Source organism: Pseudomonas sp. R1-1, assembly GCF_051132135.1.
Classification (GTDB): domain Bacteria; phylum Pseudomonadota; class Gammaproteobacteria; order Pseudomonadales; family Pseudomonadaceae; genus Aquipseudomonas.
Genome location: NZ_CP071663.1, coordinates 1,322,831 through 1,553,516, shown reverse-complemented (window position 1 = coordinate 1,553,516; position 230,686 = coordinate 1,322,831). Strand labels below are relative to the sequence as shown.

General features: G+C 60.1%; 190 protein-coding genes, 1 tRNA gene and 3 pseudogenes (2 of these 194 cut by a window edge). 102 read left to right on the top strand and 92 right to left on the bottom strand.

The window, feature by feature from the left end:
• Together fadD1 and fadD2 are read right to left on the bottom strand one after the other, a co-directional pair.
• Positions 1 to 1,240 carry the 5' portion of a long-chain-fatty-acid--CoA ligase FadD1 gene (fadD1, locus tag J3P75_RS07110; RefSeq protein WP_090285522.1) on the bottom strand. The gene continues 458 nt to the left of window position 1, outside the view, so the window shows 1,240 of its 1,698 coding nt (coding positions 1–1,240); the start codon lies at positions 1,238 to 1,240; the stop codon falls past the left edge of the window.
• A 355-nt stretch (positions 1,241 to 1,595) separates the two neighbouring features.
• A complete protein-coding gene (gene fadD2 / locus J3P75_RS07105; RefSeq protein ID WP_434709762.1) occupies positions 1,596 to 3,284 on the bottom strand; it encodes a long-chain-fatty-acid--CoA ligase FadD2 in 1,689 nt (562 codons plus the stop codon).
• A gap of 200 nt (positions 3,285 to 3,484) precedes the next feature.
• Here fadD2 and J3P75_RS07100 point away from each other — a divergent pair, with 200 nt between their 5' ends.
• Both J3P75_RS07100 and J3P75_RS07095 read left to right on the top strand, forming a co-directional pair.
• On the top strand, positions 3,485 to 4,429 hold the full coding sequence (locus J3P75_RS07100) for a lysophospholipase (RefSeq protein ID WP_434709761.1): 945 nt from the start codon (positions 3,485 to 3,487) through the stop codon (positions 4,427 to 4,429).
• A 41-nt stretch (positions 4,430 to 4,470) separates the two neighbouring features.
• On the top strand, positions 4,471 to 4,941 hold the full coding sequence (locus J3P75_RS07095) for a MaoC family dehydratase (protein WP_003227420.1): 471 nt from the start codon (positions 4,471 to 4,473) through the stop codon (positions 4,939 to 4,941).
• Positions 4,942 to 5,210: 269 nt separating this feature from the next.
• On the opposite strand, the gene J3P75_RS07090 is transcribed toward J3P75_RS07095, so the two are convergent.
• Positions 5,211 to 5,678: a ferritin-like domain-containing protein gene (locus J3P75_RS07090; protein WP_090285529.1), complete on the bottom strand. Its 468-nt coding sequence runs from the start codon at positions 5,676 to 5,678 to the stop codon at positions 5,211 to 5,213.
• A 203-nt stretch (positions 5,679 to 5,881) separates the two neighbouring features.
• Here J3P75_RS07090 and J3P75_RS07085 point away from each other — a divergent pair, with 203 nt between their 5' ends.
• Together J3P75_RS07085 and J3P75_RS07080 are read left to right on the top strand one after the other, a co-directional pair.
• Entirely contained in the window at positions 5,882 to 6,118 is a 237-nt protein-coding gene (locus tag J3P75_RS07085; protein ID WP_434711231.1) for a DUF3820 family protein, read from the top strand.
• Between the two features lie 31 nt (positions 6,119 to 6,149).
• Positions 6,150 to 7,331, top strand: coding sequence for an aminotransferase class V-fold PLP-dependent enzyme (locus tag J3P75_RS07080; RefSeq protein WP_434709760.1), 1,182 nt, complete (start codon positions 6,150 to 6,152; stop codon positions 7,329 to 7,331).
• Here J3P75_RS07080 and J3P75_RS07075 read toward each other — a convergent pair.
• From J3P75_RS07075 to zwf, 4 genes are all read right to left on the bottom strand, one after another.
• Positions 7,328 to 7,903, bottom strand: a complete 576-nt coding sequence (locus J3P75_RS07075; RefSeq protein WP_434709759.1) for a hypothetical protein — start codon at positions 7,901 to 7,903, stop codon at positions 7,328 to 7,330. The two genes, J3P75_RS07080 and J3P75_RS07075, sit on opposite strands and share 4 nt — an antisense overlap.
• A 185-nt stretch (positions 7,904 to 8,088) precedes the next feature.
• Complete coding sequence (locus tag J3P75_RS07070) at positions 8,089 to 8,754, bottom strand: bifunctional 4-hydroxy-2-oxoglutarate aldolase/2-dehydro-3-deoxy-phosphogluconate aldolase (protein WP_090285536.1); 666 nt, start codon at positions 8,752 to 8,754, stop codon at positions 8,089 to 8,091.
• Positions 8,755 to 8,771: 17 nt separating this feature from the next.
• Complete coding sequence (pgl, locus tag J3P75_RS07065; RefSeq protein ID WP_434709758.1) at positions 8,772 to 9,485, bottom strand: 6-phosphogluconolactonase; 714 nt, start codon at positions 9,483 to 9,485, stop codon at positions 8,772 to 8,774.
• Positions 9,472 to 10,938, bottom strand: a complete 1,467-nt coding sequence (gene zwf, locus J3P75_RS07060) for a glucose-6-phosphate dehydrogenase (RefSeq protein WP_093099054.1) — start codon at positions 10,936 to 10,938, stop codon at positions 9,472 to 9,474. Before zwf ends, pgl begins: the two co-directional genes overlap by 14 nt.
• 226 nt (positions 10,939 to 11,164) lie before the next feature.
• Between zwf and J3P75_RS07055 the strand changes: the two genes are divergently transcribed.
• The gene (locus J3P75_RS07055; RefSeq protein ID WP_169842436.1) at positions 11,165 to 12,025 is read left to right on the top strand and encodes a MurR/RpiR family transcriptional regulator; all 861 of its coding nucleotides are present in this window, start codon (positions 11,165 to 11,167) and stop codon (positions 12,023 to 12,025) included.
• 118 nt (positions 12,026 to 12,143) lie between these two features.
• Here J3P75_RS07055 and J3P75_RS07050 read toward each other — a convergent pair whose 3' ends face one another.
• The 11 genes from J3P75_RS07050 to edd form a co-directional block, all read right to left on the bottom strand.
• A complete protein-coding gene (locus J3P75_RS07050) occupies positions 12,144 to 12,998 on the bottom strand; it encodes a D-hexose-6-phosphate mutarotase (RefSeq protein ID WP_434709757.1) in 855 nt (284 codons plus the stop codon).
• A 114-nt stretch (positions 12,999 to 13,112) separates the two neighbouring features.
• Positions 13,113 to 14,462 carry a carbohydrate porin gene (locus tag J3P75_RS07045; protein ID WP_039758111.1) on the bottom strand — a complete coding sequence of 450 codons (1,350 nt, stop codon included), beginning with the start codon at positions 14,460 to 14,462 and terminating at the stop codon, positions 13,113 to 13,115.
• A 221-nt stretch (positions 14,463 to 14,683) separates the two neighbouring features.
• A complete protein-coding gene (locus tag J3P75_RS07040; protein ID WP_434709756.1) occupies positions 14,684 to 15,844 on the bottom strand; it encodes an ABC transporter ATP-binding protein in 1,161 nt (386 codons plus the stop codon).
• Positions 15,845 to 15,846: 2 nt separating this feature from the next.
• The gene (locus J3P75_RS07035; protein WP_126365763.1) at positions 15,847 to 16,692 is read right to left on the bottom strand and encodes a carbohydrate ABC transporter permease; all 846 of its coding nucleotides are present in this window, start codon (positions 16,690 to 16,692) and stop codon (positions 15,847 to 15,849) included.
• Entirely contained in the window at positions 16,685 to 17,593 is a 909-nt protein-coding gene (locus J3P75_RS07030) for a carbohydrate ABC transporter permease (protein WP_042607263.1), read from the bottom strand. The genes J3P75_RS07035 and J3P75_RS07030 overlap by 8 nt, the downstream gene beginning before the upstream one ends.
• Positions 17,594 to 17,731: 138 nt before the next feature.
• Positions 17,732 to 19,033, bottom strand: coding sequence for an ABC transporter substrate-binding protein (locus J3P75_RS07025; RefSeq protein ID WP_434709755.1), 1,302 nt, complete (start codon positions 19,031 to 19,033; stop codon positions 17,732 to 17,734).
• A gap of 118 nt (positions 19,034 to 19,151) precedes the next feature.
• Positions 19,152 to 20,411, bottom strand: coding sequence for an AGE family epimerase/isomerase (locus J3P75_RS07020; protein ID WP_434709754.1), 1,260 nt, complete (start codon positions 20,409 to 20,411; stop codon positions 19,152 to 19,154).
• A gap of 301 nt (positions 20,412 to 20,712) precedes the next feature.
• Positions 20,713 to 22,182: an ATP-binding protein gene (locus tag J3P75_RS07015; protein ID WP_434709753.1), complete on the bottom strand. Its 1,470-nt coding sequence runs from the start codon at positions 22,180 to 22,182 to the stop codon at positions 20,713 to 20,715.
• Positions 22,172 to 22,903 (bottom strand): response regulator, encoded by a 732-nt coding sequence (locus J3P75_RS07010; protein ID WP_434596049.1) that lies wholly within the window; start codon positions 22,901 to 22,903, stop codon positions 22,172 to 22,174. The genes J3P75_RS07015 and J3P75_RS07010 overlap by 11 nt, the downstream gene beginning before the upstream one ends.
• Before the next feature lie 299 nt (positions 22,904 to 23,202).
• Entirely contained in the window at positions 23,203 to 24,162 is a 960-nt protein-coding gene (locus J3P75_RS07005) for a glucokinase (protein WP_434709752.1), read from the bottom strand.
• On the bottom strand, positions 24,159 to 25,985 hold the full coding sequence (gene edd, locus J3P75_RS07000; RefSeq protein ID WP_434709751.1) for a phosphogluconate dehydratase: 1,827 nt from the start codon (positions 25,983 to 25,985) through the stop codon (positions 24,159 to 24,161). Before edd ends, J3P75_RS07005 begins: the two co-directional genes overlap by 4 nt.
• Positions 25,986 to 26,205: 220 nt before the next feature.
• Between edd and gap the strand changes: the two genes are divergently transcribed.
• The 9 genes and pseudogenes from gap (at position 26,206) to J3P75_RS06955 (ending at position 36,846) form a co-directional block, all read left to right on the top strand.
• Positions 26,206 to 27,207, top strand: coding sequence for a type I glyceraldehyde-3-phosphate dehydrogenase (gap, locus tag J3P75_RS06995; RefSeq protein ID WP_203419217.1), 1,002 nt, complete (start codon positions 26,206 to 26,208; stop codon positions 27,205 to 27,207).
• A 200-nt stretch (positions 27,208 to 27,407) separates the two neighbouring features.
• The gene (locus tag J3P75_RS06990) at positions 27,408 to 27,926 is read left to right on the top strand and encodes an RNA polymerase sigma factor (protein WP_434709750.1); all 519 of its coding nucleotides are present in this window, start codon (positions 27,408 to 27,410) and stop codon (positions 27,924 to 27,926) included.
• Between the two features lie 124 nt (positions 27,927 to 28,050).
• Positions 28,051 to 29,016, top strand: a complete 966-nt coding sequence (locus J3P75_RS06985) for a FecR family protein (RefSeq protein ID WP_434709749.1) — start codon at positions 28,051 to 28,053, stop codon at positions 29,014 to 29,016.
• 122 nt (positions 29,017 to 29,138) lie between these two features.
• Positions 29,139 to 31,724, top strand: a complete 2,586-nt coding sequence (locus tag J3P75_RS06980; RefSeq protein WP_434709748.1) for a TonB-dependent receptor — start codon at positions 29,139 to 29,141, stop codon at positions 31,722 to 31,724.
• 108 nt (positions 31,725 to 31,832) lie between these two features.
• Positions 31,833 to 32,429, top strand: coding sequence for a biliverdin-producing heme oxygenase (locus J3P75_RS06975; protein WP_434709747.1), 597 nt, complete (start codon positions 31,833 to 31,835; stop codon positions 32,427 to 32,429).
• A gap of 163 nt (positions 32,430 to 32,592) precedes the next feature.
• Entirely contained in the window at positions 32,593 to 32,988 is a 396-nt protein-coding gene (locus J3P75_RS06970) for a YbaN family protein (protein ID WP_434709746.1), read from the top strand.
• Positions 32,989 to 33,110: 122 nt separating this feature from the next.
• Positions 33,111 to 34,412 (top strand): annotated as a pseudogene (locus tag J3P75_RS06965) (PDC sensor domain-containing protein); the annotation flags it as partial.
• Between the two features lie 150 nt (positions 34,413 to 34,562).
• Entirely contained in the window at positions 34,563 to 35,318 is a 756-nt protein-coding gene (locus J3P75_RS06960) for a methyl-accepting chemotaxis protein (protein ID WP_430523244.1), read from the top strand.
• Positions 35,319 to 35,499: 181 nt separating this feature from the next.
• Positions 35,500 to 36,846 (top strand): CoA transferase, encoded by a 1,347-nt coding sequence (locus J3P75_RS06955; RefSeq protein WP_434709745.1) that lies wholly within the window; start codon positions 35,500 to 35,502, stop codon positions 36,844 to 36,846.
• Between the two features lie 129 nt (positions 36,847 to 36,975).
• Here J3P75_RS06955 and arcD (J3P75_RS06950) read toward each other — a convergent pair whose 3' ends face one another.
• A complete protein-coding gene (arcD, locus tag J3P75_RS06950; RefSeq protein WP_434709744.1) occupies positions 36,976 to 38,403 on the bottom strand; it encodes an arginine-ornithine antiporter in 1,428 nt (475 codons plus the stop codon).
• Positions 38,404 to 38,841: 438 nt separating this feature from the next.
• Between arcD (J3P75_RS06950) and arcD (J3P75_RS06945) the strand changes: the two genes are divergently transcribed.
• The 12 genes from arcD (J3P75_RS06945) (at position 38,842) to J3P75_RS06890 (ending at position 53,664) form a co-directional block, all read left to right on the top strand.
• Positions 38,842 to 40,269: an arginine-ornithine antiporter gene (gene arcD / locus J3P75_RS06945; RefSeq protein ID WP_434709743.1), complete on the top strand. Its 1,428-nt coding sequence runs from the start codon at positions 38,842 to 38,844 to the stop codon at positions 40,267 to 40,269.
• Positions 40,270 to 40,304: 35 nt separating this feature from the next.
• Positions 40,305 to 41,561 carry an arginine deiminase gene (arcA, locus tag J3P75_RS06940; RefSeq protein ID WP_206415175.1) on the top strand — a complete coding sequence of 419 codons (1,257 nt, stop codon included), beginning with the start codon at positions 40,305 to 40,307 and terminating at the stop codon, positions 41,559 to 41,561.
• Between the two features lie 69 nt (positions 41,562 to 41,630).
• Positions 41,631 to 42,641 (top strand): ornithine carbamoyltransferase, encoded by a 1,011-nt coding sequence (locus J3P75_RS06935; RefSeq protein WP_434709742.1) that lies wholly within the window; start codon positions 41,631 to 41,633, stop codon positions 42,639 to 42,641.
• A gap of 192 nt (positions 42,642 to 42,833) precedes the next feature.
• Positions 42,834 to 43,763 carry a carbamate kinase gene (gene arcC / locus J3P75_RS06930; protein ID WP_434709741.1) on the top strand — a complete coding sequence of 310 codons (930 nt, stop codon included), beginning with the start codon at positions 42,834 to 42,836 and terminating at the stop codon, positions 43,761 to 43,763.
• Positions 43,764 to 43,825: 62 nt separating this feature from the next.
• Positions 43,826 to 44,188, top strand: coding sequence for a DUF5064 family protein (locus J3P75_RS06925; protein WP_434596024.1), 363 nt, complete (start codon positions 43,826 to 43,828; stop codon positions 44,186 to 44,188).
• A 198-nt stretch (positions 44,189 to 44,386) separates the two neighbouring features.
• Positions 44,387 to 45,895, top strand: a complete 1,509-nt coding sequence (locus J3P75_RS06920) for a sigma-54-dependent transcriptional regulator (RefSeq protein ID WP_434709740.1) — start codon at positions 44,387 to 44,389, stop codon at positions 45,893 to 45,895.
• A gap of 419 nt (positions 45,896 to 46,314) precedes the next feature.
• The gene (gcvH, locus tag J3P75_RS06915) at positions 46,315 to 46,698 is read left to right on the top strand and encodes a glycine cleavage system protein GcvH (RefSeq protein ID WP_434709739.1); all 384 of its coding nucleotides are present in this window, start codon (positions 46,315 to 46,317) and stop codon (positions 46,696 to 46,698) included.
• An 11-nt stretch (positions 46,699 to 46,709) separates the two neighbouring features.
• Positions 46,710 to 49,562: an aminomethyl-transferring glycine dehydrogenase gene (gene gcvP, locus J3P75_RS06910; RefSeq protein WP_434709738.1), complete on the top strand. Its 2,853-nt coding sequence runs from the start codon at positions 46,710 to 46,712 to the stop codon at positions 49,560 to 49,562.
• 200 nt (positions 49,563 to 49,762) lie between these two features.
• Positions 49,763 to 51,139, top strand: coding sequence for an L-serine ammonia-lyase (locus tag J3P75_RS06905; RefSeq protein WP_434709737.1), 1,377 nt, complete (start codon positions 49,763 to 49,765; stop codon positions 51,137 to 51,139).
• A 195-nt stretch (positions 51,140 to 51,334) separates the two neighbouring features.
• Entirely contained in the window at positions 51,335 to 52,462 is a 1,128-nt protein-coding gene (gene gcvT / locus J3P75_RS06900; protein ID WP_434709736.1) for a glycine cleavage system aminomethyltransferase GcvT, read from the top strand.
• 404 nt (positions 52,463 to 52,866) lie between these two features.
• Entirely contained in the window at positions 52,867 to 53,079 is a 213-nt protein-coding gene (locus tag J3P75_RS06895) for a cold-shock protein (RefSeq protein ID WP_003227496.1), read from the top strand.
• A 96-nt stretch (positions 53,080 to 53,175) separates the two neighbouring features.
• Positions 53,176 to 53,664 carry an RDD family protein gene (locus tag J3P75_RS06890; RefSeq protein WP_434709735.1) on the top strand — a complete coding sequence of 163 codons (489 nt, stop codon included), beginning with the start codon at positions 53,176 to 53,178 and terminating at the stop codon, positions 53,662 to 53,664.
• A 134-nt stretch (positions 53,665 to 53,798) separates the two neighbouring features.
• On the opposite strand, the gene nadA is transcribed toward J3P75_RS06890, so the two are convergent.
• From nadA to J3P75_RS06795, 19 genes and pseudogenes are all read right to left on the bottom strand, one after another.
• On the bottom strand, positions 53,799 to 54,857 hold the full coding sequence (gene nadA / locus J3P75_RS06885) for a quinolinate synthase NadA (RefSeq protein WP_394508180.1): 1,059 nt from the start codon (positions 54,855 to 54,857) through the stop codon (positions 53,799 to 53,801).
• A gap of 271 nt (positions 54,858 to 55,128) precedes the next feature.
• A tRNA-Lys gene (locus J3P75_RS06880) sits at positions 55,129 to 55,204 on the bottom strand.
• Positions 55,205 to 55,267: 63 nt separating this feature from the next.
• Positions 55,268 to 55,960 (bottom strand): 7-cyano-7-deazaguanine synthase QueC, encoded by a 693-nt coding sequence (queC, locus tag J3P75_RS06875; RefSeq protein WP_039758175.1) that lies wholly within the window; start codon positions 55,958 to 55,960, stop codon positions 55,268 to 55,270.
• Position 55,961: 1 nt separating this feature from the next.
• Positions 55,962 to 56,609 carry a 7-carboxy-7-deazaguanine synthase QueE gene (queE, locus tag J3P75_RS06870; RefSeq protein ID WP_434709734.1) on the bottom strand — a complete coding sequence of 216 codons (648 nt, stop codon included), beginning with the start codon at positions 56,607 to 56,609 and terminating at the stop codon, positions 55,962 to 55,964.
• Positions 56,610 to 56,775: 166 nt separating this feature from the next.
• The gene (gene ybgF, locus J3P75_RS06865; protein ID WP_090285605.1) at positions 56,776 to 57,615 is read right to left on the bottom strand and encodes a tol-pal system protein YbgF; all 840 of its coding nucleotides are present in this window, start codon (positions 57,613 to 57,615) and stop codon (positions 56,776 to 56,778) included.
• A 6-nt stretch (positions 57,616 to 57,621) separates the two neighbouring features.
• Positions 57,622 to 58,119 (bottom strand): peptidoglycan-associated lipoprotein Pal, encoded by a 498-nt coding sequence (gene pal / locus J3P75_RS06860; RefSeq protein WP_003178634.1) that lies wholly within the window; start codon positions 58,117 to 58,119, stop codon positions 57,622 to 57,624.
• 52 nt (positions 58,120 to 58,171) lie between these two features.
• Positions 58,172 to 59,452 carry a Tol-Pal system beta propeller repeat protein TolB gene (gene tolB, locus J3P75_RS06855; protein ID WP_434711229.1) on the bottom strand — a complete coding sequence of 427 codons (1,281 nt, stop codon included), beginning with the start codon at positions 59,450 to 59,452 and terminating at the stop codon, positions 58,172 to 58,174.
• Between the two features lie 17 nt (positions 59,453 to 59,469).
• Complete coding sequence (tolA, locus tag J3P75_RS06850) at positions 59,470 to 60,546, bottom strand: cell envelope integrity protein TolA (RefSeq protein ID WP_016773505.1); 1,077 nt, start codon at positions 60,544 to 60,546, stop codon at positions 59,470 to 59,472.
• On the bottom strand, positions 60,546 to 60,998 hold the full coding sequence (tolR, locus tag J3P75_RS06845; protein ID WP_160767866.1) for a protein TolR: 453 nt from the start codon (positions 60,996 to 60,998) through the stop codon (positions 60,546 to 60,548). The genes tolA and tolR overlap by 1 nt, the downstream gene beginning before the upstream one ends.
• Positions 60,999 to 61,021: 23 nt before the next feature.
• Complete coding sequence (gene tolQ, locus J3P75_RS06840; protein ID WP_007995636.1) at positions 61,022 to 61,717, bottom strand: protein TolQ; 696 nt, start codon at positions 61,715 to 61,717, stop codon at positions 61,022 to 61,024.
• A complete protein-coding gene (gene ybgC, locus J3P75_RS06835; RefSeq protein ID WP_186550560.1) occupies positions 61,707 to 62,174 on the bottom strand; it encodes a tol-pal system-associated acyl-CoA thioesterase in 468 nt (155 codons plus the stop codon). Before ybgC ends, tolQ begins: the two co-directional genes overlap by 11 nt.
• 127 nt (positions 62,175 to 62,301) lie before the next feature.
• A complete protein-coding gene (gene ruvB / locus J3P75_RS06830; protein ID WP_090285613.1) occupies positions 62,302 to 63,363 on the bottom strand; it encodes a Holliday junction branch migration DNA helicase RuvB in 1,062 nt (353 codons plus the stop codon).
• Positions 63,364 to 63,972, bottom strand: coding sequence for a Holliday junction branch migration protein RuvA (gene ruvA, locus J3P75_RS06825; protein ID WP_434709733.1), 609 nt, complete (start codon positions 63,970 to 63,972; stop codon positions 63,364 to 63,366).
• Between the two features lie 114 nt (positions 63,973 to 64,086).
• Positions 64,087 to 64,615, bottom strand: a pseudogene (ruvC, locus tag J3P75_RS06820) (crossover junction endodeoxyribonuclease RuvC).
• 154 nt (positions 64,616 to 64,769) lie between these two features.
• Positions 64,770 to 65,516: a YebC/PmpR family DNA-binding transcriptional regulator gene (locus tag J3P75_RS06815; RefSeq protein ID WP_034153419.1), complete on the bottom strand. Its 747-nt coding sequence runs from the start codon at positions 65,514 to 65,516 to the stop codon at positions 64,770 to 64,772.
• Positions 65,517 to 65,644: 128 nt separating this feature from the next.
• Positions 65,645 to 67,420, bottom strand: a complete 1,776-nt coding sequence (aspS, locus tag J3P75_RS06810; protein WP_434709732.1) for an aspartate--tRNA ligase — start codon at positions 67,418 to 67,420, stop codon at positions 65,645 to 65,647.
• 97 nt (positions 67,421 to 67,517) lie between these two features.
• Positions 67,518 to 67,739: an FmdB family zinc ribbon protein gene (locus J3P75_RS06805; RefSeq protein WP_332766516.1), complete on the bottom strand. Its 222-nt coding sequence runs from the start codon at positions 67,737 to 67,739 to the stop codon at positions 67,518 to 67,520.
• A gap of 130 nt (positions 67,740 to 67,869) precedes the next feature.
• Positions 67,870 to 68,208, bottom strand: coding sequence for a ribbon-helix-helix domain-containing protein (locus J3P75_RS06800; RefSeq protein WP_434595997.1), 339 nt, complete (start codon positions 68,206 to 68,208; stop codon positions 67,870 to 67,872).
• A 185-nt stretch (positions 68,209 to 68,393) separates the two neighbouring features.
• The gene (locus J3P75_RS06795; RefSeq protein WP_085697174.1) at positions 68,394 to 68,864 is read right to left on the bottom strand and encodes a Dps family protein; all 471 of its coding nucleotides are present in this window, start codon (positions 68,862 to 68,864) and stop codon (positions 68,394 to 68,396) included.
• 314 nt (positions 68,865 to 69,178) lie between these two features.
• Between J3P75_RS06795 and J3P75_RS06790 the strand changes: the two genes are divergently transcribed.
• A complete protein-coding gene (locus J3P75_RS06790; protein ID WP_434709731.1) occupies positions 69,179 to 69,781 on the top strand; it encodes a cold shock domain-containing protein membrane protein in 603 nt (200 codons plus the stop codon).
• Positions 69,782 to 69,842: 61 nt separating this feature from the next.
• On the opposite strand, the gene J3P75_RS06785 is transcribed toward J3P75_RS06790, so the two are convergent.
• Together J3P75_RS06785 and J3P75_RS06780 are read right to left on the bottom strand one after the other, a co-directional pair.
• Positions 69,843 to 70,049 (bottom strand): SlyX family protein, encoded by a 207-nt coding sequence (locus J3P75_RS06785; protein ID WP_090285625.1) that lies wholly within the window; start codon positions 70,047 to 70,049, stop codon positions 69,843 to 69,845.
• A 3-nt stretch (positions 70,050 to 70,052) separates the two neighbouring features.
• Entirely contained in the window at positions 70,053 to 70,478 is a 426-nt protein-coding gene (locus tag J3P75_RS06780; protein WP_434709730.1) for an HIT family protein, read from the bottom strand.
• A gap of 893 nt (positions 70,479 to 71,371) precedes the next feature.
• Here J3P75_RS06780 and J3P75_RS06775 point away from each other — a divergent pair.
• Positions 71,372 to 72,700 (top strand): OprD family porin, encoded by a 1,329-nt coding sequence (locus J3P75_RS06775; RefSeq protein WP_090285629.1) that lies wholly within the window; start codon positions 71,372 to 71,374, stop codon positions 72,698 to 72,700.
• 118 nt (positions 72,701 to 72,818) lie between these two features.
• Here the strand turns inward: J3P75_RS06775 and J3P75_RS06770 are convergent, their stop codons facing one another.
• Together J3P75_RS06770 and J3P75_RS06765 are read right to left on the bottom strand one after the other, a co-directional pair.
• A complete protein-coding gene (locus tag J3P75_RS06770; RefSeq protein ID WP_434709729.1) occupies positions 72,819 to 73,661 on the bottom strand; it encodes a mechanosensitive ion channel family protein in 843 nt (280 codons plus the stop codon).
• 149 nt (positions 73,662 to 73,810) lie between these two features.
• On the bottom strand, positions 73,811 to 74,296 hold the full coding sequence (locus J3P75_RS06765; RefSeq protein ID WP_007912755.1) for a YajQ family cyclic di-GMP-binding protein: 486 nt from the start codon (positions 74,294 to 74,296) through the stop codon (positions 73,811 to 73,813).
• Between the two features lie 140 nt (positions 74,297 to 74,436).
• Between J3P75_RS06765 and J3P75_RS06760 the strand changes: the two genes are divergently transcribed.
• From J3P75_RS06760 to J3P75_RS06750, 3 genes are read left to right on the top strand one after another with little or no spacing between them, the layout of a single operon-like run.
• A complete protein-coding gene (locus J3P75_RS06760; RefSeq protein WP_434709728.1) occupies positions 74,437 to 75,354 on the top strand; it encodes a putative 2-dehydropantoate 2-reductase in 918 nt (305 codons plus the stop codon).
• A 45-nt stretch (positions 75,355 to 75,399) separates the two neighbouring features.
• Entirely contained in the window at positions 75,400 to 77,436 is a 2,037-nt protein-coding gene (locus J3P75_RS06755) for a sensor histidine kinase (RefSeq protein ID WP_434709727.1), read from the top strand.
• Positions 77,437 to 77,439: 3 nt separating this feature from the next.
• On the top strand, positions 77,440 to 78,024 hold the full coding sequence (locus tag J3P75_RS06750; protein ID WP_434709726.1) for a cob(I)yrinic acid a,c-diamide adenosyltransferase: 585 nt from the start codon (positions 77,440 to 77,442) through the stop codon (positions 78,022 to 78,024).
• Positions 78,025 to 78,143: 119 nt separating this feature from the next.
• On the opposite strand, the gene J3P75_RS06745 is transcribed toward J3P75_RS06750, so the two are convergent.
• From J3P75_RS06745 to secA, 4 genes are all read right to left on the bottom strand, one after another.
• A complete protein-coding gene (locus J3P75_RS06745) occupies positions 78,144 to 79,091 on the bottom strand; it encodes a Nudix family hydrolase (RefSeq protein ID WP_434709725.1) in 948 nt (315 codons plus the stop codon).
• Positions 79,088 to 79,720, bottom strand: a complete 633-nt coding sequence (locus J3P75_RS06740) for a glutathione S-transferase family protein (protein ID WP_434709724.1) — start codon at positions 79,718 to 79,720, stop codon at positions 79,088 to 79,090. The genes J3P75_RS06745 and J3P75_RS06740 overlap by 4 nt, the downstream gene beginning before the upstream one ends.
• A gap of 153 nt (positions 79,721 to 79,873) precedes the next feature.
• Positions 79,874 to 81,091, bottom strand: a complete 1,218-nt coding sequence (gene argJ, locus J3P75_RS06735) for a bifunctional glutamate N-acetyltransferase/amino-acid acetyltransferase ArgJ (RefSeq protein ID WP_331691854.1) — start codon at positions 81,089 to 81,091, stop codon at positions 79,874 to 79,876.
• Between the two features lie 122 nt (positions 81,092 to 81,213).
• Positions 81,214 to 83,949 carry a preprotein translocase subunit SecA gene (gene secA / locus J3P75_RS06730; protein ID WP_093098948.1) on the bottom strand — a complete coding sequence of 912 codons (2,736 nt, stop codon included), beginning with the start codon at positions 83,947 to 83,949 and terminating at the stop codon, positions 81,214 to 81,216.
• 307 nt (positions 83,950 to 84,256) lie between these two features.
• Between secA and J3P75_RS06725 the strand changes: the two genes are divergently transcribed.
• Positions 84,257 to 84,712: a DUF721 domain-containing protein gene (locus tag J3P75_RS06725; protein ID WP_434709723.1), complete on the top strand. Its 456-nt coding sequence runs from the start codon at positions 84,257 to 84,259 to the stop codon at positions 84,710 to 84,712.
• 107 nt (positions 84,713 to 84,819) lie between these two features.
• Here the strand turns inward: J3P75_RS06725 and J3P75_RS06720 are convergent, their stop codons facing one another.
• Complete coding sequence (locus J3P75_RS06720; RefSeq protein WP_434709722.1) at positions 84,820 to 86,307, bottom strand: helicase HerA-like domain-containing protein; 1,488 nt, start codon at positions 86,305 to 86,307, stop codon at positions 84,820 to 84,822.
• Between the two features lie 186 nt (positions 86,308 to 86,493).
• Here J3P75_RS06720 and J3P75_RS06715 point away from each other — a divergent pair.
• The 5 genes and pseudogenes from J3P75_RS06715 to J3P75_RS06695 all read left to right on the top strand — a co-directional run.
• Positions 86,494 to 87,477 (top strand): annotated as a pseudogene (locus J3P75_RS06715) (HAMP domain-containing protein); the annotation flags it as partial.
• 141 nt (positions 87,478 to 87,618) lie between these two features.
• Positions 87,619 to 88,383: a methyl-accepting chemotaxis protein gene (locus tag J3P75_RS06710; protein WP_434711227.1), complete on the top strand. Its 765-nt coding sequence runs from the start codon at positions 87,619 to 87,621 to the stop codon at positions 88,381 to 88,383.
• 192 nt (positions 88,384 to 88,575) lie between these two features.
• The gene (locus tag J3P75_RS06705) at positions 88,576 to 89,697 is read left to right on the top strand and encodes a glycosyltransferase family 4 protein (RefSeq protein ID WP_434709721.1); all 1,122 of its coding nucleotides are present in this window, start codon (positions 88,576 to 88,578) and stop codon (positions 89,695 to 89,697) included.
• Complete coding sequence (locus J3P75_RS06700; protein WP_434709720.1) at positions 89,690 to 90,466, top strand: DUF2334 domain-containing protein; 777 nt, start codon at positions 89,690 to 89,692, stop codon at positions 90,464 to 90,466. The genes J3P75_RS06705 and J3P75_RS06700 overlap by 8 nt, the downstream gene beginning before the upstream one ends.
• Positions 90,463 to 91,461, top strand: coding sequence for a lysylphosphatidylglycerol synthase transmembrane domain-containing protein (locus tag J3P75_RS06695; protein ID WP_434709719.1), 999 nt, complete (start codon positions 90,463 to 90,465; stop codon positions 91,459 to 91,461). The genes J3P75_RS06700 and J3P75_RS06695 overlap by 4 nt, the downstream gene beginning before the upstream one ends.
• On the opposite strand, the gene J3P75_RS06690 is transcribed toward J3P75_RS06695, so the two are convergent.
• Together J3P75_RS06690 and purU are read right to left on the bottom strand one after the other, a co-directional pair.
• Entirely contained in the window at positions 91,445 to 91,621 is a 177-nt protein-coding gene (locus tag J3P75_RS06690) for a hypothetical protein (protein ID WP_434709718.1), read from the bottom strand. The genes J3P75_RS06695 and J3P75_RS06690 overlap by 17 nt on opposite strands.
• A gap of 84 nt (positions 91,622 to 91,705) precedes the next feature.
• Positions 91,706 to 92,554, bottom strand: coding sequence for a formyltetrahydrofolate deformylase (purU, locus tag J3P75_RS06685; RefSeq protein ID WP_090285672.1), 849 nt, complete (start codon positions 92,552 to 92,554; stop codon positions 91,706 to 91,708).
• Between the two features lie 335 nt (positions 92,555 to 92,889).
• On the opposite strand from purU, the gene mvaT reads away from it, so the two are divergent.
• Positions 92,890 to 93,267 (top strand): histone-like nucleoid-structuring protein MvaT, encoded by a 378-nt coding sequence (gene mvaT, locus J3P75_RS06680; RefSeq protein WP_085689457.1) that lies wholly within the window; start codon positions 92,890 to 92,892, stop codon positions 93,265 to 93,267.
• 97 nt (positions 93,268 to 93,364) lie between these two features.
• Here mvaT and sbcB read toward each other — a convergent pair whose 3' ends face one another.
• Positions 93,365 to 94,795, bottom strand: coding sequence for an exodeoxyribonuclease I (gene sbcB / locus J3P75_RS06675; protein WP_434709717.1), 1,431 nt, complete (start codon positions 94,793 to 94,795; stop codon positions 93,365 to 93,367).
• 238 nt (positions 94,796 to 95,033) lie between these two features.
• Here sbcB and J3P75_RS06670 point away from each other — a divergent pair, with 238 nt between their 5' ends.
• From J3P75_RS06670 to J3P75_RS06645, 6 genes are read left to right on the top strand one after another with little or no spacing between them, the layout of a single operon-like run.
• Complete coding sequence (locus tag J3P75_RS06670; RefSeq protein WP_434709716.1) at positions 95,034 to 95,759, top strand: RDD family protein; 726 nt, start codon at positions 95,034 to 95,036, stop codon at positions 95,757 to 95,759.
• Positions 95,756 to 96,733, top strand: a complete 978-nt coding sequence (locus J3P75_RS06665; RefSeq protein WP_434709715.1) for a stage II sporulation protein M — start codon at positions 95,756 to 95,758, stop codon at positions 96,731 to 96,733. The genes J3P75_RS06670 and J3P75_RS06665 overlap by 4 nt, the downstream gene beginning before the upstream one ends.
• A complete protein-coding gene (locus tag J3P75_RS06660) occupies positions 96,720 to 98,267 on the top strand; it encodes a DUF4129 domain-containing protein (RefSeq protein WP_434709714.1) in 1,548 nt (515 codons plus the stop codon). Before J3P75_RS06665 ends, J3P75_RS06660 begins: the two co-directional genes overlap by 14 nt.
• Positions 98,264 to 99,427, top strand: coding sequence for a DUF4350 domain-containing protein (locus J3P75_RS06655; protein ID WP_434709713.1), 1,164 nt, complete (start codon positions 98,264 to 98,266; stop codon positions 99,425 to 99,427). Before J3P75_RS06660 ends, J3P75_RS06655 begins: the two co-directional genes overlap by 4 nt.
• Entirely contained in the window at positions 99,424 to 100,425 is a 1,002-nt protein-coding gene (locus J3P75_RS06650; protein WP_434709712.1) for an AAA family ATPase, read from the top strand. Before J3P75_RS06655 ends, J3P75_RS06650 begins: the two co-directional genes overlap by 4 nt.
• Positions 100,422 to 101,753 carry a DUF58 domain-containing protein gene (locus tag J3P75_RS06645; RefSeq protein ID WP_434709711.1) on the top strand — a complete coding sequence of 444 codons (1,332 nt, stop codon included), beginning with the start codon at positions 100,422 to 100,424 and terminating at the stop codon, positions 101,751 to 101,753. The genes J3P75_RS06650 and J3P75_RS06645 overlap by 4 nt, the downstream gene beginning before the upstream one ends.
• Here the strand turns inward: J3P75_RS06645 and J3P75_RS06640 are convergent, their stop codons facing one another.
• The 7 genes from J3P75_RS06640 to J3P75_RS06610 form a co-directional block, all read right to left on the bottom strand.
• Positions 101,754 to 105,794 carry an Ig-like domain-containing protein gene (locus tag J3P75_RS06640; RefSeq protein ID WP_434709710.1) on the bottom strand — a complete coding sequence of 1,347 codons (4,041 nt, stop codon included), beginning with the start codon at positions 105,792 to 105,794 and terminating at the stop codon, positions 101,754 to 101,756.
• The gene (locus J3P75_RS06635; RefSeq protein WP_434709709.1) at positions 105,791 to 109,897 is read right to left on the bottom strand and encodes a neuraminidase-like domain-containing protein; all 4,107 of its coding nucleotides are present in this window, start codon (positions 109,895 to 109,897) and stop codon (positions 105,791 to 105,793) included. The genes J3P75_RS06640 and J3P75_RS06635 overlap by 4 nt, the downstream gene beginning before the upstream one ends.
• The gene (locus J3P75_RS06630) at positions 109,894 to 113,634 is read right to left on the bottom strand and encodes a Tc toxin subunit A (protein WP_434709708.1); all 3,741 of its coding nucleotides are present in this window, start codon (positions 113,632 to 113,634) and stop codon (positions 109,894 to 109,896) included. The genes J3P75_RS06635 and J3P75_RS06630 overlap by 4 nt, the downstream gene beginning before the upstream one ends.
• A gap of 144 nt (positions 113,635 to 113,778) precedes the next feature.
• Positions 113,779 to 116,802: a hypothetical protein gene (locus tag J3P75_RS06625; protein WP_434709707.1), complete on the bottom strand. Its 3,024-nt coding sequence runs from the start codon at positions 116,800 to 116,802 to the stop codon at positions 113,779 to 113,781.
• 358 nt (positions 116,803 to 117,160) lie between these two features.
• Positions 117,161 to 117,517, bottom strand: coding sequence for a PilZ domain-containing protein (locus tag J3P75_RS06620; RefSeq protein ID WP_434709706.1), 357 nt, complete (start codon positions 117,515 to 117,517; stop codon positions 117,161 to 117,163).
• A gap of 230 nt (positions 117,518 to 117,747) precedes the next feature.
• Positions 117,748 to 118,134 (bottom strand): tetratricopeptide repeat protein, encoded by a 387-nt coding sequence (locus J3P75_RS06615; RefSeq protein ID WP_208939991.1) that lies wholly within the window; start codon positions 118,132 to 118,134, stop codon positions 117,748 to 117,750.
• Positions 118,135 to 118,218: 84 nt separating this feature from the next.
• Complete coding sequence (locus J3P75_RS06610; protein ID WP_434709705.1) at positions 118,219 to 118,554, bottom strand: hypothetical protein; 336 nt, start codon at positions 118,552 to 118,554, stop codon at positions 118,219 to 118,221.
• 234 nt (positions 118,555 to 118,788) lie between these two features.
• Here J3P75_RS06610 and pyk point away from each other — a divergent pair, with 234 nt between their 5' ends.
• Together pyk and J3P75_RS06600 are read left to right on the top strand one after the other, a co-directional pair.
• A complete protein-coding gene (gene pyk, locus J3P75_RS06605) occupies positions 118,789 to 120,240 on the top strand; it encodes a pyruvate kinase (RefSeq protein WP_203419272.1) in 1,452 nt (483 codons plus the stop codon).
• 177 nt (positions 120,241 to 120,417) lie between these two features.
• On the top strand, positions 120,418 to 123,057 hold the full coding sequence (locus J3P75_RS06600) for a hypothetical protein (protein ID WP_434709704.1): 2,640 nt from the start codon (positions 120,418 to 120,420) through the stop codon (positions 123,055 to 123,057).
• 247 nt (positions 123,058 to 123,304) lie between these two features.
• Here J3P75_RS06600 and J3P75_RS06595 read toward each other — a convergent pair whose 3' ends face one another.
• From J3P75_RS06595 to J3P75_RS06585, 3 genes are read right to left on the bottom strand one after another with little or no spacing between them, the layout of a single operon-like run.
• Positions 123,305 to 124,048, bottom strand: coding sequence for an enoyl-CoA hydratase-related protein (locus J3P75_RS06595; protein WP_434709703.1), 744 nt, complete (start codon positions 124,046 to 124,048; stop codon positions 123,305 to 123,307).
• A gap of 27 nt (positions 124,049 to 124,075) precedes the next feature.
• Entirely contained in the window at positions 124,076 to 125,011 is a 936-nt protein-coding gene (locus J3P75_RS06590; protein ID WP_434709702.1) for an iron-sulfur-binding ferredoxin reductase, read from the bottom strand.
• Positions 125,004 to 126,110: a diguanylate cyclase domain-containing protein gene (locus J3P75_RS06585; RefSeq protein WP_434709701.1), complete on the bottom strand. Its 1,107-nt coding sequence runs from the start codon at positions 126,108 to 126,110 to the stop codon at positions 125,004 to 125,006. The genes J3P75_RS06590 and J3P75_RS06585 overlap by 8 nt, the downstream gene beginning before the upstream one ends.
• Positions 126,111 to 126,628: 518 nt before the next feature.
• On the opposite strand from J3P75_RS06585, the gene J3P75_RS06580 reads away from it, so the two are divergent.
• The 9 genes from J3P75_RS06580 (at position 126,629) to J3P75_RS06540 (ending at position 144,621) form a co-directional block, all read left to right on the top strand.
• Entirely contained in the window at positions 126,629 to 128,152 is a 1,524-nt protein-coding gene (locus J3P75_RS06580; protein ID WP_434709700.1) for a fumarate hydratase, read from the top strand.
• 202 nt (positions 128,153 to 128,354) lie between these two features.
• Complete coding sequence (locus J3P75_RS06575) at positions 128,355 to 132,863, top strand: SpvB/TcaC N-terminal domain-containing protein (RefSeq protein ID WP_434709699.1); 4,509 nt, start codon at positions 128,355 to 128,357, stop codon at positions 132,861 to 132,863.
• The gene (locus J3P75_RS06570) at positions 132,860 to 135,649 is read left to right on the top strand and encodes an RHS repeat-associated core domain-containing protein (protein WP_434709698.1); all 2,790 of its coding nucleotides are present in this window, start codon (positions 132,860 to 132,862) and stop codon (positions 135,647 to 135,649) included. Before J3P75_RS06575 ends, J3P75_RS06570 begins: the two co-directional genes overlap by 4 nt.
• Positions 135,650 to 135,678: 29 nt before the next feature.
• Positions 135,679 to 138,291 (top strand): RHS repeat-associated core domain-containing protein, encoded by a 2,613-nt coding sequence (locus J3P75_RS06565; protein WP_434709697.1) that lies wholly within the window; start codon positions 135,679 to 135,681, stop codon positions 138,289 to 138,291.
• Between the two features lie 84 nt (positions 138,292 to 138,375).
• Positions 138,376 to 140,136, top strand: a complete 1,761-nt coding sequence (locus J3P75_RS06560) for an ATP-binding protein (RefSeq protein WP_434711225.1) — start codon at positions 138,376 to 138,378, stop codon at positions 140,134 to 140,136.
• Positions 140,136 to 141,464: a sigma-54-dependent transcriptional regulator gene (locus J3P75_RS06555; RefSeq protein WP_434709696.1), complete on the top strand. Its 1,329-nt coding sequence runs from the start codon at positions 140,136 to 140,138 to the stop codon at positions 141,462 to 141,464. Before J3P75_RS06560 ends, J3P75_RS06555 begins: the two co-directional genes overlap by 1 nt.
• Positions 141,465 to 141,814: 350 nt before the next feature.
• Positions 141,815 to 143,134, top strand: a complete 1,320-nt coding sequence (locus J3P75_RS06550) for an MFS transporter (protein WP_203419280.1) — start codon at positions 141,815 to 141,817, stop codon at positions 143,132 to 143,134.
• A 383-nt stretch (positions 143,135 to 143,517) separates the two neighbouring features.
• Positions 143,518 to 143,751 (top strand): hypothetical protein, encoded by a 234-nt coding sequence (locus J3P75_RS06545; RefSeq protein WP_394508134.1) that lies wholly within the window; start codon positions 143,518 to 143,520, stop codon positions 143,749 to 143,751.
• Positions 143,752 to 143,991: 240 nt separating this feature from the next.
• Complete coding sequence (locus tag J3P75_RS06540) at positions 143,992 to 144,621, top strand: flavin reductase family protein (RefSeq protein ID WP_206415153.1); 630 nt, start codon at positions 143,992 to 143,994, stop codon at positions 144,619 to 144,621.
• Positions 144,622 to 144,625: 4 nt separating this feature from the next.
• Here J3P75_RS06540 and J3P75_RS06535 read toward each other — a convergent pair whose 3' ends face one another.
• Both J3P75_RS06535 and J3P75_RS06530 read right to left on the bottom strand, forming a co-directional pair.
• A complete protein-coding gene (locus tag J3P75_RS06535; protein ID WP_016773447.1) occupies positions 144,626 to 144,868 on the bottom strand; it encodes a hypothetical protein in 243 nt (80 codons plus the stop codon).
• Between the two features lie 43 nt (positions 144,869 to 144,911).
• Positions 144,912 to 145,265, bottom strand: coding sequence for an antibiotic biosynthesis monooxygenase family protein (locus tag J3P75_RS06530; RefSeq protein WP_093098867.1), 354 nt, complete (start codon positions 145,263 to 145,265; stop codon positions 144,912 to 144,914).
• Positions 145,266 to 145,600: 335 nt separating this feature from the next.
• Here J3P75_RS06530 and J3P75_RS06525 point away from each other — a divergent pair, with 335 nt between their 5' ends.
• On the top strand, positions 145,601 to 146,530 hold the full coding sequence (locus tag J3P75_RS06525) for an AraC family transcriptional regulator (RefSeq protein WP_090285754.1): 930 nt from the start codon (positions 145,601 to 145,603) through the stop codon (positions 146,528 to 146,530).
• A gap of 124 nt (positions 146,531 to 146,654) precedes the next feature.
• Here the strand turns inward: J3P75_RS06525 and J3P75_RS06520 are convergent, their stop codons facing one another.
• Both J3P75_RS06520 and J3P75_RS06515 read right to left on the bottom strand, forming a co-directional pair.
• Positions 146,655 to 148,106: an aldehyde dehydrogenase family protein gene (locus tag J3P75_RS06520; RefSeq protein ID WP_434709695.1), complete on the bottom strand. Its 1,452-nt coding sequence runs from the start codon at positions 148,104 to 148,106 to the stop codon at positions 146,655 to 146,657.
• Positions 148,103 to 149,740, bottom strand: a complete 1,638-nt coding sequence (locus J3P75_RS06515; protein ID WP_434709694.1) for a 5-guanidino-2-oxopentanoate decarboxylase — start codon at positions 149,738 to 149,740, stop codon at positions 148,103 to 148,105. Before J3P75_RS06515 ends, J3P75_RS06520 begins: the two co-directional genes overlap by 4 nt.
• A gap of 228 nt (positions 149,741 to 149,968) precedes the next feature.
• Between J3P75_RS06515 and J3P75_RS06510 the strand changes: the two genes are divergently transcribed.
• Positions 149,969 to 150,850 (top strand): LysR substrate-binding domain-containing protein, encoded by an 882-nt coding sequence (locus J3P75_RS06510; protein ID WP_434709693.1) that lies wholly within the window; start codon positions 149,969 to 149,971, stop codon positions 150,848 to 150,850.
• Positions 150,851 to 151,057: 207 nt separating this feature from the next.
• Here the strand turns inward: J3P75_RS06510 and J3P75_RS06505 are convergent, their stop codons facing one another.
• Both J3P75_RS06505 and J3P75_RS06500 read right to left on the bottom strand, forming a co-directional pair.
• On the bottom strand, positions 151,058 to 151,672 hold the full coding sequence (locus tag J3P75_RS06505) for an NAD(P)-dependent oxidoreductase (protein WP_434709692.1): 615 nt from the start codon (positions 151,670 to 151,672) through the stop codon (positions 151,058 to 151,060).
• 45 nt (positions 151,673 to 151,717) lie between these two features.
• Positions 151,718 to 152,596 (bottom strand): MBL fold metallo-hydrolase, encoded by an 879-nt coding sequence (locus J3P75_RS06500; protein ID WP_434709691.1) that lies wholly within the window; start codon positions 152,594 to 152,596, stop codon positions 151,718 to 151,720.
• Between the two features lie 113 nt (positions 152,597 to 152,709).
• Between J3P75_RS06500 and J3P75_RS06495 the strand changes: the two genes are divergently transcribed.
• Together J3P75_RS06495 and J3P75_RS06490 are read left to right on the top strand one after the other, a co-directional pair.
• On the top strand, positions 152,710 to 153,615 hold the full coding sequence (locus J3P75_RS06495; protein WP_434709690.1) for a LysR family transcriptional regulator: 906 nt from the start codon (positions 152,710 to 152,712) through the stop codon (positions 153,613 to 153,615).
• A gap of 218 nt (positions 153,616 to 153,833) precedes the next feature.
• A complete protein-coding gene (locus J3P75_RS06490) occupies positions 153,834 to 154,010 on the top strand; it encodes a hypothetical protein (protein WP_016773438.1) in 177 nt (58 codons plus the stop codon).
• 136 nt (positions 154,011 to 154,146) lie between these two features.
• On the opposite strand, the gene J3P75_RS06485 is transcribed toward J3P75_RS06490, so the two are convergent.
• Positions 154,147 to 155,031 carry a helix-turn-helix domain-containing protein gene (locus J3P75_RS06485; RefSeq protein WP_258448167.1) on the bottom strand — a complete coding sequence of 295 codons (885 nt, stop codon included), beginning with the start codon at positions 155,029 to 155,031 and terminating at the stop codon, positions 154,147 to 154,149.
• A 177-nt stretch (positions 155,032 to 155,208) separates the two neighbouring features.
• Here J3P75_RS06485 and pobA point away from each other — a divergent pair, with 177 nt between their 5' ends.
• The gene (pobA, locus tag J3P75_RS06480) at positions 155,209 to 156,402 is read left to right on the top strand and encodes a 4-hydroxybenzoate 3-monooxygenase (RefSeq protein WP_434709689.1); all 1,194 of its coding nucleotides are present in this window, start codon (positions 155,209 to 155,211) and stop codon (positions 156,400 to 156,402) included.
• A gap of 76 nt (positions 156,403 to 156,478) precedes the next feature.
• Complete coding sequence (locus J3P75_RS06475) at positions 156,479 to 157,996, top strand: MDR family MFS transporter (protein WP_434709688.1); 1,518 nt, start codon at positions 156,479 to 156,481, stop codon at positions 157,994 to 157,996.
• A gap of 134 nt (positions 157,997 to 158,130) precedes the next feature.
• Here J3P75_RS06475 and J3P75_RS06470 read toward each other — a convergent pair whose 3' ends face one another.
• The 4 genes from J3P75_RS06470 to J3P75_RS06455 form a co-directional block, all read right to left on the bottom strand.
• Positions 158,131 to 158,979, bottom strand: coding sequence for a cache domain-containing protein (locus J3P75_RS06470; RefSeq protein ID WP_434709687.1), 849 nt, complete (start codon positions 158,977 to 158,979; stop codon positions 158,131 to 158,133).
• A gap of 127 nt (positions 158,980 to 159,106) precedes the next feature.
• A complete protein-coding gene (locus J3P75_RS06465; RefSeq protein ID WP_434709686.1) occupies positions 159,107 to 159,964 on the bottom strand; it encodes an ATPase in 858 nt (285 codons plus the stop codon).
• Positions 159,965 to 160,080: 116 nt separating this feature from the next.
• Positions 160,081 to 161,073 carry an NAD-dependent epimerase/dehydratase family protein gene (locus J3P75_RS06460; protein WP_434709685.1) on the bottom strand — a complete coding sequence of 331 codons (993 nt, stop codon included), beginning with the start codon at positions 161,071 to 161,073 and terminating at the stop codon, positions 160,081 to 160,083.
• A 95-nt stretch (positions 161,074 to 161,168) separates the two neighbouring features.
• On the bottom strand, positions 161,169 to 162,056 hold the full coding sequence (locus J3P75_RS06455) for a LysR family transcriptional regulator ArgP (RefSeq protein ID WP_434709684.1): 888 nt from the start codon (positions 162,054 to 162,056) through the stop codon (positions 161,169 to 161,171).
• Positions 162,057 to 162,152: 96 nt separating this feature from the next.
• On the opposite strand from J3P75_RS06455, the gene J3P75_RS06450 reads away from it, so the two are divergent.
• The 10 genes from J3P75_RS06450 (at position 162,153) to J3P75_RS06405 (ending at position 176,131) form a co-directional block, all read left to right on the top strand.
• Positions 162,153 to 162,554, top strand: a complete 402-nt coding sequence (locus J3P75_RS06450) for an ACT domain-containing protein (RefSeq protein WP_434709683.1) — start codon at positions 162,153 to 162,155, stop codon at positions 162,552 to 162,554.
• A gap of 5 nt (positions 162,555 to 162,559) precedes the next feature.
• Positions 162,560 to 163,162, top strand: a complete 603-nt coding sequence (locus tag J3P75_RS06445; protein ID WP_434709682.1) for a LysE/ArgO family amino acid transporter — start codon at positions 162,560 to 162,562, stop codon at positions 163,160 to 163,162.
• A 187-nt stretch (positions 163,163 to 163,349) separates the two neighbouring features.
• The gene (locus J3P75_RS06440; RefSeq protein WP_434595882.1) at positions 163,350 to 163,946 is read left to right on the top strand and encodes a superoxide dismutase; all 597 of its coding nucleotides are present in this window, start codon (positions 163,350 to 163,352) and stop codon (positions 163,944 to 163,946) included.
• A gap of 328 nt (positions 163,947 to 164,274) precedes the next feature.
• A complete protein-coding gene (locus J3P75_RS06435) occupies positions 164,275 to 166,326 on the top strand; it encodes a putative bifunctional diguanylate cyclase/phosphodiesterase (protein WP_434709681.1) in 2,052 nt (683 codons plus the stop codon).
• A 184-nt stretch (positions 166,327 to 166,510) separates the two neighbouring features.
• Positions 166,511 to 167,863 (top strand): imelysin family protein, encoded by a 1,353-nt coding sequence (locus J3P75_RS06430; protein ID WP_434709680.1) that lies wholly within the window; start codon positions 166,511 to 166,513, stop codon positions 167,861 to 167,863.
• Positions 167,864 to 168,141: 278 nt separating this feature from the next.
• Positions 168,142 to 169,569, top strand: coding sequence for a di-heme oxidoredictase family protein (locus J3P75_RS06425; protein WP_434709679.1), 1,428 nt, complete (start codon positions 168,142 to 168,144; stop codon positions 169,567 to 169,569).
• Between the two features lie 27 nt (positions 169,570 to 169,596).
• On the top strand, positions 169,597 to 170,661 hold the full coding sequence (locus J3P75_RS06420; RefSeq protein ID WP_090285802.1) for an imelysin family protein: 1,065 nt from the start codon (positions 169,597 to 169,599) through the stop codon (positions 170,659 to 170,661).
• A gap of 14 nt (positions 170,662 to 170,675) precedes the next feature.
• Positions 170,676 to 171,776: a DUF1513 domain-containing protein gene (locus J3P75_RS06415; protein WP_434709678.1), complete on the top strand. Its 1,101-nt coding sequence runs from the start codon at positions 170,676 to 170,678 to the stop codon at positions 171,774 to 171,776.
• 157 nt (positions 171,777 to 171,933) lie between these two features.
• Positions 171,934 to 173,082, top strand: coding sequence for an efflux RND transporter periplasmic adaptor subunit (locus tag J3P75_RS06410; protein WP_434709677.1), 1,149 nt, complete (start codon positions 171,934 to 171,936; stop codon positions 173,080 to 173,082).
• A gap of 13 nt (positions 173,083 to 173,095) precedes the next feature.
• Complete coding sequence (locus J3P75_RS06405) at positions 173,096 to 176,131, top strand: multidrug efflux RND transporter permease subunit (RefSeq protein ID WP_434709676.1); 3,036 nt, start codon at positions 173,096 to 173,098, stop codon at positions 176,129 to 176,131.
• Positions 176,132 to 176,354: 223 nt separating this feature from the next.
• Here J3P75_RS06405 and J3P75_RS06400 read toward each other — a convergent pair whose 3' ends face one another.
• The 5 genes from J3P75_RS06400 to colR form a co-directional block, all read right to left on the bottom strand.
• Positions 176,355 to 176,582 carry a hypothetical protein gene (locus tag J3P75_RS06400; RefSeq protein WP_394506553.1) on the bottom strand — a complete coding sequence of 76 codons (228 nt, stop codon included), beginning with the start codon at positions 176,580 to 176,582 and terminating at the stop codon, positions 176,355 to 176,357.
• A gap of 2 nt (positions 176,583 to 176,584) precedes the next feature.
• Positions 176,585 to 177,301, bottom strand: coding sequence for a lipopolysaccharide kinase InaA family protein (locus J3P75_RS06395; protein WP_434595869.1), 717 nt, complete (start codon positions 177,299 to 177,301; stop codon positions 176,585 to 176,587).
• Between the two features lie 3 nt (positions 177,302 to 177,304).
• Positions 177,305 to 177,973 (bottom strand): class I SAM-dependent methyltransferase, encoded by a 669-nt coding sequence (locus J3P75_RS06390; protein WP_203419306.1) that lies wholly within the window; start codon positions 177,971 to 177,973, stop codon positions 177,305 to 177,307.
• Positions 177,974 to 178,125: 152 nt separating this feature from the next.
• Complete coding sequence (locus tag J3P75_RS06385; RefSeq protein ID WP_434709675.1) at positions 178,126 to 179,409, bottom strand: sensor histidine kinase; 1,284 nt, start codon at positions 179,407 to 179,409, stop codon at positions 178,126 to 178,128.
• On the bottom strand, positions 179,409 to 180,080 hold the full coding sequence (colR, locus tag J3P75_RS06380; protein WP_064119015.1) for a two-component system response regulator ColR: 672 nt from the start codon (positions 180,078 to 180,080) through the stop codon (positions 179,409 to 179,411). Before colR ends, J3P75_RS06385 begins: the two co-directional genes overlap by 1 nt.
• 220 nt (positions 180,081 to 180,300) lie before the next feature.
• On the opposite strand from colR, the gene J3P75_RS06375 reads away from it, so the two are divergent.
• Positions 180,301 to 181,044 carry a phosphatase PAP2 family protein gene (locus tag J3P75_RS06375; protein WP_434709674.1) on the top strand — a complete coding sequence of 248 codons (744 nt, stop codon included), beginning with the start codon at positions 180,301 to 180,303 and terminating at the stop codon, positions 181,042 to 181,044.
• Positions 181,045 to 181,228: 184 nt separating this feature from the next.
• On the opposite strand, the gene groL is transcribed toward J3P75_RS06375, so the two are convergent.
• From groL to J3P75_RS06355, 4 genes are all read right to left on the bottom strand, one after another.
• Complete coding sequence (gene groL, locus J3P75_RS06370) at positions 181,229 to 182,875, bottom strand: chaperonin GroEL (protein WP_090285825.1); 1,647 nt, start codon at positions 182,873 to 182,875, stop codon at positions 181,229 to 181,231.
• 50 nt (positions 182,876 to 182,925) lie between these two features.
• Complete coding sequence (locus J3P75_RS06365) at positions 182,926 to 183,219, bottom strand: co-chaperone GroES (RefSeq protein WP_007916610.1); 294 nt, start codon at positions 183,217 to 183,219, stop codon at positions 182,926 to 182,928.
• A 258-nt stretch (positions 183,220 to 183,477) separates the two neighbouring features.
• On the bottom strand, positions 183,478 to 183,954 hold the full coding sequence (locus J3P75_RS06360; protein WP_434709673.1) for an FxsA family protein: 477 nt from the start codon (positions 183,952 to 183,954) through the stop codon (positions 183,478 to 183,480).
• A 71-nt stretch (positions 183,955 to 184,025) separates the two neighbouring features.
• Positions 184,026 to 184,751, bottom strand: coding sequence for a HugZ family protein (locus J3P75_RS06355; protein WP_434709672.1), 726 nt, complete (start codon positions 184,749 to 184,751; stop codon positions 184,026 to 184,028).
• A gap of 163 nt (positions 184,752 to 184,914) precedes the next feature.
• Between J3P75_RS06355 and J3P75_RS06350 the strand changes: the two genes are divergently transcribed.
• Positions 184,915 to 185,673 (top strand): SDR family oxidoreductase, encoded by a 759-nt coding sequence (locus J3P75_RS06350; protein ID WP_434709671.1) that lies wholly within the window; start codon positions 184,915 to 184,917, stop codon positions 185,671 to 185,673.
• A 128-nt stretch (positions 185,674 to 185,801) separates the two neighbouring features.
• On the opposite strand, the gene apbC is transcribed toward J3P75_RS06350, so the two are convergent.
• A complete protein-coding gene (apbC, locus tag J3P75_RS06345) occupies positions 185,802 to 186,896 on the bottom strand; it encodes an iron-sulfur cluster carrier protein ApbC (RefSeq protein WP_187678162.1) in 1,095 nt (364 codons plus the stop codon).
• A 154-nt stretch (positions 186,897 to 187,050) separates the two neighbouring features.
• On the opposite strand from apbC, the gene metG reads away from it, so the two are divergent.
• The 8 genes from metG to J3P75_RS06305 all read left to right on the top strand — a co-directional run bounded on the left by metG (position 187,051) and on the right by J3P75_RS06305 (position 193,862).
• Positions 187,051 to 189,102, top strand: a complete 2,052-nt coding sequence (gene metG, locus J3P75_RS06340; RefSeq protein ID WP_090285834.1) for a methionine--tRNA ligase — start codon at positions 187,051 to 187,053, stop codon at positions 189,100 to 189,102.
• Between the two features lie 114 nt (positions 189,103 to 189,216).
• A complete protein-coding gene (locus J3P75_RS06335) occupies positions 189,217 to 189,786 on the top strand; it encodes an electron transport complex protein RnfA (protein WP_434709670.1) in 570 nt (189 codons plus the stop codon).
• Complete coding sequence (rsxB, locus tag J3P75_RS06330; RefSeq protein ID WP_434709669.1) at positions 189,783 to 190,790, top strand: electron transport complex subunit RsxB; 1,008 nt, start codon at positions 189,783 to 189,785, stop codon at positions 190,788 to 190,790. The genes J3P75_RS06335 and rsxB overlap by 4 nt, the downstream gene beginning before the upstream one ends.
• Positions 190,777 to 191,760, top strand: a complete 984-nt coding sequence (locus J3P75_RS06325; protein ID WP_434709668.1) for an RnfABCDGE type electron transport complex subunit D — start codon at positions 190,777 to 190,779, stop codon at positions 191,758 to 191,760. Before rsxB ends, J3P75_RS06325 begins: the two co-directional genes overlap by 14 nt.
• Positions 191,757 to 192,362 carry an RnfABCDGE type electron transport complex subunit G gene (locus J3P75_RS06320; RefSeq protein ID WP_434709667.1) on the top strand — a complete coding sequence of 202 codons (606 nt, stop codon included), beginning with the start codon at positions 191,757 to 191,759 and terminating at the stop codon, positions 192,360 to 192,362. Before J3P75_RS06325 ends, J3P75_RS06320 begins: the two co-directional genes overlap by 4 nt.
• Positions 192,359 to 192,940: an Rnf-Nqr domain containing protein gene (locus J3P75_RS06315; protein WP_434709666.1), complete on the top strand. Its 582-nt coding sequence runs from the start codon at positions 192,359 to 192,361 to the stop codon at positions 192,938 to 192,940. The genes J3P75_RS06320 and J3P75_RS06315 overlap by 4 nt, the downstream gene beginning before the upstream one ends.
• Positions 192,937 to 193,575, top strand: a complete 639-nt coding sequence (nth, locus tag J3P75_RS06310; RefSeq protein WP_434709665.1) for an endonuclease III — start codon at positions 192,937 to 192,939, stop codon at positions 193,573 to 193,575. The genes J3P75_RS06315 and nth overlap by 4 nt, the downstream gene beginning before the upstream one ends.
• A 107-nt stretch (positions 193,576 to 193,682) precedes the next feature.
• Positions 193,683 to 193,862 carry a PA3496 family putative envelope integrity protein gene (locus J3P75_RS06305; RefSeq protein ID WP_434595844.1) on the top strand — a complete coding sequence of 60 codons (180 nt, stop codon included), beginning with the start codon at positions 193,683 to 193,685 and terminating at the stop codon, positions 193,860 to 193,862.
• 88 nt (positions 193,863 to 193,950) lie between these two features.
• Here the strand turns inward: J3P75_RS06305 and J3P75_RS06300 are convergent, their stop codons facing one another.
• A complete protein-coding gene (locus tag J3P75_RS06300) occupies positions 193,951 to 194,577 on the bottom strand; it encodes a response regulator transcription factor (RefSeq protein ID WP_090285851.1) in 627 nt (208 codons plus the stop codon).
• 507 nt (positions 194,578 to 195,084) lie between these two features.
• On the opposite strand from J3P75_RS06300, the gene J3P75_RS06295 reads away from it, so the two are divergent.
• A complete protein-coding gene (locus J3P75_RS06295) occupies positions 195,085 to 195,801 on the top strand; it encodes a hypothetical protein (RefSeq protein WP_434709664.1) in 717 nt (238 codons plus the stop codon).
• 129 nt (positions 195,802 to 195,930) lie between these two features.
• Here J3P75_RS06295 and J3P75_RS06290 read toward each other — a convergent pair whose 3' ends face one another.
• Together J3P75_RS06290 and J3P75_RS06285 are read right to left on the bottom strand one after the other, a co-directional pair.
• Positions 195,931 to 197,148, bottom strand: a complete 1,218-nt coding sequence (locus J3P75_RS06290) for an argininosuccinate synthase (RefSeq protein WP_007916658.1) — start codon at positions 197,146 to 197,148, stop codon at positions 195,931 to 195,933.
• 129 nt (positions 197,149 to 197,277) lie between these two features.
• Positions 197,278 to 198,192: a flagellar protein MotY gene (locus J3P75_RS06285; RefSeq protein ID WP_434595839.1), complete on the bottom strand. Its 915-nt coding sequence runs from the start codon at positions 198,190 to 198,192 to the stop codon at positions 197,278 to 197,280.
• A gap of 160 nt (positions 198,193 to 198,352) precedes the next feature.
• On the opposite strand from J3P75_RS06285, the gene pyrC reads away from it, so the two are divergent.
• Together pyrC and rnt are read left to right on the top strand one after the other, a co-directional pair.
• Entirely contained in the window at positions 198,353 to 199,399 is a 1,047-nt protein-coding gene (pyrC, locus tag J3P75_RS06280; protein ID WP_434709663.1) for a dihydroorotase, read from the top strand.
• The gene (gene rnt / locus J3P75_RS06275; protein WP_090285860.1) at positions 199,396 to 200,073 is read left to right on the top strand and encodes a ribonuclease T; all 678 of its coding nucleotides are present in this window, start codon (positions 199,396 to 199,398) and stop codon (positions 200,071 to 200,073) included. Before pyrC ends, rnt begins: the two co-directional genes overlap by 4 nt.
• Positions 200,074 to 200,147: 74 nt before the next feature.
• Here rnt and J3P75_RS06270 read toward each other — a convergent pair whose 3' ends face one another.
• A complete protein-coding gene (locus J3P75_RS06270) occupies positions 200,148 to 200,750 on the bottom strand; it encodes a peroxiredoxin (protein WP_003227723.1) in 603 nt (200 codons plus the stop codon).
• Positions 200,751 to 201,062: 312 nt separating this feature from the next.
• On the opposite strand from J3P75_RS06270, the gene J3P75_RS06265 reads away from it, so the two are divergent.
• Positions 201,063 to 201,281: a bacterioferritin-associated ferredoxin gene (locus J3P75_RS06265; RefSeq protein ID WP_007953193.1), complete on the top strand. Its 219-nt coding sequence runs from the start codon at positions 201,063 to 201,065 to the stop codon at positions 201,279 to 201,281.
• Between the two features lie 200 nt (positions 201,282 to 201,481).
• Positions 201,482 to 201,955, top strand: a complete 474-nt coding sequence (gene bfr, locus J3P75_RS06260) for a bacterioferritin (RefSeq protein ID WP_039758367.1) — start codon at positions 201,482 to 201,484, stop codon at positions 201,953 to 201,955.
• A gap of 177 nt (positions 201,956 to 202,132) precedes the next feature.
• Here the strand turns inward: bfr and grxD are convergent, their stop codons facing one another.
• From grxD to J3P75_RS06245, 3 genes are all read right to left on the bottom strand, one after another.
• Positions 202,133 to 202,474 carry a Grx4 family monothiol glutaredoxin gene (gene grxD / locus J3P75_RS06255; RefSeq protein WP_434709662.1) on the bottom strand — a complete coding sequence of 114 codons (342 nt, stop codon included), beginning with the start codon at positions 202,472 to 202,474 and terminating at the stop codon, positions 202,133 to 202,135.
• A 99-nt stretch (positions 202,475 to 202,573) separates the two neighbouring features.
• Complete coding sequence (locus tag J3P75_RS06250) at positions 202,574 to 204,679, bottom strand: molybdopterin oxidoreductase family protein (protein ID WP_434709661.1); 2,106 nt, start codon at positions 204,677 to 204,679, stop codon at positions 202,574 to 202,576.
• A gap of 135 nt (positions 204,680 to 204,814) precedes the next feature.
• Positions 204,815 to 205,105, bottom strand: a complete 291-nt coding sequence (locus J3P75_RS06245) for a hypothetical protein (protein ID WP_090285872.1) — start codon at positions 205,103 to 205,105, stop codon at positions 204,815 to 204,817.
• A 404-nt stretch (positions 205,106 to 205,509) separates the two neighbouring features.
• Here J3P75_RS06245 and argF point away from each other — a divergent pair, with 404 nt between their 5' ends.
• Together argF and J3P75_RS06235 are read left to right on the top strand one after the other, a co-directional pair.
• The gene (gene argF, locus J3P75_RS06240) at positions 205,510 to 206,430 is read left to right on the top strand and encodes an ornithine carbamoyltransferase (RefSeq protein WP_093098769.1); all 921 of its coding nucleotides are present in this window, start codon (positions 205,510 to 205,512) and stop codon (positions 206,428 to 206,430) included.
• Positions 206,427 to 207,536: an ABC transporter ATP-binding protein gene (locus J3P75_RS06235; protein ID WP_434595828.1), complete on the top strand. Its 1,110-nt coding sequence runs from the start codon at positions 206,427 to 206,429 to the stop codon at positions 207,534 to 207,536. The genes argF and J3P75_RS06235 overlap by 4 nt, the downstream gene beginning before the upstream one ends.
• A gap of 118 nt (positions 207,537 to 207,654) precedes the next feature.
• Here J3P75_RS06235 and J3P75_RS06230 read toward each other — a convergent pair whose 3' ends face one another.
• Both J3P75_RS06230 and ybaK read right to left on the bottom strand, forming a co-directional pair.
• A complete protein-coding gene (locus J3P75_RS06230) occupies positions 207,655 to 208,437 on the bottom strand; it encodes a PhzF family phenazine biosynthesis protein (RefSeq protein ID WP_434709660.1) in 783 nt (260 codons plus the stop codon).
• Positions 208,438 to 208,536: 99 nt separating this feature from the next.
• Entirely contained in the window at positions 208,537 to 209,007 is a 471-nt protein-coding gene (gene ybaK / locus J3P75_RS06225; RefSeq protein WP_434595824.1) for a Cys-tRNA(Pro) deacylase, read from the bottom strand.
• A gap of 363 nt (positions 209,008 to 209,370) precedes the next feature.
• On the opposite strand from ybaK, the gene J3P75_RS06220 reads away from it, so the two are divergent.
• The 4 genes from J3P75_RS06220 to glpD all read left to right on the top strand — a co-directional run bounded on the left by J3P75_RS06220 (position 209,371) and on the right by glpD (position 214,487).
• Positions 209,371 to 210,222 (top strand): MIP/aquaporin family protein, encoded by an 852-nt coding sequence (locus J3P75_RS06220; RefSeq protein WP_203419327.1) that lies wholly within the window; start codon positions 209,371 to 209,373, stop codon positions 210,220 to 210,222.
• Between the two features lie 77 nt (positions 210,223 to 210,299).
• Positions 210,300 to 211,802: a glycerol kinase GlpK gene (gene glpK / locus J3P75_RS06215; protein ID WP_434709659.1), complete on the top strand. Its 1,503-nt coding sequence runs from the start codon at positions 210,300 to 210,302 to the stop codon at positions 211,800 to 211,802.
• 95 nt (positions 211,803 to 211,897) lie between these two features.
• Complete coding sequence (locus tag J3P75_RS06210) at positions 211,898 to 212,653, top strand: DeoR/GlpR family transcriptional regulator (RefSeq protein ID WP_007963957.1); 756 nt, start codon at positions 211,898 to 211,900, stop codon at positions 212,651 to 212,653.
• 298 nt (positions 212,654 to 212,951) lie between these two features.
• Positions 212,952 to 214,487, top strand: coding sequence for a glycerol-3-phosphate dehydrogenase (glpD, locus tag J3P75_RS06205; protein ID WP_434709658.1), 1,536 nt, complete (start codon positions 212,952 to 212,954; stop codon positions 214,485 to 214,487).
• 287 nt (positions 214,488 to 214,774) lie between these two features.
• Here the strand turns inward: glpD and J3P75_RS06200 are convergent, their stop codons facing one another.
• A complete protein-coding gene (locus tag J3P75_RS06200) occupies positions 214,775 to 215,662 on the bottom strand; it encodes a LysR family transcriptional regulator (RefSeq protein ID WP_434711223.1) in 888 nt (295 codons plus the stop codon).
• 105 nt (positions 215,663 to 215,767) lie between these two features.
• On the opposite strand from J3P75_RS06200, the gene J3P75_RS06195 reads away from it, so the two are divergent.
• From J3P75_RS06195 to J3P75_RS06155, 9 genes are all read left to right on the top strand, one after another.
• Positions 215,768 to 217,120, top strand: a complete 1,353-nt coding sequence (locus J3P75_RS06195) for an MFS transporter (protein WP_434709657.1) — start codon at positions 215,768 to 215,770, stop codon at positions 217,118 to 217,120.
• A complete protein-coding gene (locus J3P75_RS06190; RefSeq protein ID WP_434709656.1) occupies positions 217,117 to 217,521 on the top strand; it encodes a DUF4440 domain-containing protein in 405 nt (134 codons plus the stop codon). Before J3P75_RS06195 ends, J3P75_RS06190 begins: the two co-directional genes overlap by 4 nt.
• A gap of 266 nt (positions 217,522 to 217,787) precedes the next feature.
• On the top strand, positions 217,788 to 218,714 hold the full coding sequence (locus J3P75_RS06185; RefSeq protein ID WP_203419338.1) for a glutamate/aspartate ABC transporter substrate-binding protein: 927 nt from the start codon (positions 217,788 to 217,790) through the stop codon (positions 218,712 to 218,714).
• Between the two features lie 192 nt (positions 218,715 to 218,906).
• Positions 218,907 to 219,653, top strand: a complete 747-nt coding sequence (locus J3P75_RS06180; RefSeq protein ID WP_039758393.1) for an amino acid ABC transporter permease — start codon at positions 218,907 to 218,909, stop codon at positions 219,651 to 219,653.
• Complete coding sequence (locus J3P75_RS06175) at positions 219,653 to 220,324, top strand: amino acid ABC transporter permease (protein WP_090285895.1); 672 nt, start codon at positions 219,653 to 219,655, stop codon at positions 220,322 to 220,324. The genes J3P75_RS06180 and J3P75_RS06175 overlap by 1 nt, the downstream gene beginning before the upstream one ends.
• A complete protein-coding gene (locus tag J3P75_RS06170) occupies positions 220,321 to 221,055 on the top strand; it encodes an amino acid ABC transporter ATP-binding protein (protein WP_007916729.1) in 735 nt (244 codons plus the stop codon). The genes J3P75_RS06175 and J3P75_RS06170 overlap by 4 nt, the downstream gene beginning before the upstream one ends.
• A 160-nt stretch (positions 221,056 to 221,215) precedes the next feature.
• Entirely contained in the window at positions 221,216 to 223,117 is a 1,902-nt protein-coding gene (locus J3P75_RS06165; protein ID WP_434709655.1) for a sensor histidine kinase, read from the top strand.
• A gap of 44 nt (positions 223,118 to 223,161) precedes the next feature.
• On the top strand, positions 223,162 to 224,439 hold the full coding sequence (locus J3P75_RS06160) for a sigma-54-dependent transcriptional regulator (RefSeq protein WP_434711221.1): 1,278 nt from the start codon (positions 223,162 to 223,164) through the stop codon (positions 224,437 to 224,439).
• A gap of 8 nt (positions 224,440 to 224,447) precedes the next feature.
• Positions 224,448 to 224,777 carry a GlpM family protein gene (locus J3P75_RS06155; RefSeq protein ID WP_434711219.1) on the top strand — a complete coding sequence of 110 codons (330 nt, stop codon included), beginning with the start codon at positions 224,448 to 224,450 and terminating at the stop codon, positions 224,775 to 224,777.
• Between the two features lie 250 nt (positions 224,778 to 225,027).
• Here the strand turns inward: J3P75_RS06155 and J3P75_RS06150 are convergent, their stop codons facing one another.
• Positions 225,028 to 226,062, bottom strand: a complete 1,035-nt coding sequence (locus tag J3P75_RS06150) for an alpha/beta fold hydrolase (protein ID WP_434711217.1) — start codon at positions 226,060 to 226,062, stop codon at positions 225,028 to 225,030.
• 214 nt (positions 226,063 to 226,276) lie between these two features.
• On the opposite strand from J3P75_RS06150, the gene J3P75_RS06145 reads away from it, so the two are divergent.
• Positions 226,277 to 230,686 carry the 5' portion of a dermonecrotic toxin domain-containing protein gene (locus J3P75_RS06145; protein ID WP_434709654.1) on the top strand. It continues 1,131 nt past the right edge of the window, so 4,410 of the gene's 5,541 nt are visible here — the first part of the coding sequence; its start codon is at positions 226,277 to 226,279; the stop codon falls past the right edge of the window.

The window sequence follows — 230,686 nt, the reverse complement described above, 5'->3', positions numbered from 1 at the left end:
CTTGCGGGCCCTTGACGCACAGCTCACCGATTTCACCCAGCGGCTGCTCGACACCGGCATCGTCGATGACTTTGCACAGGGTCGATGGCACGGGAATGCCGATGGTGCCGATCTGGATATGCTGGATCGGGTTGACCGTGGCCACCGGGCTGGTTTCGGTCATGCCGTAACCTTCGCAGATGGCGCAGCCGGTCACGGCTTTCCAGCGTTCGGCCGCAGCCAGTTGCAGGGCCATGCCGCCGGACAGGGTGACTTTCAGCGCAGAGAAATCCAGCTTGCGGAACGCTTCGTTGTTGCACAGCGCGACGAACAAGGTGTTGAGGCCGACAAAGCCGCTGAACTTCCACTTCGACAGTTCCTTGACCATCGCCGGCAGGTCGCGCGGGTTGCTGATCAGGATGTTGTGGTTGCCGATCAGCATCATCGCCATGCAATGAAAGGTGAACGCATAGATGTGGTACAGCGGTAGCGGCGTGATCAGGATCTCGCAACCTTCATTGAGGTTGGAACCCATCAGCGCCTTGCACTGCAGCATGTTGGCGACGAGGTTGCGGTGGGTCAGCATCGCGCCCTTGGCCACGCCGGTGGTGCCGCCGGTGTATTGCAGCACCGCCACATCGCCGCTGTGCGGATTGGCTTCGGCCACAGGCTGGCCATGACCCTTGCTCAGCACGTCGTTGAACTTGACGGCTTTGGGCAGGTGATAGGCCGGCACCATCTTCTTCACGTACTTGATGACGCTGTTGATCAGCAAACGCTTGAGCGGCGGCAACAGGTCGGCGACTTCGGTGACGATGACGTGCTTGACGCCGGTCTTCGGCACCACGGCTTCGGCCAGGTGCGCCATGTTCGCCAGGCACACCAGCGCCTTGGCACCGGAGTCGTTGAATTGGTGTTCCATTTCCCGCGCGGTGTACAGCGGGTTGGTGTTGACCACGATCAGCCCGGCGCGAATCGCCCCGAACACGGCGACCGGGTATTGCAGTACGTTGGGCAGTTGCACGGCGATTCGATCGCCCGGCTGCAAATCGGTATGCTGTTGCAGATACGCGGCAAACGCCCCGGACAATTCGTACAATTCACCGTAGGTGATCGTCTTGCCGAGGTTGCTGAAAGCCGGTTTGTTGGCGAAGCGCTGGCAGGATTGCTTCAACACTGCCTGAATGTTCGGATACTCGTCCGGATTGATGTCGGCAGCGATTCCAGCCGGGTATTTATCCTTCCAAAAGTCTTCGATCATGGAAGCCCACTCCTCAGCAACGCGAATTCTTCACCGCATTTGATGCGATTATTATTGGTGTGTGTTTTGTATTGGTGAATCTGGCTTTTACACAGGCCGAGAAGTCACAAAGCGCGCCGAGAGTAGCAGCTTTGCCGAGGGTCGACTAGAGCCAAAAGCGGCCTCTACAGTCATATTTATGACTCAAGACTATCTAGCAGTCATTTTAGAGCAAAAATCCTAGAACCCCTTGAAAGCCCCGGTTTTCATGGGTGCCAAACAAAATCGCGAGCAGGCCCACTCCTACAGAGATTACATACAACCCCTGCAGGAGTGAGCCTGCTCGCGATCCGCGCCAAGCGCGGCCATTCACCGGTCAGGCGATATCCCGCAACTCCCGCCGCAGAATTTTGCCGACAGGCGTCATCGGCAATGACTCACGCAAGACGATGTGTTTCGGCACCTTGTAGGCGGTGAAATTCTCTTTGCAGTAGGCCTTCAGCTCTTCGAGGCTGACACCGCTTTCCCGCGCCACCACAAACAGCTTCACCGCCTCGCCCGAGCGCTCGTCCGGCACGCCAATCACCGCGCAGTTGGCGACTTTGGGGTGGGCCATGACCACGTCTTCGATTTCGTTCGGGTACACGTTGAAGCCGGAGACGATGATCATGTCTTTCTTGCGATCGACGATACGCACAAAACCATCGGGGTCGATCACGGCAATGTCGCCGGACTTGAACCAGCCTTCGGCATCCAGCACTTCGGCGGTGGCTTCGGGCTTGTTCCAGTAGCCCTTCATGATTTGCGGGCCCTTGATGCACAGCTCACCGCGCTCACCCAACGGCTGCTCGGCGCCGTCGTCACTGATCACTTTCAACAGCGTACCGGGCACCGGCAAGCCGACCGTGCCCAGGCGCGATTGGTCGCCGTAGGGGTTGGTGCAGGCCACCGGCGAGGTTTCGGTGAGGCCGTAACCTTCGGTGATGCGGCAACCGGTGACCTGTTCCCAGCGCTCGGCCGTGGCCTTGACCAGCGCAGTACCGCCGGAGTTGGTCAGTTTCAGGCTGGAGAAATCCAGCGTCTTGAAATCCGGGTGTTCCATCAGCGCCACAAACAGGGTGTTCAAGCCCAGCAACGCCGAGAAGCGCCAGTTTTTCAGCTCCTTGATGAAGCCGGCAATGTCTCGCGGGTTGGTAATCAAAACGTTGTGGTTGCCCGAGACCATCATGCACATGCAGTTCGCGGTGAACGCATAGATGTGGTAAAGCGGCAGCGGCGCCACCATCACTTCCTGGCCCTCACGCAACAGCGGCTGCCCGTCCGGGCCGAGTTGGGCGAGGCAGGCGCGCACTTGCTGCATGTTGGCGACGAGATTGCCATGAGTGAGCATCGCGCCCTTGGCCAGGCCAGTGGTGCCGCCGGTGTATTGCAGCACGGCGATATCGTCGAGCGTCACCTTGAGCGGTTTGATCCCCAGGCCGCGGCCCATGCGTAGTGCGCTTTTGAAGGACATCGCCTGCGGCAGCGAGTAGGCCGGGACCATTTTCTTCACTTTGCTGACCACTGTGTTGACCAGCCAGCCCTTGGCGGTGGGCATCAGGTCGCCCATCTTCGCTTCGATCAGGTATTGAATGTCGGTGTCGGGCAGCACTTCCTGGACTTTCTGCCCGAACACGTTGAGGTACACCAGCGCACGGGCGCCGGAATCCTTGAACTGGTGGCGCATTTCCCGCGCGGTATACAGCGGGTTGGTGTTGACCACGATCAGCCCGGCGCGCAGCGCACCGAACACGGCAATCGGATAATGCAGGACGTTGGGCATCTGCACGGCGATGCGATCGCCCGGAACCAGATCGGTATGCGCCTGCAGGTAGCCGGCGAACGCGGCGCTCTGGCGTTCAAGCTCGGCGTAGGTCAGCGTGATGCCCATGTTGCTGAACGCCGGGCGATCAGCGAATTTCTTGCAGGAACGCTCGAACACTTCGATCACCGACTTGAACTCAGTCATGTCGATGTCCAGCGGTACGCCGGCCGGGCGCTTGTCGTTCCAGAAATCAGGTTGCATTGTTCTTGTCCTCTTTACCTGAGCCGATCCGGGAGCCGCTTCTGTCATTTCTGAAAAAGCGGAGCTTCACGGACACTAGCAGCTATGACCATTCAGGCAAATATGAGCAAAGCCGTCATTGATCGTGTGAATCTTCCTGCCGTGGCGTGGGCTGATCAGACGCGCTATACAATGTGCGGACTCTGAGCAAAGGAAGCGCCATGATCCACGACACCTTCTGGCTGGACGCGAGTGACCGCAGCCGGCTCTTCGTCAATCAATGGCTGCCCGCGGGGCCGTTGAAAGCGCTGATTCTCGTGGCCCATGGCATGGCGGAACACAGCGGCCGCTATGCACGCCTCGCCGAAACCTTTTGCGACAAAGGTTATGGCGTATACGCACCGGATTTGCGTGGTCATGGCCGCACCGCGCAACACGGCACGCTCGGCCATTACGCCGATGCTGACGGTTGGTGCAAAGTCCTCGGCGATCTGGCCAGCCTCAACCAGCACATCGGCCAGCAACACCCCGGCGTGCCGATCATTCTGCTCGGACACAGCATGGGCAGCTACCTCGCCCAGGGTTATCTGCTGCACCACAGCGCCAGCCTGCATGGGGCGATTCTCAGTGGCTCGAATTTTCAACCAGTCGCCCTCTACCGTGCCGCGCGGCAGATCGCGCGTCTGGAAAAACTGCGTCAGGGCGGCAAGGGCCGCAGCGCATTGATCGAGTGGTTGTCGTTCGGCTCGTTCAATAACAAATTCAAACCAGTGCGCACACCATTCGACTGGCTCAGCCGTGACTCGGCCGAAGTCGACCGTTACATCAACGACCCGCTGTGCGGGTTTCGCTGCACCAATCAATTGTGGATCGACCTGCTCGGCGGCTTGCAGCAAATCAGCAAAGCGTCCAATCTCGCGCAGATCGATCCGGGCCTGCCGCTGCTGGTCATCGGCGGCGAATGTGATCCGGTGAGTGAGGGCAAGCGTCTGACAGATCTGGCCAACGCCTTGCGCGCGGCCGGCAGCCAGCACCTGCAACTGAAGATCTATGCGCAGGCCCGGCACGAATTGTTCAACGAAACCAACCGCGGCGAAGTGATCGCCGATGTGCTGGCCTGGATCGATCAGGCCCTGAGCCATCCGCGCCCGCAGCGCAGCGAATAATTTTTGCGGATTGACTGCATCCGCCACAGGAATCGAGACCGATGACCCAGGTTACCAACATCCCTTACGAAGCCCTCGAAGTCGGCCAGACCGCCAGCTACAGCAAGACCGTCGAAGAGCGCGATATTCAACTGTTCGCCGCGATGTCGGGCGACCACAACCCGGTGCACCTGGACGCCGAGTTTGCCGCGGCGAGCATGTTCAAGGAGCGTATCGCCCACGGCATGTTCAGCGGTGCGCTGATCAGCGCGGCGGTAGCTTGCGAACTGCCTGGGCCAGGGACTATTTATATCGGCCAGCAGATGAGCTTTCAGAAGCCGGTGAAGATTGGCGACACCTTGACCGTGCGCCTGGAAATCCTCGAGAAACTGCCGAAGTTTCGTGTGCGCATTGCCACTCGCGTGTTCAACCAGCGTGATGAGTTGGTGGTGGATGGCGAGGCCGAAATTCTCGCGCCACGCAAGCAGCAGACGGTGACGTTGCCGACTTTGCCGGCGATCAGTATTGGCTGATGGATTGATGGGGTGTCAGGTAGATTGCTGCCCCCTCACCCCAGCCCTCTCCCCCAAAGGGGGGCGAGGGGGAAGGGAGCTGATCTTCGTGGCTTTCAAATCCTGAGTTCGACTCGGTATTTCAGGTCGGCATAACTTTGAAGAGCAGCTCGGTCAGTCCCCTCTCCCTCCGGGCGGTCCGACGTTTCGGGAGGGTTAGGGTGAGGGGCCTTTCAGCCAGGCACAAAAAACGCCAGACACGCTGGCGTTTTTTTCAGCCCAGCTAGCCCTTACGAGTTAGCGCGAGCCTGGTTACGCAGGGCTTTCACCTGGTCGTGGTTGCGTTGTACGCCGTGGTACTGACGCTCAACCAGATCTTTGATGCCTACCAGGTTGTGCTTGTTGATCTTCTCGATCGCTTCACGATAAGCCTTCAGCGCATGGTCTTCACCGCGCTCGGCTTCGTTCAATACAGCCTCTTCGTCCTTGCCGGTGAACATGGCTTTGACGTCGACCCAACGACGGTGCAGATCACCGCTGACGCTGGTCGAAGTTTCCGGATCGCCACCCAGCGAACGCACTTGTGCCTGCAACTCCGCAGCGGCAGTAGCGCAATCGGCGGAGCGCTGCACGAACAGGGTTTTCAGTTCTGGGTGCTTGATGTCTTCTGCGCAAGTCTTGAACCCTTCCTGACCGTCCTTGCAGGTTTCAATCAGGTCGTTGAGTACAGAAATGGCTTCTTTGTTTACGTCAGTCATTTTCCAATTCCTTGCGGTTGGTTGAAGATGCAAAGAATATTGCAGTGTGCGTGCCAGCTTCGCTTTGAAATATAAACCGTTTATTTTCAAAAAGTTATAAAACATTGAACCATCTGTATGCTGGTGTTTTGCATGATCTGTCATTTGGCCTGCATGCAGAATGCCTGTATTTTGCAGGTTGCTTTAAAGCCAGACGAAACCCGATGAATCCTGAAAAACTCGATTTGCTGATCACCCGCGAAATGCCCTTCGGCAAATACAAGGGGCGGATCATCGCCGACCTCCCGGGCCCTTACCTGAACTGGTTCGCCCGCGAAGGTTTTCCGCACGGCGAGCTGGGTGGTTTGCTCGCGCTGATGCATGAGATCGACCATAACGGCCTTTCCGATCTCCTCGAACCGCTGCGCGCCAAACACGGCAAACCCGCCCCGCGCCATTGATGCGCCCTCCTCTTCTCTGAGCTCGTCGATCATGCCCGATAACACCCGCCGCGCCCGTGACGAAGCCTTCTGGCGAACGTTCGCCGACCGTTACGATGTTCAACCCGGCCCCGTGAACCTGGAGAACGGTTATTTCGGGCGCATGTCGCGCACGGTGATCGAGGAGTACCAGCGCAATATCGAGCTGATCAACACCAGCAATTCGGTGTACGTGCGCCAGCGTTTCGAGCAGCACGACAACCTCGATATCCGTGCACAACTGGCCGAATTGATCGGCGTGCATGCGCAGAGCCTGGCGTTTACCCGCAACGCCACCGAAGGCCTGCAATCGCTGATCCGCAACTACAACCGTTTGCAGCCCGGCGATCAGGTGCTGATCAGCGATCTGGAATACGACACGGTCAAAGGCGCCATGCGCTGGCTGGCCAGGCAGCGCGGCGCCGAGGTGATCGAGATTGCCCACGCGCATCCGGCCAGTTACGACAGCCTGCTGGAGACCTACCGCGAAGCGTTCACTCGCCAGCCAAAACTGAAATTGATGGCGCTGACTCACGTCACCCACCGCACCGGCCTGGTCATGCCGGTAGCGGCCATTGCTGCGCTGGCGAAAGAACATGGCGTCGACATCATCCTCGACGGCGCCCACGCCCTTGGCCAGATCGACTTCGATCTCGACGCGCTCGGCATCGCGTTCGCCGGTTACAACCTGCACAAGTGGATCGGCGCCCCGCTGACCCTCGGCTTCCTCTACATCGCGCCGCAGCGTCTGGCCGACATCGATCCGGACATGGGCGAGATGCATTTCCCGGCCAACGACGTACGTGCACGCACCTCCTACAGCACGCCGAACATTCCGGCGCTGATGACCTTGCCGCTGGTGTTCGAGGAACACGCTGCGCTCGGTGGCGCCGCCGCCAAGGGTGCGCGCCTCAATTACCTGCGCAATCTTTGGGTCGGCGCGGTACGGCACTTGCCGGGCATCGAAGTGATGACCCCGGACGATCCGCGCCTGTATTGCGGCATCACGTCGCTGCGTTTCACCCGCCACGACGATCAACAGGCGATGGCCAAGCGACTGCTCGACGATTACAACCTGTTCACCGTGGTCCGCCATGGCGCCGCCAGCGGGCCGAGCATCCGCGTCACGCCCGGGCTGACCACCACGGCGGCAGACATGCAGCGGCTGGTATACGCGCTGCAAGAACTGCGCTAGAACGGCGTAATGGGCTGCTTGTCGTAGCCCGCCACGCCGATTTGCGATGACAGGGCAAAGGTGTCGACGCCGATTGTCACGCTGCCGTAGTGGCCGTCATCCAGGCCATGGTCTGTGATCGGTCGTAGCGCCAGCCACGGCGCATCGTCATCTGCAACTGCGCAATTACAGACGCCGGGCAGATGCACGCGGCCTGCCCAAGCTTCCTGATAAAGCTGCGGTTGTTGATCGTCGCTGGCAATGGCGACACTCAGAGCGAGGCAGGGCAAGGCGCGTTGCCGATCCGGGTAGAGACTGGTGAAACGAACGATGCCCTGACTGTCAGTCGACTGGCTACCGCACAACGTGTCGGCACCGATGTGCTGCTCGATCCGCACTACCGCGCCAAAGACCGGCGCGCCGGTCATGGCATCGGCCAATGCCAGCCGCAACAGCAGCGGCGGGCCTTCGAGACCCCGGCTGATGTTGCGCACGCTTGGCGAGGCTTCGTGTTGATGGAAGCTGCGAGCAACGGGCAACTGCTGCGGGGGCAGAGATTCGATTGATAAAGCTACAGACTGATGGTCGTCCATGAGGCGTTCTCTCTTCCGTAAGATGAACGCAGATTAGCCCCACGCCAAAACGGCCGTGCGGTAACTGTGTATCGCGCGATGTCCTGGCGCTTTTTTCAGGCAAAAAAAACGGTGCACCGACCAAGCGCACCGTAAAGCCGTAGAACACACAACGAAGTGTCAGGTAACAATTGAATCCGGCGGTATCAGTCCAGCAGCGCCAGGGCTTCGGCGGTGCATTCCTGAATACGTGCCCAGTCGCCGTTCTTGATCCATTCCGGATCGAGCATCCAGCTACCGCCCACGCACATGACGTTTTTCAGCGCCATGTAGCTCTTGATGTTGGCCGGGCCGACGCCGCCGGTCGGGCAGAATTTCACTTCGCCGAACGGGCCGCCAAGGGCCTTGATCGCCGCCACGCCGCCGCTGACTTCCGCCGGGAACAGCTTGAAGCGGCGATAACCCAGGCCGTAGCCTTCCATGATGCCGGAGGCGTTGCTGATGCCCGGCAACAGCGGAATCGGGCTGTCGACGCTGGCTTCGAGCAGGTCACGGGTAATGCCCGGGGTAACGATGAATTGCGAACCGGCCGCTTCCGCCGCCGCGAGCATGTTGCGATCGAGCACGGTGCCGGCACCGGTCATCAGTTCCGGACGCTGTTCGCGCAGGATCTGGATGGCCTTGAGGCCGAACTGCGAACGCAGGGTCACTTCCAGCGCGGTCAAGCCACCGGCTGCGAGAGCGTCGGCCAGCGGCAGCACGTCCTGTTCGCGGGCGATGGTGATCACCGGCAGGATCCGCGCCTTGGCGCAGAGGCTGTCGATCAGGGCAACTTTGTCCGCCATGGAAACGGTTGGGGATGCAATTGTCATAGCGGCTGTTCCTTGGCTCATGGGCACCAGTAAATCTCTAACGTAGGTTGCAGGAATGCGCGCACCGGCATGGCCGCGACGTCATCGGATGCCAGCGCGGCATTCAGGGTGGTCAGTTTCGACTGACCGGAAATCGACAGGATCTTGTGTTTCGCCGAGGCCAGCAGCGCCCGACTCATGGTCAGGCGTTGACGCGGCACACTCGGCGCCAGCATCGGCCAGCAGCGGCGCGTGCCGTCAGCCTGCAAGGCTTCGGTCAGGTTCGGGCTGTCGGGGAACAGCGACGCGGTGTGACCGTCGTCGCCCATGCCCAGCACCAGCACGTCGATCGGCGGCAGCTCGGCGAGCAAACGGTCAGCTTGCTCGGCAGCCTGCTCAACGTTGGCTGCCGCGCTGTAGAGACTGAGAAATTGCGCCTTGGCTGCCGGCCCTTTGAGCAGGTGTTGCTTGAGCAGGCCGGCATTGCTGTCGGCGTGTTCGACCGGCACCCAGCGCTCGTCGGCGAGGGTCACGACGACTTTCGACCAGTCCAGATCCGCTTTCGCCAGGTGCTGGAAAAACGCCACCGGGCTACGACCGCCGGACACCACCAGCACGGCGTTGCCGCGTGCGCCGATGGCTTCGCGCAATTGCGCGGCCACGTTCAGCGCCAGACCTTCGGCCAACAACACCGGGCTGTTGAATTCGCGGGCATTCACGCCCGCTGGCAGTTGCACATCAGATATCGCCATACCACGACCTCCCGTCCCGCGTGATCAGTGCGATGGAGCTCATCGGCCCCCACGACCCGGCCGCGTACGGCTTGGGCGCGTCACCGGATTTTTTCCACCCGGCGATCAGCTGGTCACACCACTTCCACGCGGCTTCGATTTCATCTTTACGGACAAACAGGTTCTGATTGCCGTTCATCACTTCCAGCAACAACCGCTCGTAGGCATCGGGGATCCGCGCGCTACGCCAGGTGTCGGAGAAATTCAGTTGCAGCGGCCCGCTGCGCAGCTGCATGCCTTTGTCCAGGCCCTGCTCCTTGGTCATCACGCGCAAGGAAATGCCTTCATCCGGTTGCAGGCGGATGATCAGTTTGTTGCTGATCTGCAGGCGCTGCTCCGGGGCGAAGATGTAGTGCGACGGTTCCTTGAAGTGGATGACGATCTGCGACAGCTTCTGCGGCATGCGCTTGCCGGTGCGCAAATAGAACGGCACGCCGGCCCAGCGCCAGTTGCGGATGTCGGCACGCAGGGCGACGAAGGTTTCGGTGTCGCTCTGGGTATTGGAATTCGGTTCTTCGAGGTAACCCGGAACGGATTTGCCTTCGCTGTGGCCGGCGATGTACTGGCCGCGCACCACTTGCGTGGTCAGGCCTTCCGGGCTGATCGGCGCCAGCGCCTTGAGCACTTTCACTTTCTCGTCACGGATGCTGTCGGCTGACAGGTCGGCCGGCGGGTCCATGGCGATCAGGCAGAGCAGCTGCAACAGGTGATTCTGGATCATGTCGCGCAACTGGCCAGCCTTGTCGAAGTAGCCCCAACGGCCTTCAATGCCGACCTTCTCGGCCACGGTGATTTCCACGTGGGAGATGTAATTCTGGTTCCACTGGGTTTCGAACAGGCTGTTGGCGAAACGCAAGGCGATCAGGTTCTGAACGGTCTCTTTGCCCAGATAGTGGTCGATTCGGTAGGTGCGGTCTTCCGGGAAGAACTGCGCCACGGCGTCATTGACCTTGCGCGAAGATTCGAGGTCGGAGCCGATCGGCTTTTCCAGCACCACGCGGGTGTTCTCGGCCAGACCGACTTTCTCCAGGTTCTCGCAGATCGCGCCGTATACGGCTGCCGGCGTGGCGAAGTAGGCAATCATGCGTTGGCTGCTGCCGGCCATTTCCGCCAGCGCAACATAGTCTTCAGCCTTGAGGAAGTCGACGTGCAGGTAGGTCAGGCGCGCGAGAAAACGCTCGGCCACGGTTTCGTTCAGCTCTTTGCCGACGTAGCGGCGCAGTTCGGCGGCGATGAACGCCATGTGTTGCTGCTCGCTGCCGGCTTCACGGGCCAGCGCGATGATGCGCGTGTCCTCGTGCAACAGGTCAGCGCCATCGAGGTGATAAAGGGCAGGAAACAGCTTGCGCAGGGCGAGATCGCCAAGGGCGCCGAACAAGGCAAAGGTGCACGGTTCAACCGTAATCGAAGGCATGATGTTTGTTCTTTTATCAAGTTAAGCTACAAATACCTTTTTTCAAGGCATCACTCAAGGGAAAATGTAGTAATAACCACAACATTTTCGCAAAATACAGATTCCGAGTGGTGGACCCTCGGACGCATCAGTAGGATAGGCCACCGTTACGGGCCATATCAAAGGCCCAATTTGCATAGCCCGACGCACCTTTGCGTCGGTGAATCAGGAATTCCATATGGACCGCGTGCGAAATTTACTGGAACAGATCCAGAGTCGCCTTGAAGAGCTGAACAAGGCCGAACGTAAGGTCGCCGAGGTGATCCTGCTCAACCCGCAGCAGGCCACCCGCTTCAGCATCGCCGCCCTCGCCCAGGCAGCGTCGGTGAGCGAGCCGACGGTCAACCGTTTCTGCCGCTCGTTCGGTGTCAGCGGCTACCCCGAACTCAAGTTGCAATTGGCACAGAGCCTGGCCAGCGGCGCAGCGTACGTCAGCCGCGCGGTCGAGGCCGACGACAATCCCGAAGCCTATACGCAGAAGATTTTCGGCAGCGCCATCGCCTCGCTGGACAGCGCGTGTCAGGCACTCGACCCAAACCTGATCAGCCGCGCCGTCGACCTGTTGATCCAGGCCCGGCAGATCCACTTCTTCGGCCTCGGCGCTTCGGCCCCGGTGGCACTGGATGCGCAGCACAAGTTTTTCCGCTTCAACCTGGCGGTGACCGCGCATGCCGATGTGCTGATGCAGCGAATGATCGCTTCGGTGGCGCACACCGGCGAGCTGTTCGTGATCATTTCCTACACCGGGCGCACCCGTGAACTGGTGGAAGTGGCACGTATCGCTCGCGAGAATGGCGCGTCGGTATTGGGCCTGACCGCGGAGAATTCGCCGCTGGCCAAGGCCAGTACGTTGAGCCTGAATATTCCGCTGCCGGAAGACACCGACATCTATATGCCGATGACCTCGCGGATCATTCAGTTGACCGTGCTGGATGTGCTGGCGACGGGGATGACGTTACGTCGCGGGGTGGATTTCCAGCCGCATTTGCGCAAGATCAAAGAGAGTTTGAATGCCAGCCGGTATCCGGTTGGAGATGAGTTCAACTGATCCGAAATCTCCACACGCTGATCGACCGCCATCGCGAGCAGGCTCACTCCTACATTTGAAATGCGTTCCCCTGTAGGAGTGAGCCTGCTCGCGATAAGGCGACCAGCCACACAGAGAATCAAGCCGCCGCCCACGCCTGCAAACTCAAATGCGCCTTCTCCCCCGGCGCCAGATGCAGGCTGTCGGTCCCGCCCGCCGCCGCTTCCACACAGACAAACTCGGATATCTCATCCCAGCTCACCCCGAGCAACGGCCGCGCGCCCGGATGCCACACCACGGTGTCGCCGCTGTCGCCGGTATCGATGCACAACTCGCGCTGCCAGGCGTGATCCTTGAGCTGCAATTCGCCGTCATGCTGAAACACCCGCTGGCAGCCGCCCTCCACGCGCAATTCGCCTTCCTGCTGGCAAACCTGGCGATTCAACTGATCATAACCCTGCGCACCTTCAAGCCCAGACAGCGCTATCTCACCGACATCGCCAATACGCCAGTAAGCGTGCAAAGCCTGGCTCAACTGGCACGGCATGTCGTCCTGATGCTCAGTGCTCAGGCGTAACTCCATGCGTTCGCCCAGGTGCGCGTGCAGGTCGACCTGCCAGTCGCACAGTTGCAATTGCCAGTGCAGACGCACGCCATCCTCGGCGCGGCTGCTGTCGAGCAGTTTCCAGTCGAGCAGTCGCGCCCAGCCATGCGACGGCCAGGCATTTTCGCTCGGATGCCGGCCATACCACGGCCAGCACACCGGCACGCCACCGCGGATCGCGCCGACATGCGGCCACTTCGCCGCGCACCACAACCATGGCTTTTGCCCGCGCGGCTGAAAGTGCAGCAATTGCGCGCCCTGCCGACTGAACACCGCCTGACATAACGGATGATCGATCACCAGCACATCGCGCAGCTGATAGCGTTCCCAGGCGAACACCGGTCGTTCGCGCAGGGATTTGAAGAAGCGTTGCAGCGGATGCTCATGCATTGGCCACGGTTCCGAATTCAACTTTCATGGGCTGCGCAGACCCTCCAAAAAAAAGCGGACAGCCTGGGCTGTCCGCAAATATGCGCACATAGAGAGGAGCTTATCGCAGACGCGTCAGAACGTAGACTGAATTTTCAGGCCAGCGACCAAAGCGTTGTCCACTTCATCCACACCGCCCGGATGAGTGATGTATTGCAGGTTGGGACGTACGGTCAGCCAGTTGGTGACGTGGAAGCCGTAGTTGAGCTCGTAGTTGTATTCGGTTTCACGAATCGGCGAGAACGCGGCGTTGTCGTAGTCGGAAACACCGTTGGAAGCGTTCAGCAATTCGGCATTGCGCTTGACGTCCTTGTTGACGTGGATACGCGCCGCACCGATACCGATGTCATCTTTCGGACGGGCATCGAACGGCCCTTTGTAGACAAACATCACCGACTGGTAGTTGTCGATGAAGTTGGTGTCCTTGTCGTGGAAGGTCGCGTTGGCGGCGATGTTCAGACCGCGAGTGGCGTCACCGTTGTGGCTGGTGAGTTGCTGTTGCGCGACGAACCAGTAACCGCTCTTGCTGTTGTGCGACTTGTAGGCGTCGCCCGTGGTGGCGGCGTCGAAACCGTTGACGTCTTCACGAACGTCGTCGGCATCAGCCGTGCTCTTGTAGTAACCGACGCGGTATTCGCCCGGCAGGCTGTTGACCTTCGGCGACCAGACCAGTTCGACCGGCAGAACAGTACCCTTGGTGCCACTGCCGCTGAGTTTGAAGCCGTTGCCGTGTTCCAGCTGCGACGGGTTCTGGTTGTACGCACCGATCTGCGCGTAGAGTTCGTCGTTGATGTTGTACTTCACCCGGATAGCGGCCTGGCTGACGGGCCAGTTGTACCAGATGTTGGTCGCCCAGTTACCCACTTGCGAACCGCAGAACGCGAGGTTCTGGAAGTCGCACGGGAAGGTGTTGAAGTCTTCGCCTTCACCGAAGTAACCGGCCTTGACGTCGAGTTTGTTGTCGAAGAACTGGTGCTGAATCCACAACTGGGTCAGACGCACCATATGCCCGCGACCGTAGACTTCCTGCGAGGAGCTGAGGGTGCCGGCACGCGGATCGCCAACGCGGTCGTTGGAGATGTTGTAGCCGTTACGGTTGGTCAGCTGGATCTTCGCCTGGGTGTTGTCCCAGCCCCACAGTTTCTGCAGGTCGAGCGCCACGCCGAGGCCGAACTGGTCGCTGTAGCGGCCGGTCTTGTCGTCGTCATAGCCGCCGTGCAGGTTGGCGCCCATCTCGCCAACGTAGTCGGCCTTGATGTCGATACCCTGCTCGATCAGCTTGGTCCGCTCACCGCCCCAGTCGCCGGTCATCCATTTGGAGTCGGAGCTGAACGCATCCGCCGCCATCGCGTTACCGGCCAGCACCAGTGCTGCCGCCGCAGAAACCTGGCAGATCAACCGGGCATTGACGTGTTTCTTTTTCATCCCTACATCCTCGTCTTTATTGTTATTAACTGTTTTTATCTAACGCGGTTTACATAAAGTGAGATGGATTACAGGCAATCCACCGCGTGCTCCTTTTTGTGGAACCGATCCTTGTGGGAGCTGGCCTGCCAGCGATGGCATCGACCCGGTTCGACGACCGACCGAGTTGCCCGCATCGCTGGCAGGCCAGCTCCCACAGGACAGCATTCCAACCATGTTTTTCAGCGGCCTTTGAATTGCGCCACGTTCGCAGGCCGCGCATCGGTCTGCGGTTGGCCGGCAGTGCCCAGGCGCTCACCGGTTTTGGCATCGAACAACAACACTTTCGACGGATCGAACTGCAGCGTCAGGCTCTCGCCCACCTGCGGCGCCACGTCTGGCGCCAGTCGGCAGCAGACTTTGGTGTCATTCAAATTGACGAACACCAGGGTGTCCGGACCGGTCGGTTCGGTGACCTGTACTTCAGCACGAATGCTCGGCAGGCCATTGCCCTCGCCGTTCGCCAGGCAGATCTGCTCCGGGCGCAGGCCGAGGATCACTTCGCGGTCTTCAAGACCGGCGTCCTGCATGCTCATCGGCAACTCGCAACGCGCCTGGCCGCTGTCGAGCAGCGCCAGCAAACGGCCGTCCTTGCGCTGCAAGCGCAGCGGAATGAAGTTCATCGGCGGCGAGCCGATGAAGCTTGCGACGAACAGGTTGGCCGGATCGTTGTAGATATCCTTAGGGGTACCGAACTGCTGAATGATTCCGTCTTTCATCACCGCGACTTTATCGCCCAGGGTCATCGCTTCGATCTGGTCGTGGGTCACGTAAACGGTGGTGGTTTTCAGACGCTGGTGCATCAGTTTCATTTCGGTGCGCATCTCGACGCGCAGCTTGGCGTCAAGGTTGGACAGCGGTTCGTCGAACAGGTAGATCTTCGGCCGCCGCGCCAGTGCACGGCCCATCGCCACACGCTGTTGCTGACCACCGGAGAGCTGGCCCGGCTTGCGATTGAGCAAGTGTTCGATCTGCAACAGCTTGGCCACGCGGGCGACTTCTTCGTCGATCGCTGCCTGGGGCATCTTGCGGATTTTCAGGCCGAACTCGATGTTCTCCCGCACGCTCATGGTCGGGTACAGCGCGTAGGACTGGAACACCATGGCGATGTCACGATCCTTGGGGCTCATGCCGCTGACGTCCTGATCGCCGATCATGATCGCGCCGCCGGTAATGGTTTCCAGACCGGCGATGCAGTTCATCAAGGTCGATTTGCCGCAGCCCGACGGGCCGACGAGGATCAGGAATTCGCCGTCCTTGATCGACAGTTCGATGTTCTTCAGGGTGTCCGGCAGGCCGGCACCGTAAGTCTTGTTGACGTTGCGAAGTTCGAGCGTTGCCATGATTACCCCTTGACCGCGCCGGCCGTCAGCCCGCGCACGAAATACTTGCCTGCGACCACATAGACCAGCAGGGTCGGCAGGCCGGCGATCATCGCCGCTGCCATATCAACGTTATATTCCTTGGCGCCGGTGCTGGTGTTGACCAGGTTGTTCAGCGCCACGGTGATCGGCTGCGAATCGCCGCTGGAGAACACCACACCGAAGAGGAAGTCGTTCCAGATCTGGGTGAACTGCCAGATCAGGCAGACCATGATGATCGGCGTCGACATCGGCAGAATGATCCGGCGGAAAATCGTGAAGAAACCGGCACCGTCCAGACGCGCCGCCTTGACCAGCGCATCGGGGATGCTCACGTAGTAGTTACGGAAGAACAGCGTGGTGAACGCCAGGCCGTAAACCACGTGCACGAAAACCAGGCCAGTGGTGGTGCTCGCCAGACCCATCTTGCCGAGGGTGAACGAGGCCGGCAGCAACACGGTCTGGAACGGCAGGAAGCAGCCGAACAGCAGCAGACCGAAGAACAGCTGCGAACCACGGAAGCGCCACATCGACAGCACGTAACCGTTCAACGCACCGATGGCGGTGGAGATGATCACGGCCGGAACAGTGATCTTGATCGAGTTCCAGAAGTAGCCGTCAACGGTAGCCCAGGCCTTGACCCAGCCGATGCCGCTGACCACGGTCGGCCAGCTCAACAGGTTACCGGTGCTGATGTCTTCCGGGGTCTTGAAGCTGGTGAGCAACATGACCACCAGCGGCACCAGATACAGGAATACCGCGAAGATCAGCACCGCGTAAATGGCGATGCGGCTGAAGCTGATCGCAGGTTTGGCAGCGAGACTAGTCATTGCGCTTGGTCCTCAGCTCGGAATACAGGTAAGGCACGATGATCGCGAGGATCGCACCGAGCATCAGAATCGCACTGGCCGAGCCCATGCCCATCTGGCCGCGACTGAAGGTGAAGGAATACATGAACATCGCTGGCAGGTCGGAGGAATAGCCCGGACCGCCCGCGGTCATCGCGGCGACGAGGTCGAAGCTCTTGATCGCAATGTGCGCCAGAATCATCACCGCACTGAAGAACACCGGACGCAGGCTTGGCAGCACCACTTTCCAGTAGATGCGCGGCATGCTCGCGCCGTCGATCTGCGCAGCACGAATGATCGATTGATCAACACCGCGCAGGCCGGCAAGGAACATCGCCATGATGAAGCCCGAGGCTTGCCACACAGCGGCGATCACCAGGCAATAGACCACGCGATCAGGGTCGATCAGCCAGTCGAGACGGAAGCCTTCCCAGCCCCAGTCACGCAACAATTTGTCCAGGCCCATGCCCGGGTTGAGCAGCCATTTCCAGGCGGTACCGGTAACGATCATCGAGAGCGCCATCGGGTACAGGTAAATGGTGCGGATAAAGCCTTCGCGACGGATGCGCTGATCGAGGAATACCGCCAGCAACACACCGATCACCAGGGTGATGCCGATGAACATGCCGCCGAATACCGCGAGATTCTTGCTCGCGACCCACCAGCGGTCGTTGTCGAACAACCGTGCGTATTGCGCCAGACCGGCCCACTTGTAGTTGGGCAGGAAAGTCGAGGTAGTGAACGACAGAATGAACGTCCACAGGATGTAGCCATAGAAGCCCACCAGCACGATGAACATGCTCGGCGCCAGCACCAGTTTCGGTAGCCAGCGCTGCAATGCATCGAACGGCGAGGCCTTGCTGAACACAGCAACAGAACTCATGAGCAAATCCACAGTAAGGGTTTACGAAAGCATTCCCTTGCAGGAGTGAGCCTGCTCGCGATTGCGGTGTGTCAGTCACTCAAATACTGGCTGACAGATTGCTATCGCGAGCAGGCTCACTCCTACAGGGGCCAAGCATTACTTGGCTGACTGAACCGCCGCGCCGAGTTTTTTCGCGGCATCGGCCGGGTCGGCTTTCGGGTCGTTGATGTAGTTGGTGACTACGTCAAAGAACGCGCCCTGCACCGCCAGCGTGGTCGCCATGTTGTGCGCCATGCTCGGTTGCAGGCCGCCGGACTTGGCGTCCGCGAGGAAGTCCTTGGCAGCGGTTTGTGCGCAGGAGTCGAAGCCGAGCTTGTCCATGTTGTTCAACATGTCGTTGCGAACCGGAATCGAGCCTTTGTTGATGCTGAAGACTTTCTGGAAGTTTTCACCCAGCACGACTTTGGCGATGTCTTGCTGACCGGCCGCGGTGCCCGCGTCCTTCTGCTTGAACACGGCCAGCGAGTCGATGTTGTAGGTGAACGCTTTGTCGGTGCCCGGGAACGCTACGCATTCGTAGTCCTTGCCGGCGACTTTCCTGGCCGCGGTCCATTCGGACTTGGCCCAGTCACCCATGATCTGCATGCCAGCCTTGCCGTTGATGACCTTGGCCGCTTCGAGGTTCCAGTCCTGACCTTTGCCGTCAGCGTCCATGTAGGTCGCGACTTTCTTCAGCTCGGTCAGCGCCTTGACCATTTCCGGACCGGTCAGCGCTTTGTTGTCGAGATCGACGAGGGCTTTCTTGTAACCGTCGACACCCATGACCGAGAGCACCACGGCTTCGAACACGGTGCTGTCCTGCCAAGGCTGACCGCCGTGAGCCAGCGCAATGAAGCCTGCGGCTTTCAGCTTGTCGCCCGCGGCGTAGAACTCTTCGAGGGTGGTTGGGTTCTTGGTGATCCCGGCTTTCTTGAACACTTCCGGGTTGATCCACAGCCAGTTGACGCGGTGAATGTTCACCGGCACGGCCACGTAGTCACCGTCGTACTTGACGGTGTCGGAGACTTTCTTGTCGAGCAGGCTGTCCCACTTTTCCGACTTGGCGACGTCTTTCAAAACGTCGGTGTCGAGCAGGCCGGTCGATGCCCATTCCTGGATATCCGGGCCTTTGATCTGGGCGACGCCCGGCGGGTTGCCGGCGACGGCGCGGCTTTTCAGCACGGTCATGGCAGTCGCACCGCCACCACCGGCGACAGCGCCATCCTTCCAGGTGAAACCGTCTTTTTCGACTTGAGCCTTGAGCACATCGACAGCGGCTTTTTCGCCACCGGAGGTCCACCAATGCACGACTTCGACCGAACCTTTGGATTCGGCAGCGGAAACACTGAGCGGCAGGATTGCGAGCGGGAACAGGGAGGCGACAGAAATGACAGTAGCGAGGCGAGAAATCGCATTCATTCGAGATGTACCTTTCTTGTTGTTATGCATTGCAAGTCTGGTGCTTGCGCTGCACGGAGTTTAAACAGAGCGTTTCCCTTCGCAGGTAACGAAGGGACGCGTAAATGTCACGACATGGTTACACAGGACTGCCGCAGGATAACTGCGCCAAAGCCGTGGCCATGCTCGGTGCCAGTGGCAATCGCGGAATCAGCACCGCTTGCCAGGCGTGATACAGATCGGGTTTGCCCGGCCAGATATCGGCACTTGGCTGGTTTTGCGGATTGAGTTCGTGATGCCAGCTGCCGTTGCAGCGGTCGATGAAATGCAATTCGCAGAATTCCCAGAACAGTCGGTACCAGGTCTCGTATTGCGCCTCGCCGGTGCGTTTGAGCAAGGCACTCGCGGCGGCGCTGGCTTCGGCGTGGGTCCAGTGCAAACGATGGCGGACCACCGCTTTGTTGTCCCAATCGAGGGTGTAAACAATGCCCGGCGCACCGTCGACGTTCCAGCCGTGGCGGCAGTTGTTCTCGAACAGTTTTTGCGCGTCAGTAGCGAGCCACCCTGGCGTCAGCATGCCGGCCTGGACCCGCGCCGCTTCGAGGTGCAACAGCAGCCGCGCCCACTCGAACCCGTGGCCCGGCGTGGTGCCATAGGGACGGAAGCCGTCGGCGGGATTGTCCTGGTTGTATTCGCGCAGCGGCTGCCAGTCGCGATCGAAGTGTTCGATAACCCTGTAATCGTTGGCCGCAGCGTGACCATGGATCACGCGTTCGACGATGCGCTGGGCGCGCACCAGCCAGCGCGGGTCTTCGGTGACATCGGCCAACGCGAGGAACGCTTCGGTGGCGTGCATGTTGCTGTTGGCGCCGCGATAGGCTTCCTCTTCGCTCCAGTCGCGGTTGAAGAATTCGCGCATGGCGCCCTCTTCTTCGCTCCAGAAATACGTGTCGATGATGTCGATCGCATCATCCAGCAAAGCCTGGGCGCCGGGGCGCTGTGCAACCACGGCGGAACTGGCGGCCAACGCGACAAAGGCGTGCAGGTAGGCATTCTTGCCGGTGTTGTCGTCGCGGTGCTCGGCGACCGCGAACCAGCCACCGTGCAGCGCATCACGCAACGGCCCGCGCAACGCGGCGATGCCGTGGTCGACCAGTTCGGCAAACCCCGGCAGGCCCTGGATATGCGCCATGGCGAAGCTGTGGGTCATGCGTGCGGTGTTCATGGTTTCGGCTTGCGCGTTCGCCGGCAAACGGCCGCGTTCGTCGAGATTGCCGAAACCTTGGGGGAGTCTTGCTGCCTTGGCGAAATCCAGCAGGCGCAAGCCTTCGGCGCCGAGCCATTGCTGGTGGGCAGGTGCGTTCAGCCAACTGCTGAACCCTGGGTGAAAGGTGTCCATGGAGTGACCCTTTTTTGTTGTTAGGACTGCGGGCAGTCTAAACAACGGGCCGGGGTGGGCTTGTAACGAAGGGGACGGGGTTTGTCACTGACCTGTGACAAACAACAAAAGCACCCTCACCCCAGCCCTCTCCCGGAGGGAGAGGGGGCCGAATGGGGGATGCTCAAGAGCTGCGCCGAGCTGGGAGCACTTCAGCGAATCCATAATCGACACGGTGTTTCAGGTCGATGTATGACGCAAGACAACTCGGTCGGTCCCCTCTCCCCCTGGGAGAGGGCTAGGGTGAGGGGCTCTTCAGGGGTTAATCCACAGATCTAGGCAACTGCAACGTCACCCGCAACCCACCCTCACGCAGATTCTGCAACGTCACTTCTCCACCATGGCTATGGGCAATATTGCGCGCAATGCCCAACCCCAACCCGTAACCTTGCTGCTGCCCGGCCAAGCGGAAATGCGGTTCGAACACCTGCTCCAGACGCTGCTCCGGCACGCCCGGGCCTTCGTCGTCGACGTGCAGCACAAACGCGCTTTCATCGTCGTCGATGTGCAGATGCGCGTTCTGCCCGTACTTGAGCGCATTGTCGATCAGGTTGCCGATGCAGCGTTTCAACGCCAGCGGCTTGCCCGGATACGCCGTCAGTGCGCGGCCGTGTTGAGTCACGCGGCCATTGCCGTTCGGTGCCAGATACGGCTCGACCAGGCAATCGAGCACATGGTTGAGATCCACCGGCTCGATGTTCTCGTGGATGTCGGTGTCCTTGACGCATTGCAGCGCGCCTTTCACCAGCAGCTCCAACTCATCCAGATCACGGCCGAACTTGGCTTGCAGTTTTTCGTCTTCGAGCAGTTCGACGCGCAAGCGCAAACGGGTGATTGGCGTGCGCAGGTCATGGGAAATCGCGCTGAACAACTGGCTGCGTTCGGTCAGGTAACGGCTGATGCGCTCGCGCATGGTGTTGAACGCGCGGCCTACTTCCACCACTTCGCTGCCGCCGCCCTCGGCCACCGGCTCAACGTCGGCGCCCAGCGACAAATCCCGCGCCGAGCGCGCCAGACGCTTGAGCGGGCGGCTCTGCCAGTGCACCAAAAGGCCAATGAACAATAGCAGAAAACCGCTGGTGAGGACGATGAACCACACCTGCTGCGACGGCAGGCCTTGTTCTTCGAGACTGGTGTAGGGCTCGGGCAACAGCGAGGCGATGTACAGCCATTCGCCCGGGGCCATTTGAATCTGCGTAACCAGCACCGGCGGATTGACCGGTTCGAGCGTCAGCGCGTAATGCGCCCACGAGCGCGGCAGTTCATCGAGCTTCAAGCCGGCATTGAAGATGCGCAGGTCCTCGGGGCTGACGAAGGTCACCGAGATATCGGTGTCATGCCCCAGGGTCTGGCGCAGCACTTCATCCACCGCTTGCATCACCGCCGCTTTGCGCGGGGTGACCGGCAACACGTCCATGCCCAGCGGTTTGTCATTCAAAGTCACGACAAAACGCGTACCGCCCATGCTGCGCAACTGGTCGAGCACCAGCGGCCGGTAGGCCACCGGCAGCGAGCGAAAGTAGCTGACGCTGGCGGTCATCGAATGGGCCAGGCTGCGAGCGCTGGTGACCAGCCCTTCGAGCTGCGTCGCGCGCAGCTGCGAAACCCAGATCACGCTCGACAGGGTTTGCGCAAACAGCACCGCGAGCAGGGTCAACAGCAACATGCGCCCGAGCAACGAGCGTGGCACTGGGACTTTTGCGGCGAGTCTGCGCAGCGACTCAGTGAGCATTGCCGGCAACCACGTTGGCTGCCAGTTGATAGCCGCTGCCGCGCACGGTGCGGATCAGTCGCGGCGGTTTTTCGGTGTCTCGCAGACGCTGGCGCAAGCGGCTGACGGCCATGTCGACAATCCGATCGAGCGGCATCAGGTCGCGGCCACGGGTGGCGTTGCCGATGGTGTCGCGGTCAAGGATTTCCTGCGGGTGATCGAGAAACAGTTTGAGCAGGGCGAAATCGGCACCGGAGAGAATCACTTCCTCGCCGTCGGTGTGAAACAGCCGATGACTGACCATGTCCAGCCGCCACTCGTCGAAGGCCAGCACTTCACTGCCGCTGCGTTCGTGGGCGAATTGCGCGCGGCGCAGCAGGGCCTTGATCCGCGCTTGCAACTCGCGCGGGCTGAACGGTTTGCCGAGGTAATCGTCAGCGCCGAGCTCCAGACCGATCACGCGGTCGGCTTCGTCGGAACTGGCGGTCAGCATGATGATCGGCACCTGCGCCTGACGCGGATGCTGGCGCACCCAACGGCACAGGCTGAAGCCGTCTTCGTCGGGCAGCATGACGTCGAGAATCACCAGATCGCTCGGCGCCTCGTTGAGCGCCTGACGGAAACCGGCCCCGTCGGCGGTGGCGCGTACCTGAAACCCGGCGCGGGTCAGGTAGGTTTCCAGCAACTCGCGTATCTCCTGATCGTCATCGACCAACAATATCGACTTGTTGACTGAGCTCACTTCGAAGGCATCCTTGTTGTTGGAATTGGGGCGGATTATGCCTGATGAACTTTAGAAATTTGTTGTCTGTTGCTGATCATTCCCACGCTCTGCGTGGGAATGCCTCTGGGGACGCTCCGCGTCCAGTGACGCGGAGCGTCACGGGCTGCATTCCCACGCAGAGCGTGGGAACGATCACTAACACCACAAATCCACTGTGGGAGCGAGCCTGCTCGCGAATCGGTTTTACCTTCAACACATTTGTTGACTAATACACCGCTTTCGCGAGCAGGCTCGCTCCCACAGAGGCGGATTGGGTTTCAGATCGGGAGGGCTTGGTCGAGGGCCACGCCGGCGCCGACCAGGCCAGAGTACGGCGCCGTCACCAGCCACACCGGGATGCCTTTGAAGTAATCGCTCATGCAACCCTTGTCGGCGAAGCAGCGGGCGAAACCACTGCTGGCGAAGAAATCGGCAAAGCGTGGAATCACCCCGCCAACGATATACACCCCACCGCGGGCGCCAGTGGTCAGCACGTTGTTGCCGGCGACGCGGCCGAGCCAGCAGCAGAACTGCTCAAGGACTTCGAGGGCAATCGGATCGCCCGCCAGACCAGCCGCGGTAATCGCTTCCGGCGTGTCGAGGGTCGGCTCATGCCCGTCGACTGCGCAGATCGCCCGGTACAGTCGCGGCAAGCCGCCGCCGCTCAACGCAGTCTCGGCGCTGACATGGCCGATCTCGTTGTAGATGTGCTGCCACAGTTGCGTTTCCCGCGGGCTGCTCAGCGGCAGGTCGACATGACCGCCCTCGCCCGGCAATGCCGCGAAGCGGCCTTCGCCGAGGTCCAGCAAGGTGCCGACGCCCAGCCCGGTGCCCGGGCCGATCACCACCGCCGGGCGCAACGGCTCCGGCGTGCCCTCGCAGATCACCCGGAACTCACCCGGCTGCAAGCGGGTCATGCCCAGCGCCATCGCCGAAAAATCGTTGGTCAGCAACAATTGCTCGACCTGCAAGGTCTTGCAGAACGCGCTGCGGCTCAGGCGCCAGTGATTGTTGGTGAACTTGAATTCATCGCCGCTGACCGGACCGGCGACCGACAGGCACACCGAGCCGATCGCCCCCGGCGCCAGACCGAGCCCGCTCAGATACAGGCTGATCGCCTCTTCCGGGCTGGCGAAGTCGGCCGTGGCCAGCACCTGAACCGAGTGCAGTTGCTGGTTTTGCCACAACGCAAAACGTGCGTTGGTGCCTCCGATGTCACCGACCAAAGCCAGTTTCAATTAAGCGTCTCCAGGGCAGAAGTGAAGGCGCTGGCGCCCTGCTCCGCCGAGCTGAAGGCCATGCGCATGAAGCCGAACAGTTCGCGACCGCTGCCGATGTTGTTGCCCAACAGGCCTTTGGCAGGTTCGCGCGCGGCAAATTCGTCGGCGTCGACCTTCAGTTCCAAGGTGCCTTTGACGCCATCGACGCGGATGATATCGCCCTCTTGCACGCGCGCCAAAGCACCACCTACATAAGCTTCGGGGCTGACGTGAATTGCCGCAGGGATTTTCCCCGACGCGCCGGACATGCGCCCGTCGGTCACCAGTGCCACTTTGAAGCCGCGATCCTGCAGCACGCCGAGGAACGGCGTCATCTTGTGCAGCTCCGGCATTCCGTTGGAACGCGGGCCCTGGAAGCGCATCACTGCGACGAAATCCTTCTCCAGCAGACCGGCCTTGAATGCGTCGGCCAGATCCTGCTGATCCTGGAACACCATCGCCGGCGCTTCGACGATCTGGTTTTCCAGCGCCACCGCCGAGACCTTCATCACGCCGCGACCGAGGTTGCCCTCCATCACGCGCAAGCCACCCTCGGTGGAGAACGCTCGAGAGACTGGACGCAAAATGTTTTCGTCGAGGCTGTCAGTCGGGCCTTCGCGCCAGACCAGCTCGCCGTTATCAAGGAATGGTTCTTTGGTGTACTTACTCAGGCCATGGCCAAGCACGGTGTTGACGTCTTCGTGCAGCAGACCGGCGCCAAGCAGTTCGCGGATCAGGAACGACATGCCGCCCGCGGCCTGGAAGTGGTTGATGTCGGCTTTGCCGTTCGGGTAGACGTGGCTCAGGGTCGGCACGACTTCGGAGAGGTCGGCCATGTCCTGCCAGGTCAGCTGAATGCCCGCGGCCATGGCGATCGCTGGCATGTGCAGGGTGTGGTTGGTCGAGCCGCCAGTGGCGTGCAGGGCAACGATCGAATTGACCAGCGCCTTCTCGTCGACGATTTCACCGATCGGCATGAAGTTGCCGTTCTGCTTGGTCAGGCGCGTGACCTGATGCGCGGCTTCGCGGGTCAGCGCATCGCGCAGCGGCGTGTTCGGGTTGACGAAAGAGGCGCCCGGCAAGTGCAGGCCCATGACTTCCATCAGCAACTGGTTGGTGTTGGCGGTGCCGTAGAACGTGCAGGTGCCCGGGCTGTGGTAGGACTTCATCTCCGATTCCAGCAGCTCTTCGCGGGTCGCCTTGCCTTCGGCGTACTTCTGCCGCACATCGGCTTTTTCCTTGTTGGAAATCCCCGAGACCATCGGCCCGCCCGGCACGAAAATGGTCGGCAGATGACCGAAGCGCAGCGAGCCCATCATCAGTCCCGGCACGATCTTGTCGCAGATGCCGAGCATCAGCGCACCGTCGAACATGTTGTGCGACAGCGCCACGGCGGTCGACATGGCAATCACTTCTCGGCTCGGCAGGCTCAGTTCCATGCCCGGCTCGCCCTGAGTCACGCCGTCGCACATCGCCGGGGTGCCGCCAGCGAACTGGCCGACCGAGCCGATTTCGCGCAGGGCGTTCTTGATCTGCTGGGGGAACACTTCGTACGGCTGGTGCGCCGAAAGCATGTCGTTATACGAAGACACAATGGCGATGTTCGCCGAGTTCATCATCCGCAGGCTGTGCTTGTCTTCGCTGCCGCAACCGGCCACACCATGGGCGAAGTTGGCGCATTGCAGCTTGCCGCGCATCGGCCCGTCCGTGGCGGCGCCGCGAATCAGTGCAAGGTAAGCCTGACGCGTGGCGCGGCTGCGGGCGATAAGCCGTTCGGTGACCTCAAGAACGCGGGGATGCATGTGTAGAACTCCAGGCTAACGGATGTGGCGACCTGATTGTCTATGCTGATCAAACGCCGGTGTCGGTGGAATGACAGACGGCTTTTTTGACCATTCGGACCAGTTGATTCAGGTCACTCGTTGTAGATAAAACAAAATATTGCCACTAAAAAGGCTTGTTTTCTATTTTTATGCGAATAATCTTGTAATTCCAACAACAAAACGACGGCGGCGCTGTTCCATGACTCTTCGAATCGCAATCAATGGTTTTGGCCGCATCGGCCGTAATGTCCTGCGCGCACTGTATACCCAAGGCTATCGACAGGATCTGCAGATCGTCGCCATCAACGATCTGGGCGACAGTTCGATCAATGCCCATCTGCTCAAATACGACACCGTTCACGGCACCTTCGACGCGGAAGTGGCGCACGATAACGAGAGCCTGACGGTCAACGGCGACCGCATCGCAGTCAGCGCGATTCGCAACCCGGCCGAACTGCCCTGGGCGGCGGAAAAGATTGATGTGGTGTTCGAATGCACCGGTCTCTTTACCGACCGCGCCAAAGCCGCCGCGCATATTAGCGCCGGCGCACGCAAAGTGATTATCTCGGCCCCGGCCAAAGGCGCCGACGCCACCGTGGTCTACGGCGTCAACCACGACATTCTGCGCCAGTCGCACCAGATCATTTCCAACGCGTCGTGCACCACCAACTGCCTGGCGCCGGTTGCGCAGGTGCTGCACCGCGAGCTGGGCATCGAAAGCGGTCTGATGACCACCATCCACGCCTACACCAACGACCAGAACCTCACCGACGTCTATCACACCGACCCGTACCGCGCGCGCTCGGCCACGCAGAACATGATCCCGAGCAAGACCGGCGCCGCTGAAGCGGTAGGCCTGGTGCTGCCGGAACTGGCCGGCAAACTGACCGGCATGGCCGTGCGTGTGCCGGTGATCAACGTGTCACTGGTGGACCTGACCGTGCAGTTGAAGAAAGAAGCCAGCGCCGACGAAGTCAACGCCCTGCTCAAAGCCGCGAGCCAGCACTCGAAGATTCTGGGTTACAACACGCTGCCACTGGTTTCCAGCGACTTCAACCACAACCCGCTGTCGTCGATCTTCGACGCCAACCACACCAAATCCAGCGGCAAACTGCTGAAAGTGCTGGCCTGGTATGACAACGAATGGGGCTTCTCCAACCGCATGCTGGATAACTGCCTGGCGTTGTGTAACGCCGAGTAATCCCGGCCACCCAATCCCCTGTGGGAGCCAGCCTGCTGGCGATAGCCATTTCTCAGCCACCGGATTCGGTGCAGGTAAAACCGCTATCGCCAGCAGGGCTGGCTCCCACAGGGATTGACGATTTCAAATTGAAATCATTGCTTGACCATTCGGCCAGATGATAAGCATTATCATTCGCTTGAAATGGATCAGGTCCTTCCGTGAGTCAATCGCGCTTCAATCATGTCTTCCTTGCCCAGCGCACGTCCCTGCTGCGCACGCTGGAGCGCATGGTCAACAATCACAGCACCGCTGAAGACCTGCTGCAGGAAACCTACCTGCGCGTCACTCGTGCCTTGAGCGAGCGGGCCATCGACCACCTCGAACCGTTTGTGTTTCAGACCGCGCGCAATCTGGCGCTGGATCATCTCCGTGCGCGCAAGATCCATGCGCGAACCATGATCGATGATGTGCCGCCGGATATTGTCCACAGCGTCGCCGCCCCCGCCAGCAGCGCCGAAGACGCCGCTCACGCCGAACAAATGCTGGAGCGCCTGAATGTGAGCCTCGGTCAACTCAGCCCGCGCCAGCAGCAGATTTTCATCCTCAGCCGTTTGCACGGGAACAGTTACCAGGAAATCGCTGACGAACTGAACGTCTCCCTCAGCACCGTACAAAAAGAACTGAAACTGATCATGTCGATCTGCATCGGCGTTGCTGAGCGCCTGAATGGCGACTGATGCTGTAGGGCGTTTCTGTAAGTGCCAGGATCGACTGCGCTGATCATCGCGCTTTGTTACCCTTGCCGGACTTTTACGCTTCACTAAAAAAACAGCCGTGCACAGACACTGCCGAGGAAACACCGTGACGGACACCCACCGCTCGCCTTCGCCGGATTCGGCGCAGGACGCTGCCAACGCAATGGACCAGGCACTGGACTGGCTCATCGTGCTCGGCAGCCCGGACGAGGAGCAGACCCGGCAGTTCCACGCCTGGCTGGCGGCCGATCCGTTGAATGCCGACGCGTTCGCCAAGGCCCAGGCGATCTGGGACGGTCCGCAAGTGGCGTTGTGCGCACAAGCCCTGGCGGCGAAACCGGCGAAAGTCACCTTCCTGCAACGCTTGCGCCCGCACTGGAAACCACTGGCCACGGCGGCGGTGCTGGTCCTCGGTCTGTTCAGTTTCAGCAACCTGCCAATGCGCCTGCAAGCCGATCATCTGACCGTGGTGGGCGAGCGCCAGCGCCTGCAACTGGAGGACGGCTCGAAAGTCCTGCTCAATACCAACTCGGCGTTCTCCAGCACGATCAACGATCAGCAGCGCGTGGCCCGGCTGTTTCAGGGCGAGGCGTTTTTCGAGGTCGCCAGTGGCCGCGGTCAGGCGCTGGAAATCGATGCCGGGCCGGTCCGCGCCAGCGTGCGCGACACCGCATTTGCCGTGCGTTATCTCGACGGGGTCGCGCAGGTCAATGTGCAGCGTGGCGATGTCGACCTGCGCGCCACCCACAACGATGCGCGGGTACGCCTGAGCGCTGGCGAAAGTATCCGCATTGGCCCCAACGGTTTCGATCGCCCGGCCAGACTCGACGCCAATACCGATCTGGCCTGGGTGCAGGGCCGCCTGGTGTTCGAGAACTGCCCGCTGAATCAGGTGCTGGCCGAACTACGCCGCTACTATCCGGGCTGGATCATCAATACCAACGAGCAGTTGGCCGACGTCGCCGTGACCGGCAATTACCGCCTCGATCAGCCGCTCGACGTGGTCCGTTCCCTCGCGCACATCACTTCGGCGCGGCTGCAAGAATTCCCCGCTTTGGTCATCCTCAACTAAATGAGAATTATTTTTACTCGATAGCCCGCGTCAGTACGTCTCGTTATAGCCAATGCAATTGATTCGCATCAAGCGATGCCAATCAGCACCTATAAAGATTCGTGCGACACGGAGCGCTATCGATGTCCTCACGCCTTACCCGCCAGACCGCTTCCCCTTCCCGCGTACTGTCGCTGCTGACCGCGGCCATCCTCATGGCCGGCACCGCGCCGCTGCTGGCGGCCCCTGAGCAACCGGCGCGCAACATGGGCGACTACGCGTTTGCCATCGGCCAACAGCCTTTGGTTTCGGCGTTGAACGCTTTTACTGCCGTGACCGGTTGGCAGGTCGGCCTGCCGGCGGAACTGGGCCAGGGCGTGGCATCGCCGGGTGTGCGCGGTTCGTTGCCGCCGGAGAAAGCCCTCGAGCGGCTGTTGGTGGGGACCAACCTGAGCTTCCGCAAGCTGAGCAACAACAACGTCGTGCTGGAAAAGCGCAACAGCAGCGGCACGCTGAACCTGGATCAGGTGACCATCAGCGCCACCCGCCAGGAGCAGTTGGTCAACAGCGTGCCCGCCACCGTCACCGTGCAGACCCGCGAAGACCTCGACCGCCACAACGTCAACACCATCAAGGAACTGGTCCGCTACGAGCCGGGCGTTTCCGTTGGCGGTGCCGGCCAGCGCGGCGGCATCAGCGGCTACAACATCCGTGGGATCGACGGCGACCGCATCCTCACGCAGGTCGATGGCGTGGAAATCCCCAACGGTTTCTTCAACGGCCCGTACGCCAAGAGCCAGCGCAACTACGTTGACCCGGAAATCGTCAAACGCGTGGAGATCCTGCGCGGCCCGGCCTCGGTGCTGTACGGCAGCAACGCCATCGGCGGCGCGGTCAGCTATTACACGCTGGATGCCGACGACATCATCAAGCCCGGCAAAGACCTCGGCGCGCGCCTGAAAACCGGTTACAGCTCTGCCGATGACAGCTGGCTGAAATCCGCCACCGTCGCCGGGCGCTCCGGCGAGTTCGACGGCTTGCTGCATTACAGCCAGCGCGACGGTCACGAAACCGAATCCTACGGCGGCAACAACGGCACCGGCCTTGCGCGCACCGCCGCCAACCCGGAAGACGTGCGCGCCACCAACGTACTGGCCAAGCTCGGCTGGAACTACAACGACGATTCGCGTCTGGGCCTGACCTACGAGAAGTACAAGGACGACCGCGACACCGATCAGAAAAGCGCCTACGGCGGCCCCTACTTCAACGGTGCGCCGACCATCCCCGACAGCGTGCTGCCCGGCGGCATGTACCAGTGGCGCACCGGCAACGACACCATCAGCCGTGAGCGCTTTGGCCTCGAGCACACGTTCGCCCTCGACAGCCTGCTGGTCGACAACGTGAAGTGGAGCCTCAATTACCAGATCGCCAAGACCGATCAGAGCACCGAAGAGTATTACTACCCGATCACCCGCAAAGTGCTGCGCACCCGCGACACGATCTACGAAGAAAAACAGTGGGTCTTCGATGCGCAACTGGACAAGGCCTTCACCCTCGGCGCCACCGATCATGTGCTGACCTATGGCACCACGATCAAGCAGCAGAAAGTCACCGGCTCGCGCAGCGGCGACGGCACCTGTCTGGCCGTCGGCCGTGGCTGCACGGCGATTGGTGCGACCAGTGCGGCGGACGTGCTGGCCAAGGCCAGCGATTTCCCCGATCCGACCATCAACACCTACAGCCTGTTCGCGCAGGACCAGATCAGCTGGAACGACTGGACCTTCCTGCCGGGCCTGCGCTACGACTACACCCAGCTCAAGCCACACATCACCCAGGAATTCCTCAACACCGTGGCCGCCGACGGCCAGGGCACCGTCAGCGACAAGAACAAGACCTGGCACAAAGTCTCGCCGAAATTCGGCCTGACCTATGCCCTGACCGAGAACTACACCTGGTACGGCCAGTACGCCGAAGGCTTCCGCACCCCGACGGCGAAATCGTTGTACGGGCGCTTCGAGAACAGCACCACCGGTTACACCGTCGCGCCTAACTCCGATCTTGAGCCGGAGAAAAGCAAAAGCTTCGAAACCGGCCTGCGCGGTAATTTCGAGCACGGCTCGTTTGACGTGGCGGTGTTCTATAACAAGTACCGCGATTTCATCAACGAAGACGCGGTCAAACCGGGCGACGATCAACTGACCTTCCAGAGCAACAACATCAAGCGCGCCACGATCAAGGGCGCGGAAGTCAAAGGCCGCTTGAATCTGGATGCGTTCGGCGCCCCGCAAGGCCTGTACACCCAAGGCTCGATCGCCTACGCCTATGGTCGCAACAACGACAGCGGCGAACCGATCAACAGCGTCAACCCACTGACCGGCGTGTTCGGCCTCGGTTACGACCAGGACCATTACGGCGGCTTGCTGAGCTGGACCGTGGTGAAGAAAAAGGACCGCGTCGACGACAGCAATTTCAAGTCGCCGGACGGCGTCAGCAGCCAGTTCAAGACGCCGGGCTTCGGCATTCTCGATCTGGCCGGGTATTACAAGGTCAGCGACGACGTCACCGTCAGCGGCGGCATCTACAACCTCACCGACAAGCAGTACTGGCTGTGGGATGACGTGCGCGGTTACGACAGCGTCGGCGAAGCCTCGGTCACCCAGCCGGCCAACCTCGATCGCCTGACCCAGCCGGGCCGCAACTTCGCGATCAACCTGATCTGGGATATCTGATCCGGCCGACCTCACTGCGCGTGTGCTGCGCCGCAGTGAGGTTTTTTTACGCTCCAGCGCCCGCCCGTACGTCTTGTTATCAAGCGCCTCATTTATCAAGGACACCCCATGACTGCCTCGGAAAAAGCCCTGCGTTCGCAACGCCTGAACCAGATCACCCATGAGCCGCACAGCAAGCTCGACGCGTTGGTGAAAGCCCATGCACCGTTCGAGACGCGCGCCAGCTTCGCCCGTTTTGTCGTTGCGCAGTACCTGTTCCAGTCGGAACTGGTCGCGCTGTACAACGATGCCGAACTCACCGCGATCATCCCTGACCTGCCGGCTCGTTGCCGCGCCGAAGCTGCCAAGGCTGACCTCGCCGACCTCGACACTGAAATCCCGGCGCCGGTGGCCGGTGCCGTGAACAACCCGGGCAAGGCGCGGGCGCTGGGCTGGCTGTTCGTCTCCGAGGGCTCGAAGCTCGGCGCGGCGTTTTTGATCAAACGTGCGGTGGCGCTGGAGCTGAGCGAAAGCTTCGGCGCGCGTCATCTCGGCGAACCTGCCGGTGGCCGTGCCGAAGGCTGGAAGAGTTTCGTGCGCACCCTCGATGCACTGCCATTTACCGCTGAAGAAGAAGCCGAAGCCGAGCAAGGCGCGCTCGATGCGTTCAATCGCTTCACCGTGCTGCTGAAGCAGGCTTACGCCATAGAAGCCGAACCTGCCTGACTGACACAACACAAGACCCTGTGGGAGCTGGCTTGCCAGCGATGGCGATAGATCAGTCAATACGATGTCGACTGTCCCACCGTTATCGCTGGCAAGCCAGCTCCCACAGGGATCTCTGCAAGCCTGTAGAATCCCGGTTTCGCTTCACTGCTATCTTGAGCCCATGCCCGCATCCGCCCCCTCAAAACTCGCCCGCCTGCTGTTCGGCCTGCTCGCTTATGTCAGCCTTGGCATCGGGCTGGTCGCGATTGTCGTGCCCGGTCTGCCGACCACCGAGTTCATCCTCCTCGCCGCGTGGGCGGCGACGCGCAGTTCGCCACGCTTGAGTGCGTGGCTGGAAAACCATCGCCTGTTCGGGCCGATCCTCGGCAACTGGCGCAACGGCAAGATCATCGCGCGCAAGGCCAAGGTCAGTGCCACCGTCAGCATGCTGCTGTGCGCAACGCTGATGCTGGTGCTGCTCGAGCATGGCTGGCCGATCTATCTGGCGATCGCCGGCATGGCGCTGGGCAATCTGTGGATCTGGTCGCGCCCGGAAAACCTCCCCGCGGCACACTGAAACATCCCTGTAATCAATCGCCTTTTCAGCACAATCCCCTGCGCAAACGTTTAGCGCTGACCGTTCGTCGGCGGCGGCCTAATGCCGTCTCGTTGCGCGCCGATGAGCAGACATCGCGCTGAATGGATTTGGCGAACCGGGTAGTTCATTTGCCCGACAGTCACTTTTCTTATCCATTTACGAGACGCCCGATGTTCGACTCTCTCTCCATTCGCCTGAAAATCGTCCTGCTCTCCGGCCTGTGCCTGCTTGGTGTGGTCGCGCTGATTGTCGGCATGAACATGTACCAGACCAATCAGAACGATGAACTGGTCAGCACCTCCAGCAACCAGTTGCTCACCGCCAGCGTGCAGAACCTGCTGCAGGCCAAAGCCGCCGAACAAGCGGTGCGCGTGCAGAAAACCTTCGGCGAAAGCCTGCTGGTGATCACCGCGCTGGCCGACCAGATCCAGGACCTGCGCGTCATGGCCGCCAAGCGCTCGCTCGACGCCGGCGCCCTGCGGGAAGAGTTGAACCAGAGCCTGAAAACCGCGTTCGAGCGCAACGACAAGGTGCTGGGCATCTGGCTGGCCTTCGAACCCAACGGCCTGGATGGCAAGGACAGCGAATTCGTCGATGACGCCGCGCGCCAGTCCAACGAAGCCGGGCGCTTCGCCACCTACTGGAGCCGCGCCGGCGGTGCGGCGCTGAACACGATCATGGTCGAAGAAGACCTGACCAAAACCACCCTCAGCGTCAGCGGCACGCCCTACAACAGCTGGTACACCTGCCCTCGCGACAACAAGCGCACCTGCTTGCTCGACCCGTACGCCGACACCGTCGGGACCAAGGAAATGCTCATGACGACCATTTCCGTACCCTTGATGGTCGACGGCAAAGCCCTCGGCGTGGTCGGTATCGACATCGCCCTCGATGCCCTGCAAGCCGCCGCCGTCGAATCGCAGCGCAACCTGTTCAACAACGCCGGGCACATGCTCATCGTCTCCGGCAGCGGCGTGCTCGCGGCGGACAGTGCCGATGCAAGCAAGGTCGGCAAAAAGATCGGCGACACGCCCGGGGTCGACAGCAAGGACGTACTGCAACTGCTGACCGCCGGTACGCCGAAGATCCTCGAACAGGGCGATTTGATCCGCGCGGTGTATCCGGTCGACCCGATCGGCAATTCGCGCGCCTGGGGCGTGGTTATCGACCTGCCAAAGCACGTGCTGTTAGCCGACTCGGTGAAGCTGCAAGCGGTGCTCGACGACGCCCAGGAAACCGGCGTGATTACCGCACTGTTGGTCGCCGTGGTGGCCGGCGTGGTCGGCCTGTTGCTGATCTGGCTCACCGCTTCCGGCGTTACTCGCCCGATCAACAGCGTCGCCGAGATGCTGAAGAACATCGCCAGCGGCGAAGGTGATCTGACCCAGCGCCTGAACTACAGCAAAAAAGATGAACTGGGCGAACTGGTGAACTGGTTCAACCGCTTCCTCGACAAACTGCAACCGACCATCGCCCAGATCAAGCAAAGCATCACCGAGGCCCGCGGCACCGCCGACCAGTCTTCGGAAATCGCCCGGCAGACCAGCGAAGGCATGCAGGTGCAGTTCCGCGAAATCGACCAGGTCGCCACCGCGTCGAACGAAATGAGCGCCACTGCCCACGACGTCGCCAACAGCGCCTCGAACGCCGCCAATGCTGCGAAAGGCGCCGATCAATCGGCCAAGGACGGTATGGCGATCATCGAGCGCAGCACCCGCGACATTAACCAGTTGGCCGACGAAGTCAGCAAAGCAGTGACCGAAGTCGAAGCGCTGGCGGTCAACAGCGAGCAGATCGGTTCGGTGCTGGAAGTGATCCGCAGCATCGCCGAGCAGACCAACCTGCTCGCCCTCAACGCCGCCATCGAAGCCGCCCGCGCCGGAGAGAGCGGCCGTGGTTTCGCCGTGGTCGCCGACGAAGTGCGCAACCTCGCCAAGCGCACCCAGGACTCGGTCGAGGAAATCCGCCTGGTGATCGAGCGCATCCAGACCGGCACCCGTGGCGTGGTCGCGACCATGCATTCGAGCCAGACCCAGGCGCACAACAACGCCGGGCAGATTCGTCACGCGGTCGATGCGCTGGGCAAGATCAGCGACGCGGTGACGGTGATCAGCGACATGAACCTGCAGATCGCCAGCGCCGCCGAACAGCAGAGCGCCGTGGCCGAGGAGGTCAACCGCAACGTCTCGGCGATCCGCACCGTGACCGAAACCCTGACCGGGCAGGCAACTGAATCGGCCGCGATCAGCAGCCAGCTCAACAGCCTGGCGAGCCAGCAGATGAAATTGATGGATCAGTTCCGCGTGTAGGCATTCAGCAGAGTTCCGCTCGTTCCCACGCTCCGCGTGGGAATGCAGCCCGGGACGCTCTGCGTCCCAATCGAAAGCCGGAACGCGGAGCGTCCCTTGAGGCATTCCCACGCGGAGCGTGGGAACGATCTTGCGGGTGTTTTTTGCACTATCATCGCCCTCTCGCTCCGGAGGGTTTTCGATGACTGACTTGCTCACCTCCCTGCAAGCCGCGCTCGGCTTGCCGCCCACGCCAATCGCCTTCAATGGCCGTGGCGCCCTGCCCTCGGCGTTCGCCGTCACCGATCTGGCCTGCGCCAGTCTTGCCGCCGCCGGTCAGGCGGTCAGCGAATTAATCCGTCAACAAAGCGGTGAATTGCCGACCGTAGCCGTCGATCGGCGACTGGCGTCGTTCTGGTTCAGTTCTTCACTCCGCCCGATCGGCTGGCAAGTCCCGCCGCTGTGGGACCCGGTCGCCGGCGACTACGCCACCGCAGACGGCTGGATTCGCCTGCACACCAACGCCCCGCATCACCGCGCCGCCGCGGAACGGGTGCTCGGTGCCTGCGCCGACCGTGCGGCGATGGCGGCGCAAGTCGCAAAGTGGACCAGCACGGCACTGGAGCAAGCGGTAGTCGCCGCCAACGGTTGCGCCGCCGAAATGCGCAGCTGGGCGCAATGGCAGCAGCACCCGCAAGGGCGTGCGGTGAATGCCGAACCGCTGGTGCATTTCGCAGAACAAGCGGAGGGCAAAGCCTTGGCGTGGCAAGGCTCGGCCGCACGACCGCTGGCCGGGATCAAGGTGCTGGACCTGACCCGCGTACTGGCCGGCCCTACGGCCAGCCGCTTTCTCGCCGGACTGGGGGCGAATGTATTGCGCATCGATTCGCCGACATGGAACGAACCCGGCGTCGTCCCGGAGATGACCCTGGGCAAACGCTGCGCGCGCCTCGATCTGCATGACGCGGCGGATCGTGCGTTGTTCGAGAGTTTATTGAAAGATGCCGACCTCTTGCTGCATGGCTATCGCGCCGATGCCCTGGAACATCTCGGTTTCGGGCTTGAACGTCGACAGCAACTGGCGCCGGGGTTGATCGACGTCAGCCTGAACGCCTACGGCTGGAGCGGCCCGTGGCGCAACCGGCGCGGCTTCGACAGCCTGGTGCAGATGAGCAGCGGCATTGCCGAGGCCGGGCAACGCTGGAAGCAGGCGGATAAACCGACGCCGTTGCCAGTGCAGGCGCTGGACCATGCGACCGGGTATCTGATGGCGGCGAGTGCGCTTCGGTTGCTGACTGAACGACTGGCCAACGGACGCGGGGGTTCGGCGCGGCTGTCACTGGCGCGTACGGCGAAATTGTTGGTCGAGCACGGGCCGGGGGCGGATGAGTCGTTGCTGGTTGAGGATGAGCGGGATCAGGATCCGGCGATTGAACAGACGGCGTGCGGCGCGGCGCGGCGGTTGCGCGTGCCGGTAGAGATTGGCGGGACGCCGGTCTGGTGGGATTTGCCCGCAACTGATCTGGGTTCACATCGCCCACAATGGTGAGTCCAAAGCCGCTATCGCCAGCAGGGCTGGCTCCCACAGGGGATCTGCGTCGTTCATAAATCCCCTGTGGGAGCTAGCCCTGCTAGCGATGAGGCCCGTGCCGGCAACATAAAATACGGATCGCCAAGTTCACAAACTCAACACCCCGCTATACAACCCATACGCCGCCAACCCCGCGCCAATCACCACACAGGCGAAAATCCCCTTCTCCACCGTGGTGAATAACGGCTCGCCCGCTTCATGTTTGGCCTTGGCAAACAGAATCACCCCCGGCGCATACAGCAGCGCCGACAGCAGCAGGTATTTGACCCCGCCGGCGTACAGCAACCACACCGCATAGACCAGGGCGATGCCGCCGATCAGCAGGTCCTTGCGGCGCTCGGCCGAGGCGTGTTCGTAGGTTTCGCCGCGGCCGCTGAGCAGCACCGCGTAGGCCGCCGACCACAGGTACGGCACCAGAATCATCGATGAGGCCAGGTAAATCAGACTGGTATAAGTGCCCGCCGAAAACAGCGTGATTAGCAGGAAAATCTGGATCATCGCGTTGGTCAGCCACAGCGCGTTGACCGGCACGTGGTTTTTGTTTTCCTTGGTCAGGAACGCCGGCATGGTCTTGTCTTTGGCGGTGGCAAACAGGATCTCGGCGCAGAGCAAGGCCCACGACAGCAACGCACCGAGCAGCGAAATCGCCAGGCCGATGCTGATCAGCAGCGCGCCCCACGGCCCGACGATGTGTTCGAGTACGGCGGCCAGCGACGGGTTCTGCAGATTGGCCAGTTCCGGTTGGCTCATGATGCCCAGCGACAGCACATTGACCAGCACCAGCAGCGCCAGCACGCCGATAAAACCGATCACCGTGGCGCGACCGACATCGCTGCGTTTCTCCGCCCGCGCCGAGTACACGCTGGCGCCTTCGATGCCGATGAACACGAACACGGTGACCAGCATCATGTTGCGCACCTGATCCATCACCCCGCCGAAATTCGGGTTACTGGTGCCCCAGATGTCGCGGGTGAAAATATCCGCCTTGAACGCCACAGCGGCGATGACGATGAACATGATCAGCGGCACAACCTTGGCGACGGTGGTCAACTGGTTGATCAGCGCCGCCTCCTTGATCCCGCGCATCACCAGAAAGTGCACCGCCCACAGCAACACCGAGGCGCAGCCGATGGCGATCGGCGTGTTGCCCTGCCCGAACACTGGAAAGAAATAACCGAGGGTGCTGAACAGCAACACGAAATAACCGACGTTGCCCAGCCAGGCGCTGATCCAATAACCCCACGCCGAAGAAAAGCCCATGTAATCGCCGAACCCGGCCTTGGCGTAGGCGTACACGCCCGAGTCCAGCTCCGGCTTGCGATTGGCCAGGGTCTGAAAGACGAAGGCCAGCGTCAGCATGCCGACGGCAGTGATGCCCCACCCGATCAGGATCGCTCCGGCATCGGCGCGCGCGGCCATGTTCTGCGGCAGCGAGAAAATTCCCCCGCCGATCATCGACCCCACCACCAGCGCAATCAGCGCGCCCAGTCGCAGCTTCTGTGTCGGTTGCGACATGCAAGTCTCCTTGAAAAACAGTGGCGAAGTTTATTTGTAACAAGGACCGGCTAAAAATCTTAATGTAGATGATGCTTATCAGATAAAGGTTCAGCTTACCCCTTTATATATAGCCGACAACGATAACGCATAGCACGTCGAAGCCCTTCTGTGTGCTGATCCTGATTAATCAATTCTGTACTGAAAACGGCGGCGGAAAATTTGCCAAACGCCAGAAACGAACTAGCGTGATAATTCCAAAGTAATAATAGCCATTCCCAACCACATAGCCACAAAGTCTCTAGAACGGGCCTCGCAGACGAAAGCCATATGCCACTAGTGGTTGCCTAAGTCATTCATTAACAATGGAATGTGACCATGCACTGATCTATGTCAGCTGTTTGAACAGACAACAGATTTACGCTGTGATCTCTTCTCTCCTGCAATGGAGTCATGCAAATGTCTGAAGCGCCCGGAAAACTAAGACTCGGTGCACTGGTTGCACTGGTAGTCGGTTCAATGATCGGTGGCGGGATATTTTCGTTGCCACAAAACATGGCCGCCAGCGCCGACGTCGGTGCAGTGCTGATCGGCTGGGCCATCACCGCAGTCGGCATGCTCACCCTCGCTTTTGTCTTTCAGACCCTCGCCAATCGCAAGCCGGACCTGGACGGCGGTGTCTACGCCTACGCCAAGGCCGGATTTGGCGATTACATGGGTTTCTCGTCCGCCTGGGGCTACTGGATCAGCGCCTGGCTGGGCAACGTCGGTTACTTCGTGTTGCTGTTCAGCACCCTCGGTTACTTCTTTCCGATATTCGGCGAAGGTAATACACCGGCGGCGGTGATCGGCGCCTCGGTGTTGCTGTGGGGCGTGCATTTCCTGGTGCTGCGCGGGATCAAGGAAGCGGCGTTCATCAACCTGGTGACTACCGTTGCCAAGGTCGTACCGCTGCTGCTGTTCGTGCTGATCGCGGTCTTCGCGTTCAAACTGGACATCTTCACCGCCGACATCTGGGGCGTGAAAAACCCTGACCTGGGCAGTGTGATGAACCAGGTGCGCAACATGATGCTGGTCACCGTGTGGGTGTTCATCGGCATCGAAGGCGCGAGCATCTTCTCGGCCCGCGCGGAAAAACGTTCCGACGTCGGTAAAGCCACGGTGATCGGTTTCATCACCGTGCTGCTGTTCCTGGTGCTGGTCAACGTGCTGTCGCTGGGCATCATGACCCAGCCGGAACTGGCGAAACTGCAGAACCCGTCGATGGCCGCCGTGCTTGAGCACGTGGTCGGGCACTGGGGCGCGGTGCTGATCAGCGTCGGTCTGATCATCTCGCTGCTGGGGGCGTTGCTGTCGTGGGTGTTGCTGTGTGCGGAGATCATGTTCGCCGCCGCCAAAGACCACACCATGCCGGAGTTTCTGCGCAAGGAAAACGCCAACCACGTACCGGTCAACGCCCTGTGGCTGACCAACGCGATGGTGCAGGTGTTCCTGGTCATCACGCTGTTTTCGGCCAGCACTTACCTGTCGCTGATCTACCTCGCCACTTCGATGATTCTGGTGCCGTACCTGTGGTCGGCGGCTTACGCCCTGCTGCTGGCGGTGCGTGGCGAAAGCTACGAAGGCTTTGCCGCCGAGCGGCGCAAGGACCTGATCATCGGCGGCATCGCCCTGATCTATGCGGTGTGGCTGCTGTACGCAGGCGGGGTCAAGTACCTGCTGCTGTCGGCCTTGCTGTATGCCCCCGGCGCGATCCTCTTTGCCAAAGCCAAACTGGAACTCAAGCAACCGGTTTTCACCAACGTCGAGAAGCTGATTTTCGCCGCAGTGGTCATAGGCGCCGTGGTGGCGGCCTACGGTCTCTACGACGGCTTCCTGACGCTGTAACCCCTGATTGAATTGTCATCTGGAGGAACACTGAAATGACCACGGAAAAAGTGAAGTACGGCGTCCACTCCGAAGCCGGGAAACTGCGAAAAGTCATGGTTTGCTCCCCCGGTCTGGCCCATCAGCGGCTGACCCCGAACAATTGCGATGAGCTGCTGTTCGACGACGTGCTGTGGGTGGCGCAGGCCAAGCGCGATCACTTCGACTTCGTCACCAAGATGCGCGAGCGCGGCATCGACGTGCTGGAAATGCACAACCTGCTCACCGACATCGTCGCCATCCCTGAAGCGCTGGACTGGATTCTCGAGCGCAAGGTCACCGCCGACTCGGTGGGCCTGGGCCTGATCAACGAAGTCAAATCCTGGCTGAAAAGCCTCGAGCCACGGCACATTGCCGAGTTTCTGATTGGCGGGGTTTCCGCCGATGACCTGCCGGACAGCTTCGGTGGCAAGACCATCCAGATGTTCCGCGACTTCCTCGGCCATTCCAGCTTCATTCTGCCGCCGCTGCCGAACACCCAGTTCACCCGCGACACCACCTGCTGGATCTACGGCGGCGTAACGCTCAACCCGATGTACTGGCCGGCGCGCCGTCAGGAAACCCTGCTGACCACCGCCATCTACAAATTCCATCCGCAGTTCACCAACGCCGAATTCGAGATCTGGTACGGCGACCCGGACAAGGATCATGGCAGCTCCACCCTTGAGGGCGGCGACGTCATGCCGATCGGCAACGGCGTGGTGCTGATCGGCATGGGCGAACGTTCATCGCGTCAGGCCATCGGCCAACTGGCGCTGAATCTGTTCAAGAACAAAGCCGTGGAAAAAGTCATCGTCGCCGGCCTGCCGAAATCCCGTGCAGCGATGCACCTGGACACCGTGTTCAGCTTCTGCGACCGCGATCTGGTGACGATCTTCCCCGAAGTGGTCAACCAGATCGTCGCCTTCACCCTGCGCCCCGACGACAGCAAACAGGGCGGCATCGACATTCGCCGCGAAGAAGGCAGCTTCCTCGACACCGTCGCCGCTGCACTCAACCTGCCCAAGCTGCGCGTGGTGGAGACCGGCGGCAACAGCTTCGCCGCCGAACGCGAGCAATGGGACGACGGCAACAACGTGGTGGCGGTGGAACCGGGCGTGGTCATCGGCTACGACCGCAACACCTACACCAACACCCTGCTGCGCAAGGCCGGCGTGGAAGTCATCACCATCAGCGCTGGCGAACTCGGCCGCGGCCGCGGCGGCGGCCACTGCATGACCTGCCCGATCATCCGCGACCCGATCGATTACTAAACCTCTGAGCCCTGGCTTGCACTTACCGAGTGCAGCCAGGGGGATAACCGACACCGAAGGAGATCCATCATGGCTTTCAACATCCACAACCGTAACCTGCTCAGCCTGGAACACCACACCCCACGTGAGCTGCGTTACCTGCTCGACCTGTCCCGCGATCTGAAACGCGCGAAATATACCGGCACCGAGCAACAACACCTGAAGGGCAACAACATCGCCCTGATCTTCGAAAAGACCTCGACCCGCACCCGTTGTGCATTCGAAGTCGCGGCCTACGACCAGGGCGCCAACGTTACCTACATCGACCCGAATTCCTCGCAGATCGGCCACAAGGAAAGCATGAAGGACACCGCCCGCGTGCTCGGGCGCATGTACGACGCGATCGAATACCGTGGCTTCAAACAGGAGATCGTCGAGGAGCTGGCCAAGTTCGCCGGGGTGCCGGTGTTCAACGGCCTGACCGATGAATATCACCCGACCCAGATGATCGCCGACGTGCTGACCATGCGTGAACACGCCGACAAGCCAATCCACGAAATCAGCTACGCCTACCTCGGCGATGCGCGCAACAACATGGGCAACTCGCTGCTGCTGATCGGCGCCAAACTGGGCATGGACGTGCGCATCTGCGCGCCGAAGGCCCTGTGGCCGCTGGACGATCTGGTTGAGCGTTGCCATAAATATGCGGAGGAAAGTGGCGCCCGCATCACCCTGACCGAAGATCCGAAAGCCGCCGTCAAAGGCGTCGACTTCATCCACACCGACGTCTGGGTGTCGATGGGCGAGCCGGTGGAAGCCTGGGCCGAGCGCATCCAGCAACTGCTGCCGTATCAGGTCAACGCCGAACTGATGAAAGCCAGCGGCAACCCGCGCACCAGGTTCATGCACTGCCTGCCGGCCTTTCACAACAGCGATACCAAGGTCGGCAAGCAGATTGCCGAGCAGTATCCGCACCTGAAAAACGGCATCGAAGTGACCGACGACGTGTTCGAGTCGCCGGCCTGCATCGCCTTCGAGCAAGCGGAAAACCGCATGCACACGATCAAGGCGATTCTGGTCTCGACCCTGGCTGATCTGTAAGTCTGGCACCGCTCCCACTGACGGAACGGGGTCCATGTGGGAGCTAGCCTGCTAGCGATTGCAATGGGTCAGTCGCCATTGTTCTTGACTGATCCACCGCTATCGCTAGCAGGCTAGCTCCCACAGGGGATCCCGGATCCGACAGGGAGACCCAGTCGTTTGCCTTTCCTCTGTACAGAAGGAACCCGCACCATGCGTATCGTCGTAGCTCTGGGCGGCAACGCCCTGCTCCGCCGTGGCGAGCCGATGACCGCTGACAACCAGCGCGCCAACATCCGCATCGCCACCGAGCAAATCGCCAAGATCCATCCCGGCAACCAACTGGTCATCGCCCACGGCAATGGCCCGCAAGTCGGCCTGCTGTCGCTGCAAGCGGCGGCCTACACCTCGGTCAGCCCTTACCCGCTGGACGTCCTCGGCGCCGAAACCGAAGGCATGATCGGCTACATCATCGAACAGGAACTGGGCAACCTGCTCGACTTCGAAGTGCCGTTCGCCACCCTGCTCACCCAGGTCGAAGTCGATGCCAACGACCCGGCCTTCAAGAACCCGACCAAACCCATCGGCCCGGTGTACGACAAAGCCGAAGCGGAAAAACTCGCCGCCGAGAAAGGCTGGGCGATTGCTCCGGACGGCGACAAATTCCGTCGTGTGGTCGCCAGCCCACGGCCGAAACGCATCTTCGAAATCCGCCCGATCAAGTGGCTGCTCGACAAGGGCAGCATCGTGATCTGCGCCGGCGGCGGCGGGATTCCGACCCTGTACGACGAGCAGCGCAACCTCAAGGGCGTCGAGGCGGTGATCGACAAGGACCTGTGCTCGGCGCTGCTCGCTGAACAACTGGAAGCCGATCTGCTGGTGATCGCCACCGACGTCAACGCGGCGTTCATCGACTACGGCAAACCGACGCAGAAAGCCATCGCCGAAGCGCACCCGGATGAACTCGAACGCCTCGGTTTCGCCGCTGGCTCCATGGGACCGAAGGTGCAGGCAGCCTGCGAATTCGCGCGCCATACTGGCAAGGTCGCGGTGATCGGCTCGCTGGCCGATATCGAAGCGATCGTGCAGGGCACCGCCGGTACCCGCGTGACCACGGCCAAGCCGGGCATCAGCTACCGATAACAATAAACGCCGGGGGCAGGCCCAGGGCCTGCCCTTCTCCATGCCTTGAAAGGAGTAACTCAATGGCCCAATTCGAACCTGGTCATTTACACATCGAACGGCATGCGTTGACTGACGATGACGTCAATTACAACGTCTGCCTGGACTACGAAGTGTTCACCGATCCGCAGAAAGGCAAAGGCATTCAGTTCACCCTGCATGGCAGCATGCAGGGCAAGGACGTGAAGGAGGTATTTTTCCTGCCCAAGGAAGAGGCCTACAACTTCGCCCGCGACGTGACGCGGATTGCCGAGAAATACGGGATTCCCAAGACCCACAGCCAGATCGGCTCGGTGCACAAGCATTACGATCTGATGTTTGAAGACATCCGGCAGAAGTTGAATATGCACTCCGGGGATCCGGTCAATCCCGAGCACTTCGAATAGCCCTTTTCCAGTGATCGTTCCCACGCTCTGCGTGGGAATGCCGCCACGGACGCTCCGCGTCCGCTGTGACGCAGAGCGTCACGGGATGCATTCCCACGCGGAGCATGGGAACGATCAGCGCAGGACACAGATTTCACCAATCCCCCGCCCCAAGGCATACTTGCGCCCTCCCCGCCCTGCAGATCACTGAACCACCCCATGCGTATCCACGTCAGCTTCATCGACCGCGTCGGCATTACCCAGGAAGTCCTGGCTATCCTCGGTGGGCGCAATCTCAATCTGGATGCGGTGGAGATGATCCCGCCGAACGTCTACATTGATGCGCCGACCCTGAGCGCGCAAGTGCTCGAAGAGCTCAAGGATGCGCTGTTTCGGGTCCGTGGCGTCGAGGCGGTGACGGTGGTCGACATCCTTCCCGGCCAGCGTCGGCACCTGCAACTCGATGCCTTGCTGGCGGCGATGACCGACCCGGTGCTGGCCCTCGACAGCGCCGGCAAGGTGCTGCTGGCCAACCCGGCGCTGATTGCGTTGTACGGTCGCGAACCGGCCGGGGAAAGTGTCGCGGAATTGTTCAACGATCCGGCACTGCTCGACACCCTGCTCGAACAGGGCTTCCGCCTGCCGCTGCGCGAGATCACCGTCAACGGCCAGACCTTGCTGCTCGACGCCACGCCGATCACCGACGCCGGCGCCCTGCTTACCCTGTATCAACCGAACCGCATCGGCGAACAGCTCTCGGCGCTGCACCACGACCACGCCGAAGGTTTCGATGCGCTGCTCGGCGAATCCCCGGCGATCCGCACCCTCAAGGCCCGCGCGCTACGAGTCGCCGCGCTGGATGCGCCGCTGCTGATCCAGGGCGAAACCGGCACCGGTAAAGAACTGGTCGCCCGCGCCTGCCATGCGATCAGCGCGCGCCACAGTGCGCCGTTTCTCGCGCTCAACTGTGCAGCGCTGCCAGAAAACCTCGCCGAGAGCGAGCTGTTCGGCTACGCCCCCGGCGCCTTCACTGGCGCGGCGCGCGGTGGCAAACCGGGGCTGATGGAGCTGGCCAACCAGGGCACGGTGTTTCTCGATGAGATCGGCGAGATGTCGCCGTATCTGCAAGCCAAGTTGCTGCGTTTTCTCAACGACGGCAGCTTTCGTCGGGTGGGGGGTGATCGCGAAGTGAAGGTCGATGTGCGCATCCTCAGCGCCACCCATCGCGATCTGGAAAAAATGGTCAGCGAAGGCCTGTTCCGCGAAGACCTGTTCTATCGCCTCAACGTACTCAACGTCGAGGTACCGCCGCTGCGTGAACGCGGCCAGGACATTCTGTTGCTGGCGCGCTATTTCATGCAGCAGGCCTGTGCGCAGATTCAACGCCCGGTCTGCCGCCTCGCACCGGGGACTTACCCGGCGCTGCTCGGCAACCGCTGGCCGGGCAATGTGCGGCAGCTGCAGAACGTGATCTTCCGCGCGGCGGCGATCTGTGAAAGCAGCCTGGTGGATATCGGCGATCTCGACATCGCTGGCACCTCGGTCGCGCGGCAGACCGACACCGACGTCGGCAGCCTTGAACAGGCAGTCGAAGGATTCGAGCGCGAACTGCTGGAAAAGCTCTACGTCAGCTATCCCTCGACTCGACAACTGGCCAGTCGCTTGCAGACCTCGCACACCGCGATCGCCCACCGGCTGCGCAAGTACGGCATACCCAACAAGCCCTGAAACCACCACCGCCCCCTGTAGGAGTGAGCCTGCTCGCGATAGCGGTGTATCAGTCAACGCACTTCTAGCTGACATACCGCTATCGCGAGCAGGCTCACTCCTACAGGGGACCGTGGCGATCTTGAAAACGACCTCCATCTGTACTGAAACCGCTACAGCGGAACGATATCGCTACACCCTCCCTCGATCAGCGCTGTGCAAGGCTTTGATCCCGTTCAGCTTTTATCCTCAGCGGCGACTGTAGCGATTTCGCTACACCCAACCGTCGAACGTCGCCGTCGTAATAGCTAACCTATTGATTCAAAAGATAAAAATCTTATTGGCCGTATTCTTGCTAAACAATTCCTCATTAATAAGGGCATCACTGCCCACGCTTTCCACCGCGTCCACCAGACGAGTCTGGCCCCTGAGGAGTTTCCATGAGCGAGTTGCGTTTTACTGAAGATCACGAATGGCTGCGCACCGAAGCTGACGGCAGCGTTACTGTCGGCATTACCGCTTTCGCGCAGAACGCCTTGGGCGACGTGGTGTTCGTGCAACTGCCTGAGCTGCAGGCCTACGAAAAAGGCGCCGAAGCCGCCACCGTCGAATCGGTAAAGGCTGCCAGCGGCGTGTACATGCCGCTCGATGGCGACGTACTGGAAGTCAACCCGGCGCTGCAAGACGCACCGGAACTGGTCAACGAAGATCCGCTGGGCCAGGGCTGGTTCTTCCGCTTCCAGCCAAGCGACGCCGCGGCCGTTGCCAAATTGCTCGATCAGGACGCTTACGACCGTCTGATCAAAGCCCAAGCCGAAGCCTGAGGAACAACGCCATGACCCAAGTAAACCTCGGCACTGCCAACGAATTCATCGCCCGTCACATCGGCCCGCGCGCCGGCGACGAGCAAGCCATGCTCAACAGCCTCGGCTTCGATTCCCTCGAAGCCCTGAGCGCCAGCGTCATCCCGGAAAGCATCAAGGGCACCAGCGTCCTCGGTATGGACGACGGCCTCAGCGAAGCCGATGCCCTGGCGATGATCAAATCGATCGCCGGCAAAAACCAGCTGTTCAAAACCTACATTGGCCAGGGCTACTACAACTGCCACACGCCGTCGCCGATCCTGCGCAACCTGCTAGAGAACCCGGCCTGGTACACCGCTTACACCCCGTACCAGCCAGAAATTTCCCAGGGCCGTCTCGAAGCGCTGCTGAACTTCCAGACGATGATCAGCGACCTCACCGGCCTGCCGATCGCCAACGCCTCTTTGCTCGACGAAGCCACCGCTGCTGCCGAAGCCATGACCTTCTGCAAACGCCTGAGCAAGAACAAGGGCAGCCACCAGTTCTTTGCCTCGATCCACAGCCACCCGCAAACCCTCGATGTGCTGCGCACCCGTGCCGAGCCGCTGGGCATTGACGTGGTCGTGGGCGATGAGCGCGAGCTGACCGACGTGACGCCGTTCTTCGGCGCACTGCTGCAATACCCGGCCAGTAACGGTGACGTATTTGATTACCGCGAACTGACCGAACGCTTCCACGCCGCCAACGCGTTGGTAGCAGTGGCCGCCGACCTGCTGGCCCTGACCCTGCTGACCGCCCCGGGCGAGTTCGGCGCTGACGTCGCCATCGGTTCGGCGCAACGCTTCGGCGTACCGCTGGGCTTCGGTGGCCCGCACGCCGCTTACTTCTCCACCAAAGATGCGTTCAAGCGCGACATGCCGGGCCGTCTGGTCGGTGTTTCGGTTGACCGCTTCGGCAAGCCGGCGCTGCGTCTGGCCATGCAGACCCGCGAGCAACATATCCGTCGCGAGAAAGCCACTTCGAACATCTGCACCGCGCAGGTGCTGCTGGCCAACATCGCCAGCATGTACGCCGTGTATCACGGCCCGAAAGGCCTGACCCAGATCGCCAACCGCGTGCATCACCTGACCGCGATTCTGGCCAAGGGCCTGACTGCGCTGGGCGCTAACGTCGAACAAACCAGTTTCTTCGACACCCTGACCGTAGCCACTGGCGCGCAAACCGCCGCGCTGCACGACAAGGCGCACGCGGCGCAGATCAACCTGCGCGTCATCGATGCCGAACGTCTGGGCCTGTCGGTCGACGAAACCACCACTCAGGCGGATATCGAAACCCTGTGGGGCCTGTTCGCTGATGGCAAGACCCTGCCGGACTTCGCTGCGCTGGCCGCGTCGGTGCAGAGCAGCATTCCGGCCTCGCTGGTTCGCCAGTCGCCGATCCTCAGCCACCCGGTGTTCAATCGTTACCACTCGGAAACCGAGCTGATGCGCTACCTGCGCAAACTGGCGGACAAGGACCTGGCACTGGATCGCACCATGATCCCGCTGGGCTCGTGCACCATGAAACTCAACGCCGCGAGTGAAATGATCCCGGTGACCTGGGCCGAGTTCGGCGCCCTGCACCCGTTCGCCCCGGCCGCACAAAGCGCCGGTTACCAGCAACTGACCGATGAACTGGAAGCGATGCTCTGCGCAGCTACCGGTTACGACTCGATCTCGCTGCAGCCGAACGCCGGTTCGCAAGGCGAGTACGCCGGCCTGCTGGCAATCCGCGCCTACCACCAGAGCCGTGGCGATGAGCGTCGCGATATCTGCCTGATCCCGTCTTCGGCCCACGGCACCAACCCGGCCACCGCCAACATGGCCGGCATGCGCGTCGTCGTCACCGCGTGCGATGCGCGTGGCAACGTCGACATCGAAGATCTGCGCGCCAAAGCCATCGAGCACCGCGAACACCTCGCCGCGCTGATGATCACCTACCCGTCGACCCACGGTGTGTTCGAAGAAGGCATCCGCGAAATCTGCGCGATCATCCACGACAACGGCGGCCAGGTGTACATCGACGGCGCCAACATGAACGCGATGGTCGGCCTCTGCGCACCGGGCAAGTTCGGCGGCGACGTCTCGCACCTGAACCTGCACAAGACCTTCTGCATTCCTCACGGCGGTGGCGGCCCGGGCGTTGGCCCGATTGGCGTGAAGTCGCACCTGACGCCGTTCCTGCCGGGCCACGGCCAGATGGAACGCAAGGAAGGTGCAGTTTGCGCGGCACCGTTCGGCAGCGCGAGCATTCTGCCGATCACCTGGATGTACATCCGCATGATGGGCGGCGCCGGTCTGAAACGCGCTTCGCAACTGGCGATCCTCAATGCCAACTACATTTCCCGTCGCCTCGAAGAGCACTATCCGGTGCTGTACACCGGCAGCAACGGCCTGGTCGCACACGAATGCATTCTCGATCTGCGCCCGTTGAAAGACAGCAGCGGCATCAGCGTCGATGACGTCGCCAAGCGCCTGATCGACTTCGGCTTCCACGCCCCGACCATGTCCTTCCCGGTCGCCGGCACGCTGATGATCGAGCCCACCGAAAGCGAATCCAAAGAAGAACTGGACCGTTTCTGCGACGCCATGATCCGCATCCGCGAAGAAATCCGCGCAGTGGAAAACGGTACGTTGGACAAGGACGACAACCCACTGAAAAACGCCCCGCATACCGCAGCGGAACTGGTGGGCGAGTGGACTCATCCGTACAGCCGCGAGCAAGCGGTATACCCGGTGGCGTCGCTGGTTGAAGGCAAATACTGGCCACCGGTCGGTCGCGTCGACAACGTCTTCGGCGACCGCAACCTGGTGTGCGCCTGCCCGTCGATCGAAAGCTACGCTTAAACCTATGCGGGATCAGTTATCGCTGATCCCGCAAACACCGCAGATCCCTGTAGGAGTGAGCCTGCTCGCGATAGCGGTGCGTCAGATAACAATTGTGTTGGCTGATACACCGCTATCGCGAGCAGGCTCACTCCTACAAGGGAATGCGGCGCGCCAAGGAAATCAGCCAATTCCCATAACAAGAAACCGGAGAAACACTCATGTCGTTAAGCGTGTTCGACCTGTTCAAGATTGGCATCGGTCCTTCCAGTTCCCATACCGTCGGACCGATGCGCGCGGCGGCGCGTTTCGCCGAAGGTCTGCGGCGTGAGAACCTGCTGGCGGCCACCGCCAGCGTTCGCGTCGAGCTGTACGGTTCGCTCGGCGCCACCGGTAAAGGTCACGGCAGCGATAAAGCCGTGTTGCTCGGCCTCGAAGGCGAGCACCCGGACACCGTCGACACCGAAACCGTCGCCGCGCGTCTGCAAGAGATTCGTGGCAGCGGCCGGCTGAATCTGCTCGGCGAACAGAGCATTGCGTTCAACGAAAAAGAACACCTGGCGATGATTCGCAAACCGTTGGCCTATCACCCCAACGGCATGATTTTCCGCGCCTTCGATGCGGCGGGGCTGCAGATCCGCAGTCGCGAGTACTACTCGGTGGGCGGTGGTTTTGTCGTCGATGAGGATGCGGCCGGTGCCGACCGCATCGTCGAAGACGCCACACCGCTGACGTTCCCGTTCAAAAGTGCCAAGGACTTGCTCGGGCATTGCAGCACCTACGGTTTGTCGATCAGCCAGGTAATGCTGACCAACGAAAGTGCCTGGCGCCCGGAAGCGGAGACCCGCGCCGGACTACTGAAGATCTGGCAGGTCATGCAGGACTGCGTCGCCGCTGGCTGCCGCAACGAAGGCATTCTGCCCGGTGGTTTGAAGGTCAAACGCCGGGCGGCGGCGCTGCATCGCCAGTTGTGCAAAAACCCGGAATCGGCGCTGCGCGATCCGCTGTCAGTGCTCGACTGGGTCAACCTGTATGCGCTGGCGGTCAACGAAGAAAACGCCAACGGCGGGCGCGTGGTCACGGCGCCAACCAACGGCGCGGCGGGGATCATTCCGGCCGTGCTGCATTACTACATGCGTTTTATCCCCGGCGCGAATGACGACGGTGTCGTGCGTTTTCTGCTGACCGCTGCGGCGATCGGCATTCTCTACAAGGAAAACGCTTCGATCTCCGGCGCCGAAGTCGGTTGTCAGGGTGAAGTCGGCGTCGCCTGTTCGATGGCGGCCGGCGCACTGTGCGAAGTGCTCGGCGGCAGCGTGCAGCAAGTCGAGAACGCCGCGGAAATCGGCATGGAACACAACCTCGGCCTGACCTGCGACCCGATTGGCGGACTGGTGCAAGTGCCGTGCATCGAGCGCAACGCGATGGGCTCGGTGAAAGCGATCAACGCGGTGCGCATGGCCATGCGCGGCGACGGCCAGCATTTCGTCTCCCTCGACAAAGTCATCCGCACCATGCGCCAGACCGGCGCCGACATGAAAAGCAAATACAAGGAAACCGCCCGCGGCGGCCTGGCGGTCAACATTATCGAATGCTGATCAGACCCGTTTTTAACGCCCTCTCCCTCCGGGAGACAACGTAATCAACTTCACCTCCCTTCGGGAGGCAACGCAATCAACTCCCTCTCCCTCCGGGAGACTACACAGTTAACTCCCTCTCCCTCCGGGAGAGGGCTGGGGTGAGGGGCTTTTGATCTTGCCTTTCACCTGAACCGAATTTCAAAGGAGCCACGCATGTCCACCGAACAACGACTCTCGAAAACCCCGCTCCACGCGCTGCACCTCGAACTCGGCGCGCGCATGGTGCCCTTCGCCGGCTACGACATGCCCGTGCAATACCCGCTCGGCGTGATGAAAGAGCACCAGCACACCCGCGAACAGGCCGGCCTGTTCGACGTCTCGCACATGGGCCAGATCCGTCTGAGCGGCGCAAACGCCGCAAAAGCCCTGGAAACCCTGGTGCCGGTGGACATCATCGACCTGCCAGTGGGCATGCAGCGCTACGCCATGTTCACCAATGACAGCGGCGGCATCCTCGATGACCTGATGGTCGCGAACCTTGGCAACGACGAACTGTTCCTGGTGGTCAACGCCGCTTGCAAGGATCAGGACCTGGCGCATCTGCAACGACACATCGGCGATCAGTGCACCATTACGGCGCTCTTCGAAGAGCGCGCGCTGCTGGCGCTACAAGGACCGGCAGCCGTTACCGTGCTGGCGCGTCTAGCACCGGAAGTGGCGAAGATGACTTTCATGCAGTTCAACCGTGTGTCGTTGCTGGGCGTTGATTGCTTTGTCAGCCGTTCGGGCTACACCGGTGAAGACGGTTTCGAAATCTCGGTACCGGCCGCCGATGCGGAAAAACTGGCTCGCGCTCTGCTCGCCGAACCGGAGGTCCAGGCCATCGGCCTCGGTGCCCGCGACTCGCTGCGCCTGGAAGCCGGCCTGTGCTTGTACGGGCACGACATGAACACCGAGACTACGCCGATCGAAGCCAGCTTGCTCTGGGCAATCTCCAAGGCGCGTCGCGCGGATGGCGCGCGGGCCGGCGGTTTTCCCGGCGCGGAACAGATTTTCGCGCAACAGCAGAACGGCATTGCCCGCAAGCGCGTCGGCCTGCTGCCACAGGAACGTACGCCAGTGCGTGAAGGTGCAGAGATCGTCAACGAAGCCGGGGAGATCATCGGCAGCGTATGCAGCGGTGGCTTCGGCCCGACCCTGGGCGGGCCGTTGGCGATGGGTTACCTCGACAGCGCCTATTCCGCGCTCGAGACCCCGGTGTGGGCGATCGTGCGTGGGAAAAAGGTGCAAATTCTTGTAAGCAAAATGCCATTTGTTCCGCAACGCTACTACCGCGGTTGATTGACTGTTTCTATAAGTAACGCGATTGCGTTGTCCGTGCACTAATGTGTAACGCAATCGCCACAAAAAAGTGCATTGCCCAGCGTTTGATTCGAATATGAACTTTACTTATAACCTTTGAAAACAAGCGAACAAGCCAACCTTGTAAGGCTGCACTAACAAACTGCCAAAATGCCAGCAAGTGCAGTAAAACCGGGCGCTTCGCGGGGCTTGTTTTTTCTCCCGTAGTTGGCGTAGAGTTCGTTCACTGTGTTTGCATGGGTCAGCTTGGAATCGTGACCTGGGCAGTAGCCTACAAGTTAGCTACATCCCGCTCGACGTCTTCTTACTCTCCTGCAACCAGCCCCAGTACTCTTTCATGAGAAAGAGACTGTCATTAATTTAATGCGTCAAAGGAATAAGAAATGTCCACACGTCAGAGCGGTACCGTCAAGTGGTTCAACGACGAGAAAGGTTTTGGTTTTATCACTCCTGAAAGCGGTCCGGATCTGTTCGTGCATTTCCGCGCCATTCAGGGCAACGGCTTCAAGAGCCTGAAAGAAGGCCAGAAAGTGACTTTCGTTGCTGTGCAGGGCCAGAAAGGCATGCAGGCTGACGAAGTACAAGCCGAAGCCTGATTTCTGCTACGAAAAAGCCCCTGATATTGATATCAGGGGCTTTTTTGTGCGCGCGAATCCGTAAAATGCCGTTTCCCTTCGCGTCCAGAGGCTGCCATGTCGAAAAACCTGCTCACCCCACAGGGCGACTTTCCTGCCGTCGGTCTTGGTCGGCGTCTGGCCGCAATGTTTTATGACTTTCTGCTGTGCACCGCCCTGCTGATCGTCACCGGCTTCGTATACAAGCTGATTCAGGCCGCAATTATTGGCGAAGAACGCCTGCGAGTGATGACCGATGCCGGGCAACTCGATGGCGATCCACTCTACTCGACGGTGCTGCTGCTGGTGCTGTTCGGTTTTTTCGCCAAGTTCTGGACCCATGGCGGGCAGACGCTGGGCATGCAGGTGTGGGGCATTCGCGTGCAGAACGCCAATGGCACGGCAATCAGCCTGTGGCAGGCGCTGCTGCGCTTCATGGTATCGATTGCGTCGTGGCTATGCGTTGGGCTGGGATTCTTCTGGTCGCTGTACGACAAGCAGAAGCGCACCTGGCATGACATCTACTCGGATAGCCATGTTGTGCGGATCCCGAAGAAGACCAGATAATTTCCGAACACCCAAAACCAATGTAGGAGTGAGTCTGCTCGCGATAGCGGTGTGTCAGTCAATGTTTGAATCGACTGATACACCGCTATCGCGAGCAGGCTCACTCCTACAGGTTTGTTTGTTGCCTGAAAGATCTAGGCGTTACCGGCCAATTTCATCCGCGCCGCCTGGGTGAAGTCCAGCATGCGCTTCAAAGGCCGAATCGCCTGTGGAATCAACGCCGGGTCAACGAAGATCTCGTTTGTGCCTTCCTTCAAGCTCTTCAGCGTGCGCTCAAGGGTGTTCATGGCCATCCACGGGCAATGTGCGCAACTGCGGCACGCGGCGCCGTTACCGGCGGTGGGCGCCTCGATGAAGACCTTGTCCGGGCACAGCTGCTGCATCTTGTAGAAGATGCCACGGTCGGTTGCGACGATCAGCGTCTTGTTCGGCAGGCTTTGCGCTGCGGCAATCAACTGACTGGTCGAGCCGACGGCATCGGCCAGTTCGATCACCGAAGTCGGCGACTCCGGGTGCACCAGAATCGCCGCGTCCGGGTACAGCGCTTTCATGTCTTCGAGCTGCTTGGACTTGAACTCTTCGTGAACGATGCAGGCACCGTCCCAGAGCAGCATGTCGGCGCCGGTCTTGCGCTGAATGTAAGTGCCGAGGTGCTTGTCCGGGCCCCAGATAATCGTCTCGCCGTTGTCCATCAGGCTTTCGACGATTTCCAGCGCGCAACTCGAAGTCACCACCCAGTCGGCACGCGCCTTTACCGCTGCCGAGGTGTTGGCGTAGACCACGACGGTACGTTCCGGGTGCTGATCGCAGAACGCCGAGAACTCGTCGACCGGGCAACCGAGGTCCAGCGAGCAGGTCGCCTCCAGGGTTGGCATCAGCACGCGTTTTTCCGGGTTGAGAATCTTCGCCGTCTCGCCCATGAACTTGACGCCGGCGACCACCACGGTCTTGGCCGGGTGGGCATTGCCGAAGCGCGCCATCTCCAGCGAGTCGGACACGCAACCACCGGTTTCCTCGGCCAAGGCCTGAATCACCGGGTCGCAATAGAAGTGCGCCACGAGCACCGCGTCCTGAGCCTTGAGCTCGGCGGCGATGGCGGCACGGTAGTAAGCCTCTTGCTCGGCAGTCAGCGGTTTGGGCTGTTTGGCGTCGAGGTGGGCTTGAACCAGAAGGCGTTCGGAAATCTGCGTCATGTTCGCAAGACCTGCAGGCGCATTCGCGCGAAAGTCGAGTATACACCCGGCTCCGGACCGCTAGAGGGTACCGCCGGGAGAGTGAGTAATATCAGGCACGGACAGCGTTGAAGCTGCGCAAGGCTACAGAATATCCCGTTGATACAAAAGATCATTCTGACCTGCGTCAGCGCAGGCATCGGCGAAACAGGCAATGACCGAATTGCAGGCAAAAAAAAACCCGGAAATCCTCACTTTCGTGGGCCTTCCGGATTTTCTAAACCGCCAAATATGGTGGGTCGTGTGGGATTCGAACCTACGACCAATTGGTTAAAAGCCAACTGCTCTACCAACTGAGCTAACGACCCGCTGTGTGGTGGCGCGTATAATACTGATTTCTAAGGACTATTCAACACCTTTTTTGAAAAAGATCAAAAATAAGGGGTTGGATCGTCCACACCCGCTGCCGCGAAGCCTTCTGCACGCAGGCGGCAGCTGTCGCATTTACCGCACGCACGGCCGTCATCGTCGGCCTGATAGCAGGAAACGGTCAGGCCGTAATCAACGCCCAGCTTCACACCGGCCTGGACGATCTGAGCCTTGCTCAGGTTCTGCAACGGCGCCTGGATGCGGAAACCGTTGCCCTCCACGCCTGCCTTGGTTGCCAGGTTGGCCATGCGCTCGAACGACTCGATGAACTCCGGGCGGCAATCCGGGTAACCGGAATAATCCACCGCATTGACGCCGATGAAGATATCGCGCGCACCGAGCACTTCTGCCCAGCCCAATGCCAGCGACAGGAACACCGTGTTGCGTGCGGGCACGTAAGTGACAGGAATGCCCTCACCCAGCTCTTCTGGAATGTCGATGCTGGTGTCGGTCAATGCCGACCCGCCCATGCCATTCAGATTAAGACCGATGACCTTGTGCTCGACCACGCCCAGATCGCGAGCCACCCGCGCAGCGGCGTGCAGTTCGGCGTGAGAGCGCTGGCCGTAATCGAAACTCATGGTGTAGCAGGCGTAACCTTCGGCCCGGGCCATGGCCACCACGGTGGCCGAGTCGAGACCGCCGGACAGCAGGATGACCGCACGTTTTTCGGTAGTGTTCAGTTGTTCAGTCATCTCAGCGCCCCGGCTCGTCATTCCAAAGATATTTGTGCAACTGCAATTGCAGGCGCACCGGCAAATTGTCCGCCACCACCCAGTCCGCCAGCTCGCGCGCGTTCAAGTCATGGTGGCTTGGGGAAAACAGCACTTCCCCGGCGCGGCGATCGAGCCCGTACTGAATCAGCTTCGATACCGCCCAGTCGTAGTCCTCGCGCGAGCAGATGACAAACTTCACCTGATCGTGGGGCGTTAGCAGTTCGATGTTCTCGTAGCGGTTGCGATGGGCTTCTTTCGAGCCCGGCGTTTTCAGATCCACAACGCGACTGACGCGCGGATCGACCGCCGAGACGTCGAGGGCGCCGCTGGTTTCCAGCGAGACCTCGTAGCCGGCGTCACACAACTGCTTGAGCAAAGGAATGGCGTTCGGCTGGGCCAGCGGCTCACCGCCGGTGACGCAGACATAACGCGGGCGAAACCCGGCGACCTGCTCAAGGATGTCGTCGAGGGTGCGCACGGTGCCGCCGCTGAATGCATAGGCGCTGTCGCAGTACTGGCAACGCAAGGGGCAACCGGTGAGGCGCACGAAAACCGTGGGCAGCCCGGCAGTCCGCGTTTCCCCCTGCAACGAGTAGAAAACTTCGGTGATTCTCAATGTGTCTTGCATAGTCGCCACGGGCGTAACAGCTAAACAGGCTGTCCGCCTCCGTCAGGCACTTCAGGCAATCCCGCCAACGCGTGGACCGCAAGAAGCGTGTTTCAGAAAAAGGGCGTGAATTCTAACGAAAAAACCCGCGACAAGCGCGGGTTTCTTCCAAACGGGTCAAGCCTGCTTACATGCGTTGCAGATCGCGCTGGGCGAGCTGTGCGGCGGAAGTCCCCGGATACTGGGAAACCACCTGCTGCAAGATGCCTTTGACCTTGTCGGTATGACCGAGGCGGCGCTCTACGTCAGCCAGCTTGTACAGCGAATCCGGCACCTTGTTGTGCTTGGGATACAGCTGCGAAACCTTGGCAAATGCCTGACCTGCACCTTGCAGATCGCCTTTAGCCAGGTTCACTTCGCCCAACCAGTACTGGGCATTGCCCGCGTACTGGCTGTTCGGGTATTTACGCAGGAAAGCGGCAAACGCCTGGCTGGCCTTGTCGAAATCCTTGGCTTTGATCAGGTCGAAAGCGGCATCGTAATACAGCTTTTCCTTGGCCGGATCAGCCGGTTCGCTACCTGCGGCAGGCGCCTGGGCAGCCGTGGCAGCCCCCGCACCGGCGGCAGCACCGGCAGCAGCACTTGCATCGCCACCGGCAGAAGAATTCTCGGGAGTCGCGGCTGGTGCAACGCCGGATCCTATGCGCCGATCAAGATCCTGGTATCGCTCCAGGGATTCCTGCTTCATGCGCGCAACCTGATTCTGCAGTTCTTCGATCACGCCTTGCTGGCGCGAGATCTGATCCTGCATCTGTTGCAATTGGTTGAACAGCATGCCTTGTGCCGAGGCAGGGGCCGAAGCCGCTCCCCCGGCATAGGCGCCGTTCGTACCGTAACCCGCAGGCGGATAACTGCTCCCGCTATTGTTATAACCGGAGTTGTCATCGACCACAGGAACCGCAGCCCACGCCGCAAGCGGCGCGAGGCTGAGAGCCAGAACAGTTACAGCACGACGGCACGTTCGCATATCGAATTACTTACGCAGTTCGACGCGACGGTTCTGGGCCCAGGACTGCTCGTCGTTGCCGGTAGCAACTGGACGCTCTTCGCCGTAGGAAACCAGTTCCAGCTGAGCTGGGGAAACACCTTGCAGTACCAGGTAGCGCTGAACGGCTTTCGCACGACGCTCGCCCAGTGCCATGTTGTACTCACGAGTACCACGTTCGTCGGTGTTGCCTTCCAGAACAACGCGAGCGCCGTTTGCTTTCAGGTCTTTGGCGTGAACGTCCAGAGCGCGCATGGCTTCTGGCTTCAGGTCCGAGCTGTCGTATTCGAAGTAGAAGGTGGTGATTGCGCGCAGAGCAGCTTCTTCGCTCAGGGAACCGTCAACGGCACCAGTGTTTGCGCCGTAACCAGCGTTTGGATCAACAGCGCCTTCACCGGCGTTGTCGCCGCCTTTGGACGAGCAACCTACAGCTACAGCCATGGCCAGAGCCAGCGCAGCAAATTTACCAAACTTCAGCATTTCCATCGTGAAACTCCTAATGAACCCCAGTGTGTTAAGTAAAACGTGTAGCGCCCGCTCACTTCAGGTAAGGGGACCAGGACGGTTCTCTGACTTCGCCTTGAGCGGTAGGAAGCGGGAGCCTCACGCGTCCATTAATGGACACGAGCATCAAGACTCCCCGGCCCTGTTGGCGGGTGGCGTAGATTACCATGGTGCCGTTGGGCGCAACAGTAGGCGACTCGTCCAGAGTGCTATCAGTGAGGATCTTTACACTACCTCGCTGCAGATCCTGAGCTGCCACCTTGAAATTGGTGAAGCCATCCTGACGATGGATCATCACCAAAGTCTTTTCATCAGCCGACAGTTTCGGGTTGGCGTTGTAGTTGCCTACAAACGTCACACGCTCGGCACCACCGCCACTGGCGCTGGTTTTATAGATTTGCGGTTTGCCGCCACGGTCCGAGGTGAAATAGATGGTCGAACCATCCTTGCCCCAGAACGGCTCGGTATTGATCCCCGGGCCAGATGTCACACGGGTGATCTGACGCGAACCAAGGTTCATCACGTAGATGTCCGGGTTACCGTCCTTGGACAGCACGAACGCCAGACGATTGCCATCCGGCGACCAGGCTGGCGCGCCGTTCAGGCCTTCGAAGTTGGTGATCTGCTCGCGGCGACCGGTGTCGATGTTCTGCATGAAGATGCGCGGACGCTTCTGCTCGAACGACACGTAGGCGATGCGCTTGCCATCCGGTGCGAAACGCGGCGACAGGATCGGCTCGCGCGATTGCAGCAGGGTCACTGCCCGGGCGCCATCGTAGTCGGAGCGTTGCAGCGTGTAGCGCGTGTTTTTCTCGGAGAAACGCTCGGCAGTCACGTACAACAGACGTGTCGAGAACGCACCTTCGATACCGGTCAGTTTCTGGAACGACTGATCGGAGATGAAGTGCGCCATGTCGCGAATCTGGTCGGTCGTACCGGAAACGCTGCCGTCGGCCACTTTCTGCTCGGTGGCAACGTTGAACAGCGCCCACTGCACCTGCAAACGACCACCCGCCGGAGCAATGCTGCCGACCATCATGTACTGAGCGCCCACCGCCTTCCAGTCACGGAAGATGATTTCGCTCGGCTGGCTTGGCTGGCTGATCATGTTGGCTTTTGGAATCGGCGAGTAATAGCCCGAGTTGCGCAAATCGTTGCCAATGATTTCAGCCATGTCATCAGGCAGCACCGCACCGCCCTGCATGCCGAACGGTACGACGGCGATCGGCGTTGCCCGATCGCTGCCGCTGGTGACCAGAATGTTCTTTTCCTCTGCCATCGCGATCCCTGCCATGCAGCAGATCACGACCAGCATTCCTCGAAGAAGGTTTCTCACAAGGCTAGATCCTCAGGTGTGAATGTCATCTTGAATGAACGATACGGAGCGAAATCGCTCGGCTTCATTCCCTGCATTTCTGTCAAACGTCCAATATTCTTCACTGCCGCGACTGCCGAAGCATCGAACGGACCGTCGCCACTGGACTTGGCCACGCTGACCGAAGTCACCGTACCGTCCGGCAACATGCCGATCTGCAGCACCACCGTCATGCCTTTGCGTGCCGAAGGCGGACGTGCCCAGCCTTCTGCTGCTCGTGCACGAATCAGGTCATCGAAACTGCCCGCGACTTCGTCACCCTGCTCATCGGCCAAGGCCTGCTGGCGCTGCGGCGTGTCGGAAAGCAGATCTGCCAGGGCCTGAGCCTTTTTGTCTTCGGCAGATTTGCGTGCCGCTTCCTGCGCTTTCTTCTTCGCAGCATCGGCAGCAGCTTTCTTCTTCGCGTCTTCGGCGACTTTCTTCTTCGCCTCTTCAGCTTCAGCTTTCTTCTTGGCGTCTTCGGCGGCTTTCTTTTTCGCGTCTTCGACGATTTTCTTCTTGGCTTCTTCCGCAGCGGCTTTCTTGGCCTCTTCTTCAGCGGCCTTCTTGGCTTCGTCTTCGGCTTTCTTCTTGGCTATATCAGCCAATTGTTTCTCTTCAGCCTTTTTCGCTTCGGCTTTTTTCGCGTCGTCGGCTTTCTTGGCTTCATCAGCCTTTTTCGCTTCGTCCGCTTTCTTCGCCTCGTCGGCCTTCTTGGCTTCCTCGGCCTTTTGAGCCGCTTCCTCTTTCTTTTGTTCCGCCGCCTTCACCGCTTCCTGCTCGATCTTTTTCTGTTCCATCTGCTCGACTTCGGTCTGGCGCGCGGCGGATTTCTTCGCCTCACCCGCAATCTTCTGATTGGTCTGGGTGGTTGCCTGACTTTTCGATTTCAGCTGGTACAGGGTCGCCTGGACGATCGGCTTGGCCGGCGGCAGTTCAGGCGTGAAGGCAAAACTGACGAACAGCATGCCGAACACCAGCACGTGCAGGACAATCGCCAGAACGCTGGGCCAGAAGTAGCTTTCCGAGGCGGACGGCTCTCGCTGTTGCTGCATCAGGGGGCCTCGGTAATCAGACCAACGTTACCGACCCCGGCCTTCTGCAACCCGCCCATGGCACCCATGACGGCGCCGTAGTCGACAGTCTTGTCGCCACGAATGAACACCTGGGTGCGTTTGCCGCCCTCGGTGCCGGCGCGAATGATCTTGGTCACCGCATCGGTCATCTGCGGCAGGGTCATGGCGCGATCCTGCTGTTTCTCGGTGTCGACTTCGCTGCCAAGGTTCCAGTAGTAGGTCTTGTCAGCCTTGATCGAAATGGTCAGGACCTGAGTGTTGTTGTCCTGCGGCAAGGCTTCGCTGGAAACCTTGGGCAGATCAACTTTCACGCCCTGATTGAGCATCGGTGCGGTCACCATGAAGATGACCAGCAGCACCAACATCACGTCGATGTAGGGCACTACGTTCATCTCGGCGACCGGCTTGCGCTTTTTGCGAGCTCGAGCGATTAAAGCCATCGGGAAATACCTGCTTATTCTTCGCTGGTGTGCACTTTGCGGTGCAGGATCGCCTGGAATTCATCGGCGAAGGTGTAGTAGCGGCCCAGCAAGGTTTCGCTGCGCGCAGCGAAACGGTTGTAAGCGATAACGGCCGGGATCGCGGCGAACAGACCGATCGCGGTGGCGATCAGTGCTTCGGCGATACCCGGTGCCACGGTGGCGAGGGTCGCTTGCTGAGCGGTGGCCAGACCGCGGAAAGAGTTCATGATGCCCCACACGGTACCGAACAGACCGATGTACGGGCTGACCGAACCGACGGTGGCGAGAAACGGCAGGCTCTGCTCAAGCTTCTCTTCTTCACGCGAGATAGCAACGCGCATGGCACGCGCCACGCCTTCCATCACCGCTTCAGGATCGACACCTGGCTGCTGACGCAGACGGGAGAACTCCTTGAAACCGGCACGGAAGATCTGCTCCACACCTGAATCCGGATCCGGGTTGCTACCGGCCTGACGGTACAACTTGGACAGATCGATACCCGACCAGAAGCGCTCTTCAAAGCTCTCCAGGGCGCGTCGACCGGCACGCAGCAGATTGCTGCGCTGAAAGATCATGATCCATGAGGTCACCGATGCGGCCACCAGGGTCAACATTACCAACTGCACCACGATGCTGGCATTGCTGACCAGGCTCCACATGGAGGAATGGTCGACGACGTTAGCTTCCACGCTTTATCTCCTGCTTTGAGTGTGTACCCGGACCGACCGCGTCGGCGAAGGCCGCCCGCAAGTCTTCGGGAAGGGCCCGGGGTTTCAAACTGTCGGTGCGCACACAGGCCACCAGAAACTGCCCTTCGCAGAGCAGCACATTATCCGTCGCCCGCCTGACCTGCTGCTTGAAGCGCAGGCTGGCACGGTTCAATTCGGTTACATCAGCGCTTACCAGCAGTTCGTCGTCCAGTCGCGCCGGCGCGTGATAGCGCGCTTCGCTGGAATGCACGACGAACAACAGGTCCTCCCCTGCAAGCTGCGACTGGGCAAAGCCCAGCTCGCGGAGCCGCTCGGTTCGAGCCCGTTCCATAAACTTGAGGTAATTAACGTAATACACGATGCCGCCCGCATCGGTGTCCTCGTAATAAACGCGACAACGATGTGCGAACGGCCCAAGCCCGTTTTGCGCGCGCATACTCTAGTGCTTACTCCTCAGGTTGCCAATCCGGCGAGACAACTGTTTTTCGTGGTTTCAGAGCTTTAACGCAAAAGTACCGTGCTCTGACAGTACAAACCCTGAATAAATCGCCAACAAATGTGTATCAATCGTCCGCAGCATCGAGAAACTCGTCTGCCACGGGCATCTCGCCCATGCGTGACGGGATGTTCAAACCGAAATGCAGATACGCATGTCGAGTCACTACCCTGCCCCGCGGCGTGCGCATGATGTAGCCCTGCTGAATCAGATACGGCTCGAGGACGTCTTCGATGGTATGGCGTTCTTCGCTGATGGCCGCCGCCAGGCTGTCGATACCGACCGGGCCGCCATCGAACTTCTCGATCATCGTCAACAGCAGACGCCGGTCCTGATGATCGAAACCGTGTTCGTCGACATCCAGCAGGTTCAACGCCAGGTCCGCCACCGACTTGGTGATGTGGCCCTTGGCGCGGACTTCAGCGAAGTCACGTACCCGGCGTAGCAAACGGTTGGCGATTCGCGGGGTGCCACGCGCGCGACGAGCGATCTCGAACGAACCCTCCGGATCCAGCGGCAAGCCAAGAATGCTCGCCGAACGGCTGACGATCGTCGCCAGATCCGCCGTGCTGTAGAACTCCAGGCGCTGAACGATACCGAAGCGGTCACGCAGCGGATTGGTCAGCATGCCGGCGCGGGTGGTGGCGCCAACCAGGGTGAACGGTGGCAGGTCGAGCTTGATCGAACGCGCCGCCGGCCCTTCGCCGATCATGATATCGAGCTGGAAATCTTCCATGGCCGGGTACAGCACTTCTTCGACAATCGGCGACAGGCGATGGATTTCGTCGATGAACAACACGTCGTGCGGTTCGAGATTGGTCAGCAGCGCCGCCAGATCCCCCGGACGCTCCAGCACTGGGCCGGAAGTGCTCTTGATCGAAACGCCCATTTCTTCGGCGATGATATTGGCCAACGTGGTTTTACCCAGCCCCGGCGGGCCGAAGATCAGCGTATGGTCCAGCGACTCGCTGCGGCCACGCGCAGCCTGGATGAACAGTTCCATCTGCTCGCGCACGGTCGGCTGGCCGATGTAGTCGGCCAGGCTGACCGGGCGAATGGCGCGGTCCTGGACTTCTTCGCGCTCGCGCGGGCTGTGCGCAGCGGCGATCAGACGATCAGCTTCAATCACTTAAATCATTCCCTTCAGGGCGCGGCGGATCATGTCTTCACTGCTCAGGTTCTTGTCCTTGATGGCGGAAATCGCCTTGCTCGCTTCCTGCGGCTTGTAGCCCAGGGAAATCAGCGCGCTGACCGCATCGTTTTCGGCGGTATTGACCGGCGCCGGGCCATCGGGCTGATTCGGCACCAGCGCGAACATGGCCGGCGAGGTTTCCCAGGCCTTGAAGCGATCCTTCAATTCGACCAGCAGGCGTTCGGCGGTCTTCTTGCCGACACCCGGCACTTTGGTCAGCGCCGAGGTGTCCTGCGACTGCACGCAACGGATCAGCTCGTCGACCTCCAGGCTCGACATCAGCGCCAGGGCCAATTTCGGCCCGACACCATTGAGCCTTATCAACTCGCGGAAAAAGTCCCGCTCTCGCTTGCCGGAGAAACCGTAAAGCAACTGCGCATCTTCGCGTACGACCAGATGGGTATGCAGGGTCAGCGGTTCACCGACAGACGGCAGGCGATAGAGGGTGGTCATGGGCACTTCCAGCTCATACCCGAGGCCGTTTACATCCAGAATCAGGTGCGGCGGCTGTTTCTCAACCAGGGTGCCGCGCAAGCGTCCAATCACGTTTCAGATCCTTGAGCGTTGGCCAGCCGTGGGCTGGCGACTGTCGAAAGGCGAAAATCGCGCCGGCAACACAGGCGCACACATCCGCTTTCAGGAAAATTGCTGCTGATGCTATCAGAGACGCAGGCGCCCGCCACGACTGCGTGCGGTCCCCAGGCCGTGCGGTAGCAGACTGGAACGCGTGTGCGCATGGCAAATCGCGATTGCGAGGGCATCGGAAGCATCGATCTGCGGTTTGCTGGTCAGTTTTAGCATGTGCATGACCATCATCTGCACTTGTTCTTTATTGGCGGCACCGGTGCCCACCACGGCCTGCTTGACCTGGGTGGCGGTGTACTCGGCAATCTCCAGGCACTCTTCGGCGCCCGCCACGATAGCCGCGCCGCGGGCCTGCCCGAGCTTGAGCGCCGAGTCGGCATTTTTCGCCATGAAGACCTTTTCGATGCCCATGGTGACCGGGCCGTAAGTCTGGATGATTTCGCGCACGCCGCGATAAACAATTTGCAAACGCTCGTGCAGCTCGCCCGCACCGGGTACGGATGCAGCCAGACGCCACATAAACACAGCCGCCCCGCCCGGTATCACGAACAATCCCGTAACCGGTGATGCGCGAGCCGGGGTCGATACCCAGAATTAGAGTCATAACGCCTGCAGATTCATAAAAACGATTTACCTGACACCCAATAGCAAATGTGGGAGCGAGCCTGCTCGCGAAGGCGGTACTTCAGCAACACAGGTGCTGAATGACACACCGCTTTCGCGAGCAGGCTCGCTCCCACATTGAATCGTAGTCGCTCTTAACCGAGCTGAGCGGCGACGTCTTCCGGAATGTCTGCGTTGGAGTAGACGTTCTGCACGTCATCCAGGTCTTCAAGCATGTCGATCAGCTTGAGCACCTTCTCCGCCCCTTCCAGATCCAGCTCGGCGCTGGTGGTCGGCTGCATGACGATTTCCGCGTCATCACCCTTGAACCCGGCGGCTTCAAGTGCGTTACGCACTGCGTAGAAGCTGGTGAACGAGGTGAACACGTCGATCGAGCCGTCTTCATGCGTGACGACGTCATCGGCGTCGGCTTCCAGCGCCGCTTCGGTCAGCGCGTCTTCATCGACGCCCGGCGCGAAGCTGATCTGGCCCTTGCGTTCGAACAGGTACGCCACCGAACCGTCGGTGCCGAGGTTGCCGCCGCATTTGCTGAACGCGTGACGCACAGCCGCAGCGGTACGATTGCGGTTGTCGGTCATGCACTCGACCATCACCGCCACGCCGCCCGGGCCGTAGCCTTCGTAGGTCAGCTCTTCAACGTTGTCCGCCTCGGTCGCACCGGCGCCGCGCGCAACGGCGCGGTCGATGATGTCGCGGCTCATGTTGGCGCTCAGGGCCTTGTCCAGGGCCAGACGCAGACGCGGGTTGGAACCCGGATCACCGCCGCCCTGACGGGCCGCAACAGTCAGTTCGCGGATCCACTTGGTGAAGATCTTGCCCCTCTTGGCATCCTGACGTTCTTTGCGGTGCTTGATGTTCGCCCACTTGGAATGACCTGCCATAACTCGCTCCGAATTCTCTTTGAAACGTTGCCCGCCCTGCATGTGCAGCGGCCAGCAAACACAAAATCTCGACCTGCTCTTTATAGAAAGAAAAAAGGCGCATCCGAAGATGCGCCTTCAGGCCCGTCTTACTCAGCCTTTGGCGTTTCGCGCAAACGAATGTGCAGCTCGCGCAAGGCCTTGGCATCCACCACGCCCGGAGCCTGCGTCATCACGTCGGCAGCACTCTGGGTTTTCGGGAAGGCGATCACTTCACGGATCGACTGGGCACCGGTCATCAGCATTACCAGACGGTCAAGACCGAAGGCCAGACCACCGTGCGGCGGTGCACCGTACTTCAGCGCGTCGAGCAGGAAGCCGAACTTCTCTTCCTGTTCCGCTTCGTTGATGCCCAGCAGACGGAATACCGCCTGCTGCATTTCCTTGCGGTGAATACGGATCGAACCGCCACCCAGCTCGGTGCCGTTCAATACCATGTCGTAGGCACGCGACAGTGCGCCGGCCGGGTTGGCTTCGAGCTCCTGCGGGGTGCACTTCGGTGCGGTGAACGGGTGGTGCAGCGCCGAGAAGCTGCCGTCGTCGTTTTCTTCGAACATCGGGAAGTCGACGACCCACATTGGCGCCCACTCGCAGGTCAGCAGCTTTAGGTCATGACCGAGCTTGATGCGCAGCGCGCCCAGGGCTTCGCTGACGATCCTGGCCTTGTCGGCGCCGAAGAACACGATGTCGCCATCGACCGCGCCGACGCGATCAAGGATCACGTTGAGCTTGTCTTCAGGAATGTTCTTGACGATCGGCGATTGCAGACCGTCAACACCGGCTGCGCGCTCGTTGACCTTGATGTAGGCCAGGCCCTTGGCACCGTAGATGCCGACGAACTTGGTGTAGTCGTCGATCTGCTTGCGCGGCATGCTCGCCCCGCCTGGAACGCGCAGTGCGGCAATGCGGCACTTCGGATCGTTGGCCGGACCGCTGAACACCTTGAAGTCGACTTCCTTGAGCTGGTCGGCAACGTCCACCAGTTCCAGCGGAATACGCAGGTCCGGTTTGTCGGAACCGTAGCGGCGCATGGCCTCTTCGAAGGTCATGTGCGGGAATTCGCCGAATTCCAGATCCAGCACTTCCTTGAACAGGTTGCGGATCATTTGCTCGGTCAGGCCCATGATCTCTTTTTCATCGAGGAAGCTGGTCTCGATGTCGATCTGGGTGAATTCCGGCTGACGGTCGGCGCGCAGGTCTTCGTCGCGGAAGCACTTGGCGATCTGGTAGTAACGGTCGAAACCGGCCACCATCAGCAGTTGCTTGAACAGCTGCGGCGATTGCGGCAGGGCGAAGAACGAACCGGCGTGGGTACGGCTTGGCACCAGATAGTCACGCGCACCTTCAGGAGTCGCACGGGTCAGGATCGGTGTTTCGACGTCAAGGAAGCCGTTTTCGTCGAGGAAGCGACGGATGCTGGTGGTCATGCGCGAACGCAGACGCAGCTTCTCGGCCATTTCCGGACGACGCAGGTCGAGGAAGCGATAACGCAGACGGGTTTCTTCGCCGACGTCGGAGAACTCGTTGAGCGGGAACGGCGGGGTTTCCGACTCGTTCAGCACTTCCAGTTCGTAGCCCAGCACTTCGATCATGCCCGAAGCCATGTTGGCGTTGGTTGCGCCAGCAGGACGCAGACGCACCTTGCCGGTGATCTTCACCACGTATTCGCTGCGCACGCGATCGGCGGCGGCGAAGCTCTCGGCGCGATCCGGATCGAAGACCACCTGGGCCAGACCGTCACGATCACGGATATCGAGGAAAATCACCCCGCCGTGGTCGCGACGACGGTGAACCCATCCGCAAAGGGTAATTTCCTGACCTTCCAGGCTTTCGTTCAGTTGGCCGCAATAGTGGCTGCGCATCATGATAATGGTTCGCTTCTCGTCATTCGATATTCGGTGGAGATCCCGTTGCTCAAGCAATGCGGGAACTCACGCGTGTCGTTCGTTCAGGGCTTGAACCCTAGTCAGCTTTGTCGCCACCGGCCAGATTCTTCTTGGCGCCGGTCTTGAAATCGGTCTCGTACCAACCGCTGCCGCTGAGGCGAAAACCCGGCATCGACAGCTGTTTCTTCAGTTCGGGCGCCTGACAGGCAGGGCAGTCGACCAGCGGTGCGTCGCTGATCTTCTGAATGGCTTCCAACTGATGACCACAGGAAGCACACTGGTAATCGTACATCGGCATGGAGGTGTCTCGGCGATCAGATTGCTGCCGCGCGCAGGGCTTTGCGGCGAAAGAGCGGGATTATATCGATTAAATGCGGCCTGTGCAGCCGTAAGCTGCACAGGCCGCGACCTCGTTTGCACGTGCCGTCTCAGAGCGAATCGGACCGCGCCGCTTGACCGATGCCGTTCATCACGCACACCACTCGCACCAGTGCGCTGAAATTCTTCACCCCGCCGTGACGCAGATGTACTTCACGGTCGACGTGAGACAACAGCGAGCTGATCGAACAGCAGTTGTCTGCCGCCATCGAGCCGAGGATGTTCCAGTAAACCTGCTCCAGACGCAGGCAGGTGGCGTAACCATTCAACCGTACTGATCGCGACAATGGCCTGATCAGCGCCATGTCGAATCCGCTGACGAACGGATCGACCTTCAAATCATGTGGCGCGCCGCCCCTGCGGTCGCCGCGCCTGTCTCCTTCTACCATATCGCTGACACTCCTTTGCCATCTCTGCTTGTTTGAAAAGTCACATCCTGTGGCTTTCATAAAAGCGCAGACACAAAGTTATAGCCAGACGACTTGTTGACCGCCGCCGTAGGATAAGCCAACGATACAAGTAAGACTTTGCTCAGGTATGCAGGCCTTGAGAGGCAAGGCCTGCGTGCGGCAAATCAGGCTTCGAGCAGTGCGCGCAGCATCCACGCGGTCTTCTCGTGCACCTGCATGCGCTGGGTCAGCAGGTCGGCGGTCGGCTCATCGCTGACCTTGTCGAGCAGCGGGAAAATCCCGCGTGCCGTGCGGGTCACCGCTTCCTGGCCTTCGACCAGTTGCTTGATCATGTCTTCGGCGCTCGGCACGCCCTCCTCTTCCTTGATGGAAGACAGACGTGCGTAGGTGGCATAGGCGCCCGGCGCCGGAAAGCCCAGGGCGCGGATGCGTTCAGCGATCAAGTCCACCGCCAGCGCCAGCTCGTTGTACTGCTCTTCGAACATCAGATGCAGGGTGCGGAACATCGGGCCGGTGACGTTCCAGTGGAAGTTATGGGTTTTCAGATACAGCACGTAGGTGTCCGACAACAGACGCGACAGCCCTTCGACGATGGACTTGCGGTCTTCTTCACTAATACCGATATCGATTGCCATGGTGACCTCCTGAGGGCGATTGATTTCATCCAAAAGATGCAGGCCCACTCTAGCAAGGCTGCCGCCACCCCGCAGCCCCGATCAAACGCTTGCACTGCGACAAAACGACCGACGCACTGCCACTGGCCGGGCTGATTTGAGTCGCCGCAGGCTTTGCTGTTAAATAGGCGATGTGTCGCCATGCCCCGTTTTTCGGGGTGTTCGCGCATAGGCTGATGCTGTGAACGTGTCCACCGCCTCTTTTCTTTGTTCCGAAGCGAACCGTTCGCCTTCAGCTCTTCCTTGTGAGCCGTCATAAACGTGAGCCAATCAAAATGTTGAAAATCGTCCACCTGCTGATGGGCGCAGCGGCCTTGCTGCTGTCGTTCATACCCAGCTTGAAATCCGAAGCCGTTCCCTACCTGCAACAACCCGATGCACTTTACCTGGCCTTTTTCGGCCTGCTGAACCTGATCCTTGCGCCAGTAATTCCCTACTGGAACAAAGGCCCGCGTCAGCATCTGCAAAACCTGGTCAGCGCTCTTCTGGTACTGACCGTCGTCCTGCAAACCCTGACCCTGATCGCGCCGATGCCGGTCATCGCTGGCCAGCCGGCCGTGCTGTTCAGCCTGGTAATCGCACTGGTTGCGGTGGTCGTGCACCTGGCGGTGAGCTTCTATCGTTCTTCACCGGCCGCCACGCCGACCAGCTACGACATGACCAACCGTGATACCGGCACCGTCAAGTGGTTCAACACCTCCAAAGGCTTTGGCTTTATCTCGCGCGATTCCGGCGATGATATTTTCGTGCACTTCCGTGCGATCCGTGGCGAAGGTCACCGCGTTCTGGTCGAAGGCCAGCGCGTGGAGTTCTCGGTGATGAACCGCGACAAGGGCCTGCAAGCCGAGGACGTCATCGCCGCGCTGCCACGCCGCTGACCCAAAGCAAAAAACCGCGAACAGCCTGGCTGCTCGCGGTTTTTTTTATGCCTGCATGAAATCAATAATGCGGCGGCGGTGCGTCTTCTTCGAAAGAACCGAACTGCCCGACCATTTCTTCCTGGCGCTTGAGCAGTGCCGCCATCTGCAATTGCAGGCGCTCGACCACGCGCTGCTGCTCCACCAGAACGTCATTCAACGCCTGAATCGTATCGTCCTGAAAGGCCAGCCGGCTCTCCAGATCGGTAACGCGTTGTTCCAGAGTCATGACTCAGCCCTCCACAAAAGTGAAATCGTCGGTCAGCACCAGGCGCAGGCGCTCGCGGATGGCGGCGACCTGCTCTGCACTATACGGTCGGGCCGGGTTCTTGCCCCAGACCGGCGCTGGCCACGCGGCATCATCGCGTTTGCGCACGATGACATGCATGTGCAACTGGCTGACAACGTTGCCCAAGGTGGCGACGTTCAGTTTGTCGGCGTCGAACGAATCCTTGAGCAGTTCGGCCAGCATGGTGGTTTCCTGCCAGAGCTGCTGCTGATCAGCGACATCCAACTGAAACAACTCGCTGATATCCTCGCGACGCGGCACCAGGATGAACCACGGGTACTGGCTATCGTTGGACAGCAGCAAACGGCAAAGCGGGAAGTCACCGATGACCAGCGTGTCCTGTTGAAGTCGTGAATCTAAAGCAAACACTGCGCGCACTCCCGGCTGATCGACATATTCAGCTTAGCGGCGATCACTGTGGACGGCCCGCCAAGCGACAGGCGTGCAGCATACCTGTGAATGCGCGAGCCTTCACGACAGCGCTGCCTGCCATCGTTGCGCCGATGCCCCGACATGGGACATTTGCGAACGCTACGCACCAACACGGACCCGATACCCATCACTATCTCGATGAAACGATCGAAACACACGCAATGCTCGGCCTCTCAAGCGCTCAAAGCCGCGGGAAGCCGAACAGGGGCAGAAAATTATTTGCACCAAAATCGCACAACCCGTCTACGCTCAGTGCGTCGGGCATCCGCCGAATACTCAATGACGGGGTGAACGGGTAACGTTTTTGATTGTCACGCGCGCGAAACAGCGTGACAACACCATGGCAGGGCTAACGTCAAGCGCTGAAAAAAACAGCCTCGAAGCCCCCGTTTCACAAGGTTTTCACAAATGCAGAGAGGCGCTGGGGAAAATAACCGCAAGGAAAACGCGGTTTGAGCACGCTTGTTGCATTCGTACTCATATGGACTATAAGCGCACCACCGGAAGTGGATGCCTAAGCCCCATAAAAACAGTGGCAGGGTTGCCCGATGGAGATTCAAGTGTTTTGCCAGGGACTCTTTTTTACCGATGCAAAAAGGCCCATGAACAGCAAGAAAGTTGTCAGTCCGGCTGCGTCGGTACTGTGAATTTGCGACATCCATCCAGTCATTCGCGACAACGTCGTAAAGAAGCTGAAAGGTTGAATTCGCAAGTATCGCCAACATTGTCGGCGTGATATAAGTTTGCGCCGACACAAAAAGAAAGAGCCGCCCAGATAATAAAACAGGTGGGACGGCAGTACTCTTCTAAAACCAAAGGAGCAAATCACGATGCGCGTGATGAAGTGGAGCATGATCGCACTGGCAGTTGCAGCAGCTGCCGGTTCTCAGTTGGCTACGGCCGCACCGTTCGTTAGTGACCAGGCAGAGGCCAAGGGCTTCGTTGAAGACGCCAAAGCTGACTTGCTGATTCGCAACTATTACTTCAACCGCAATAACAAGAATGGCGGCAACGACCAGAAAGACTGGACCCAGGGTATCTGGGGCAACTTCAGCTCTGGTTACACCCAAGGCACCGTAGGCGTGGGCATTGATGCCTTCGGTTATCTGGCCATCAAACTCGATGGCGGTGACGGCACTGGCGGCACCGGCAACATGAGCCGCGATGCCGATGGCGAAGTCAACGACAGCCAGGGCAAAGCCGGTGCTGCGGTCAAGTTCCGCGTATCGAAAACCGAGCTGAAAGTGGGCGACATGCAGCCGAGCACCTCTCCAGTGTTCGCAGTCGGTGGTTCCCGTATCCTCCCGCAAACTGCCAGCGGCTTCCAGCTGCAGAGCAGCGAAATCAAAGATCTTGATCTCGAGGCCGGCCACTTCTACTCGGGTACCAGCCAGGACCGTAACTCCCGCGAAGGTGGTCTGTACGCCAACTACGCTGGCGAAGAAGCCAACACCATCGACTACTTCGGCGGCAAGTACGGCATCACCGAAAACCTGAGCGCATCGCTCTACGGCGCCAAGCTGGAAGACATCTGGAACCAGTACTACGCCAACGTGAACCTCACCACGCCTTTCAGTGGTGACACCTCGCTGAACACCGACTTCAACATCTACCGCACCACCGACACCGGTGACGCGAAAGCCGGCGATATCAGCAACACCACGTTCTCCCTGGCAACCGCTCTTTCGTTCCTGAAAGCGCACACCATTACCCTGGCCTTCCAGAAGGTCAACGGTGACACGCCTTTCGACTACATCGGCGTGGGCAAGAACAACCGTGGTGGCGACTCGATCTTCCTCGCCAACTCCATTCAGTACTCTGACTTCAACGGTCCGAACGAGAAATCCGCTCAGATCCGTTATGACATCAAAATGGCCGAGTACGGCGTTCCAGGTCTGAGCTTCATGACCCGTTACGTTAAAGGCTGGGACATCGATGGCACTAACACCCCAACTGGCAGCGCTTACGCTGGCCTGTACGGTGAAGATGGCAAGCACAACGAGACCAACCTGGAAGCCAAGTACGTTGTTCAGTCTGGCCCGGCAAAAGATCTCTCCTTCCGCATTCGTCAAGCATGGCACCAGGCTAACGCTGACCAGGGCGAAGGCGACATCAAAGAGTTCCGTCTGATCGTTGACTACCCGCTGTCGCTGTTGTAATCGCATCCAGTTAGTTTGCGATAACAAATAAAAAGGCCCATCTCAGGATGGGCCTTTTTTATTGCTGCTGCATTCAACTGCGTTGACTGCCGAGTCAGACAGTTTAATTAGCAACCTATCATTTAGTTGCCGGTTCCTGCATTACACGAATAACCCGCTGCGGAAAAGGAATATCAATCCCGGCGGCTTTCAGGCGATCGCGCGACAGTTCATTGAACATGAACATAACATCCCAGTAGTCGGCAGTTTTAACCCAGACCCGCAAGGAAACCGTGATCGAACTGTCACCCAGTGTCGAAATCACCGCCTGTGGCTCAGGGTCCTGCAATACGCGCTCATCCTTGGCCAGGTCCAGCAACACCTGGCGGGCTTTTTGCAGGTCTGCTTCGTAATCGACACCGACATCGAACACAACCTTGCGCGTCGGCTGACGATTGGTGTTGGTGATGATGCCGTTCGACAGATTGCCGTTGGGCAGGATGATGGTCTTGTTGTCGCCGGTACGCAGCACGGTGTGGAAAATCTGGATACTGTCGACAGTGCCCGCCACGCCTTGCGCTTCGATCCAGTCACCGATGCGGAACGGCCGGAACAGCAGAATCAGCACGCCACCGGCAAAGTTTGCCAGGCTGCCCTGCAAGGCCAGACCGATGGCCAGACCGGCCGCACCGATGGCCGCGACGAACGAGGTGGTTTCCACGCCGATCATCGACGCGACGCTGACGATCAGCAGTACCTTGAGAATGATGTTCGCCAGGCTGCTGATAAAGCCTTGCAGTGCCAGGTCGGCATTGCGCAAGGCCAACAGACCGCCGAGCTTTTGCGTGACCTTGTTGATCAGCCACCAGCCGATGACCAGGGTAATCACCGCCAGCAGCACGCGGCTGCCGTACTCCATGATCATCGGAATCCACGCCTGGGACGCCTTGACCAGGTGGTCCACCTCAGCATTCAAATCCATGTTCTTTCTCCTGATTTCCGGCTTCCCGGGGTGTACACAAAATAATGTGGGAGCGAGCCTGCTCGCGAATGCGGTGTGTCATTCAAAGATGAATTGACCGACACCTTGCATTCGCGAGCACACTCGCTCCCACACAGTCACAGAGCAGTTTAGTCGCGGAAATTGTTGAACTGCAGCGGCATGCCGAATTCCTTGGCGCGCAGTGCCGCGATGGCTTCCTGCAGGTCGTCGCGCTTCTTGCCGGTCACACGTACTTGCTCGCCCTGAATGGCGGCCTGCACTTTCAGTTTGGCGTCCTTGATGTGGCCGACAATCTTCTTCGCCAGCTCCTTGTCGATGCCTTCCTTGAGCACGGCGTCCTGCTTCATCAGCTTGCCCGAGGCGTAGGCGTCCTTGACCTCAAGGCACTGCACGTCGATCTTGCGCTTGACCAGCGCCAGCTTGAGGATTTCGATCATCGCTTCGAGCTGGAATCCGGCCTCGGCGGTCAGGCTGACGGTCAGGTCCTTTTCCTTGAACTCGAAACTGCCTTTGCCTTTCAGGTCATAACGACGGTCGAGTTCCTTCACGGCGTTCTCGACCGCGTTGGTGAGCTCGTGTTTGTCCAGTTCGGATACCACGTCGAACGACGGCATGTAATCTCTCCAATAAAAAGGCGCGCTCGATGGTGATGGAGCGCGCTTGGCTTGCGGTTAAAATCGGGCTCATTATAACGGGTCTTTTCCCACCGATACGGCGCGCCGCACATGCCTGCAAGCAATCGAGCAAAAAACTGATGTCGACTCCCTGGCATGTACTGGGCGCCGGCAGTCTCGGCACGTTATGGGCGACCCGCCTGGCCCGCGCGGGTCTGCCGGTGCGGTTGATCGTGCGCGACGAAACGCGTTTGCGCAGCTACGAGGCCGCCGGTGGACTGACTCTGGTAGAAAACGGACAAGCCAGTACCCATGCAGTTCCCGCTGAAACCGCAGACCACCCCGCGCCGATTCACCGTCTGCTGGTGGCCTGCAAGGCCTACGACGCCGAAAGCGCCGTCGCCCGCATCGCCCCGCGCCTGGCGGCGGATGCCGAGCTGATCCTGCTGCAGAACGGCCTCGGCAGTCAGGACGCGGTCGCCGCCCAGGTCCCGCATGCACGTTGCATCAGCGCCTCGAGCACCGAAGGCGCGTTTCGTGATGGCGACTGGCGCGTGGTGTTTGCCGGTCATGGTTTCACCTGGCTCGGCGATGCGGCAAATCCATTGGCGCCGATCTGGCTGGACGATCTGCAAGCGGCGAACATTCCTCATGAATGGACCGCCGACATCCTCACCCGCCTGTGGCGCAAACTGGCGCTCAACTGCGCGATCAACCCGCTGACGGTGTTGCACGACTGCCGTAACGGCGGATTGACCGAGCATCACTGCGAAGTTGCCACGCTGTGTGGCGAGCTGGCCGAATTGCTTGAACGCTGCGGCCAACCGGCAGCGGCGGACAATCTGCAAGCGGAAGTCGAGCGGGTGATTCAGGCCACCGCGGCCAATTACTCCTCGATGTACCAGGACGTCGCCAACCAACGCCGTACCGAAATCAGTTACCTGTTGGGCCACGCCTGCAAAGTTGCCGAGCGCCATCAGGTGAACCTGCCGCACCTGCAACAATTGCAACAACGTCTGATCGGCCATCTGCGCAGCCTCGGATTGCCCAGCGACTGAGCAGCGGCTACGCTGGCGACTTGTTCCTTTGTTGCGATAAACCTGATGCCATTGCGCCAGCGCCTCGAAAACCTGCCGGTCGGCCAGAAATTACTGGCCGCCCTGCTGGTGTTGTTGACCACGGTTCTGCTGGTCGCCAACCTGACCTTCATCAGCGCCGCCTATTACATCTCCCAGGAGAGCATGGCCCCGCAGGCCTTGCAGACCATCGGCCGGCTGATCTCCAACCCGAGTCTGGTCAGCGAAGCCTTGCAATCACCGCAGAGCGCCGAGCGCCTGCTCAAGGAGCTCGACAGCTATTCACCGCTGCGCGCCGCGGCCCTCTACGACGGCAAAGGCCAACGCCTGGCGCAAGTGCAACGCGGCGACAAGCTCAGCCTGCCGGAGCATTATCGCCACGTCGAGGCGTGGCAATTGACCGAGTTTCGCAGCAACCAACTGATCACCCTGCCCCGTCCCGGCACTTCGCCGGGCCATCTGTTGCTGGTCGCCAGCAGCGAATTGCCGATGGCGTTCTACACCGGTACGTTGACCGCAAGCCTTGGCATTCTGATTTTCAGCGTGCTGCTGTGGCTGGTGATTGCCCGGCAGATCAAACGCCTGATCACCCGGCCGATCCATCAGCTCGAAGAGCTGTCGCGGCAGGTCACCCGCGAAGAGAATTACGCCTTGCGCGCGGCGCGCGGTAACCACGATGAAATTGGCAGTCTGGCCGAGGCGTTCAACACCATGCTCTCGCGCATCGAAGCACGCGAGCAGCAGCTCAAGCGCGCCCGTGATGATTCGCAGGCGGCTTACGATCAGGCCCAGGGGCTGGCCGAGGAAACCCGCCACACCAATCGCAAACTGGAACTGGAAGTCCAGGTGCGCAGCAAGATCGAGAAGAAACTCACCGGTTTCCAGAACTACCTCAACAGCATCATCGACTCGATGCCCTCGGCGCTGATCGCCCTCGATGAGCAGCTCTACGTCACTCAATGGAATCAGGAAGCCAGCGCCCTCTCCGGCACGCGTCTGGACGAAGCGCTGAACCAGCCGATCTTCCTTGCCTTCGAACCGCTCAAGCCGTTTCTGCCGCAACTCAAGCAGACCGTCGAGCAGCACACCGTGGCGAAAATCGAGCGGGTCACCTGGTTCAAGGACGAAGAGCCCAAGCACTATGCGCTGACCTTTTATCCGCTGATGGGCGGTGCCGGGCGCGGCGTGGTGATCCGCATTGACGACATCACCCAGCGCCTGTCGCTGGAAGAGATGATGGTGCAGTCGGAAAAAATGCTCTCGGTCGGTGGCCTCGCCGCCGGCATGGCCCATGAAATCAATAACCCGCTGGGCGCGATCCTGCACAACGTGCAAAACATCCGCCGACGCCTGTCCGCCGATTTGCCGAAGAACCTGGAAACCGCCGAACAACTGGGTATCGACCTGGACACGGTCAACCGCTACCTGCAAGGCCGCGAAGTGCCGCAACTGCTCGACGGCATTCAACAGGCCGGTGCGCGGGCGGCGAAGATCGTGACGCACATGCTCAGTTTCAGCCGCCGCAGCACTCGGCAAATGGCCCCGTGCGACTTGCCGGCACTGATCGACCAAGCCGTGGAAATCGCTGGCAACGACTTCGATCTGGCCATCGGTTTCGATTTCAAGGGCCAGGCGATCATCCGCCAGTTCGACCCGGCGCTCGGCCCGGTACCGGGCACCGCCAACGAGCTCGAGCAGGTACTGCTCAATTTGTTGAAAAACGCCGCGCAGGCGATTCACCAGCGCGAAGACGACCGCGAGCCGGGGCGCATCATTTTGCGCACCAGACTCAATCCGCCCTGGGCCGAAATCCAGGTCGAAGACAACGGTATCGGCATGAGCGAAAGCGTGCGCAAACGCACCTTCGAGCCGTTTTTCACCACCAAGGAAATCGGCCAGGGCACCGGGCTGGGCCTGTCGGTGTCGTATTTCATCATTACCAACAATCACAAAGGGCAGATGGAAGTGCAGTCCGCGCCGGGCCAGGGCACCTGCTTCACCTTGCGCCTGCCACTGACCCAGCCAACGCCCATCGCCGCTGAAAACCATCAACTACCGAGGTAACCCATGGGCTTCCGCCTGTCGAAAATCTATACCCGCACCGGCGACACCGGCGAAACCGGCCTCGGCGATGGCCGTCGCGTGCCCAAGGATCATCCGCGGATCGAAGCGATCGGCGAAGTCGATACGCTGAACAGTCAGGTCGGCGTGTTGCTGGCCGGGTTGATCGCCGAGCGTGAAAGCTGCCCGGGGCTGAATGAGCTGATCGAGGTCCTGGCGCCTTGTCAGCATCGCCTGTTTGATCTGGGTGGCGAACTGGCAATGCCGGAATATCAGGCGTTGAACGCAGCAGAAATCGAACGGCTGGAAGCGGCGATCGACGTGTGGAATGAAGAGTTGGGTCCGCTGGAGAATTTCATTTTGCCCGGTGGTTCAATGTTGATCGCCCAGGCGCACGTGTGCCGCAGCCTGGCGCGCAGTGCCGAGCGACGTTGCCAGCATCTGAATGCGCTGGAACCGCTGGCCGGGGTTGGCTTGGCGTATATCAATCGGTTGTCGGATCTGTTGTTTGTTGCGGCAAGGTTGATTGCGCGGCGGCAGGGGGTGGCGGAGATTTTGTGGCAGGCGGCCCCAAAGCCAACAGAAATGTAGCGCCTGTTTAGCCGCCATCGCTGGCAAGCCAGCTCCCACAGGTTTAGTGGCTTACGCAACATTTGTGAACGACACAAACCCTGTGGGAGCTGGCTTGCCAGCGATGAGGCCATCAGCCTTTATAGAGACGCAGGCCAGAATGCGCGAATTCCCGCCACACCCTGCGCGCCGGCACCCCAGGCCTTGTCCCGCTCCGCCGGCCCGACCCCACCGAGCAAAAACACCGGTTTGCTGAAACCCTCGACTAAAGTCTCAGCCTGCTCCCAGCCCAACGGCTGCGCATCCGGGTGGGTCAGCGTCGGCTGTACCGGCGACAGGGTGACAAAATCCACCCCCATCTGCTCGGCCAGCGCCAGCTCTTCGGCGTTATGGCACGACGCGGCCAGCCAGCGCTCTGCCGGTAACGGCCGCCCCGCCGCCGCGTATTTGCGCAGTTGCGCCGAGGTGATGTGCCAGCCGGCCGAAGGAAAATCGCCGAGCCATTCGAACGGCCCTTTGATCATCAACTGCGCCTTGCCAGCACACAGGCCGACCGCATCCACCGCCAGATCACGGTACTTGGGGTCGTAGCCATTCGGCGCACGCAACTGAATCAGCTTGATGCCACCCGCAATCGCCTTCTGGATGCCGCGCAGCAGCGCAGGGGTTTCCAGATCTTCCGGGGTGATCAGGTACTCGGCGGGCAAACGCGCCGCGGCAACGATTGGCTGGTTGGCCGCCGGGAATTCATAATTCACCAGTTCCTTCGCCGTCACCCAGGCCATTGGCTGCCCTTCGGCGCCATGCGGTTCACCCGCGAAGGCCGAGACTTCCCAGACATCCAGCAACACTTGTTTGTCCGGATAATCATGGCGAACCTTGATCAGCGGCCGGGCAGCGTCAACGACGATGCCCAGCTCCTCGTTCAATTCCCGCGCCAGCGCGCTTTCTACCGACTCGTCAGCCTCGACCTTGCCGCCGGGAAACTCCCACAGACCACCCTGATGCTGAGTGTCGGCGCGGCGAGCGATGAGGATTTTGCCGCTGGCGTCACGAATGACTGCAGCGGCGACGTGGACACGTTTCACCGGTTCAACTCCTCCAGTGCTGCCTGCTGCCATGCCTTGAACGCAGGCCATTGGTAGACGATTTCAACATAGGCTTCGTCGGCGGCCTGCAGTTGCACTTGATAGGTACGCAGGCGTACCGCGATCGGTGCGAAGAAGGCATCGGCCAGACTGACCCGGCCGAACAGGTATGGCCCTTCTTCGGTCGCTGCTGCACGACACTCCGCCCACAAGGCGAGCATGCGCTCGATGTCGACCTTCACTTCTGGCGGCACCGGATCGAGCGGCGCGTCATGGTTGAGGTTGAACGGCATGTGATTGCGCATGGCGAAGAAGCCACTGTGCATTTGCGCGCAGGCGGAGCGGGCCTGGGCGCGGGCGAACACATCGCTCGGCCAGAGCTGCTCGGAGGGGAATTGCTCGGCGAGGTATTCGGCGATCGCCAGCGAGTCGGCGATGGTGCCGCGGGTGGTTTTCAGCAGCGGCACCTTGGCGGTCGGCGAATGCTTGAGCAGTAGCGCGCGGGTGTCGGGCTTGCCGAGTCTGATCAGTTCTTCGCTGTACGGTGCGCCGGTCAGCTCCAGCGCCAGGGCGGCGCGCAGGGACCAGGAGGAAAGCAGTTTGTCGCCGATGATCAGGTGCAGGGACATGGTGGTGGCGCCTTTTCGTCAGAGGGAAACTCTATATAAGTGGTGTCCGGGCTGGCGCAATCGCGAGCAGGCTCACTCCTACAGGGGATTTGTGAACGATACAGATTCCTGTGGGAGCCAGCCTGCTGGCGATGCAGGCGACCCGGTCTCGGATCAGGTGCGGTACTCAGCGTTGATCTTCACATACTCGTGCGACAGGTCGGTGGTCCAGATGGTTTCGCTGCAATCGCCGCGCCCCAGCTCGATACGGATGGTGATCTCTTCCTGCTGCATGACCGCCGAACCTTGCGCTTCAGTGTAGGTCGCCGCACGCGCGCCGCGGCTGGCGATGCACACCTCGCCAAGGAATACGTCGATCTTGCTCACGTCCAGGTCCGGCACACCGGCACGGCCGACCGCAGCAAGAATACGGCCCCAGTTCGGGTCGGAAGCGAACAGCGCGGTCTTGATCAACGGCGAGTGGGCCACGGTGTAGCCGACGTCCAGGCATTCCTGATGATTGCCACCGCCGTTGACTTCGACGGTGACGAACTTGGTCGCGCCTTCACCGTCACGCACGATGGCCTGAGCCACGTCCATGCACACTTCGAACACCGCTTGCTTGAGCTTGGCGAACAGCTCGCCTTCAGCACGGGTGATCTCCGGCAGCGCAGCCTTGCCGGTGGCGATCAGCATGCAGCAGTCGTTGGTCGAGGTGTCGCCGTCGATGGTGATGCGGTTGAACGACTTGTTCGCGCCGTCGAGCATCAGGTTGTGCAGCACATCACGCGAGACTTTGGCGTCCGTGGCGATGTAGCCGAGCATGGTCGCCATGTTCGGGCGAATCATGCCCGCGCCTTTGCTGATGCCGGTGACGGTGATGGTCACGCCGTCATGCGCGAACTGGCGGCTGGCGCCCTTCGGCAGGGTGTCGGTGGTCATGATCCCGGTGGCGGCAGCTTCCCAGTTGTTTTCCGACAGATCGTCGAGCGCCGCTTGCAGCGCGCCTTCGATCTTCTCGACGGGCAGTGGCTCGCCGATCACGCCGGTGGAGTACGGCAGGATCTGGCTGGCGTCGACGCCGGTCAGCTCGGCCAGTTTCGCGGTGGTGCGCTCGGCAGCCGCCAGGCCCGGTTCGCCGGTGCCGGCGTTGGCGTTACCGGTGTTGGTCAGCAGGTAGCGCACGGCATTCTGTACACGCTTTTTCGCCAGAATCACCGGCGCCGCACAGAACGCGTTCAGGGTGAACACGCCCGCCACGGTCGAGCCTTCGGCACAGCGCATCACCACAACATCCTTGCGCCCGGGGCGCTTGATGCCGGCCGAGGCGATACCGAGTTCAAAACCGGCAACCGGGTGCAACGTTGGCAACGGACCAAGACCAACAGCCATGAATGCGCTCCTTACTCAATGATGTCAGCACCGTCACTCGCCGCGACGGTGGTGTGAATGGCAAAACGCCGCGACGGCAGGAGCCGGTCGCGGCGCGGGTAGTTCAGCGAGTGCGACGGGTTTTACTGGATCTGCCCGTGGCAATGCTTGTATTTCTTGCCCGAACCGCAATAGCACAGCTCGTTGCGGCCCAGCTTCTGCTCGTTGCGCACCGGTGCGGTGGCGAGGGCGACATCGACCTCTTCACCCAGCGCTTCGGGCTGATCCAGCCCCGGCGCTTCGGCGTGTTCGAACTGCATGCGGGCGGCCAGCGCTTCGGCTTCCTGACGCAGGCGTTGCTCTTCGGCTTCCGGATCTTCGCGGCGAACCTGAACGTGCGACAGCACACGGATCGAGTCGCGCTTGATCGAATCAAGCAGCTCGGAGAACAGCGTGAACGACTCGCGCTTGTATTCCTGCTTCGGGTTCTTCTGCGCATAGCCACGCAGGTGGATGCCGTGACGCAGGTGATCCATGGTCGACAGGTGGTCTTTCCACAGATCGTCCAGTACGCGCAGGACGATTTGTTTCTCGAACGAGCGCAGTGCTTCGGCACCGGCCTGATCTTCTTTTTCGTTGTACGCGGCGATCAGCTCGGCCATCAGCTTCTCGCGCAGGGTTTCTTCATACAGGTGATCGTCTTCGTCGAGCCATTGCTGGATCGGCAGTTTCACGCCGAAGTCGCTTTCGATCGTCGCTTCCAGACCAGCGACGTCCCACTGCTCGGGCAGCGATTGCGGTGGAATGTGCGCGCTGACGGTGGCGTTGAGCACGTCCTGACGGAAGTCGGCGATGGTCTCACCGATATTGTCAGCGGCCAGCAACGTGTTACGCATGTGATAGATCACTTTACGCTGTTCGTTGTTGACGTCGTCGAACTCGAGCAATTGCTTGCGGATATCGAAGTTGCGGCCTTCAACCTTGCGCTGCGCCTTCTCGATCGCGTTGGTCACCATGCGGTGCTCGATCGCTTCGCCCGGCTGCATGCCCAGGGCTTTCATGAAGTTCTTCACCCGGTCAGAGGCAAAGATGCGCATCAGGCTGTCTTCCAGCGACAGGTAGAAGCGGCTCGAACCGGCATCGCCCTGACGGCCGGCACGGCCACGCAGCTGGTTGTCGATACGACGCGATTCGTGACGCTCGGAAGCGATCACCTGCAAGCCGCCGGATTCCAGCACTTGCTGATGGCGCTTCTGCCAGTCGGCCTTGATCTGCGCGATCTGCTCGGGGCTCGGGTTTTCCAGCGCCGCGACTTCCACTTCCCAGTTGCCGCCCAACAGAATGTCGGTACCGCGACCGGCCATGTTGGTGGCGATGGTCAGGGCGCCTGGACGACCGGCCTGAGCGATGATTTCAGCTTCTTTTTCGTGAAACTTGGCGTTCAGGACCTTGTGTTCGATGCCTTCCTTGGCGAGCAGGCTGGACACGTGCTCGGAAGTTTCGATGGTCGCAGTACCGACGAGGATCGGACGGCCCTGGGCCATGCCTTCCTTGATGTCGTTGATGATCGCCGCGTATTTCTCTTCGGCGGTCAGGAACACCAGGTCGTTGTAGTCTTTACGCGCCAACGGCTTGTTCGGCGGAATGACCACGACCGGCAGGTTGTAGATCTGGTGGAATTCGAACGCTTCGGTATCAGCGGTACCGGTCATGCCGGACAGCTTTTCGTACAGACGGAAGTAGTTCTGGAACGTGGTCGAGGCCAGGGTCTGGCTCTCGGCCTGAATGTTCAGGCCTTCCTTGGCTTCGATGGCCTGGTGCAGGCCTTCGGACAGACGACGACCCGGCATGGTACGACCGGTGTGTTCGTCGACCAGCACGACCTGACCGTCCTGCACGATGTATTCAACGTTGCGGTTGAACAGCTTGTGCGCACGCAGACCGGCGTAAACGTGGGTCAGCAGACCGAGGTTGTGCGCCGAGTACAGGCTCTCGCCTTCGGCCAGCAGGCCGACGCGGGTGAGCATGTCTTCGATGAACTGGTGACCCGCTTCGTTGAGTTCGACCTGACGGGTCTTTTCGTCAACGGTGTAGTGGCCGGCCTTGGTGACCTGGCCTTCGACTTCCTCGACGTGCAGTTCCAGCTGCGGGATCAGTTTGTTGATCTCCATGTACAGCTTGGAACTGTCCTCGGCCTGACCGGAAATGATCAGCGGGGTACGCGCTTCGTCGATGAGGATGGAGTCGACTTCGTCGATCACGGCAAAGTTGAGTTCGCGCTGGAATTTTTCTTCCATGCTGAACGCCATGTTGTCGCGCAGGTAGTCGAAACCGAATTCGTTGTTGGTGCCGTAAGTGATGTCGGCGGCATAGGCCAGACGCTTTTCTTCAGGCGGCTGGAACGGCGTCACGACGCCGACGGTCAGGCCGAGGAATTCGTACAGCGGACGCATCCAGTTGGCGTCACGACGGGCCAGGTAGTCGTTCACCGTCACCACGTGCACGCCCTTGCCGGACAGTGCATTGAGGTAAACGCCGAGGGTCGCCACCAGGGTTTTACCCTCACCGGTGCGCATTTCGGCGATCTTGCCTTCGTGCAGGGTCATGCCGCCGACGAGTTGCACGTCGAAGTGGCGCATGCCCATCACGCGCTTGCCGGCCTCGCGGGCCACGGCAAAGGCTTCCGGCAACAGCTTGTCGAGGGTTTCCCCTTTGGCGATGCGGTCCTTGAACTCTTGAGTCTTGGCGCGCAATTGATCGTCCGAAAGGGCCACCATTTGCTCTTCGAAGGCATTGACGAGCTGCACCGTCTTGAGCATGCGTTTGACTTCACGCTCGTTCTTGCTTCCAAAAAGTTTCTTTAACAAAGGCGCAAACATATCGGCAGGATCTTCCACACTAAAGGGATGGAGGGCGGCCCCGTGAGTCGCCCGTGCAGCCCTCATGGCCGCATGCGAACGAGCATTCTACCCGGAAACGGTGGTGAGGAAAGTGGCGATGTTCCACGATGCTGGCACTGCGCTTTGACGGGGCTCACTTGAAATAAGGGCGTTTTGCTCAACTTCAACCCACAGGGGCAAGAAGTTAGTCGTTGATTTAATGAGCAAAGCAGGGACAAAAGCAATGGGCGAGTGGTTCCGCAGCTTTCTGCTACCATGGCGCTTCTGTTACTTCAGGTGTTCGATCATGGCATTTCGCCCTCTCACGGCCAGAGCACCCGCCGTTCTGCTACGCGAAGCCAAGCCGCTCAAAGCCATCCTCGGCCATGCCCAACGGCTGGGGCATTTGCAACGTCTGCTCGAAAGCCAGCTGCAACCCGCCGCCCGCGAACACTGCCATGTGGCGTCGTGGCGCGAGGGCAGTCTGCTGCTGATTGTCACCGACGGCCACTGGGCCACACGCCTGCGCTATCAGCAGAAACGCTTGCAGCGGCAATTGCAGATGTTCGACGAGTTCACCAGCCTGACGCGGATCCTGTTCAAGGTGCAGCCGCCGACGGTGCAGCGCGGCGCGACCGGGCACACCATGGACCTGTCGACCGATGCTGCGGCGACGATTCAGGAAACGGCTGACGGGATCAGCGATCCGGGTTTGCGTGCGGCGCTGGAAAGACTGGCGGCGCACGCCAAGGCCAAATCCTGAAAATCAGCAAACCCTGTAGGAGCGAGCCTGCTCGCGATGGCGGTAGATCAGTCACTTCAAGTGTCGATCGATACATCGCCATCGCGAGCAGGCTCACTCCTACATTTTTAGCGGCGTTTGCTGCCACCGAGCAGAGAGCCCATCAAACCACGCACCAACTGTTTACCAAGATTATTGGCCGCCTGGCGCATGGCTGACTTCAGTGCCTGCCCCGCCGCCGTGCCGAGAAACTCTCCCGCCCGGTCGGCCAGGCTTGGTTCTTCAGGCGCTGGTTTTCCTGCGGGCACCTCAGCGTCCGGCGCCAGGCCTTTACGCCCCATGAGGATTTCATAAGCCGACTCGCGATCGATCGGCTTGTCATAACGGCCCTTGAACGGCGATCCGGCAATCAGCACGGTGCGTTCGGTTGCGCTGAGCGGCCCGATCCGCGATTGCGGCGGCGCCACCAGCACACGCTGGACCATTTCCGGCGTGCCCTTCTCGGTCAGGGTGCCGACCAAGGCCTCGCCAATCCCCAACTCGGTCAACACCGACAAGCTGTCGAACGCCGGATTCGGGCGGAAACCTTCGGCCACCGCACGCAGGGATTTCTGCTCTTTGGCAGTAAACGCACGCAAGCCGTGCTGGATACGCAAGCCCAGTTGGGCCAGCACGTCATCCGGCAGATCGGCGGGCGACTGGGTGACGAAATACACGCCAACGCCCTTGGAGCGGATCAAGCGCACCACTTGTTCGAGGCGTTCCTGCAAAGCCTTCGGTGTGTCGCCAAACAGCAAATGCGCCTCATCGAAGAACAGCGCCAGCAGCGGTTTGTCGGCATCGCCACGCTCCGGCAATTGCTCGAACAGTTCGGCCAGCAGCCACAACAGGAACGTCGCGTAGACTTTCGGCGCTTCGTGCACCAGACGGCTGGCGTCGAGCAGATGAATACGTCCGCGGCCATCGGCGCTCGGTTGCAGAATGTCTTCCAGTTGCAACGCCGGCTCGCCGAACAAGGCTTCTGCGCCTTGCTGTTCCAGAGTCGCCAACCGACGCAGCAGGGCCTGACTGGAACCGGTGGTCATCAGCGCCGCGTCTTCGCCGAGCAGTTGCGGATTGTCCTTGAGGTGATTGAGCAGCGCTTTCAGGTCTTTCAGATCGAGCAGCAACAGACCTTCGTGATCGGCGACCTTGAACGCCGCATACAGCGCCGACTGCTGACTGTCAGTGAGTTCCAGCAGACTGCCGATCAGCAGCGGGCCCATTTCGCTCAACGTGGTACGCAGCGGATGCCCGGATTCGCCATGTATATCCCACAGGGTCACCGGGTACGCTTGCGGGGTGTGGTTGAGCCACGGCATGCCGGCGATCCGCTCGGCGACCTTGCCCTGTGGATTGCCGGCGGCACCGAGACCGCACAGGTCACCCTTGATGTCGGCGGCGAACACCGCGACACCGGCGTCGCTGAACGCTTCGGCCAGGCGCTGCAAGGTGACGGTCTTACCGGTGCCGGTGGCGCCGGCGATCAGGCCGTGGCGGTTCGCCAGGCGCATCGCCTGAGCAGTCTGCTGGCCAGCCGGATCGGCGCCGATTACGAGTTGCGAGGAGTCAGGCATTTTGTCACCCAATGGTTAATCTTTGATGCTGCATGGCCGATAGAAAGGTTGAGAGACCCGACCCGAGTCAGCCGGACATTTCCCTAAGGAGAGACGGAAATATCAGCTTGTTTTGACCCTTGCCCGTTTCACGTGCCTCTATAAAAGCACGCCCGGGACATTAAGACCTTAGCGGAACCCCAAGCCATGAACAAAAATCTGCGCTTCAGCCATAAAATCCTGCTTGCCGCCGCCCTCGTCGTCATCGCCGCCTTCGCCTCGTTCACCCTGTATAACGATTGGTTGCAACGCAACGCGATCCGCGATGACCTGAACAGCTACCTCGAAGAAATGGGCGAGGTCACTGCCGGTAATATCCAGACCTGGCTGACCGGTCGCATTCTGCTGATCGAAAACGCCGCCCAGAACATCGCCGCCAATCCGGAACCTGCCAACGTCGCCAGCCTGCTCGAACAGAAAACCCTGACCTCGGTGTTCATGGCCACCTACCTGGGTGACGCCACCGGCCATTTCACCATCCGCCCCGACACGAAAATGCCGGACGGTTTCGACCCGCGCGTTCGTCCCTGGTACAAGGGCGCCGAGAGCAGCAGCACCTCGACCCTGACCGAGCCGTACATCGATGCGGCAACCGGCCAGTTGATCATTTCCATCGCCACCGCCTCGAAAAAGGCCGGCCAGAGCGTCGGCGTGGTTGGCGGTGATCTGAGCCTGCAATCGCTGGTCGACACCCTCGCCGCGCGGGATTTCGACGGCATGGGTTATGTGTTTCTGGTCAGCGCCGACGGCAAGATCCTTGTGCACCCGGACAAAGCCTTGGTGATGAAGTCACTCAAAGAAGCCTATCCGCAGGACACGCCGCGCATCAGCAGCGATTTCAGCGAAGTCAGCGTCGATGGCAAGACCCGCATCCTCACCTTCGCGCCGATCAAGGGTCTGCCGTCGGTTAACTGGTACATCGGCTTGTCGGTGGACAAGGATCAGGCGTTCGCGATGCTCAGCGAATTCCGCACTTCGGCGGTGATTGCGACGGTGATTGCCGTGGCGATCATTCTGGCGCTGCTGGGCATGCTGATCCGCATCCTGATTCAGCCGCTGCACGTCATGACCCGCGCCATGGAAGACATCGCCGACGGCGAAGGCGATCTGACCAAGCGCCTGACCATCGTCAACCACGATGAGTTTGGCGTGTTGGGTACCGCATTCAACCGCTTCGTCGAACGTATTCACGGTTCGATCCGCGAAGTCTCGTCGGCCACCGGGCAAGTCAACGAAGTCGCGCTGCGCGTGGTCGCGGCCTCGAACTCGTCGATGTACAACTCCGACCAGCAAGCCTCGCGCACCAGCAGCGTGGCGGCAGCGATCAACCAGCTCGGCGCCGCCGCGCAGGAAATCGCCCGCAATGCGGCGCAGGCGTCGAGTCAGGCCAGCGATGCGCGCGGTCTCGCCGAAGATGGCCAGCAAGTGGTCGAACGCAGCATTCAAGCAATGAACCAACTGTCGAGCATGCTCAGTGCATCGAGCAGCAACATCGAGTCGCTGAACAGCAAAACCGTGAACATCGGGCAGATTCTCGAAGTGATCACCAGCATTTCCCAGCAGACCAACCTGCTGGCGCTCAACGCGGCAATTGAAGCGGCGCGCGCCGGCGAGGCTGGCCGTGGCTTTGCCGTGGTCGCCGATGAAGTGCGCAATCTGGCCCACCGCACCCAGGAATCGGCGCAGCAGGTGCAGACCATGATCGAGGAGCTGCAAGTCGGCGCCCGCGAGTCGGTGAGCACCATGAGCGACAGCCAGCGCCACAGTAAGGACAGCGTCGAGATCGCCAACCTCGCCGGCGAGCGCTTGAACAGCGTGACCCAGCGCATCGGTGAAATCGACGGCATGAACCAGTCGGTGGCGACCGCGACCGAGGAGCAGACCGCGGTGGTCGAGTCGATCAACGTCGACATTACCGAGATCAACACACTCAACCAGGAAGGCGTGGAGAACCTCCACGCGACCTTGCGTGCCTGTTCGGATCTGGAGCAGCAGGCTGCACGGTTGAAGCAACTGGTGGGCAGTTTTCGCATATAGCGTCTGATCTACCGCCATCGCCAGCAGGCTGGCTCCCACATTGATCTGTGTCGCTCACAAATCCCCTGTGGGAGCCAGCCTGCTGGCGATGGCGGCCTCCAAGTCGAAAACCGCCCGACGCCCCACCGCGCAATCCCGACCGAACATCCATTCTCGATAAAGGTCAACAAGGGAGAACCCAGCAGCGGAGGGATGATCACCGTGCATATCGCCGACATCACCATGTTCTACGCCCCGGCCAGTGGCGGCGTGCGGACTTATCTGGATGCCAAGCACCGTCGGTTGACGGGCAGACCCGGCATTCGCCACAGCCTGTTGATTCCCGGCGCCCGTTATGGCGAAAACGACGGCGTTTACAGCGTACCGGCCCCTGCCCTGCCTTTTGGCAAGGGTTATCGCTTCCCGCTGCGCCTGGCGCCATGGCGCAATGTTTTGCAGGACTTGCAGCCTGATCTGATCGAAGTCGGCGATCCCTACCTGACCGCTTGGGCGGCGCTGGATGCGCGGCGGCAGCTGGATGTGCCGGTGATCGGCTTTTATCATTCGGACCTGCCGCTGCTGGTCGGCAACCGCATGGGCCATTGGGTCACACCGAATGTCGAGGCCTATGTGACCAAACTCTACGGCAACTTCGACCGTGTGTTGGCGCCCAGCCAGGTGATGGCCGACAAGCTCACCGGGCTGGGCGTGCGCAACGTCTACGTGCAGCCGCTGGGCGTTGATCTGCAGACCTTCCATCCGGGCGCGTGCGAGCGCAATCTGCGTGCGGAACTGGGCATCGCCGAGGACACACGTCTACTGATTTTCGCCGGGCGCGGTTCGAAAGAGAAAAACCTGCCGGTGCTGCTCAAGTGCATGCAACGCCTCGGCCCGCGTTATCACTTGCTGCTGGTGGGCTCATCGATGCCGGCCATCGTCCCGGACAACGTCAGCGTCATCGACGAGTTCTGCCCGCCGGCGCGGGTCGCACAATTGATGGCCAGCGCCGACGCGCTGGTGCATGCCGGCGATCAGGAAACTTTTGGTCTGGTGATTCTCGAAGCCATGGCCTGCGGCATTCCGGTGGTTGCTGTGGCAGCGGGAGCCTTCGAAGAAATCGTCGACGAGTCCTGCGGCCTGTTGTGCGCGCCGAACAATCCGCAGGCGATGGCCAATGCCGTGCGCGAACTGTTCAGTCGCGGCTGCGCAAAACTTGGCCGACAAGCGCGCCAGCACGTCGAGCAGCATTACGCCTGGGACAATGTGGTCGACAGTCTGCTCAGTCACTATCACGCCGTACTCGGCCACGCGACTCCCAAGGTGGCCAATGGCTGAATCGAACAATCGCCGCGCCGTGCTGCTGGTCTTGCATGACGTGGCGCCGGAAACCTGGGCCGATTATCAGCCGTTTGTCGAAGCGGTCGATGCCATGGGTGCAGTGCCGATGACGTGGCTGGTCGTGCCGGATTTTCACCGGCGTAATGCCCTTGATGCGCACCCGGCGTTCCGCCGCTTGCTTGACGAGCGGCTGGTGCGGGGCGATGAATTGGCCCTGCACGGTTACTATCACGATGACCAGGAGCCAGGCCCGAGGACACCGCGTGACTGGTTCATGCGCCGGGTCTATACCTACGAAGGCGAGTTTTACCGCCTGTCCCGCGAAACCGCCCTCTCCCGTTTGCATGCCGGTCTTGAGATCTTTCAACGCCACGACTGGCCTGTGCACGGTTTCGTCGCCCCGGCGTGGCTGATGAGCGATGGCACGCGCCAGGCATTGCGCGAATTGCCGCTGCAGTACACCAGCGATCCGCAGCACATTTATCGGTTGCCGGACTTCACCGCCATCGACGCACCGGGACTGGTGTGGAGCGCGCGCAGTGCCTGGCGGCGTGGTTTGTCCAAAGTGCTCAGCGATCAACGCGAACAGCGCTGGCGTCGGGCGCCGGTGATTCGCCTGGGTTTGCACCCGGTAGATATGCGCCACCCTTTTTCGCGCAATTATTGGCTGCAAACCGTTGAACGACTCCTCGCCGATGGACGCGACCCCATGACCAAGATCAACTGGCTCGCTCGACAGCGCGCGCAACTGGAACGCGCGGCATGAAGCGCAGCTTGTTATTGCTGATCGGCCTGCTCGTCGCGGTGCTGATTCCAGTCGTGCTCGGCGGTGGCGAAACCTGGGCGCGCCTGCAAAGCTTCCCGCTGCGTTGGTTGCTGCTGATGTTCGGCATGATTATGCTCTGCTGGGGCATCAACACCCTGCGTTTGCGCCTGTTGCTGGGCGACCAGCGTGGGCAGGTGCCGCCGATCAAGAGCCTCGGCGTGGTCATGGCCGCAGAATTCGCCTACTGCGCCACCCCCGGCGGCAGCGGCGGACCGTTGACCATCATGGCCTTGCTGGCGCGCTTCGGTGTACGCCCGGCGCGCAGCAGTGCGGTGTTTGCCATGGATCAGCTCAGCGATCTCCTGTTCTTTCTCTGTGCCCTGAGCGGTATTCTGATTTACGCGTTGTTCCAGCATCTGAGCGATCGTCTTGAGTGGCTGTTGATGCTCAGTGCAGTGTCGCTGTTTGGCGGGTTGTTCAGTTGTGTGCTGATTGCGCGTTATCACCGCGCATTGATTCGCCTCAGCGGACGATTGCTGGCCGGCATGAACGTCACGGCGCGCACGCGGCGGCGCTGGGCGCGCAAATTACTGCACTTTCTCGCCGCGTTCACCGACACCCTGAAGTTGCCTTGGCAAACCCTGATCAAGGTCTTCGCCCTGACTTGCGTGCACTGGCTGCTGCGCTACAGCGTGCTGTATCTGGCGCTGCGCGGGCTGGGCGCGGACTTGCAGTGGGCGTGGAGCTTCCTGATACAAATGCTTTCGCTGGGCGCCGGGCAGTTCAGCCTGCTCCCGGGTGGCGCCGGGGCCGCGGAATTGACCTCGGCGGCGCTGCTGGCACCGATGGTGGGCAAATCCACCGCAGCGGCAGCGATCCTGATCTGGCGGGTGGTGACGTATTACTTCTATCTGTTGATCGGTGGCCCGGTGTTCGTGTTGATGCTGGGCCGGCCGTTGCTGAAGAAGCTGATGAACGTCAGGCAGGCTTCTTAGCGTCGTCCTGCTGATCCTGAAGCTGTTCCCACAATTCGGCGGCTCCTGAAAACTCCGTACCGTCGTCAGGGCTCAAGTCCTCCGGGTCGTAGCGGCTCAAACAGCCTTCGCCCAAGGTCGCCGGGGCTTTGGAGGTGGCTTTCTCAAGTGGATCGCTCATCGGCTTGCTCCGAGTGGCTGGAATAAAAAAGGGCCTGAGCGATTCAACGCCCAGACCCGGTTTTTTTCAAGCCCATGGGTTCGATCAGAACACCACAGTCTTGTTGCCGTGCACCAGCACGCGGTCTTCGAGGTGGTAGCGCAGGCCACGGGCCAGGACCATCTTCTCGACGTCACGGCCGAAACGCACCATGTCTTCGATGCTGTCGCTGTGGCTGACCCGCACCACGTCCTGCTCGATGATCGGCCCGGCGTCCAGCTCCTCGGTAACGTAGTGGCAAGTCGCACCGATCAGTTTCACGCCACGCAGCGAGGCCTGGTGATACGGCTTGGCGCCGACGAACGACGGCAGGAAGCTGTGGTGGATGTTGATGACCTTGTGCGCGTATTCGCGGCACAACTCGGGCGGCAGGATCTGCATGTAGCGCGCCAGCACCACCACTTCGGCGTCGTGCTGCTTGACCAGTCGCGATACTTCGGCGAACGCCGGCTGCTTGTCCTGCGGATTGACCGGGACGTGGTAATAAGGAATGCCATGCCACTCGACCATGCTGCGCAGGTCGTCGTGGTTGGAAATCACACAGGAGATTTCGCAGTCCAGTTCGTCGCTGTGCCAGCGGTGCAGCAAGTCCGCCAGACAGTGAGATTCACGGCTGGCCATCAACACCACGCGCTTTTTCTGCTCGGTGTCGGTGATGCGCCAGTCCATTGAGAACTCTTCGGCGATCGGCGCAAACTTTTCGCGCAACTCTTCAATACCGAACGGCAGCGAGTCGGCACGAATTTCGTGACGCATGAAGAACCAGCCCACTTGATTGTCGGAGTGGTGGCTCGCTTCGGTGATCCAGCCGTTATGAGAGGCCAGAAAATTACTGACTTTGGCAACGATGCCAACGCGGTCCGGGCAAGAGATCACCAGACGAAAAGTGCGCATGAGGGGGAACTCCAGAACTTCGCAAAGGCCGCCATTCTAGCGACTGCGCGGGAAAACTGCAGTATTGATCGGCGTGCGGTCTCGCCACGGCGGGCGCTGCGCCTTTAGTTGGGAATCATCGTCAACCGATCCGGCGCTGGAGGCGGCATTCGATCAGGCAACTGTGAATATCTGTGATGACCCGGTCACACTATTTAACGGAATATTCAAAAGTCGGCAGTGTCTCGTAACTAATTCAAATAAAAACCTTGGTTAAATGTTTACTTGATGAAACACCCTGACTATTATTGCGACACTGTCCCCCTGCCATTCAACACTTCACCAAGGTAGTAACCATGTCCCTGATCAACGAATATCGCGCCACCGAAGAAGCCATCAAAGAGCTGCAAGCTCGTTTGAAGAACCTGTCGCAAGACGACAAACTGCAAGCCGAGCTGGAATTCGAAGGCAAACTGCGCACCCTGATGGGCGAATACTCGAAATCCCTGCGCGACATCATCGCGTTGCTGGATCCAGAAGCAAAAACCAAGGCGCCACGTGGCGGCGCAGTGAAAACTACCGGCACCAAGCGTGCACGCAAAGTTAAACAATACAAAAACCCGCACAACGGCGAAGTCATCGAAACCAAAGGTGGCAACCACAAGACTCTGAAAGAGTGGAAAGCCAAGTGGGGCGGTGACGTGGTTGAAGGCTGGGCAACCCTGCTGGGCTAAGCCGCAACCCATTCGCAGAGCAATCAGCGAAAAAACAAACGCCAGCGAACGCTGGCGTTTTTTTATGCCTGGCATTTAAGCCGGGGCATGTTCGAATTCAAAGATCCAAACGTTTGCGCAATGCCTGGACATAATTTTGCCAGTCATTGAGCACCTCTCTCTGCAACGGTGTGGCATTAACTGCCCATTGCTCGGCGGCCTCTGTAAAAGATTGCAAGGTATTCGGCGCGCCGTATTCAGGCTGAGTCAAACGCTGCTGGCAAAATAATCGCCAGCGTTGTTGCTCTTCGCCCGTCAGGGTCTGGGCAAAGTTGCGTGCGCGATATCGAAAGAACAATTCGGGTAAACGTTCATCATCGAACGGCCATTGCTCTTGTGCCAGTTGAGCCGGGTCGGCATTGCGCACTTGCTCGCACAGGCGCCGATCGCGATCACCGATAAATCCGTCGTACAACTGTTGTTCCGGATCTTCGCTGGGAGTGAAATCTTCAGCGACATAAATCTCGGCAACTTTATCTTTCCAGACTTGTTGTGCGTCAGTTAGCCGCAGTGCGCGCTGTTGATACAACGCCATGTCCAGGCCCAGACGCTGCTGATCCTCCGCACGCAACACTGCCAGCGGGGCCACCACCGGGCAACGGTTGATATGGATAAGCTTGAGCGGCACCGGCAACTCGCCTTCCGTCAGCTCGTCTCGGCGTGTGTACAAACGCTGACGCAGGGACTGCGCATCCAGATCCAGCAATCCCTGCGGGTCAAGATGCAGGTCGCAGACGATCAGGGCGTTGCGATTTTTCGGGTGCCAGGCCAGTGGCAGGACTACACCGACATAACTGCGCGCCGCCGAGAAGCGCCCGGAGACGTGCACCAGCGGTTGCAGCAGCCGGATCTGGTCCATGACTTTCTGTTTGCTGCGCAACTGGAACAGCCAGTCATAGAGTTTCGGTTGTTTTTCGCGAATGAGCCTGGCCAGCGCAATGGTCGCGCGCACGTCCGACAACGCTTCATGAGCATGGCCATGGTCGATCTGGTTGGCAGCGGTCAGGCGTTCGAGCTTGAGCGTCACCCGGCCTTCGTCGTCGGTCGGCCAGACCAGGCCATCCGGGCGCAGTGCATAGGCGGCGCGCACCACATCGATCAGGTCCCAGCGACTGTTGCCGCCCTGCCATTCTCGGGCGTACGGGTCGAAGAAATTGCGGTACAGGCTGTAGCGGGTCATTTCGTCGTCGAAACGCAAGGTGTTGTAGCCGGCCCCGCAAGTGCCCGGAGCAGCCAGTTGCGCATGCACGCGGGTCATGAAATCGGCTTCGCTCAAGCCGTGTTCGGCGAGCTGGGCGGGCGTGATGCCAGTGATTGCGCACGCGGCCGGATGCGGCAGGATGTCTTCGCTCGGCTGGCAATAGAGGTTGACCGGATCGTCGATTTCGTTGAGTGCGTGGTCGGTGCGAATGCCGGCCACCTGCAACGGGCGATCGTTGCGCGGATTAATGCCAGTGGTTTCGTAGTCGTACCAGAAGATTGAAGTCACGGGCGGTTCCTGAGCTGAAGATCGGCGAAGTCTAGGCGCTACCGGGTTGCCACGGCCAGCCTTGAAGCCCTCTAACAGTCATTTCTCCAGATTCCTACAGCTGCACATGCATTTCCCTTGTGGGATTTTCAACCGGCTGCTTTTACATGCAGTGCAATACATAGTTATGTCGTTTCCCCCCGAGAGGCTGCTAGCATCGACGTCACTTGCCTCCGAACCGGCGAACATCAGGTAGCCCATGCTCGAGCCCACAGCATCGCCAAGGAAAGCACCGCTGGCCCCACCGCTGGATACGCGGCATCAGGTCGAAACGCCGGAAGGCATCGACCTGCCCTTGCGCCCCGCCGGGTTGCCGGTACGCGCGGTGGCCTTCGCCATTGATCTGGCGTTGCGCGGGGTAATCATGGGCGTGCTGTTTACGGTTCTGGCATTTCTCGGCAAGCTCGGCATGGGCCTCGGTTCGCTGCTGCTGTTTGCGATCAGTTGGTGGTACATGGTGCTGTTCGAGGTGCTGCGCCAGGGCCGCTCTCCCGGCAAACAATGGATGGGTTTGCGTGTGGTGCACGACGACGGCACACCCGTGGGCTGGTCGGCCTCGCTGCTGCGCAATCTGCTGCGCTTTGTCGACCTGCTGCCGTTCGGCTATTTCCTGGGCTCATTGAGCTGCCTGCATCACCCGACGTTCAAACGCCTGGGTGATATCGCCGCCGGCACGCTGGTGGTCTACAGCGAGCGCCCGCTGACCCGACCGCAACTGCCGGACGTCGAACCGCGGCGCGCACCGGTCGCGCTGACTCTCAAGGAACAACGCGCAGTGCTGGCCTTTGCCGAGCGCCAGAACGAACTGTCGCCGGCGCGCATCAATGAACTCGCGGCGCTATTGGCCCAGCCCCTGCATATTTCCGCCCCCAAAGCCGTCTCCGAACTCAACGGCATCGCCCGCGGCTTGTTGGGCCCGACATGAAGCAAAGCCTTTTCGAAAGCCGCCACAAGGTCGAATGGGAGCGTTTCGCCCTGGCCCTCGAACGCCTTGAGCACGGCAAAGACACCACTCAAGTCGCCGATTTCCCAAAAGCGTACCGCCGGCTTTGTCAGCACCTGGCGCTGGCGCAAGAGCGCGGCTACAGCAGCTTTCTCATCGACTCGTTGCAGCAGCAGGTTCTACGCGGGCATCAACAACTCTACCGTCATCGCAGCCGCCTCGGCGCCAACCTGCTGAGCTTTGTCCTGGCCGACTTCCCGCGACTGGTGCGTGCAGAATGGCGCTTCGTGCTGGCCGCCGGCCTGCTGTTTTTCGGCAGTCTGATCGGCGTCGCGGTGCTGGTTTATGCGTTTCCGGAGTTGATCTACAACCTGATTCCCGCCGATCAGGTGCGCGAAATGCAAGGCATGTACGATCCGGTCGCCGGTCACCTCGGCCGCCCTGTCGAACGGGCGGCCAGCGAAGACTGGGTAATGTTCGGTTACTACGTGATGCACAACATCGGCATCGCCTTTCAGACCTTCGCCAGCGGCTTGTTGCTGGGCGTCGGCAGCGCGTTCTTTCTGTTCTATAACGGCATGGTCATCGGGGCGGTGGCCGGGCACCTGAGCGACATCGGCTACGGCCAGACCTTCTGGTCGTTCGTCATCGCCCACGGCGCCTTCGAGCTCACCGCCGTTGCCCTGGCTGGCGCGGCGGGCCTGCAACTCGGCTGGGCCTTGATCGCCCCCGGGCGCCTGACTCGCGGCGAAGCGTTGCAACGCGCGGCGCGTAAAAGCGTGTTGCTGGTGTGCGGGGTGATGCTGTTCCTGTCGATCGCGGCGTTCATCGAAGCGTACTGGTCATCGAAAACCAGCGTCACGCCACTGACCAAATATCTGGTCGGCGCCGGCCTGTGGTTATTGGTTGCGGTCTACCTGTTGTTTGCCGGAAGGACCCGTCATGCGCCTGAGTGACGCTACCGTGGAAATCCGCCCGCGCACGACCTGGGAAGCCATGGACCTGGGCGTGCTCATGAGTCAGCAGCATCGGCGCTTGCTGATGACCTGTTGGGCGATCGTCACCCTGCCCCTGTTCGCTCTTCTCAGCCTGTTGCTGTGGGATTCGCCCTCGCTGGCAGTGTTCATCTTCTGGTGGCTGAAGCCGGCCTACGAAAGATTGCCGCTGTACATCCTTTCCAAAGCGCTGTTCGGCGAAACACCAACGCTGCGCCAGGCTTTGCGTGAATGGCCGCGGCTGCTCAAACCGCAACTGCTGGCCAGCCTGACCTGGCGCCGACTGAGCCTGAGCCGCAGCTTCCTGCTGCCGGTAGTGCAACTCGAAGGTCTTGATGGCCACGTCCGTCAGCAGCGCTTGCAAGTGCTGTTGCAACGCAACGCCGGCGCCGCGCAGTGGCTGACGATCATTGGCGTGCACCTGGAAACCGCGCTGTGGATCGGTCTGATGGTGCTGTTCTACCTGTTGTTGCCGCAGCAGATCGAAACCGATTGGGACTGGCAGTCACTGATCATCGCGACGGATCAGCAGTGGCGTTGGCTGGAACACCTGACCAATGCCTTCTATGCGCTGGTATTGGTGGTTTGGGGGCCGGTGTATGTCGCGTGCGGCTTCAGCCTGTACCTGAACCGGCGCACGCAACTGGAGGCATGGGATATCGAACTGGTATTCCGCCGCCTGCGCCAACGGCTGAACCATTCGGTGTCGGGGCTGCTGCTGGCGGTGTGTCTGGTGTTGCCGAATGTGCCGACAGTCTGGGCTGCCGCTGCCGATGACGGTCCGCAGGCTCCACGCCTGCTGAATCAGCCGCTGACCAGTCAGGCATCCCGAGAAAGTATCAAGGCATTGCTCGAGCAGCCGCCGTTCAAGCACAAGGAATCCGTCACCCGCTATCGCTTCGGCGAAGACCCGGCGGCGCCGGCCAAGGGCGCGGAACCCGGCGAGGCGCCGCAGTGGCTGAAAACCCTGCTGGGCTGGCTCGACGGGCAGCGCCTTAATGGTTTGGCAAAACTCATTGAGGTGTTGTTGTGGACCGCGGTGATTGCCGTGATCGGCTGGCTGGTCTGGCGCTATCGCGACTTTGTAAAAGCGTTCGTCAGCCGTCACCCGAAGCTGCCGGTAAAACCCAAACGCGCAGTACCGCAGCAGGCCTTCGGTCTGGATGTGCACCGCGACAGTCTGCCCGACGATATCGCCGCCAGCGCCGAACAACTCTGGCACAGCCAACCGCGCGCGGCGTTGAGCCTGCTTTATCGCGGCTTGCTCAGTCATTTGCTGCACGACTTTGATCTGCAACTGAAAGCCGCCGACACCGAAAATCAGGTGCTGGCGCGGGTAGAGCAATTGCAGCGTCCGCAATTGCTCGCCTTCAGCCGCAGCCTGACTGCTCACTGGCAGAACATGGCTTACGGGCATCGAGTACCGACAGCGTCTGCGCGGCAGGAATTGTGCGATGGCTGGCGCGCCCTGTTCGATAAGGAAACAGCCCGTTGAGTCGCCGCACATTGGCCTGGGTCGGCGTACTGCTCGTCGCGTTGCTCGGCGCGTTGGGCGTGTTTCTGTTCATGAAGGCCACGCCGTACCAGGAACAAATCGACCACGGCCCCTCGCCCGCCGCCCAGGCCAATCCCTACCTGGCCGCCGAACTGTTTTTGCGTCAACGCGGCCTCAATGTCAGCCATGGCGAAAGCCTTGCGGTGCTTCCAGCCATCGACCCGCACCAACATACCCTCTTGTTGTTCAGCGACCGTTCGCGGATGACGCCGCGTCAGGTCGATCAGGTATTGAACTGGACCCGTGCCGGCGGGCGACTGATATTCGTCGCCGAATCGCTGTGGGACGAGCAAAGCAAACAGAGCAACGACCTGCTGCTCGATCGGGTGCAACTGCACCAGTCCCTCAGCAAGGATTTGAAAGACGTACCCGCCGACGCTGAACCCGACCGTTTTCCACAACTGACCAAACTCTATCTTGAAGACGAAGACGCACCGGCCTACGCCGGCTTCGATACCGACTTCCATCTCGACGATCCGAAAAATCTCGCGCAGGCCTGGGCCAACAGCGCGAAGGCTACGCACATGATGCAACTGCCTCACGGCCTCGGCTCGATCACGGTGGTGACCGACGCCGAGCTGTGGAAAACCGCCGCGATCGCCGAGTACGACAACGCCTGGCTGCTGTGGTACCTGAGCGCCGACACCGACATCACGCTGATCTACAACGGCGAACACGACGGCTTGCTGACCTTGCTTTGGCGCTACTTTGCGCAAGCACTCGTCGCCCTGCTCGCTTTGATCGGCATGTGGTTATGGCATGTCGGCATGCGCCATGGCCCGGTTCAGGCGCCAGCGCCGAGCGGGCGTCGACAGTTGCAGGAACATCTGCGTGCCAGTGCCGATTTCCTGCTGCGCCACAATGGCCAGCAAGCGCTGCTGCAAGCCTTGCAACAAGACGTGCTGCGCCGCGCGCGTCGCCGCCATCCCGGCTTCGACCAATTGAACGTTGCCGAACAATGGCTGGCGTTGTCGCGCCTGACCCGGCAACCCACCCGCGCCATCAGCCAGGCCCTGAGCCCGGTGTCGAACCGGCGGCTGTCCAGCGCTGACTTCTGCCGCCAGGTCGCCCACCTGCAAACCTTGAGGAACACGCTATGACTGAACAGATCGAGCCCGGCAGCGCCAGCCACGCCGCGCAGCAACGCCAGCGTGCCAGCCAGTTGGCACAAGCGGTGCGCGGCGAATTGCGCAAAGCGCTGATCGGTCAGCATCAAGTAATCGACGATGTGCTGACCGCGCTGATCGCCGGCGGCCATGTGTTGCTCGAAGGCGTGCCCGGGTTGGGTAAAACATTGTTGGTGCGTGCCCTCGCCCGCTGCTTCGGCGGCGAGTTCGCACGGATCCAGTTCACCCCCGACCTGATGCCCAGTGACGTCACCGGTCATGCCGTTTACGACTTGCAAACCGAACAGTTCAAGCTGCGCAAAGGCCCGCTGTTCACCAACCTGTTGCTGGCCGACGAGATCAACCGCGCCCCGGCAAAAACCCAGGCGGCGTTGCTCGAAGCGATGCAGGAGCGTCAGGTCACCCTCGAAGGCCGCGCCTTGCCAATCGGGCAACCGTTCATGGTGCTGGCCACGCAAAACCCGATTGAGCAGGAAGGCACCTATCCCCTGCCGGAAGCCGAACTCGACCGCTTCATGCTCAAGGTGCGCATGGACTATCCCGACGCCGATCAGGAGCTGGACATGGTCCGCCAGGTCAGCCGCTCGACCCGCGCCGACATGCTCGACGTGCAACCGCTGCGCACGGTATTGCAGGCCAAGGATGTGCAAGCCTTGCAGCGCATCGCCAGTGATCTGCCGCTGGACGATCAGGTCCTCGATTACGCCGTGCGCCTGGCGCGCAGCACCCGCACCTGGCCGGGACTGACCCTCGGCGCCGGACCGCGTGCGTCGATTGCGCTGGTACGTTGCGCCCGCGCACGGGCGTTGTTACGCGGTGGCGAGTTTGTGATTCCGGATGACATCAAAGGCTGTGCCCTGGCTGTGCTGCGCCATCGCGTGCGCATCGCAGCGGAGCTTGACATCGAAGGTTTGCAGGTCAATCAAGTGCTCCAGCAATTACTCGACCAGATTCCGGCGCCGCGTCTGTGAAACCCTCAGGGCTGTTGCTGGGCTGGGTCGCAGCGCTGCTGGTGATTGGCATCGCGCTGGGCACTTTGCAGGCTCTGGAAGTCTCCGTCCCGGCGAGCCTGATCTCGATCAACTGGGGCTTGCTGCTGGCGCTGTTGGCTTTGGCGCTACTGGATGCGCTGCGCCTCAAGCGTCTGCCGCAGATCCGGATCAGCAGGCAAATGCCGGGCAGTCTCGCCCTCGGGCGTTGGGCCGACATACCGCTGAAGATTGAACACGACTTCAATGCGCCGCTGAACATTAACCTTTTCGATCATGTCCCGGATGGCTTGAGCTTCGACAACCTGCCGCTGGCGCTTGAACTGCAACCCGGCCAGTTCAGCCAGGTCAGCTACCGCCTGCGTCCGTTGAAGCGCGGGCATTTCACATTTGAACACTGCGAAATCAATCTACCAAGCCCATTGGGCTTGTGGGTCGGCAAGCGCTTGCTCAACGTCGACGATCAGACCCGCGTCTACCCCGACTTCGCCCGACTCTACGGCGGTGAGCTGTTGGCGGTGGACAACTGGCTCAGCCAGCTCGGTGTACGCCAACGGCAACGACGCGGTCAGGGTCTGGAGTTCCATCAATTGCGCGAATTTCGCGAAGGCGACAGCCTGCGTCAGATCGATTGGAAAGCCACCGCGCGCCAACGCACGCCGATCGCCCGCGAATATCAGGATGAGCGCGACCAGCAAATCATCTTCCTGCTCGACTGCGGCCGACGCATGCGCAGCCAGGACGATGAACTGTCGCACTTCGACCATGCGCTCAATGCCTGCCTGTTGCTCAGTTATGTAGCCTTGCGTCAGGGCGATGCGGTGGGTTTGAGTACCTTCGCTAGCGAACACCCACGCCATCTCGCGCCGGTAAAAGGCAGCGGACAGTTGAATGTGCTGCTCAACACGGTTTATGACCTCGACAGCACGCAACGTCCTGCCGATTATCAGGCAGCCGCCAATCAACTGCTGAGTCGCCAGAAGCGCCGGGCACTGGTGGTGCTGGTAACCAACCTGCGCGATGAGGACGATGAGGAGTTGCTGAGCGCGGTCAAGCGCCTGAGCGCACAACATCGGGTGCTGGTCGCCAGTCTGCGCGAAGAAGTGCTGGATACGTTACGTCAGACCAAGGTGCAAACATTGCCCGAGGCGTTGGCTTACTGCGGCACGGTGAACTACATGAATGAACGGGCAGAACTCCATGAGCGATTGAGCGCTCATGGAGTTCCGGTGGTGGATGCCCGGCCTGCGGAGTTGGGGGCCGAACTGGTGACGCGGTATCTCAGTTGGAAGAGAAGTGCGGCGCTTTGATCATCTCTCGATCCGCACGTGCACAGATCCGTTGCTCGAGGTACCGTCAGGATTCTCGACTTTGACGTCAAGGGAAACGGTTTCCGACAGATCCATCACCCTCCAAGAGGTTTCGTATTCACCGTTGCCATTTGTACTGGAATCAATGAATAGCCTGCCGTTAATGGAGACAAGAATTGTCCTTTTCGGCATCGGTTCTCCAGAAGCCTTGTCTACGATCAACGCAGTCATGGTTACCCAGTCGTTCACGAAAGCCGGATTCGGCGCAGCGATGACGGACTTCACAACTGCAGAACGTTCCGTGACAGTCAACCGCAGCGTTTCCACATCCCAGCCAGCCAAGCCGCCCTTTACCGACGCCCACAATGCTGCCTCACCTGCAGAGCCCAAAACAAAGCGCACCGTTGCCATGCCATCGGTATCCGTCAGTGTTGCCGGTAAAGATGTGTTGCCGTACTCCCACATCACTTCGACATTAGCCAGAGGCTCGCCGGTATTGGCTGAAACCACGCAAGCCTGAGCCGAAATTTCTTGCCCCGGATAACCGGTCAAGTCATCACTGAACAGCTCTTTGATCTGTCGAGACTCATGCAGGAAATACGACAACGAAATCGATTCCGTATACTGCGCATTCCCCACCGTCGCGGTCAGTTGCGCCGCTCCGGGAGTCTTGGGCACAAAGCGGATCTGCGCCTCGCCGTAGAAGTTGGTGGTCGTCGTCACCTCGCCAAGATCCGGACTGGTCCAGACAACATTCATCCCCACCATCGGCCTGCCGCTGATGGCCGAAACAACGGTGATCTGCTCGGACACAGCCTCGCCCCAGTACAGCGTCTGGCTAACCCGTGAACGCTCGGCGATCTTCACCGCTTGCGCGCCTTCACCTACAGACATTGCATTGACAGGTGACCATCGAGCCAGGCTTTCGCAGGCCAGAAACAAGCCGAAACTGCCATCACGCTTGTCATCGACCATGAAGGAATCGGTGAATCCCGCCTCGCGGCTGAAGACCCTTGGCAAACCGAGTACTGACTGAGTAAAACGAATGCCGAGTGCCTCGGGCCCGGTGCCGACCATGCCCAACGTCAACTTTCGACCGGACAAAAAGGTGTCTTCCGGGGCAGTTACATCGATTCTATGGGTCAGCTTGCGACGCGCGAAACCAGTGTTCTGGCCGAAAGGCTGTGCCGGGCTGTGATCCATACTGAACAGCAATCGATCCCAAGGGTCGCTGGCCAGCGAACATACCTGCATCGAACGTGCATCAGTTCCATCGTCATACGGACTGCTCACAGAAACTTCAACCGTCGCAGTCCCCTCCCTGGTTGCCTCATAGGCATAGCGAACCCATCCCTCTTCATCTGTAACATGTTCTTCAGTATTGCCGTTCGCCGTCCACAGTGTGCGTGCTTGAACCATCCCGTCTTCCGAAAAATCCGAACGTACCTTCGCCCACATCCATGCCGGGTCCTGACCCACGATCGGAAAAACGGCAGACTCACGCACGGTTTCAATGCTGAGTTTGTTGTGGCCCAAGTGCATTCTGGTGACATCGGTCGAGCCAGCCCGAGTCAAGAATTGTAGACCGAACTCCCCGGCCCCACGGCTAGCTGAACAATCCAGTGTCCAGGTCATGCCACTTTCATCAATATAATTCGGGGATCTAGCTGGAGGATCGAGAATGATCCCCAGATCTTCGGCCGAGCTTCCGGACCAACTCAAATCCACTTCAGTACCTATCAGAGGACTCAGCGCATGAGTTCTGACAATATACCGGTGCACAGCGCCCAGACAGGGATACAGCGACTGACCTCGTGTGGGGGTCATTTGATCGAGAACAAGCTCGAACTCATCGTAAATATCCGGCGATATCAAACGACCGAGCAACTCCCGATCCTCCAGTGAATCGTTCAACAACCGAAGCCCGAACATACTGCTGCGGCTCGTTGCGAATTCAGAATTCAGGGTCCAGACCAGCGGTTCATCTGCGCGCAATGTCCTCGGTTCGCCAAGTTCACTCACCGCCAGCCCGATGTCTGATTCGTCAACGCCCCATGCCAACGTAATTTCCTGGCCGATAAGAGGACTGTCGGCAAGCGCCGTGACCTCCAGAGAATGGATTTGACCTCGTCGACAGAAAAGACCCAGATCCTGGTTGACCAGACCACGATCAAACGTGATTTTGACCTTGTCTTTCCAAGAACTCCTGGCAATCGCCGTCACGCTAAATTCGCACTCATGCGGCGCAGCAGATTCATGCGCCCGGACCGCTGCGGTGATCCCATGAATCCCGGGTTCTTGGGTGTAAAACTTCAGGCTTCCCCAACCACCGCTTCCCGTTTGGCTCTGCACGACGCTGTCGGACATTTGCCACTCGACCCGCGCACCGATCACCGGTTCGCCGTCGCCCTGATCAGTAACATGCACCACTTGCAACCGCAGGTATGCACTTTCGTGTTGCTCCACCACCGGACTATTCCCGGCCTGGCGTACCTCTTTGATTTTGATCCTGTTGCGCGCCAGCGACATGCGCTTTCTGGGCGACGGCAACAACAGCTTCGAGCAGACCAGTGACAACTCGAATATCCCGTCGCGCCGGTCTTCGCAGTTCAGCGTCCAGGATGCAGTGCCCTCTCCATCGATCGGCATGGGCACCGATGTTTCCAGTGGCGGACTGACCACGACACCCAGTTGCCCAGGCTTGACACCGTGCCAATGCAGATAGAAGTCGCTGCCTCGCAGACGACTGTTGGCCGCCAGCATTACATCAAGGAAATGGGTAGAACCCCGGTTCGGATAACTGTTATCAATCCAGTCCCTGATTTCGTTGTTTTCAAAGACAGTCAACTGTGCCCACGGATCCTCCCCCAGTACCAGCACGTCAAACGTCTGAGTCCACACTCCCTGCTCGTAATAAAGGCTGACCACAGAAGCTTCAATTAAGAAGTCCCCTGCTGCCTTCGCCGCATAATCGAAGTAGGCCCAACCTTGTTCATCAGTAACGGCAGCCGCCAGCACCCCGTGCTCAGCGGTCGCCCAGTTCACCGTAAGCCCGGCAAATGGCTGGCCGGTGTAGTACGACGCCACTTGCACACCCAAACGGACACTTTGCTCAATCAACGGGTAGTAAGCAGCCTCGAGCACCTCACGAAAAATCAGTCGATGATGCCCCAGCGATACGGGGATCTCGTAGGCCTGCGAGGTGTAACGGTTGCGCAAGCTCAGGGTGAATTCGTAGTCCTGATCATCGATCAACGGGCAATCGAGCGTCCATGGCGCGTCCAGCGCTTGCTGGGTGTCCCACGCAGGCGTCGCGACAATCGCGCCCTGCGGGTTATTGTCGATGCTCAATGCAACCGGGGTGCCGTCCCAAGGGTTATCCGGCACAGGTACAAAACCGAGCATGTGGGGCGTGATCAATGCGTCGCTGCCAAAAGCTCCGCCACCGCTGGCGCCCTGACACAGGTACATTTTGCGCAAGGGCGGGAACGACAGGCCGTCCAGCTCAACTTCCTGCAACTCAAGTGGCGCGAGTTTCAACTCGACTTTGACGCGTGTAACCCAGAGTTCGCCAAATGGACTTGAAGACTCTGTCGAGCTGTATATTTCGATGCGTAGTGACTTTGAGCTTGAGATGTCCAATGTCAGTTCCACTTCATGCAGGGTCGGACTGAATCGCTTCTCTGGCCCAGATCCGAAACCCTCGCGCTGTTGTGCCTGCCCGGGTTCACCGACGGGTTTGAGTTCGATGCGGTAATGCTCGGTTTCACCCTGAGAAATCCTCACCCAGCCTGATTGGCTGAAACTGCTTTCCCATAGAAAACTCAACCAATAAGCACCCTTGCCATCGGGATCTCTGGGAAGTGTGACGTCCTGGGTGACACCCGCGCCCTTCGGCGCTTTGATGTGTTTGACAGGCCTGTTGTCGTAATACGCCGTGCCTATAGCGACCACCCCTGTCCTTGCCCAACATTCGAACCGCTCTTCGAAATCGCCGTTGCATATCAGGTTTTCATTCACCTGAACGATAGGATCATTCATGACTGCGCACTCCCTTGCCCCTGCCGGCCAGGCCCTCTAATCGCTACATTGACCAACTCCTTCACCGAATCGGTAAACGACTGATCTCCGCTCTTGCACGTATAGCGAATGCGCAAGATGCAATCGTTCATCGAGCGCAGCATGGCCTCCTGCGACGGTTCTTTATGCCACGGCCATTTCAGCTCCCAGGCGGATACCACACCAGTATTTTCAAAGGGATAGAGCAAACCCTCATCGGGTTTCCCCGCCGCCATGCCGTTGTCGCCAATACCCACCGACAAGGCAATCTGCTGACCCGGACGCAAGTTGAACAGCATATCGGAAGGGGCCACTACCCCAGGATCAGGATTGTGCAAGTACTGCACTGACTGCACCGAAGGCCGGCTGGCAGTCGTGCTGCCGACCTGCAACAAGGTCGCGCGCACGTCCTCGAAAGGTCCCGCCAGCACTGGCAAGTCGATTTCCACCGAACTGATCTGCCGGCAGTAATGTCCCGGATAATCCCGATCGAACAGCAATTGCGTCAGTCTGAACTCAAGCGAGCCGGTGGTCTGCAATTGCGCCAATGCATCTTCCCAACTACCGATACCGGGCTGAGGGTCTATTGCATCGTTGAACAGGCGACGCAAGGAGATGGTTTTTACCAGTTCAAGCCGGCGCTCGGTGCGCTGCAGGTACTCATATTCCATGCGCAGCAGAAACGCGCGCAGATGCTCGCCAGCGGTCAAACCGTGGCGTTGATCCTGCCAGACCTGCGGCAAGGGAATATTGGAATCGTAATCGCCGGTTTCGGCATTCATCGCCGCTTGCGCGCTGAGGCACAGACTGACGACTGCGTCATAAGCCTGATAGTGCAAGGCCTTGAGCTGGCCCAGCATCCAGCCGAACAATTCGGCATTGGTCGCGCGCTTTTTCAGATAGTTGTACATCGTCAACGCCTGAGCGTTAGCTCGCAGCGTTTGCGCGAGGTTGGTTCTGGCGGCATCAATTGCATGGTTCTGCGCGACGATCTGCGCATCGATGGCCGCGATTTCTGCCAGCGCCTGATCGCGTTGCAGCCCCCATTCATTGCGGCGACGGCGATAACCTTCGGTAGTGGCTTGCTTGTCGGCATCGATCTGCAACATCGACGAAGCTATTTCCAGGCCAAAGCAGATGGCATCCGTGACTTTGTCGACACGAAACCCGCCGTTCGCCATACCGAAAATATTAGGCGCCGCCGCCACCGCCGCGCCTACCGGTTTGAGGATTTTGGCAGTCAGTGCCAGCTCTTTGGACTGGTCCAGGTTTGCCATGACCTGATACTCGACGGCCGACACGTTTTCGTCATAGCGGGCTGCGTAAGCATCTGCCCGTTCCCGCGCCACTGTCCGGCTCTGCTCAAGCGCCGTCATGCTCGCTTCCAACTGAGCGATGGATTGCTCCTGCACGGTTCTGGCGTAGTTGCCCAACTCCACCAAATGGTTTTGCTGCAGCTCTTCCTGCTCGGCACGATCACGCCGCTCAAGCAGGTTGAGTACCTGGCTGCCGTAATCCTGCAAGGCCTGCACCGCACGCAATGCAACCTCGAAGATCGCGCGCCAGCGAAACGCAATCACCACCAGCCGTCCGCCCATCGGTCTGGCGCCACCGACACCACCTGCTGCCAGATCGCGCAGTAATTGGTTCGGGTCAGTCGGTGGGTTGAACAACGGCAGGAGCATGGGCTTGCCATCAATCGTCAGGTTGTTGCGCAAGTTGTTCATCCGGTACTGCGGCTCGTTGAACCGCGTGAACAACTCATCATTGATGGGTTCCCTGAACGGCGGACACCCCAACATACCCAGCATGGGAGCTGTATCGGAGCCGGCCGGAACATCTGCCAGGCCGTAATCCAATGTCTGCTCGAAGGTTTCCAGTGCCGTACGCGTGCAACTTTGCGCCAGAAGGCTCCCCAGCGTCGCGGTCTGCCACAAGTTCACCGTTTGAGTCAGAGGCGGTTTGCCCATCAATGATCCCGCTTGCACATAGCACAGCTTTGCCGCCGCCAGACTTTCGCGGGTCAGTTGGCGGTAATGCCAGTCCCCCCAAGCCATGAGGTTCTTCACATACTCGATGAACATCAGCAGCCTCAAATGCACAGGCGCCGAATACCCAATCGCATCCGGGTCGGCAGGCGCCACGGATTCACAGCCGGCATTACCCAGATCGTTGCTCAACGGCCGGCAGCGCCAGTAATTCGGTTTCGCGGGGACCGAGCTGCTGTCGGCAGTAGCCCGGGGATCGAAGACGAAATGCAACCACGTCAGTGCTTCGGCAAACCGCTCTTCATCACGCAAGCGCGTCGCGATCAAATGCGGCAAATGGAAAAACAGTTCCCAGAAAAACAGCCCGTTGGCACCGTAGAAAGCGCCGTTGCGCTCCTCGAAATCAACACCAGTGGGCGGCGGCTCTGACAGATGTTGGGAGTCCCAGTTAATCAGTGTGGCTGGAGAGACAGTGGAACGTGCGACCAACTCGGGGCCGAACAGCGAATTGAGCCGAACGTATCGCAGTGCCCAGCCAGCGCCAAGCTGAAAGTCGAGGAATTGGGCGGCATCCGTGGTGTTTTTCAGCAGCGTTGGCGGGAGGAAATCCGCGAGATCGACAATCGTCAGGTCAAAGTGTTTGCCGCCAAAGCCTTCAGTATCATTCTTTAGGGTGAACCTGACGTTGTTCCAAGAGCCTTTTGGTCGAGTGAAAGTGCCCAAAAACTTCATCGTCCAACCGCCGGCTGTAGACACTCCAAGTTTCACCGGCGCTGGATCGCCATTGGCGGAGCTCTCCAACTGCAAGGTAAAGTTTGTATTCTTCTCTGACAAACCTGTGGGCCTGCAAAAGCCCTCAACTGTCAGCTGATCGTTGTCCCCCACTCGCATGGCGAAGACGGTCAGACCCAGAAAAGTCGCCATGGAGCCTGACGGTGACTCACTTGCGACCACAGTAACCTCAAGACCCAAGGGGTGCTGAACCGTCAAGGCAGAAACAAATCGTTCTTTCTTGGCCAGCTCCAGCCAGGCACCACTGTCTTCGACAACGGGGCGCATCAGCACATCGATGATCGCGGTCTCTTTCAAGGTACCGGTGTCGGTTTCATCATCGGCAAGCAATACCCCGAGCTTGCCTTTGGGATTCTGCGAGTCGACCCACACAGTTGCAATCAAGCGGGCACCTGCCGAGAGATCCTCGTCAAACTCGCGATGGCGTAAATTCAAAGGCGCCGACCACTGGCCGTTCTGCCTCATGAAGGCCACATTGATATCCAACTGATGCGGTACGAACCGGGATCTGTCATCTTCCAAGGAATTCGGAGGATCGGCTTCGATGATCTCGCCGACCTTGTCCCTCCACTCCGCCCAGACCAGACACAGCCGGCCGTTCCAGACCACCGGACGCATGTCCAGCACCCGCGCGGCAGGTTGAATATCCACCGCTTTCCATTCACTCCACGCCGCCGGGTTGACGGCAGCACACGTGGGGGTGATCTCGATTTGCGCCTTGCGCCAGAAATACTGGAACGGCGGCACCCGCTGACGCCCGACAAAGTAATAATCGGCGCGCTCCGGGGTCGTGCCGTCCATGTAGCCACTGATAACATCCAGATCGCAGATCTGCTCGAAAGCTTGCAAGTAATCCTGCAGCGCGGCCTGAACCGAATCGGTGTTCAAACGGGCCTGATTGAGGCTGTTTTCAAGGGTCTTGAACAGATCCGTCTTACGCTGACGCACGAACGGATTGATGTAGTTTTCCGGGTAGAGCGCGATCATCTGCACTGCGGTCCAGTCCGAGTAGTTCTTGTACAGCGCCCAGTTTTGCAGCTGCTCAGGGGGAAACTCGTGGTTTTTGAAACCGGGCTCCATTTTGTTGTACACCGCACTGATGTATTGCTGCGCACAACTGATCGCTTCGGCCACCCCCGACGTCTGCACCCGAGCACTGTCCAGCGGGTCGATGCGCAGCAATTCGAACACGTCCTCCGGGGTCCGCAAAGGCGGATAACGCTCCGCCCTTACTTGTCCGATGCAATACTCCAGCAACGCGGTACGACGTTTTTCCTGCAGCAGGGAAATATTGTTCGACGTCATGATCCTTGCTCCGTAGAAGAGGTTCCCGCGTCACTGGCGGAAGGCGGTGACGTTTGTTCAATCGAGTGGCTGCGGCCTTGCGTTACCCCAAACCTGATGGGTTCGAATAGAACCCCCTGCCCGCTTGCCAGGCTGCGTATACCGACTTCGAATTCACCGCTGAAATCGCTGGTGATATGAACCGTGGTTTCTCCTTGCTGATTGGTGAAGCCCTGTGCCGGACGGATCGTTGGCCTTTCTTCGGGATCTGTTCCTTCTTCCCAGGCCCAGTCCACCAGCATGCTGGCCCCAAGGTTTCCGTACTGGTCCACCATCGTGGCGTAGAGGGTGACTTCCTGACCAAGCGGCACGACCTCCGTTGGCACCGGAGACATCAGCGCGGTCGGGAAATTCATGCTGTCGGCGTGGGCGATGATGTTGATGCTCACTGCCCACTCAGGCTCGAGCAGGCTCATGGAAAAATAAAGGCTGTCCGTACCCAGGACTTTGCCTGGAACATACTCAGCCGTGAGGACTCCGTAGGGATCGGTGACACCCGAACTGATGATCCCTAGCTCGGAGTGCCAGTCAACAGCGACACCTTTCAACGCTGCCCCCCGGGCGTCAGTGAGCGTCATCGTAATGATCGCTTTCTCATCCTTTTTACGAGCGAAGACTTCTGTAGGCGTTACGGTGCAAGTCATCCTGACCAACTGCTTCAGTTCGCCCGGTGCTTGCACGACCGGCATACGCGTCTGGGTCTGACTGAGCAAAGCCAGTTCAGCTGCCTGGGCATAGACTTCAGTGGCATCGGTTGTCTCCGGCAAGGTACCGATCCGCAAAATGGTCCGGGCATCCATTCCGGTCTGCATCGACAACAGGTAAACGCGTATCAGCAGATCCAGTTGTTCCAGGGTTTTCAACACTTGGGTTTCAGGATCGATATGGCGAACACATTCGCTGACTTCCTGCGCGCTCCAGGCGAAGAATTCAGCCAGTTTGATCGCCGCTGCCTGCTGCACGACGCGTAATGCGTCGACGCTTATCCTGGACGGTAGCGAATGGACCTGACGCAGATAGTCCAGCAGTTTCTGCTCCGGCTGTTCAGTCATGCTGAATGCGCGGGTTAGCGTGGTCATCGCGTAAAGTATGCGCACCGAGAACACATATTTTTGAGAGGGATCAATGTTGATGCTTTGGTCGATCCATACCTCATATCCATAATCCAGATAGTCCCGGACCAGGGCGGCACTCAAACCCAACATTGAAACGACTTCGGCGCGCTGGCGCACGACAGCCAGCAATTCGAGTAACGGATCTGAAGGTTCGTCGCGCCTGCGCTGCGTCGCTGGCGGTTCGAGGTCAGTGCGGTCATACACCTGGCGCAACAGTTGGTACACCGAAGCATCGACCCAGTTCAGCACCAGAACGGCCAATTCGCCCTCGATGCCGGCGTAGACTGCCAGCGACTCCCTGACCAGCGACACCTGAGCGTCTCTGGCCTGCAGAAGAACGGCGAGCATGATCTCGGCCAAGACGCTGACCTGGGTTTCCTCAATGTCCAGGCCGTTCCTGACGGCCCATTCGAGCTTCTGGCGGGCAAAGGCCGAATAATCTTCCGGCGTCATGGGAGTGGCCAGTATCAGGCCATTGGCATCGACAACCGGCGCCAGCCCCTCACTGTCAATCGACAGTAAATCCAGCCAGTCGCTTTCGCCGGCCGGCGGAATGCCGGCTACGAGAAAAGAATTATTGGATAACCGCGCGCTGGGCAGGAGGGTGCCGATCTTGTCGAAGAACTGCTGGTCCTGCTGGGAGAAGTCGCTCAGACGCAGTGGTGCACTCACGTGCTGCAACATCCACAGCACCGATATGTTGCTTTGCTCGCACCATTGGACACAGGCCTGCATGGCTTCGATCAGGCTCAGCACGCCCGGCCCGCCAGCGGTGGCGTCAATGCGGCTGTCATCATCCGCCACGTCGACAATGCGCGGCTCGCCCGCCAGCCCTTTGAGCCAGGTTTCTCCCCCCAGCACACTGAGCATCACCACGCCTTCGACCGGCGTGATATTCAACAACCGGGGCAGTTTTACCAAACGGTAAAAACTGGAAATGACCGCCGAACTGCGCACCAGATTGTCGGAAAGATCATGAGCCTGGGCTATCGCCAACGCCAGGTAGTGGTAAGTCTGAAGATCAATGCCCAAACCACTGCATAGCTGGCTCACCGTCAGATTGTCTTGATCCGATGTCGGTATCAGCGCAAACGGTGTGCCGTCGAGTCTCAGCGGCTCGCGATAATTGTCCTGATTGTTGAAGACCTGATCGAATTGCGACAGTGCATCACCGCGACCATACAGTGACAGTTCATCGAGAAACACGGCGAAATCCGCTGCCGTGCAGTTGTAGCGTTCACGCAGTCGCTGAAACAGACCCAATGCATGAATCACGTTGACCGAAATCGCCCACACCTCAGGCTTTTCGGCTCCACGCGCTTGCGCCCTGATCGCTGCCACCAACAGGGCGTCAGTCTGCTCAGGAGGTAGATTCAGCCATTTGTCCAGGCGTAACTTGCGGTTGAGTCGATCGAATGTATTCAAGCCTCTTGGGGTATTGGGATTAACGATAATCCGATGAAAATTATTCCCCGACTGCGGGGTGATACCGATAGCGGGGTGAGCATTATCATTGATGTAAACCGAGCCGGATCGACCGCCTTCCGGGACATCGGGCTCACTGGGGTATTTCACATTGGCCGAACGCCGCGGCGCGTAGTCTCCAACCGAAAAAAGACTTGTAATCTCCTCGGCCCCAAGATTTGTACGTTGAGCCAGATAAAATATCTGATTGAGATTCAGATACTCAGTGTCTTCGGTGCCAAAGTTCTCCAGATAGAACTGATACATATCTTCGGGATATGTGTATTCCTCAGTAAGCAGCCGCTGCTGGTAAGGACCCAGCCGAGAGGCATGCGCCAGAGCAGCAGCGGCAAGCCTGGTCAGGGACGCGGAGTGCAAGAAGCTGGGGAATTTCGCGTCAACGATGTTGGCAAAATCCCCCACTGATCGTCCGTTGAAACCCGCAACCCCATCAACCGTGACCCAATGTTGGTGATACGGCAGACCATTGGGATAGCGAGCTTCGATCAATGCCTGTTCAATGGGAACCGTCGTGTTCGCAGCGATAAACGCCTGTAACACGCGCACGATCACGTCGACTGATGACTCCGGCGCGTTCACCGCTTTACTGTCGACCGTCAACGTCATCAAATCCGTGCGGCGCTCATGCAACGGCAGCTTGGTGTCGTCACCAACGGATTCGATCAAGTCGCGAATCAAGCGATACAAGAAGACCAGATACGCCGATGGCCCGAACATGGACTCCAGAGAGTCCGAGGGGCACTTGGCTCTCAATTGCAGGTCGAATATTCGCTCCAGTTGCGGCCCGTCAACGAGCGACATCAAACCGCTGGACGGTCCTGTCGACCCAGCTTTGTCCCGCTGCGCGTGATGTTCAATAAACCGACGCCGCAGGTAGGTCGCCAGGCTGTTGGCCCGGCGCAAAAAGCGCCGGGCCTCTTCCTGCTCAAGTCCGAACTCGCCGACCAGCACCGCAAGCCCCTTTTCGACCAGAGGGAAAATCGATCCCCCCTGCTCGATGTAACTCCAGAGCTTCGAAAGCCGGGTTTGCGCAGTGGACGTTTGCTCACCAAACAGTTGAATGAACAACTGCGCAGCGGGACGGAGTGAATCAGCCATGGTCACTTTCCTTGAGTCGATAACCGGCCCGGGCCGCCTGGCTTTTGTGTCAGGCGGACCTAGCGTTGCATAAGGATTTAGCGCTTGAACGCAGTCGCTGACAACTGTCAGAAATGACAGGTTTTATGACCGCTCATCGGCAATTTACAACCGGGTTTTATCCGTCGGCACTGATTCGATTTCAAACCGCTCACTGACGACCCAGTCAGAACCCAGCGGATCGCTATCGCTGGGTTGCAGCTTGAAACGGCACCAGTTGCCACCCAGCGGTAGCACGTGCTCAGACAGACCTTGCCAGTCAGGGTCGGCCTGAATCGACGCTACCCATATCTTGTCCGGGTTGAACGGGTCGACCAGAACACCGACACCTTGACGGCCCTTGCCGGCAAACAGCACCCGGTTGCTGACCCAGCGTCCCGGCGCTGGTAAATCAATGGTGGGCAGATAAGTAGCGAGCTGAACCGTGCGTTTCGCGCTATCGGATTCAAACCCTTCGTAAGCCGCCACAACTTCCAGTTCATGGTTGCCTTCGTCTTGCCCAGGCTCCAGCGTTACCGACCACGTCCGGTTTTCCCGCACCTCGACGCTTGCGTGGTCGCTACCCAGCGTCACGGTCACGGTGTCGCCGCGCGTTGCGAAACCCGACACCACGACCCGTCGGCCGATATGGTCATCGGCAGTCGGGGTTTCGATAAACGGAGCGGCCGGCACGACCTTGTAACGCAAACGCTCATTGGGCTGAGAACGCTGCGCAATGCCATTGATAACGAAGGTCTGAAAGGCCCAGATAGTTGTGTTGCCCACCGGCAAACTCACTTCGGCTTCCCAGTTGCCTGACGCGTTGACCTCAATATCCGTCAGCAATGGCTCAGTAGCGCCTTCCAGCCAGACTTCCACCAGCGCGCCAGGTCGGCCAGTGCCAGCAATCTTCGAGATGCGCGGCGCTTTCCCGCCAGGGATCGGCGTCGTGAATCGAGGCGGCGGCACCACCACCTTGAGTTCGTGCACAGCGCTGTTGGTCGACTCTTGCCCGTTGAGTATCTGTTGCGCGTGGAGGAAATAATGCCTCAGCTCCAGATCACGTAGTTCGATCGACCATTTGCCCTCCTCAAGCAATTCGAGCGGAGCACCCAGCGTTCCTCCCATCTGGCTGTCATGCAGTTGCATCACCGCGCCCTGCATGCCGTTTTCACCTTCAATGGTGACGTCATACCCCACTTCTGAGCCGGATCCTGGCGCGACGATCAGCGGTTGCAACATGACTCTGTGGACAGTGAAGGTTTTCGATGCCGACACGGAAGGGAGATCGACAACGATCTGGGTAACGCTGACGCGGTGAAGGACTCCCGGTTCAAATGCTTCGGTTCGCTGAAATGTCCAGCGTTCACCCTCCACATCCGCTTCGTACTCCATGTCGTCGTCACTGAACCGGAGCTTTACCACCGATCCAGGCCAACAAGTGCCACTGAAAATCGGCTCCAGCCCCTCCTCGGCAGGATCATCCAGGCCTGGCGCCAGCGGTGGAATCGTGACGTACAGGATGAAAGGACGTTGTGAAGCATGGTTCCCCAAATGCTGTGTAATGTGCACTTCCCGCTTGTTGGTTGGCCCCCACTTGACCAATGCAGGCGTCGACCATTGGCCGTTCACGACCACTACACTTCGTGCAGCCTCGGTTGTATCGGGAAACCTGAGCGAGACGCTGGCGCCTGTGTAACCTTTGCCGCTGAAGACGGGTAGATACTCCTCGATGTAGCTCGCCTCGGTGATATCCGGCATGTCGTTGTGGACTTTGAACTCAAAAGGCTGCGATTCGATCCAGCCACTGGCGTTGTCGGCGATCTTTTGAATCACCTTCACATCGTAGCTGCCTAGAGGCCAGACAACGGGGCCCGTTTCCCACCGGCCTTGCCCATCAACGCGGATGTTGGGAGGCAAAGGTAAGGAGCTGTCGCTGGCAGAGAACTGGATCTCGGTCGGGAGGTTTTGATCGAAATGGCCAGTACCGGAGAACTTCAAGCTTGTATTCGGGAGTAAAGTGACCTCAGGTTTTTCCAGTTGTGGAGGGCGGATCCGGAAAGAGCGGGGGGCACTGCGAGGTGAAGGAACATTGTTTAGAGTTTGTATCGCTACGAGTGAAGCGGGCCCAGGCTGGACAGTTACCCGCACTTCCCAGATACCAGCCGAAACCTTCGCCTCCCCCACTTTCTCTGTTACCAGATCCATATAAACAGCCAGGGTGGCATCCTGGATGGCCAAATCACCTGAAAGGTCAAACGATTGAGACTGTAGCGTACCTGGCGCCGGATCCAAAATAACGAGCGGAAGGTTAACTGTGAGATTGACAGGGTTAGAAGGCATTTTCATATCTTCGAACGACTGTTCCGCAATCAGTAAGAAACTTCCCGATGAGAGCGCTCTGGTCAGCTTTATTTCCCAGTGACCGTCAAACCCTACAATTCCTGAACCATAGCTATCCAGAGGATATCCTTGCCGGTAGAGTTTGATCCACGCGTCGACGTTACCAGTGCCGGAAACAATCGGTTTTGCCTCACCGATCACTGCACCGCTTACTGGAGATATTATTCGCGGCTCTTCGATTACCGTTAAATTCCACTCCCTGGATTTGGAAGTTTGACCACCAAAAGTTTGTGTCGCATGGAAGCTTTGTCTGCCGGGAGGAAGTTCTTCCACTACGGCAGACCAGGTCCCGTCAAGGTTCGACGCGCCTTTGAAAGACTTGCCGCCTGCCGTCACTTCGATTACGGGATTATCCCAGGCTCCGGTGCCAGTGATAGTAAATGATGAAGAAACAATACTATCTTGAGGCGGCGAGATAATTTCCAAAGGCTTGATGACGCGGAACTGCCCTGAGAAGCCCCAGTCCGATCCCACCATGCCCCCCACGTAACGCGTATGTATTTCCAGACGGTCACTATGTTTTATTTCAGGGATTATGACGTCGTACCATGGTTCGTTCGAGTTTGAGCCCGGATCCATCTCGTACCAATGGTTGCCATTAAGCTTGAAGTGGACTTCACGCCTTGTCAGGTTATTCGGAATTGTGTTGACTCGAATCGTCAGGGGGAACTGTTGAAGAGTTCCGCTAACATTGGGAGAAAAGGTAGGCGCTGCCCAGCCAAGGGGAATTTCTAAATCATCCGTCACTGTTCTTTCTCCCGCATTAACGAATTAAAAACCGAGTCCAGAATCAGCGTTCCTGCAAATACATGTCACCTGTCAAACCTGACAGTCCCGACCAACGGTAACCTTGGTCAACAAGGCACGAGGTGGCCGAAAAAACAAAACGCAGCATCTGGAGATGGCGATTGATCTGTGAGGTGGGGTGGGAATGTGGCTAGCCGAAAAGGCTGGATAACGAACGGGAGAATGACCCAGCCTGAGCGTTGCAACTCTTTATTCCAGTAGGGACGCTCACGCGGGCAAGCCCGCTCCCACAAGATCTGCTAAAGACCACAAATCAAAGGTAGGAGAGACCTGCCCACAAAGTTTTTAGCGGGTTGAATCAGGCGGAGGCCGGCAACGGCTGAAAACTGAAATAACGCTGCAACGCCTGCACCAGTTGACCGAACTCCAGCGGGGCGCGTTGCAGGACGAAGCCGGCGTCGTAGTGCAGCGGTGTGGCGTCTTCGTGACACCACACGCAACACGCGGTGAAGTCGATGACCTGCTGGCAGCCATCGCTGGCGGGGATTTTCAGGCGTAGCTGGAAGTCCACGCCCACCATCATCGGCAATTGACTGATGAGCATCAGCCCGTCTTCGGAGAGGTTGCCGAGAAAACCGATGGGCTTGTCGGTGACGCTATTGAACACTCTTAGGAAATACGGCAACTGATGCCGTTCGATCCGTTCGGTAAACATGCGCAGTTCGCCATGCAAGGCTCCATCACGGAGCCGCACCTTTGCTTCGGAACGTGCCCGTATTCGGGCCGCTCTCCCCGCTTCCGGTGTGCCGGTCGCCAAGTCGCCGTCACCTTACCGCTGACCAGTCGCAGGTGTTGCCCCGGATATTTGCGGGTGGGCTGGATCCGGGTTATTTGACTATAGCTGAGCTTGTACACACGGCCAGATTTTGTACCGTATCGTGGTCGTCAGAAACGCGTCGGGCGAACTACGGCTGCCGCGCTGCGGGTTGGGTAATGGCCCAGGCTCTGCAAGGTTTCCAGGCGCGCGCGAGCGCGGTAGGCGTATTCGCTGTTGGGGTACGAGGCGATGATGAACTGGTAGGTCTGCACCGCGTCGATGTAGAGCTTTTGCCGCTCCAGACACTGGCCGCGCATCATCGATACTTCCGGCCACACGTACGGGCGGGCACGGCTGGCGCGTTCGACCTTGGACAGCTCAAGCATGACCTGCTCGCAATTGCCTCGCTCATAGGCGCTGTAGGCATTGTTCAAATGATGGTTCATCGACCAACGGGTGCAGCCCGTGACGGCGAGGACGCTTAGGGCAAGGGCGGCAATGGGCAACAATCGCATGGGGGTTCTCCTGTCTTGTGCTCTGTATCGACCCCATGCGGTAAAACTTCAATACCGCCTTGCGCGCTGAAGTGAATCGAGTCGTCAGGATTCAACGGCATCGTTGTGCGGCGCAGACAGCTCGGACGCGAGATGGATGGTGACGACGGGTGAACGTGGCGAGACTTCGCCGTCGGGTGCAACCTCGACAACGTAGAATCCGAACTGCCGCAGGTCAATCGAACTCAACCAGTTCTCACCAGGGCCAACAGCTTGACTGAAAAGCGGATTCAAAGAATCCTTGCTGCTGTAAGCGCGCACGGTACTGCCAGGAGTAGCGGTCCCCTTCACGGCAAACCATGCACCTGGTTTATCCCCATTCTGCGGTGAAGTAATCACAGGTGGCTCGAGTGCTTCAGATGCGTCTTTTTTTGCGGTCATGTCGTCATGCCTCTTCGCCTCGCCAACCATAGGCGAGATGCGATTTTTATACCGACAGGAAAACCGGGTGACACCTGTAAGAAATACCAGTTCCGATGAAAGGTGTATTGCCTGGAACGTCAAATTGAAAAACGCTGCGTTCAATAAAGAAAACGTTAAGTAGTGCAAACGAACAATGACTACACCCTTCGAGCATAGTAGCCTTCGCTGGCGCTTGAACTCAGGAGTCTTTGCATGTCCGTCCGTCGTACCAAAATCGTCGCTACCCTTGGCCCGGCCAGTAACTCGCCGGAAGTTCTCGAACAGCTGATTCTGGCTGGTCTGGACGTCGCCCGTCTGAACTTCTCCCACGGCACCCCCGACGAGCACAAGGCTCGCGCGAAGCTGGTGCGTGACCTGGCTGCCAAGCACGGCCGCTTTGTCGCCCTGCTCGGTGACCTGCAAGGCCCGAAAATCCGTATCGCCAAATTCGCCAACAAGAAGATCGAGCTGAAGATCGGCGACAAGTTCACCTTCTCCACCAGCCATCCGTTGACCGAAGGCAACCAGCAAGTGGTCGGCATCGACTACCCGGATCTGGTCAAGGACTGCGGCGTGGGTGACGAGCTGCTGCTCGACGACGGCCGCGTGGTAATGCGCGTTGACACCCAGACTGACGATGCCTTGCATTGCACCGTGACCATCGGCGGCCCGCTGTCGGACCACAAAGGCATCAACCGTCGCGGTGGCGGCCTGACTGCCCCGGCCCTGACTGAAAAAGACAAGGCCGACATCAAGCTCGCCGCAGAAATGGAAGTCGACTACCTCGCCGTGTCCTTCCCCCGTGACGCTGCCGACATGGAATATGCTCGTCAACTGCGCGACGAAGCCGGCGGCACTGCCTGGCTGGTGGCGAAGATCGAACGCGCCGAAGCCGTGGCCGACGACGAAACCCTCGACGGCCTGATCAAGGCCTCCGACGCGGTGATGGTTGCCCGTGGTGACCTCGGTGTGGAAATCGGCGATGCCGAGCTGGTGGGCATTCAGAAGAAGATCATTCTGCACGCACGCCGCCACAACAAGGCAGTGATCGTCGCGACCCAGATGATGGAGTCGATGATCCAGAACCCGATGCCGACCCGCGCCGAAGTGTCCGACGTGGCCAACGCCGTGCTCGACTACACCGACGCCGTGATGCTCTCGGCTGAATCCGCCGCTGGCCAGTACCCGCTGGAAGCCGTGCAGGCGATGGCGCGGATCTGCGTCGGCGCTGAAAAGCACCCGACCGGCAAGACCTCCAGCCACCGCATCGGCAAGGAATTCACCCGCTGCGACGAAAGCATCGCGCTGGCAACCATGTACACCGCCAACCACTTCCCGGGCGTCAAGGCGATCATCGCCCTGACCGAAAGTGGCTTCACCCCGCTGATCATGTCGCGTATCCGCTCCTCGGTGCCGATCTACGCCTTTACCCCGCACCGCGAAGCCCAGGCTCGCGCAGCGATGTTCCGCGGCGTCTACACCATCCCGTTCGATCCAGCCTCGCTGGAACCGCACGAAGTCAGCCAGAAAGCCATCGACGAACTGACCAAGCGCGGCGTCGTGGAAAAAGGCGACTGGGTCATCCTGACCAAGGGCGACAGCTACCACACCACCGGCGGCACCAACGGCATGAAGATTCTGCATGTCGGTGATCCTCAGGTCTGAGTGACCAGCAGCTGAAACGCAAAAGCCCCGCCATGTGAATGGCGGGGCTTTTTTTGTTCTGAAACATGGCGCCTTACGCCAGTCAGCCATAGAAGTCCTCTGTCAGAGTTGTCAGTAGACGCCCGTCAAGGAGTGGTCACTAATTGACTGATTCCAGCAACAATCGCAGGACAGGTCATGATCACTCAACAGCAATCTACGCTGCAGCTCACTGCACTCGATCCCTCCTTCAATGGAAAAGGCATCTGGCATCCACAGGGTATTAACCCGCAACCAGATTTTTTCCTTGGTGTGACGGCGCAAAAAGTATCGGAGGGAGGCCATTTGTATTTCACCGGCCAGGCGCACGGTGGAGTTGAAGGCAATGTTTATGTCTTAGGGCGACTGAAATCAGACGGAACACTCGATCTTGATTTCGCTAAAGCTGCAAACGGCATCGCACATGGCAACTTCGCCCCCGGTAGTGCATCGACCGGTTGTTCCATCAACTTGCTTGATGATGGAAAAATTCTTCTGTTCGGGCTGGCCGGCGGCCGTGCTACTCCAGCGCTCGGTCGATTTAACTCCGACGGTACACTCGATGGAAGTTACGGTCCTGACAAAAACGGCTATGTCATCCTCAAACGCCCCGCCTCACAGAACGTGCTATCGGCCAGCAAACCCTCCGACGGGGAATATGTCACCCCGGGTGTCGTGGCCTTGAGTAACGGGAAAACCCTCGTTATCCACACGTATGTCGTCACTCATCTGGCTGATACCTCCGCGTTCGTTTTCCTTTTGAATCGTGACGGCACGCTCGATACCGCGTTCAATCAGACAGGTTACCTGCAAGTGATTGCACCGGGTGAAGGTCCTGAAAAAGTGAGACTTAACAACGGCTTTATCGACGAAAAAGGTTATATCGTTGTCTGCGGAACATTGAATTCGGAAAACACGCCAAGAGGAGTTTTTTTTGCCCGCTACACGCCTCAAGGTGAGCCAGACACCACTTTTAATGAAACAGGCTCTCGCGTCTTTGATTCCGCTGGCCTCGTGGATGCCACAATCAATTCGTTGATCAGCCAGACCAACAACCGATTGTTGGCTATTGGCGAAACCTCTGATGGGCGAGGTCTTTTGATCAGTCTGGAACCGGACGGCAAAGACAACATTCAGTTCAATAAGGGCGAGCCTTCGACCATTCAATTGGACAACTGCCTCACCCGCTGGACCTGCGCTGCAATGCAGCCCGACGGCAGAATCGTGCTTGCAGGCACGGTAACATCGCCCGACTCGCCCTCCTCTACTCGACAATCGTTCGCTGTATTAGCGCGTCTGCTGAGTGACGGCAAAGAAGACCTTGAATTCAATGCCGACAGTTTCTGGACCAAAGCTCGTCCCTCGACGCATCTAACAGGCGTTGCGTTGCAAGAGGATGGAAAAATTGTCGTCGCCGGTTTCGAATTCAGCACGGAGCCGGATCTGGCCGTCGTCATGCGATTTTACGGAAGCCTTATGGACAAGACTGCACACGAGGGTGAAAACACTTTTCCCAAGCGTCTGACTAAAGCGGCGCCACTGGATCCTTCGTTTGGAGCACCCGTAGGGATCGTGATGCTGACAACTCCTGTTCCTGGATTTATTACCCCTATCAGCTTAGCGCTCGATCAGCACCGTAACATTTATGTCACCGGTCATTTGCATGTAGCCTCAGAACACCTCGCCTACTACTGTTTGCGGCTTACTCCAGCCGGCACGGTAGATACGTCGTTCAATTCCAGTGGCGTCTTGATTGGAGACTTCGTGCCAAAAATGGCAGACCGTTCGTACTCGCTTTTCACGGCCATGTTTGAACTGGACAGCGGTAAATTGCTGTTATGCGGCGTCCATTTGGATGGTCAAGGCAATCTCAAGAAAGGTTTAATGCGGTTGTATCCGGATGGGCGAGTTGATACCACTTACGGCATAGGTGGCACCAAACTCATAGAACTGGGAACAATTTCCTGGAAGACAGCTCCCCGTCCCGACACCACTCACGCAAACTTCACCACATCAGCCAAGGGCAGCAGTCATGTGCTGGCTGGTGGCAAAATTCTTCTGCTTACGGGACTCGAATCTGGCACGAAACAAACCCAATCGGTGGTCATGTGCCTGATGCCCGACGGCGAACCGGATCTCGGTTTCGACGGTAAAGGCTGGAAGATAATCAAGCACCCGGATTTTCCATACACGGAGATCAAGCACGCTCTGACTGATGCTGACGGTAATTACATCCTCGGTGGCTCCTGCTCCGAAAACGCCAGACATCGAACCCATGCACTGTTCCTCAAACTTTTGCCATCAGGGGCTTTGGATACCTCATTTGGCGAGGCAGGTTATGTGGTCATCAAGGGGGGCGAAGGCATTGAAAGATTTTACGTTCGTCGCCTCGTCGCTCAAACCAATAATCGTATTCTTGGCATTGGTCACGCTAATTCCACAAAAACGCTCGGATTGCTGATCAGCCTGGAAAAGGATGGAAAATTCAATATTCAGTTCAATAGTGGCGCCCCGCTGTTAACCGATCTTGATGGGGCCTACACAAGTTGGTGTAACGCTATCATTCAGCGGGACGGCAAAATTCTGGTTTCCGGCCTGTCCATTCAGAACCGTTGCGCTGTCGCGCGATTCGATGATGCAGGAACGCTGGATGTCAGCTATGGCGATGGCGGCTGGCTCTGGTTCGACGCACCAAGGCAAGCACACCCGTTGCAATTATTTGCAGATGGCAAATTGCTTTTTCTCGCGAGGTACAACAACGAAGCTTTGCCTTGTATCGCCCGTGGCTTGATCGATTGACTTGACGCCAAATCAATCCTCCCGCCTTGCCAACCATGATTTGCATTGATTATTGAGGTCGGTGATCCGCAGGTCTGAGTGATCGGCAGTTGAAAAACGAAAGCCCCGCCATGTGAATGGCGGGGCTTTTTGTTTACTGGTCTGGAAGATGTGTCGATTGATCCGGCCTCTTCGCGAGCAGGCTCGCACCACCTTTGTAATGCGTTCCCCTGTGGGAGCGAGCCTGCTCGCGAAGGCGTCGTAATATTCAGCGAAAAAATCCGCTCAAAGCCGCCAACGCTTCCGGCGACCGCAGCCGCTGAGTAAACAACGCGCCCTCCTCCTCGATCACCTTGCGTAACAATTGACGATCCGGCGCTCGCATCAATTGCTTGCTGACACGCACCGCCTCAGTTGGCAGTTCATCGAAGCGCAGCGCCACTTCCCGGGCCTTGCTCAACGCCGCGTCGCCACTGTCCAGCGCCTCGGTGGCAATGCCCCAGGCTGCCGCTTGTTCCCCGCTGAAGCCTTCGCCGAGCAACAACAGCTCGGCTGCTCTGGCCTGCCCGAGCAACCGCGGCAGAATCAGGCTGGAGCCGAATTCCGGGCACAGCCCCAGATTGACAAACGGCATGCGCAAGCGTGCATCGCGGCTGACATAGACCAGATCGCAATGCAGCAGCATGGTCGTGCCGATACCCACTGCGGCACCAGCCACGGCGGCGATCACAGGTTTGCGGCATTCGAGCAGATTGAGCATGAAGTGGAACACCGGGCTGTCGAGGTCGCTCGGCGGTTGCTGGATGAAGTCGGCAATGTCGTTGCCGGCGGTGAAGCATTCGGCGCTGCCGCTGATCAGCACGGCATTGATGTCGGGGTCGCTGTCGGCCTGTTGCAATGCCTCGGCGAGGCGGCTGTACATGGCGCGGGTCAGGGCGTTTTTCTTGTCCGGGCGATTGAGTCGCAGGCTCAGCAAACCGCGTTCGCGTTGCAGCAGGATGGCTTCGGTCATGGCGTGTCTCGCGTCTGAAATCAGCGCTCAACCACGGCTCAGGAATACGTCGGCCAGCAGTTGGTTGCGCGGCAGTCCAGCCAGGTACAGGCGCCGGGCGAAGGCGTCGACACTGGCGGTCGAGCCGCAGACTAAGGCCAGGGTTTGCCGGGAAACAAGGCGCAGTTGCGCCAAAGCGGCGGCCGACTCGGCCGCCGTCCATAACTCGACACTGAGGTTTTCCCGCTGCGCCGCCAGTGCCGCCAGGGGTTTGGCCAGATAGTGTTCGCGCTCGTCATGGGCCAGGTGAATGACGCGGATGGCGCCTTGGTGATCCTGGCGCAAGGCTTCACGCAGCACGCCGAACAGCGGCCCCAGACCGGTGCCCGCGGCCAGCAGCCACAACGGTCGGTCGTGCCAGTCCGGGTCGTAGTGCAAGGCGCCGCCGCGCAGTTCGCCGAGGCGTAGCGGGTCGCCGATCTGCAAGCGTCGCGCCGCGTCGCTGAACTCACCGGGCTGACGGCAATCGAGGTGGAATTCAAGAAAGCGGTCTTCCTGCGGCAGGCTCGCCAGCGAATACGGACGCGCAATCTGCCCGAGCCACAGCACCAGATGTTGCCCGGCGCTGTAGCGCAGTGGCTGTTGTGCGGTCAGGCGCAGCCGCAGGACGTTGTCGCTGAGCCAGTCCAGAGCCTCGACCACGGCCGGGCGACCGTCGGTAATCGGGTCGAAAGAGTGTATCTGCAGATCCTCGATCACCTGACACTGGCAGGCCAGGCGCCAGCCGTCCTGACGCTGCTCAACGCTCAAGGCGTCCGGGCGATTATCGGCGGGCAGGCCTTGCACGCACTGCACCAGACACGCATGGCAACTGCCGGCGCGACAACTGTAAGGCACGGCGACGCCGTTCTGATTGAGCGCATCGAGCAGATTGCTACCCGCCGCCACCGACCAGTGCCGCTCACCGACACGCAGTTCAGGCATCGACGTTCTCCCACGCTGCCGCGCAGCGATTGCGCCCGTCGCGCTTGGCCCGGTACAGCGCCTGATCGGCGCGCTGCAAGGCGTCGTCCAGATCATCACCCAGCCCCAGCAGGGTCATGCCAGCCGACAAACTGAGGTTGCGCACATTCAAGCCCACCAGTTCCACATCGGTAAAGGCGATACGCAGGCGCTCGCAGCACGCGGTCAGCCGTTCGGCGTCGCAATCGGGCAGCAGCACGACGAATTCCTCGCCACCATAACGCGCCAGCACATCGCCGTCGCGCAGGCATGCCTGGGCGACCCCGGCGAAGGCTTGCAATACCTGATCACCCGCCGCATGACCGTGCAGGTCGTTGATGCGTTTGAAATGGTCGAGGTCGATCAACGCCAGGCCGTGCACGACATCGCTGTCCATTGCATTAAGTTCGCGCGAGGCCAGGCGTAGAAAGTGCCGGCGGTTGAACAGCCCGGTCAGCTCATCGGTGGCGACCAGATCCTCAAGCTGACGCATCATCCCGCGCAAGGTGTCCTGATGCGCCTGCAAGGCAAACCGGCGCTGGCGCTGGCGTTGCCGCGAAACCTGGACGAAGCGCGCATACAGCACCAGCCACGCCAGCACCAGCGCCAGTACGCACACCTGCAACGCCGCGAGCGCCGGCTCACGCAGGCGCAACTGGTAACCGTCCCACAGGGTGATCGCACTGAAACTGAAGAACACCAGCAAGGCACAACGGACGAACGCTCGCCGACTGAGGTGGAACAGCCCGAACAACAGGATCATCACGTAAAACACCAGAAAGACGCCGCGCGCTTCGTCCAGATGGGCGATCAGCCAGGTCTGCCAGCCGAGCCCGAGCAGCACTTGCGCTTCGGTCAGACTGGGGTCGGTGAAACGCAGGTTGCGCCCGCTCCAGAACAACGCAAACAGCACCGCCTGGCTGATGACCACCAACGCGCTGCCGATGCTCACGGCGCTAAGGGATTGCTCGTAATGACCAGTAAAAAACGCCAGCCACAGCAGCAGCAAAGCCAATCCGTAGGTGGCGGCAGCGAGGGCGAAGCGTTTGAGCAAAAGACGTTGAATGGCGTTATGGGTCAATCGTTGACTCACCGTGCGATAAGAAGCTGACCGAGTGTCCTACTCTACAGACCGGTTGCCACTTTAGAGGCCCGGTCGCTAAATGACCACCGATTTTCGGGCCGGGAAAATGGCGTCAAAAGTGTGTCCCGCTGACACCGCCAAAAGCCCCTCACCCTAGCCCTTCTCCCAGAGGGAGAGGGGACTGATCGGGTTGAATGTTCGAATTGCGCCGACTTGCGAAACCGCGTCGAACTGAATTTTTGAAGGCACGAAAATCGGCTCCCTCTCCCTCGGGAGAGGGCTGGGGTGAGGGGCTCCCGTCGAAACGCATCCCCCTGTCCGATATTCGCCCACCCATGCGACCAAGGAATGACCGCCAACGCGTGTACGCCCCTTTGATGCGCGGTATACTGCCGCGCCTTTTTAGCGTCGCGCCAGCAGCCCCGGCGTGCCTTGAAAGGTGTCTGCGACCGACCGATGCACCCAAGCCGCAGGCACCTTATTGAATGTTCCCGTCTTTTAGAGGAGCGCGACTCATGACCGTGATCAAGCAAGACGACCTGATTCAGAGCGTTGCCGACGCCCTGCAGTTCATTTCCTATTACCACCCCGTGGATTTCATCCAGGCAATGCACGAAGCCTACCTGCGCGAAGAATCGCCAGCGGCCCGTGACTCGATGGCGCAGATCCTGATCAACTCGCGCATGTGCGCCACCGGCCACCGCCCGATCTGCCAGGACACCGGTATCGTCACCGTGTTCGTGCGTGTCGGCATGGACGTACGCTGGGATGGCGCCACCATGGGCCTGGACGACATGATCAACGAAGGCGTGCGTCGCGCCTACAACCTGCCGGAAAATGTCCTGCGGGCTTCGATCCTCGCCGACCCGGCGGGCGCGCGCAAGAACACCAAGGACAACACCCCGGCGGTAATTCACTACTCCATCGTTCCGGGTAACACCGTGGAAGTGGACGTGGCGGCCAAGGGCGGCGGTTCCGAGAACAAGTCGAAAATGGCCATGCTCAACCCGTCCGACTCGATCGTCGACTGGGTGCTCAAGACCGTTCCGACCATGGGCGCCGGCTGGTGCCCACCGGGCATGCTCGGTATTGGCATCGGCGGCACCGCCGAGAAAGCCGCCGTCATGGCCAAGGAAGTGTTGATGGAGTCCATTGACATTCATGAGCTGAAGGCCCGTGGCCCGCAGAACCGCATCGAAGAAATGCGTCTGGAGCTGTTCGAGAAGGTCAACCAGTTGGGTATCGGCGCCCAGGGCCTCGGTGGCCTGACCACCGTGCTCGACGTGAAGATCATGGACTACCCGACCCACGCCGCCTCCTTGCCGGTGTGCATGATCCCCAACTGCGCCGCCACCCGTCACGCACACTTCGTGCTCGACGGTTCCGGCCCGGCCTCGCTGGAAGCGCCACCGCTGGACGCCTACCCGGAAATCGTCTGGGAAGCCGGCCCGTCGGCCCGTCGCGTCAACCTCGACACGCTGACCCCGCAAGACGTGCAGAGCTGGAAACCGGGCGAAACCGTGCTGCTCAACGGCAAGATGCTCACCGGTCGCGACGCCGCGCACAAGCGCATGGTCGAGATGCTCAACAAGGGTGAAACCCTGCCGGTCGACCTCAAGGGTCGCTTCATCTACTACGTCGGCCCGGTCGATCCGGTCGGTGACGAAGTGGTGGGCCCGGCTGGCCCGACCACCGCGACGCGGATGGACAAGTTCACCCGGCAGATCCTCGAGCAGACCGGCCTGTTGGGCATGATCGGCAAATCCGAGCGCGGCCCGACCGCAATCGAAGCGATCAAAGACAACAAGGCTGTGTACCTGATGGCAGTCGGCGGCGCCGCTTACCTGGTCGCCCAGGCGATCAAGAAGTCCAAGGTATTGGCGTTCGCCGAACTGGGCATGGAGGCGATCTACGAGTTCGAGGTCAAGGACATGCCGGTCACCGTGGCGGTAGACAGCAAAGGCGAGTCGGTGCACATCACCGGTCCTGAGATCTGGCAACAGAAGATCAGCGAAAGCCTGGCGGTCGAAGTGCAGTAAGCGCTTTGCCCGAATGAAAACGGCCGGTTCATCCACAGCGATGACCCGGCCGTTTTTGTTTATGCGTGCATTTGGCAATAAAAACGTTGGCCAAGCACACAAAACAGTCTTGCGCACCTGTCAAATCTGACAGGTCCATTTCCCGGCGATTCTTGTTAGCGTCAATCCATTCAAGCCCAACCTGCGCGCAATGGATTCGACCATGGCTGAGCCACAAGACCTGAGCATCGTTACGCCCTCCATCGCCAGCAGTGCGTCGATCGCCACGATCGGCAAAAGCTGGGGCAGCGTCGGGCCGACCGGTGCGCCCTCCTTCGAACTGCCGATACCCACTTCGGCCGGGCGTGGCTGGGATCCGCAGTTGTCGCTGAGCTACAGCAGCCAGAGCGGCAACGGTGCGTTTGGCATCGGCTGGAACCTGCTCGGAGTCGGGCAGATCAGTCGTCGCACCAACAAGGGTGTGCCGCGCTTCAGCGATCACGATAAAATCATCGGTCCCGATGGCGAAGAGTGGATGCCGGAGCTCGAGCTCGACGGATCCATCAAGTCACGCCTGGAATCGAGCTACAACGGCACCGAGATCGGTCCGCACCGCGTGGTGCGTTACTGGCCGAGGATCGAAAGTGATTTCGCCTTGCGCGAACGCTGGCAGCGGCAATCCAAAGAAACCAGCCCATCCGACTTCTGGCTGATCCACGGCGCCGACGGCTCGCTGCACCTTTACGGCAAAACGGCCGCTTCACGTCGCGCCGATCCCGATGCCCCGCAGCGAATCAGCGCCTGGCTGCTGTGCGAAAGCATGAACGCTCGCGGTCATCACATCTATTACGAATACAAGGCCGACGATCAGGAAGCCGACCCGCTGCATGACTACCGCGCGCAGCGCTATCTGCATCGGGTGTGTTACGGCAACTCGATCGGCAGCGGTGACCTGTACAGCTGGGGAACTACCAGCCCCGGCGAACTCGACTGGCATTTCCACCTGCTGTTCGACTACGGCGAGCGCAGCACTTCGTTGACGGGGATCCCGGTCTATGACGGTGAAACCCTTGAACCGTGGGCGCGGCGAGCGGACCCTTTCTTCACCCATGGTCAAGGCTTCGAACTGGGCACCCGCCGCCTCTGCCGGCAAGTACTGATGTTTCATGACATCCCTGTTGGAGAAAGCCGAAGCAAAAAACTCGCGCGCCGCCTGCTGCTGGAATATCGCCAGCCCCAAAACACCGGGCAATGGGCTTTCAGCCAGATTGGCGCGGCGTACTATCAGGCGTTCGATGCCAATGGCCTGGTCGAGGACACGCCGCCGGTCGAATTCGACTACAGCCCTTTCGAACTCGATAAAACCCCGACGCGCCTGTTCGAACAGGAGGTCCAGCCGGGGATTGAAGACGGTCGTGTCTACCAGTGCGTGGACCTGTTTGGCGAAGGCCTGCCGGGCTTTTTGTGTCGGTATGACCAGAGCTGGTACTACCGCGAACCGCTGCGGGCCGCCAAGGGCACTGACGAAATTGCCTACGGGCCGTGGTCCGCGCTGGAGCGGATTCCCGTGGCCAACCGTAACCGCGCGGTTCAACAACTGCTCACGGACCTGACCGGTGGCGGACGTCTGAGCTGGATCACTGCGCAACCGGGCAGCAGTGGATTCCGCACGTTGACAGCGAAACATGAATTCGCCGACTTCGTCCCCTTCGATGCCTTCCCGCTGGATTTTTTCAACCCGCGCGCGGTTCGCGGTGACTTCAGTGGTGATGGCCTGCTCTCGATCGGTTTAATCAGCCCGCACTCGGTCAAGGTTTACGCCAACCGGCGCGAACACGGCTTCGCCGCCGCTGAAGAGGTCGCGCACGAACCTGACGATGACCGCCTGCCGCTGTTAGCAGATTCGCCTGCGGAACTGGTGTTGCTGGGCAACCTGTTGGGCAGCGACATGCCCGAGCTGTGCCGGATTCGTCACGACGAAATCCGTTGCTGGCCGAACCTCGGCCATGGCCGCTTCGGCAGGGGCCGCAAGATCAGCGATCTGCCGTTTACCTACGAGCAATTCGATGCCTCCCGAGTGCATCTGGCCGACCTCGACGGATCGGGTGCGACAGCCTTGATCTACCTGCGCCCGGAGGCCTTCGATATCTACCTGAACCGCGGCGGCAATGGTCTGGAGCAGATACCGATCAGCGTGCCATGGCCTGCCGGCGTGCGCTATGACCGCTTCACCCAAGTCAGTTTCGCCGACCTGCAGGGCCTCGGCTGTGCCAGCCTGATCCTCACTGTGCCTCACATGCAGCCGCAGCACTGGCGCTACGATTTCGTTGCGGCCAAGCCCTATCTGCTGACCCACAGCAACAACAACATGGGTTGCAGCGCCGAGGTGTTCTACCGCAGCTCGGCGCAGGAATGGCTGGATGAGAAGCATCGCTTGCTGACGCTCAAACGCCTGCCGGTCTGCCATTTACCCTTCCCGGTGCCGGTGGTGAAAAAACAGCGGCAACTCGATGAAATCACCGGCAACTGCCTGACCCAGACCTTCACCTGGCGCGAAGGCATGTACGACAGTCGTGAACGCGAGTTCCGCGGTTTCGGCCAGTTATCGCAGACCGACAGCGAAAGTGCCTCGAGTGACGATGATGTCGGTTTCAGTGAAGCCGTGTGCGTCTGCACCTGGTTTCACACCGGGCAATCGCTGGATCTGCCGCGCGATGACTATTTCAATCGGGACGCAAGCGCAGTGCCGTTGGGTAATACCTTGTTCAGTCGTTATCACCTCAATGATGACGTAGATGAGACGATCGATCCCGCGAATGACGACACTCGCTACCAGATCGCCCGAGCATTGGTCGGTTCGGTATTGCGCAGCGAAACCTGGGCCGCAGCCGATCTGGACGTGCCCGGCATCGCCGTCCCGTTCACGGTCCAGGAACTGCGTTACCGGGTCCGCGAAGTGCGCCCGCAAGGCGCTTATGGCGCCGCCGTGCTTTTACTCCTGCTACTGGAAAGCATCGATTACCAGTACGACCGTTTTGTCGATGATCCGCTGTGCCGCAAAGAGCTGAATCTGCGCTTCAATGCCCACGGTCAGCCGACCCAGACCCTGACCGTCAGCTATGCCCGTCGGCTTGTCGAAACGGACACGCCTCCGTACAGTGATCCCGACAAACAGCGCTGGTGGCGTGACGCCCACGACCCGTGTCAGCAGTGCTACTACGTAAATGAAATGCGCGCGCGGTTCATTGATCTGCTGGAGCCGGATCAGTGGCGCCTCGGTTTGCCTTATCAACAGCGTGGCAATGCATTGGTGTTGCCCAAGCTCCCGTTGCCGGGTGGGCTGGACCCGGCGCAGATCACCTATGAAGGCCTGATCGTTGAGGAGGGTTCCACGCACTGGAACACCGAACGCGTGTTGACCAGCCAATCAGTGCAGCGCTATGTCGATACGAACGGTGATCTGCTACCCGATGGCGTGGCCGGATTCGCAGCATTGTCCGCGCCGCTGGAACTGGCACAGCTGGACAAGACTGCGCTGGAAGCTTACAGCGATCCGGCGCTGGGCATCGACATACGGCTTGAACTGGCGAAAATCGGTTACAAGCCCATGTCGTTTCTGTTCGATGACTCGCCACCCGATGACGAACAGAACCTCTGGTCCGCCTGTTACGGCTACGCCGAATATGCCGGTCTTGAACGTTTCTACAAAGTCCGTCGCTACCGCGAAACGCTCAGCCACGGTTACACCCGCGCCGAGTATGACGTCCATGGACTGGCCGTCACGCTGGTCGAGCTGCCGGATGGCTGCACCACGCTTGTCACCTACGACTACCACGCGCTGCAACCTCTGAACATCATCGATGCCAACGACAATATTCAGGAGGCGATTTACGAGCCCTCCGGCCAGCCGCTGGCGATCAGTTTCCATGGCACCGAGAACGGTATCCCCGCAGGTTTCAAACCGCTGAGCGACTATGTCCGGCCAGAGGATCTGCTCCCCGACACCGCCATCGCCGATCCGGTCGCTGCCCTGCAGCAAGCGGCAAGCACACTGCGCAAGGACCTGTTCAGCTGGATGGGGCAACTCGCCGAAGGCGACCTGCGCAAGTGGATCGAAGCCGGCTATCTCTTGCCCAGCGGCTACATCAGAGCCAGCGCGCGCTGGCAACTGGAACGGCGCTGGCCACACCTGACGCCCGATGAACAGGTCTTGTACGAGGCGATCCGCGCGGCGCATCGCGAACCGGTGCACAGCGTGGTACTCAGCGCCGACCGTTACCCCGACGATCCGGTGCCGGCGCAGATCCAGATCATCAAAGCCTGCGTCGACGGTTTTGGTCGGGCGCTGCAGACCCAGCAGCTGGTAGATCCGGGCAAGGCCTGGGCGGTGGGCGCAGACGGCTCGCTGATCGTGGAAAACGGCCAGATCAAGGAAGTCGATGCCGACCCGCGCTGGCGCATCAGCGAACGCGTCGAGTACAACAACAAGGGCCTGCCGGTGCGCCAGTTCCGGCCGTTCTTTGCCAATACCCACCACTGCGTCAAGGACCAGTCGCTGCGCGAGCTGGGCTATTACGATCAAGTGTTCTATGACGCGGTGGGTCGCCAGATCAAACTGGTCAACGCCAAGGGCGACTGCGCGCTCAAGGACTATAACCCGTGGTATCAGGCCAGCCACGACTTCAATGACACCGCCGAGTCACCGCTGCCTGTAAGGGTGCAGCGGTCATGATCGCCAGCCTGCATCGGCGTACGCCGGCACTGGCGGTGAGCGATGCGCGCGGTTTGCCAGTGCGGCAGATCGCATATCTGCGCACTGTCGCCGATGAGCCGCCCGTTGCCCTGGTGACCCGACAGCAGCATGACCACGCGGGCCGAGTGGTCGAGCAGTGGGACTCGCGTCTTGCGGTGCCGGCGCTGATCGCGGTACACCGCCTCGACGGCGCGCTACTGCGGTCCGCCAGCGTCGATTCCGGCTGGCGCCTGCACTTGCCGGGGCCGGCCGGGGAGCCCTTGCAGCGTTGGGACCAGCGCCACACGCGCTGGAACTCGACCTTCGATGCACAACTGCGCGTGCTGACGCTTGCCGAAAACGCCGAGGTAACCGACAGGTTCACCTATGCCGATGCGTCGGCTGATGCCGGACGCAATCAGCGTGGCCAATTGCTGGAACAGAACGATCGTTCGGGCACATTGACAGTGGACAGCTTTTCTCTTGCCGGCCAAGCGCTGAAAGAAACCCGCACTTTTGCCGACGCCCTGGCGTTCAGCAGTCAGCGGCGGTTCAGTCCACTGGGCGCAGTGCTGGAGCAGACCGACGCCGGCGGCCACCGGCAACTGTCACGCTACGGTCTGGCCGGGCAACCCAGACAATTGCATCTGCTGATCAACGGCCACACCGAATGGCAAACGGTGTTGCAGGATGCGCAGTACAACGCCACTGACCAGATCGTCGAACAACAGGCTGGCAACCAGGTGTGCGGTCGCTGGAGCTACGACCCCGCCGACGGCCGTCTGCACACCCAGTCCAGCCGCAAGAGCGACGGCAGTGTCTTGCAGGATCTCGAATACTTTTACGACCGCGTCGGCAACATCCTGCGCATCGAAGATCATGCGTTCGAGCCGCATTATTTCGCCAACCAGCTCGTCGACGGCCACCGCAACTTCAGCTACGACTCGCTTTACCGATTGATCCACGCCACAGGCTACGACGACGCGCCACCAAGCGATATTCCCGGCCTGCCGCAACCGACCGACCCGCACAACCGCCTCAACTACACCCAGACCTACCAATACGACCACGGCGGCAATCTGATCGAACTGCGGCATGTGCGCGCCGGCAACAATTACACCCGGCGAATGCACATTGATTCGCGTAGCAATCGCGCGGTGCGCTGGGCAGAAGGCGTCGAGCCGGACTTCGACACGCTGTTCGATCGCCACGGCAATCAACAGGCCGTGCACCCCGGCAAACCTCTGCTCTGGACTGTTCGCGACGAAGTGCAACAGGTGACGCTGGTCGGCCGCGAAAATCAGATTTGCGATATCGAGCGATACGAATACAGCCAGGGGATGCGCGTTTTCAAACGCCACGAATACCTGGCCGCCAACGCCGAACATTTTCATCAGGTGCGCTATTTGCCAAGCCTGGAAATCCGTACCAAAGACAACGGCGAAGAACTGCACATCATCAGCGTCGGCAGCGCGCGCTGCCTGCACTGGGTGGCGAACAAACCCGAGGGCATCGATGCTGATCAATTGCGCTACAGCCTTGAGGATCATCTCGGTTCCTGCGTGATCGAACTTGATCAACACGCACAACTGATCAGCCACGAAGGTTATTACCCGTTTGGCGAGACCGCATGGATGGCCACGCGCTCAGCGCTTGAAGTGAGCTACAGGTTTGTCCGTTATTCAGGCAAGGAAATGGATGTCAGCGGGTTGTATTACTACGGCGCCCGTTATTACGCGCCGTGGTTGCAGCGCTGGATCAGCACGGATGCGAAGCAGGCGGATGGTTTGAATCTGTATGCGTTTGTGGGCAATAACCCGATGCGCTATGTAGATCCAGACGGAAACAAAAGAGCGGAAGGCGTCATCATCCTGGTATCGCAGTTTGTTTCTGCAGTCAACGAACATTCCCAACAGGTGGTCGCCCAGCTACATAACATCCTCTATCCGCAGCCCGCTGCCGCGAACATGCTTATGAATTTTGCCGTAGAAGGTGGCTATTGGCTTGCCTCGACGTACCACGGAGGCAATCTGGGTAGCGGCCTTGTCGAACCGGTTCTTCCCATGCCTGACGCCAACATATTTCCCACACCCGCCGGGCTTATCGGCGGCAACATCGCCGGCGATGTCACCGCAGGCATGATCGCTCCGGTAGCAGAGAGTGCCGGGCTGGGGTTTGGTCCGCTTATTCCGCAGACGTCGACAATGTCTGTCAGTGCCATTGACGAACGATTGGGCGTCAGTGGCGCCGTCAGCGAAATCAATTCCTGGTCAGACATGACGGACGAACTGCTCAACCCGGCGCTCGATTCTGTCCTCAATCCCGACTTCATCATGAATAGAGTGGTTGGCTCAGTATTCTCGATCATTCCCCATTTTCTGACGCTGTTCATCAGGGCCGTGGAGAACGAGGACATCAAGAATCGGCTCGATCCAGTGAAAATCGAAAAAATCGAAAAAATGCTCGATGAATGGAAAGCTGCCGTCGGGCAACGCGCTGCCTGGGCAGAAAACGCATTCGATGCCTTGGGCACGGACGCCATCGACCCTGCAAACGTACTGACCAACGTCACTCATATGACGTCCCCCGAAGCCCTGGCACCGATCACGCGCTCAGGACTGCGCCAGCAAACCAAAACCACCTTGGGCCACATCAGCCGCGCGCAAAACATGCTCGCCTACTACAAGGAAACGGGCACAACGGACAATCAGCACCTGCTAAGACAAGCTCGTCAGGCAAACAAAAAACCGCACGGGCGGTTGTATAACTGGTACACCCAAGGATGAAAGCCGGAGCAGTCCATTGGCGTACGCCGATGCTTGCCGTGACAGATCCTCGCCAGTTGCCGGTACGGCGGATCGAGTACCTTCGCGAAACAGCGAACGGCGTCGTCATCGCTCTGGTCTCCCGCCAACAGCACGACCCGGCAGGCAGACTGATAGTCCAGCGCGACCCACGCCTGCCCGAGGCCAACCTCACTACCATTCATGCACTGAACGGCGAACCATTGAAAACCGGCAGCGTCGATGCCGGCTGGCGCTTGAATCTGCCAGGCCTGGCGGGCGAGCCGTTGCAGCGCTGGGATGCGCGCGGCAACCATTGGCGCACGACCTTCGATGAGCAACTGCGCAAAGTGGCGGTCGATGAAAACAACGAGGCCGGTGTCGACCTCTTCACTTACGCTGGCGCCACGGCTGATGCGGGGTATAACCAGCGCGGCAAGTTGCTGGAACAGAAAGATCGCTCGGGCTCCCTGCGCACCGACAGCTTCGCCCTTGTCGACCACACGCTGAGCGAAACCCGCACTTTCCACGAGGGTGCAGCGTTCACCAGCCGATATGTGTTCAGCCCGCTGGGCGCAGTGCTTGAGCAGACCGACGCTGGCGGCCATTGGCAGCAATCGCGCTACGGTCTGGCCGGACAACTCAAACAAATGCATCTGCTGATCAATGGCAAAACCGATTGGCAAGCAGTGATACAAGACACGCAGTACAACGCCGCGAACCAGATCATCGAGCAGCTGGCCGGTAATCAGGTGCGCAACCGCTGGACCTACGACCCCGCCGACGGTCGCCTGCACACTCAGTCCAGCCGCAAAAGCGACGGCAGTCGCCTGCAGGATCTTGAATATTTTTACGACCGCGTCGGCAACATCACCCGTATCGAAGACCACGCGTTCGAACCGCATTATTTCGCCAACCAGCTCGTCGACGGCCACCGCAACTTCAGCTACGACTCGCTTTACCGATTGATCCACGCCACAGGCTACGACGACGCGCCACCAAGCGATATTCCCGGCCTGCCGCAACCGACCGACCCGCACAACCGCCTCAACTACACCCAGACCTACCAATACGACCACGGCGGCAATCTGATCGAACTGCGGCATGTGCGCGCCGGCAACAATTACACCCGGCGAATGCACATTGATTCGCGTAGCAATCGCGCGGTGCGCTGGGCAGAAGGCGTCGAGCCGGACTTCGACACGCTGTTCGACCGCCACGGCAATCAACAGGCCGTGCACCCCGGCAAACCTCTGCTCTGGACTGTTCGTGACGAAGTGCAACAGGTGACGCTGGTCGGCCGCGAAAATCAGATTTGCGATATCGAGCGATACGAATACAGCCAGGGGATGCGCGTTTTCAAACGCCACGAATACCTGGCCGCCAACGCCGAACATTTTCATCAGGTGCGCTATTTGCCAGGCCTGGAAATCCGTACCAAAGACAACGGCGAAGAACTGCACATCATCAGCGTCGGCAGCGCGCGCTGCCTGCACTGGGTGGCGAACAAACCCGAGGGCATCGATGCTGATCAATTGCGCTACAGCCTTGAGGATCATCTCGGTTCCTGCGTGATCGAACTTGATCAACACGCACAACTGATCAGCCACGAAGGTTATTACCCGTTTGGCGAGACCGCATGGATGGCCACGCGCTCAGCGCTTGAAGTGAGCTACAGGTTCGTGCGTTATTCAGGCAAGGAAATGGATGTCAGCGGGTTGTATTACTACGGCGCCCGTTATTACGCGCCGTGGTTGCAGCGTTGGGTCAGTGCAGACCCTGCGGGGGATGTGGACGGGTTGAATCTGTATGCGATGGTGTCGAACAACCCGATGGTCAATGTCGATACCGATGGCCGCAGACAGTTCGACTTTTCCCAAATCGTCGGTGTGTTTCGCACCACAGCCAACGTCGCGAGCCAGGCTCATGATGCAGCAACTGAATTTGATGGTCCCGATGACGAAGCCGATGTCAGCCAGGAAACCCGGGCCGGGATGACCTTCCGCCGCTACCTCTTCAGCAAAAACGGATTGGGGGCTTTCGGTCTGGGTTTCACTGTCGGTGCCGCCGTCGGCGGAGCGGCCGGTTCGTTCGCACCGGTCATTGGCAACACGATTGGCGGTTTTGTCGGTGGTCTGCTCGGCGGATTGGGAGCAGCCTTTATTCGTTACCGGTTTTTCAAGCGCGGCATTCGCGTAACCGAAGCGCTGCACACGGCTGAAGTGCGCGACGCCACACAAACCATTGCGCAGGGTGCAAATGATTTGGCCAATGGCACGCTGCCACAGTCCATTCAGGAAGGGATCAATCAGCTCCGGCAAACAGCCACAGAGGCCATTCTGCAAGAGGTCCAAAAGATGGTCCCACTCGATCAGCTTGATTTCGCAAAACTAGTGGACGAGGGCCTTTCCGTCGCTGACGCTTACCGCACGATAACGGCTAAAACCACTGCGCTCATCAACAACACCCGGGACGCACTGGAAACGACTCGAGACGTACTTGATAACCTCAGCGAAGCAGAGGATGTGACTGAACGCCTGAAACAACTGGAACAGTCAATTGCTGACGAGCCACGTCCCAGACCTGTGCCGAAACCACGGCTGAATCTACAGCGACGACGTTCGGTGCAGGAAACGGCCGTATGACCCACGTGGCCCGCGCGGACAGCACGCCGGGCCACCTCGGCGCATGCTATCGTGCCCGTCCGTCCTGCCGACCCATCGCCCAGCATGCTGCCGACTTCCCGTACCCTGCGTCTGTCGTTGTATACCCTGCTGATCATCGCCGGTACCGCACTGGCCGCGACGCTGGCGATCCGTCACGCCGAACGTCAGGCACTGGAAGAAGACGCCGCCCGCGCCAACCAGCAATTGGCGCTGTATGCCAACTCGCTGCACACCCTGATCGACCGCTACCGCGCCCTGCCCGCCGTGCTGGCGCTGGACCCGCAATTGCGGGCGGCGCTGGCGGGTCCGGTGGATGCCGACGAACAAGCGGCGCTGAACCTGAAACTGGAAAAGATCAACGGCGCGGCACAGTCCTCGACCCTGGAACTGCTCGATCGCACCGGTCTGGCGGTGGCGGCGAGCAACTGGCGGCTGCCCAGCAGTTACGTCGGCCATAACTACGGTTTTCGCCCGTACTTCAGCCAGACCCGTACCCAAGGCAGCGGGCGGTTTTATGCGGTGGGCGTGACCAGCGGAATTCCCGGTTATTTCCTCTCCAGCGCGGTACTCGGCGATAACGACGAATTCCTCGGCGCGATGGTAGTCAAGCTGGAGTTCCCCGAGCTTGAGCGCGAGTGGCGCCAGGGCAGCGACACGCTGCTGGTCAGCGACGCTCGCGGGATCATCTTCATCGCCAATCAGCCGGGCTGGCGCTACCGCGCACTGCGGCCGCTGAACGCCAGCGACCTGGCCGAGATCAAGGCCACGCGGCAGTACGACAAACAGACATTGCTGCCGTTGACGCATCTGGCGCTGCGCCGTTTCGATGACAACAGCGACCTGCGCCGCGTCGAAGGCCCGGACGGCACGGCCGATTATTTGTGGGAATCGCTGCCGCTGGCCGCCGAAGGCTGGACCCTGCATCTGCTGCGCCGTCCGCAGGTGGCGTTCGAAGACCTGCGCAATGCCGGGCTGGCCGCCGCCGGGGTGTGGCTCGCCGTAGTGTTTCTGCTGCTGTTTCTCAATCAGCGCTGGCGCCTGTCGAAGATCCGCCAGCGCAACCGCGAAGAGCTGGAACGGCTGGTGGAGGAACGCACCCGCGACCTGCGCACCGCGCAAGAAGGTCTGGTGCAATCGGCCAAACTGGCCGCGCTCGGGCAAATGTCCGCCGCGCTGGCCCATGAAATCAATCAACCGCTGACCGCTCAGCGCATGCAACTGGCGACGCTGCGCCTGTTGCTCGAACACGGCCGCGTCGACGATGCCTACAAAGCGCTGAAACCGGTGGACGACATGCTCACGCGCATGGCCGCCCTCACCGGCCATCTCAAGACCTTCGCGCGCAAGAGCCCCAGCGGTTTGCGTGAACGCCTGGACTTGGCGAGCGTGGTCGATCAGGCCTTGCAACTGCTCGATGCACGGCTGCGTGACGAACAGGTCAGCCTGGTGCTGCACCTGACCCGCCCGGCATGGGTGCGCGGTGATGCAATTCGCCTCGAACAGGTGTTGATCAACCTGCTGCGCAACGCACTGGATGCGATGCACGGCAAAGCCTGCAAGCGTCTGGAAATCCGTCTGCAGGCCGATGAGCAACTGTGGCACCTGAGCGTCAGCGACAATGGCGGCGGGATTGCCGAAGAGCATCTGGCGCAGGTGTTCGACCCGTTCTTCACCACCAAACCTGTAGGTGATGGCCTGGGCCTTGGCCTGGCGGTATCGTTCGCCATCGTGCATGAATCCGGCGGCCGTCTGAGCGCCGAGAATGGCGACGCTGGCGCAGTGTTCAGCCTGACCTTGCCGATCGATCTGGAGGCACACATCTGATGTTCAATTCGGTGATGGTAGTCGATGACGAAAGCAGCATTCGCAGCGCCGTCGAACAGTGGCTGAGCCTGTCGGGGTTCGAGGTGCAACTGTTCAGCCGTGCCGAAGAATGCCTCGCCGCCCTGCCCGCGCACTTTGCCGGGGTAATCCTCAGCGACGTGCGCATGCCCGGCATGGGCGGGCTGGCGTTATTGGCCGATGTGCAGAAACGCGATGCCGATCTGCCGGTGATTCTGCTTACCGGCCACGGCGATGTGCCGATGGCGGTCGAAGCGATGCGCGACGGCGCCTACGACTTCCTGGAAAAACCGTTCAGCCCGGAGAGCCTGCTGGGCAGCTTGCGCCGGGCGCTGGACAAACGTCGCCTGGTTCTGGAGAACCGCGCGCTGCACGAACAGGCCGACCACCGCGCCAGACTCGATGCGACCCTGCTCGGCGTTTCCCGTGGCTTGCAGACCCTGCGTCGGCAAGTGCTGGATCTGGCCGCGTTACCGGTCAACGTGCTGATTCGCGGCGAAACCGGCAGCGGCAAGGAACTGGTCGCGCGCTGCCTGCATGATTTCGGCCCGCGCGCAGACAAGCCGTTCGTGGCGCTGAATTGCGCGGCGATTCCCGAGCAACTGTTCGAAGCCGAGTTGTTCGGCCATGAGAGCGGCGCTTTCACCGGTGCGTCCGGCAAGCGCATCGGCAAACTCGAATACGCCGATGGCGGCACGCTGTTTCTCGACGAGATCGAAAGCATGCCCCTGGCCCAGCAAGTGAAACTGCTGCGCGTGTTGCAGGAGCAGAAGCTGGAACGGCTGGGTTCGAACCAGAGCATCCGCGTCGACTTGCGCATTGTCGCGGCGACCAAGCCCGATCTGCTCGACGAGGCGCGCGCCGGACGCTTTCGCGAAGATCTGGCCTATCGCTTGATTGTCGCCGAGCTGCGTTTGCCGCCGTTGCGTGAACGGCGCGAAGACATTCCGTTGCTGTTCGACACTTTTGCTCGCCAGGCCGCGGAACGCCTCGGCCGCACGTTTGCGCCGTTGAGCGGCGCGCAGCTGAGTCACCTGCTCAGTCATGACTGGCCGGGGAATGTGCGGGAACTGGCGAACGTTGCCGAACGCCAGGTGCTGGGGCTCGATGAACCAGTGCCGGTCATCGAGCCGGGACAATCGCTGGCCGCTCAGCAGGAAGCGTTCGAGGCGCAGTGCCTGCGCGCGGCGCTGACCCGGCACAAGGGTGATGTGAAAGCCGTGCTTGAGGAGCTGCAACTGCCGCGCCGGACTTTCAATGAAAAAATGCAGCGGCATGGGTTGAGTCGCGAGATGTTTCTGGCCGAGTGAGGCAAAGATGATCGTTCCCACGCGCAGCAAAGGAATGCAGCCCGGGACGCTCCGCGTCCCCTTCGAAGCCGAACGCGGAGCGTCCGTTGAGGCATTCCCACGCAGAGCGTGGGGACGATCGCATCAGTCCCCTCTCCCCAGGGGAGAGGGCTAGGGTGAGGGGCTGTTGATCTTTACGCCGATAAGCGGAAATCCGCTCACGCAGCCAAATTGGTCGGCACAAATCCGCTCACGCTTTCCCGCCACCCCCTCTAAACCGGCCCTCCCCCCGTTGGCACAGCTCCTGCTATAGCCCCCGCAGGCTGCGTTTCGACGCGCTCCACAAAAACAATTAAACGAAGGATCCTTCAATGGATAACTCCAACGCCCTGCCACTTGGGTCGGCGGCTGCGCCGGTCAAAGCAAGAACCACCGCCAGCCGGATCAAATCGATCTTCAGCGGTTCCGTCGGCAACATGGTCGAGTGGTACGACTGGTACGTGTATGCCGCCTTCTCGCTGTACTTCGCGAAAACCTTCTTTCCCGCCGGTTCCACCACTGCGCAATTGATGAACACCGCGGCGATCTTCGCCGTCGGCTTTTTGATGCGTCCGATCGGTGGCTGGCTGATGGGCATGTACGCCGACAAGGTCGGCCGCAAGAAAGCCCTGATGGCCTCGGTCTACCTGATGTGCTTCGGCTCGCTGCTGATCGCGCTGAGCCCGAACTACGAAACCATCGGCATCGGCGCGCCGATCCTGCTGGTGTTCGCCCGTCTGCTGCAAGGCCTGTCGGTCGGTGGCGAATACGGCACCTCGGCCACGTATCTGTCGGAGATGGCGACCAAGGAACGTCGCGGCTTCTTCTCCAGCTTCCAGTACGTGACCCTGATTTCCGGCCAGCTCATCGCGCTGGGCGTACTGATCGTGCTGCAAAACACGCTGACCACTGAGCAACTGTACGCATGGGGCTGGCGCATCCCGTTCGCCATCGGCGCGCTGTGTGCGGTGGTTGCGCTCTACCTGCGTCGCGGCATGGAAGAAACCGAGTCGTTCACCAAAAAAGAGAAGTCCAAAGAAAGCGCCATGCGCACCTTGATGCGCCACCCCAAAGAGCTGTTGACCGTGGTTGGCCTGACCATGGGCGGTACGCTGGCGTTCTACACCTACACCACCTACATGCAGAAGTACCTGGTGAACACGGTGGGCATGAGCATTTCCGATTCGACCACCATTTCCGCCGCCACGCTGTTCCTGTTCATGTGCCTGCAACCGATCATCGGCGGCCTGTCGGACAAGATCGGGCGTCGTCCGATCCTGATCGCTTTCGGCGTGCTGGGGACGATCTTCACCGTGCCGATCCTGATGACCCTGCACACCATCCAGACCTGGTGGGGCGCGTTCTTCCTGATCATGGCGGCGCTGATCATCGTCAGCGGCTACACCTCGATCAACGCGGTGGTCAAAGCCGAACTGTTCCCGACCGAGATCCGCGCCCTGGGCGTCGGCCTGCCGTACGCACTGACCGTGTCGATCTTCGGCGGCACCGCCGAATACATCGCGCTGTGGTTCAAGAGCATTGGCATGGAAACCGGTTACTACTGGTATGTCACAGCGTGCATCGCCGTGTCGTTGCTGGTGTACATCACCATGAAAGACACCCAGAAGCACTCGCGCATCGTGACTGACTGATCGGGTTTTCACAGCCACTGCAACGGTGGCTGTTCTGGCCCCATCGCGAGCAGGCTCACTCCTACACTGGATCTGTCACCAACACGAATCCCTTGTAGGAGTGAGCCTGCTCGCGATAGGGGCTCCACGGTCTACAGGCTCAAGAATCAACCTCGCCCTCACATCGATTAATCGCTAATTAATCCCGCCACCGCATCCTGCCCCTACCTGATCGATGACCTGCGCGATGCTCGCTCCTGCGAAGAAAGCGAAAAATATGCGCCGCCCTTAATATCAGGTTAATCGATAGTTTTTAGCATTAATTTGCGATTTTCAATCAATTTAATTGGCGTAGCATCTAACCCATGCAAGACACACACGCCAACCCATCCGGAGTAACCGCCATGAAAACCCGACTGATGCTTGCCCTGACCCTGTCCGTACTGGCTGCCAACACCTTCGCTGCCGATGGCTCGGACCGAACCAAATCCGCCGACTTCATCTCCGGCGCCACTGCCGCCATCGAAACCAGCCACTCGGGCACTTATGCCGCGGACGGTTTCGACAAGACCCACATCGGCAAAACCGTCGCCGCCGATGGTTTCGACAAAACCGGTACGGCCGATGCAATCAGCTGAGTCACCGCAGTATCGCCAAAGCCCGGCCTCCGCCGGGCTTGCTCATTTCCGGGCATCACAAACATACCCTGTGGGAGCGAGCCTGCTCGCGATAGCGCCATATCAGTCAATGCAGTTGTAACTGATACGCCGCTATTGCCAGCAGGCTGGCTCCCACAGGGGATTTGCATCTGGCTGGAAATCTGCGACGTGGGCTTGCACTATGTAGCGCTCGAAAAACACTTCGCAGGACCACCCGCCATGCCCGATGACATCCACTTCTACGAACCCGCCAACGGCCACGGCCTGCCCCACGATCCGTTCAACGCCATCGTCGGTCCGCGGCCCATCGGCTGGATTTCCTCGCAGAGTGCCGAAGGTCAGCTCAACCTGGCGCCTTACAGTTTTTTCAACGCGTTCAACTACATTCCGCCGATCATTGGCTTTTCCAGCGTCGGTCGCAAAGACAGCCTGAACAACATCGAGCAGACCGGCGAATTCGCCTGGAACCTTGCCACGCGGCCACTGGCCGAGCAGATGAACCAGAGCTGCGCAATGGTCGCGCCTGAGGTGAACGAGTTCGAACTGGCGGGATTGACGACCGTAGCGTCGAAGGTGATCGCCGTGCCGCGCGTGGCGCAAAGCCCGGTGTCCTTCGAGTGCAAGGTCACGCAGATCATTCAGTTGCAGCGCGCCGATGGCGAAACGGTGCCGAGCTGGCTGATCCTCGGCGAAGTGGTCGCCGTGCACATCGCCAAGTGGTTGTTGAAGGACGGCATCTACGACACCGCCGCCGCACAACCGATTTTGCGCGGCGGCGGGCCGGCGGACTATTTCCAGTTGGGGCCGGAGGCGCTGTTCAAGATGTGGCGTCCGGGCGCAGGCAAGTAAACGCTTACCAGATCAACTCGGCGTCATCAGTGACGCCCTTGAGTTTGTCCAGCTCATTGATCGCGGCGTCGTCGGCAGCAATCGCACCGGGAAACACTTGCTCATCGAGCAGTTTGTGAAAGCGTGGCGCACCGCCATCGACCAAGGCCTTGACCGCGATTGCCGCGTAATAACCCTTGTTGCCGCCCAACTCGACGGGGACCACTGCGGAAACCGCTTCGAAGCGTTCGAACTCTTTACGTGCCATGTCACACATCCCGGCTCAGACAGATAAGCCGGCCATTAAACCCTCAACCGACGAGTTTGTGTACCGGCGCCGGGCACTGGCGCAGGGCTTGTGCAGCCGAGACGTCGCGGAAGGTGTGAAAATCGAGGCTGTTGACCACCAGGTCCTGCACCAGCTCGGCGAACACTTCCATCGATGGACTATTGAAATAGGCGGTCATCATCGGCTGACTGCTCCAGAACCCGGACACCAGCCACAGCTCTGGATCGCACTGCGATTGCTGCAAGGAAAAACTCAGGCAACCGGGTGCCGATCGTGAGACTTCGATCAACGCGCTCAGGCGCACACCGAGTTCCGCCGAACGCCCGGCTTGAGCACGAACGAAGGCCATATGACTGACAGGCATCTGCTTGGACATGATCAACCCTCCATGAATCGCGTGGCAGCCAGGGACGGGCTGCGACTGAGGCACAGATTAAGGGCCGAGCCGTTTGCGCCGTTAGTCGATTCCTGTCGACGAGTTGCCCAATCCTGCGTGGCTGCGCGCTGCACGTGTAACAAGCTGTAAATCCGTGTCACAGGCTTGTCATACGGCGTATCAAGCAAGTTTGCCCGGCTGCGTCCTGCTCTGATTAGGCAGCCAGGCAAGCGCCGGCAGGATCAGGCAAGCATTTGACAGAATGTGTCTACCGCTCGCGCTTGCACAAACTTATGCTCTGCTGCATTCCACCTTACCTGCCGAGGATGCCGTGCATGACGTCATTCGATCGTTTTCAAGCCGAACCCACTGCTGACATGGAAAAACAGCGCGCGGAGCTGGCGGCGATCATCCGCCGCAACACCAGCGACGATGGCAGTTACCAGACCGCCATCGGCTCACTGTTCATGTCGCGTCACACCAAATCCCACGACTTCGCCCCGGTGCTTGCGCAACCGGCGCTGTGCATCATGGCGCAGGGGCGCAAAGAGGTGCGGCTGGCCGACGAATTCTTCAATTACGACCCGCTGAATTACCTGGTGGTATCGGTTTCGATGCCGCTGAGCGGGCGCGTGGTCAATGTCTCGCCGGACGAACCGATCCTCGCCGTGCGCCTGGATATCGACCCGACCGAAATCACCGCGCTGATCGCCGATGCCGGCCCGATGGGCGTACCGACCCGGCCGACCGGGCGTGGTCTGTACGTCGAGCGCATCGACAGTTCGATGCTCGACGCGGTGCTGCGTCTGGCCCGGCTGCTCGATGCACCGAAAGACATCGCCATGCTCGCGCCGCTGATTCGCCGCGAGATTCTCTATCGCCTGCTGCGCAGTCCGCAGGGCCATCGCTTGTACGAAATCGCGATTGCCAACAGCCAGAGCCATCGCATCAGTCAGGCGATCAAATGGCTCAACGGCAACTTCGAGCAGCCGCTGCGCATCGACGATCTGGCCAAAGAAGTGAACCTCAGCGTCTCGACCCTGCATCACCGCTTCAAGGCGATGACGGCGATGAGTCCGTTGCAATATCAGAAGCAATTGCGCCTGCAAGAGGCGCGGCGCTTGATGCTGACCGAGGGTCTGGAGGCGTCGGCGGCGGGGTATCGCGTGGGTTATGAGAGCCCGTCGCAATTCAGCCGCGAGTACAGCCGCTTGTTTGGCGCGCCGCCGTTGCGGGATCTTGCGCGGTTGCGGCTTTCTGTCTGATCCGTAATCTGAAGCGAGGCTTATGGAGCTTTCGCGAGCAGGCTCGCTCCCATAGGGAAATGCATTCCAATGTAGGAGCGAGCCTGCTCGCGAAGGGGTCAGTCCAGGCGATACATCTCTGTGATCAGACCGCCCGGATCACATGCTTGATCTCTTGAAACGCAGCCAACCCCCACGGCCCCAGTTCGCGGCCGATACTGCTCTGCTTGTAACCGCCCCAAGCCGTCTGCGGAAAAATCACCTGCGGCGCGTTAAGCCACACCAGCCCGGCCTGCAAGGCATTGGCGACACGTTCGGCGGCCTCGGCGTTACGCGTCACCACACTGGCGACCAAGCCGAACGGGCTGTCGTTGGCCAGCGCAATCGCCTCGGCTTCGCTGCTGAAACTGCGCACGCACAACACCGGGCCGAAAATCTCTTCGCACCACAGCGCACTGTCGAGGGGCACTTCGGTGAACACCGTCGGCTGCAAAAAAAAGCCGCGCGGCAGGTGCGCCGGACGATTGCCACCGCATACCAGTTTGGCTCCGGCGCTCAGGCCGCGATCGATGTGGCCGAGCACGCGCTGGTATTGCGCCTGATTGACCAGCGCGCCCATTTCCACATCCGCCTCGAACGGGTCGGCCACGCGAATCGCTTGCGCACGCTGTTGCAAACGCTCGAGGAATTCATCGGCCAGTTCATCGGCGACCAGCACGCGACTGGTGGCTGAGCACATCTGCCCGGCATTGAAGAAACCGCCGCCACAGGCCAGCTCGACGGCCAGCTCTAGATCAGCGTCTTCGAGCACCAGCAGCGAAGACTTGCCGCCCAGTTCCAGACTTACGCCCTTGACCGTTTCCGCCGCGCGCTGCATCACCTGCACGCCGACGGCGTTGCTGCCGGTGAAGGAGATCTTTGCAATGCGCGGGTCCGCCGACAGCGGCGCGCCCACGGCCAGGCCGGTGCCGCAGACGAGATTGAACACACCCTTGGGCAGGCCGGATTCGGCGATGATCGCCGCCAGTTCCAGCTCCGGCAACGGCGTGACTTCCGAGGGTTTGAGCACCACGCAGCAGCCGGCCGCCAGCGCCGGGGCGAGTTTCCAGGCTGTGGTGACCATGGGGAAATTCCACGGCACGATCAGCCCGACCACACCGCACGGCTCGCGGCGCAGACGCGCGCTGAAGTCGTCGCTGGGCAGCGGCACATTCGTGTCGAGCTGCGCGTCGAGGCCTTCGGCAAGTTCGGCGTAATACTCGAAGGTCGCGATGACATCGTCGACGTCGATCGCCGCTTCGAACAGCGGTTTGCCGTTGTTGCTCGATTGCAGGTTCATCAGGTGTTCACGACCGTTGCGCACGCCGTTGGCGATGTTGCGCAGAATCACAGCGCGCTCGGCACCCGTGGTTTTCGACCAGTCCTTGAATGCCGCAGCCGCCGCGGTCACCGCGTGCTCGACCGCCAGTTCGTCACCGCCATTGACCGTGGTCAGCAGCGCTTCGGTAGCCGGGTTGATCACCCGCAGATGCTCGCGGCCAGCCGACCATTGGCCGTTGATGTAGAGGCCATCGAGAGTCGTCGGAAAGTTGATCATTGGGCCACCGCCTGCATCCACTGGTTCTGATCGATTTCGATGACGGTCGGACCCTGGCGGTCGGTAGCGGCACGCAGCGCACTGCGCAATTGCGCTACAGAGCCGATCGCTTCGGCGGCGCAGCCGAGGGCTTTGGCCACACCGATGAAGTCCGGCGTGTAGATGTCGACCCCGACTGGCTCGATGGCGCGGTTGACCATGTATTTCTTGATCTCTTCGTAGCCCTGGTTATTCCACAACAGCACGATCACCGGAGTGCGTGCTTCGACCGCGCTGGCCAGTTCCGGCAGGGTGAATTGCAGACCGCCGTCGCCGATCAGACACACCACCGGCGGGCGGGCGCCTTGCTCGAGCTGCCCACCGAGCCAGGCGCCGATGGCCGCCGGCAAGGCGTAACCGAGGGTGCCGTAACCGGTCGACGAGTTGAACCAGCGTCGCGGTCGTTCAGGATTAAAGGTGAGGTTGCCGGTGTACACCGGTTGCGTCGAATCGCCGACGAACACCGCGTCGGGCAATTCCTGCAGCACGGTTTCGAGGAAACGCGTCTGCGCCAGGGTCGGCGTATCCCAGCTCGCCGCCAATTCATCACGCAGACGCGCCGCACGCACCTGACCCCAATCGTTGCGGCGCTCGGCCAGCGGTTTGTGCGACAAGGCGCTGAGCAAGGCCTGCGCGGCGTTGCGCGAGTCGGCGACCAGCGCGACGTACGGCGGGTAGTTGCGCACGGTCTGATCGGCATCAATGTCGATACGCAGCAACTTGCCAGGAATCTCGAAACCGCCAGCGAAGGTCACGTCGTAATCGGTCTCGGCCAGCTCGGTGCCGATCGCCAGCACCACATCGGCATCGGCGACCAGTGCGCGGGTGGCGACCAGGCTTTGCGTCGAGCCGATCAACAGCGGATGCGTGGAGGGCAGCAGGCCTTTGGCGTTGATGGTCAGCGCCACCGGTGCGTCGAGCAGTTCCGCCAGCTCGCCGAGTTCGGCAGCGGCGTCGATAGCGCCGCCACCGGCCAATATCAGCGGCCGTTGCGCATTGGCGAGCAGCTCGGTCATGCGGCTGACGGCGGCCGGCGCGGCACCGGCGCGGTCGATCTGCACCGGCAGGCTGGCGAGCAGTTCATCGGCGTCTTCGACCAGCACGTCCAATGGAATTTCGATGTGCACCGGGCGCGGGCGGCCAGCCTGGAACAAGGCAAATGCGCGAGCCAGCACGCCGGGCAATTCCGACGCCGACATCAAGGTGTGCGAAAACGCCGCGACGCCGCCGACCAGTGCGCTCTGGTTCGGCAATTCGTGCAGCTTGCCGCGCCCGCCGCCCAACTGACTGCGACTCTGCACGCTGGAGATCACCAGCATCGGAATCGAGTCGGCGTAGGCCTGGCCCATCGCCGTGGTGATGTTGGTCATGCCCGGGCCGGTGATGATGAAACACACGCCCGGTTTGCCGCTGGTGCGTGCATAGCCGTCGGCCATGAAACCGGCGCCCTGCTCGTGCCGTGGGGTGACATGGTTGATGCTCGAACGGGCCAGCCCGCGATACAGCTCCACGGTGTGCACCCCGGGAATGCCGAACACCTGCTCGACCCCGTAACCTTCGAGTAACTTGACCAGTACTTCGCCACACGTCGCCATGTCGATTGCCCTTGTTGTTCGCTGAAAACACGGTCCCTTGTAGGAGTGAGCCTGCTCGCGATAGCGGTGTGTCCGTCACACAGTTGTTGCCTGACACACCGCTATCGCGAGCAGGCTCACTCCTACAGGAAAGCCGTTGACTGGGGCTCATTGAACGGGCGGCCGCTAGCGGCAACAATCGATTAAAAGTCATACTAGCCATGTCCTCACGTCATACCTTGGATCCCCATGAAGCGACTGCCTCCCCTGCCCGCCCTGCACACGTTTCTGGTCACCGCGCAGTGCTGCAACTTCACCCGCGCCGCCGAGCAGTTGCACATTACTCAGGGTGCGGTGAGCCGGCAGATCGCCGGGCTGGAAGAACAGCTCGGCTATCCGCTGTTCATCCGCCTGGCCCGTGGGCTGACGCTGACGGCGGAAGGACGTGAATGGCTGCCACAGGTGGAGAAAGTCTTCGGGCTCATCAGCAAAGCGACCGAGCAGATCGGGCTCAAGCATCAGACTTTGCAACTCAAGGCACCGAGCTGCGTGATGCGCTGGCTGCTGCCGCGCCTGCTGCAGTGGCAAAAAGAACGTCCGGACGTGCCGGTGAAGCTGACGGCCTCGCTGCAACACGGTGTGGACTTTCAGCGCGAGCAGTTCGATGCCGCCGTGATCTATGGCCCGCCACCGGACCATTCGCCAGGCGCCTTGCACTTGTTCGACGAACAACTGACACCGGTCTGCTCGCCGCAGCTGCTCAACGGTTCAGCCGCGCTGAATTCACCGTCGGATCTGCAGAAGCATCTGTTGCTGCACCCGACCCACGACATCCAGGACTGGTCGGTGTGGCTCGATGTGGCGGGTTTGCAGTTGAGCAATCTCGGCAACGGCCAGCATTTCGAAACGCTGGATCAGGCGATGTCGATGGCCTCGCATGGCACGGGCGTGGCGATCGGGGACTGGTCGCTGATCGGCGACGACTTGCGTGCCGGGCGACTGGTGATGCCGTTCGAGCTGAAGGTCAAGACGGGGCTGGCGTATTACGTGGTGCTGCCTGCCGGAGCGCAGCCGTCACCGCAATTGGAAGAGTTGATGCTTTGGCTGGTTGAGCAGGCGCATTTGCGCTGAAGCGTTTTTCCCTCACCCTAACCCTCTCCCAGAGGGAGAGGGGAGCGACCGTGTTGTTTGGTCCACCCGCATTGATCGTTCCCACGCGCAGCAAAGGAATGCCTCAAGGGACGCTCCGCGTTCCAGATGCGCGAAAGGACGCAGAGCGTCCCCGGCTGCATTCCCACGCGGAGCATGGGAACGATCAATCCCTCAGCGTCACCTCAATCAATAACCCACAGTAAACCGCTGACGCACATGCTTCGGCGTTTCCACTTCATCGATCAACGCAATCGCGTAATCGGCAAACGTGATCCAGCTGCGCCCCTCGGCACTCACCAGCAAATGATCCTGGCCGACGCGGAAACTCCCCGTGCGCTCACCTTCAACAAACTCCGCCGATGGCGACAGGAACGTCCAGTCCAGATCGCTCTTTTGACGCAGTTCATCCAGAAACGCAGCCCCGGCGTTGGCTTCGGCTTTGTACTCGGCCGGGAATCCCTCGCTGTCGATCACTCGCGTGTCATCGGGCAATAACAGCGAACCAGCACCGCCGACCACCAGCAAGCGTTTCACCCCTGCTCTTTTCACCGGCCCGACAATCGCCACCGCTGACACAGTGGCGAAGTGCGCCGCAGTGATCACTGCATCGTGACCGGCCACTGCTTCCTGCAGCGCTGCCGCATCGAGCACATCGACATTCTTGCTGACCACACCGGCACGGCTGCCGATTTTCGACGTGTCGCGGGCGATGGCGGTAACGCTGTGCCCACGACGCAGGGCTTCTTCCAGCAATTGGCTGCCGGCACGGCCGGTGGCACCGATGATTGCGATCTTGCTCATGATGTTCTCCAGTTGGCTTGAGAGTGCTGCGTATGCGGATTCGGCTTACCAGGCCATTTCGCCCTTGGCGACTTTGGCGCTCAGCTCCAGCGAGCTTTCTTCGCCGAGCGACGGGTAGCGTTTTTTCATCGCAGCGATCAGTGCCGCGGAGTCCTTGGCCTTGACGGTTTCGGCGTCGAACGCCTTGATGTAGTCAGCGGTGAACTTGACGCTGACCAGCGAACGGCTGCTGTCGCCCAGATAATGCCCCGGTATCACCGTGGTCGGTTTCAGGCTTTCGATCGCGTCCAGCGTGTCCAGCCAATCGGCGTGGGATTGCGCGGTCTGGGTGTCGGCCATCCACACATGAATGTTCTCGGCGATCACCACGCCACCGACCACGGCCTTGAGCGAAGGAATCCACACGAAGCTGCGATCCGGTTGTTTACCTTGCAGGCCGATCACCTGCAATTTCTGCCCTTCGAGCATCAGGCTGTCGCCCTTGAGCACCCCGGGCACGACGGTTTTCGCCGGGACGTCGGCGCCCATTTTCGGGCCCCAAAAAGCCAGTTTGCCGGCGACGGTCTGGTTGATGTGATCGACGGTCGGCTGCGAGGCCAGCACCTTGGCCTTCGGGAAAGCCTGAGTCAGGGTGTCGAGGCCGAAGTAGTAATCCGGGTCGCCATGGCTGATGTAGATCGTGGTCAGTTGCTTGCCACTGGCGCGGATCTTTTCCACCACCTGTTGCGCTTGGGATTTGCCGAACTGTGCATCGACGAGAATCGCTTCTTTCTCGCCGCTGATCAGTACCGAAGTCACCGGAAAAATCGCCTGGGTGCCCGGATTGTAGACGTCGAGGGTCAGGTTGGCCGCCGCTGCGTGCGCCGCAAAACCCAAGGCTGCCGTGGCGAGTACAACGCGTTTGAGTGTGGTGAAGCCGATCATCTGTTGCTCCGCTGTGCGAATGCCGTTGCTGGCGATGATCAGAGCTTAGTTGCCTGACTCGGTACAAAAAATGCGATGCTTGAACATAGTTTGTTTCTGAAAGCGGGCAAATCATGGATCGGCTACAAGCAATGCGCGTGTTCGTCAGTGTGGTCGATCTGGGCAGCCAGTCGGCGGCGGCCGACCATCTGGACCTTTCGCGGCCGGTGGTGTCGCGCTATCTGGCGGAGCTGGAAGACTGGGTCGGCGCGCGTCTGATGCACCGCACCACGCGCAAATTGAGCCTGACCGCCGCCGGCAACGAGATCCTGCCGCGCTGCCGGCAAATGCTCGAACTGTCGAGCGACATGCAGGCCGCCGTCAGCGAACCCGACGCCGCGCCGCGCGGGCTGCTGCGGATCAGCGTCAGCACCTCGTTTGGTCAGGCGCAACTGGCCGAGGCGATGGCGGTGTACGTCAAGCGCTATCCGGGAGTGAGCATTGATCTGCAAATGCTCGATCGCACGGTGAATCTGGTGGATGAACGCATCGACCTGGCGATTCGCACCAGCAACGATCTCGATCCCAACCTGATCGCCCGGCGCCTGACCGTGTGCCGTTCGGTGGTCTGCGCGGCGCCGGCCTATTTGCAAGAACAACCGGCGCCTGTGCGGGTCGAGGAGTTGAGTCGGCATAACTGCCTGACCCATTCGTATTTCGGCAAAAGCCTGTGGCATTTCGAAGAAGATGGCGAAGCGGTTTCGGTACCGGTGCAGGGCAACATCAGCGCCAACGAGGCCAGCACCCTGCTGCGCGCCACACTGGCCGGCGCCGGAGTGGCGATGCTGCCGACCTATCAGGCCGGCGTGCATATCAGCAGCGGCGAACTGCTGCGCCTGCTGCCCCACGCCGAACCGCGGCAAATGAACATCTATGCCGTGTATGCCTCACGCAAACACATGCCGGCGGCACTGCGCAGCCTGCTGGATTTCCTGGTGGAACGCTTCCCCGAAAATCCGCAATGGGACATTGGCTTGTAAACCCGATTCCCTGTAGGCCTTCGCCTGCTCGCGATAGCGGACTGTCATCTGATGAATGAGTGACTGATTCACCGCTATCGCGAGCAGGCGAAGGCCTACAGGGGATATCAGTGTTCTGAATGACGGGGTAACACCTCAAGCGCACTCGCTGGCAACTCCCCGCCGCTGACCTATGCTGAAAGTAGTACCGCAGGGTATGTCGTTCAGAGGTCATCGCCATGAACATCAAAACAAAAAGATACGCCGCTATTTTCATCACCTGCGCCGCCACGCTGGCGCTGTACGGCACCGCGGCCTGGCGGGTCGAACAGTTGCGTCAGCTGCCGCGCGAGTACGCGAGCTGCAATTACGAGCGCTGTATTCCGCACAATGCGACGCTCAATGCATTGCGCTGATTAGAGTGCTGCAATTCCCCCTTGTGGGAGCGAGCCTGCTCGCGAAAGCGGTGTGTCAATCATCGAAAATGGTGACTGATGTACCGTTTTCGCGAGCAGGCTCGCTCCCACAGTGTATTTGGGGGTGTAAGTAGGATTACTGCTCGGCCTTCAGCCGATCACGGAACGCCTTTGGCGATATTCCCACCCGACGCCGGAACAGGCGTGTGAAATTGGTCGGGTCGGAAAACCCCAGCAGCTCCGACATCTCGTAAATGGTCATGCTGGTGTAGGTCAGCAAGCGCTTGGCTTCGAGTAGCTGGCGCTCGTGCATGATCTGCAACGCCGGTTGCCCGGCCAGTTCGCGGCAGGTGCCGTTGAGGTGCGAGACGGAAATGCCCAGGCGATGGGCCAGGTCCTCGACCTTCACGTGCTGGCGATAGGTTTCTTCCACCAACTGAATAAAACCATTCAGATATTCGCGCTGACGCTGCGGTCGTTGACTGGCTTTGTGGCGCACGATCGCCTGGCGACTGACCCAGACCATGATCACGCTGACCAGCGAATGCATGAGCATTTCCCGCGCCGGTTGATGGCCGTTGTACTCGGCCTGCAAGGCGCTGAACAGACTGTTGAGATAGTCACCGTCCGCACCGGCCGGGTAATGCTCGGCGCTGGCCAGCGCATGCACCGAATCGCCCAGTTGCGCCTGCAAGTGGTTGATCAGCGGTGTGGCGAGGGTAACGATGAAGCCCTCGACGTCCTCGGAAAACCGAAAGCCGTGCACCGACAGCGGTGGCAGGACCTGGATCGCCGGGGTTTGCAATTGCGTGCGCTGGCCTTCGATTTCAAGCTCTGCCTGACCTTTGAAAACGAACAGCAACTGGCACAGATCCGCGTGGCGATGGGGTTTGATTTCCCATTCGTGTTCGCGACTGCGTGAGGAAATGGTTTCACAGTGCAGCAAGTCAGGGGTCGGCCAGTCCAGGCTTTCACCGTAGAGCTTGAACACGGGAATCGAAGGCAGCTCAGGCTTGTTCATCACTTCAATCCAGGCCTCGGGGTTGTGGGCGATAATCGCACCGATTGGCAGAATGTACAGGTATCGGCTCAGTTTTCACCTTCAATTGACAGACCCGCAAGGGAAAAATGCAAGCACTCGATCCATAAAAAAACCTCACCGGTGTTTGCCGCGTGACGCTTGCGAGCCATAAAAACAATGAAAACGCTGAAAACCCAAATCGCGATCATCGGCGCCGGCCCGTCCGGTTTGCTCCTCGGCCAGTTGCTGCACAACGCTGGCATCGACACCCTTATCCTCGAACGGCAAACGCCCGACTATGTGCTCGGGCGCATCCGCGCCGGCGTGCTTGAACAAGGCATGGTAGAGCTGTTGCGTCAGGCCGGGGTGAGCCAGCGCATGGACGCCGAAGGGCTGGTCCATGGCAGTTTCGAACTGGCCCTCGACGGACGCCAGGTGCACATCGACCTGCACGCTTTGACTGGCGGCAAGAGCGTGATGATCTACGGCCAGACCGAAGTCACCCGCGACCTGATGGCCGCTCGTCGGGAGGCCGGCGCGCCGACGATTTACCAGGCGAGCAATGTCGTTCCGCACGGCATGAAAAGCGACGAAGCGTTCGTCACTTTTGAAAAGGATGGCGAAACCTGGCGCGTCGATTGCGATTACATCGCCGGCTGCGACGGTTTCCACGGGGTCGCCCGGCAATCGATTCCGGCCGATTGCCTGAAGGTCTTCGAGCGGGTTTATCCGTTCGGCTGGCTCGGTATTCTTGCCGACACCCCGCCGGTCCACGACGAGCTGGTTTACGCCCGTCACGAACGCGGTTTTGCCTTGTGCAGCATGCGTTCGCAGACGCGCACGCGCTATTACGTGCAGGTGCCGGCTGATGACAACGTCGAAGACTGGAGCGACGAGCGCTTCTGGGACGAATTGAAAAGCCGCTTGCCGAGCGCACTGGCGGAAAAACTGGTCACCGGTCCGTCGATCGAAAAAAGCATCGCGCCGCTGCGCAGCTTTGTCGTCGAGCCGATGCAATACGGGCGGATGTTCCTGGTCGGCGACGCCGCGCACATCGTCCCGCCCACCGGCGCCAAAGGCTTGAACCTGGCGGCCAGCGATGTCAGTACGCTGTTCAGTATTCTGCTCAAGGTTTACCGCGACGGGCGCACCGACTTGCTGGAGAAGTACTCGGAAATCTGCCTGCGCCGCGTGTGGAAGGCCGAGCGTTTTTCCTGGTGGATGACCTCGATGCTGCACCGCTTCGACGATCACGACGCGTTCAACCAGCGCATCAGCGCCGCGGAACTGGACTACTTCGTCGACTCGGAGGCCGGGCGCAAAACCATTGCAGAAAATTACGTCGGGCTTGCGTACGAGGCTATCGAATAGCCTGCTATCGACTTACACTGGCGAGCATCCCCGCTCGCCATGTCTTTGCGGGTCAATCACTGCCCGCAGGTTTACCGTGACCACTCTGAACCCGCCTGAAATACCCAAACCGGCCATTCGCAGCGTGCTGGTCGCCCTGATGATGGCGATCTTTCTCGGCGCGCTCGACCAGACCATTGTCGCCGTGTCGATGCCGGCCATCTCTGCGCAGTTCAAGGATGTCAGCCTGCTGGCCTGGGTGATTTCCGGTTACATGGTGGCGATGACTGTGGCGGTGCCGATCTACGGCAAGCTCGGCGATCTGTACGGGCGGCGCAAACTGATGCTGTTCGGCATGGGCCTGTTCACGTTGGCTTCACTGTTCTGCGGCATGGCCCAGAGCATGGAGCAACTGGTGCTGGCGCGTATTCTTCAGGGCATCGGTGCCGGCGGAATGATTTCGGTGAGTCAGGCGATCATCGGCGACATCGTGCCGCCGCGTGAACGGGGCCGTTATCAGGGCTATTTCAGCAGCATGTACGCGGTGGCGAGTGTTGCCGGCCCGGTGCTCGGCGGCTACATGACCGAATACCTGTCGTGGCGCTGGGTATTTCTGATCAACCTGCCGCTGGGCCTCGGTGCCTGGTGGGTCGCCCGGCGCAACCTGCGCGGTTTGCCGATACCGCAGCGCAAACCGGTGATCGACTACCTCGGTACGGTGTTGATGATCATCGGTCTGACCGCACTGCTGCTCGGGATCACCGAGGTCGGTCAGGGGCATTCATGGCGCAGCAGCGAAGTGCTCGGTCTGCTCGCTTGTGCGGTGTTGGTGCTGGCGGCGTTCGTCTGGCATGAACGGCGCGCACGCGAGCCGTTGCTGCCAATGCACCTGTTCGCCAACCGCAGCGCCCTGCTGTGCTGGTGCACGATTTTCTTCACCAGCTTCCAGGCTATTTCGCTGATCGTGCTGATGCCGCTGCGCTTTCAAAGTGTGACCGGCGCCGGCGCCGACAGCGCCGCGCTGCACTTGTTGCCGCTGGCGATGGGGCTGCCGATTGGCGCGTATTTCGCCGGCCGCCGCACCTCGATCACCGGGCGCTACAAACCGCAAATTCTCGCCGGCGCGATATTGATGCCGATCTCGATTCTCGGCATGGCTTCCAGCCCTCCGGAAGCGACGCTGCTCAGCGGCGTGTTCATGTTGCTCAGCGGCATTGCCGGTGGCATGCAGTTTCCGACCTCGCTGGTCGGCACGCAGAATTCGGTCGAACAACGTGACATCGGCGTGGCCACCAGCACCACCAACCTGTTTCGCTCCCTTGGCGGTGCGGTCGGTGTGGCGTTGATGTCGGCACTCTTACTGGCACTGCTGCAGCATTCGAGTTTCGCCCACCTGGCAAGCAGTTCACTGCTCAGCGAGGGGCATTCGGGCAATGTCCTGCTCGATGGCCTCAACGCAGCGCCCGGCGATGCACAGAATGCGCTGCGGGCGGAGTTGCTGGTGACGTTCCGGCACTTGCTGTGGGTGAGTACAGCGGTGTCGTTGCTCGGACTCGCGGCAGCGATTGCCATGCCGAACAACCTGCTGCGCGGGCGCGAGCACGGCGCGAAATAACTGTCAGCCCGATCGTTCCCACGCTCCGCGTGGGAATGCCTCAACGGACGCTCTGCGTTCGGCTTTGGATGGGGGACGCAGAGCGTCCCAGGCTGCATTCCCACGCGGAGCGTGGGAACGATCAGGCCACACGGTCAAGGACTGTAGTAACCCACCGCGACGAGGAAATGCCCGACCTTTTTCAGGTAGGCGTGTTTGTCCTCGACCTTGCCGGTCACCGGGTTTTTCCAGCGGTATTCGTATTCGCCTTCATCCTGCTTGCCGATCAGCGCGAGGATCGGTTCGCCCACGGGTTTGCCTTCCGGGTCCTTGACCTTGGTGAAATCGGTGTTGATCAGCCGCAGGTTGGTGCCATGCGCCACGTAACGGCGGGTGTTGAGGTCGACCACGAACACATACAGGTCATCCTGCAGGTAACCGCCCTTGAGCGAATTGACCGCGGTCAGCGTGCCCTTCTCGTCTTTGCCGAGGTCCGTCGCGGCTTTATCCAGCAGCGCTTTGGCCTGCTCGGCCGAAGCGCGCGGCAAGTAATAACCGACTGCCAGAATCCGCTGCCCGACGCGCTGATAAAACACGTGCTTGCGTTCGACCTTGCCGTCAGCCCAGTTCTGCCAACGGTATTCGGCCTGCTGGACGCCATTGCCCTCCGGGACTTTCAGGGCGTCCTTGAAGGCTTTTTGCAAATCCGGACCAAGTACTTCGCTGACGTCGCGGCCGATCAATGCCGCTGAAGGCCCGCCGCTGGCGAGCATCACGCCCTTGGTATCGACCACGAAGACGTAGCGATCCTTGTCGACGAACTCCCCCTGCCGGCTGAACGCGGCGAACGCCTTGTCGCCGTTGTCGTGGTAGTAAGCCAGGGCTTTTTCCAGCAGCGCGACGGCAGCCTGACGGTCATCCTTGCCATCGGTCGTGGCGCTGACCTGGCCGAAACCGGCCAGTAGCATCAGGCCGAGCCAGGCCACTTTGTGCAAAAAACCCATAGCGCATCCCTCGTTCTTGTTGGTGTTTCAAGAGCGTAGACGGCTTGGGCTGATGCATGGACATTCAGAGGGTTTCTGAACGTTACGCGGTGGCTGCGGCGGGAAGCCCCGCCACAGTCGTTCGACGTCAAGGTCGCGCGTTGATCTGCTGTTGCAGGTTCTGGATCTGCGCCTGCAGGGTGTTGAGGTTGCGCGTCATCTGCGCACGGAAGGCGTCGAACTCAGCGGTGTTGCCGCCACCCTGCGGCGTTGCCGGGCGGTTGTCCTGCTCGCTTTTGAGCACGACAATTTCCTGCTCCAGCCGATCGATGGCTGCGCTCGGGTTGCCCTGTTTCTTCAGCGCGACGATATCGGCGCCGAGGCTCTTGAACTGCGCATCGAAGGCTTTCAATTCCGCGTCGAGCTTGCTGGTGTCAGCCGGTGTGCTTTTCAGCGTCGCCAGTTCGGTGCTCAAGGTTTTCACCTGCGCCTGCAGCTGGTTGTTGGCGGTCTGCAGTTCGCTGGTCTGCGCGGTCATCTGCGCCAGACGCTTGTCCAGATCACTGGCCTGCCCGGCGACGCCTTGCTGCTGTTTGCTCTGATCGAGCAACTTGCCTTCCAGTTGCTTGATCTGCAATTTCAGCGCTTCGCTGTCGCTGCTGACGTTGGACTGGCTGGCTACGACCTTGCCGGAAATGTCCTGCAGGCGCCCGGCCGCTTCTTCGCTGATCCGCGCGAAGCTTTCCTGGGTCGCGACCAGTTGCTGCTCCATCAAGGAGATCTGCTGGAAACTCCACCAGGCCAGACCGATAAAGGCAAAGAACAATGCGCCGACCAACGCCCACAAAGGCCCGGTGCTGGCCGCCTTGACCTTGACCACCGACGGCGTGCGCGAGTGCACGGAGGTGCGGGCAGTGGTGGGAATGTCATCGTCGTCGAAGGGGTCGGCGCGCAGGCTGGGCACGTTATCGAAATCGTCGTCGTGAGCATCGTTACGCATGGACATTGAGGCAACCTTTGAGAAACGCGGTGATGGCTAAATGCTGCGAAGTATAACCGCCGCAGCCGCAGGCATTGACCCCCATCCGGGGGCGCGGTTCATTGCTGGCCGACCGAATGGTTTCAACGAATGTCCTGAGCCTTCCACCAGGCGCAGAACTCGTCGAGGGCAGACCACAGGCTGACTTTCGGATCGTAATCCAGATAATGCCGGGCGCGGCTGATGTCGAGGGTGAAATTTTTGTTCATCACTTGCATGCCCAGCCGCGACAGCGTCGGCTCCGGACGCCCCGGCCAAAGTTTGCAGGCACCTTCGTTGAGCGCGGCAACGCTGTAGGCCAGCGCGTAGGAGCGATACTTGCGCACCTGCGGCACGTCCATGTTGCGCATCACATAATTGACCACGTCCCACAGTGGCACCGGCGCGCCGTTACTGATGTTGTAGGCCTTGCCCAGCGCCGAGCCTGCCGCCAGCAAACTGCTGAGCATGGCTTCGTTAAGGTTGTGCACGCTGGTGAAATCGACCTTGTTCAGGCCATTGCCGATGATCGCCAGACGGCCCTTGCGCTGCATGTTGAGCAGGCGCGGAAAGATGCTCATGTCGCCGGCCCCGGTGACGAAGCGCGGGCGCAACGCGATAGTTTCCAAGCCGAATTCCTGAGCGCCGAAGACCTTCTGCTCGGCCAGATACTTGGTCGCCGCGTACGGATGCCGAAAGCGCTTGGGCACTTGTTCTTCGGTCAGACCGAGATGGTCGCGGCCGTCGAAATAGATCGACGGCGACGACAGGTGCACCAAACGCCGGACCCGCTGCTTGAGGCAGGCCTCGACGATGTTCTCGGTGACCTGCACGTTGCCCTGATGGAAATCCTGATAACGCCCCCACACACCGACCGCACCGGCGCAATGCACCACGGCTTCGACATCCGTGCACAGCTCGCGGGCCAGTTCGGCATCGGTCAGATCGCCGGGCACGAACTCGGCGCCACGGCGCACCAGATGCTCGACGCTCTCGGCCCGGCGCCCGTTGACGCGCACCTCAAGGCCTTGCTCCAGGGCGAAACGCGCAAAGCGTCCGCCAATGAAGCCGCTCGCGCCGGTAACCAAAATCTTCATCAAAAACTCCACAGATACAGCTGCAAGCTACAAGCCATTAGCTGCAAGTTAAAACGCTGCGCTTGCCGCTTGCAGCTTGACGCTCGCAGCTGCTTCTAAGCCACTAGCCATTGCGTTGACGAGCGCAGTAATTGCTCGGTGAGCAGGTTGAGCAATTGCCCGCCGTTGCGCCAATGATGCCAGTACAGCGGCACATCGATCGGTTTATCTGGCAACAACTCGCGCAATACGCCGCTGCGCAACTGTTCGCACACCTGCAACTCCGGCACCAGTCCCCAGCCGATTCCGGCCTCGGCCAGGCGAATGAAACCTTCCGACGACGGACACAAATGGTGTTCGAAACCACCATCGACGCCCAGCGATGCGAGATAGCGATGCTGCAGAAAATCGTCCGGGCCGAACACCAGAGCCGGAGTGCGCGGCAGTTGTTCGGCGCGCACACCCTGGGGGAAATGCCGTTCGATGAAGGCCGGGCTGGCCAACGCGCGATAACGCATCGCCCCGAGCAACACACTGCGCGCGCCGGCCACCGGTCGCTCGCTGGCGCAAAGGCAGGCCGCCACTTCACCGGCGCGCATGCGTTTGAGGCCGACCGTCTGGTCTTCAACGATCAGGTCCAGCAGCAAATGCTGGGCAGCGCAGAAATCCCCCACCGCTTGCCCCCACCAGGTGGCGAGACTGTCGGCGTTCAGTGCGATGCGCAGACGATCCGGCACCCCCTCTTCGTCCAGCGCCGGGACAACGCTTTGCAGGTCACGCTCCAGCAAACGCACCTGCTGCACATGGTTGAGCAGGCGTCGGCCGATCTCGGTTGGCGCCGGCGGTGTGCCACGAATCAGCACCGGCTGACCGACTCGCGCTTCGAGCAGTTTGATCCGCTGCGAGATCGCCGACTGCGACAAACCCAGTACCTGCGCGGCTCGTTCAAAACCGGCCTGTTCAACCACGGCGGCCAAGGCAGACAGCAATTTATAGTCGAACATCAGTTTTCCTAATGAGCGATCAGCAATATTGGTTTTTCTTATACAACGCACGACCGGAGAATAGCCAGCAAGCACTCATTCTCAAGGATCACGTTCATGGCCGGCGAAACTTCACTCAACACTTTATTACGCAGCATGAGCCCGCAACTCAACGCCGGCGAATACGTGTTCTGCACCCTGCGCGATGGCGTGCTGCCGCGCGATCTGGAGATTGTCGGTAGCTTCCGCGAGCAGGAAGGCCTGACGCTGATCGTGCAGCGTGCCCATGCCGAACAGGCCGGATTGCACTTCGACTATGTGGCGGCGTGGATCACTCTCAACGTGCACTCCGCGCTGGAAGCGGTCGGCCTCACCGCAGCGTTCGCCACGGCGTTGGGCCAGGCCGGGATCAGTTGCAACGTGATTGCCGGCTACTACCACGACCATTTGTTCGTCGGCCAGGCCGACGCCGAACGCGCCATGCAAGTGCTGCGCGATCTCGCAGCCAACGCGGAGTAAAAGTTATGTGGCAAAGCTATGTGAACGGCCTGCTGGTGGCGTTCGGGCTGATCATGGCGATCGGCACCCAGAACGCTTTCGTATTGGCGCAGAGCCTGCGCCGTGAACATCATTTGCCGGTAGCGGCGCTGTGCGTGGCGTGCGATGCGCTGCTGGTGGCGGCCGGGGTGTTCGGCCTGGCGACAATCCTCGCGCAGAACCCGACGCTGTTGGCGATCGCTCGTTGGGGCGGCGCGACCTTTCTGATCTGGTATGGCAGCCAGGCGTTGCGCCGGGCCTGTTCGAAGCAAAGCCTGGGTCAAGGCGCAAACCAGACCGTGCGTTCGTTGCGCGCCGTCATGCTCAGCGCGCTGGCGGTGACGCTGCTCAATCCGCACGTTTATCTGGATACCGTGTTGCTGATCGGCTCGCTCGGCGCCCAACAATCGGTGCCGGGGGCTTATGTGGTCGGCGCGGCGAGCGCTTCGCTGCTGTGGTTTTTCACCCTGGCGCTGGGCGCGGCGTGGCTGGCACCGTGGCTCGCCCGCCCGAGTACCTGGCGGATTCTCGATCTGGTGGTGGCGTTGATGATGTTCACGGTGGCCGGGCAGCTGATTATCGCGAACTGATTTATTCCAAACAGCCAAGAGGATGCCGTTGAACCTCTATCCCACACAGTTGTTGCGTGGTTATGCCGCAACCCCGGTGCTATGATCCAGACCCTGCGCCGCAAAGAGTAAAAACTCGCCGGTGCATTTCTGGCCGCCCGTGATCGGCCTTGCGCTCACCGCAACAGACCTGATTAGGAGAATCATCATGGCTTTCGAATTGCCGCCGCTGCCTTACCCACACGATGCCCTGCAGCCGCACATTTCCAAGGAAACCCTGGAATACCACCACGACAAGCACCACAACACCTATGTCGTGAACCTGAACAACCTGGTGCCAGGCACCGAGTTCGAAGGCAAGACCCTGGAAGAAATCGTCAAGACTTCCTCGGGCGGTATCTTCAACAACGCCGCTCAGGTCTGGAACCACACTTTCTACTGGAACTGCCTGGCGCCAAACGCCGGCGGTCAACCAACCGGCGCGCTGGCTGAAGCGATCAACGCAGCCTTCGGTTCGTTCGACAAGTTCAAGGAAGAGTTCAGCAAAACCTCGATCGGCACCTTCGGTTCCGGCTGGGGCTGGCTGGTGAAAAAGGCTGACGGTTCCCTGGCGCTGGCCAGCACCATCGGCGCCGGCAACCCGATCACCAGCGGCGACACACCGCTGCTGACCTGCGACGTCTGGGAACACGCTTACTACATCGACTACCGCAACGTGCGTCCGAAATACGTAGAAGCGTTCTGGAACCTGGTCAACTGGAAGTTCGTGGCCGAGCAGTTCGAAGGTAAAGCCTTCACTGCTTAAGCTGCACGCCAGACAAGAAACCCGGCTTTTGCCGGGTTTTTTTATGCTCCCGGATGGCGTTTTTCTCACGCTGAATACGGCTTCGTGCCGTTTGTCGGAAGCGCACGGGAAGCTACCATCACAGAGCGCAAAAAATATCGTCTGCAGGCTCAAGTTGCGGGCCGCCACTACCGACACAGTTAATTCAGAGCTAATACTCCAATTGGCAGCATTTTGACCAAGGCCCGGGTGAATCTCCCTGAGCCCGATTGTCCCTTTGACTGCCACCCCGGGATTGCCAATACTCATGGCAACTTGACGCTACCCGCACGGAACAAGGAATACCTCTTTGAAGCTGGAACTCAAGAACAGCTTGTCGGTGAAGTTGCTCCGGGTCGTGCTCCTGTCGGCATTGATCGTCGGTGTGGTCTTGAGCTGCGCGCAAATTGTTTTCGATGCCTACAAGACCCGTCAGGCGGTGGCCGGCGATGCCGAGCGCATTCTCGACATGTTCCGCGACCCGTCGACTCAGGCCGTGTACAGCCTCGATCGGGAAATGGGCATGCAGGTAATCGAAGGCCTGTTCCAGGACGATGCAGTGCGTCAGGCGTCCATCGGCCATCCCAACGAAGCCATGCTCGCGCAGAAATCCCGCGAGTTGCAGCAGTCCAACAGCCGCTGGCTGACCGACCTGATCCTCGGGCAGGAACGCACCTTCACCACCCAACTGGTCGGGCGCGGGCCTTATAGCGAGTATTACGGCGACCTGAGCATTACCCTCGACACCGCCACCTATGGCGAAGGTTTTCTCGTCAGTTCGGTGATCATCTTCATTTCCGGGGTCCTGCGGGCGCTGGCCATGGGCCTGGTGCTGTACCTGGTTTATCACTGGCTGCTGACCAAGCCGCTGTCGCGGATCATCGAGCACCTCACCGAGATCAACCCGGATCGCCCCAGCGAACACAAGATTCCGCAGCTCAAGGGCCACGAGAAAAACGAGTTGGGCGTGTGGATCAACACCGCCAACCAATTGCTGGAATCGATCGAACGCAACACCCATCTGCGCCACGAAGCGGAAAACAGCCTGCTGCGCATGGCCCAGTACGACTTCCTCACCGGCCTGCCGAACCGCCAGCAATTGCAGCAGCAACTGGACAAGATTCTGATCGACGCCGGCAAGCTGCAACGCCGCGTCGCGGTATTGTGCGTGGGGCTGGATGATTTCAAAGGGATCAATGAGCAGTTCAGCTACCAGACCGGCGACCAATTGCTGCTGGCCCTGGCCGACCGTTTGCGCGCCCACAGCGGGCGCCTCGGCGCCCTCGCCCGGCTTGGCGGCGACCAGTTCGCGCTGGTCCAGGCCGATATCGAACAACCCTACGAAGCGGCGGAACTCGCGCAAAGCATCCTTGATGATCTGGAGGCGCCGTTCGCCCTTGATCATCAGGAAATCCGCCTGCGCGCGACCATTGGCATCACCCTGTTCCCGGAGGATGGCGACAGCACCGAGAAGCTGTTGCAGAAAGCCGAGCAGACCATGACCCTGGCCAAGACGCGCTCGCGCAACCGATATCAGTTCTACATCGCCAGCGTCGACAGCGAGATGCGACGCCGCCGCGAGCTGGAAAAAGACCTGCGCGATGCGCTGATCCGCGATCAGTTCTACCTCGTCTATCAGCCGCAGATCAGCTATCGCGACCACCGTGTGGTCGGTGTCGAAGCGTTGATTCGCTGGCAGCATCCAGAACACGGTCTGGTGCCGCCGGACCTGTTCATTCCGCTGGCCGAGCAGAACGGCACGATCATCGCCATCGGCGAATGGGTGCTGGATCAGGCCTGCAAGCAGTTGCGCGACTGGCACGATCAGGGTTTTGTCGACCTGCGCATGGCGGTCAATCTGTCGACGGTGCAACTGCACCACGCCGAGCTGCCGCGGGTGGTCAACAACCTGCTGCAGATGTACCGCTTGCCGCCGCGCAGTCTGGAGCTGGAAGTCACCGAAACCGGCCTGATGGAAGACATCAGCACCGCCGCGCAGCACTTGCTCAGCTTGCGCCGCTCCGGAGCGTTGATCGCCATTGACGACTTCGGCACCGGTTATTCATCGCTCAGTTATCTGAAAAGCCTGCCGCTGGACAAGATCAAGATCGACAAGAGCTTCGTCCAGGACCTGCTCGATGACGACGACGATGCGACCATCGTTCGCGCGATCATCCAGTTGGGCAAGAGTCTCGGCATGCAGGTGATCGCCGAGGGCGTGGAAACCGCCGAGCAGGAGACGTACATCATCTCTGAAGGCTGCCACGAGGGTCAGGGTTATCACTACAGCAAACCGCTGCCGGCCCGTGAGTTGAGTGCTTATCTCAAGCAAGCGCAACGCAGCAACGCCGCCATTCTGTGAAACGCCGTGAACGCGGCGCCTCTCGCCGATCAGGATCGTGCGCTTGATCCAGCGCACCCATGTCGTAAATAAGAAATATTTCCAGCCACAACCCTTTACACATAATGCGAAAGATTTGCATTATGTCGAAGTTTTGCGCGCCCTCGGCGCCAGTCCACTCAACTACCGAAGCAGGATGTTCGCCATGATTCGTATGCCTCTGGCTACCGCCAGTCTGCTGGCCATCGCTATTTCCCTCGCCGGTTGCGGCGAAGGCAAGGACAAAGAAAAAGCCTCCGAAATGACGCCGGCTTCCAGCAGCGCTGCTCCAGCCCCTGCCGCTACGCCTGCGCCTGCTGCCGGTAAAGTCGACGATGCTGCCGCCAAGGCTGTGGTCGCGCACTACGCCGACATGGTCTTCGCCGTCTACAGCGATGCCGAATCCACCGCGAAAACCTTGCAGAGCGCGGTCGACGCGTTCCTCGCCAAGCCGAACGCCGAGACGCTGAAAGCCGCCAAGGCTGCCTGGGTCGCTGCGCGCGTGCCGTACCTGCAAAGTGAAGTGTTCCGCTTCGGCAACACCATCATCGACGATTGGGAAGGTCAGGTTAACGCCTGGCCGCTGGACGAAGGTCTGATCGACTATGTCGACAAATCCTACGAGCACGCGCTGGGCAACCCGGGCGCCACCGCCAACATCATCGCCAACACCGAAGTGCAGGTTGGCGAAGACAAGGTCGACGTCAAGGACATCACCGCTGAGAAACTCGCCAGCCTCAACGAGCTGGGTGGTTCCGAAGCGAACGTCGCCACTGGCTACCACGCCATCGAATTCCTGCTGTGGGGCCAGGACCTCAACGGCACCGGCCCTGGCGCTGGCAACCGTCCGGCCTCCGATTACCTGGAAGGCGCTGGCGCCACTGGCGGTCACAACGACCGTCGCCGTGCCTACCTCAAAGCCGTGACCGAGCTGCTGGTCAGCGACCTGGAAGAAATGGTCGGCAACTGGAAGCCGAACGTGGCCGACAACTACCGCGCCACGCTGGAAGCCGAGCCGGGTGAATCGGGTCTGCGCAAAATGTTGTTCGGCATGGGCAGCCTGTCCCTCGGCGAACTGGCCGGCGAGCGCATGAAGGTTTCCCTGGAAGCCAACTCCCCGGAAGACGAGCAGGATTGCTTCAGCGACAACACCCATTACTCGCATTTCTACGATGCCAAAGGCGTGCGTAACGTTTACCTGGGCGAATACACCCGTGTCGACGGTACCAAGATGACCGGCGCCAGCCTGTCGTCGCTGGTGGCCAAGGCTGATCCGGCTGCCGACACCGCACTGAAAGCCGATCTGGCCGCGACCGAAGCGAAGATCCAGGTCATGGTCGATCACGCCAACAAGGGCGAGCACTACGACCAGTTGATCGCGGCGGGCAACACCGCGGGCAACCAGATCGTTCGTGACGCGATCGCCGCACTGGTCAAGCAGACCGGCTCGATCGAAGCCGCTGCCGGCAAACTGGGCATCAGCGACCTGAACCCGGACAACGCCGATCACGAGTTCTGATCACCAATGTCTGACTGAAAAAGGCGATCTTCGGATCGCCTTTTTCATGCCTGCCACACCGCAATCCCCTGTGGGAGCGAGCCTGCTCGCGAAGGCGGTATCTGCCGCCACCTTTTCAGCGCGTCGGGCGCAGCTTTCGCGAGCAGGCTCACTCCTACAGGGGGTTGCGTGCGCTTTCTGGCTTGCGCTGCATCAAGCAAACGATAATTCCTCTTATTCAAACTCCCCGGCCCTGTTAGACTTTGCGCCTTTGTTTTCGCCCGTCTGCAGGATGTCTGATGCCCTCGCTGCCTCTTCGCTTGTCCGCACTGTTGCTGGCCCTGGGCCTGAGTGCCTGCGATGACGCCCCGCGTTTCACCCAGGCCGAGCCCGGCGAGGCGCGTTCGGGTGGCGCGGCGACGGTGCGCAAGAGCGATCAGAATGCGTTTTCCCTGCCATCGGCCAACCTGCCGCCGTCACGGCGGGTGGATTTCAGCGTCGGCAACAGCTTCTTTCGCAGCCCGTGGGTGATCGCGCCGTCGACCACCACCGCGCGCGACGGCCTCGGCCCGCTGTTCAACACCAACGCCTGCCAGAACTGCCACATCAAGGACGGCCGCGGTCATCCACCGGCACCGGACGCAAACAATGCGGTATCGATGCTGGTCAGGCTGTCGATTCCCGATGCGCCGCAATACGCCAAGGTCGTTGAGCAGCTTGGTGTGGTGCCGGAACCGGTCTACGGCGGTCAGTTTCAGGACATGGCCGTGCCCGGCGTTGCGCCCGAAGGCAAGGTGCGCGTCGACTACACGCCGGTGCCGGTGCGGTTCGCCGATGGCACTGAGGTCGAGCTGCGCAAACCAGTCCTGCAGATCACGCAACTGGGCTACGGCCCGATGCACCCGGACACGCAGTTTTCCGCGCGGGTGGCGCCACCGATGATCGGTCTGGGTCTGCTGGAAGCGATCCCGGAAGAAGCGATTCTCGCCAACGCCGCCGCGCAAGCCAAAGACAACCAGGGCATCAACGGCCGGCCGAACCGGGTCTGGGACGATGAGTTACAGAAAACCGTGATCGGCCGTTTCGGCTGGAAAGCCGGGCAACCGAACCTCAATCAACAAAACGTTCACGCCTTTTCGGGTGATATGGGCCTGACCACCAGCCTGCGCCCCTTCGATGACTGCACCGAGGCGCAAACCGCCTGCAAGCAGGCACCGAACGGCAACGGCGCGGACGGCGAACCGGAAGTCAGCGACAACATTTTGCGGCTGGTGCTGTTCTATAGCCGCAACCTCGCGGTGCCGGCGCGACGTGGCGTCAACGATGCCGAGGTGCTAGCCGGCAAGAATCTGTTTTTTCAGGCTGGCTGCCAGTCGTGCCATACGCCGAAATACACCACCGCCGCCAACGCCGCCGAACCGGAACTGGCCAATCAACTGATCCGGCCGTACAGCGATCTGCTGCTGCACGATATGGGCGACGGTCTGGCGGACAATCGCAGCGAATTCCAGGCCTCCGGCCGCGACTGGCGCACCCCGCCGTTGTGGGGCATCGGCCTGACGCAAGCGGTCAGCGGCCACACCCAGTTCTTGCATGACGGCCGCGCGCGCAATCTGCTCGAAGCCGTGCTCTGGCATGGCGGCGAAGCGCAAGCCGCGCAGCAACAGGTTTTGTCTTTCAATGCCGAGCAACGTGCTGCGTTGCTGGCGTTTTTGAACTCACTTTAAATACTGAAAAAGAATCGGGAGCCCGACATGTTCCGTCCCAAGCTACTGTTCACCAGCCTTGCCGCGCTCGCCCTCGGCGCCTGCTCGCCGCAGGACCCGCAAGCGGTCACCTCGGCAGCCATCGCCAAATCGGTGATTCTGCCGACCTATACCCGCTGGGTTGAAGCCGATAAGCAACTGGCCGTCAGCGCCCTCGCCTACTGCCAGGGCAAGGAAACCCTGGAAACCGCGCGCGCCGATTTCCTTCACGCGCAAAAAGCCTGGGCCGAGCTGCAACCGTTGTTGATCGGCCCGCTGGCCGAGGGCAACCGGTCGTGGCAGGTGCAGTTCTGGCCGGACAAGAAAAACCTCGTGGGCCGTCAGGTCGAACAACTGGTCGTAGCGCAGCCGCAGATTGATGCCGCGGCACTGGCCAAGTCGAGTGTGGTGGTTCAGGGCTTGTCGGCCTACGAATACATCCTCTTCGATGCCAAGCCTGACGTGGCCAACGCCGAGCAGAAAGCCAAATACTGCCCGCTGCTGATCGCCATCGGCGAACGCCAGAAGCAACTGGCCGAAGAGATTCTGCAGGGCTGGAACAACACCGACGGCATGCTTGCGCAGATGAGCAAATTCCCGAATCAGCGTTATGCCGACTCCCACGAAGCGATCGCCGATCTACTGCGCGTGCAGGTCACCGCACTGGACACCCTGAAGAAAAAGCTCGGCACGCCGATGGGCCGCCAGAGCAAGGGCGTGCCACAGCCGTTCCAGGCTGATGCGTGGCGCAGCCAGTCGTCGCTGACCGCACTGCAAGCCAGCCTTGCAGCGGCCAAAACCGTCTGGGAAGGCGTCGACAACAAAGGCCTGCGCGGTCTGTTGCCAGCCGAGCAGAAGCCGTTGGCCGACAAGATCGACGCCGCCTACGCCGCCTCGCTGAAACTGTTCGACAGCACCCAGCGCTCGCTCGGCGAAATGCTTGAAGACGACGCCGGTCGTCAGCAACTGAACGACATCTACGACAGCCTCAACGTCGTCCATCGCCTGCACGAAGGCGAACTGGCCAAGGCGCTGGGCATTCAACTGGGCTTCAACGCCAACGACGGTGACTGATGAGGGCAAGTGCCATGCTGCGACGCCAGGCTCTGACTTTAGGTAGTGTGCTGCTGGGAGCAGTGACGCTGGGCGGCTGGACGCTGTTCAAACGCAAGGATCAGAGCCCGCTGCTGCTGTCGGCGCGCGACGACACTGACGGCAGGCACTACGCCGTCGGTTATCGGCTCGACGGTACGCGGGTGTTTGCCACGCAGGTCGGCCAGCGCTGCCACGACATCATCAATCACCCGACGCAGCCGATCGCACTGTTCGTGGCCCGCCGTCCGGGCACCGAAAGCTATCTGATCGACCTGCGCGACGGGACCCTGCTCCAAACCGTGACCTCACAACCGAACCGGCATTTCTACGGGCATGCCGTGGTGCACAAGGACGGCGAATACCTGTACGCCACCGAGAACGACACCACCGATCCGGGTCGTGGCTTGCTCGGCGTGTACAAGTTCGACGGCGCGCGGCTGGTGCACAGCGGCGAGATTTCCACTCACGGTCTCGGCCCGCATCAGGTGTCGTGGATGCCCGACGGCGAGACGCTGGTGGTAGCCAACGGCGGGATTCGAACCGAAGCGGAAAGCCGCGTCGACATGAACCTCAACGCCATGGAGCCGAGCCTGGTGCTGATGCAGCGCGACGGGACTTTGCTGAGCAAGGAAACCCTCGCCCAGCAGATGAACAGCGTGCGTCACCTGGGCATCGCCAGTGACGGCACCATTGTCGCCGGTCAGCAATTCATGGGCGCCTCCCATGAGCGTTCGGAACTGTTGGCGATCAAGCGTCCGGGGCAACCCTTCGTGGCGTTCCCGGTGCCGGAGCAGCAGTTGCAGGCGATGGGGCATTACACCGCCAGCGTCGCGGTGCACAGCGAGTTGCGGCTCGTTGCGCTGACGGCACCGCGCGGCAACCGTTTCTTCATCTGGGATCTGGACAGCGGCGCAGTGCGCCTCGATGCGCCGTTGCCCGATTGCGCCGGGGTCGGTGCGGTGCAGGACGGTTTTGTCGTGACCTCCGGTCAAGGCCGTTGCCGTTACTACGATTGCCGTCAGGCGGAACTGTTGGCCAAGCCGCTGGAATTGCCCGCGGGGCTCTGGGACAACCATCTGCATCTGATGGCATAAGCCGCGCGCGGCAGTGGCTGATAGCACCCCGAGGGAGAGCGTCATTTCATGGCGCTCGCCCTTTTCATCACCTGTAATAACTGCCAGTTGGAATACCCCCTGTACTCGGAGTAATGTGCCCGCCTGTCTCACCTGATTTATCCAAGGAACTGGAAATATGCTGCGTCGCCGCATGCTGATCATGTTGGGTGTTGTGTTGCTGATCGTCCTCGTGCTGGGCGGGTACAAAGCCTTTTCGATCTACACGATGATCCAGGGCTTTTCCAAACCGAAACCGCCGATCAGCGTCGCCGTGGCCAAGGCCAGCGAACAGCCATGGCAGATGCGCCTGCCAACGGTCGGCACGCTCAAGGCGTTGCAAGGGGTCGAGCTGAGCCTGGAAGTGGCCGGCACGGTGACCGAACTCAAGTTCGAATCCGGGCAGAAGGTCAAGGCCGGGCAGCCGCTGCTGCAACTCGACAGCGCTGTCGAAACCGCACTGCTGGAAACCGCCAAGGCCGATCTCGGCCTGGCACAACTGGATTTCGGCCGCGGCAGCCAACTGGTCGACAGCCGCGCCATCTCCAAAGGCGAGTACGACCGGCTCTCGGCGGTGCTGCAAAAGAACAAGGCCACGGTCAACCAGCTCAACGCTTCGCTGGCGAAAAAACGCATCCTTGCGCCGTTCAGCGGCACCATCGGCATCCGACAGGTCGACGTCGGCGATTACCTCGCCAGCGGCAGCAGAATCGCCACGCTGCAGGATCTGAGCAGCCTCTACGCCGACTTCTACCTGCCGGAACAATCGGTGCCGAAACTGGCCATCGGTCAACCGGTACGGATCGCCGTCGCCGCTTATCCGCAGCAGAACTTCGCCGGCAAGATCAGCGCGATCAACCCGATCGTCGAAAGCTCCACGCGCAACATTCTGGTCCGCGCCACCCTCGCCAATCCCGACGGCAAGCTGCTGCCGGGGATGTTCGCCAGCCTCGACGTGCTGTTGCCGGAGCCGCAGAACCACATCGTGGTGCCGGAAAGCGCGATCACCTACACCCTCTACGGCAACTCGGTATACGTGGTCGGTCAGAAGAAAGCCGAGAACGGCAGCCTCGAAAAAGACGACAAGGGCCAACCGGTGCTGATCGCTGAACGCCGTTTCATCGAAACCGGTGAGCGCCGCGATGGCCTGGTGATGATCAACAAGGGCGTGCAGAGCGGCGAACAAGTGGTGACGGCCGGCCAGATCAAACTGGACAACGGCGCACACATCGCCATCAGCGACGACAAGACCCTCGGCGAGCAGAACAGTCCGCCCCGCGCCGACTGATCAAGGAATCCCCATGGCTTTTACCGACCCGTTCATCCGCCGCCCGGTGCTCGCCACCGTGGTCAGCCTGTTGATTATGCTGCTCGGCTTCCAGGCCTGGAGCAAGTTGCCGCTGCGCCAGTACCCGCAAATGGAAAACGCGCTGATCACGGTGACCACCGCCTACCCCGGGGCCAACGCCGAAACCATTCAGGGCTACATCACCCAGCCGATGCAGCAAAGTCTGGCGAGTGCCGAGGGCATCGACTACATGACCTCGGTCAGTCGCCAGAATTTCTCGGTGATCTCGATCTATGCACGGATCGGCGCCAACACCGATCGCCTGTTCACCGAGTTGCTGGCCAAGGCCAACGAGGTGAAGAACAAGCTGCCGCAGGACGCCGAAGATCCGGTGCTGAGCAAGGAATCCGCCGACGCCTCGGCCCTGATGTACATCAGTTTCTTCAGCGAGGACCTGAGCAACCCGCAGATCACCGATTACCTGTCACGGGTAATCCAGCCAAAACTGGCGACCCTGCCGGGCATGGCCGAAGCAGAGATTCTCGGCAATCAGGTGTTTGCCATGCGCCTGTGGCTCGACCCGGTGAAACTCGCCGGTTTCGGTCTCAGCGCCGCTGACGTGACCAACGCGGTGCGCCAGTACAACTTTCTCTCCGCCGCCGGCGAAGTGAAAGGCGAGTACACCGTTACCAGCATCAACGCCAACACCGAGCTGAAGTCTGCCGAAGCCTTTGCCGCGATTCCGCTCAAGGTCGACGGTGACAGCCGCGTGCTGCTCAGTGATGTCGCGCGGGTCGAGATGGGCGCGGAAAACTACGACTCGATCAGCTCGTTCGGCGGCACGCCATCGGTGTACATCGGCATCAAGGCGACACCGGGGGCCAACCCGCTGGATGTGATCAAGGAGGTGCGCAAGCTGATGCCGGAACTGGAAGCGCAGTTGCCGCCGAACCTGAAAAGCGAAATCGCCTACGATGCCACGCTGTTCATTCAGGCCTCGATCGACGAAGTGGTGAAAACCCTGTTCGAAGCGGTGCTGATCGTCATCGTCGTGGTGTTCCTGTTCCTCGGTGCGCTGCGCTCGGTGGTGATTCCGGTGGTGACCATTCCGTTGTCGATGATCGGCGTGATGTTCTTCATGCAGATGATGGGTTACTCGATGAACCTGCTGACGCTGCTGGCAATGGTGCTCGCCATCGGCCTGGTGGTCGACGATGCGATTGTCGTGGTGGAGAACATTCACCGCCACATCGAGGAAGGCAAGACACCGTTCGACGCAGCGCTGGAAGGTGCCCGTGAAATCGCCATGCCGGTGGTGTCGATGACCATCACCCTGGCGGCGGTGTATGCGCCGATCGGCTTTCTCACCGGCCTGACCGGGGCGCTGTTCAAGGAGTTCGCCCTGACTCTGGCCGGTGCGGTGGTGATTTCCGGCGTCGTGGCCCTGACCCTGTCACCGATGATGTGCGCGTTCCTGCTGCGGCATGACCAGAACCCCAGCGGCCTGGCCCATCGTCTCGACCGGATCTTCGACAGCCTTAAACGCCGCTATCAGAGCATGCTGCATGGCACGCTCAATACCCGGCCGGTGGTGCTGGTGTTTGCGCTGATCGTGCTGTGCCTGATTCCAGTGTTCCTCAAGTTCACCAAGTCGGAACTGGCGCCGGACGAAGATCAGGGCATCATTTTCATGATGGCCAGTGCGCCACAGCCGACCAACCTCGATTACCTGAGTACCTACACCGACGAATTCATCAAGATCTTCAAGGAATTCCCCGAGTACTATTCCTCGTTCCAGATCAACGGCTACAACGGTGTGCAGGCGGGGATTGGCGGCTTCCTGCTGAAACCATGGAACGAGCGCAGCCGCACGCAGATGGAAATCCTCCCGGAAGTGCAAGGCAAACTCGAAAGCATTCCGGGTCTGCAGATCTTTGGCTTCAACCTGCCCTCCCTGCCCGGCACCGGCGAAGGCTTGCCGTTCGAATTCGTGATCAACACGGCCAACGATTACGAATTGCTGCTGCAAGTCGCCGATCGGATCAAGAAACGTGCGATGGAGTCGGGCAAGTTCGCCTTCGTCGACCTTGATCTGGCGTTCGACAAGCCGGAAGTGGTGGTCGATATCGATCGCGCCAAGGCCGCGCAGATGGGCGTGTCGATGCTCGACCTCGGCGGCACTCTGGCGACCTTGTTGGGCGAGGCCGAGATCAACCGCTTCACCATCGAGGGCCGCAGCTACAAGGTGATCGCGCAGGTCGAACGGCCTTACCGCGACAACCCGGACTGGCTGAACAACTACTACGTGAAGAACACCCAGGGCGAACTGTTGCCGCTATCGACGCTGATCAAGGTCAGCGACCGTGCGCGGCCGCGTCAGCTCAACCAGTTCCAGCAACTCAATGCGGCGAAAATTTCCGGTTTCCCGCTGGTGAGCATGGGTGAAGCCATCGACACCGTGTTGCAGATCGCCCGCGAAGAAGCACCTGCCGGGTTTGCCTTTGACTATGGCGGCGCATCCCGGCAATTCGTTCAGGAAGGCAGCGCCTTGTGGGTCACCTTCGCTCTGGCGCTGGCGATCATCTTTCTGGTGCTGGCGGCGCAATTTGAAAGCTTCCGCGATCCGCTGGTGATCCTGGTCACGGTGCCGTTGTCGATCTGCGGGGCGCTGATCCCGCTGTTTCTCGGCTGGTCGAGCATGAACATCTACACCCAGGTCGGGCTGGTGACGCTGATCGGCCTGATCAGCAAACACGGGATCCTGATCGTCGAGTTCGCCAACCAGTTGCGCAAGGACAAAGGCCTGACCGCGCGCGAAGCGGTTGAAGAAGCCGCGGCGATTCGCTTGCGCCCGGTGCTGATGACCACGGCAGCGATGGTATTCGGCATGGTGCCGCTGATTCTCGCGACGGGTGCGGGGGCGGTCAGCCGCTTTGATATCGGCATGGTGATTGCCACGGGCATGTCGATCGGCACGCTGTTTACGCTGTTCGTGTTGCCGTGCGTATATACCCTGCTGGCGAAACCCGATCCCAAGCTCAACACATAACCCCTGTAGGAGTGAGCCTGCTCGCGATGGCGGTGTCTCAGTTGCTGATCGTTCCCACGCTCTGCGTGGGAATGCAGCCCGGGACGCTCTGCGTCCCATTGGAACGCGGAGCGTCCCTTGAGGCATTCCCACGCAGAGCGTGGGAACGATCAAAACCCGATCCCAAGTAGCCGGGCAAAAAAAAGGCCTCGCATCTGCGAGGCCTTTTACGCGGGCATCGATTTCAACTGGCTGGCCTCATCCCTTGAGATAGCCCGAACATGAACAACAGCAGATCATGATCGGGCTGGGTCGCCACGGAGGCTTTCGCCACCCGTGGCAGTGTGCAATGAGCGTCCGTCGTGGACGCTCCGATGACCTGCATGCGGGGCTGCTCCCAGGCAGCCACCGCCAATGAAGCGACTGCCAAGGCTCCGACCAGAAACAAACCTCGTGCAATTTCTAGTTTCATCGCTATAAACCTTTGATAGCGCTGCCAAACGCCGTCTCATAAAAATAGACGAGTTTTTTCCAGTCGGCATCGCGGAACGACGAATGGCGACGCAGTTGCTTCATGTCGTGCTGTGCGGCGCGATAGGCGGTCAGGCGCTGGCGGCATTTTTCCAGATCGATCAACGCTACTTCAACCTTGGCCGACTCGCCCTCACCGGTCACCCGCACGAATACGTGCTTGATGTAGATGCAGCTGTGCTGCCAGCGGCCCTTGTGCATGCGCGCGAGGTTTTCCGCCAGATCCTTGAGCACACGCTCATAAACCACGTCGCCACATTGATCCCGACCGCCGGCAGCAGCCAGCCAGTGCTCCAGTTCCTGGAAACCGTCCAGGGATCTGGTTACCAGCAGTGCGCGCCATTTGTGCTGTGGATCAGGCTGAGCGCCACAGAAGACGATTTGCGGCACGCGTACACCGAGTTTGCTTACGCCGGTCAGCGCATCGAGTTCGCGCAATACGGTAGGACGACCGAACGGGTGCAACCAGCTGCGATAGATGTGTCCGGTCTGGCGCTTGGCGTACAGCAACTGACCGTCGCGACCGACGATGCGCTGTACCCCGCTTTCGCCGCCGCGGCGCACATTGGGTTCTTCAACCCATTCGCCGCGCTGGGCCCAGTAGTAATCGAAACGATCCTGTGGAGCGACATCCGCTTCAACCGCTGCTTGCACTGCCATTCTCTACCTCTTGCGTAATACGTAAACCCGCCACATCGCATAGAGCGGTATAAAGTCCAGTTGTTCCTGAATGCGGAACCCGGCCTGTTCAAATTCTTTCTCGATCGTCGCCGCCGGAATCAGAAAACGATTCTGGTAATCACGATTCGGCCGGTCCAGCTCGGCGCGCTTGCGCTTCCAGGCCTTGAAGTTGCCGTCTACCCACAATGAAACAATCACGCTGTCGCGGCTCACGCGTTCGAATTCGCGCAGGATCACCTGACGGTGCTCGGACTCACCGATGTGGTGCAGCAGACGCATGCAGAAGATGCTGTCGACCGAGTTGTCCGGCAAGGCAATGTCGAACGCCGAGGTATGCAGCGGCTGTACCCGCTTGACCACGTCGGCCGGTTGCCCCTCGAGTGCCGTCTTGATCATCGACTCGGAATTGTCCGCGCCGATGATCACCCGGTTGGGTTTCTCCGCGAGCATCGGCCAGAAACGCCCGGCACCGCAGGGCAGGTCCAGCACCAGACCGGGATCACCCGCCAGTGACAAGGCCTTGCGTGCCAACTGTTCATCGCGCCAATGCGACAGGCGACGGCCCAGACTCTCCTTGTGCTTGCGCAGATATCGCTGCGCGTGCTGGTCGTCATACTTCTCGGAAAAATCGAGCTTGATCGGGTCGGCCATGATCTGGACTCCTGAATGTCTGATGACGCCACCTTAGTCAGCGGCGTGTCAGCGTCAGGTCATCCAATTGTGAAAAAAATGTCAGGTAAACCGGCAAAGTATTACAACGTTATACAGGAATCCGACAGGTTGGCGGGAGTAGCCTTGTGCGACTATTTGCCTGCATTCACGCCAAGATCTACCTCGAATCGGCAGCCATTGGGCTCCATCGTGCTCAGGCTGACAGTCCAGCCCTGGTTTTCGCAAATACGCTGTACCAGCGATAAGCCAAGCCCGAGGCCGTCACCGCGTTTCTCACTGCCGCGCACAAACGGTTCGAACATCGCTTCGCGCTTTTCCTCGGGAATCCCGACACCGGAATCCTCGACGATAAAGCCGCGAGCCGTCAGGGTCAGGCGAATGAAACCCTCCTCGGTGTAATGCAGCGCGTTGCGCAGCAGGTTGCCCATCACCGCGTTCAGCAAGGTGGCGTTGTAGCGGGCGTCCGATGGATGGCCAGGCTCGAACACCAGCGTCAGGCCCTTGCGCTCGATCGGCTCGCGCCACAGGCACAGCAGGCTTTGCGCCACTTGCGTGAGGTTGTGTTGCGGCGCGGCCCCGGGCTCTTCGTTTTGCGCGCGCGCCAGCATCAGGAACGTCTGCACCAATTCGCGCATTTCCTCGCTGGCTCGGGCAATGCGCTCGACCTGCGAGCGCCCGCGCTGATCGATGCCCGGATTCTCCAGCAACAGCTCGCAGGAACTGGCCAGCACCATCAGCGGCGTACGCAATTCATGGCTGACGTCGCTGGTGAACAAGCGCTCGCGGGTCAATGCCTGACGCAAGCGCCCCAACGTCGCATCGAATGCTACCGCCAGTTCACCGACTTCATCCGCCGCGTAATCCGGCGCCAACGGCGGTGCCAACCCGAGTAACTGATCGCGATGACGGACCTGCCGCGCCAGCCGTACCACCGGCGCCATCACCTTGCGCGCCAGCACCCAGCCTAAGAAAACCGCGAGCGCCAGGCTGAGCACGAAACCCACCAGCACTACGGCAAACAGCACGCGTTCGCGCTCTTCGAAATCGCTTTGATCCTGCAGCAGTACGTAGCGGCGGCCGTCGACGACCTCGACCATCGCGTGATACGACAGCTGCTCGCGGAACACTTCATGGAAACCGGCATCGAGGTGGCGCAGATCCTTGGGCAGATCGAAATCGCCCGGCCCGCCGCTGAAATAGAACAGCTGATCCGGTTCTGGGCGGTGGCTCCAGTCGGAAACGTTGTCCATCAGCAACAAGCGCTGCAAGTCGCCGCCCAGCCCCGCCGAAATCAGTTTTTCCTCGACCAGATGCACCGTCGCGACGATGCCCATGGCAAACGCGCCGGCCACCAGAGCGCTCATCAAGGCGAAGGCGATAATGATCCGTTGCGAAAGGCTTTGCTTGAACTCCATTACACGTCGGCCAAGCGGTAGCCCACCCCGTGCACAGTGTGCAGCAGTGGCTTGGCGAAAGGTTTGTCGATCACTTGGCGCAACTGGTGCACGTGGCTGCGCAGGCTGTCGCTGTCCGGGCAGTCATCGCCCCACAGCGCTTCTTCGAGAATTTCCCGGCGCAACACGTGCGGGCTTTTCTGCATCAGCACGGCCAGCAGCTTCAGGCCGACCGGGTTGAGCTTGAGCAGTTTGCCGTCGCGGGTCACTTCCAGGGTGTCGAGGTCATAGCTCAGATCGGCGACCTGCAAGGCGCGGCGGCCACCGCCCTGAGCGCGACGCATCACGGCTTCGACCCGTGCCGCGAGTTCGGACAGGGCGAAAGGCTTGATCAGGTAATCGTCGGCACCCGACTTGAAGCCCTGCAAGCGATCATCCAGTTGATCGCGCGCGGTGAGCATGATCACCGGTGTGTCTCGCCGTGCGTCTTCACGCAGACGTTTGCACAACGTGTAGCCGTCGATCCCCGGCAACATGATGTCGAGGACGATCAGGTCGTAGTGTTCGGTCGCGGCCAGATGCAGGCCCGACAGACCGTCCTGCGCGCAATCGACGGTGTAGCCCTTGAGGCCCAGGTAATCGGCCAGATTGGCCAGGATGTCGCGGTTGTCTTCGACCAGCAGAATACGCATGGGCACCTTCTCCGAACGGGGTTACGGCCGTCTTGGCCCGCGCAGCTTACGGCCAAGTGTGGCTCACGGCTAGGCATGTGTCGGGTTGTTTGCCGATAAAAATGCTCACGGCGACCGCCAACGTTTTTTTCACTTTCGATTAACGAATCGGCAACGCCCGTGCGCACAGACTCCGCGCGATTGCGCTCCCTCGAACATTCTTGCCACCAAGGAATTGCCCATGGCGTTGACCTCTGCCCATCCCGTTTCCCGACCGCTGAACCTCTGGCTCTGCCTGGGCATACCCGCTGTTGCGGCGATCATTCTGGTGTTGCTCGAACTGACCGATCTGGACATGGACCTGGCCCGACTGTTCTATGACCCGGTCGCCGGCGACTTCATCGGACGGCACAGCTATTTTCTCGAAGACATCCTGCATGACCGCGCCAAAGAAGTGGTTATCGCCTTCTCGGTGTTCGCGATCCTCGGTTTCATCGGCTCGTTTTTCCTCGCCCGACTCAAACCCTTCAAGCGTGAGCTGGGCTGCCTGGTGCTGTCGCTGGGCCTGGCCACTTCGTTCGTCACCCCGGTCAAAGCCGTGACGGCAGTGCAATGCCCGTGGAGCCTTGAGCAATTCGGCGGGCACGAAAAATACAGCAAGTTGATGGACCATCGCCCGCCAACCGACAAGCCGGGCCGTTGCTGGCCGGGCGGTCATGCAGCGACAGGTTTTACCTTGTTCGCGCTGTTCTTTGTTCTGCGTGATCGTCGTCCACGGCTGGCGCGGCAGGCATTTGTGTTTGCCTTCGCGCTGGGCTCGGTGTTTTCGATCAGCCGGATGATGCAGGGCGCGCACTTCTTCTCGCATAACGTGTGGACGGCGATTTTCTGCTGGCTGATTTGTCTGGGGGCTTATTACTGGGTGCTGTATCGCCCGGCGGGCAATGCTGCGGCGGTTGTAAACCCACACCCGATCAACGCCTGAAAATACAAATCCCTGTAGGAGTGAGCCTGCTCGCGATAGCGGTGTGTCAGTCGCAATCATGTTGAATGACACACCGCTATCGCGAGCAGGCTCACTCCTACAGGGGATCGATGTGAGTTCTGGGCAATAAAAAACCCCGCTGGCTTGCGCCGACGGGGTTTTTCGCTACGGGGGTAAGGCTGGCTTACATCATGCCGCCCATGCCACCCATGCCGCCCATGTCTGGCATACCGCCGCCAGCCGAGCCTTCCTTCTTCGGCGCGTCGGCAACGGCCGCTTCGGTGGTCAGGATCAGACCGCCGATCGAGGCTGCGGCTTGCAGAGCCGAACGGGTTACCTTGGTTGGGTCCAGGATGCCCATTTCGATCATGTCGCCGTATTCGCCGGAAGCAGCGTTGTAACCGAAGTTACCTTTGCCGTTCTTCACTTCGTTGACGACTACGCTTGGCTCGTCACCGGAGTTGGCAGCGATCTGACGCAGCGGCGCTTCAACAGCGCGACGCAGCACAGCGATACCGACGTTCTGGTCAGCGTTGTCGCCGGTCAGTTCGGTCAGGGCTTCCAGAGCACGGATCAGCGCAACGCCACCGCCAGGTACCACGCCTTCTTCAACGGCTGCACGGGTTGCGTGCAGGGCGTCTTCAACGCGGGCTTTCTTCTCTTTCATTTCAACTTCGGAACCAGCGCCAACCTTGATCACTGCAACGCCGCCGGACAGCTTGGCCAGACGCTCTTGCAGTTTTTCACGGTCGTAGTCCGAGGAAGTTTCGGCAACCTGGGCACGGATCTGAGCGATACGGCCTTCGATGTCTGCCTGCACGCCAGCACCGTCAACGATGATGGTGTTTTCCTTGGACAGGGTCACGCGCTTGGCGTTACCCAGGTGCTCCAGGGTGGTGCTTTCCAGGCTCAGACCGATCTCTTCGGAGATCACGGTGCCGCCGGTCAGAACAGCGATGTCCTGCAGCATGGCCTTGCGACGATCGCCGAAGCCTGGTGCCTTGACGGCAGCGACTTTAACGATGCCGCGCATGTTGTTCACCACCAGAGTCGCCAGGGCTTCGCCTTCAACGTCTTCGGCAACGATCAGCAGCGGACGGCCGGCTTTGGCGACGGCTTCCAGGACTGGCAGCATTTCGCGGATGTTCGAGATCTTCTTGTCGACCAGCAGGATCAGCGGGCCGTCGAGCTCGGCAACCATGGTGTCCGGCTTGTTGACGAAGTACGGCGACAGGTAGCCACGGTCGAACTGCATGCCTTCTACAACCGACAGTTCGTTTTCCAGGCCCGAGCCTTCTTCAACGGTGATCACGCCTTCTTTGCCGACTTTTTCCATGGCTTCGGCAATGATGTCGCCGATGGAGTTGTCGGAGTTGGCGGAGATGGTGCCGACCTGAGCGATGGCTTTGAAATCAGCGCATGGCTTGGACAGGGCCTTCAGCTCTTTGACAATGGCGATGGTCGCCTTGTCGATGCCGCGTTTCAGGTCCATCGGGTTCATGCCGGCAGCGACGGCTTTCAGGCCTTCGTTGACGATCGACTGAGCCAGAACGGTCGCAGTGGTAGTACCGTCACCGGCGTCATCGTTGGCACGGGAGGCAACGTCTTTGACCAGCTGCGCGCCCATGTTTTCGAAGCGATCTTCGAGTTCGATTTCTTTGGCGACGGAAACGCCGTCCTTGGTGATGGTCGGAGCGCCGAAGCTCTTCTCGAGGATCACGTTACGGCCTTTCGGGCCCAGGGTCGCTTTTACCGCGTCAGCCAGAACGTTGACGCCTTTGAGCATCTTGGAGCGGGCGGCATCGCCGAACTTAACTTCTTTAGCAGCCATGATCGATATTCCTTAAATACTTTGTAGTAACGGGAAAATGAACGGGAGTATCAGCCTTCGATAACCGCGAGGATTTCGTTCTCGCTCATTACCAGCAGGTCTTCGCCATCGACTTTCACAGTGTTGCTGCCGGAGTAAGGACCGAACACAACCTTGTCGCCTTCCTTCACGGACAGTGCACGCACTTCGCCGTTTTCCAGAGCTTTGCCCGGGCCTACAGCGAGAATCACACCGTGGTTGGCTTTTTCAGCAGCCGAACCTGGCAGAACGATACCGCCAGCGGTTTTCTTTTCTTCTTCGCTGCGACGGATGACGACGCGGTCATGCAGAGGACGAAGCTTCATTGTCGATCTCTCCTAATTGTGGTTTTCATCGGCCGGTGTAGTCCCGGCGGGTTTAACAAATCCGGCCTGTGCCGGGTGCGGCTCGTCGAGCGAACCGCGCAAGTCTGTCCGGTGTAATCACCGGAAACCTTTCGGTGACCGATACATAGGGGCGTACAAGCTGATTACAAGGGCTGGGCAAAAAAAATTTTGATGCTGCTCGGTGATTTGGCCGCATAAACGAGCACGGCACCCGAAGGTGCCGTGTCGATGCTGACGTTACTTGTGGTCGCGGTGTTCGAACTCGCCTTCGATCACATTCGGCTCACGGCCCAGCGGCTCGCGCCGTGCCGGCCCGCCACGGGGCTGCAGGTCATCGGCGAAGGCACGCTGACGCATGGCCTGGTCTTCGGCACGCTGGCGCATTTTGTTCGCCAGCAAGCGTCGGCTGAACGGCAGCAGCATGACCAGACCGACCACATCGCTGATGAAGCCCGGGATGATCAGCAGACCGCCGGCCAGGGCCAGCATCAGCCCTTCGAGCATGGTCTGGGCCGGCAGTTCGCCGCGGTTCAGGCTTTCACGGGCGCGCAGGGCCGTGGCCAGGCCGGCGATGCGCAGCACGAACACGCCGAACATCGAGCCGACGATAATCAGCAGCAGGGCCGGGAAGAACCCGATCGCCCCTGCCACTTTGACGAATACGAACAGCTCCAGCACTGGAAACAGCAGAAAGAGCAACAGAAAAGGGCGCATCAAATTGTCCTCAACGCAAGAAATGCCTTGCAGTAAGCCTTAGATGACGTCGCCCTTGCGTGAATTCAACCTTAAGAATCCGCTTTTTTTGGCCAGGCCTCGGCGTGAGCCAATGAAACCAAGGCTTCGCGCACTTGTGTCGGCGTATTGCAAGGGCTTGGGAAGCCTAGCCAGTACAACGCCTGACCGATGCGCAAGTGCATGCCCTCGCTGTCGATCCCGGCCAGTTGCGCCGGCACGCTGTTCGGCAGACCGGCGAGTTCGACGTAATGGGCGATGGCCTTGGCGTGGTCGCTGTTCATGTGTTCGACCATGCTGATCTCAGCCTTGCCGGCGAACGGATTGGCCAGGGTCAATTGATCGATCCAGTGAATCGCACCGAAACCGCCGATATAGCGGTGACGCACCGGGTTCAGTACCCAGAAGTCGAAATCGTGAGCCTTGTGATAGTTCTGCGAATCGGGGAAGTAGCGGTAGTAGCGCTCGGCGGCGGCTTCGATGGCGGCAGGGTCTCCGAGTTTCTGCGCTTCGGCGAGATACGTCAGGCGCCCCACCGCTTGTACATCATCGGCCTCGCGCTCACCGACCAGCATCGAGCACTTCGGGTCCTTTTGCAGATTGTGGGTGTGCTGGGCGATGCGGCTGATCAGGATCAGCGGCCGGCCCTGCTCGTCCAGGCAATACGGGACCACGGAGCCGAACGGAAAACCGGGCATCGATTTCGAGTGGGTCGAGAGCATTCCACGGTATTCCTTGAGAAGCAATTCTCGGGCATTCTTCGCCACTTCAACGCTCAATTTATGACTCCTTAGATAGAATCCGTCGAAAAAACGGACAGGCGCGCGAAAACAGGTTTCGGCCACGCCATCGGGCAATGCTCCTGCGCAACCCGGCCACGGTCGGGGCGGAACGGGAGCCGCCAAGAATAAAAACCATCAGACCAGCAATCGGGGCACGCGCATGCAACTCAACGACAAAGTAATCATTATCACTGGCGGTTGCCAGGGTTTGGGCCGCTCCATGGCCGAGTATCTGGCCGGCAAAGGCGCAAAGCTCGCGCTGGTCGACCTCAATCAGGAAAAGCTCGACGACGCCGTCGCCGCGTGCAAAGCCAAGGGCGTCGAGGCGCGCAGCTATCTGTGCAACGTCGCCAATGAAGAACAGGTCGAGCACATGGTCGCCCAGGTTGCCGCTGACTTTGGCGCGATTCACGGCCTGATCAACAACGCCGGGATTCTGCGTGACGGCCTGCTGCTGAAGGTCAAGGACGGCGAAATGAGCAAGATGAGCCTGGCCCAATGGCAGGCAGTCATCGATGTGAACCTGACCGGCGTGTTCCTCTGCACCCGTGAGGTGGCAGCGAAAATGGTCGAACTGAAGAACAGCGGCGCGATCATCAACATCTCGTCGATCTCCCGCGCCGGCAATATCGGCCAGACCAACTATTCCGCGGCCAAGGCTGGCGTAGCGGCGGCGACCGTAACCTGGGCGAAGGAACTGGCGCGTTACGGCATTCGCGTGGCCGGCATCGCGCCGGGCTTCATCGAAACCGAAATGACCCTGGGCATGAAGCCGGAAGCGCTGGAGAAGATGACTTCGGGGATTCCGCTCAAGCGCATGGGCAAGCCGGAAGAGATCGCCCATTCGGCGGCGTATATCTTCGAGAACGACTATTACACCGGGCGGATTCTGGAGATGGATGGCGGGTTACGGATCTAAGCCACGCCACAAACCAATGTGGGAGCCAGCCTGCTGGCGATTGCGGTGGTTCAGTCAACATCTTCGTTGAATGAAGGTCCGCTATCGCCAGCAGGCTGGCTCCCACAGTTTGATCGGGTTTCAGGCTCTCAATCGTCGCTGATGGTGATATTCGGCATCGCCGGTGTCGCCGCTTCCTGCAAGACGATCCGCGCGCCGACGTGGCGGGCCAGCTCCTGGTAGACCATGGCGATCTGACTGTCAGGCTCGGCAATCACCGTCGGCTTGCCGCCATCGGCCTGCTCGCGGATCAGCATCGACAGCGGCAGCGAGGCCAGCAGTTCCACGCCGTACTGGGTGGCAAGCTTCTCGCCACCGCCCTCACCGAACAGATGCTCGGCATGCCCGCAGTTCGAGCAGATGTGCACGGCCATGTTTTCCACCACGCCCAGCACCGGAATGTTGACCTTGCGGAACATTTCCACGCCTTTGCGTGCGTCGAGCAGGGCCAGATCCTGTGGCGTGGTGACGATCACTGCGCCCGCCACCGGGACTTTCTGTGCCAGGGTCAGTTGAATGTCGCCGGTGCCTGGCGGCATGTCGATGACCAGATAATCCAGATCGCCCCACGCGGTTTGCGTGACCAGTTGCAGCAGCGCGCCGGAGACCATCGGCCCGCGCCAGACCATCGGCGTGTTGTCGTCGGTGAGAAACGCCATCGACATCACTTCAACACCGTGGGCCTTGAGCGGCACGAACCACTTCTGGTCCTTGACCTCCGGGCGGGTGCGCTCGGGAATGCCGAACATGATGCCCTGGCTCGGGCCGTAGATATCGGCGTCGAGGATCCCCACTTTGGCGCCTTCGCGGGCCAGTGCGAGAGCGAGGTTGGCGGCGGTGGTCGACTTGCCCACGCCGCCCTTGCCCGATGCCACAGCAACCACGTTCTTGACGTTGGCCAGCCCCGGAATCTGCGCCTGGGCCTTGTGCGCGGCGATCACGCTGTTGACCTCAACCCGGGCGATGACCACGCCGTCGATGTTTTCGATGGCCAGTTGCAGCAATTGCGCCCAACCGCTCTTGAACAGCCCGGCGGCATAACCGATTTCCAGCTGCACATTGACGCGGTCACCGATGATCTCGATGTTTTTCACGCAACCGGCGCTGACCGGGTCCTGGTTCAGGTAAGGGTCGGTGTATTGGCTGAGGACGGCTTCCACCGCTGCGCGAGTGACGGCGCTCATGGGCAACTCCGATAACAAGACTGGAAAAGATGGCGGCTATCCTACCCCTTCTATCCTCCGGACGGCATGCCCGGCAACGATTTGCAGGGGTGAAATATCTTGTCCGGCGCTTTATAGTGGCCGACCTCCGTTTCATCAAGTAGCGAAGCCCTACATGTCCGAGCCACGCAAGATCCTCGTCACCAGCGCCCTGCCCTACGCCAATGGTTCGATCCACCTTGGCCACATGCTGGAATACATCCAGACCGATATGTGGGTGCGCTTCCAGAAGCATCGCGGCAACCAATGCATCTATGTCTGCGCCGACGACGCCCACGGTTCGGCGATCATGCTGCGCGCGGAAAAGGAAGGCATCACCCCGGAACAACTGATCGCCAACGTGCAGGCTGAACACAGCGCCGACTTTGCCGACTTCCTCGTCGATTTCGACAACTTCCACTCCACTCACGCCGAAGAAAACCGTGAGCTGTCGAGCCAGATCTACCTCAAGCTGCGTGACGCCGGGCACATTGCCCAACGTTCGATCACCCAGTATTTCGACCCGGAAAAGAAGATGTTCCTGGCCGACCGCTTCATCAAGGGCACCTGCCCCAAATGCGGTACCGAAGACCAGTACGGCGACAACTGCGAAAAATGCGGCGCGACCTACGCCCCGACTGATCTGAAGGATCCGAAGTCGGCGATCTCCGGCGCCACCCCGGTGCTCAAGGATTCCCAGCACTTCTTCTTCAAGCTGCCGGACTTCCAGGACATGCTGCAGGCCTGGACCCGCAGCGGCACCCTGCAGGACGCCGTCGCCAACAAGCTTTCCGAATGGCTCGACGCCGGCCTGCAACAGTGGGACATCTCCCGCGATGCGCCATATTTCGGTTTCGAGATCCCGGGCGAGCCGGGCAAGTACTTCTACGTGTGGCTGGACGCGCCGATCGGCTACATGGCCAGCTTCAAGAACCTCTGCAACCGCACGCCGGAGCTGGACTTCGACGCGTTCTGGGGCAAGGACTCGACCGCCGAGCTGTACCACTTCATCGGCAAGGACATCGTCAATTTCCACGCGCTGTTCTGGCCAGCGATGCTCGAAGGTGCGGGTTTCCGCAAGCCGACCGCGATCAACGTACACGGTTACCTGACCGTCAATGGTCAGAAAATGTCCAAGTCGCGCGGCACGTTCATCAAGGCCCGCACGTATCTGGATCACCTGTCGCCGGAATACCTGCGTTACTACTACGCGGCGAAACTGGGCCGTGGCGTCGATGACCTCGACCTGAACCTCGAAGACTTCGTGCAGAAGGTCAATTCCGATCTGGTCGGCAAAGTGGTCAACATCGCCAGCCGCTGCGCCGGTTTCATCCACAAGGGCAACGCCGGTCTGCTGGTCGACAACAATGCCGCACCGGAGCTGACCGAGGCCTTCCTCGCCGCCGCGCCGAGCATTGCCGACGCTTATGAAGCGCGCGACTTTGCCCGTGCCATGCGCGAAACCATGGCCTTGGCCGACCGCGCCAACGCGTGGATCGCTGACAAGGCACCGTGGTCGCTGAACAAGCAGGAAGGCAAGCAGGATGAAGTCCAGGCGATCTGCGCCACCGGCATCAACCTGTTCCGCCAACTGGTGATCTTCCTAAAACCGGTTCTGCCGCTGCTGGCCGCCGATGCCGAGGCGTTCCTCAACGTCGCGCCCCTGACCTGGAACGACCACACCACGCTGCTGGCCAACCATCAGCTCAACGAATTCAAGCCGTTGATGACCCGTATCGACCCGGTGAAAGTGCAAGCCATGACCGATGCCTCGAAAGAAGACCTCAGCGCCAGCCAGACCGACACCGGCGCCGCCGCTCCGGCCGGCAACGGCGAACTGGCCAAGGACCCGCTGTCGCCGGAAATCGACTTCGACGCGTTCGCCGCCATCGACCTGCGCGTTGCGCTGATCGTCAAGGCTGAGCACGTCGAGGGCGCCGACAAGCTGCTGCGCCTGACCCTCGATATCGGCGACGAGCAACGTAACGTGTTCTCCGGCATCAAGAGCGCTTACCCGGATCCGTCGAAGCTCGACGGTCGTCTGACGATGATGATCGCCAACCTCAAGCCACGGAAAATGAAGTTCGGCATCTCCGAAGGCATGGTGATGGCGGCTGGCCCTGGCGGTGAAGAGATCTACCTGCTGAGCCCGGACAGCGGTGCCAAGCCAGGTCAACGTATCAAGTAAGACCCTGCGGCAACTCGATCCCACCGGCGTGCCCTGCATGCCGGTGGGATTTTTCATAGGCGGCCGGATAAGGCCTAACCTTGAGAGACACCCGCCCGTTTCGCTGGCAGAACCATGACCGAATTCGTGCTAACGCTGATCAGTGCCGCGCTGCTCAACAACTTCGTGTTGCACTGGCCGCTGGGCGTCGATCCGCTGTTGGCGGGCAGCCGGCGCCAGGTGCACGCGTTGGGGCTGGCGACCCTGTGTCTGATGGTTGTCGTCGGCGTGGTGGGTTATGCGATCTGGCATTGGCTGCTGGTGCCGCTGCAACTGCAAGCCCTGCGCCTGTTCGTGTTTTTGCCGTTGAGCGTTTTGCTGATCGCACCGCTGCTCAAAGGCTTGGCGCGCGGGTTGCCGAAACTGCCCTTCGACGGCTTATGGCCGCTGTTGCTGGGCAATGCCGGCGTACTCGGCCTGGCATTGATCAATGCGCAAAACGATCAAGGCCTGCTTCACACAATGGCGCTGAGCCTGGGTGCCGGGTTGGGGTTCTGGTTGGTATTGGGCCTGTTCAGCGATTTGCGCGAACGCACGGCGGCCAATGATATTCCCCTGCCTTTTCGCGGCCTACCGATCGATCTGCTCGGCGCCGGACTGATGGCAGTGATTTTTCTCGGATTCAGTGGACTGATCAAAACATGAGTCTGATTCAACGCATCGATGCTCTTCTGCCGCAGACCCAGTGCGGCAAGTGCGGCCATCCCGGATGCAAACCCTACGCGCAAGGCATTGCCGCCGGCGAGCCGATCAACAAGTGTCCGCCCGGTGGCGAGGAAACCATCGCTGCGCTGGCCGAACTGCTGAAAGTGCCAGTGCTGGAACTGGACGTCAGCCGCGGCTCGGCACCAGCACAGGTGGCGTTCATTCGCGAAGCGGAGTGCATCGGCTGTACCAAGTGCATTCAGGCTTGCCCGGTCGACGCGATTGTCGGCGCGGCGAAACTGATGCACACCGTCCTGATCGACGAATGCACCGGTTGCGACCTGTGCGTGGCGCCGTGCCCGGTCGACTGCATCGAAATGCACCCGTTGCCACCCGAGACCTTGCCGGTGGTAGGTGGGCTGGCGTTCAGCCTCGACGAGCAACGCGCGCGCGCCGCCAAACGCGATCACGCACGGCAACGCTTCGAGCGGCGCAACGAGCGCCTGCATCGTGAAGAGCAACAGAAACAGGCTGAGCGTGAGGCGCGGGCAAAGCGACCGGCGCAAGCGCAAGTGAGCACCACCGACCCGGTGCAAGCGGCACTCGAACGGGTGCGCGCGCAAAAAGCGGCGAATGCAGATGCGGCGGTGAAAAAAGCCAAAGTCGATGTTGCGATGAGCCGCGCGCAACTGCACAAATCGCTGAAAGCCTTCGGCCATCCACCGACCTTCGAGCAACAGGCGCAACTGATCGTTTTGCAACGCCAGTTCGAGGCGGCCGAAGAGGCGCTGGCGCAACTGGAAAAAACCGCCGAACCCGCAGCTCCAGCACCAGCCCCCGGCAAAGGCGCCGACTTGAAGCGCGCCAAGATCCAGCTGGCGATGTGTCGCGCCGAATACGGCAAGCTCGAACGTAACGCCGACACCCCCGCCGAGATTCTTCAAGAGGCCCGCGCGCGACTGCAAGCCGCCGAGCGTCAGGTAAGCGAACATGCCGCCCCTTGAGGCAGCGGACGATCGCCTGCAACAGGCGATGAAAACCTTGCTGCTGGCCGCAATGCCAGGACTGCTGACGCTGTTGTGGTTTTTTGGTTGGGGCGTGTTGATCAACCTGATACTGGCGATCACCACCGCCCTGATTGTCGAAGCGGGCGTTGCGCAACTGCGCCGACAGCCTGTACAGCCAGCGCTGCGCGACGGCAGTGCGCTGGTCAGCGCAACATTGCTGGCGGCCGCACTGCCGGCCTATTGCCCATGGTGGCTGACGGTGACGGCAACCGCCGGGGGTCTGCTGTTTGGCAAGCACGTATACGGCGGCACGGGGAAAAACCCGTTCAATCCGGCGATGCTCGGTTTCGCATTGGTGATGATCATGTTCCCGAGAGCGATGACCCTGTGGCCGGCCCATGGTCTGGATCTGGCGGCAAGCTTGCAGCCGATGTTTGGCTGGAGTCAGGCACCGGACGCTTGGGCACAGGCGACCGCACTGGACACGCTGCGCGTCAACACCAGCCTGACCATCGACGAACTGTTCGCCCGCCATCCGGCGTTCGGGCATTTTGGTGGACGCGCTGCCGAGTGGGTGAATCTGGCCTTTTTGGCCGGTGGGCTGTTTTTGTTGCAACGTCGGGTGTTCAGCTGGCACGCACCGCTGGGCATGCTCGCCAGTCTGTTGGTGATCAGCCTGCTGTGCTGGAACGGCTCGGGGTCGGATTCGCATGGCTCGCCGCTGTTTCATCTACTTAGCGGCGCGACCATGCTCGGCGCGTTCTTCATTGTCACTGAACCGGTCTGCGGCGCGAAAACCGCGCTGGCGCGCCTGCTCTTCGGCGTTGGGGTCGGACTGCTGACATACGTGATCCGCACGTGGGGGGGCTACCCGGACGGGCTGGCGTTTGCGGTGTTGCTGATGAATCTCTGTGTGCCGGCACTGGAGCGATTCGTCGCCAATCGCCAGATCAAGGTGAACCCATGAAGCGCCGGGCCAGCACGGTGATCGTGCTGCTGATGGCCGTCAGCGGTATCGCCGCGACTTACCTTGTACAACGTGGGAGCGCACCACAGATCGCCGCTGCGCAGCACTTGCTCGACAGCCGCAAATGGCTCGACGTGCTGCCGCCCGAGAGCTACGACAACCAGCCGCTGCAACAACCACTGAGTTTGACCGATACCCGACTGGACCACAGCCAGTTGAGCGCAGGCTATCGCGCGACCCTGAATGGCAAGCCTGTTACAATACTGTTGCACAGTCAGACTCAGGGCTATGTGGGCGTCATCGAATTGTTGATCGCCATCGAGCCGAATGGCAGGTTGCTCGCGGTGAAACCCTTGGAACAGCGCGAAACACCAGCGCTTGGCGGGCATCTGGCAGACCGGCCGAATGCCTGGCTACAGGCGTTTTCCGGCAAGTCGAGCGATGCGCCGACGGCAGCAGGCTGGGCGCTGAAAAAGGATGAAGGACAGTTCGATCAGATTGCCGGAGCGACCATCACTTCTCGCGCAGTCATCAATTCGGTGCATGACGCCCTGCGCTATTTTGATGACCATCGCGCCGCATTGCTGGGGAGTGGAACATGAAGCCGTCGCCGGGTCTGGCCCATTGCATGATGCTGCCGTTGCTGCTGGGCAGCAGTGGTTCACTGGTCAGCTCAATCGGCACGTTGTTGGTATTCAGCGTTGTCGTGGGTCTGTACGGTCTGTGCATGCGCGCGTTACGCCCGCGATTGACCGAAACAGGCCGAGTACTGGTCAGCGTCTTGCTCGCCGCCACGCTCAGCAGTTGCGCTGATGTGTTGGCGCAACGCTGGTTTCTGCCCTGGCAGCAAGCTTTCGGCCTGTATGTCAGCCTGATCGCCTTGCAATGTGTGGTGCTGGAATACAATGGCTTCTGGCGCCAGACACTGGCAGAGCGCGGCAAACTCTGCGCTCTGTTCGGTGCATTGCTGTTGCTGCTGGGGATATTGCGCGAGGTTGCAGGGAGCGGCAGTCTTGGCCGCAGCCCCTCAGACACTTGGCAAGGCATCGTCCTGTTCAGCGACGGACTTCCACTGATTAGCATGATCCCCGGCGCTTTTATTGTGTTGGCGCTGCTGTTGGCGGCGCGTCAGGCGCTGATTCGCCCGAAATTGAATTCAAAGGAAACGCATCGCCCATGAATGCCGCAAAACGTCTGGAGATTTTTCGCCGTCTGCATGAGGACAATCCGGAGCCGAAAACCGAACTGGCGTATTCATCGCCGTTCGAACTGTTGATCGCGGTGATTCTGTCGGCCCAGTCGACAGACGTGGGTGTGAACAAAGCTACGGCGAAGCTGTTCCCGGTGGCGAATACGCCGGCCGCGATGCATGCCTTGGGCGTTGAAGGATTGTCCGAATACATCAAGACCATCGGCCTCTACAACAGCAAGGCGAAAAACGTCATAGAAACCTGCCGCCTGCTGGTCGAACGCCACGGCGGTGAAGTGCCGCAAACCCGTGAAGAACTGGAAGCCTTGCCCGGTGTGGGCCGCAAGACCGCCAACGTGGTGCTAAATACCGCGTTCCGGCAACTGACCATGGCCGTCGATACCCACATCTTTCGGGTCAGCAACCGCACCGGCATTGCGCCGGGCAAAAATGTGGTTGAAGTGGAAATGAAACTGATGAAGTTTGTGCCCAAGGAATTCCTGCTCGACTCCCACCACTGGCTGATCCTGCACGGACGTTATGTGTGCCTGGCGCGCAAGCCGCGCTGTGGCAGTTGCCGGATAGAAGACCTGTGCGAGTACAAAGCAAAAACTTCTGACGATTGAGCGGCTATTGGAATAATTGATAAGCCGATTGAAAAAAACTTTTTTACCCGCCAACCGAATGTCGATATAAGGAGCGCCAAAGGCAAACTTGGCCGGGAGCTAACCTTATGAGTGCCGACAAAGAGCAATTGGACGTAGAAGACGATTTTGTCGCCGTTGAGGCCGACGAGGTAGAGCCCGTCGTAGAAGTTGCAAAGACCAACCTGAGCAAGCGCCGCACCATCGATAACCTGCTTGAGGAGCGCCGACTGCAAAGGCAATTGGCTGATTACGATTTTGATCTTTGATACTTGAAAGCCTCCCGAACCGGAGGCTTTTTACTTTCTGCAATTTACTGGATCCGGCCGGCCCATGACCTGTCAGCTTTCAGTATATTCAGACCAGACCGTTTCGCTGTGCCAGCTCGATCAGATCGACCAGCGAACGCGCGTTGAGCTTCAGTAACAAGCGCGTCTTGTAGGTGCTCACGGTCTTGTTGCTCAAAAACATGCCGTCGGCAATTTCCTTGTTGGTCTTGCCTCGCGCCAGCTGCTGCAAAACCATCATCTCCCGACCGGACAGACGATCCACCATGTCCGCTTCGCTGGCATTGCCCAGACTGGTGCGCACGGTGTGCAAGGCCTGGTTGGGAAAATAGCTGTAACCGGACAACACCGCCTTGATCGCACTGAGCAATTCGGTGAGGTCCTGCTGTTTGCACACATAGCCGGCGGCCCCCGATTGCATGCAACGCATCGAAAAGTGCCCGGGCGCCTGCGAAGTCAGCACCAGTACTTTTATAGGCATAGCCGTCGAGCTCAGCCGTGCGATAACTTCCAGGCCGTCAAGTTTCGGAATGCCAATATCCAGAATGACAATATCCGGCATTTGCTCTCGAGCAAGTTGTAACGCATCCACACCGTTATCCGTCTCTGCGATGACTTCGTAGCCATGACGCTCCATTAGCATACGCACCGCAAGACGAATGACAGGGTGATCATCCACGATCAGCACTTTATTCATGGGCAAGTCCAGTTTCGCTGTTCGAATTTTTAGAACACGCACAATAGCCCAGTCACTTGCTCCATGGCATGCCAGGGTTGACACGCACTTGCATCGAGAGACATCCCCTACAGCGATCGCGGATTAATCCTACAAAAAATCGCTAACTTCCTAAACATCTAACGCTTTTGGCTGTTTGGCCTACGGCAAGATTTCGCCTTTACTTTTGTTTCAGGGTGCGTCTGACAGCATCGGCAGCAGGATTGATCGCGATCTCTACCTGCGTTCCAACGCCGCTTGAAGCCGCCTGATCCGAACTGTGAAACATATGCCTTAACAATTGCACACATGCAGAAGCCGTCGCTTATACGGCTAGCGAAAAACCCCTCGATACATAAACACTTGAAACAAGATATTTATACCCAAGGCAATATTTTTTCTATAAATATGAACGCACAAAGCCCAACTAAAACAACTCAACCAACACAAACATTGACCATGAGAAAGATCAAAACAAAGAGCACAAAGATGATCAAACTAAAAAACAAGATCGCCAATCCAATGACGGTAATTGCCATATTTGCAGCCATCTCGGAAACATCCGCGGCGGTTTCCCTGCCTTTTCTAGACAATAAGGACAGGGAGATATATGTGTGGTTCCTTATAAGCTTTCCTTTCTACTTGCTGTTTCTTTTCTTTATCACCCTAAACTTCAACTATCGCTCCCTGTATTCACCGTCAGACTTTGATAAAGACAAGAACTTCCTTAAAGTGATAGATAGCAATGAACGCGACAGCAAGCGAAACACATCGTCTGCTGAACCCTGCGATCAGGGTACATTCGGGCTATCGAGTTGCATCGTCCTCAGCGAGTCCGGCAGTGTCGAGCGCAAAGATTCGTGCAAAGTCCACAATGCGGCAGATCCGCCGACGAATAGCGATGCGAAATCCAGTCAGATCGTTCAGCACAATATTCAATTGCCGGCGTGGGTCAGTCATTTGCATCTGATCGATGCGCGGGATGTCGATGCGGCGAAGGAACTGGCGACGATTCTGGACAACATCCGCAACCTTGATCGCAAAACGGCGCGAGTGATTGTATTTCTTTCCAATCACGTATCGGATGTCTTGCTTACCCAGCATGCGCTGCTGCAAGCCAGGCAAATCAAGAAAGGCTCCGGCAAAACGCTGTGCATCGTCTATAACCTCTGCTCACAAGCGGTGACGCGTCTGGGAACAGTCTGAAAATGAGCCACTGCCACGCGCCGGTGCCTGGAAAAATGCTCGGTCGGAGCAGCCACCCATTGATGCAAAAAGGGCGACCCTGTCTCAAAGACAAGGCCGCCCTTTTCATTGCGCGTCAGAGTGCAAGACTCAGAACAGCTTGCGACCCTTGTTGGCAGCAATGCGCATGCGCAGCGCGTTGAGCTTGATGAAGCCCGCCGCGTCGGCCTGGTTGTAAGCGCCGCCGTCTTCTTCGAAGGTCGCGATGTTGGAGTCGAACAGCGAATCGTCGGACTTGCGGCCAGTGACAATCACGTTGCCTTTGTACAACTTCAGGCGCACAACGCCGTTCACATTGACCTGCGACGCGTCGATCATCTGCTGCAGCATCAGACGCTCCGGGCTCCACCAGTAACCGGTGTAGATCAGGCTGGCGTATTTCGGCATCAACTCGTCTTTGAGGTGAGCGACTTCGCGGTCCAGGGTGATCGATTCGATGGCGCGGTGCGCGCGCAGCATGATCGTGCCGCCCGGGGTTTCGTAGCAGCCACGGGACTTCATGCCGACATAGCGGTTTTCGACAATGTCGAGACGGCCGATACCGTGAGCACCACCGATCTTGTTCAGCGTCGCCAGCACGGTGGCCGGAGTCATTTCAACGCCGTCCAGCGCAACGATGTCGCCGTTACGGTAGGTCAATTCCAGGTATTGCGCTTTGTCAGGAGCGTTCTCCGGGGAGACGGTCCATTTCCACATGTCTTCTTCGTGCTCGGTCCAGGTATCTTCCAGCACGCCGCCTTCATAGGAGATGTGCAGCAGGTTGGCGTCCATCGAGTACGGCGATTTCTTTTTGCCGTGACGTTCGATCGGGATTGCGTGCTTCTCGGCGTAGTCCATCAGCTTCTCGCGGGACAGCAGGTCCCACTCGCGCCAAGGGGCAATCACTTTCACGCCTGGCTTGAGCGCGTAGGCGCCCAGCTCGAAACGCACCTGATCGTTGCCCTTGCCGGTGGCGCCATGGGAAATGGCATCGGCGCCGGTTTCGTTGGCGATTTCGATCAGGCGCTTGGCGATCAGCGGACGTGCGATGGAAGTACCCAGCAGGTACTCGCCTTCGTAAACGGTGTTGGCGCGGAACATCGGGAAGACGAAATCACGCACGAACTCTTCGCGCAGGTCATCGATGTAGATTTCTTTGACGCCCATGGCCTGGGCCTTGGCGCGGGCCGGCTCGACCTCTTCGCCTTGACCGAGGTCGGCGGTGAAGGTCACCACTTCACAGTTATAAGTATCCTGCAGCCACTTGAGGATCACCGAAGTGTCCAGGCCGCCGGAATACGCCAGAACGACCTTGTTTACGTCCGCCATGCCATCACTCCACGGGGTTCTACGGAAAGCCGGGGAGTCTACCGCTCCAACGCGATAATTTACAGAGGCGCGACAGCTTAAGACGACAAAGCGACAGAATCTGTCGAGAGCGCGACGATGACCGGCGAGTCAGGAAGTCGCCGCAGCAGTGGCTGGCGTACCCGCTTGTGGCGTCGGAGCCGGGGCTGTCGTCGGTGCGACGCGCGCCAGTTTCACGTTGACGCGACGATTCTTCGCCCGGTTGGCTTTGTTGGTGTTCGGCACAATCGGATACTGCTCGCCATGGAAACGCACAGTGATCTGCGACTCCTGAATGCCATTGGCCTTGAAGAAGTCAACCACCGCCAGCGCTCGGCGGCGCGACAGTTCACGGTTGGTCAGGCGATTGCCGCTGTTGTCCGAGTGGCCGTCGAGTTCGATGTGGTTCACCGACGGGTCAGCCTTCATGTATTCGAGCATCACTTGCAGTTTGGCTTTGGCAGCCGGGTCGAGATCAACGCCTTCGCCGGGAAAGCCGATCTGCGATTGCTTGATCTGGTCAAAATTCTGCGGCAACAACTTCGCCACACAAGTCTGATAATCGTTGAAGGCCTTGCTGAACTTGACCGGCAGCAGACGCACTTCCGAGACCCGGCCATCGCCCGATGCACGGCGCACGACCGGACTGCGACCGTCCAGCAGGCCGCTGATCAGCCCGCCGGCCTGCGACTGCGAACTGTTGAACAGGACATTGCCGCTGCCCAGCCGCACGCTGCCCAGATTGATGTCGCCACGCCCCGGCTGCCAGGGTGCAGCGGCCGCCAGCAAGGTCGCCGAACCGCCGCCGAGCATGGCGTTGTAGGCGTTGAGGCGGAAGATCGCCTGCTCGCCGGCCTTGCGCACGAACTCGCCCGAACCGAAATCGGTGATCGGCTGGGTCAGACGGCACTCGAACTTGTCGCCGGCGACCGTCCACTCAATGTTCTCCAGACGTGTCTGGTAGGTGAGCGCCATCGCAGGGAGGCTGGCAAACACACTGAGCAAGGCTAGATAACGCTGGCGCACGGGAGGCTCCATTGGCTTGTGAAACACAAACACCGATTCACACAATGTTTACGGCATACCTTCGGGATATCGGACGCTTGCCGCAAAACTTGATAGCGGGTGCCTGCAAGAGTCTTTTCCGGTAGCATTCGCCTCAGTTTGACCCGCCTGGAAGCCCCCCATGTCCGACCGCCTGACCCTGCTGCGTCCCGACGACTGGCACATTCATCTTCGCGATGGTGCCGTGTTGACCAATACCGTTGCCGATGTGGCTCGCACCTTCGGGCGCGCGATCATCATGCCCAACCTGGTGCCACCGGTGCGCAACGCCGCTGAAGCCGACGGCTATCGCCAGCGGATCCTCTCTGCCCGCCCGGCCGGCAGTCGCTTTGAGCCGCTGATGGTGCTGTACCTCACCGACCGCACCCAGCCCGAAGAAATTCGTGAAGCCAAGGCCAGCGGTTTCGTGCATGCCGCCAAGCTGTACCCGGCCGGTGCGACCACCAACTCCGATTCCGGTGTCACCAGCATCGACAAGATTTTCCCGGCACTGGAAGCCATGGCCGAAGTCGGCATGCCGCTGTTGATCCATGGTGAAGTCACCCGTGGCGACGTCGATGTGTTCGACCGCGAAAAGATTTTCATCGACGAACACATGCGCCGTGTCGTCGAGCGGTTCCCGACGCTGAAAGTGGTGTTCGAACACATCACCACCGGTGACGCCGTGCAGTTCGTCAACGAGGCTTCGGTCAACGTCGGCGCGACCATCACCGCGCATCACCTGCTGTACAACCGCAACCACATGCTGGTGGGCGGGATTCGGCCGCACTTCTATTGCCTGCCGATCCTCAAGCGCAATACGCATCAGGAAGCCTTGCTCGATGCGGCCACCAGCGGCAGCGCGAAGTTCTTCCTCGGTACCGACTCGGCCCCGCACGCCCAGCACGCCAAGGAAGCCGCCTGCGGCTGCGCCGGCTGCTACACCGCGTACGCCGCGATCGAGATGTACGCCGAAGCGTTCGAACAGCGTAACGCTTTGGACAAGCTCGAAGCCTTCGCCAGCCTCAACGGCCCGCGCTTCTACGGCCTGCCGGTAAACACCGATCGCATCACCCTGGTTCGTGAAGAATGGACCGCCCCGACCAGCCTGCCTTTCGGCGAGCTGACCGTTATCCCGCTGCGCGCCGGTGAAAAACTGCGCTGGCGCCTGCTGGAGGAACACGCGTGAGTGAAGAGCATTTCGACGACGAGCTGGACGGTCAAAATGGCGGCGGCGGTTCCCGTCATCCGATGGCAGCACGTTTTCGCGGCTACCTGCCGGTTGTCGTCGACGTAGAAACCGGAGGCTTCAACGCGGCCACCGATGCCTTGCTGGAGATCGCCGCGACCACCATCGCCATGGATGAAAAGGGTTTTGTGTACCCGGATCACACCTACTTCTTCCGCGTCGAGCCGTTCGAAGGCGCCAACGTCGAAGCGGCGGCGCTGGAGTTCACCGGCATCAAACTCGATCATCCGTTGCGCATGGCGGTCAGCGAAGAAACCGCGCTGACCGACATCTTCCGCGGCATTCGCAAGGCGCTGAAGGCCAACGGCTGCAAGCGGGCGATTCTGGTTGGGCATAACAGCAGCTTCGATCTGGGCTTCCTCAACGCGGCAGTTGCGCGTCTGGACATGAAGCGCAACCCGTTCCACCCGTTCTCCAGTTTCGACACCGCGACGCTGGCCGGTCTGGCCTACGGTCAAACCGTGCTGGCCAAAGCCTGCCAGGCCGCCGGCATCGATTTTGATGGCCGCGAGGCGCACTCGGCGCGTTACGACACCGAGAAAACCGCTGAGCTGTTCTGCGGCATCGTCAACCGCTGGAAGCAGATGGGCGGCTGGGAAGACTTCGACGACTGATCGTCAGCGATCAAATCCCGCGCATGAAAAAACCGGCCACGTGGGCCGGTTTTTTTTTACCTCGACGTTGCGCCTTACAGGGCAGCAGCGTTCTCGGTCAGGTAAGCCGCAACGCCTTCTGGCGAAGCGTTCATGCCTTTGTCGCCTTTCTTCCAGTTGGCAGGGCAGACTTCGCCATGCTCTTCGTGGAATTGCAGCGCGTCGACCAGACGGATCAGCTCTTCCATGTTACGGCCCAGCGGCAGGTCGTTGATGATCTGCGAGCGGACAACGCCCTTGTCGTCGATCAGGAACGCGCCACGGAACGCCACGCCGCCTTCGGACTCAACGTCGTAGGCCTTGGCGATGTCGTGCTTCATGTCGGCTGCCATGGTGTATTTCACCTGGCCGATGCCGCCATTGTTGACCGGGGTGTTGCGCCACGCGTTGTGGGTGAAGTGCGAGTCGATCGACACAGCGATCACTTCAACGTTGCGTGCCTTGAAGTCGGCCATGCGGTTGTCCAGAGCGATCAGCTCGGACGGGCAGACGAAGGTGAAGTCCAGCGGGTAGAAGAACACCAGGCCGTATTTGCCTTTGATGGCCGAGGACAGGGTGAAGCTGTCAACGATCTCGCCATTGCCGAGTACGGCCGGGACGGTGAAGTCAGGGGCTTGTTTGCCTACGAGTACGCTCATTGATATCTCCTGGTGTAAAGACTTGAAGTTCAGGGTCCGGGCCAGCCTGCCACCCTCAGGCGACAGCCCTGTGACACGAACCCTCTTCGCAAGGGACGACCATCATACACTGCGTTTTTCGCCTGTCCTCAACGGATTTTCCACGTCGGCCGTCCGTTGAGCATTTATAAGGACAGGCAAACGGCGCTCAAACACCGTTCGTCAGTCATGGGCCAAATAAGACCGAAACCCTCCGCAAAGCACTTTGACAATCATTCTCGTTAACATTAAGATCCATCGCAATTGAGTCACAACCAGCGACGGTTCTTACTTATGTATGTTTGCCTCTGCACTGGCGTCACCGACGGACAGATCCGCGAAGCGATCTATGAAGGTTGCTGCAGCTATAAAGAAGTTCGCCAGGCGACCGGCGTCGCCAGCCAGTGCGGCAAATGCGCGTGCCTGGCCAAGGAAGTGGTCCGCGAAACCCTGACCAAGCTGCAAACTGCTCAGGCCGCGATTCCCTACCCTGCAGAATTTACCGCCGCCTGATCAGCCCAAATTCAGAGAACCGGACTTATGTCCGGTTTTTTTATGCCTGAAAATCAATCGCTTAGCGTCAAGACGCGGAACACAAACATTCTTATTCCGATTAATTTTCATATATTATTCAATAACTTAGGTTTGACACTTATAAGTGTGAAGCTCAAACTCCGCCTTATATACCGCGATTACAGGGCAGGACTCCGATCATGAAAGGCGACATTACCGTCATCCAGCATCTCAACAAGATCCTCGCCAATGAGCTGGTCGCGATCAATCAGTACTTTCTGCATGCACGCATGTATGAAGATTGGGGTCTGAACAAGCTCGGCAAGCACGAATACAAAGAATCCATCGATGAGATGAAACACGCGGACAAGCTCATCAAGCGCATCCTGTTCCTTGAAGGCCTGCCGAACGTGCAGGACCTGGGCAAGCTGCACATCGGCGAGCACACCCGCGAAATGCTCGAGTGCGATCTGCGTATCGAGAAGACCGGCCACGCCGATCTGAAGGCCGCCATCGCCCATTGCGAAACCGTTGCCGACTTTGGCAGCCGTGAACTGCTCGAAGACATTCTCGAGTCCGAAGAAGAACACATCGACTGGCTGGAAACCCAACTGGGCCTGATCGACAAGATCGGTCTGGAAAACTATCTGCAATCGCAGATGGGCGAAGAGTAAGTCAGCGCCCGCTGAACGCCAGACACTAAAAAGCCCCGCCCTCTTTGGAGGTGCGGGGCTTTTTATTGCCTGGCGCGTTGTAGGAGTGAGCCTGCTCGCGATGGCGGTGGGTCAGTCAATACTTCAACCAACTGACAGAACGCTATCGCGAGCAGGCTCGCTCCTACAGAAAAGCGATCAAGCTTCGGACTTGTTCGCCGCAGCGGCTTCGACAGCCGACTTGATGGTGCTCTGCAGCGAACCGTCTTGCGCCATCTCGGTCATGATGTCGCTGCCGCCGATCAGCTCACCGCCAACCCACAGTTGCGGGAAAGTCGGCCAGTTGGCGTACTTCGGCAGGTTGGCGCGGATTTCCGGGTTCTGCAGGATGTCCACGTACGCAAACTTTTCGCCACAGGCCATGACAGCCTGCGCAGCTTTTGCGGAGAAGCCGCACTGCGGGGCATTCGGCGAGCCTTTCATGTAAAGCAGAATGGTGTTGTTGGCAATCTGCTCTTTAATCGTTTCGATGATATCCATGGAGCACCTCGGCTGAACTTTCCGACTCATGGGTCGGCACGGTGGCGCATTGTAACGGAATCCCGAGCGCGCTGCTCGGTCTCCCCGACAGACACATGCTCAGGCCGCCACCACCGTCACCGGCACACCATTGAGCGCCGCGTTGCCGGACAACTCATCGAGTTGGCATTCATCGGTCAGGTCGTTGGCACTCGAGCCCGGCTGGCCGCTGGCAATTGCCATTTGCACGCCCGGTCGCGCATGGCCCCAACCGTGCGGCAGGCTGACCACTCCTTGCATCATGTCCTCGCTGCCGAGCACTTCCACTTCGATCTGGCCGACCCGCGAACTGACGCGTACTCGCTGGCCGTCACTGAGACCTCGACTGGCGAGATCGGCCGGATGCATGAGCAACTGATGACGCGGTTTGCCTTTCACCAGACGATGGTAGTTGTGCATCCACGAGTTGTTGCTGCGCACGTGGCGGCGGCCGATCATCAGCAGTTGATCGATAGCGGGTGCCTGCAATGCGGCGAAGCGTTGAAGATCGGCGAGTATTTGCGGTGGTGCGGCCTGGACTCGCTGATTCGAGGTTTTCATACGCGCGGCCAGATTGGGCCGCAGAGCGCCCAGATCAATCCCGTGCGGATGATCGAACAACGTCGCCAGCGACAGTTTGTGTTCGGACGCGTCGCCATAAAGGCCCATGCGCAGGCCCATGTCGATCATCTTCGACGGCGGCATGGTCGGTTTCAGTTCCTTGCCGGTCTGCGCCGCAAACGCTTTGGCGAGGCCGACGAAGATTTCCCAGTCATGCAGCGCACCTTCAGGTTTGGCGAGGATTGCGCGATTGAAGCGACTGACATTGCGCACCGCAAACAGATTGAACGTGGTGTCGTAGTGATCGTTTTCCAGTGCCGAGGTCGATGGCAGGATCAGGTCGGCGTAGCACGTGGTTTCGTTGATGTACAGGTCGATGCTGAGCATGAACTCCAGCCCGTCCAGCGCCTGCTCCAGTTGCCGCCCGTTCGGTGTCGACAGCACTGGATTGCCAGCCACGGTGATCAATGCGCGGATCTGCCCTTCGCCTCCGGTGAGCATTTCCTCGGCCAGCGCCGACACCGGCAACTCGCCACCGTATTCGGGACGGCCGGAAACGCGACTTTGCCATTTATTGAAATGCCCGCCCGAAGTCGAAGCCACCAGATCGACAGCGGGCTCGGTGCATAAAGCACCGCCGACGCGGTCGAGGTTGCCGGTGACCAGGTTGATCAACTGCACGAGCCAATGACACAGCGTGCCGAACGCCTGAGTCGAAACGCCCATGCGTCCGTAGCACACCGCACTCGGCGCCGCAGCGAAGTCGCGTGCCAGTTGGCGGATTTGCTCTGCGGGGACGGCGCACAACGGGCTCATCGCCTCCGCCGTGAACGTCGCCACCGCAGCGCGCACCTCGTCGAGGCCGTCGACCGGCAGATGGCTGCCGCGAGTCAGACCTTCACTGAACAATGTGTTCAGCACGCCAAACAACAGCGCCGCATCGCCGCCCGGACGCACGAAGAGATGCTGATCGGCCATCGCCGCCGTTTCGCTGCGGCGCGGATCGACCACCACCACTTTGCCGCCGCGCGCCTGAATCGCTTTGAGGCGCTTCTCGACATCCGGCACGGTCATGATGCTGCCATTCGACGCCAGCGGATTACCGCCGAGGATCAACATGAAATCGGTGTGATCGATGTCCGGAATCGGCAGCAGCAAGCCGTGGCCGTACATCAGGTAACTGCTGAGGTGATGCGGCAACTGGTCAACCGAGGTCGCCGAGTAGCGATTACGGGTTTTCAGCAAGCCGAGAAAGTAGTTGCTGTGGGTCATCAGCCCATAGTTATGCACGCTCGGGTTGCCCTGATAGACCGCCACGGCGTTTTGCCCGTGACGCTCCTGAATTGCCGCCAGCTTCGACGCCACCAGTGCAAACGCTTCGTCCCAGCCGATAGGCAGCCATTCGCTACCGACCCGCCGCATCGGTTGGCGCAGGCGATCCGGGTCATTCTGGATATCTTGCAGCGCCACCGCTTTGGGGCAGATGTGGCCGCGACTGAAGGTATCGAGGGCATCGCCCTTGATCGAAGTGATCGCGACCTGGCCATCGGTTTCAGTGGTCTCGATGGTCAGGCCACAGATGGCCTCACACAGGTGGCAGGCACGGTGATGGAGAGTCTTGGTCATGGCCAGTCTCTGTCTTGTTCGGGGCGGGCGATCGCGTCCGCGGGAAGAAAACTATGGCCCCGCCAGCACCACGGCGCCAGCGACGTTCGTCTTGTGAATCGGGGCTTATCAGGCGAGCCGATACCGCTGCAGCCGTCAGTTCGACGGCAACTGGGGTGGCGGCGCCAGCTGGATTTCCTGAATGGTTTCGATCTGCTCGTGAGCGACGTGCACGCCGGTCAGTTCGCCAATCAGGCGCCAGTGCTCGTCGAGCCCGGCGCTGATCGTGGCCATGCGGTCGATCATGTGGCGACCGGCCGTCTTCACCACTTCGTCTTCACTGCGCAGCAGTTCGAACGACATCGAGGTGACCGACGCGGTAAGGTGGGTCAAGGAGCGAGCCGTGTGGCCCAGCAGTTCCATTAACAGTTGTTCTTTCGATTCCATGCGGAGGCTTCCTGCGTCGCTCGAATGTTATTTATAACCCAGCACTTTGCTTTAGCAAATGTTTCAGCCCGGACATCCGACCAAGAGAATCCGCCGCGCCCACGCCTCAAACCGACCAAAGCCATGCCGTGTGCGGCGCGGCGCATTGCCAAGCGCGGCGGGGCCAGTGTACAAAGAGGCTCGCTGCGGCCCTGAACCCGGCTGCAAATGCGCGACTGCATTTCGCAGAGCGCCCTTCGATTCCCGCGTAAACCGTAGCCTATTGGCGTAACGCGACATTTAATGTCAATATCGCGCCTTCCCCTATTCCGTCGCCCCGTGCGGCTTACGCCGCAGGTCTCGCCCGTTGTTCCGTTAAACAAGGCTTTGAGCATCTGCGGTTGGTAGCAAAAAGGTAGTCAATGATGAGCGCAAGGCACTTTCTCTCCCTGATGGATTGCACGCCCGAAGAGCTGGTCAGCGTGATCCGTCGAGGCGTTGAGCTCAAGGACCTGCGTAAGCGCGGCGTACTGTTCGAGCCTCTGAAAAACCGCGTACTGGGGATGATCTTCGAAAAGTCCTCGACCCGCACCCGCATCTCTTTCGAGGCCGGGATGATCCAGCTCGGCGGTCAGGCGATCTTCCTCTCGCCACGCGACACCCAACTGGGCCGTGGCGAGCCGATCGGCGACTGTGCCATCGTCATGTCGAGCATGCTCGATGCGGTAATGATCCGCACCTTCGCCCACAGCACCCTGACCGAATTCGCCGCCAACTCGCGCGTGCCGGTGATCAACGGCCTGTCCGACGACCTGCACCCGTGCCAGTTGCTGGCGGATATGCAAACCTTCCTCGAACATCGCGGCTCGATCCAGGGCAAGACCGTGGCGTGGATCGGCGATGGCAACAACATGTGCAACAGCTATATAGAAGCGGCGATCCAGTTCGACTTCCAGTTGCGCGTTGCCTGCCCGCAAGGTTATGAACCGAACCCCGAGTTCGTCGCCCGTGCCGGTGACCGTGTGACCATCGTCCGTGATCCGCAGGATGCTGTGCGTGGCGCGCATCTGGTGAGCACCGATGTCTGGACTTCGATGGGTCAGGAAGAGGAAACTGCCAAGCGCCTCAAGTTGTTCGCGCCGTTTCAGGTCAACCGTGCCCTGCTCGACCTCGCCGCCGAGGACGTGTTGTTCATGCATTGCCTGCCGGCGCACCGCGGCGAAGAAATCAGTCTCGACCTGCTTGATGACCCGCGTTCAGTCGCCTGGGATCAGGCAGAAAACCGTCTCCACGCACAGAAGGCCCTGCTCGAGTTCCTCGTCGAACCGGCATATCACCACGCATGAGTCATGAATTACTGCTGAACCTGCGCAACCTCGCTTGCGGCTACCAAGATCAACGTGTGGTGCAGAATCTCAATCTGCACCTCAACGCCGGCGACATCGGTTGCCTGCTCGGCTCGTCCGGCTGCGGCAAGACCACCACGCTGCGCGCCATCGCCGGTTTCGAGCCGGTGCACGAGGGCGAAATCACCCTCGGTGGCGAAACCCTGTCCAGCGCCGGGTTCACCCTGGCGCCGGAGAAACGCCGGATCGGCATGGTGTTCCAGGATTACGCGCTGTTTCCGCACCTGAGCGTGGCCGACAACATCGCTTTCGGCATTCGCAAGCACCCGAACAAGCAACGCGTCACCGAAGAGCTGCTGGAACTGGTCAACCTGAAGAACCTCGGCAAGCGCTTCCCGCATGAATTGTCCGGCGGTCAGCAACAGCGTGTCGCCCTCGCCCGCGCCCTGGCCCCGGAGCCGCAATTGCTGCTGCTCGATGAGCCGTTTTCCAACCTTGATGGCGAACTGCGCCGCAAGCTCAGCCATGAGGTGCGCGACATTCTCAAGGCACGTGGCACCAGCGCGATTCTGGTGACCCACGATCAGGAAGAAGCCTTCGCCGTCAGCGATCACGTCGGCGTGTTCAAGGAAGGGCGGCTGGAACAATGGGACACGCCGTACAACCTCTACCACGAGCCGGCGACGCCTTATGTGGCCAGTTTCATCGGTCAGGGCTATTTCATTCGCGGGCAACTCGCCAGCCCGGAGTCGGTGCAGACCGAACTCGGTGAGCTGCGCGGCAACCGTGCTTACACTTGGCCAATCGGCGGCGCGGTCGATGTGTTGCTGCGTCCGGACGACATTGTCTATGCGCCGGATAGCTCACTGAAGGCGCAGATTGTCGGCAAGACGTTCCTAGGCGCTTCGACGCTGTATCGTCTGCAGCTACCGACCGGTGCGCAACTGGAATCGATTTTCCCCAGCCATGCGGACCATCAGGTCGGTGCCGATGTGGGGATTCGGGTAGTGGCCGAGCATCTGGTGCTGTTCCAGGCGTCCGGCAGCACGGCGGCGCAGATTCCGGCAGTGGAAAATGGCGTTCGCCGGCATAGCACAGCCCTTTAAGCGACACATTGATACCCTGTGGGAGCTAGCCTGCTAGCGATTCGATTGATCTGTCACTACTAAGGTGACTGACACATCGCAATCGCTAGCAGGCTAGCTCCCACAGTGGGTATTGCGATTAGTTAAGGAGCAATGTTCCGCTCGCCACCAATGTCGCATTGCCGCCGATCTTCACCCGCTCACCTTCCAGTCGACAGAACAACTCCCCGCCTCGCGCCGAGCGCTGGCAGGCGGTCAGGCTCGATTTGCCCAGACGCTTCGACCAATAAGGAATCAGGCTGCAGTGGGTCGATCCGGTGACCGGATCTTCATTGATGCCAATCGCCGGGGCGAAATAGCGTGAGACGAAATCATGCTGGTTGCCGCGAGCGGTAACGATCGCGCCCAGCCACGGCAGCTTCGCCAGCGCCGCCATGTCCGGCGTGCAATCGAGCACCGCCTGTTCTGACTCCAGCACCACGAACAACTCGTTGGAGCCGAGCACATCAACCGCTTCGACGCCCAACGCGCGCTCCACGTCCAGCGTCACGCCGATCTCGGTTGGCACGATGCAAGGGAAGTCCAGCCACAACCGATCGCCCTCACGGCTGACGCTCAGCGGCCCGGATTTGCAGATGAAGTCGATACGCTCAGCGGTTTCCCCGTAGATCTCGAACAGCACATAAGCGCTGGCCAGCGTCGCGTGCCCGCACAGCGGCACTTCGGTGGTAGGGGTGAACCAGCGGATATGCCAGGCCTGGCCTTCGCGCACCAGGAACGCGGTTTCCGCCAGATTGTGCTCAGCGGCAATCTTCTGCATCAACTCGTCGGCGAGCCACGCATCGAGCCGATATACCATCGCCGGATTGCCGCTGAACGGCCGGTCACTGAACGCGTCGACCTGATGAAACGCAAGCTGCATAACCTTCTCCTTTAAGTCAATCGACACAGCATGCGACCACGCGGCGGGCGGCGCCAGTGACAGAACCGGCGATTTTCTTTCATACAGTGCCGAGGCAGTTCATGGCCGGCCGATGTCGGCGAATGTCGCCTGGGTGTGCTCGGCAAGCACTGCTGGCGCCAACTCGACTTCCAAACCACGGCGCCCGGCGCTGACATAGACAGTGGCGAAGCCTTGCGCTGAGTTATCAATGAACGTACGCAGGCGCTTCTTCTGCCCCAGCGGACTGATGCCGCCCAACAGATAACCGGTGGAACGCTGCGCCGCTGCCGGGTCAGCCATTTCAACTTTCTTCACCCCTGCCGCATGCGCCAGACCTTTCAGATCAAGGCTTCCGACGACCGGCACCACCGCCACCAGCAATTCGCCTTTTTCGCTCGCCGCCAGCAGCGTCTTGAACACCTGCGCCGGCTCAAGCGCCAATTTCTCTGCAGCCTCGAGCCCGTATGAAGCGGCTTTGGGGTCATGTTCGTAACTGTGCACGCGATGTTCGGCACGAACTTTTTTCAACAAGTCCAACGCGGGGGTCATGGCAGCTCCGGGCTCGGCAGTGACAGAAATAACCTGCGGCGGATTCTAGGCGATCACCGTACAAAAGGCTCTAGTGCATGCCACGATTCCCGGGACCTGCAGCGATTTCAGGCCAACCAGACGGCACCTTCGACGAGGGATCATTCACGCTACGAATAGTTTTATTGTGACCGACAGTTCACTTTCGACCTTTGACAGGTTTGTTTCTTGTCTATATTTTTTCGAAACTGAATAATGTAAGAATTATCGATATTGCAGTACCCAGCAGTAAACCGGGGACGGAATGGGGATTCCTAACCGGCGGATATCGCGCCCTGCACTGTTGGCAGCGCGCCACACAACAACAAAAAACCGAGGTATTCAATGACCACTGCTTTACCGCAACCATCGCTGTCCGGCCAATGCCTGGCCGAATTTCTCGGCACCGCGCTTTTGATTTTCTTCGGCACCGGTTGTGTTGCCGCGCTCAAGGTCGCGGGCGCCAGCTTCGGCCTGTGGGAAATCAGCATCATCTGGGGCGTCGGCGTGAGCATGGCGATCTACCTGACCGCCGGGGTCTCCGGCGCGCATCTGAATCCGGCCGTGAGCATCGCTCTGGCGGTTTTTGCCGACTTCGAAAAGCGCAAACTGCCGTTCTACATTCTTTCGCAGATTGCCGGCGCCTTCTGTGGCGCGCTGCTGGTCTATACCCTGTACAGCAATCTGTTCTTCGATTTCGAACAAACTCACCAGATGGTTCGCGGTTCGGCCGCCAGCCTTGAGCTGGCCTCGGTGTTCTCGACGTTCCCGAATCCGGCGCTGTCGACCGCGCAGGCCTTTCTGGTCGAGATGATCATCACCGCCATCCTGATGGGCGTGATCATGGCCCTGACCGACGACAACAACGGCCTGCCGCGCGGCCCGATGGCGCCGCTGCTGATCGGCTTGCTGATCGCCGTGATCGGCAGCTCGATGGGCCCGCTGACCGGTTTTGCGATGAACCCGGCGCGCGATTTCGGTCCGAAACTGATGACTTTCTTCACCGGCTGGGGTGAAATTTCCTTCACTGGCGGCCGTGACATTCCGTACTTCCTGATTCCGATTTTTGCACCGATTGTCGGTGCCTGCCTCGGCGCTGCCGGGTACCGCGGGCTCATCGCCCGCCACCTGACCGGCGCCACACCTGCTACAAAGGATGCAGAACCGGCCATTGACGGCAAACCCAGAACGTCCTGAAACAGTCGGCGCCGGCTCCTGCCCGTCCGAGCCTGCGCCACGGCCCACTCTCCCTTATTTCGTCCAAGGCAATCGACATGACCGACATTCAGAACAAGAACTACATCATTGCCCTCGATCAGGGTACGACCAGTTCGCGCGCGATCATTTTCGACCGCGATGCGAATGTGGTCTGCACCGCGCAGCGCGAGTTCGTCCAGCACTACCCGCAGGCCGGTTGGGTCGAGCACGATCCGATGGAAATTTTCGCCACCCAGAGCGCGGTAATGGTCGAAGCCCTGGCCCAGGCGGGCCTGCATCACGATCAGGTGGCTGCCATCGGCATCACCAACCAGCGTGAAACCACCGTGGTCTGGGACAAGACCACCGGCCGCCCGGTGTACAACGCCATCGTCTGGCAGTGCCGCCGCAGTACCGAGATCTGCCAGCAGCTCAAGCGTGATGGTCACGAAGAATACATCCGCGACACCACGGGTCTGGTCACCGACCCGTACTTCTCCGGCACCAAGCTGAAGTGGATTCTCGACAACGTCGAAGGCAGCCGCGAGCGTGCGCGCAACGGCGAACTGCTGTTCGGCACCGTCGATAGCTGGCTGATCTGGAAATTCACCGGCGGCAAGGTGCACGTCACCGACTACACCAACGCCTCACGCACCATGCTCTTCAACATCCATTCGCTGGAGTGGGATTCGAAGATGCTGGAAATTCTCGACATCCCGCGTGAAATGCTCCCCGAGGTCAAAGCCTCGTCGGAGATCTACGGTCGCACCAAGAGTGGCATCGCCATTGGCGGTATCGCCGGCGACCAACAAGCCGCATTGTTCGGCCAGATGTGCGTAGAGCCGGGTCAGGCGAAAAACACCTACGGCACCGGCTGCTTCCTGCTGATGAATACCGGCGACAAAGCGGTTAAATCGCAGCACGGCATGCTCACCACCATCGCTTGCGGCCCACGCGGCGAAGTGGCTTACGCACTGGAAGGCGCGGTGTTCAACGGCGGTTCGACCGTGCAGTGGCTGCGTGACGAACTGAAAATCGTCAACGACGCCCACGACACCGAGTACTTCGCCAACAAGGTCAAGGACAGCAACGGCGTCTATCTGGTACCGGCCTTCACCGGTCTCGGCGCGCCGTACTGGGACCCGTATGCCCGTGGCGCGCTGTTCGGCCTGACGCGTGGTGTGCGTGTGGATCACATCATCCGCGCCGCGCTGGAATCGATCGCCTACCAGACCCGCGATGTGCTCGACGCCATGCAACAGGACTCCGGCGAACGCCTCAAGGCGTTGCGTGTGGACGGCGGCGCAGTGGCGAACAACTTCCTCATGCAGTTCCAGGCCGACATCCTCGGCACCCAGGTGGAGCGCCCGCAAATGCGCGAAACCACCGCCCTCGGCGCGGCGTATCTGGCCGGTCTGGCGTGCGGTTTCTGGGGCAGTCTGGAAGAACTGCGCGGCAAAGCGGTGATTGAGCGCGAGTTCGAACCGAGCCTCGACGAAACCGCGAAAGAGAAACTGTACAAAGGCTGGAAAAAAGCCGTCAGCCGCACCCGTGACTGGGCGCGCGAGGACGCTGAATAAGCCAAGGTTCAGTTACAGACAGGCATCAAACTGGTCGGGAGCGGATTCCTGCGGCATCATGGGCAAATTTTGCTTGGCAGCCCAAAGGAAGCCCCATGAATCTGCCTCCCCGTCAGCAGCAAATCCTCGAGCTGGTCCGCGAACGCGGCTATGTCAGCATCGAGGAAATGGCCACGCTGTTCGTTGTTACCCCGCAAACCATTCGCCGCGATATCAATCAGCTCGCGGAAGCCAATCTGCTGCGTCGCTACCACGGCGGCGCGGCGTACGATTCCAGTGTCGAAAACACCGCCTATGCGATGCGCGCCGATCAGATGCGCGACGAAAAACAACGCATCGGCGAAGCCATCGCCGCGCAGATCCCGGATCACGCCTCGCTGTTCATCAACATCGGCACCACCACCGAATCGATTGCCCGCGCCCTGCTCAACCACAGCCATCTGAAAATCATCACCAACAACCTCAACGTGGCGTCGATGCTCAGTGCCAAGGACGATTTCGACGTACTGTTGACCGGCGGCAATGTACGGCGCGACGGCGGCGTGGTCGGTCAGGCGAGCGTGGATTTCATCAATCAGTTCAAGGTCGATTTCGCCCTGGTCGGGATCAGCGGCATCGACGAGGATGGCAGCCTGCTCGACTTCGATTATCAGGAAGTGCGGGTATCCCAGGCGATCATTGCCAACGCGCGCCAGGTGATTCTGGCGGCAGACTCAAGCAAGTTCGGGCGTAACGCGATGATCCGGCTGGGGCCGATCAGCCTGATCGATTGCCTGGTGACCGATCAGCAACCGGTGCCGGCGCTGGCGCAGTTGCTGAGTCAGCACAAGATTCGCCTCGAAGTCGTTTAACCTCTCGTTCCCACGCTCTGCGTGGGAATGCCGCCGGGGACGCTCCGCGTCCCGTCTCAACGGCCGACGCAGAGCGTCGATGGATGCATTCCCACGCAGAGCGTGGGAACGATCTGCATCACCTCTTCTGCGCCATCGTGCGCATCCCATGTTCGATAATTTTCCTTTCCCCGCCCTTCGATGAGTTTTTTCAATCGAAGGCGACTGGCTGTGCGCGTGTTTATGGGCTACCATTTTCGCAAATGAACATTTATGTTCGATTTCAAATATAGAAAATCAAAAAACCCGAGGCCAGCCAATGTCCACCTCTACCTTGCGAACGCCCCCTATCTCCGAGATCTACGATATCGCCGTCATTGGTGGCGGGATCAACGGCGTCGGGATCGCTGCGGACGCCGCCGGTCGCGGGCTCTCGGTGTTCCTTTGTGAAAAGGACGATCTGGCCAGCCACACCTCCTCGGCCAGCAGCAAGCTGATCCACGGTGGCCTGCGCTATCTCGAACATTACGAATTCCGTCTGGTGCGTGAAGCGCTGGCCGAACGCGAGGTGTTGCTGGCCAAGGCGCCGCACATCGTCAAACCGATGCGCTTTGTGCTGCCGCACCGCCCGCACCTGCGCCCGGCGTGGATGATCCGTGCCGGCCTGTTCCTGTATGACAACCTCGGCAAGCGCGAAAAACTGCCAGGCTCGAAAAGTCTGAAGTTCGGCGCGGACAGCGCACTGAAAAGCGAAATCAAGAGAGGCTTCGAATACTCCGATTGCTGGGTAGACGATGCTCGCCTCGTGGTGCTCAACGCCATGGCCGCCCGTGAAAAAGGCGCTCATGTGCACACCCAGACCCGCTGCGTCAGCGCGCGCCGCGCCAAAGGCTTGTGGCATCTGCATCTGGAACGCGCTGATGGCAGCCTGTTCTCGATCACGGCCAAAGCTCTGGTCAACGCTGCCGGCCCCTGGGTCGCCAAGTTCATTCGCGACGATCTGAAGATGGAATCGCCGTACGGCATCCGTCTGATTCAGGGCAGCCACATCATCGTGCCGAAGCTGTACGAAGGCGAGCATGCGCACATTCTGCAAAACGAAGACCAGCGCATCGTCTTCACCATTCCGTACCTGAACCACTTCACGCTGATCGGCACCACCGACCGCGAATACACCGGGGACCCGGCCAAAGTGGCGATTACCGAAGCTGAAACCGACTATCTGCTGAAAGTGGTCAACGAACACTTCAAGAAGCAGCTCAGCCGCGACGACATCCAGCACAGCTACTCGGGTGTACGTCCGTTGTGCAACGACGAATCGGATAACCCATCGGCCGTGACCCGCGACTACACACTGGCGCTGTCCGGCAACGCGCAAGAGGCGCCATTGCTGTCGGTGTTCGGCGGCAAGCTGACCACCTACCGCAAACTCGCCGAGTCGGCGATGGCGCAGTTGATGCCGTTCTTCACCCAGATGCGCCCAAGCTGGACCGCCACGGCGACCCTGCCCGGCGGCGAAGACATGACCACCCCGCAGGCACTCAGCGCACTGATCCGCGACAAGTTCGACTTCGTCCCGACGGAAATCGCCCGTCGCTGGTCGGTGACCTACGGCAGCCGCACCTGGCGCATGCTCGAAGGCGTAGAAAGCCTGGCCGACATGGGCGAACACATCGGCGGCGGGCTCTATACCCGCGAAGTCGATTATCTGTGCAGCGAAGAGTGGGCCACCACCGCGCATGACATTTTGTGGCGTCGCACCAAGCTGGGGTTGTTCACTACAGCGGACGAGCAGCAGAAGCTGGCGACGTATCTGGGCAAGGTTGAGCAGAACCGCAAGATCGAAGCGGCGTGATGTGAGCAACGCTTGAACGAAAGCCCCTGAATCGTGAGATTCAGGGGCTTTTTGTTTTGTGGGCCCTGCAGGATCTGATGGGGTCAGTCAGATCTTTTCCCCCTCACCCCAGCCCTCCGAAACGTCGGACCGCCCCCAAGGGGTAGAGGGGGAAGGGAGCCGATCTTCATGAGGTTCAAATTCTGAGTTCGACTCGGTATGCCAGGTTAGTGCATCTCGCCCAGTCGCTAAGATCAGTCCCCTCTCCCTCCGGGAGAGGGCTAGGGTGAGGGGCTTTCAGGTCGGCATCACCGAGACAGGTGAAGCAACAGAAAATCAATGAACGCCCGTGACTTGTGCGGCAGGTGCGCTGTGTTGGGAAACACTACATTGATCGACTGTGATGGCAGTGAATAGCCAGGCAGCAAACGCACCAGACGCCCGGCGACAATATCGTCTTCGACCATCCATGCCGGCAGTACTGAAGCACCCAGCGATGACAAGGTCATCGAGCGGATCGCTGTAGAGGAATTCGACTCGAAGTGACTGGTACCGTTGACCTCCACGCTTCGCCCTTGCGCGTCACGCAACGTCCACTGCGTCGGCGCCTGAAGATTGCTGTTGGCGATCCACGGCAGGTGGTTCAGGTCTTGCGGCTCTGCTACCGGATGGCGGGCGAGAAACGCCTCGGTCGCCACCAGGACAATTTCGTAGTCCGCCAACTTGCGACACTTGAACGCCGAGTCCGCCAGATTACCCAGACGTACCACCAGATCCAGCTTTTCTGCGACCAGGTCATTCAACGAAGAATTAAAGTTGTAGCACAGGCGAATCTCCGGATAGCGCTCGGAAAACAACGGTATCAACGGCAGGATAAACTTCTCGCCGTACTCGCTGGTTGAACTAATCCGTAACTTTCCCGATACCCGGTTATTACCCTCCAATACATTGTCAAAGGCATTGTCGATATCCGCGACAATACCCTTGAACTCTTCATAAAAGTCCTGCCCTATCTCCGTCAGGGCTATGTTGCGGGTATTGCGGATCAGCAACGTCGCCGACAGGACTTCCTCAAGTGCCTTGACGTGCAGGCTGGCCATGGCTTTGCTGATGCTGAGGTAATTCGCAGCCTTGGTATAAGAACCAAAATCGACCACCGCGAGAAATGTCTGAACCCGATTAAGGTGAGAGTGCATAACGTGTTGGCTCACTGTTAAATCCTGTCAAACATTGTTTTAAGCATAGTCGTATCGACACTTCGAGTCCACCGCCTCTATCCTGCGCGGCAAAGAGGATATGCAATGAACTATCGCTACAAGATCGCGCTGATCTTTCTGATCGGCTTCTTTATTGACTGTATAAACATATTCATGTCGGCGGTAGCCCTGCCAAGTATATCGGCAACTTTGCAGGTCAGTACTTCATCGGTGGCATGGGTCGCCAATGCTTATATCCTTGGCCTTACCCTGATTATTCCAGTCAGCACCTGGCTGGCCGGACGTTTTGGCAGCCGCGGGATTCTTACGGCGTCGATGCTGGTGTTCACAGGTTCGGTGTGGATGTGCGGGCTGTCGGACAGCTTCCACGAACTGGTTGTCTGGCGCTTCCTGCAGGGAATAGGCGGCGGGTTGTTGATTCCGGTCGGGCAGGCTTTGACCTTCAATCTGTTTCAGGGTGAACAGCGGGCAAAAATTTCCACACTGGTGATGGCCGTCGCACTGATCGCCCCGGCCATCTCACCGACTGTTGGCGGCATTATTGTCGATAGCAGCTCCTGGCGCTGGGTGTTCTACAGCAACATTCCGTTCTCGCTGATCGCCGCCGGGCTGTCGTGGTTCTGGATCAAGGAAAGCAAACCGGCCAGCCTGCCCCGCCCGGACATCAAAGGCCTGTTGCTGGTCAGCGCCGCACTCGCCAGCCTGCTGCTGGGCATGTCGTTGTACGGCGGCGATTACCCGTCGTTGGTCGCGCTGATCTGCGTCGCGGCCGGTCTGCTGTTCATCGCGCTGTACCTGCTGCACTACCGCCGCTGCAGCAATGCGATCATTGAATTGAGCCTGCTCAAAAGCAAAAAGCTCAGCACCTCGATCCTCATCTATTACGCGATTCCCGGTGTGTTCACCGGGGTCAATCTGATGAGCATTTTCTTCCTGCAGGACACCCTGCATTTCAGCGCCCGCCTGACCGGCATGTTCATGATTGTCTATGCCATCGGCGCGTTCATCGCCATGACGATTTGCGGCCGGGTCTACAACCGCGTCGGCGCCAAGCGTCTGTTCACCTTAGGAATGCTGCTGCACAGCGCCGGTATCGCCACGCTGACACTGGTCAACGACCCGACGGACCTGTGGGTGATTGTCATCGCTTACAGCTTGATGGGCGTTGGCGGCGGCATCGGTGCCAACACTGCACAAACCACCTCACTGATGGACTTTGCCGGCGGTGATACGCACAAGGCCAGCGTGATCTGGAACATCAACCGGCAGATGTCGTTCAGCCTCGGTGCCGCGTTGTTTCTGATGATTTTCAACGTGCTGCTCAAGCAGTTCGAAATCACCGCGGCCTATCACGCCACCTTCGCACTGGCGGCAGTGATCGGGCTGTTCCCGCTTTTTCAAATGAGCCAATTGAACACTCCGAAGGAAAACCCATGACGCATGACTTGGTTGAACTGGCCGAACACAGTATTCATCACGTTCACGAACTGATCCATCGCGTGTTCACCGATGCCGACGGAACCGGCGAAGCGAGCATAGAGCCGTTGATGCAGGCGTTTGCAGATGACTTCAGCATGGTCGGGGTTTCGGCCATCCCGTTGAACCGCTGGGAAGTCGAGCAATTGTTCAGAGGTGCCGTGGGGGCACGTCCGGGAGTTGAGATCGGCGTCAGCGATTTGCACACTGTCTGGCAGGATGATGAGACGCTGGCGCTGAGCTACGTGGAAACCAATCGGCTGGATGGCACTGAACATTCGCGGCTGTCGGTGGTGATCCTGCGTGCGTCTTTACAGGGCGTGAAATGGGTGTACTTGCATGAAACACCACTTGCGGGGTAACTGCTATGCCATGTTCGGTTTTCCGAACGAGACTCTTCAGTCAGTTCGGTAAACCGGATCGACCATCTAAAAAATTACCATCATAAAAATTTAATAACGTTATAAAACAGCAGCTTAACCATCGCTGACCGCTCTGGCACGACTCATGCTCTACACTCTCTCGACGAATGCCCGCTGAGCCAACGCTTCAGGAGCCGTCAGGCATTCGAAGCACAAAAGGGCCGACAAACTGGCTCCATAAAAAAAACAATGTCGAGGAAAATTTGATGCGCATCGTTCCCCATATCCTGGGCGCAGCCATTGCTGCCGCTCTGATCAGCACGCCAGTTTTCGCCGCCGAACTCACCGGCACCCTGAAGAAAATCAACGATTCCGGTACCGTCACGCTCGCTCACCGCGACAGCTCCATCCCGTTTTCCTACATCGCGGATGCCTCCGGCAAACCCGTGGGCTACTCCCACGACATTCAGATGGCGATCGTTGAAGCCCTGAAAAAAGACCTGAACAAGCCAGACCTGCAGGTCAAGTACAACCTGGTGACCTCGCAAACCCGTATCCCGCTGATCCAGAACGGCACCGCGGATATCGAATGTGGCTCCACCACCAACAACACCGAACGCGCCCAGCAGGTCGACTTCACCGTCAACATCTTCGAAATCGGCACCCGTCTGCTGGTCAAGAAAGACAAGGAAGGCAAGCCGTCCTATAACGACTTCGCTGACCTCAAGGGCAAAAACGTCGTGACCACCGCCGGCACCACGTCCGAGCGCATCATCAAAGCGATGAACGCCGACAAGCAGATGGGCATGAACATCATCTCCGCCAAAGACCACGGTGAATCCTTCAACATGCTCGAAAGCGGTCGCGCCGTTGCCTTCATGATGGACGACGCCCTGCTGGCCGGTGAAGAAGCCAAGGCCAAGAAGCCGACCGACTGGGTCATTACCGGCACGCCGCAGTCCTTCGAAGCCTATGCCTGCATGGTTCGCAAAGGCGACGCGCCGTTCAAGAAGGCTGTCGATGACGCCATTGTCGGCCTGTACAAGTCTGGCGAGATCAACAAGATCTACAGCAAGTGGTTCGAAAGCCCGATCCCGCCAAAAGGCCTGAACCTGAACTTCCCGATGAGCGACAAGGTGAAGGAACTGATCGCCAATCCGAGCGACAAGCCTGCGCCTGACGTGAAAATCTGATTCCTGACTAACCTTATCGTCTGAGGGAGCGACCTCCCTCAGACGTCTGTTACTGCCTGCTGGCTTTGCTGTGGAACACTCGACCTGGCGGTTTTCGAGCCGATCGTGTGTGCCTGACGTTCAACGTCAGGTGGGAACGGATTTTCCCCAAGCGGGTGCTTGTACATCGATCGATTTCGAGGGGAGACCCTAATGAATTACAACTGGGACTGGGGCGTGTTCTTCAAGTCCACCGGCGTTGGCAGCGAGACTTATCTCGACTGGTACATCGCCGGCCTGGGCTGGACCATTGGCATCGCTGTCGTGGCGTGGATCATCGCTTTGCTGCTGGGCTCCATTCTGGGGGTCATGCGCACTGTGCCAAACCGCATCGTAGCGGGCATCGCGACCTGCTACGTGGAACTGTTTCGCAACGTGCCGCTGCTGGTTCAGCTGTTCATCTGGTACTTCCTGGTACCCGACCTGCTGCCGCAGAACCTGCAGGACTGGTACAAGCAAGACCTCAACCCGACCACCTCGGCGTACCTGAGCGTTGTCGTGTGCCTGGGTCTGTTCACCGCTGCCCGTGTCTGCGAGCAGGTGCGCACCGGTATCCAGGCGCTGCCACGCGGTCAGGAATCTGCTGCCCGCGCCATGGGTTTCAAGCTGCCGCAGATCTACTGGAACGTGCTGCTGCCGCAGGCGTACCGGATCATCATTCCGCCGCTCACCTCGGAATTCCTCAACGTCTTCAAGAACTCCTCCGTGGCGTCCCTGATCGGCCTGATGGAACTGCTGGCGCAAACCAAACAGACCGCCGAGTTTTCCGCCAACCTGTTTGAAGCCTTCACCCTGGCCACGCTGATCTACTTCACCCTGAACATGAGCCTGATGTTGCTGATGCGCATGGTCGAGAAGAAAGTCGCAGTGCCCGGCCTGATCTCCGTGGGGGGTAAATAATGGACTTCGATTTCAGCGGCATCATCCCCGCGATCCCGGGCCTGTGGAACGGCATGGTCATGACCTTGCAGTTGATGGTCATGGGCGTAATCGGCGGCATCGTGCTCGGCACGATCCTGGCGCTGATGCGCCTGTCGTCGAGCAGACTGCTGTCGAACATTGCCGGCGCATACGTCAACTATTTCCGCTCGATCCCGCTGCTGCTGGTGATCACCTGGTTCTACCTGGCAGTGCCGTTCGTGCTGCGCTGGATCACCGGCGAAGACACGCCGATCGGTGCATTCACCTCGTGCGTCGTGGCATTCATGATGTTCGAAGCGGCGTATTTCTGTGAAATCGTGCGGGCCGGCGTTCAGTCGATTCCCAAAGGTCAGATGGCCGCCGCGCAAGCGATGGGCATGACCTACGGCCAGACCATGCGCCTGATCATCCTGCCCCAGGCGTTCCGCAAGATGACGCCGTTGCTGCTGCAACAGAGCATCATCCTGTTCCAGGACACCTCGCTGGTCTACACCGTGGGCCTGGTCGACTTCCTCAACTCCGCGCGCTCCAACGGCGACATCATCGGCCGCTCCAACGAGTTCCTGATCTTCGCCGGTGTCGTCTACTTCATCATCAGCTTTTCCGCCTCGCTGCTGGTCAAGCGTCTGCAAAAAAGGTTCGCCGTATGATCTCTATCAAGAACATCAACAAGTGGTATGGGGACTTCCAGGTGCTGACTGATTGCAGCACCGAGGTCAAGAAAGGCGAAGTGATCGTGGTCTGCGGCCCGTCGGGCTCGGGCAAGTCGACGCTGATCAAATGCGTCAACGCGCTGGAGCCGTTCCAGAAAGGCGACATCGTCGTCGACGGCACGTCGATTGCCGACCCGAAGACCAACCTGCCGAAACTGCGCTCGCGCGTCGGCATGGTGTTCCAGCATTTCGAGCTGTTCCCGCACCTGACCATTACCGAAAACCTGACCATCGCGCAGATTAAGGTGCTGGGCCGCAGCAAGGAAGAGGCGACCAAGAAAGGTCTGCAACTGCTTGAGCGCGTCGGCCTCTCGGCACACGCTCACAAGCATCCGGGGCAATTGTCCGGTGGCCAGCAACAGCGTGTGGCGATTGCCCGTGCGCTGGCGATGGACCCGATCGTCATGCTGTTCGACGAACCGACCTCGGCGCTCGACCCGGAAATGGTCAACGAAGTGCTGGACGTGATGGTGCAACTGGCCCACGAAGGCATGACCATGATGTGCGTGACCCACGAAATGGGCTTCGCCCGTAAAGTGGCCGACCGCGTGATCTTCATGGACGCCGGCAAGATCATCGAAGACTGCCCGAAAGAGGAATTCTTCGGCGACATCAGCGCCCGCTCCGAACGCGCGCAGCACTTCCTCGAGAAAATCCTGCAGCACTAAAAAGCGTCATTCTCCAACTGTGGGAGCGAGCCTGCTCGCGAATGCGATCTGTCAGACGATGATGATGTGAATGACAAAGCGCTTTCGCGAGCAGGCTCGCTCCCACAAGGGGCGGCAGCGCCTGTGAAACAAGTGTGGTGGTTGACCCAAGGCAACTGTGATGAAATGCGACCCCAATCTCTATCGCGCAGCGCCGCCATCACTTGCCGTGAAGCCCCGTCTGATTCGTCATCTGTTCCTGCCGCCGCTGGTCATCGCCTTGATGATCGGTCTGGGTTTCATCGGCTTCTGGACCAGTGAACATTTCGGTATCCGCAGCCTCGGCGAAAATGGCCAGCGTCAGCTGGAACTGCATGCCCGTGCGGTCGAAAGCGAGATCAGCAAATACACCTACCTGCCCAGCCTGCTCGAACTGGAAACCAGTGTTTCGCAGCTGCTGGCCGACCCGACCCCGGAAACCCGGCGCACGGTCAACGATTACCTTGAAGGCCTGAACCGGCGCAGCCGCAGTCGGGCCATCTACGTCATGGACACCACCGGCCGCGTCATGGCCACCAGCAACTGGCGCGATGTCGACAGCTACCTCGGTGAAGACCTGTCCTTTCGCGCCTACTTCCAGAAAGCCGTTCGCGGCGAACCGGGACGCTTCTACGGCATCGGCAGCACCAGCGGCGAGCCCGGTTATTACCTGGCCCACGGCCTCGAAGAGCACGGCAAGATCATCGGCGTCGCGGTGGTCAAAGTGCGCCTGGAAGCCATGGAAGAACGCTGGCAGCGTGCGCGCCTGGAAGCGTTTGTCAGCGACGAGAACGGCATCATCATTCTCTCCAGCGATCCGGCCCGACGCCTCAAGTCGGTGATCCCGCTGAGCGACGAGGTCAAGGAAAAACTGGCGCGCAGCCTGCAGTACTACTGGTTCCCGCTCAATGAACTGCAACCGCTGGCCCGCGAAACGCTGGACGAAGGCGTGGAAAAACTCACCTTCCCGGCCAACAGCGAAGTGCAGTCCGACGAAGACGACATCAGTTACCTGGCGCAGACCCGGCCGCTGAGCGACACGCCGTGGAATTTCACCCTGCTCACCCCGTTGCAGGACCTGCGCCGCGAAGCGATCAATCAAGGCATTCTGGTCGCCGTGGCGTTCGCCTTTCTCGCCTTCCTGCTGATCGCCTGGAACGAGCGGCGCAAAGTTATCGCCACCCGCCTCGCCGCCCGCGAAGCCCTGCAAGAAGCCAACAGCCAACTCGAGCGTCGGATTACCGAACGCACCACCGATCTGCGCGCCAGCAACGAACGGTTGAAGAGCCAGATCCGCGAACGCCGTCAGGCCGAAGAGACCTTGCGCCGCGCCCAGGATGAACTGGTGCAGGCCGGTAAACTCGCCGCCATCGGCCAGATGTCGACCAGCATCGCCCACGAACTGAACCAACCGCTGGCGGCGATGCGCACGCTATCCGGCAACACCGTGCGCTTCCTTGAGCGCGGTCAGCTGGACGTCGCCAGCACCAACCTCAAGACCATCAATGACCTGATCGATCGCATGGGCCGCATCACCGCCAGCCTGCGCTCGTTCGCCCGGCGCGGCGACAACCACGGCCAGGCCAGCCTCGGCAAAGCCGTCGAGGCGGCGCTGCAATTGCTCGGCGCACGCTTGGAAAACTCAACGCTGCAGATTCATCGGCAATTCAGCGATGTGCAGTTGCACATCGACCAGACCCGTCTGGAGCAGATTCTGGTGAACCTGATCGGCAACGCCCTCGACGCCATGCACGCGCAAGCGCAACCCGAGTTGTGGCTGGAAGGCGAAGAATTCGACGGCAAGTATCGCCTGCGCGTGCGCGACAACGGCCACGGCATCGACGCCGAAGCGCGCAAGCATCTGTTCGAACCGTTTTTCACCACCAAACCCGGCGCGCAAGGTCTGGGCCTGGGCCTGACCCTCTCCGCCAGCCTCGCGGCCGCCACCGGCGGGCATCTGGGTGTCGAACACCCGGCCAGCGGTGGCACCACTTTCGTCCTCAGTTTACCGCTGGTAAGCCCTACTCCTGCCGAGCCCATATGAATAACGATCTCAGTGTGCTGATCGTCGAAGACGACCCCCATGTGCTGCTCGGCTGCCAACAGGCACTGACCCTGGAAGACATTCCCTGCATCGGCGTCGGCAGTGCCGAAGAAGCGCTGGAGCAGGTTGGCGACAACTTTGCCGGCATCGTCATCAGCGACATTCGCCTGCCGGGCATCGATGGCCTGGAACTGCTGACCCGCCTCAAGGCCCGTGATCGCAGCCTGCCGGTGGTGCTGATCACCGGCCACGGCGATATCTCGATGGCTGTGGGTGCGATGCAAAAAGGCGCCTATGACTTCATGGAAAAACCGTTCTCGCCGGAGCGTCTGGTCGATGTCGCGCGGCGTGCGCTGGAACAACGCAGCCTCGCCCGCGAAGTGACGTCGCTGCGCCGGCAACTGGCCGAACGCGATTCGCTGGAAGGCCGCATCATCGGCCGTTCGCCCGCCATGCAGAACCTGCGCGAACTGATCGCCAACGTCGCCGACACCTCGGCCAACGTACTGATCGAGGGCGAGACCGGCACCGGCAAGGAACTGGTCGCGCGCTGCCTGCACGATTTCAGCCGCCGCCACAGCAAACAGTTCGTTGCGCTGAACTGCGGCGGCCTGCCGGAGAACCTCTTTGAAAGCGAGATCTTCGGCCACGAGGCCAACGCCTTTACCGGAGCCGGCAAACGCCGCATCGGCAAGATCGAACACGCCGACGGCGGCACGCTGTTCCTCGACGAAGTGGAAAGCATGCCGCTGCCGTTGCAAATCAAGCTGCTGCGCGTGTTGCAGGAACGCACCCTCGAACGCCTCGGCTCAAACCAGAGCGTGGCGGTCGATTGCCGGGTCATTGCGGCGACCAAATCCGACCTCGACGCCTCGAGCAAGGCCGGCGAGTTTCGCAGCGACTTGTATTACCGCCTCAACGTCGTGACCCTTGAACTGCCGCCGCTGCGCGAACGCCGCGAAGACATCCTGCAACTGTTCGAACACTTCACCCAGCAATCGGCGCTGCGCTTCGACCGTGCCTTGCCGGAGCTGGACAACCAGACGCTGTCGAACCTGATGAGCCACGACTGGCCGGGCAACGTGCGCGAACTGCGCAACGTCGCCGAACGCTTCGCCCTTGGCTTGCCGGCGTTCAAGAAATCCGGCGCCAGCAGCGGCCAGGGCCTGGCGTTTGCCGAAGCGGTGGAAGCCTTCGAACGCAACCTGCTCAGCGACGCCCTGCAACGCAGCGGCGGCAACCTGACCCAGGCGAGCCTGGAGCTGGGCATGGCCAAGACCACGCTGTTCGACAAAGTGAAAAAGTACGGGCTGAGCCACTGATGGATCTGATTCTCAAAGCCGCGATCGGCGCCGCCGTGGTGCTGATCCTCGCGGCGCTGTCGAAAACCAGAAACTATTACATCGCAGGTCTGGTGCCGCTGTTTCCGACCTTTGCGCTGATTGCGCATTACATCGTCGGCAAGGGGCGCTCGGTTGAGGATCTGAAAACCACCATCGTGTTCGGGATGTGGTCGATCATTCCGTACTTCGTTTATCTGGCGACGTTGTATGTGATGGTGGACCGGATGCGGCTGGAGGCTTCGCTGGCTGTGGCGGCGGTGGCGTGGTTGCTGGCGGCGACTGTGTTGGTGACTGTTTGGGTGCGTATTCACAGTTGAGATCAAAAGCCCCTCATCGGAACGCCGCCCGCCCAACCCTCTCCCAAAGGGAGAGGGGGCTGACCGCAGGGTTCTTGAGGGTTTCGTCGAGGTGAAAACCGAGTCGGCTATGGATGCACCAGCTTGATAACACTCACCGAATCCATAATCGACTCAATCGTTCAGGTCGGCAGATAGCGCAAGACGCCTCGGTCAGTCCCCTCTCCCTCCGGGAGAGGGTTAGGGTGAGGGTTGCTCTTGATCCGGGGACCTAAAGCACATCCCCACGCGCCACCGGCTCAACCCGCGCCCAATGCGACGTATCCTCACGATGCGCCTGCAAATACGGCAACACCGCCGCCAGCAACGGTTCCTTGAACGCTTCCTGAAACCGATGCGCCAACCCCGGAATCAGTTTCAACTGACTGCCCTGAATGTGCGCCGCCAGATGCACGCCATGCATGACCGGCAGCAGCGGATCCGCCGTGCCGTGCACCACCAGCGTCGGTACGCGCAACTGGTTGAGCAGGGCCACCCGGCTCGGCTCGGCAAGAATGGCCATGATCTGCCGCTTCACACCTTCGGGGTTGAACGCTCGGTCATAGGACGCCGCGGCCTGTTGCAGCAGCGCCTGGCGATCATCGGTAACGTTGGGGCTGCCCAGCGCCGCGAGCAGATCGGCTTGCTGTTCCAGCGCCATCTGACGATTCGGTGCGCCGCGGCGCGACAGTAACTGCACCAGCGCCGCACTCGGGGCCGGCAAGCCTTCGGCGCCGGAAGTGCTCATGATCAGCGTCAGGCTCTCGACGCGCTGCGGCGCCATCGCTGCCACATGCTGAGCGATCATCCCGCCCATGCTCGCGCCAAGTACGTGAAATTGCTGCACCTGCAAGGCGTCCATCAGACCCAGCGCATCGTCCGCCATGTCGGTCAGGCTGTAAGGCGCCGCCACCGGCAGGCCGAGCTTGTAGCGCAGCACTTCAAAGGTCAGGTTGGCTTCTACCGGCGCCTGACGCCAGGTCGACAGCCCGACATCGCGATTGTCATAACGAATCACCCGAAAGCCCTGCTGACACAGCGCAACCACCACTTCATCCGGCCAGTGAATCAACTGCCCTCCCAAACCCATCACCAGCAGCAGCGCCGGGTCCGAGGCGCGGCCAATGCTTTGATAGGCGATGCTCACCTGCGCCAGATCGGCCCGCTCGGTCGGCACATTGACGTCGCAACGCGCCGCCGCCCCTGCCGTCGAACCGAACAAAAGCGCGGCCAATACGGCCGCGATAGAAAGAAAATGCTTACCCATGAAAAACACCGAAACGCAGAACCCCAGTAAGCCGCGAGTCTGATGATGTTTGTTCAAGCGCGCTGCCACAGTTCGATGACAGTTTGATGAAGAGTGCCGAGTGGTCATTGCGCCGCTGCAAACAATATCCATGTACCGCCATGGTCCGAAGCGAACTGTTTTGAATGAACCGCACAGGAGCGGATACCCCGCTCCCCCTTGCGAGTCATCCACCATGCTCGAACCCCTTACCCTCGATTTGCCGCCCGCACCCCCGGAGTCGTTCGCGGCGACCCTGGCACTGCCTGAAACCATCGACGAAAGTTTGCTGCTACAGGCCAATCAGCGCTGGCGCGACAGCAGCAATGGCTTGCGCGAATTGTTTGCGAGCAGTCCCGCACTGCGCGATACGATCAACGCGTCGCTGCGGCGACAACTGCAACTGGACGGCGAAAAAACCGGATTCAACTTCATAGCCAGCCAAACGCAGCCAGAGCATTTCGTCAGCCTTACCGATGCCTGCGCTTTTGTCGTACAACATCCGACGCTGGAAGACTCGCTCGACCAGCGCTGCCACGTCGTCGGCCTGACGCCCGGTCATCCTCTGTACGCACTGAGGCCGTCGCAACTGCTGGAAAAGCTCAAGCCGCTCGACCCGCAGAGCGCCCACGCCACACGCTGGTCCGAATTCTGGGAAGCACGCGCACCTGGCACACCGGTTTCGCGACGCACACGCGCCAGCGAACTGTACCGAGCGCATTTCCAAGCCAGCGCTGACGCCGCCTACGCCAATAAAATCATCAACGCCGAACAGCTCGAGCTCCTGCAGCACATCGTTGACTCAGGTTCCACCCCAGTGACTTTCAAAGGTCAGTCGGTGCATCTGGAAAAACCGGCTCTGGTGTTGAGTAACCACAGCAAAGTCAAACTCCCGGGGGCTTGGGTCATCCGCGCGGGTGACCCGGCAACATCGCGAACGCTGCTCTACCTGCCCTGCCGCCCTCTGTGTATCCAGGCGTTCGACACTCGAGCGGAGATGCAAACGTGGCTGGCCGGCCAGGTGCAGATTCCCACCGGTCTGCCACGTCAGATCCTGCGCTTCGATTACAGCGCAGCGACAGACCCGATGATCACCGGCGCCAGCGATCTGTTCGCCGATCGCCATCATGCGCAAATCAATGCCTTGCGTCATACCAACCGGGGCAACCCCGGCTTGCGCGAACACGGTGCGCAGGCGCTGCTGCACGTCGAGCTGATTGACCACCAACGCAGCACAGCGATCATCGTCGCCGCGCCGGCCCAGGCGCGCACCGCCCCGGAGATCACGGCGAGTGACGACCAGCCGTTGTTTGGCAGCTTGTCCGCAGGCATTCCGCTTACCCTCAGGCATGCCGCGCTCAAGCGCGAGCGCGAGGCCCTCGAACGTCTGTTGGCCAACGACCGCGACGGCGTGCGTCTTCAACAATGTCGGGACGCACTGAAAGCGCTGGAAACCGCCGAGCAAGCCTGCGAAAGCGCCTGCACCTCGTTGCTCGAGAGCGCCCCGATTTCTGACACGACGTTCGCTGCGATTTATCAGGCTCACAAAGATGGCTTGTACGCCGAAGCGAAGCTGCAAGCGCTGCTGGGACACATCGACAGCGCGGAACACGACCTGCTCAAAGCCGTGCTGGACAACCCTGTGGCAGGCACACGGGAAACAGATCTGGTCGCGGCCAGCCTGACTCTGTCGCTGAGCGAAACCCGCGACGCAGCCGCCACGGTGCAGCGCGAAACGCTTAAGGGCGTACTGGTGTTCACTCGGCAAGCGGCACTGACGGACAGCGCGTCCGACACGAGTCTGCTGCTTTACTGCCCCGGCAACGGCGGTGGCCTGCAGCGTTTCAGCGATCGCCGGGCATTGGCGCTCGCACTGTTAAAAATTGACCATCAGGACAGCGAATCCGCTTTGCAACTCAACGCTGTTACCTCGGACCCGCTGCAGCATTGCCTCAACGTGCTGATCGCCGATTGCCAAATGCAGGCCGCCCGGTTGCGCGACCAATCCGGGCACGCCGATGCACTGGAAATTCTCCGCCAGGATTGCACAGCCGCTATGCAGGTCCCGGTCAGCGCGGCCAGAGGTCTGATGTTCGCGCATGTGCAGGAGCAGGAACGCAGCGGCGTGTTGGCCACTCATCTGCCGGGCTGGCTGGTGCATTTGCAGAAAAGCGAGCGGATTGTGCTCAAACAACTCATCCAGGCGTACATCGAGGCGATGGGTAAAAGTCATGCGCTGATGACCCTGGCACTGGAACCGCGCGACGACTTCACCCGCAAACATCTGTACGCGCGCCTGCGCAAGGATTTCAACACCGAGGGCTATTTTTCCGTGCAGGTCGAATTGCCAGATTCGACCAGAACCGAAACGGTGGTGGAACCCAGCCCCGCCGGCCCGCGCCGTAAAACCGTGATCGTGCCTGGCGCCACGTACAGCAGGATGTCACTGGAAGACCTTGCCCAGCTGAATATCGACAACGTTCAATCAGTGCTCAATGACGCCCTGTCGCAGCGCCTGGTTTTCATGCGCCTGGACGTCAATGCCGCGCGCCGACAGGATCGCAACCGTCTGCTCAACGGCATCAACCTGAGCTATCTGCGTAAAGTCCTGCCGCAGCTGGACCTGCCCAAGGCCTATGAGCGCAGGATCCATGAAGCCTTCCATGGCGCGCCCGACGAGCCGCTGTACGTCCGGGAGCATCGACGCGAAAGCCTGATCGAACCCTGGCGCCTGCTGTTGAAAATCCAGTGTGCCAATGCGCGGGCACAGAAACACCTCAGTCGAGATGACGCTGAGGTGGTGGACATCGCGATCGATGCCAATACCGCAGACGCCTGGCTCGCCAGGGGCAAGCGCATCGTGCTGTTGCCGGTTTCGCTTAAAACCGGCGGCAAAGACACCCCGCGTGAAGGCCCGGTGACCTTGTCCGGCGTGACCTTCATTGAAGAGCAGATCAGCGGCACCACTGTGCTGTACCTGCCGGACAGTCCGGATGAGCAATTCTTTCGCTGTTACGACAGCCTCGAAGCGGCGCGCAAAGGGCTGTTCAGACTGTGCGCAACTGACCGTTGGAGTGCATACCTGGCGGGCAAGGCCTTGCACGGCAATGTTCGCGCGCACATCAGCCGCATCGGCCAGGCGGTGGAAAAAAACTTCGACGCCATTATCGACATTGGCACGCGCTGGCCGGCGAGCACTTCGCTGGCCGCGCACCTGCTCGACGCGCACAAGGGGCGTTTGCTCGAGGCTCATCGCGGCAGCTCGCGCTCCAACGATGAACTGTTCTTCGAGCGCTACGCACTGAAAGGGCCACGCGCGTTCAACTACATAAAAATGGCGCTGGGCATGGTGCCTTTCGTCGGCACCGTCGTGGCGCTGTACGACGCCTGGACTGCCGCCAATCAGGCCGTGGCAGCGTTTTTGCGCGGCGAGGTGGCGGATGGCCTGGCGGAAATCGAGACAATGTTTCTCTCGTTGATCGACGCGCTCATGGATCTGCTGCCGGGCGAAGCGGTGGCCTCGACCCTCTCGCGCACCACCCGCGCTCTGACACGTACACGCCAGTTGCATACGCTGCTGGGCAACGTCTCGGCCTTGCATGGCAAAACGCAGCGGCAGGCCCGGCATGTGCTCGCCCGTTTCCGCGATTACGACTACGAACAACCGCTGTCGCTGACCGGAGTCAAGCCAGGCAGCCACGGTCTTTACCGGGGTATTTATCGACATGTCGACGGCGATTTCATCGAACGTCAGGGGCGTATCTACCAAGTGGAACTGGGCACGGGCTCACGCCACTGGCGCCTGTTCGGCAATTCGCGCAAGTCCTACAAACAACCGATCGCGCTGGATGAAACCGGCCATTGGGATACCTGGTACGGCGTTTACGGAACCGCCAGCGCGGACGGCTTGCGTGGTGGCGGCAACGTCGCCGGGCATCTGGCCGATGCGCTGGACCCGTACTGGCCTCCGGTGGTTCGCCAGCGCTTGCCACGCTGGTGGGCAGAGCGCACGTTTCGTCGGCATCAGCAGCTGGAACTCGAGACCGAACGGCTGGCTCATGTCATCGACAGCAAGATCGAGGCGCACAAGACCGCCATACTGGCTTTCCAGGACGCCAGCCCGGCCGACCAGCGCGCGCTGCTGCCGGCAGCCGAAACGGCGTGCCTTGAAGATATCCGCCTGTCTGTTCAGCGCTATGAGGCCCTGGCTGAGTTGAAACCGCTCACCAGCGGCAATAAGCAAGCCTCCGTCAACCGGGTGCAAAGCTCCCTTGCTCAGCGACTGACTTCGCGATACGCCATGCGCTCGGGTCAGGTGTCCACAGCGTCTGTCATGGTCCTGGAGGACGTCATGCGGCTGAGCAGGACAGTCAACGCTTTACCTCCAGGCGCACGGACGCGGCGACTGGCAATGTTTGCTCAGATTCGCGAGTTGCAGCTGGACTACGTGAAAAAGTTCGAGGTACTGGAAGACCTCAGGACCAAAGTCAATCAGTGGAGTGAACGCATCACCTTGAAATCCGACAAGGCCACTCAGTTCGGCATTGTCGAACTCATCAACAGCCAACACAGCGACGCACGTCTGCTCTATCACAAAACCTACATT

What these genes read in the sequence shown, in the direction of transcription:
- J3P75_RS06790 (WP_434709731.1), top strand. Translation starts at nt 69,179, where the DNA reads ATGTTGAAAATCGTCCACCTGCTGATGGGCGCAGCGGCCTTGCTGCTG.
- J3P75_RS06515 (WP_434709694.1), bottom strand. Translation starts at nt 149,740, where the DNA reads ATGGCGACGTGTGGCGAAGTACTGGTCAAGTTACTCGAAGGTTACGGG.
- pgl (WP_434709758.1), bottom strand. Translation starts at nt 9,485, where the DNA reads ATGGCGATATCTGATGTGCAACTGCCAGCGGGCGTGAATGCCCGCGAA.
- J3P75_RS06420 (WP_090285802.1), top strand. Translation starts at nt 169,597, where the DNA reads ATGTTCCGTCCCAAGCTACTGTTCACCAGCCTTGCCGCGCTCGCCCTC.
- J3P75_RS06895 (WP_003227496.1), top strand. Translation starts at nt 52,867, where the DNA reads ATGTCCACACGTCAGAGCGGTACCGTCAAGTGGTTCAACGACGAGAAA.
- J3P75_RS06170 (WP_007916729.1), top strand. Translation starts at nt 220,321, where the DNA reads ATGATCTCTATCAAGAACATCAACAAGTGGTATGGGGACTTCCAGGTG.
- J3P75_RS06485 (WP_258448167.1), bottom strand. Translation starts at nt 155,031, where the DNA reads ATGAACAAGCCTGAGCTGCCTTCGATTCCCGTGTTCAAGCTCTACGGT.
- fadD2 (WP_434709762.1), bottom strand. Translation starts at nt 3,284, where the DNA reads ATGCAACCTGATTTCTGGAACGACAAGCGCCCGGCCGGCGTACCGCTG.
- glpD (WP_434709658.1), top strand. Translation starts at nt 212,952, where the DNA reads ATGTCCACCTCTACCTTGCGAACGCCCCCTATCTCCGAGATCTACGAT.
- J3P75_RS06175 (WP_090285895.1), top strand. Translation starts at nt 219,653, where the DNA reads ATGGACTTCGATTTCAGCGGCATCATCCCCGCGATCCCGGGCCTGTGG.
- zwf (WP_093099054.1), bottom strand. Translation starts at nt 10,938, where the DNA reads ATGCCTTCGATTACGGTTGAACCGTGCACCTTTGCCTTGTTCGGCGCC.
- J3P75_RS06460 (WP_434709685.1), bottom strand. Translation starts at nt 161,073, where the DNA reads ATGAAGATTTTGGTTACCGGCGCGAGCGGCTTCATTGGCGGACGCTTT.
- J3P75_RS06690 (WP_434709718.1), bottom strand. Translation starts at nt 91,621, where the DNA reads ATGAGCGATCCACTTGAGAAAGCCACCTCCAAAGCCCCGGCGACCTTG.
- J3P75_RS06955 (WP_434709745.1), top strand. Translation starts at nt 35,500, where the DNA reads ATGACTGACTTGCTCACCTCCCTGCAAGCCGCGCTCGGCTTGCCGCCC.
- J3P75_RS06195 (WP_434709657.1), top strand. Translation starts at nt 215,768, where the DNA reads ATGAACTATCGCTACAAGATCGCGCTGATCTTTCTGATCGGCTTCTTT.
- nadA (WP_394508180.1), bottom strand. Translation starts at nt 54,857, where the DNA reads ATGACGCAGATTTCCGAACGCCTTCTGGTTCAAGCCCACCTCGACGCC.
- J3P75_RS06505 (WP_434709692.1), bottom strand. Translation starts at nt 151,672, where the DNA reads ATGAGCAAGATCGCAATCATCGGTGCCACCGGCCGTGCCGGCAGCCAA.
- J3P75_RS06265 (WP_007953193.1), top strand. Translation starts at nt 201,063, where the DNA reads ATGTATGTTTGCCTCTGCACTGGCGTCACCGACGGACAGATCCGCGAA.
- J3P75_RS06920 (WP_434709740.1), top strand. Translation starts at nt 44,387, where the DNA reads ATGCGTATCCACGTCAGCTTCATCGACCGCGTCGGCATTACCCAGGAA.
- J3P75_RS06970 (WP_434709746.1), top strand. Translation starts at nt 32,593, where the DNA reads ATGCCCGCATCCGCCCCCTCAAAACTCGCCCGCCTGCTGTTCGGCCTG.
- J3P75_RS06300 (WP_090285851.1), bottom strand. Translation starts at nt 194,577, where the DNA reads ATGAATAAAGTGCTGATCGTGGATGATCACCCTGTCATTCGTCTTGCG.
- J3P75_RS06250 (WP_434709661.1), bottom strand. Translation starts at nt 204,679, where the DNA reads ATGACCAAGACTCTCCATCACCGTGCCTGCCACCTGTGTGAGGCCATC.
- J3P75_RS06400 (WP_394506553.1), bottom strand. Translation starts at nt 176,582, where the DNA reads ATGAAACTAGAAATTGCACGAGGTTTGTTTCTGGTCGGAGCCTTGGCA.
- J3P75_RS06375 (WP_434709674.1), top strand. Translation starts at nt 180,301, where the DNA reads ATGGCGTTGACCTCTGCCCATCCCGTTTCCCGACCGCTGAACCTCTGG.
- J3P75_RS06660 (WP_434709714.1), top strand. Translation starts at nt 96,720, where the DNA reads ATGCGCCTGAGTGACGCTACCGTGGAAATCCGCCCGCGCACGACCTGG.
- J3P75_RS06210 (WP_007963957.1), top strand. Translation starts at nt 211,898, where the DNA reads ATGAATCTGCCTCCCCGTCAGCAGCAAATCCTCGAGCTGGTCCGCGAA.
- J3P75_RS07040 (WP_434709756.1), bottom strand. Translation starts at nt 15,844, where the DNA reads ATGGCAACGCTCGAACTTCGCAACGTCAACAAGACTTACGGTGCCGGC.
- J3P75_RS06430 (WP_434709680.1), top strand. Translation starts at nt 166,511, where the DNA reads ATGATTCGTATGCCTCTGGCTACCGCCAGTCTGCTGGCCATCGCTATT.
- J3P75_RS06425 (WP_434709679.1), top strand. Translation starts at nt 168,142, where the DNA reads ATGCCCTCGCTGCCTCTTCGCTTGTCCGCACTGTTGCTGGCCCTGGGC.
- J3P75_RS07020 (WP_434709754.1), bottom strand. Translation starts at nt 20,411, where the DNA reads ATGGACACCTTTCACCCAGGGTTCAGCAGTTGGCTGAACGCACCTGCC.
- J3P75_RS06565 (WP_434709697.1), top strand. Translation starts at nt 135,679, where the DNA reads ATGCTTGCCGTGACAGATCCTCGCCAGTTGCCGGTACGGCGGATCGAG.
- J3P75_RS06455 (WP_434709684.1), bottom strand. Translation starts at nt 162,056, where the DNA reads ATGTTCGACTATAAATTGCTGTCTGCCTTGGCCGCCGTGGTTGAACAG.
- J3P75_RS06190 (WP_434709656.1), top strand. Translation starts at nt 217,117, where the DNA reads ATGACGCATGACTTGGTTGAACTGGCCGAACACAGTATTCATCACGTT.
- J3P75_RS06755 (WP_434709727.1), top strand. Translation starts at nt 75,400, where the DNA reads ATGCCATTGCGCCAGCGCCTCGAAAACCTGCCGGTCGGCCAGAAATTA.
- J3P75_RS06800 (WP_434595997.1), bottom strand. Translation starts at nt 68,208, where the DNA reads ATGGTAGAAGGAGACAGGCGCGGCGACCGCAGGGGCGGCGCGCCACAT.
- J3P75_RS06320 (WP_434709667.1), top strand. Translation starts at nt 191,757, where the DNA reads ATGAAGCGCCGGGCCAGCACGGTGATCGTGCTGCTGATGGCCGTCAGC.
- J3P75_RS06935 (WP_434709742.1), top strand. Translation starts at nt 41,631, where the DNA reads ATGGCTTTCAACATCCACAACCGTAACCTGCTCAGCCTGGAACACCAC.
- J3P75_RS06410 (WP_434709677.1), top strand. Translation starts at nt 171,934, where the DNA reads ATGCTGCGTCGCCGCATGCTGATCATGTTGGGTGTTGTGTTGCTGATC.
- J3P75_RS07085 (WP_434711231.1), top strand. Translation starts at nt 5,882, where the DNA reads ATGAATCCTGAAAAACTCGATTTGCTGATCACCCGCGAAATGCCCTTC.
- J3P75_RS06290 (WP_007916658.1), bottom strand. Translation starts at nt 197,148, where the DNA reads ATGGCGGACGTAAACAAGGTCGTTCTGGCGTATTCCGGCGGCCTGGAC.
- glpK (WP_434709659.1), top strand. Translation starts at nt 210,300, where the DNA reads ATGACCGACATTCAGAACAAGAACTACATCATTGCCCTCGATCAGGGT.
- J3P75_RS06635 (WP_434709709.1), bottom strand. Translation starts at nt 109,897, where the DNA reads ATGACGTCGAACAATATTTCCCTGCTGCAGGAAAAACGTCGTACCGCG.
- J3P75_RS07100 (WP_434709761.1), top strand. Translation starts at nt 3,485, where the DNA reads ATGATCCACGACACCTTCTGGCTGGACGCGAGTGACCGCAGCCGGCTC.
- J3P75_RS06230 (WP_434709660.1), bottom strand. Translation starts at nt 208,437, where the DNA reads ATGCAGCTTGCGTTTCATCAGGTCGACGCGTTCAGTGACCGGCCGTTC.
- gcvH (WP_434709739.1), top strand. Translation starts at nt 46,315, where the DNA reads ATGAGCGAGTTGCGTTTTACTGAAGATCACGAATGGCTGCGCACCGAA.
- queE (WP_434709734.1), bottom strand. Translation starts at nt 56,609, where the DNA reads ATGCAAGACACATTGAGAATCACCGAAGTTTTCTACTCGTTGCAGGGG.
- J3P75_RS06795 (WP_085697174.1), bottom strand. Translation starts at nt 68,864, where the DNA reads ATGGCAATCGATATCGGTATTAGTGAAGAAGACCGCAAGTCCATCGTC.
- J3P75_RS06695 (WP_434709719.1), top strand. Translation starts at nt 90,463, where the DNA reads ATGAAGCGCAGCTTGTTATTGCTGATCGGCCTGCTCGTCGCGGTGCTG.
- argJ (WP_331691854.1), bottom strand. Translation starts at nt 81,091, where the DNA reads ATGGCTGTTGGTCTTGGTCCGTTGCCAACGTTGCACCCGGTTGCCGGT.
- pyrC (WP_434709663.1), top strand. Translation starts at nt 198,353, where the DNA reads ATGTCCGACCGCCTGACCCTGCTGCGTCCCGACGACTGGCACATTCAT.
- J3P75_RS06235 (WP_434595828.1), top strand. Translation starts at nt 206,427, where the DNA reads ATGAGTCATGAATTACTGCTGAACCTGCGCAACCTCGCTTGCGGCTAC.
- J3P75_RS06590 (WP_434709702.1), bottom strand. Translation starts at nt 125,011, where the DNA reads ATGCCTGAACTGCGTGTCGGTGAGCGGCACTGGTCGGTGGCGGCGGGT.
- J3P75_RS06440 (WP_434595882.1), top strand. Translation starts at nt 163,350, where the DNA reads ATGGCTTTCGAATTGCCGCCGCTGCCTTACCCACACGATGCCCTGCAG.
- J3P75_RS06540 (WP_206415153.1), top strand. Translation starts at nt 143,992, where the DNA reads ATGCCCGATGACATCCACTTCTACGAACCCGCCAACGGCCACGGCCTG.
- arcA (WP_206415175.1), top strand. Translation starts at nt 40,305, where the DNA reads ATGACCACGGAAAAAGTGAAGTACGGCGTCCACTCCGAAGCCGGGAAA.
- arcD (WP_434709743.1), top strand. Translation starts at nt 38,842, where the DNA reads ATGTCTGAAGCGCCCGGAAAACTAAGACTCGGTGCACTGGTTGCACTG.
- J3P75_RS06305 (WP_434595844.1), top strand. Translation starts at nt 193,683, where the DNA reads ATGAGTGCCGACAAAGAGCAATTGGACGTAGAAGACGATTTTGTCGCC.
- J3P75_RS06335 (WP_434709670.1), top strand. Translation starts at nt 189,217, where the DNA reads ATGACCGAATTCGTGCTAACGCTGATCAGTGCCGCGCTGCTCAACAAC.
- J3P75_RS06495 (WP_434709690.1), top strand. Translation starts at nt 152,710, where the DNA reads ATGGATCGGCTACAAGCAATGCGCGTGTTCGTCAGTGTGGTCGATCTG.
- J3P75_RS06575 (WP_434709699.1), top strand. Translation starts at nt 128,355, where the DNA reads ATGGCTGAGCCACAAGACCTGAGCATCGTTACGCCCTCCATCGCCAGC.
- J3P75_RS06450 (WP_434709683.1), top strand. Translation starts at nt 162,153, where the DNA reads ATGGCCGGCGAAACTTCACTCAACACTTTATTACGCAGCATGAGCCCG.
- arcD (WP_434709744.1), bottom strand. Translation starts at nt 38,403, where the DNA reads ATGTCGCAACCGACACAGAAGCTGCGACTGGGCGCGCTGATTGCGCTG.
- J3P75_RS06925 (WP_434596024.1), top strand. Translation starts at nt 43,826, where the DNA reads ATGGCCCAATTCGAACCTGGTCATTTACACATCGAACGGCATGCGTTG.
- argF (WP_093098769.1), top strand. Translation starts at nt 205,510, where the DNA reads ATGAGCGCAAGGCACTTTCTCTCCCTGATGGATTGCACGCCCGAAGAG.
- J3P75_RS06530 (WP_093098867.1), bottom strand. Translation starts at nt 145,265, where the DNA reads ATGTCCAAGCAGATGCCTGTCAGTCATATGGCCTTCGTTCGTGCTCAA.
- J3P75_RS06650 (WP_434709712.1), top strand. Translation starts at nt 99,424, where the DNA reads ATGACTGAACAGATCGAGCCCGGCAGCGCCAGCCACGCCGCGCAGCAA.
- J3P75_RS06815 (WP_034153419.1), bottom strand. Translation starts at nt 65,516, where the DNA reads ATGGCAGGTCATTCCAAGTGGGCGAACATCAAGCACCGCAAAGAACGT.
- J3P75_RS06555 (WP_434709696.1), top strand. Translation starts at nt 140,136, where the DNA reads ATGTTCAATTCGGTGATGGTAGTCGATGACGAAAGCAGCATTCGCAGC.
- J3P75_RS06770 (WP_434709729.1), bottom strand. Translation starts at nt 73,661, where the DNA reads ATGGATTTGAATGCTGAGGTGGACCACCTGGTCAAGGCGTCCCAGGCG.
- J3P75_RS07050 (WP_434709757.1), bottom strand. Translation starts at nt 12,998, where the DNA reads ATGCATGAGCATCCGCTGCAACGCTTCTTCAAATCCCTGCGCGAACGA.
- gcvP (WP_434709738.1), top strand. Translation starts at nt 46,710, where the DNA reads ATGACCCAAGTAAACCTCGGCACTGCCAACGAATTCATCGCCCGTCAC.
- J3P75_RS07095 (WP_003227420.1), top strand. Translation starts at nt 4,471, where the DNA reads ATGACCCAGGTTACCAACATCCCTTACGAAGCCCTCGAAGTCGGCCAG.
- J3P75_RS06960 (WP_430523244.1), top strand. Translation starts at nt 34,563, where the DNA reads ATGCAGGTGCAGTTCCGCGAAATCGACCAGGTCGCCACCGCGTCGAAC.
- bfr (WP_039758367.1), top strand. Translation starts at nt 201,482, where the DNA reads ATGAAAGGCGACATTACCGTCATCCAGCATCTCAACAAGATCCTCGCC.
- arcC (WP_434709741.1), top strand. Translation starts at nt 42,834, where the DNA reads ATGCGTATCGTCGTAGCTCTGGGCGGCAACGCCCTGCTCCGCCGTGGC.
- J3P75_RS06980 (WP_434709748.1), top strand. Translation starts at nt 29,139, where the DNA reads ATGTCCTCACGCCTTACCCGCCAGACCGCTTCCCCTTCCCGCGTACTG.
- J3P75_RS06750 (WP_434709726.1), top strand. Translation starts at nt 77,440, where the DNA reads ATGGGCTTCCGCCTGTCGAAAATCTATACCCGCACCGGCGACACCGGC.
- tolA (WP_016773505.1), bottom strand. Translation starts at nt 60,546, where the DNA reads ATGCAGCAACAGCGAGAGCCGTCCGCCTCGGAAAGCTACTTCTGGCCC.
- J3P75_RS07070 (WP_090285536.1), bottom strand. Translation starts at nt 8,754, where the DNA reads ATGACAATTGCATCCCCAACCGTTTCCATGGCGGACAAAGTTGCCCTG.
- pal (WP_003178634.1), bottom strand. Translation starts at nt 58,119, where the DNA reads ATGGAAATGCTGAAGTTTGGTAAATTTGCTGCGCTGGCTCTGGCCATG.
- secA (WP_093098948.1), bottom strand. Translation starts at nt 83,949, where the DNA reads ATGTTTGCGCCTTTGTTAAAGAAACTTTTTGGAAGCAAGAACGAGCGT.
- metG (WP_090285834.1), top strand. Translation starts at nt 187,051, where the DNA reads ATGTCCGAGCCACGCAAGATCCTCGTCACCAGCGCCCTGCCCTACGCC.
- J3P75_RS06220 (WP_203419327.1), top strand. Translation starts at nt 209,371, where the DNA reads ATGACCACTGCTTTACCGCAACCATCGCTGTCCGGCCAATGCCTGGCC.
- J3P75_RS06520 (WP_434709695.1), bottom strand. Translation starts at nt 148,106, where the DNA reads ATGATCAACTTTCCGACGACTCTCGATGGCCTCTACATCAACGGCCAA.
- J3P75_RS06720 (WP_434709722.1), bottom strand. Translation starts at nt 86,307, where the DNA reads ATGCCTGACTCCTCGCAACTCGTAATCGGCGCCGATCCGGCTGGCCAG.
- J3P75_RS06640 (WP_434709710.1), bottom strand. Translation starts at nt 105,794, where the DNA reads ATGAATGATCCTATCGTTCAGGTGAATGAAAACCTGATATGCAACGGC.
- J3P75_RS06385 (WP_434709675.1), bottom strand. Translation starts at nt 179,409, where the DNA reads ATGGAGTTCAAGCAAAGCCTTTCGCAACGGATCATTATCGCCTTCGCC.
- J3P75_RS06595 (WP_434709703.1), bottom strand. Translation starts at nt 124,048, where the DNA reads ATGACCGAAGCCATCCTGCTGCAACGCGAACGCGGTTTGCTGAGCCTG.
- J3P75_RS06570 (WP_434709698.1), top strand. Translation starts at nt 132,860, where the DNA reads ATGATCGCCAGCCTGCATCGGCGTACGCCGGCACTGGCGGTGAGCGAT.
- J3P75_RS06295 (WP_434709664.1), top strand. Translation starts at nt 195,085, where the DNA reads ATGATCAAACTAAAAAACAAGATCGCCAATCCAATGACGGTAATTGCC.
- J3P75_RS06150 (WP_434711217.1), bottom strand. Translation starts at nt 226,062, where the DNA reads ATGGGTAAGCATTTTCTTTCTATCGCGGCCGTATTGGCCGCGCTTTTG.
- J3P75_RS06390 (WP_203419306.1), bottom strand. Translation starts at nt 177,973, where the DNA reads ATGGCCGACCCGATCAAGCTCGATTTTTCCGAGAAGTATGACGACCAG.
- J3P75_RS06365 (WP_007916610.1), bottom strand. Translation starts at nt 183,219, where the DNA reads ATGAAGCTTCGTCCTCTGCATGACCGCGTCGTCATCCGTCGCAGCGAA.
- J3P75_RS06890 (WP_434709735.1), top strand. Translation starts at nt 53,176, where the DNA reads ATGTCGAAAAACCTGCTCACCCCACAGGGCGACTTTCCTGCCGTCGGT.
- pobA (WP_434709689.1), top strand. Translation starts at nt 155,209, where the DNA reads ATGAAAACGCTGAAAACCCAAATCGCGATCATCGGCGCCGGCCCGTCC.
- J3P75_RS06610 (WP_434709705.1), bottom strand. Translation starts at nt 118,554, where the DNA reads ATGACCGCAAAAAAAGACGCATCTGAAGCACTCGAGCCACCTGTGATT.
- J3P75_RS06775 (WP_090285629.1), top strand. Translation starts at nt 71,372, where the DNA reads ATGCGCGTGATGAAGTGGAGCATGATCGCACTGGCAGTTGCAGCAGCT.
- J3P75_RS07030 (WP_042607263.1), bottom strand. Translation starts at nt 17,593, where the DNA reads ATGAGTTCTGTTGCTGTGTTCAGCAAGGCCTCGCCGTTCGATGCATTG.
- J3P75_RS06710 (WP_434711227.1), top strand. Translation starts at nt 87,619, where the DNA reads ATGTACAACTCCGACCAGCAAGCCTCGCGCACCAGCAGCGTGGCGGCA.
- grxD (WP_434709662.1), bottom strand. Translation starts at nt 202,474, where the DNA reads ATGGATATCATCGAAACGATTAAAGAGCAGATTGCCAACAACACCATT.
- J3P75_RS06560 (WP_434711225.1), top strand. Translation starts at nt 138,376, where the DNA reads ATGCTGCCGACTTCCCGTACCCTGCGTCTGTCGTTGTATACCCTGCTG.
- rsxB (WP_434709669.1), top strand. Translation starts at nt 189,783, where the DNA reads ATGAGTCTGATTCAACGCATCGATGCTCTTCTGCCGCAGACCCAGTGC.
- ybgC (WP_186550560.1), bottom strand. Translation starts at nt 62,174, where the DNA reads ATGCGCGCGCAAAACGGGCTTGGGCCGTTCGCACATCGTTGTCGCGTT.
- J3P75_RS06325 (WP_434709668.1), top strand. Translation starts at nt 190,777, where the DNA reads ATGCCGCCCCTTGAGGCAGCGGACGATCGCCTGCAACAGGCGATGAAA.
- J3P75_RS06490 (WP_016773438.1), top strand. Translation starts at nt 153,834, where the DNA reads ATGAACATCAAAACAAAAAGATACGCCGCTATTTTCATCACCTGCGCC.
- J3P75_RS06905 (WP_434709737.1), top strand. Translation starts at nt 49,763, where the DNA reads ATGTCGTTAAGCGTGTTCGACCTGTTCAAGATTGGCATCGGTCCTTCC.
- mvaT (WP_085689457.1), top strand. Translation starts at nt 92,890, where the DNA reads ATGTCCCTGATCAACGAATATCGCGCCACCGAAGAAGCCATCAAAGAG.
- J3P75_RS07075 (WP_434709759.1), bottom strand. Translation starts at nt 7,903, where the DNA reads ATGGACGACCATCAGTCTGTAGCTTTATCAATCGAATCTCTGCCCCCG.
- groL (WP_090285825.1), bottom strand. Translation starts at nt 182,875, where the DNA reads ATGGCTGCTAAAGAAGTTAAGTTCGGCGATGCCGCCCGCTCCAAGATG.
- J3P75_RS06600 (WP_434709704.1), top strand. Translation starts at nt 120,418, where the DNA reads ATGATCACTCAACAGCAATCTACGCTGCAGCTCACTGCACTCGATCCC.
- J3P75_RS06315 (WP_434709666.1), top strand. Translation starts at nt 192,359, where the DNA reads ATGAAGCCGTCGCCGGGTCTGGCCCATTGCATGATGCTGCCGTTGCTG.
- edd (WP_434709751.1), bottom strand. Translation starts at nt 25,985, where the DNA reads ATGCATCCCCGCGTTCTTGAGGTCACCGAACGGCTTATCGCCCGCAGC.
- aspS (WP_434709732.1), bottom strand. Translation starts at nt 67,420, where the DNA reads ATGATGCGCAGCCACTATTGCGGCCAACTGAACGAAAGCCTGGAAGGT.
- apbC (WP_187678162.1), bottom strand. Translation starts at nt 186,896, where the DNA reads ATGAGCGCCGTCACTCGCGCAGCGGTGGAAGCCGTCCTCAGCCAATAC.
- J3P75_RS06405 (WP_434709676.1), top strand. Translation starts at nt 173,096, where the DNA reads ATGGCTTTTACCGACCCGTTCATCCGCCGCCCGGTGCTCGCCACCGTG.
- J3P75_RS07090 (WP_090285529.1), bottom strand. Translation starts at nt 5,678, where the DNA reads ATGACTGACGTAAACAAAGAAGCCATTTCTGTACTCAACGACCTGATT.
- J3P75_RS06760 (WP_434709728.1), top strand. Translation starts at nt 74,437, where the DNA reads ATGTCGACTCCCTGGCATGTACTGGGCGCCGGCAGTCTCGGCACGTTA.
- J3P75_RS06500 (WP_434709691.1), bottom strand. Translation starts at nt 152,596, where the DNA reads ATGATCGGCTTCACCACACTCAAACGCGTTGTACTCGCCACGGCAGCC.
- J3P75_RS06525 (WP_090285754.1), top strand. Translation starts at nt 145,601, where the DNA reads ATGACGTCATTCGATCGTTTTCAAGCCGAACCCACTGCTGACATGGAA.
- J3P75_RS07035 (WP_126365763.1), bottom strand. Translation starts at nt 16,692, where the DNA reads ATGACTAGTCTCGCTGCCAAACCTGCGATCAGCTTCAGCCGCATCGCC.
- ybaK (WP_434595824.1), bottom strand. Translation starts at nt 209,007, where the DNA reads ATGACCCCCGCGTTGGACTTGTTGAAAAAAGTTCGTGCCGAACATCGC.
- J3P75_RS06700 (WP_434709720.1), top strand. Translation starts at nt 89,690, where the DNA reads ATGGCTGAATCGAACAATCGCCGCGCCGTGCTGCTGGTCTTGCATGAC.
- J3P75_RS06620 (WP_434709706.1), bottom strand. Translation starts at nt 117,517, where the DNA reads ATGTTTACCGAACGGATCGAACGGCATCAGTTGCCGTATTTCCTAAGA.
- J3P75_RS06395 (WP_434595869.1), bottom strand. Translation starts at nt 177,301, where the DNA reads ATGGCAGTGCAAGCAGCGGTTGAAGCGGATGTCGCTCCACAGGATCGT.
- colR (WP_064119015.1), bottom strand. Translation starts at nt 180,080, where the DNA reads ATGCGTATTCTGCTGGTCGAAGACAACCGCGACATCCTGGCCAATCTG.
- J3P75_RS06615 (WP_208939991.1), bottom strand. Translation starts at nt 118,134, where the DNA reads ATGCGATTGTTGCCCATTGCCGCCCTTGCCCTAAGCGTCCTCGCCGTC.
- J3P75_RS06245 (WP_090285872.1), bottom strand. Translation starts at nt 205,105, where the DNA reads ATGGAATCGAAAGAACAACTGTTAATGGAACTGCTGGGCCACACGGCT.
- J3P75_RS06180 (WP_039758393.1), top strand. Translation starts at nt 218,907, where the DNA reads ATGAATTACAACTGGGACTGGGGCGTGTTCTTCAAGTCCACCGGCGTT.
- J3P75_RS06535 (WP_016773447.1), bottom strand. Translation starts at nt 144,868, where the DNA reads ATGGCACGTAAAGAGTTCGAACGCTTCGAAGCGGTTTCCGCAGTGGTC.
- J3P75_RS06350 (WP_434709671.1), top strand. Translation starts at nt 184,915, where the DNA reads ATGCAACTCAACGACAAAGTAATCATTATCACTGGCGGTTGCCAGGGT.
- J3P75_RS06550 (WP_203419280.1), top strand. Translation starts at nt 141,815, where the DNA reads ATGGATAACTCCAACGCCCTGCCACTTGGGTCGGCGGCTGCGCCGGTC.
- J3P75_RS06670 (WP_434709716.1), top strand. Translation starts at nt 95,034, where the DNA reads ATGCTCGAGCCCACAGCATCGCCAAGGAAAGCACCGCTGGCCCCACCG.
- purU (WP_090285672.1), bottom strand. Translation starts at nt 92,554, where the DNA reads ATGCGCACTTTTCGTCTGGTGATCTCTTGCCCGGACCGCGTTGGCATC.
- J3P75_RS06805 (WP_332766516.1), bottom strand. Translation starts at nt 67,739, where the DNA reads ATGCCGATGTACGATTACCAGTGTGCTTCCTGTGGTCATCAGTTGGAA.
- J3P75_RS06765 (WP_007912755.1), bottom strand. Translation starts at nt 74,296, where the DNA reads ATGCCGTCGTTCGACGTGGTATCCGAACTGGACAAACACGAGCTCACC.
- J3P75_RS06510 (WP_434709693.1), top strand. Translation starts at nt 149,969, where the DNA reads ATGAAGCGACTGCCTCCCCTGCCCGCCCTGCACACGTTTCTGGTCACC.
- queC (WP_039758175.1), bottom strand. Translation starts at nt 55,960, where the DNA reads ATGACTGAACAACTGAACACTACCGAAAAACGTGCGGTCATCCTGCTG.
- J3P75_RS07080 (WP_434709760.1), top strand. Translation starts at nt 6,150, where the DNA reads ATGCCCGATAACACCCGCCGCGCCCGTGACGAAGCCTTCTGGCGAACG.
- gap (WP_203419217.1), top strand. Translation starts at nt 26,206, where the DNA reads ATGACTCTTCGAATCGCAATCAATGGTTTTGGCCGCATCGGCCGTAAT.
- tolB (WP_434711229.1), bottom strand. Translation starts at nt 59,452, where the DNA reads ATGCTGGTCGTGATCTGCTGCATGGCAGGGATCGCGATGGCAGAGGAA.
- J3P75_RS06705 (WP_434709721.1), top strand. Translation starts at nt 88,576, where the DNA reads ATGATCACCGTGCATATCGCCGACATCACCATGTTCTACGCCCCGGCC.
- J3P75_RS06725 (WP_434709723.1), top strand. Translation starts at nt 84,257, where the DNA reads ATGGCATTTCGCCCTCTCACGGCCAGAGCACCCGCCGTTCTGCTACGC.
- J3P75_RS06445 (WP_434709682.1), top strand. Translation starts at nt 162,560, where the DNA reads ATGTGGCAAAGCTATGTGAACGGCCTGCTGGTGGCGTTCGGGCTGATC.
- J3P75_RS06200 (WP_434711223.1), bottom strand. Translation starts at nt 215,662, where the DNA reads ATGCACTCTCACCTTAATCGGGTTCAGACATTTCTCGCGGTGGTCGAT.
- J3P75_RS07015 (WP_434709753.1), bottom strand. Translation starts at nt 22,182, where the DNA reads ATGCTCACTGAGTCGCTGCGCAGACTCGCCGCAAAAGTCCCAGTGCCA.
- J3P75_RS06740 (WP_434709724.1), bottom strand. Translation starts at nt 79,720, where the DNA reads ATGTCCCTGCACCTGATCATCGGCGACAAACTGCTTTCCTCCTGGTCC.
- pyk (WP_203419272.1), top strand. Translation starts at nt 118,789, where the DNA reads ATGTCCGTCCGTCGTACCAAAATCGTCGCTACCCTTGGCCCGGCCAGT.
- J3P75_RS06630 (WP_434709708.1), bottom strand. Translation starts at nt 113,634, where the DNA reads ATGGCTGATTCACTCCGTCCCGCTGCGCAGTTGTTCATTCAACTGTTT.
- J3P75_RS06270 (WP_003227723.1), bottom strand. Translation starts at nt 200,750, where the DNA reads ATGAGCGTACTCGTAGGCAAACAAGCCCCTGACTTCACCGTCCCGGCC.
- J3P75_RS06185 (WP_203419338.1), top strand. Translation starts at nt 217,788, where the DNA reads ATGCGCATCGTTCCCCATATCCTGGGCGCAGCCATTGCTGCCGCTCTG.
- J3P75_RS06785 (WP_090285625.1), bottom strand. Translation starts at nt 70,049, where the DNA reads ATGACTCTGGAACAACGCGTTACCGATCTGGAGAGCCGGCTGGCCTTT.
- J3P75_RS07025 (WP_434709755.1), bottom strand. Translation starts at nt 19,033, where the DNA reads ATGAATGCGATTTCTCGCCTCGCTACTGTCATTTCTGTCGCCTCCCTG.
- gcvT (WP_434709736.1), top strand. Translation starts at nt 51,335, where the DNA reads ATGTCCACCGAACAACGACTCTCGAAAACCCCGCTCCACGCGCTGCAC.
- J3P75_RS06165 (WP_434709655.1), top strand. Translation starts at nt 221,216, where the DNA reads ATGAAATGCGACCCCAATCTCTATCGCGCAGCGCCGCCATCACTTGCC.
- J3P75_RS06465 (WP_434709686.1), bottom strand. Translation starts at nt 159,964, where the DNA reads ATGTCCATGCGTAACGATGCTCACGACGACGATTTCGATAACGTGCCC.
- J3P75_RS06360 (WP_434709673.1), bottom strand. Translation starts at nt 183,954, where the DNA reads ATGCGCCCTTTTCTGTTGCTCTTTCTGCTGTTTCCAGTGCTGGAGCTG.
- J3P75_RS06470 (WP_434709687.1), bottom strand. Translation starts at nt 158,979, where the DNA reads ATGGGTTTTTTGCACAAAGTGGCCTGGCTCGGCCTGATGCTACTGGCC.
- nth (WP_434709665.1), top strand. Translation starts at nt 192,937, where the DNA reads ATGAATGCCGCAAAACGTCTGGAGATTTTTCGCCGTCTGCATGAGGAC.
- J3P75_RS07045 (WP_039758111.1), bottom strand. Translation starts at nt 14,462, where the DNA reads ATGAAAAAGAAACACGTCAATGCCCGGTTGATCTGCCAGGTTTCTGCG.
- J3P75_RS06975 (WP_434709747.1), top strand. Translation starts at nt 31,833, where the DNA reads ATGACTGCCTCGGAAAAAGCCCTGCGTTCGCAACGCCTGAACCAGATC.
- ybgF (WP_090285605.1), bottom strand. Translation starts at nt 57,615, where the DNA reads ATGCGAACGTGCCGTCGTGCTGTAACTGTTCTGGCTCTCAGCCTCGCG.
- J3P75_RS06580 (WP_434709700.1), top strand. Translation starts at nt 126,629, where the DNA reads ATGACCGTGATCAAGCAAGACGACCTGATTCAGAGCGTTGCCGACGCC.
- J3P75_RS06415 (WP_434709678.1), top strand. Translation starts at nt 170,676, where the DNA reads ATGCTGCGACGCCAGGCTCTGACTTTAGGTAGTGTGCTGCTGGGAGCA.
- J3P75_RS06665 (WP_434709715.1), top strand. Translation starts at nt 95,756, where the DNA reads ATGAAGCAAAGCCTTTTCGAAAGCCGCCACAAGGTCGAATGGGAGCGT.
- J3P75_RS06545 (WP_394508134.1), top strand. Translation starts at nt 143,518, where the DNA reads ATGAAAACCCGACTGATGCTTGCCCTGACCCTGTCCGTACTGGCTGCC.